The organism is Paraflavitalea pollutisoli (assembly GCF_029360705.1).
Classification (GTDB): Bacteria; Bacteroidota; Bacteroidia; order Chitinophagales; family Chitinophagaceae; genus Paraflavitalea; species Paraflavitalea pollutisoli.
In genome coordinates this window covers 3,537,150-3,767,835 of record NZ_JARKMX010000008.1, presented here as the reverse complement: position 1 = coordinate 3,767,835, position 230,686 = coordinate 3,537,150, and the positions used below count along the sequence as shown (strand labels likewise).

General features: G+C 49.8%; 166 protein-coding genes and 2 riboswitches (2 of these 168 only partly in view). Of the genes, 108 read left to right on the top strand and 58 right to left on the bottom strand.

Features of this window, described 5'->3' with window-relative positions:
• The 8 genes from leuD to ilvA form a co-directional block, all read left to right on the top strand.
• Nucleotides 1–278, top strand: the final stretch of a protein-coding gene (gene leuD, locus P2W70_RS28695) for a 3-isopropylmalate dehydratase small subunit (protein WP_276485017.1). Its footprint begins 319 nt before the window's first position; only the last 278 of its 597 coding nucleotides appear in the window; its start codon lies beyond the left edge, outside the window; it ends in the stop codon at nt 276–278.
• Nucleotides 279–310: 32 nt separating this feature from the next.
• Nucleotides 311–1,426 (top strand): 3-isopropylmalate dehydrogenase, encoded by a 1,116-nt coding sequence (gene leuB, locus P2W70_RS28690; RefSeq protein ID WP_276485016.1) that lies wholly within the window; start codon nt 311–313, stop codon nt 1,424–1,426.
• Nucleotides 1,427–1,783: 357 nt separating this feature from the next.
• The gene (locus tag P2W70_RS28685) at nt 1,784–2,725 is read left to right on the top strand and encodes a branched-chain amino acid transaminase (protein ID WP_276485015.1); all 942 of its coding nucleotides are present in this window, start codon (nt 1,784–1,786) and stop codon (nt 2,723–2,725) included.
• A gap of 36 nt (nt 2,726–2,761) precedes the next feature.
• A complete protein-coding gene (gene ilvD, locus P2W70_RS28680) occupies nt 2,762–4,444 on the top strand; it encodes a dihydroxy-acid dehydratase (protein ID WP_276485014.1) in 1,683 nt (560 codons plus the stop codon).
• Between the two features lie 79 nt (nt 4,445–4,523).
• A complete protein-coding gene (ilvB, locus tag P2W70_RS28675; RefSeq protein WP_276485013.1) occupies nt 4,524–6,266 on the top strand; it encodes a biosynthetic-type acetolactate synthase large subunit in 1,743 nt (580 codons plus the stop codon).
• 61 nt (nt 6,267–6,327) lie between these two features.
• Nucleotides 6,328–6,918 carry an acetolactate synthase small subunit gene (ilvN, locus tag P2W70_RS28670; RefSeq protein ID WP_276485012.1) on the top strand — a complete coding sequence of 197 codons (591 nt, stop codon included), beginning with the start codon at nt 6,328–6,330 and terminating at the stop codon, nt 6,916–6,918.
• An 82-nt stretch (nt 6,919–7,000) separates the two neighbouring features.
• The gene (gene ilvC / locus P2W70_RS28665) at nt 7,001–8,083 is read left to right on the top strand and encodes a ketol-acid reductoisomerase (RefSeq protein ID WP_276485011.1); all 1,083 of its coding nucleotides are present in this window, start codon (nt 7,001–7,003) and stop codon (nt 8,081–8,083) included.
• An 81-nt stretch (nt 8,084–8,164) separates the two neighbouring features.
• Nucleotides 8,165–9,421 (top strand): threonine ammonia-lyase, encoded by a 1,257-nt coding sequence (ilvA, locus tag P2W70_RS28660; protein ID WP_276485010.1) that lies wholly within the window; start codon nt 8,165–8,167, stop codon nt 9,419–9,421.
• Between the two features lie 56 nt (nt 9,422–9,477).
• On the opposite strand, the gene P2W70_RS28655 is transcribed toward ilvA, so the two are convergent.
• From P2W70_RS28655 to P2W70_RS28645, 3 genes are all read right to left on the bottom strand, one after another.
• Nucleotides 9,478–10,455: a transglutaminase family protein gene (locus tag P2W70_RS28655; RefSeq protein WP_276485009.1), complete on the bottom strand. Its 978-nt coding sequence runs from the start codon at nt 10,453–10,455 to the stop codon at nt 9,478–9,480.
• A 75-nt stretch (nt 10,456–10,530) separates the two neighbouring features.
• Nucleotides 10,531–11,466, bottom strand: coding sequence for an alpha-E domain-containing protein (locus tag P2W70_RS28650; protein WP_276485008.1), 936 nt, complete (start codon nt 11,464–11,466; stop codon nt 10,531–10,533).
• A 62-nt stretch (nt 11,467–11,528) separates the two neighbouring features.
• The gene (locus P2W70_RS28645) at nt 11,529–12,977 is read right to left on the bottom strand and encodes a circularly permuted type 2 ATP-grasp protein (RefSeq protein ID WP_276485007.1); all 1,449 of its coding nucleotides are present in this window, start codon (nt 12,975–12,977) and stop codon (nt 11,529–11,531) included.
• 177 nt (nt 12,978–13,154) lie between these two features.
• Between P2W70_RS28645 and P2W70_RS28640 the strand changes: the two genes are divergently transcribed.
• The 5 genes from P2W70_RS28640 to P2W70_RS28620 all read left to right on the top strand — a co-directional run bounded on the left by P2W70_RS28640 (nt 13,155) and on the right by P2W70_RS28620 (nt 23,408).
• On the top strand, nt 13,155–13,973 hold the full coding sequence (locus tag P2W70_RS28640) for a hypothetical protein (RefSeq protein ID WP_276485006.1): 819 nt from the start codon (nt 13,155–13,157) through the stop codon (nt 13,971–13,973).
• 414 nt (nt 13,974–14,387) lie between these two features.
• Nucleotides 14,388–18,902 (top strand): glutamate synthase large subunit, encoded by a 4,515-nt coding sequence (gene gltB, locus P2W70_RS28635; RefSeq protein ID WP_276485005.1) that lies wholly within the window; start codon nt 14,388–14,390, stop codon nt 18,900–18,902.
• Nucleotides 18,903–18,947: 45 nt separating this feature from the next.
• A complete protein-coding gene (locus P2W70_RS28630; protein ID WP_276485004.1) occupies nt 18,948–20,453 on the top strand; it encodes a glutamate synthase subunit beta in 1,506 nt (501 codons plus the stop codon).
• Between the two features lie 401 nt (nt 20,454–20,854).
• A complete protein-coding gene (locus tag P2W70_RS28625) occupies nt 20,855–22,258 on the top strand; it encodes an ammonium transporter (RefSeq protein ID WP_276485003.1) in 1,404 nt (467 codons plus the stop codon).
• A gap of 82 nt (nt 22,259–22,340) precedes the next feature.
• On the top strand, nt 22,341–23,408 hold the full coding sequence (locus P2W70_RS28620; protein WP_276485002.1) for an outer membrane beta-barrel protein: 1,068 nt from the start codon (nt 22,341–22,343) through the stop codon (nt 23,406–23,408).
• Nucleotides 23,409–23,652: 244 nt separating this feature from the next.
• On the opposite strand, the gene P2W70_RS28615 is transcribed toward P2W70_RS28620, so the two are convergent.
• Nucleotides 23,653–26,232: a phosphoenolpyruvate carboxylase gene (locus tag P2W70_RS28615; RefSeq protein ID WP_276485001.1), complete on the bottom strand. Its 2,580-nt coding sequence runs from the start codon at nt 26,230–26,232 to the stop codon at nt 23,653–23,655.
• Between the two features lie 462 nt (nt 26,233–26,694).
• Here P2W70_RS28615 and thrA point away from each other — a divergent pair, with 462 nt between their 5' ends.
• From thrA to P2W70_RS28595, 4 genes are all read left to right on the top strand, one after another.
• Entirely contained in the window at nt 26,695–29,139 is a 2,445-nt protein-coding gene (gene thrA, locus P2W70_RS28610; protein WP_276485000.1) for a bifunctional aspartate kinase/homoserine dehydrogenase I, read from the top strand.
• Nucleotides 29,140–29,207: 68 nt separating this feature from the next.
• Complete coding sequence (locus P2W70_RS28605) at nt 29,208–30,173, top strand: homoserine kinase (protein WP_276484998.1); 966 nt, start codon at nt 29,208–29,210, stop codon at nt 30,171–30,173.
• Nucleotides 30,174–30,207: 34 nt separating this feature from the next.
• On the top strand, nt 30,208–31,512 hold the full coding sequence (thrC, locus tag P2W70_RS28600; protein WP_276484997.1) for a threonine synthase: 1,305 nt from the start codon (nt 30,208–30,210) through the stop codon (nt 31,510–31,512).
• Nucleotides 31,513–31,607: 95 nt separating this feature from the next.
• The gene (locus tag P2W70_RS28595; RefSeq protein ID WP_276484996.1) at nt 31,608–32,543 is read left to right on the top strand and encodes a DUF2167 domain-containing protein; all 936 of its coding nucleotides are present in this window, start codon (nt 31,608–31,610) and stop codon (nt 32,541–32,543) included.
• Nucleotides 32,544–32,641: 98 nt separating this feature from the next.
• Here P2W70_RS28595 and P2W70_RS28590 read toward each other — a convergent pair whose 3' ends face one another.
• The 4 genes from P2W70_RS28590 to P2W70_RS28575 form a co-directional block, all read right to left on the bottom strand.
• Complete coding sequence (locus P2W70_RS28590; protein ID WP_276484995.1) at nt 32,642–33,898, bottom strand: homoserine dehydrogenase; 1,257 nt, start codon at nt 33,896–33,898, stop codon at nt 32,642–32,644.
• Between the two features lie 172 nt (nt 33,899–34,070).
• Entirely contained in the window at nt 34,071–35,252 is a 1,182-nt protein-coding gene (locus P2W70_RS28585; RefSeq protein ID WP_276484994.1) for a trans-sulfuration enzyme family protein, read from the bottom strand.
• A 261-nt stretch (nt 35,253–35,513) separates the two neighbouring features.
• Nucleotides 35,514–35,627, bottom strand: a riboswitch (SAM riboswitch).
• 228 nt (nt 35,628–35,855) lie between these two features.
• On the bottom strand, nt 35,856–36,524 hold the full coding sequence (locus P2W70_RS28580) for a porin family protein (protein ID WP_276484993.1): 669 nt from the start codon (nt 36,522–36,524) through the stop codon (nt 35,856–35,858).
• A 58-nt stretch (nt 36,525–36,582) separates the two neighbouring features.
• A complete protein-coding gene (locus tag P2W70_RS28575) occupies nt 36,583–37,254 on the bottom strand; it encodes a YiaD family glycine zipper/OmpA-like lipoprotein (RefSeq protein ID WP_276484992.1) in 672 nt (223 codons plus the stop codon).
• A gap of 166 nt (nt 37,255–37,420) precedes the next feature.
• Between P2W70_RS28575 and uvrA the strand changes: the two genes are divergently transcribed.
• Together uvrA and P2W70_RS28565 are read left to right on the top strand one after the other, a co-directional pair.
• On the top strand, nt 37,421–40,306 hold the full coding sequence (uvrA, locus tag P2W70_RS28570; protein ID WP_276484991.1) for an excinuclease ABC subunit UvrA: 2,886 nt from the start codon (nt 37,421–37,423) through the stop codon (nt 40,304–40,306).
• An 87-nt stretch (nt 40,307–40,393) separates the two neighbouring features.
• Nucleotides 40,394–40,915: a 5' nucleotidase, NT5C type gene (locus P2W70_RS28565; protein ID WP_276484990.1), complete on the top strand. Its 522-nt coding sequence runs from the start codon at nt 40,394–40,396 to the stop codon at nt 40,913–40,915.
• A 243-nt stretch (nt 40,916–41,158) separates the two neighbouring features.
• Here the strand turns inward: P2W70_RS28565 and P2W70_RS28560 are convergent, their stop codons facing one another.
• The 7 genes from P2W70_RS28560 to P2W70_RS28530 all read right to left on the bottom strand — a co-directional run bounded on the left by P2W70_RS28560 (nt 41,159) and on the right by P2W70_RS28530 (nt 46,207).
• Entirely contained in the window at nt 41,159–41,557 is a 399-nt protein-coding gene (locus P2W70_RS28560) for a T9SS type A sorting domain-containing protein (RefSeq protein WP_276484989.1), read from the bottom strand.
• A 115-nt stretch (nt 41,558–41,672) separates the two neighbouring features.
• Nucleotides 41,673–42,623 (bottom strand): outer membrane beta-barrel protein, encoded by a 951-nt coding sequence (locus P2W70_RS28555; RefSeq protein WP_276484988.1) that lies wholly within the window; start codon nt 42,621–42,623, stop codon nt 41,673–41,675.
• A 138-nt stretch (nt 42,624–42,761) separates the two neighbouring features.
• Nucleotides 42,762–43,235 (bottom strand): GNAT family N-acetyltransferase, encoded by a 474-nt coding sequence (locus P2W70_RS28550; protein ID WP_276484987.1) that lies wholly within the window; start codon nt 43,233–43,235, stop codon nt 42,762–42,764.
• Between the two features lie 20 nt (nt 43,236–43,255).
• Nucleotides 43,256–44,536 carry a replication-associated recombination protein A gene (locus P2W70_RS28545; protein ID WP_276484986.1) on the bottom strand — a complete coding sequence of 427 codons (1,281 nt, stop codon included), beginning with the start codon at nt 44,534–44,536 and terminating at the stop codon, nt 43,256–43,258.
• Between the two features lie 24 nt (nt 44,537–44,560).
• Nucleotides 44,561–45,067 carry a hypothetical protein gene (locus tag P2W70_RS28540; protein WP_276484985.1) on the bottom strand — a complete coding sequence of 169 codons (507 nt, stop codon included), beginning with the start codon at nt 45,065–45,067 and terminating at the stop codon, nt 44,561–44,563.
• 17 nt (nt 45,068–45,084) lie between these two features.
• Entirely contained in the window at nt 45,085–45,582 is a 498-nt protein-coding gene (locus tag P2W70_RS28535; protein ID WP_276484984.1) for a hypothetical protein, read from the bottom strand.
• A 97-nt stretch (nt 45,583–45,679) separates the two neighbouring features.
• Nucleotides 45,680–46,207 (bottom strand): GNAT family N-acetyltransferase, encoded by a 528-nt coding sequence (locus P2W70_RS28530; protein WP_276484983.1) that lies wholly within the window; start codon nt 46,205–46,207, stop codon nt 45,680–45,682.
• Nucleotides 46,208–46,411: 204 nt separating this feature from the next.
• On the opposite strand from P2W70_RS28530, the gene P2W70_RS28525 reads away from it, so the two are divergent.
• From P2W70_RS28525 to P2W70_RS28510, 4 genes are all read left to right on the top strand, one after another.
• The gene (locus tag P2W70_RS28525; RefSeq protein ID WP_276484982.1) at nt 46,412–47,704 is read left to right on the top strand and encodes a T9SS type A sorting domain-containing protein; all 1,293 of its coding nucleotides are present in this window, start codon (nt 46,412–46,414) and stop codon (nt 47,702–47,704) included.
• 777 nt (nt 47,705–48,481) lie between these two features.
• Nucleotides 48,482–49,150: a response regulator transcription factor gene (locus P2W70_RS28520; RefSeq protein WP_276484981.1), complete on the top strand. Its 669-nt coding sequence runs from the start codon at nt 48,482–48,484 to the stop codon at nt 49,148–49,150.
• A 135-nt stretch (nt 49,151–49,285) separates the two neighbouring features.
• Entirely contained in the window at nt 49,286–50,128 is an 843-nt protein-coding gene (locus P2W70_RS28515; RefSeq protein ID WP_276484980.1) for an aminotransferase class IV, read from the top strand.
• Between the two features lie 436 nt (nt 50,129–50,564).
• Entirely contained in the window at nt 50,565–51,881 is a 1,317-nt protein-coding gene (locus tag P2W70_RS28510; RefSeq protein ID WP_276484979.1) for a cryptochrome/photolyase family protein, read from the top strand.
• Here the strand turns inward: P2W70_RS28510 and P2W70_RS28505 are convergent, their stop codons facing one another.
• Complete coding sequence (locus P2W70_RS28505; RefSeq protein WP_276484978.1) at nt 51,882–52,715, bottom strand: 1,4-dihydroxy-6-naphtoate synthase; 834 nt, start codon at nt 52,713–52,715, stop codon at nt 51,882–51,884. It lies immediately after the preceding gene.
• Entirely contained in the window at nt 52,712–53,365 is a 654-nt protein-coding gene (mqnB, locus tag P2W70_RS28500) for a futalosine hydrolase (protein ID WP_276484977.1), read from the bottom strand. The genes P2W70_RS28505 and mqnB overlap by 4 nt, the downstream gene beginning before the upstream one ends.
• A 120-nt stretch (nt 53,366–53,485) precedes the next feature.
• On the opposite strand from mqnB, the gene P2W70_RS28495 reads away from it, so the two are divergent.
• The 4 genes from P2W70_RS28495 (at nt 53,486) to fabD (ending at nt 56,142) form a co-directional block, all read left to right on the top strand.
• Entirely contained in the window at nt 53,486–53,896 is a 411-nt protein-coding gene (locus P2W70_RS28495; RefSeq protein ID WP_276484976.1) for a 6-pyruvoyl trahydropterin synthase family protein, read from the top strand.
• 110 nt (nt 53,897–54,006) lie between these two features.
• A complete protein-coding gene (locus P2W70_RS28490) occupies nt 54,007–54,423 on the top strand; it encodes a 6-pyruvoyl trahydropterin synthase family protein (RefSeq protein WP_276484975.1) in 417 nt (138 codons plus the stop codon).
• A gap of 43 nt (nt 54,424–54,466) precedes the next feature.
• Nucleotides 54,467–55,063 carry a GTP cyclohydrolase I FolE gene (gene folE / locus P2W70_RS28485; protein WP_276484974.1) on the top strand — a complete coding sequence of 199 codons (597 nt, stop codon included), beginning with the start codon at nt 54,467–54,469 and terminating at the stop codon, nt 55,061–55,063.
• A 188-nt stretch (nt 55,064–55,251) separates the two neighbouring features.
• Nucleotides 55,252–56,142, top strand: a complete 891-nt coding sequence (gene fabD / locus P2W70_RS28480; RefSeq protein ID WP_276484973.1) for an ACP S-malonyltransferase — start codon at nt 55,252–55,254, stop codon at nt 56,140–56,142.
• 116 nt (nt 56,143–56,258) lie between these two features.
• Here fabD and P2W70_RS28475 read toward each other — a convergent pair whose 3' ends face one another.
• The 4 genes from P2W70_RS28475 to P2W70_RS28460 form a co-directional block, all read right to left on the bottom strand.
• A complete protein-coding gene (locus P2W70_RS28475; RefSeq protein WP_276484972.1) occupies nt 56,259–56,726 on the bottom strand; it encodes a GNAT family N-acetyltransferase in 468 nt (155 codons plus the stop codon).
• Between the two features lie 27 nt (nt 56,727–56,753).
• The gene (locus P2W70_RS28470) at nt 56,754–57,980 is read right to left on the bottom strand and encodes a trans-sulfuration enzyme family protein (protein WP_276484971.1); all 1,227 of its coding nucleotides are present in this window, start codon (nt 57,978–57,980) and stop codon (nt 56,754–56,756) included.
• 29 nt (nt 57,981–58,009) lie between these two features.
• Nucleotides 58,010–59,002, bottom strand: coding sequence for a beta-ketoacyl-ACP synthase III (locus P2W70_RS28465; protein WP_276484970.1), 993 nt, complete (start codon nt 59,000–59,002; stop codon nt 58,010–58,012).
• Nucleotides 59,003–59,169: 167 nt separating this feature from the next.
• Nucleotides 59,170–59,403, bottom strand: a complete 234-nt coding sequence (locus P2W70_RS28460) for a hypothetical protein (protein ID WP_276484969.1) — start codon at nt 59,401–59,403, stop codon at nt 59,170–59,172.
• 224 nt (nt 59,404–59,627) lie between these two features.
• Between P2W70_RS28460 and ruvA the strand changes: the two genes are divergently transcribed.
• The 3 genes from ruvA (at nt 59,628) to P2W70_RS28445 (ending at nt 68,191) form a co-directional block, all read left to right on the top strand.
• Nucleotides 59,628–60,212: a Holliday junction branch migration protein RuvA gene (ruvA, locus tag P2W70_RS28455; protein WP_276484968.1), complete on the top strand. Its 585-nt coding sequence runs from the start codon at nt 59,628–59,630 to the stop codon at nt 60,210–60,212.
• Nucleotides 60,213–60,260: 48 nt separating this feature from the next.
• Nucleotides 60,261–67,433 carry a T9SS outer membrane translocon Sov/SprA gene (gene sov / locus P2W70_RS28450; RefSeq protein WP_276484967.1) on the top strand — a complete coding sequence of 2,391 codons (7,173 nt, stop codon included), beginning with the start codon at nt 60,261–60,263 and terminating at the stop codon, nt 67,431–67,433.
• A gap of 167 nt (nt 67,434–67,600) precedes the next feature.
• A complete protein-coding gene (locus P2W70_RS28445) occupies nt 67,601–68,191 on the top strand; it encodes a porin family protein (protein WP_276484966.1) in 591 nt (196 codons plus the stop codon).
• Between the two features lie 204 nt (nt 68,192–68,395).
• On the opposite strand, the gene P2W70_RS28440 is transcribed toward P2W70_RS28445, so the two are convergent.
• The 10 genes from P2W70_RS28440 to folD form a co-directional block, all read right to left on the bottom strand.
• Nucleotides 68,396–68,896, bottom strand: a complete 501-nt coding sequence (locus tag P2W70_RS28440; RefSeq protein WP_276484965.1) for a hypothetical protein — start codon at nt 68,894–68,896, stop codon at nt 68,396–68,398.
• Nucleotides 68,897–69,023: 127 nt separating this feature from the next.
• Complete coding sequence (locus P2W70_RS28435) at nt 69,024–69,788, bottom strand: SDR family NAD(P)-dependent oxidoreductase (RefSeq protein ID WP_276484964.1); 765 nt, start codon at nt 69,786–69,788, stop codon at nt 69,024–69,026.
• A 57-nt stretch (nt 69,789–69,845) separates the two neighbouring features.
• On the bottom strand, nt 69,846–72,512 hold the full coding sequence (locus tag P2W70_RS28430; RefSeq protein ID WP_276484963.1) for a PKD domain-containing protein: 2,667 nt from the start codon (nt 72,510–72,512) through the stop codon (nt 69,846–69,848).
• Nucleotides 72,513–72,551: 39 nt separating this feature from the next.
• A complete protein-coding gene (locus P2W70_RS28425) occupies nt 72,552–73,358 on the bottom strand; it encodes an alpha/beta fold hydrolase (RefSeq protein ID WP_276484962.1) in 807 nt (268 codons plus the stop codon).
• Between the two features lie 97 nt (nt 73,359–73,455).
• Nucleotides 73,456–74,610 (bottom strand): Lnb N-terminal periplasmic domain-containing protein, encoded by a 1,155-nt coding sequence (locus tag P2W70_RS28420; RefSeq protein WP_276484961.1) that lies wholly within the window; start codon nt 74,608–74,610, stop codon nt 73,456–73,458.
• 176 nt (nt 74,611–74,786) lie between these two features.
• Nucleotides 74,787–76,283: an IMP dehydrogenase gene (gene guaB, locus P2W70_RS28415; protein WP_276484960.1), complete on the bottom strand. Its 1,497-nt coding sequence runs from the start codon at nt 76,281–76,283 to the stop codon at nt 74,787–74,789.
• 303 nt (nt 76,284–76,586) lie between these two features.
• Nucleotides 76,587–77,708 carry a DNA-processing protein DprA gene (dprA, locus tag P2W70_RS28410; protein WP_276484959.1) on the bottom strand — a complete coding sequence of 374 codons (1,122 nt, stop codon included), beginning with the start codon at nt 77,706–77,708 and terminating at the stop codon, nt 76,587–76,589.
• Between the two features lie 401 nt (nt 77,709–78,109).
• Complete coding sequence (locus P2W70_RS28405) at nt 78,110–80,029, bottom strand: OmpA family protein (RefSeq protein ID WP_276484958.1); 1,920 nt, start codon at nt 80,027–80,029, stop codon at nt 78,110–78,112.
• 106 nt (nt 80,030–80,135) lie between these two features.
• Nucleotides 80,136–80,759 carry a 7-carboxy-7-deazaguanine synthase QueE gene (locus tag P2W70_RS28400; protein ID WP_276484957.1) on the bottom strand — a complete coding sequence of 208 codons (624 nt, stop codon included), beginning with the start codon at nt 80,757–80,759 and terminating at the stop codon, nt 80,136–80,138.
• A gap of 143 nt (nt 80,760–80,902) precedes the next feature.
• Nucleotides 80,903–81,778, bottom strand: a complete 876-nt coding sequence (gene folD, locus P2W70_RS28395; protein ID WP_276484956.1) for a bifunctional methylenetetrahydrofolate dehydrogenase/methenyltetrahydrofolate cyclohydrolase FolD — start codon at nt 81,776–81,778, stop codon at nt 80,903–80,905.
• Nucleotides 81,779–81,849: 71 nt separating this feature from the next.
• Between folD and P2W70_RS28390 the strand changes: the two genes are divergently transcribed.
• From P2W70_RS28390 to P2W70_RS28340, 11 genes are all read left to right on the top strand, one after another.
• Complete coding sequence (locus P2W70_RS28390) at nt 81,850–82,698, top strand: hypothetical protein (RefSeq protein ID WP_276484955.1); 849 nt, start codon at nt 81,850–81,852, stop codon at nt 82,696–82,698.
• Nucleotides 82,695–84,758, top strand: a complete 2,064-nt coding sequence (locus P2W70_RS28385; protein WP_276484954.1) for a ComEA family DNA-binding protein — start codon at nt 82,695–82,697, stop codon at nt 84,756–84,758. The genes P2W70_RS28390 and P2W70_RS28385 overlap by 4 nt, the downstream gene beginning before the upstream one ends.
• Before the next feature lie 384 nt (nt 84,759–85,142).
• A complete protein-coding gene (locus P2W70_RS28380; protein WP_276484953.1) occupies nt 85,143–88,283 on the top strand; it encodes a SusC/RagA family TonB-linked outer membrane protein in 3,141 nt (1,046 codons plus the stop codon).
• Nucleotides 88,284–88,301: 18 nt separating this feature from the next.
• Nucleotides 88,302–89,792, top strand: a complete 1,491-nt coding sequence (locus P2W70_RS28375; protein WP_276484952.1) for a SusD/RagB family nutrient-binding outer membrane lipoprotein — start codon at nt 88,302–88,304, stop codon at nt 89,790–89,792.
• A 489-nt stretch (nt 89,793–90,281) separates the two neighbouring features.
• Entirely contained in the window at nt 90,282–93,425 is a 3,144-nt protein-coding gene (locus P2W70_RS28370) for a SusC/RagA family TonB-linked outer membrane protein (protein ID WP_276484951.1), read from the top strand.
• A gap of 97 nt (nt 93,426–93,522) precedes the next feature.
• A complete protein-coding gene (locus tag P2W70_RS28365) occupies nt 93,523–95,094 on the top strand; it encodes a SusD/RagB family nutrient-binding outer membrane lipoprotein (protein ID WP_276484950.1) in 1,572 nt (523 codons plus the stop codon).
• A gap of 18 nt (nt 95,095–95,112) precedes the next feature.
• Complete coding sequence (locus tag P2W70_RS28360; RefSeq protein ID WP_276484949.1) at nt 95,113–96,012, top strand: BT_3987 domain-containing protein; 900 nt, start codon at nt 95,113–95,115, stop codon at nt 96,010–96,012.
• An 86-nt stretch (nt 96,013–96,098) separates the two neighbouring features.
• On the top strand, nt 96,099–96,770 hold the full coding sequence (locus P2W70_RS28355; protein WP_276484948.1) for a hypothetical protein: 672 nt from the start codon (nt 96,099–96,101) through the stop codon (nt 96,768–96,770).
• A gap of 291 nt (nt 96,771–97,061) precedes the next feature.
• Entirely contained in the window at nt 97,062–100,349 is a 3,288-nt protein-coding gene (locus tag P2W70_RS28350; RefSeq protein ID WP_276484947.1) for a SusC/RagA family TonB-linked outer membrane protein, read from the top strand.
• 32 nt (nt 100,350–100,381) lie between these two features.
• Nucleotides 100,382–101,863: a SusD/RagB family nutrient-binding outer membrane lipoprotein gene (locus P2W70_RS28345; RefSeq protein WP_276484946.1), complete on the top strand. Its 1,482-nt coding sequence runs from the start codon at nt 100,382–100,384 to the stop codon at nt 101,861–101,863.
• A 115-nt stretch (nt 101,864–101,978) separates the two neighbouring features.
• Nucleotides 101,979–102,293, top strand: a complete 315-nt coding sequence (locus P2W70_RS28340; RefSeq protein WP_276484945.1) for a DUF3467 domain-containing protein — start codon at nt 101,979–101,981, stop codon at nt 102,291–102,293.
• Nucleotides 102,294–102,422: 129 nt separating this feature from the next.
• Here P2W70_RS28340 and radC read toward each other — a convergent pair whose 3' ends face one another.
• Nucleotides 102,423–103,115 (bottom strand): RadC family protein, encoded by a 693-nt coding sequence (radC, locus tag P2W70_RS28335; RefSeq protein WP_276484944.1) that lies wholly within the window; start codon nt 103,113–103,115, stop codon nt 102,423–102,425.
• Nucleotides 103,116–103,235: 120 nt separating this feature from the next.
• On the opposite strand from radC, the gene P2W70_RS28330 reads away from it, so the two are divergent.
• From P2W70_RS28330 to P2W70_RS28215, 24 genes are all read left to right on the top strand, one after another.
• Complete coding sequence (locus P2W70_RS28330) at nt 103,236–103,457, top strand: hypothetical protein (RefSeq protein ID WP_276484943.1); 222 nt, start codon at nt 103,236–103,238, stop codon at nt 103,455–103,457.
• A 194-nt stretch (nt 103,458–103,651) separates the two neighbouring features.
• Entirely contained in the window at nt 103,652–104,602 is a 951-nt protein-coding gene (locus P2W70_RS28325) for a ribose-phosphate pyrophosphokinase (protein WP_276484942.1), read from the top strand.
• A 55-nt stretch (nt 104,603–104,657) separates the two neighbouring features.
• On the top strand, nt 104,658–105,305 hold the full coding sequence (locus P2W70_RS28320) for a 50S ribosomal protein L25 (RefSeq protein ID WP_276484941.1): 648 nt from the start codon (nt 104,658–104,660) through the stop codon (nt 105,303–105,305).
• Nucleotides 105,306–105,429: 124 nt separating this feature from the next.
• Complete coding sequence (pth, locus tag P2W70_RS28315) at nt 105,430–106,008, top strand: aminoacyl-tRNA hydrolase (protein ID WP_276484940.1); 579 nt, start codon at nt 105,430–105,432, stop codon at nt 106,006–106,008.
• A gap of 148 nt (nt 106,009–106,156) precedes the next feature.
• On the top strand, nt 106,157–106,768 hold the full coding sequence (locus P2W70_RS28310) for a fumarylacetoacetate hydrolase family protein (protein ID WP_276484939.1): 612 nt from the start codon (nt 106,157–106,159) through the stop codon (nt 106,766–106,768).
• 84 nt (nt 106,769–106,852) lie between these two features.
• A complete protein-coding gene (locus P2W70_RS28305; RefSeq protein ID WP_276484938.1) occupies nt 106,853–108,967 on the top strand; it encodes an alpha-ketoacid dehydrogenase subunit alpha/beta in 2,115 nt (704 codons plus the stop codon).
• A 192-nt stretch (nt 108,968–109,159) separates the two neighbouring features.
• Nucleotides 109,160–109,873, top strand: a complete 714-nt coding sequence (locus P2W70_RS28300; protein ID WP_276484937.1) for an IS1595 family transposase — start codon at nt 109,160–109,162, stop codon at nt 109,871–109,873.
• Nucleotides 109,874–110,374: 501 nt separating this feature from the next.
• On the top strand, nt 110,375–113,491 hold the full coding sequence (locus P2W70_RS28295) for a SusC/RagA family TonB-linked outer membrane protein (protein ID WP_276484936.1): 3,117 nt from the start codon (nt 110,375–110,377) through the stop codon (nt 113,489–113,491).
• A gap of 20 nt (nt 113,492–113,511) precedes the next feature.
• Complete coding sequence (locus P2W70_RS28290; protein WP_276484935.1) at nt 113,512–115,023, top strand: RagB/SusD family nutrient uptake outer membrane protein; 1,512 nt, start codon at nt 113,512–113,514, stop codon at nt 115,021–115,023.
• A 421-nt stretch (nt 115,024–115,444) separates the two neighbouring features.
• On the top strand, nt 115,445–115,972 hold the full coding sequence (locus tag P2W70_RS28285; protein WP_276484934.1) for a LytR/AlgR family response regulator transcription factor: 528 nt from the start codon (nt 115,445–115,447) through the stop codon (nt 115,970–115,972).
• Between the two features lie 97 nt (nt 115,973–116,069).
• Nucleotides 116,070–117,206 (top strand): helix-turn-helix domain-containing protein, encoded by a 1,137-nt coding sequence (locus tag P2W70_RS28280; RefSeq protein ID WP_276484933.1) that lies wholly within the window; start codon nt 116,070–116,072, stop codon nt 117,204–117,206.
• Between the two features lie 167 nt (nt 117,207–117,373).
• Nucleotides 117,374–117,521, top strand: a riboswitch (SAM riboswitch).
• Between the two features lie 409 nt (nt 117,522–117,930).
• The gene (locus P2W70_RS28275; protein ID WP_276484932.1) at nt 117,931–118,485 is read left to right on the top strand and encodes an RteC domain-containing protein; all 555 of its coding nucleotides are present in this window, start codon (nt 117,931–117,933) and stop codon (nt 118,483–118,485) included.
• Between the two features lie 194 nt (nt 118,486–118,679).
• A complete protein-coding gene (locus P2W70_RS28270) occupies nt 118,680–119,252 on the top strand; it encodes an RNA polymerase sigma-70 factor (RefSeq protein WP_276484931.1) in 573 nt (190 codons plus the stop codon).
• A gap of 12 nt (nt 119,253–119,264) precedes the next feature.
• A complete protein-coding gene (locus P2W70_RS28265) occupies nt 119,265–120,254 on the top strand; it encodes a FecR domain-containing protein (protein ID WP_276484930.1) in 990 nt (329 codons plus the stop codon).
• A 16-nt stretch (nt 120,255–120,270) separates the two neighbouring features.
• Entirely contained in the window at nt 120,271–122,289 is a 2,019-nt protein-coding gene (locus tag P2W70_RS28260; RefSeq protein ID WP_276484929.1) for an STN and carboxypeptidase regulatory-like domain-containing protein, read from the top strand.
• 193 nt (nt 122,290–122,482) lie between these two features.
• Complete coding sequence (locus P2W70_RS28255) at nt 122,483–123,415, top strand: helix-turn-helix domain-containing protein (protein ID WP_276484928.1); 933 nt, start codon at nt 122,483–122,485, stop codon at nt 123,413–123,415.
• Nucleotides 123,416–123,556: 141 nt separating this feature from the next.
• Nucleotides 123,557–124,954, top strand: coding sequence for a TolC family protein (locus P2W70_RS28250; RefSeq protein WP_276484927.1), 1,398 nt, complete (start codon nt 123,557–123,559; stop codon nt 124,952–124,954).
• Between the two features lie 17 nt (nt 124,955–124,971).
• Complete coding sequence (locus tag P2W70_RS28245) at nt 124,972–128,190, top strand: efflux RND transporter permease subunit (protein WP_276484926.1); 3,219 nt, start codon at nt 124,972–124,974, stop codon at nt 128,188–128,190.
• A 27-nt stretch (nt 128,191–128,217) separates the two neighbouring features.
• Nucleotides 128,218–129,342, top strand: coding sequence for an efflux RND transporter periplasmic adaptor subunit (locus P2W70_RS28240; RefSeq protein ID WP_276484925.1), 1,125 nt, complete (start codon nt 128,218–128,220; stop codon nt 129,340–129,342).
• A gap of 211 nt (nt 129,343–129,553) precedes the next feature.
• Complete coding sequence (locus P2W70_RS28235) at nt 129,554–130,537, top strand: aldo/keto reductase (protein ID WP_276484924.1); 984 nt, start codon at nt 129,554–129,556, stop codon at nt 130,535–130,537.
• A 167-nt stretch (nt 130,538–130,704) separates the two neighbouring features.
• A complete protein-coding gene (locus P2W70_RS28230; RefSeq protein WP_276484923.1) occupies nt 130,705–132,366 on the top strand; it encodes a sensor histidine kinase in 1,662 nt (553 codons plus the stop codon).
• Nucleotides 132,367–132,796: 430 nt separating this feature from the next.
• Nucleotides 132,797–134,149 carry a TolC family protein gene (locus P2W70_RS28225; protein WP_276484922.1) on the top strand — a complete coding sequence of 451 codons (1,353 nt, stop codon included), beginning with the start codon at nt 132,797–132,799 and terminating at the stop codon, nt 134,147–134,149.
• Between the two features lie 18 nt (nt 134,150–134,167).
• A complete protein-coding gene (locus tag P2W70_RS28220) occupies nt 134,168–135,328 on the top strand; it encodes an efflux RND transporter periplasmic adaptor subunit (RefSeq protein WP_276484921.1) in 1,161 nt (386 codons plus the stop codon).
• Between the two features lie 55 nt (nt 135,329–135,383).
• Nucleotides 135,384–138,578, top strand: a complete 3,195-nt coding sequence (locus P2W70_RS28215) for an efflux RND transporter permease subunit (RefSeq protein ID WP_276484920.1) — start codon at nt 135,384–135,386, stop codon at nt 138,576–138,578.
• A gap of 122 nt (nt 138,579–138,700) precedes the next feature.
• Here the strand turns inward: P2W70_RS28215 and P2W70_RS28210 are convergent, their stop codons facing one another.
• From P2W70_RS28210 to P2W70_RS28190, 5 genes are all read right to left on the bottom strand, one after another.
• Nucleotides 138,701–141,085: an endo-1,4-beta-xylanase gene (locus P2W70_RS28210; protein ID WP_276484919.1), complete on the bottom strand. Its 2,385-nt coding sequence runs from the start codon at nt 141,083–141,085 to the stop codon at nt 138,701–138,703.
• Between the two features lie 70 nt (nt 141,086–141,155).
• Nucleotides 141,156–143,729 (bottom strand): glycosyl hydrolase 115 family protein, encoded by a 2,574-nt coding sequence (locus P2W70_RS28205; RefSeq protein WP_276484918.1) that lies wholly within the window; start codon nt 143,727–143,729, stop codon nt 141,156–141,158.
• Nucleotides 143,730–143,796: 67 nt separating this feature from the next.
• Nucleotides 143,797–144,549 carry an SDR family NAD(P)-dependent oxidoreductase gene (locus tag P2W70_RS28200; RefSeq protein ID WP_276484917.1) on the bottom strand — a complete coding sequence of 251 codons (753 nt, stop codon included), beginning with the start codon at nt 144,547–144,549 and terminating at the stop codon, nt 143,797–143,799.
• 73 nt (nt 144,550–144,622) lie between these two features.
• Complete coding sequence (locus tag P2W70_RS28195) at nt 144,623–146,770, bottom strand: alpha-glucuronidase family glycosyl hydrolase (protein ID WP_276484916.1); 2,148 nt, start codon at nt 146,768–146,770, stop codon at nt 144,623–144,625.
• 35 nt (nt 146,771–146,805) lie between these two features.
• Nucleotides 146,806–147,837: a LacI family DNA-binding transcriptional regulator gene (locus P2W70_RS28190; protein WP_276484915.1), complete on the bottom strand. Its 1,032-nt coding sequence runs from the start codon at nt 147,835–147,837 to the stop codon at nt 146,806–146,808.
• Nucleotides 147,838–148,284: 447 nt separating this feature from the next.
• Here P2W70_RS28190 and P2W70_RS28185 point away from each other — a divergent pair, with 447 nt between their 5' ends.
• Entirely contained in the window at nt 148,285–148,461 is a 177-nt protein-coding gene (locus P2W70_RS28185) for a hypothetical protein (protein ID WP_276484914.1), read from the top strand.
• Nucleotides 148,462–148,567: 106 nt separating this feature from the next.
• Nucleotides 148,568–149,731, top strand: a complete 1,164-nt coding sequence (gene uxuA / locus P2W70_RS28180; RefSeq protein ID WP_420832410.1) for a mannonate dehydratase — start codon at nt 148,568–148,570, stop codon at nt 149,729–149,731.
• Nucleotides 149,732–149,861: 130 nt separating this feature from the next.
• Here the strand turns inward: uxuA and P2W70_RS28175 are convergent, their stop codons facing one another.
• Nucleotides 149,862–151,343 carry a calcineurin-like phosphoesterase family protein gene (locus P2W70_RS28175; protein ID WP_276484912.1) on the bottom strand — a complete coding sequence of 494 codons (1,482 nt, stop codon included), beginning with the start codon at nt 151,341–151,343 and terminating at the stop codon, nt 149,862–149,864.
• Nucleotides 151,344–151,620: 277 nt separating this feature from the next.
• Here P2W70_RS28175 and P2W70_RS28170 point away from each other — a divergent pair, with 277 nt between their 5' ends.
• The 8 genes from P2W70_RS28170 (at nt 151,621) to P2W70_RS28135 (ending at nt 160,341) form a co-directional block, all read left to right on the top strand.
• Nucleotides 151,621–152,082, top strand: a complete 462-nt coding sequence (locus tag P2W70_RS28170; RefSeq protein WP_276484911.1) for a hypothetical protein — start codon at nt 151,621–151,623, stop codon at nt 152,080–152,082.
• Nucleotides 152,083–152,220: 138 nt separating this feature from the next.
• Nucleotides 152,221–152,796: an RNA polymerase sigma factor gene (locus tag P2W70_RS28165; RefSeq protein WP_276484910.1), complete on the top strand. Its 576-nt coding sequence runs from the start codon at nt 152,221–152,223 to the stop codon at nt 152,794–152,796.
• Complete coding sequence (locus P2W70_RS28160; RefSeq protein ID WP_276484909.1) at nt 152,793–154,892, top strand: hypothetical protein; 2,100 nt, start codon at nt 152,793–152,795, stop codon at nt 154,890–154,892. The genes P2W70_RS28165 and P2W70_RS28160 overlap by 4 nt, the downstream gene beginning before the upstream one ends.
• Before the next feature lie 60 nt (nt 154,893–154,952).
• Nucleotides 154,953–156,335, top strand: a complete 1,383-nt coding sequence (locus tag P2W70_RS28155; RefSeq protein WP_276484907.1) for a BNR repeat-containing protein — start codon at nt 154,953–154,955, stop codon at nt 156,333–156,335.
• Nucleotides 156,336–156,405: 70 nt separating this feature from the next.
• The gene (locus P2W70_RS28150) at nt 156,406–157,620 is read left to right on the top strand and encodes a glycoside hydrolase family 88 protein (RefSeq protein ID WP_276484906.1); all 1,215 of its coding nucleotides are present in this window, start codon (nt 156,406–156,408) and stop codon (nt 157,618–157,620) included.
• A 57-nt stretch (nt 157,621–157,677) separates the two neighbouring features.
• A complete protein-coding gene (locus tag P2W70_RS28145; protein ID WP_276484905.1) occupies nt 157,678–158,919 on the top strand; it encodes a DUF2264 domain-containing protein in 1,242 nt (413 codons plus the stop codon).
• 27 nt (nt 158,920–158,946) lie between these two features.
• A complete protein-coding gene (locus P2W70_RS28140; protein ID WP_276484904.1) occupies nt 158,947–159,135 on the top strand; it encodes a hypothetical protein in 189 nt (62 codons plus the stop codon).
• A 246-nt stretch (nt 159,136–159,381) separates the two neighbouring features.
• A complete protein-coding gene (locus tag P2W70_RS28135; protein WP_276484902.1) occupies nt 159,382–160,341 on the top strand; it encodes a hypothetical protein in 960 nt (319 codons plus the stop codon).
• A 20-nt stretch (nt 160,342–160,361) separates the two neighbouring features.
• Here P2W70_RS28135 and P2W70_RS28130 read toward each other — a convergent pair whose 3' ends face one another.
• Complete coding sequence (locus P2W70_RS28130; RefSeq protein WP_276484901.1) at nt 160,362–162,386, bottom strand: pentapeptide repeat-containing protein; 2,025 nt, start codon at nt 162,384–162,386, stop codon at nt 160,362–160,364.
• A 99-nt stretch (nt 162,387–162,485) separates the two neighbouring features.
• On the opposite strand from P2W70_RS28130, the gene P2W70_RS28125 reads away from it, so the two are divergent.
• On the top strand, nt 162,486–162,986 hold the full coding sequence (locus P2W70_RS28125; protein WP_276484900.1) for a DUF5063 domain-containing protein: 501 nt from the start codon (nt 162,486–162,488) through the stop codon (nt 162,984–162,986).
• Nucleotides 162,987–162,991: 5 nt separating this feature from the next.
• Here the strand turns inward: P2W70_RS28125 and P2W70_RS28120 are convergent, their stop codons facing one another.
• Nucleotides 162,992–163,591, bottom strand: a complete 600-nt coding sequence (locus P2W70_RS28120; RefSeq protein ID WP_276484899.1) for a hypothetical protein — start codon at nt 163,589–163,591, stop codon at nt 162,992–162,994.
• A gap of 546 nt (nt 163,592–164,137) precedes the next feature.
• On the opposite strand from P2W70_RS28120, the gene P2W70_RS28115 reads away from it, so the two are divergent.
• Nucleotides 164,138–164,641: a DUF4251 domain-containing protein gene (locus P2W70_RS28115; RefSeq protein ID WP_276484898.1), complete on the top strand. Its 504-nt coding sequence runs from the start codon at nt 164,138–164,140 to the stop codon at nt 164,639–164,641.
• Nucleotides 164,642–164,693: 52 nt separating this feature from the next.
• Here the strand turns inward: P2W70_RS28115 and P2W70_RS28110 are convergent, their stop codons facing one another.
• Together P2W70_RS28110 and P2W70_RS28105 are read right to left on the bottom strand one after the other, a co-directional pair.
• Nucleotides 164,694–165,665 (bottom strand): glycoside hydrolase family 43 protein, encoded by a 972-nt coding sequence (locus tag P2W70_RS28110; protein WP_276484897.1) that lies wholly within the window; start codon nt 165,663–165,665, stop codon nt 164,694–164,696.
• A 72-nt stretch (nt 165,666–165,737) separates the two neighbouring features.
• Nucleotides 165,738–166,670 carry a DUF3078 domain-containing protein gene (locus P2W70_RS28105; RefSeq protein WP_276484896.1) on the bottom strand — a complete coding sequence of 311 codons (933 nt, stop codon included), beginning with the start codon at nt 166,668–166,670 and terminating at the stop codon, nt 165,738–165,740.
• Between the two features lie 196 nt (nt 166,671–166,866).
• On the opposite strand from P2W70_RS28105, the gene P2W70_RS28100 reads away from it, so the two are divergent.
• The 5 genes from P2W70_RS28100 (at nt 166,867) to P2W70_RS28080 (ending at nt 171,679) form a co-directional block, all read left to right on the top strand.
• A complete protein-coding gene (locus tag P2W70_RS28100) occupies nt 166,867–167,655 on the top strand; it encodes a tryptophan-rich sensory protein (RefSeq protein ID WP_276484895.1) in 789 nt (262 codons plus the stop codon).
• Nucleotides 167,656–167,730: 75 nt separating this feature from the next.
• Nucleotides 167,731–169,578 (top strand): alkaline phosphatase, encoded by a 1,848-nt coding sequence (locus P2W70_RS28095; RefSeq protein ID WP_276484894.1) that lies wholly within the window; start codon nt 167,731–167,733, stop codon nt 169,576–169,578.
• A gap of 54 nt (nt 169,579–169,632) precedes the next feature.
• On the top strand, nt 169,633–170,892 hold the full coding sequence (locus tag P2W70_RS28090; RefSeq protein WP_276484893.1) for a flavin monoamine oxidase family protein: 1,260 nt from the start codon (nt 169,633–169,635) through the stop codon (nt 170,890–170,892).
• Nucleotides 170,893–170,991: 99 nt separating this feature from the next.
• Complete coding sequence (locus P2W70_RS28085; protein WP_276484892.1) at nt 170,992–171,153, top strand: hypothetical protein; 162 nt, start codon at nt 170,992–170,994, stop codon at nt 171,151–171,153.
• Nucleotides 171,134–171,679 carry a DUF6169 family protein gene (locus P2W70_RS28080; RefSeq protein ID WP_276484891.1) on the top strand — a complete coding sequence of 182 codons (546 nt, stop codon included), beginning with the start codon at nt 171,134–171,136 and terminating at the stop codon, nt 171,677–171,679. The genes P2W70_RS28085 and P2W70_RS28080 overlap by 20 nt, the downstream gene beginning before the upstream one ends.
• Before the next feature lie 142 nt (nt 171,680–171,821).
• Here P2W70_RS28080 and P2W70_RS28075 read toward each other — a convergent pair whose 3' ends face one another.
• Nucleotides 171,822–172,613, bottom strand: coding sequence for a hypothetical protein (locus P2W70_RS28075; protein WP_276484890.1), 792 nt, complete (start codon nt 172,611–172,613; stop codon nt 171,822–171,824).
• Between the two features lie 352 nt (nt 172,614–172,965).
• Here P2W70_RS28075 and P2W70_RS28070 point away from each other — a divergent pair, with 352 nt between their 5' ends.
• The 6 genes from P2W70_RS28070 to mgrA all read left to right on the top strand — a co-directional run bounded on the left by P2W70_RS28070 (nt 172,966) and on the right by mgrA (nt 181,456).
• On the top strand, nt 172,966–173,460 hold the full coding sequence (locus tag P2W70_RS28070; protein ID WP_276484888.1) for a hypothetical protein: 495 nt from the start codon (nt 172,966–172,968) through the stop codon (nt 173,458–173,460).
• On the top strand, nt 173,457–173,939 hold the full coding sequence (locus P2W70_RS28065; RefSeq protein WP_276484887.1) for a hypothetical protein: 483 nt from the start codon (nt 173,457–173,459) through the stop codon (nt 173,937–173,939). Before P2W70_RS28070 ends, P2W70_RS28065 begins: the two co-directional genes overlap by 4 nt.
• Nucleotides 173,940–174,344: 405 nt before the next feature.
• Nucleotides 174,345–177,521 carry a SusC/RagA family TonB-linked outer membrane protein gene (locus P2W70_RS28060; RefSeq protein ID WP_276484886.1) on the top strand — a complete coding sequence of 1,059 codons (3,177 nt, stop codon included), beginning with the start codon at nt 174,345–174,347 and terminating at the stop codon, nt 177,519–177,521.
• 11 nt (nt 177,522–177,532) lie between these two features.
• Nucleotides 177,533–178,975, top strand: a complete 1,443-nt coding sequence (locus tag P2W70_RS28055; protein WP_276484885.1) for a SusD/RagB family nutrient-binding outer membrane lipoprotein — start codon at nt 177,533–177,535, stop codon at nt 178,973–178,975.
• A 91-nt stretch (nt 178,976–179,066) separates the two neighbouring features.
• Nucleotides 179,067–180,311: a peroxiredoxin family protein gene (locus tag P2W70_RS28050; protein ID WP_276484884.1), complete on the top strand. Its 1,245-nt coding sequence runs from the start codon at nt 179,067–179,069 to the stop codon at nt 180,309–180,311.
• Nucleotides 180,312–180,463: 152 nt separating this feature from the next.
• Nucleotides 180,464–181,456 carry an L-glyceraldehyde 3-phosphate reductase gene (mgrA, locus tag P2W70_RS28045; RefSeq protein WP_276484883.1) on the top strand — a complete coding sequence of 331 codons (993 nt, stop codon included), beginning with the start codon at nt 180,464–180,466 and terminating at the stop codon, nt 181,454–181,456.
• A 94-nt stretch (nt 181,457–181,550) separates the two neighbouring features.
• On the opposite strand, the gene P2W70_RS28040 is transcribed toward mgrA, so the two are convergent.
• Complete coding sequence (locus P2W70_RS28040; RefSeq protein ID WP_276484882.1) at nt 181,551–182,054, bottom strand: DUF2004 domain-containing protein; 504 nt, start codon at nt 182,052–182,054, stop codon at nt 181,551–181,553.
• 343 nt (nt 182,055–182,397) lie between these two features.
• On the opposite strand from P2W70_RS28040, the gene P2W70_RS28035 reads away from it, so the two are divergent.
• Nucleotides 182,398–184,533 (top strand): LTA synthase family protein, encoded by a 2,136-nt coding sequence (locus P2W70_RS28035; RefSeq protein WP_276484881.1) that lies wholly within the window; start codon nt 182,398–182,400, stop codon nt 184,531–184,533.
• A 90-nt stretch (nt 184,534–184,623) separates the two neighbouring features.
• On the opposite strand, the gene P2W70_RS28030 is transcribed toward P2W70_RS28035, so the two are convergent.
• The 6 genes from P2W70_RS28030 to P2W70_RS28005 form a co-directional block, all read right to left on the bottom strand.
• Nucleotides 184,624–186,531 (bottom strand): AAA domain-containing protein, encoded by a 1,908-nt coding sequence (locus tag P2W70_RS28030; protein WP_276484880.1) that lies wholly within the window; start codon nt 186,529–186,531, stop codon nt 184,624–184,626.
• Between the two features lie 121 nt (nt 186,532–186,652).
• A complete protein-coding gene (locus tag P2W70_RS28025; RefSeq protein ID WP_276484879.1) occupies nt 186,653–188,152 on the bottom strand; it encodes a trypsin-like peptidase domain-containing protein in 1,500 nt (499 codons plus the stop codon).
• 43 nt (nt 188,153–188,195) lie between these two features.
• Nucleotides 188,196–188,789, bottom strand: coding sequence for a hypothetical protein (locus P2W70_RS28020; protein ID WP_276484878.1), 594 nt, complete (start codon nt 188,787–188,789; stop codon nt 188,196–188,198).
• Nucleotides 188,790–189,025: 236 nt separating this feature from the next.
• Complete coding sequence (locus P2W70_RS28015) at nt 189,026–191,221, bottom strand: ATP-binding protein (RefSeq protein WP_276484877.1); 2,196 nt, start codon at nt 191,219–191,221, stop codon at nt 189,026–189,028.
• Between the two features lie 355 nt (nt 191,222–191,576).
• Entirely contained in the window at nt 191,577–192,272 is a 696-nt protein-coding gene (locus P2W70_RS28010) for a LytR/AlgR family response regulator transcription factor (RefSeq protein ID WP_276484876.1), read from the bottom strand.
• A 57-nt stretch (nt 192,273–192,329) separates the two neighbouring features.
• Nucleotides 192,330–192,701 (bottom strand): winged helix-turn-helix transcriptional regulator, encoded by a 372-nt coding sequence (locus tag P2W70_RS28005; RefSeq protein ID WP_276484875.1) that lies wholly within the window; start codon nt 192,699–192,701, stop codon nt 192,330–192,332.
• Nucleotides 192,702–192,843: 142 nt separating this feature from the next.
• Between P2W70_RS28005 and P2W70_RS28000 the strand changes: the two genes are divergently transcribed.
• The 3 genes from P2W70_RS28000 to P2W70_RS27990 all read left to right on the top strand — a co-directional run bounded on the left by P2W70_RS28000 (nt 192,844) and on the right by P2W70_RS27990 (nt 194,471).
• On the top strand, nt 192,844–193,425 hold the full coding sequence (locus P2W70_RS28000; RefSeq protein WP_276484874.1) for a YceI family protein: 582 nt from the start codon (nt 192,844–192,846) through the stop codon (nt 193,423–193,425).
• An 81-nt stretch (nt 193,426–193,506) separates the two neighbouring features.
• On the top strand, nt 193,507–194,040 hold the full coding sequence (locus tag P2W70_RS27995; RefSeq protein WP_276484873.1) for a YceI family protein: 534 nt from the start codon (nt 193,507–193,509) through the stop codon (nt 194,038–194,040).
• Nucleotides 194,041–194,048: 8 nt separating this feature from the next.
• Nucleotides 194,049–194,471, top strand: a complete 423-nt coding sequence (locus P2W70_RS27990; RefSeq protein WP_276484872.1) for a hypothetical protein — start codon at nt 194,049–194,051, stop codon at nt 194,469–194,471.
• A 185-nt stretch (nt 194,472–194,656) separates the two neighbouring features.
• Here P2W70_RS27990 and P2W70_RS27985 read toward each other — a convergent pair whose 3' ends face one another.
• Entirely contained in the window at nt 194,657–196,972 is a 2,316-nt protein-coding gene (locus P2W70_RS27985) for an FdhF/YdeP family oxidoreductase (RefSeq protein WP_276484871.1), read from the bottom strand.
• 59 nt (nt 196,973–197,031) lie between these two features.
• Nucleotides 197,032–197,862 carry a formate dehydrogenase accessory sulfurtransferase FdhD gene (fdhD, locus tag P2W70_RS27980; protein WP_276484870.1) on the bottom strand — a complete coding sequence of 277 codons (831 nt, stop codon included), beginning with the start codon at nt 197,860–197,862 and terminating at the stop codon, nt 197,032–197,034.
• 158 nt (nt 197,863–198,020) lie between these two features.
• On the opposite strand from fdhD, the gene P2W70_RS27975 reads away from it, so the two are divergent.
• Complete coding sequence (locus P2W70_RS27975; protein WP_276484869.1) at nt 198,021–200,633, top strand: MGH1-like glycoside hydrolase domain-containing protein; 2,613 nt, start codon at nt 198,021–198,023, stop codon at nt 200,631–200,633.
• A 138-nt stretch (nt 200,634–200,771) separates the two neighbouring features.
• Nucleotides 200,772–201,311 carry an RNA polymerase sigma factor gene (locus P2W70_RS27970; protein ID WP_276484868.1) on the top strand — a complete coding sequence of 180 codons (540 nt, stop codon included), beginning with the start codon at nt 200,772–200,774 and terminating at the stop codon, nt 201,309–201,311.
• Between the two features lie 94 nt (nt 201,312–201,405).
• On the opposite strand, the gene P2W70_RS27965 is transcribed toward P2W70_RS27970, so the two are convergent.
• A complete protein-coding gene (locus P2W70_RS27965; RefSeq protein ID WP_276484867.1) occupies nt 201,406–201,789 on the bottom strand; it encodes a DUF779 domain-containing protein in 384 nt (127 codons plus the stop codon).
• A gap of 82 nt (nt 201,790–201,871) precedes the next feature.
• The gene (locus tag P2W70_RS27960) at nt 201,872–203,404 is read right to left on the bottom strand and encodes an aldehyde dehydrogenase family protein (RefSeq protein WP_276484866.1); all 1,533 of its coding nucleotides are present in this window, start codon (nt 203,402–203,404) and stop codon (nt 201,872–201,874) included.
• Nucleotides 203,405–203,557: 153 nt separating this feature from the next.
• Between P2W70_RS27960 and P2W70_RS27955 the strand changes: the two genes are divergently transcribed.
• From P2W70_RS27955 to P2W70_RS27930, 6 genes are all read left to right on the top strand, one after another.
• Complete coding sequence (locus P2W70_RS27955; protein ID WP_276484865.1) at nt 203,558–204,481, top strand: AraC family transcriptional regulator; 924 nt, start codon at nt 203,558–203,560, stop codon at nt 204,479–204,481.
• Between the two features lie 126 nt (nt 204,482–204,607).
• Nucleotides 204,608–205,615 carry a FecR family protein gene (locus tag P2W70_RS27950; RefSeq protein ID WP_276484864.1) on the top strand — a complete coding sequence of 336 codons (1,008 nt, stop codon included), beginning with the start codon at nt 204,608–204,610 and terminating at the stop codon, nt 205,613–205,615.
• Between the two features lie 26 nt (nt 205,616–205,641).
• Nucleotides 205,642–209,133, top strand: coding sequence for a SusC/RagA family TonB-linked outer membrane protein (locus P2W70_RS27945; RefSeq protein WP_276484863.1), 3,492 nt, complete (start codon nt 205,642–205,644; stop codon nt 209,131–209,133).
• A 30-nt stretch (nt 209,134–209,163) separates the two neighbouring features.
• Nucleotides 209,164–210,744, top strand: coding sequence for a SusD/RagB family nutrient-binding outer membrane lipoprotein (locus P2W70_RS27940; protein WP_276484862.1), 1,581 nt, complete (start codon nt 209,164–209,166; stop codon nt 210,742–210,744).
• Between the two features lie 33 nt (nt 210,745–210,777).
• Entirely contained in the window at nt 210,778–212,136 is a 1,359-nt protein-coding gene (locus P2W70_RS27935) for a glycosyl hydrolase family 18 protein (protein ID WP_276484861.1), read from the top strand.
• A 2-nt stretch (nt 212,137–212,138) separates the two neighbouring features.
• Nucleotides 212,139–213,101 (top strand): glycosyl hydrolase family 18 protein, encoded by a 963-nt coding sequence (locus P2W70_RS27930; RefSeq protein WP_276484860.1) that lies wholly within the window; start codon nt 212,139–212,141, stop codon nt 213,099–213,101.
• Nucleotides 213,102–213,105: 4 nt separating this feature from the next.
• Here the strand turns inward: P2W70_RS27930 and P2W70_RS27925 are convergent, their stop codons facing one another.
• The 3 genes from P2W70_RS27925 to P2W70_RS27915 form a co-directional block, all read right to left on the bottom strand.
• Complete coding sequence (locus P2W70_RS27925; RefSeq protein WP_276484859.1) at nt 213,106–213,591, bottom strand: energy transducer TonB; 486 nt, start codon at nt 213,589–213,591, stop codon at nt 213,106–213,108.
• Between the two features lie 201 nt (nt 213,592–213,792).
• A complete protein-coding gene (locus tag P2W70_RS27920) occupies nt 213,793–214,890 on the bottom strand; it encodes a TFIIB-type zinc ribbon-containing protein (RefSeq protein WP_276484858.1) in 1,098 nt (365 codons plus the stop codon).
• A gap of 149 nt (nt 214,891–215,039) precedes the next feature.
• Nucleotides 215,040–216,044 carry an SPFH domain-containing protein gene (locus P2W70_RS27915; RefSeq protein ID WP_276484857.1) on the bottom strand — a complete coding sequence of 335 codons (1,005 nt, stop codon included), beginning with the start codon at nt 216,042–216,044 and terminating at the stop codon, nt 215,040–215,042.
• Nucleotides 216,045–216,307: 263 nt separating this feature from the next.
• On the opposite strand from P2W70_RS27915, the gene P2W70_RS27910 reads away from it, so the two are divergent.
• The 3 genes from P2W70_RS27910 (at nt 216,308) to P2W70_RS27900 (ending at nt 218,775) form a co-directional block, all read left to right on the top strand.
• Nucleotides 216,308–216,544, top strand: coding sequence for a hypothetical protein (locus P2W70_RS27910; protein WP_276484856.1), 237 nt, complete (start codon nt 216,308–216,310; stop codon nt 216,542–216,544).
• Between the two features lie 333 nt (nt 216,545–216,877).
• Complete coding sequence (locus P2W70_RS27905) at nt 216,878–217,645, top strand: class I SAM-dependent methyltransferase (protein ID WP_276484855.1); 768 nt, start codon at nt 216,878–216,880, stop codon at nt 217,643–217,645.
• A 326-nt stretch (nt 217,646–217,971) separates the two neighbouring features.
• Entirely contained in the window at nt 217,972–218,775 is an 804-nt protein-coding gene (locus P2W70_RS27900; protein WP_276484854.1) for a hypothetical protein, read from the top strand.
• A gap of 151 nt (nt 218,776–218,926) precedes the next feature.
• Here P2W70_RS27900 and P2W70_RS27895 read toward each other — a convergent pair whose 3' ends face one another.
• Nucleotides 218,927–219,943, bottom strand: a complete 1,017-nt coding sequence (locus P2W70_RS27895) for a helix-turn-helix domain-containing protein (protein WP_276484853.1) — start codon at nt 219,941–219,943, stop codon at nt 218,927–218,929.
• Nucleotides 219,944–220,038: 95 nt separating this feature from the next.
• Here P2W70_RS27895 and P2W70_RS27890 point away from each other — a divergent pair, with 95 nt between their 5' ends.
• From P2W70_RS27890 to P2W70_RS27870, 5 genes are all read left to right on the top strand, one after another.
• Nucleotides 220,039–220,701, top strand: coding sequence for a hypothetical protein (locus P2W70_RS27890; RefSeq protein WP_276484852.1), 663 nt, complete (start codon nt 220,039–220,041; stop codon nt 220,699–220,701).
• A gap of 119 nt (nt 220,702–220,820) precedes the next feature.
• Nucleotides 220,821–224,888, top strand: coding sequence for a hybrid sensor histidine kinase/response regulator transcription factor (locus P2W70_RS27885; protein WP_276484851.1), 4,068 nt, complete (start codon nt 220,821–220,823; stop codon nt 224,886–224,888).
• A 289-nt stretch (nt 224,889–225,177) separates the two neighbouring features.
• Nucleotides 225,178–228,270 (top strand): SusC/RagA family TonB-linked outer membrane protein, encoded by a 3,093-nt coding sequence (locus P2W70_RS27880; RefSeq protein ID WP_276484850.1) that lies wholly within the window; start codon nt 225,178–225,180, stop codon nt 228,268–228,270.
• A gap of 16 nt (nt 228,271–228,286) precedes the next feature.
• A complete protein-coding gene (locus tag P2W70_RS27875) occupies nt 228,287–229,987 on the top strand; it encodes a RagB/SusD family nutrient uptake outer membrane protein (protein WP_276484849.1) in 1,701 nt (566 codons plus the stop codon).
• Between the two features lie 114 nt (nt 229,988–230,101).
• Nucleotides 230,102–230,686, top strand: the start of a protein-coding gene (locus P2W70_RS27870; protein ID WP_276484848.1) for an RICIN domain-containing protein. The gene runs 882 nt beyond the window's last position; the window shows 585 of its 1,467 coding nt (coding positions 1–585); its start codon is at nt 230,102–230,104; its stop codon lies off the right edge, out of view.

Genomic DNA, 230,686 nt, shown 5'->3' with positions numbered 1-230,686 from the left:
ACATTTTCCGTAACAACTCGCTCAACAATTTTCTGCTGCCGGTACAGGTGAGTGAAGCGTTCCTGCAGCAATTGTTCCAGGCTGTAGAGCAGGATGCCACAGCGGAAATCGAAGTAAACCTGGAAGAACAAACCATTACGCTCCTGGCGACCGGTGCCCGGGAGTCATTTGATATTAACAGCTATAAGAAGACCTGCCTACTGAACGGATATGATGATATCGACTATCTGTTGAGCATGCGTAATGATATCGTGGCCTTTGAAACGGCCCGCCCCTGAACGTTATCCTAAGCCAGAAAACAAACCACTACATGGAAAAAAATATTGTTGTAATAGAAGGTGATGGGATCGGCCCGGAAGTCACCCGGCAGTCGCTCAAAGTGCTCAATGCTATTGCAGAGCAGTTTGGTCACCACTTCCATTACAAGTACTGTCTGATGGGTGCCGACGCCATCGATAAAACAGGCAACCCCTTACCTGATGAAACCATCGAAGCCAGCCTTAACAGCGATGCCATCCTGTTTGGTGCCATCGGGCATCCTAAATACGACAATGACCCGTCGGCAAAAGTGCGTCCTGAGCAAGGTCTGCTGAAGTTGCGCAAGTCACTGCAATTGTTTGCCAATATACGGCCGGTAACTACGTATCCTGCCCTGCAACACCTGTCGCCCCTGAAAGCTAAGAATATTGAAGGCGTTGATTTTGTGATCTTCCGTGAGCTGACGGGTGGTATTTACTTCGGTAAAAAAGAAGTTAACGAAGAGCATACACAAGCCTCTGACGATTGTGTGTATACCCGCGAGGAGATTGAACGGGTTTCGCACCTTGCCTTCAGGTCGGCTCAGCAACGCCGGAAGAAGTTAACCTTGGTAGACAAGGCGAATGTTTTGGAGACTTCCAGACTTTGGCGTAAGGTAGTACAGGAGATCGCTGTTCAATACCCCGACGTTGCTGTAGACTTCCTGTTTGTCGATAATGCGGCGATGCAGATCATCCTGAACCCCCGTCAGTTTGACGTGGTGCTTACGGAAAACATGTTTGGCGATATTATCAGTGATGAAGCCAGTGTGATTGCCGGTTCGCTGGGTTTATTGCCTTCAGCTTCTGTAGGTAAGGGAGCAGCTTTGTTTGAGCCCATTCATGGTTCTTATCCACAGGCGGCTGGCAAGGATATTGCGAACCCATTGGGTTCTATCCTGTCTGCAGCCATGATGCTGGATTTTCTGGGTCTTCCCAAAGAAGCGGTGTTGGTAAGGGAAGCTGTGGAGTGGACTTTGCAAAACGGATTTGTGACGAAAGACATCGATCCCATTAATTTCTATTTCACGTCTACCATTGGTGAACTGATCTGCGACTATGTTGCCAATCGTATACCAGATGGTGTGAACAAGGCCAATATTGAATTGAGGAAGTCTACCATTATATAATAAAGGAAGACCTGGTCTCAATGTTCTTGAAGTGAAGATCTTATCGCCGGGTATCGGATGCGAACAGTTGTCATGATAGCTGGTGATGCAAAATAAAGTTGCTGGCTGTAGTTCTTTTTTTGAAGCGGGGGGTGTATATTCGCAGTACATCATTCCTTCTATGTTGAAAAGCAGATTCAATAATGTGATCACTGTGTTAGCCGCAATAATTATTGTGGTCGTGGTCATTATTATTCCTGCATCAAACGGAGGTGGTGTTTAACGTATAATAAAACAGTTAAAAATACTAAGCGACCCGCCTCCAAAAAGGCGGGTTTCTTTTTTGTTTAAACCTGTCCTAACACAAAATCATGAATCATGGCATCCTATTACAACGAGCACACGATTGTTTATCTTGACGGTAAGTATGTAAAATCCACGGAGGCGAAGGTTGATCTGTACGGACAAACCTTGCATTATGGTCTGGGCGTTTTCGAAGGCATCCGTTCTTACAGGAACGTCAACGGCGATACGAAGATCTTTAAAGCCTGGGAGCATTACGAACGCCTGCGCAAATCTGCTGAAGCGCTCAATATGCCTTATCCCTGGCACGATATCGACCTGATCAACGCTACGTATGAAGTGTTGCAGCGCAACAATCTGCAGGATGCTTACATCAGGCCGCTCGTATACGGACCGGCTAATATGAGTTTCAATCTGAACGCCGAATCGCATATTGTGATCGAGGTATGGGAGATGGGTAAGTTTCTCGGCGATAAATTACTGCGTGTAATGACCTCGCCCTTCCAACGGCCCAATCCTGCCGCCTTTAAGATAGAAGCGAAAGCCTGCGGTCATTACGTCAACTCCATACTCGCGAGCCAGGATGCCAAAGCAAAAGGATATGACGAGGCCCTGTTGACCGATATGCATGGATTTGTAGCAGAAGGACCCGGCGCTAATATGTTCTATGAAAAAGATGGCAAACTGATCACGCCTGCGCTGGGTAATATCCTACCGGGCATTACCAGGGCGACCATCATCGAATTGTGCCAGGAGTTGAAGATTACAGTAGAGGAAAAGCAGTTCACACCCGACACCCTGAAGCAAGCAGACTCGGCCTTCTTCTGTGGTACAGCTGCTGAAGTGATCGGATGGGAATCACTGGATGAAGTGAAGTTCCCGTTGAATTGGAACGATAGCCTGGGCAGGGTGCTGCAACAAGCCTATAAAGACAGGGTGACTGAACAGGCGCTGGCGCCGGAAAAACTGGACGGCAACAAAGGATTGAAAAGCAAAGAAGCAATAGCTACACGATAACAAGCACCATACACTTAACAGTATTCAAGGAACACAATGAAAGAGATTAACAAGTATTCAAAGACACTCACACAGGATGTTACCCAGCCTGCGGCGCAAGCCATGTTTTATGGCCTAGGATTTACAGACGAAGATTTGAAGAAGGCGCAGGTCGGTGTCGTCAGCATGGGATATGATGGCAATACCTGCAATATGCACCTCAATGACCTCGCCAAAGTGGTCAAGGATGGTGTGTGGGACAATGACCTGGTGGGGTTGATCTTTAATACGATCGGCGTAAGTGACGGTATGAGCAATGGAACGGAAGGTATGCGTTATTCGCTCGTAAGCCGGGATGTTATTGCCGATTCTATCGAAGCGGTATGTGGCGCACAGTACTACGACGGTGTGATCGCACTGCCTGGTTGCGATAAGAACATGCCTGGTGCTTTGATCGCGATGGGACGCCTCAACCGTCCTGCGATCATGGTGTACGGTGGTACCATCGCCCCCGGTCATTACAAAGGGCAGGACCTCAACATCGTTTCTGCCTTTGAAGCACTGGGTCAGAAAATGGCCGGCAATCTGTCCGACACCGATTTTCAGGGCATCGTTCGTAACGCTTGCCCTGGTGCAGGTGCTTGCGGTGGTATGTATACTGCGAATACCATGGCCTCTGCCATTGAAGCCCTGGGGATGAGCTTGCCCTACTCCTCTTCGAATCCTGCCCTCAGCGAAGACAAACAAAAGGAATGCCGCGACGCTGGTAAAGCGATCCGCCTGCTTCTCGAAAAAGATATCAAGCCCCGCGACATCATGACCCGGAAGGCTTTTGAAAATGCTATCGTGACCATCATGATCCTCGGTGGCTCTACCAACGCGGTATTGCACCTGATCGCAATGGCGAAGAGTGTAGACGTTCCGCTGACGCAGGACGACTTCCAGGCCATCAGCGACCGGATTCCGGTACTGGCCGATTTCAAACCCAGTGGTAAGTACATGATGCAGGATCTGCACCAATATGGTGGTGTGCCTGCTGTGATGAAATACCTGCTGCAAAAGGGACTGCTGCACGGTGATTGCCTGACGGTAACAGGGAAGACGCTGGCGGAAAACCTGGCTGAGGCACCCGATCTCGATTTCGATCAGCAAAAGATCATCCTGCCCCTCGAACATCCTATCAAGGCTACCGGTCACCTGCAGATCCTGTACGGTAACCTCGCCGAGCGTGGCAGTGTTGCCAAGATCAGCGGTAAGGAAGGGGAGCGTTTTGTAGGCCCTGCCCGGGTGTTTGATGGAGAGTTTGAATTGATCGCCGGTATCAACAGCGGTAAGATCCAGGCTGGTGATGTGGTGGTGATCCGCCATGTAGGTCCCAAGGGGGCCCCTGGCATGCCGGAGATGCTGAAACCGACTTCTGCCCTCATTGGTGCGGGATTGGGTAAAAGTGTAGCCCTGATCACCGATGGTCGTTTCAGCGGTGGTACTCACGGATTCGTGGTAGGTCACATTACGCCGGAAGCACATGAAGGTGGATTGATCGGCCTGGTGCAGGATGGTGATGAGATCGAACTGGATGCAGTCAAGAATGCGATCGTGTTGAAAGTATCCGACAACATCATTGCAGAACGCCGGGCCAAGTGGCAACAGCCTGCGTTGAAAGTCACCAAAGGATTGCTGTTCAAATACGCCAGGAGCGTAAAGGATGCGTCTGAAGGATGCGTGACCGACGAAAACTAATAACTGAAATCGTTACCGGGCCGATACCATGGTCCGGCTTACATTGACCATTATACAATAGACTTTTAAAAGAAATTATATGAGCAGTACAATCGAAGTGGCGCCCAAGAAGATCGAGGCCCAACCCAATCTGACGAGTCTGAGTGGCTCTCAGGCGGTGTTGGAAGCTTTTCTGGCCGAAGGCGTGGATACCATCTTTGGTTATCCGGGCGGTGCTATCATGCCTATCTATGATGCTTTGTATGATTACCAGACAAAGCTGAAACACATACTGGTGCGTCACGAGCAGGGTGGCATACATGCCGCTCAGGGGTATGCCCGCACATCTGGTCGTACCGGTGTGGTCTTCGCCACCAGTGGTCCTGGCGCTACGAACCTAGTTACCGGACTGGCCGATGCCATGATCGACAGCACACCGCTGGTTGCCATTACCGGACAGGTATTTGCCCATCTGCTGGGTACCGATGCCTTCCAGGAAACGGATGTCATCAACATCACAACGCCTGTTACCAAATGGAATTACCAGGTAACGGATGCCACTGAGATTCCCGCTGTACTGGCAAAGGCTTTTTATATCGCCAAGAGCGGAAGACCTGGTCCCGTACTGATCGACATTACCAAGAATGCACAACTGCAGAAGTTTGATTATAGTGGTTATGAGAAATGCAATCATATCCGCAGCTATCGACCCAAGCCCCTGGTGCGCAAGGAATATGTTGCAGAGGCTGCCAAGATGATCAATGAAGCGCAGCAGCCTTTCGTGATCTTTGGTCAGGGTGTAATCCTCGGCAAAGCCGAGAACGAATTCCGCAAGTTCATTGAAAAGGCGGGTATCCCCACAGCCTGGACCATCATGGGTGAAAGTGCCCTGCCAACCGACCATCCTTTGGGAGTAGGTATGCTGGGTATGCACGGAAACTACGGCCCGAACGTATTGACCAATGAATGTGATGTTCTCATTGCTGTTGGGATGCGTTTCGATGATCGCGTAACCGGCCGCCTCGATAAATATGCCAAACAGGCGAAAGTGATCCATCTCGATATCGATCCTTCCGAGATCGACAAGAACGTTAAATCGGCTGTACCTGTTTGGGGTGATTGTAAAGAAACCTTGCCATTGCTCACGGAGCTGGTAGAGCAAAAAGTGTATCCTCAGTGGCTGCAACGCTTCCGCGACTACCAGGCACAAGAGGAAGAAGCTTGTATCAATCCCGAACTGAATCCTACTACCGATGAGCTCACCATGGGTGAGGTCATCAAGGTGTTGAATGAACTGACAGGTGGAGACGCTGTGGTGGTAACCGACGTAGGTCAACACCAGATGGTAGCCTGCCGTTATGCGAAGTTCAATAAGACACGTAGTAACGTGACTTCCGGTGGTCTGGGTACCATGGGCTTTGCGTTGCCGGCAGCGATCGGTGCCAAATTCGGCGCCCCTGAGCGGACTGTAGTAGCCATCATCGGCGATGGCGGTTTCCAGATGACGTTGCAGGAATTGGGTACCATTATGCAAAGTGAAGTGGATGTAAAGATCCTCATCCTGAACAACCGGTTCCTCGGTATGGTGCGTCAATGGCAACAGCTTTTCCATGACAAACGCTATTCATTTGTAGATATCACCAGCCCCGACTTTGTACAGGTAGCCAAAGGTTATGGCATTGCGGGCAACAGTATTTCCGATAGAAAAGACCTCCAGGCCAGCGTTCAGCAAATGCTGGAGCATAAGGGTTCTTTCCTGCTGGAAGTAATGGTGGGTAAAGAAAACAATGTATTCCCCATGGTTCCACAAGGGGCCAGCGTATCGGAAATCAGGCTGAAATAAAAGCAGGGTAGGGGAGGCTGATTTGGTCAGGCCCTTATCGCTCAATCATAAAAACACAGAGATGTCAAAACAGGAATTTACCGTTACGGTATATACAGAGAACCAGATCGGCCTGCTCAACCGCATCGCCATCATGTTTTCCCGTCGTAAGATCAATATAGAAAGCCTGAATACTTCTCCCAGCGAAGTGGAAGGCATACACCGCTTCACCATCGTCATCAATGAGACCGAAGATGTCGTAAGAAAGCTGGCCCGCCAGATTGAAAAGCAGGTTGAAGTGCTGAAAGCTTACTTCAATACCAATGAAGAGATCGTTTGGCAGGAACTGGCCATGTACAAAGTGCCCACCGATACCATTGCCGAAAAGGTAAAGGTAGAGAGGCTATTGCGCGAACATGGTGCACGTGCGGTAGTGATCCGCAAAGATTATACGGTGTTCGAGACAACCGGTCAACGCGAAGAGACCGATAAGCTGATCTCGGTACTGGAGCCTTACGGACTGATCGAGTTTGTGCGCAGTGCGCGTGTAGCCATCATCAAAGCCAGTAGTGGTTTCCACGAGAAACTCAAGGAATTTGAAGAGGCAGAGCCGAGTGAAGTAGTGGTCGAGAATGAGTTCCTCGACAAGCAGGATGAAGTATTTACCATGTAGTTGATTACCTCCTTCATAAAAATAGACAACCCGTTGGTCACCCAACAACAAACAAAAAACTAAAAACCATAAACATTACAAAATGGCAAAGTTAAATTTCGGCGGTGTGGAAGAAAACGTAGTAACCCGTGAAGAGTTCCCACTGGCCAAAGCGCAAGCTGTATTGAAAAACGAAACTGTAGCAGTTATTGGCTACGGTGTTCAAGGTCCTGGTCAGGCACTGAACCAAAAAGATAACGGTATCAACGTAATCGTTGGTCAGCGTAAGAACTCCAAGACCTGGGATAAGGCAGTGCGCGACGGCTTCGTTCCCGGCGAAACTTTGTTCGAAATAGAAGAAGCATTGGAGCGTGGTACCATTATCTGTTACCTGCTCAGCGATGCTGCTCAGATCCAACTGTGGCCAACTGTGAAGAAGCACCTGACGCCTGGTAAGGCTCTGTACTTCTCTCATGGATTCGGTATTACATTCAATGAGCAAACTGGTATCGTTCCTCCCAGCGATGTAGACGTATTCCTGGTTGCTCCTAAAGGTTCCGGTACTTCACTGCGCCGTATGTTCCTGCAAGGTCGTGGTCTGAACTCCAGCTACGCCATCTTCCAGGATGCTACCGGTAAAGCTAAGGAAAGAGTAGTAGCACTGGGTATCGCTGTAGGTAGCGGTTACCTGTTCGAAACTGATTTCAAGAAAGAAGTATTCTCTGACCTGACTGGTGAAAGAGGTACACTGATGGGTGCTATCCAGGGTATCTTCGCTGCACAGTACGAAGTACTGCGCAAGAAAGGACATACTCCTTCTGAAGCATTCAACGAAACTGTAGAAGAGCTGACTCAATCGCTGATGCCACTCGTTGCCGAGAACGGTATGGATTGGATGTACGCTAACTGTTCTACTACTGCTCAGCGTGGTGCGCTCGACTGGTGGAAGAAGTTCCGCGACGCTACTTTGCCTGTATTCACTGAACTGTATGAAAGTGTTGCTACCGGTAAAGAAAGCCAACGTTCTATCGACTCCAACAGCCAGGCTGATTACCGCGAAAAGCTGGAACTGGAACTGAAAGAACTCCGCGAAAGCGAAATGTGGCAAGCTGGTAAGACTGTAAGAAGTCTGCGTCCTGAGAATCAGGCTGCACAACCTGCCAAGAAAGCTGAAGTAGCTAACTAATCATATTGCAAGATTCCCAAGGCGCAAAGTTATCTGTTTCTCTTTGCGCCTTGGTGTCTCTGCAAATCTCTCCAAAGTAACATGAGCGTACCTGTGCCCCATACTGCCGAACTGGAATTTCACAAAGCTGCCCTCAGGCTGAAGAAAGTGGTCAATAAAACTCCTTTGACCCTCAATGCCAATCTCTCCCGCAAATATCAATGCAACGTTTATCTGAAGCGCGAAGACCTGCAAATCGTTCGTTCGTACAAGCTGCGTGGCGCTTATAATATGATGAGCAGCCTGTCGCCTGAGCAACTATCAAAAGGCGTGGTATGCGCCAGTGCCGGCAATCATGCGCAGGGATTTGCTTATTCCTGTAAGAAGCTGGGCGTGAAAGGTGTGGTGTTCATGCCTATCATAACGCCCAATCAGAAAGTGAAACAGACGAAAATGTTTGGCGAAGACCTGATCGAGGTCCGATTGATCGGCGATACCTTCGATGATTGTGCGATCGCTGCCAAAGCGTTTACCGAAGAAAACGGCATGACCTTTATTCCCCCGTTCGATCATCCACGGATCATCGAGGGGCAGGCGACTGTCGCCGTCGAAATACTGGAAGAGCAGTCGGACATCGACTACGTATTCGTACCGGTTGGTGGTGGTGGGCTGAGTGCCGGCATCGGCTCTTATTTCAAGACCTACGCGCCCAAGACCAAGATCATTGGGCTGGAACCAGAAGGTGCGCCTTCCATGAAAAGAGCCCTGGAAGCGGGACATCCAGTTACACTCGATAATATTGAACGTTTCGTAGATGGTGCTGCTGTAAAGCGGGTGGGTGATCTCACTTTCTCCATTTGCCAGGAAGTGCTTGACGGCATGCACCTGGTGCCGGAAGGTAAGATCTGCTCTACCATCCTGCGCTTGTACAATGAAGATGCCATCGTGGTGGAACCTGCAGGTGCTTTATCGATAGCGGCACTGGACGCTTTTGCGGAAGTCATCAAAGGGAAAAATGTTGTTTGCATAGTAAGCGGCAGCAACAATGATATCGATCGCATGCAGGAGATCAAAGAAAGAAGCTTACAATATGAAGGTCTCAAGCATTACTTCCTCATCCGTTTTGCCCAACGTCCTGGTGCGCTGAAAGAATTCGTCAGCCATGTACTAGGCCCCAATGACGATATTACCCGTTTTGAATACATGCAGAAGCATAACAAGGAAACGGGACCGGCGCTGGTTGGCGTCGAATTACAATCTACCGAAGACTACGCGGTATTGCTTACCAATATGCGCCGTTACAATATCAACTACACGGAATTAAATAAGGACGACAACCTGTTTGGTTACCTGGTATAAGGTAATCCACTGGCGATGGCCGGTGGGTTGGCCAGATTCAGCGCAATTGCCGTATGCTATTGTTGTTGCTGCTGTTGCTGCATCTGGATCATGTCCATATGCTGCCTCCAGGAATTTTTGGGTTGACCATTGGAAGGTGCTACCGGCTGTGGTGTAAGCACCGTCGCGGTATCATTTTGTGTGATGCCATCTTCATAGGAAACCGATACGCCTACATCCAGCCGATGATTGGCGGTACCTTTATAGGTTCCTTTCACGGGTGAACAGTCTATGAAACTGCGACCTACTGCCAGCCTTACGTGTAGTTCGTTGGCGATACAATTGTTGGTGGGGTCAAATCCGAGCCATCCATAAAAGGGGATATAGGCTTCGACCCAGGCGTGTGTTGCTCCTTCTCCCCGCATGCCGTTCTTGTTGGGACACACATAACCACTTACATACCGTGCAGGTATGTCGATCATCCGCAGCATGGCCAACAGGATATGGGCAAAGTCCTGGCATACCCCTGCCTTTATTTTCCAGATCTCCCCTAAGGTGGTTTCGACAGATGTTACTCCCTGTATATACTGAAAGTTATTGTAGACGTATTCATTGAGCTTATTGGCAGCACCCAGTACGGATAGCTGCCGGCTGTCTGTAGCATTGGCTATTGCCTGTACCTCTTCCAGCGCCTCAAATTTTTCCTGTTTCAGGAAATCGATGTAGGGAATTTGGTAAGCCAATGAAATGAGGTGATTCCATTGTTCTTCTACCGGATGTGAGGAGGCAGGAAGTGCCCGTTGTTGGGTGACGATCTCCATACGCGCATCGATCACCAGTTCGTTGTGCGAAGGTGTATACATGAATGAACCGACCTTGTTGCCGTAATAATCCTGGTACAGGTCGATCACCGGCTCGCCGGTGATCATCAGTTCATGTCTCAATACATCCTGGAATTCGTCTTCCAGGGGGAATAGCATAATCTGGTTCGCGCTGTCTATGACCGGAACCTCATAACAATATCGGGTAACGTGGTGGATCTTGAATCTGGGCATGAATGACAAACAGTTTCTGGTTGTTCTGGCTCAAATGTAGTTCAAAAGTTTACAGCAATGGCATTATTACTCGTGTCAGGTGTAGGCAAAATAATGCTGGCTGAGTGCGGTGCCGATGGCATAAAGGTCGTTTTTTACACCGGTCAGGAATTCATGCAGTCCCTGCTGCATGATCGTTTCCGGAGTAGAATACCGCACACGGCTTTTTACCTTGCCGATCATGAAATCGATGCTGTTGTAAGCAGAGGTCGTTTGCTCACTTTTCATTCGTTCGAAATACCTGCTCACCTGATCGATGGAATACATGACGGACCGGGGGAAGTGGTCATTGAGTACGATCTGCTCCACTACGCGTCGCGCTTCGAAGCCGCCGGAATACTTGCGCAGGTAAAGTTCGTAGCCGGATATAGACAACAACAGGTAGCGCCAATAGGTGGTATCCGTGACATTGGAGAAATCGAACTTGCTATCGCTGAATTTTACGTCGAGGATGTTGGCACTTTGAATCGCGCGCTCGAGGAAGCGACCGATATTCATAAAGGAATAACCTTCTCCCCGCGCCATGGTAATATCGGCAGTGCCGTAAAAAAGCAATCCCTGCTTGATCAGGACGTCGAGGGCAGTAATAGGGTCTTCCTTGTATAGCCACTCCAGTAATTGTTCATCGCGCACGGTATGGTAAAAGTCATTGAGACATTGCCAAAGCTCTTTGGTAATGTGGTCCTGAACACTGCGGGCGTTTTCGCGCGCCTGGGTTACAATATTCAGCACCGAATTGGGGTTCTCTTTATCTGATACCATATACTGTAATACGGTTCTTCCCTGGCAAGCAATTGTGGCGGCTTCTTCATCCGATAAAAAGGTAAAGATCTTCAATACCGGCTGCCAGGAAAAATATTGCAGGTCATCCTGCGATAGTGCATAGTTGGTTTTCAACATACGCAGGATGCCATCGGTTCTTTCCATATACCTGTTCATCCAGAATAAACTATCGGCTACTCTACTTAGCATGAAAAAGCAGTTAATGTTGAGCAATTCTTGTACACGGTCCTGGTTCGGGTGTTGGTTACGACCTATACCGCCAGCACCCAGGTGTCTTTGCTGCCACCACCCTGTGAGGAGTTGACGACCAGCGAGCCTTCGCGCAGCGCCACGCGGGTGAGCCCGCCCGGAACGATGCGAATGCCGTTGGGACCACAAAGTGCGTAGGGACGAAGGTCTACCCGCCGCGGTTGTAGCTTGCCATTCATGTAACAGGGGGCAGAAGACAAACTGATGGTTGGTTGTGCAATGAACTGACGGGGATCTTTGATAATAGCGGCCTGAAAATCGGCGATTTCCTTGTCACTGGCGCTGTGCCCCATCAACATTCCATAGCCGCCGCTTTCATTGGTCTTCTTGATCACCATTTGGTTCATGTTCTTGAACACATGCTCCCGCTCTTCTATATTGCCCAATTGATAGGTGGGCACATTTTTAAGTATAGGTTCTTCATTGAGGTAGTAGCGAATCATGGCAGGTACATAGGCATAAATCGCTTTGTCGTCGGCCACGCCATTGCCAACGGCATTGACGATGGCTACATTGCCCTTGCGATAAGCACTCATAATACCAGAAACTCCCAGGGCGCTGGAGGCGTTGAATACGAGTGGATCGAGGAAATCATCATCTACCCGGCGGTAAATGACATCTACCTGCTGCAAGCCGGCTGTCGTTTTCATATATACCCGGTGGTTGTCTACCACGAGGTCGCGGCCTTCCACCAGTTCGATGCCCATCATACGGGCAAGGGTCGTATGTTCGAAATACGCGGAATTGTAAATGCCCGGCGATAGCAATACGACGGTAGGATTGCTGTTTTGCCGTGGTGCCAGGGATACGAGGTTTTTGTGCAATATATTGGGATACTCCATCACACTGCGCACATTGATGAGGGGCAGCAAGTCGGGGAAGATGCGTTTGGTGATCTCGCGGTTCTCCAGCATATAGCTTACGCCGCTTGGCGTGCGCAGGTTGTCTTCCAATACGTAAAAGGAGCCGTCGTTGTCGCGGATGAGGTCGATGCCGGCAATATGTACATATATATCATAGGGTACCGGAAAGCGCACCATTTCGCGCAGGAAGTGCGGGCAGCTGTAAATTATGGACAATGGAACCAGCCCGTCTTTAATGATGAACTGTTCATTGTATACATCTTTCAAAAAGAGGTTGAGGGCTTTCAGGCGTTGTTGAATACCTTTTTCGATGTAGGCCCATTCGGTGGCGGTTATGATACGGGGGATGATATCGAAGGGGAAGATCTTTTCAATGCCTTCACCACTATTATATACGGTGAAGGTGATGCCCTGGGTCATGAACAGCCTTTTGGCCTGCTCTTCTTTTTTGCCCAGTTCTTCTATACTCAATCGCTGGAGGAAATCTACTACACCGCTGTATTGCTGGCGCACAGAACCCGTATTATACATTTCATCCCAGGTATTACTGTCGGGGCAATAGCCATTCAATAGCTCGTTCGTTAGCATAGCAGGGGGCTTTGGTTAGAATGGCAAGTAGATCTTAGTTATAACGTTGACGTAATCAAATATAAGGAAAACAAGTCAGGAACCCACATGTTGATGTGGTTTTGCCCCTTGCTGACATTTCGTTAACAACGATTCCTCTTACTTCGCTGTCAATAGCTCAAACAAATAAGTATAGCCATGAAAAAGCTCCTTCTCAATAAGGACCGTAGATTCTTTTGCGGTATCGGACTGACAGCCCTCGGTAAAAATATTGTTGTGATCAGTGCAATTACGGTTTCGCTGGTGGCCTGCAGAAAGGATCGGCAGGATCCGCCGCCACCTACCGGTGAGATCAATCTGGAAGTTGCCTTTGGTACTGGTGCTGTCGATTACAGCCTGATCGATTCCGGATTTGTGGTATTGAAAAAGGCGGGCGCTACCAACCAGTTCTTCAAACGGTTTAGTAAAAAAGATAAACTCCTGTGGTTTTCGCTGGAAGACCTGACAGCGGGTAATTGGACGGCGGAGATGTACCTGTTTTCCCGCTTCGATGCCACGGGCGGGCGTCGTTATCAACAGGAGAAGGCGTTTACATTGCCGGCGGGCGGGCTGAAGGAGTCGATCAGCCTTACTGCCCCTACGGGCGCCATTACCGATTCCTGGAAGCCCTATGCGTTTTTCAGGCAGGAAGAGCAGGGGGTATCGGTTGCCGTAGCGCTCGATAATACAAATCCTCATTTTGATGTGCAGGTACGCGACAATACGTGGAACTTCTTTTATATAGAGCGCTATGCCAGTAACAGATTGGAAGGCGGAGCCAATGCGAAGGTGGCGGAGATGATCTGGGAGTGCCGCGACGGATGTTACACGGCGGATAAGTACATCAACAACAAAACGGCTTTCCTGCCTTTTGTGCAGGAAGTGGGCAGTAAGTTCTGGAATAATGGGTTGATCATCGTGGTCATTGGTGTTAATGGAGGACCCGCTGTACAGTTTTCCCATAAATACAATAAGTAGGCTGGGTGTACGCGGTTTAAAGAGTCGTCATTTCGTGTTGAAATGGCGACTTTTTGTTGCGAGTTGTAGCCGGTAATGCAAAAGTAGCAGGCATTTAGTATGAATATAAAATAAATTAATGTTTACTGTTTGGATAATATTTATATCGATTTGGATATCGTGTTCACCCTAAAGACACATATAGCACAATGATATTTATCAAAAACGGTCTAGTGAGGGAGAAAATACAAATATTTAAGATTTAGGTAACATTTTGGTAAAGAACTCACGCCTGTTAGTGTGGAAAATAATTGCATGTATCTACGGTTTTTCCCTCTTTTTATTGTATTTTTAAAGCGTTGCTTGCTGCCATATTGAAAATTCCTATGGAATTCGTGGGTTTTATTGAATATTTTCAAAACAAAGCTTCTTTTCATGGCAAGCAATCAAGGTCTGTATGATCCTTCGTTTGAACACGATGCATGTGGTATTGGTTTCGTGGCAAATATTAAGGGCCACAAGTCTCATCAACACATTTCCGACGCACTTACTGTTCTGGAGAACATGGAACACCGTGGCGCCTGTGGTTGCGAAAGCAATACCGGCGATGGAGCGGGCATCATGATCCAGACGCCGCATGAATTCTTCTTTGATGAATTTATAAAGCTGGGCGTACCCCTACCTCCTTTTGGCCGTTATGGCGTCGGCGTTGTCTTTTTCCCCCGCGAAATACGGCTGCGCGAAGAGTGCCGCGATATTTTCAACCGTACAGCTGAAAAGCTGGGACTGGAGATACTTGCCTACCGCAAAGTGCCTGTGAACCCTGAAGGGATCGGTGCTACTGCCTTGAGTGTAGAGCCCGAAATGGAGCAGGTATTTATCGCTTGTCCCGATCATATCACCAATCCGGATGATTTTGAGCGTAAGTTGTTTATTTTGCGCAACTACGCCAGCCATACGATCACCAATACTGTTAAGAAGGACGCGATCGGTTTTTACATCGCATCCATGTCTTACAAAACCATCGTGTATAAAGGCCAGCTCACCAGTAACCAGGTGCGTGGCTATTTCCCCGATCTTAGCAATAAACGTTTGGTGAGTGCCTTCGGCCTTGTACACTCCCGTTTTGCTACCAATACCTTCCCCTCCTGGAAATTGGCGCAGCCATTCCGTTTCATTGCGCACAATGGGGAGATCAATACCCTGCAGGGCAACCTGAACTGGCTCAAGACCAGCGTACCTGGCTTTGCATCGCCCTTCTTCACCAAAGAAGAGATGGACATGCTGTTGCCGATCGTTACGGAAGGTCAGTCTGACTCTGCCTGCCTCGATAACGTCATCGAGTTGCTGGCGCTTACCGGTCGTTCGCTGCCTCATGTAATGATGATGCTGATCCCCGAAGCCTGGGATGGTAACGAAGAGATGGATCCTGTTAAGAAGGCTTTCTATGAGTTCCATGCCTCGATGATGGAACCCTGGGACGGTCCTGCTTCTATTTCATTTACCGATGGTAAGATCATTGGCGCGACGCTTGACCGGAACGGCCTTCGTCCTTCCCGTTACTGCGTAACCACCGATGACCGGGTGATCATGGCTTCTGAAACAGGGGTATTGCCCATTCACCCAACACTCATTAAAGAAAAAGGCCGTCTGCAGCCTGGTAAGATGTTCGTAGTAGATATGGAACAAGGGCGTATCATCAGCGATGGTGAACTGAAGCGGAACATCTGTTCGCAAAAGCCTTATGCAGAATGGCTCAACAAATACAAGATCCGGTTGAATGAACTGCCCGAACCAAGGGTCATGTTCACGCACCTGGAGCACGATCAGGTATTCAAATACCAAAAAGCTTTCGGTTATTCCACAGAAGACCTCGATACGATTATTGCCCCCATGGCCCTCGATGGAAAAGAGCCCATCGGTTCTATGGGTACTGACACGCCGCTGGCGGTACTGAGCGATCAGCCACAGCACCTCAGCAGCTATTTCAAACAGCTCTTTGCCCAGGTAACCAATCCGCCGATCGATCCCATCCGGGAGCGTATGGTGATGTCGCTGGCCACTTTTGTCGGCAACAACGGAAACCTGCTGGAAGAAGATCCGCTAAGCTGCCATACCGTGGCACTGAAACATCCCGTCCTTACGAATCACGAACTGGAAAGCATCCGTAGTATCGACACGGGCGTATTCCAGGCCAAGACCCTGCAGTGTTATTTCAGGGCTGATGGCAAACCAGGTTCACTGAAAGCAGCGCTGGACCGTATCTGCCGGTATGCGGTAGATGCAGCCAATGATGGCTTCGAAGTATTGATCCTGCAAGACAGGGCGATCGATTCCGATCACGCGCCGATCCCTTCACTGCTCGCTACCTCGGCGGTACACCACCACCTGATCCGTAAAGGGTTGCGTGGACAGGTTGGTATCATCGTGGAAGCTGGCGATGTGTGGGAAGTACACCACTTTGCCTGTTTGCTGGCATTTGGTGCGACGGCTATCAACCCTTACCTCGCCTTGTCTTCTATCCGCGACATGAAGCTCACGGGCAAGCTGGAAACCAACCTCGATGTGGACTATCTCAAGAAGAATTACATCAAGGCGGTGAGCGATGGTCTGCTGAAGGTGTTCTCTAAAATGGGTATCTCGACCTTGCAGTCTTACCAGGGCGCACAGATCCTGGAGATCATCGGCCTGAACAGGGATGTGGTGGACAAGTATTTCACCGGCGCTACCTCCCGTATTGAAGGCATGGGCCTCGATGAGGTTGCCAAAGAAACACTCGCCAAGCACCAGTTTGCGTTCAGTCGTAAGGATGTGCCTGTCAATCGCCTTTCCGTGGGTGGGGTGTATCAATGGAAGCGCAAAGGAGAATTTCACCTCTTCAATCCGCAAACGATTCACCTGCTGCAGTATTCTACCCGCATGGGCGATTACAACACGTTCAAAAAATATTCCAAGCTGATCAACGATCAGGGTGAGAAGGCTGCTACGCTCCGGAGCTTATTCCGCTTCAAGCGCAACAGGCCGGCTATCTCGATCGACGAAGTAGAGCCAGCAGAAAATATCTATAAACGCTTTGCTACGGGAGCGATGTCCTTTGGCTCGATCTCCTGGGAAGCGCACACTACACTGGCTATTGCGATGAACCGCCTGGGTGGTAAGAGCAATACCGGTGAAGGGGGAGAAGATGAAAAGCGCTATACACCTTTGGAGAATGGCGATTCGATGCGCAGTGCTATCAAGCAGGTGGCCTCCGCTCGCTTTGGTGTAACGGCTTATTACCTGACCGAAGCGGATGAGTTGCAGATCAAGATGGCGCAGGGTGCCAAGCCCGGAGAGGGTGGACAGTTGCCCGGCCATAAAGTGGATGACTGGATCGGTAAAACCAGGCATTCTACACCAGGTGTAGGTCTTATTTCGCCACCTCCGCACCACGATATTTATTCTATCGAAGATCTTTCGCAGCTCATCTTCGACCTGAAGAATGCGAACCGCGCTGCCCGTATCAACGTAAAGCTGGTATCCAAAGCGGGTGTAGGTACGATCGCTGCCGGTGTAGCCAAAGCGAAGGCAGATGTGGTGTTGATCTCCGGTTTCGATGGCGGTACCGGTGCTTCACCGATCAGCTCGATCAAGCATGCCGGCTTGCCCTGGGAGCTGGGTCTTGCAGAAGCACACCAGACACTGGTGAAGAATAAATTGCGTAGCCGGGTTGTATTGCAGGCAGACGGCCAGATGAAGACCGGTAAGGATATCGCGATCGCCACCTTGTTGGGGGCCGAAGAGTGGGGTGTAGCTACGGCTGCCCTCGTGGTAGAAGGTTGTATCATGATGCGCAAATGTCACCTCAATACCTGTCCGGTAGGGGTGGCAACACAAGACCCTGAACTGCGCTCGCGCTTTTCCGGTAATGCAGACCATGTTGTCAACTTCTTCAAATATATTACCCAGGAGCTCCGCGAGATCATGGCTGAGCTGGGCTATCGTACCGTCAATGAAATGATCGGTCAGGTAGATATGCTGGAAATGAGAGACGATATCACGCATTGGAAATACAGCAAACTGGACCTTTCGCCTGTCTTGTACAAAGAGCCTGCGTCCCTATATACTGGCTTGTACAACCAGGAGCAGCAAGACCATGGATTGGAAACCATACTCGACTGGCAACTGCTCGAGGCGGCGAAACCAGCCATCGATAAGCAGGAGCGGGTATCGGCTTCCTTTGCGGTGAAGAATACCGATCGCACCTTAGGAACGCTGCTGTCTAACGAGATTACCAAGAAATACAAAGCTGCTGGCTTACCCGACGATACCATCCACTTCAACCTGAACGGTACGGCAGGACAAAGCTTCGGCGCTTTCAATACAAACGGAGTAACCCTCGAACTGGAAGGGGATGCCAACGATTACTTTGGTAAAGGATTGAGCGGTGCCAAGCTCATCGTGTATCCGCCCAAGCAGGCATCCTATGTTCCGGAAGAAAATATCATCATCGGCAACACGGCTTTCTATGGAGCTACCTCCGGCGAATCCTACATCCGCGGTAAAGCAGGTGAGCGTTTCTGTGTACGTAATTCCGGTGCCCGCGTGGTGGTGGAAGGTACCGGCGACCACGGCTGCGAATACATGACGGGTGGCACGGTGGTGATCCTGGGAGAAACAGGCCGCAACTTCGCTGCGGGTATGAGTGGTGGTATTGCCTACATCTACGATGTGAAAGCGCAGTTCGCTGATCGTTGCAACAAGGAAATGGTCGATCTCGATCCCGTTGATGCGGAAGATGCGAAAGTGTTGCATGACCTGATCATGAAGCACTATGCTTACACAGGTAGTACGGTAGCGAAATTTGTGCTGGATGATTTTGAAAGCCAGCTGAAGAATTTCGTGAAGGTATTCCCTTCCGATTACAAGAAAGTGCTGCAGGCAAAGAAAGTACCTGCTCAGGTTAAGTAACTGAATAGAATAACTAAGACTAACAATACTAAACTATAAAATACAATGGGTAAGCCATCGGGTTTTTTAGAGTTTACGAGAGAGTTGCCCGGTAAATTGCCGGTGCAGGACAGGGTGAAAAACTACAATGAATTTGTAGAGCGTTACAGTGCAGAGAAGCTGAACCAGCAAAGTGCCCGTTGCATGAACTGCGGCGTTCCCTTCTGTCATAGCGGATGCCCTTTGGGTAACGTGATTCCCGAATTCAACGACGCGGTTTACCGTAAAAGCTGGGAAGAAGCCTATGATATTCTTTCCTCGACCAATAACTTCCCGGAGTTTACCGGACGCATTTGCCCTGCGCCTTGCGAAAGCGCCTGCGTATTGGGTATCAATCAACCTGCGGTAGCTATCGAGGAGATCGAAAAGCACATCATCGAGATTGCTTTTGAAAAGGGATTTGTAAAGCCCCGCAAGCCGAATCTGCGCAGCGGTAAGAAAGTGGCTGTGGTAGGGTCTGGTCCTGCTGGTCTGGCTGCTGCTGCTCAATTGAACTTTGCAGGGCATTCCGTTACTGTATTCGAGCGTGACGATTCTCCTGGTGGATTGCTGCGTTATGGCATCCCCGATTTCAAGTTGGAAAAGTGGGTGATCGACCGCCGTATTGCGCTGATGGAAGAAGAGGGGATCACCTTTAAAACCAACGCCAACGTGGGTGTAAATGTCAGCATCAACGACTTGCTGCGTGAATTCCATGCGATCGTGTTGGCAGGTGGTTCTACCGTGCCACGTGATCTTCCGGTGCCCGGCCGCGAGCTGAAGGGCGTTCATTATGCCATGACATTCCTCAAGCAGCAGAACAAGCGCGTGGCTGGCAAAGATCCGCTGGCCAATGCCGATATTGAAAGCAATATTTTCTCTGAAGATATTTTCGCAACCGATAAAAATGTGATCGTGATTGGTGGTGGTGATACTGGCAGTGACTGTGTGGGTACCTCCAACAGGCATGGTGCTTTGTCGGTTACTCAGTTTGAGTTGATGCCCAAGCCACCGGAAGGCCGTACTACGTTTATGCCCTGGCCAACCTATCCGATGACGTTGAAAACATCTTCGTCACACGAAGAGGGGGCTGCTCGTCACTGGGCTATTGCCACCAAATCGTTCGTTGGCGATGACAAGGGCAACCTCAAAGCGCTCAAGGTGGTTGACCTGGAGTGGAAGATCACAGAAGACGGTCGTCCGGCGCAGTTTGTGGAAGTGGCAGGCAGCGAAAGAGAGCTTCCCTGCGAACTGGCCCTGCTGGCAATGGGTTTTGTACACCCACAACACGATGGCCTGATCAACGAGTTGGGGGTAGAGTTGGATGAGCGTCGTAATGTACGTGCGACTGAAAAGTCGTACCAGACCAATATCCAAAAGGTATTTGCTGCTGGTGACGTACGTCGCGGCCAAAGTCTGGTCGTATGGGCGATCAGCGAAGGGCGTGAATGTGCCCGGAAAGTAGATGAATACCTGAGTGGTGGTGTTTCGTTGCTCGAGAGCCGGGATCAGAATGTTATCATGGCGGTTTAACAAAACAACATAGAGTGCTGAAAAAAGCCATCCGCCGAAAGGTGGGTGGCTTTTGTGTTACCTATACACGTTAGCTGCAAAAAGACGCATGAATGCTGGTTTTTATTGATAAATGCATCATTCATGAGCTCTTGAGACGGAAAAAACAAGTTTAATACAGTATGTAAAAAAAATATTTTTTAGAAGCTGTCCAAAAACGACAGCTTTTTCTATTTCGATATTTGATATTCTCTATAATACAGGTGGGATAATTGTTTCAACGTATAGAACTTCCTTGTATTGTTAATATGTTAATAAATCTCATGTATGCGAGTTGATCAAAAACAGGCAGAAAAATGCTAATTTAGATTTAGAATAACACATTCAACTCATTCTTAATTTAACAACTAAAATCAACTGGTATGAAATTGAGCCTTAAAACGGTCGCTCCGTTTCTTGTCCTTGTCATCGTGGCCCTGATTGCCATGTTTGTGACTCCGGAAGCCGACTACGTCCCTGGTGCTACGGAAACCCAATACAGCACAGCTGACATTGCCTTTGTACTTGTTTCAGCCGCCCTGGTATTCCTCATGACACCTGGTTTGGCCTTCTTTTATGGTGGCATGGTGCACCGTAAAAATGTAATTTCTACCATGATCAAGAGCGTGGTAGCAGCTGGAGTGGTAGGTGTATTGTGGATCGCGGTAGGCTTCAGCCTGAGTTTTGGCGAGTCTATCGGTGGATTTATCGGAAATCCCTCCACTTATTTGTTCTTCAAAGGGGTAAAATCTGGTCCAGCCTGGCCTGCTGCCGCCAGCATTCCGCTATCATTGTTTGCCTTGTTTCAGCTGATGTTCGCCATCATTACTCCCGGTCTCGTAGTAGGAGCCGTGGCAGAACGTATTCGCTTTACTTCTTATATCTTATTCATCGTACTGTTCAGCTTGCTGGTGTATGCACCGGTGGCACACTGGTCCTGGCATCCGGAAGGCTTCTTGGCCAAAATGGGCGCCTGGGATTTTGCCGGCGGCACGGTTGTTCACATTACAGCTGGTTGTGCGGCCCTCGCGGGTGCTTTGGTGCTCAAGCGTCGTAAAGCTCACCAGGAAAACAGGGAGATCCCACCAGCCAACGTGCCTTATGTACTGATTGGTACCGGTCTGTTATGGTTTGGATGGTTTGGTTTCAACGCAGGTTCTGCCGTAGGTGCTTCTCCGCTGGCCGTTAACGCCCTCGGAACTACCAATACTGCCGCTGCAGCTGCCGGTTTGGCCTGGATGTTCTTTGATGTACTGAAGGGTAAAAAGCCTTCTGTGCTTGGTTTCTGTATCGGTGCCGTGGTTGGTCTCGTGGCCATCACACCTGCTGCCGGTTTCGTTGGTATTCCCCAAAGCATCATCATTGGTGTAGTGGGTGCGCTGATCTCCAACATCGCAGTTGGTATCAAGCAAAAGTCTACCCTCGACGATACACTGGATGTATTCCCCTGCCACGGTATTGGTGGTATGGTTGGTATGCTGATGACCGGTGTATTTGCCAATGAACTGGCGCATGGCATCAAAGGTGGGCCTCAAGGTCTCTTCTACGGTAACCCTGCTTTCTTCCTGACACAATTGAAAGCTATGTCGATCGTAGTGGTGTACAGCTTCACTGTATCATTCGTGATCTTCAAATTCATCAACTTAATACTCCCAATGCGTGTAACATCTGAAGAAGAAGAGCTTGGTCTGGATGCTACTCAGCACAATGAAAAGTACTTACAAGGTACACTGCTCGTGCATGACAATGGTAAAATGGAGGATAAACTGGTAGAGCATGGTTTATAAGAAAAGGTACAGCATCTAAATAAGCTTCTGACACAAGCTCATTCCGCCGTACCCTTCCTATTAACACTTAAAATCTTTAGCAATGTTAAGAAAATTCTCTGTATTGGCCATAGGTATGGCCTGTTCGACGTGTGCTTTCTCGCAAGACTCAACTAAAAAATCAAATTTTAATATCTCCGGCTCCGCAGATGTCTATTATAGGTACAATTTTGCTAATCCGACCAAAGACCCTGCTTTCGACCACTACAATAATTTCACCAGCTTCACCAATACCCACAACACCTTTGCATTGGGTATGGCCTCTGTCAAAGTTGAGCATTCCATCGGTAAAGTAGGCATGGTAGCCGACCTTGGCTTTGGTAAAAGGGCCGAAGAATTCTCTTACAATGATGAGAATACTCAATTGGCAGTGAAACAGTTGTACATAACTTACGCGCCTTCCGACAAAATCAAGTTCACCCTGGGTAGCTTTGGTACGCATATCGGATATGAGTTGCTCGATGCTTACCTGAACCGTAACTATAGCATGAGCTACGGCTTCTCTTATGGTCCCTTCTTCCATACTGGCCTGAAAGCAGACATCAGCTTAGGGGGTACCAGTGCCTTGATGGTGGGTGTTACCAATCCTACCGACTTCAAGAGCGCCAGTGTAGAGCCTAAAATGTTCATTGGCCAGTTCTCTACTGGTACGAAAGACGGCGCTTTAAAAGCCTTCTTAAACTATCAGGGAGGTAAATATGACGATGTTTCCCGTCTTACTCAGTTCGACCTAACGGCAACACTGGCAGCATCTGCCAAGTTTGGCCTGGGATTGAATGCTACCTGGCAGTCGCGCAATGCAAAGGGTAGTGATGATAAATGGGGTGATTCGAACAGCTGGTATGATGCAGCGTTGTATGTAAACTACGATCCTATTTCCTGGTTTGGCCTCACACTGCGTGGTGAATACTTCAATGACAAGAAGGACGTACTGGGTTTCAATACCTCTATTGTTGCGCCCACCTTGTCAGCGAATTTCAAGATCGATAACCTGACCATCATTCCCGAGTTCAGGTTCGACAATGCCAAAGATGAGATGTTCCTGAAACACAACCTGGCACCTACCAAGTCTACCGGATCATTCATCCTGGCTGCCACCTATCATTTCTAAGAACACTGTTGAAATATCTGCCTGGTACTTCTATCGCCATTTTTCATAACAAAACAAAAGAGTGGCTACAGCATCAACGACTACTTGTTCACACAGCCATTCAAAGTCACTCAGGAGTTTAGTGTTGTTTTGTTAAGAATGAGAGGCACCGGGCGACCGGTGTCTCCTTTTACAGAACGACACCCGAAAATAAAAAAGCCGTCTCTTTCAAGAGGCGGCTTTTTATATTTTGTACATCGATAGGTTATGCAGAGTTTCTGCCGGCATTGATGATGCCAAAGGAACAGCGGATCACCAGCTTCTCGAATATTTCTTTATGGCCGGCAGGCGCCTGTTGTTCTTCCAACTGGCGGATACGGGTCATGGCATATTGCTGAATGGTTGTCAGCGGTAGTACAATCCTTTCCCGCGTCTGGATCGATAGCTGTTCAACGGGATAATCGTACATCAACTCGTTTTTGCCCGAAAGTTGGAAGATGAATTTCTTCGTAAGCTCATACTCGTGAAAGATCATATTCCAGATCTCGCCATAGCGCGGGTCGTTCGACAAGTATTCGGTAAGCGGGAAGAAGCATTTTCGCATCGCCATCTCGCAGTTGTCGATCAGTGTTTTGAAGAACTGCGAGTTTTTATACAGTTGCTTGATGGCGGGCAGTTTACCACGCTTCTCCAGTGCCTGCAAAGCCATGCCTACACCATAGTAACCGGTTACGTTTTGCTTCAGCTGGCTCCAGGCGCCTACGAACGGAATCGCCCGCAGGTCCTTCAGGCTCAGTTTGGAGGAACTGCCCCGTTTGGCAGGACGGCTACCAATATTCGTTTCACTGTAAAATTTCAACGGGCTTATATGTGCCAGGTAATTCAGGAAGTCAGGGTGGTTCTTCAACGTGGTATACGCTTTCAGACTCTCGTCGGCCAGTTCTTTCAATAACACTTCATCTTCTTTGTGCAAGGTTTTTTCCCTGGTCTCGAAAATCGAATTGGATATACCTGCATTCAGCAATTGTTCGATATTGAATTGTGCTGAATCGATCGTGCCGAAGTTGGAACTGACGGTTTGCCCCTGGATGGTAAGCTGGATCTCTTTGTTGGAGATGTTGTTGCCCATGGAGGCATAGAACTTATGCGTCTTGCCACCACCTCGTGCGGGAGGTCCTCCACGACCATCGAAGAATACCACATCAATCTCGTAGTTGCGCGAGATGCGGGTGAGTTCTTCCTTTGCCTTATAAATGCTCCAGTTGGCCATGAGGTAGCCGCCATCTTTCGTACCATCTGAGAAACCAAGCATGATCGTCTGGCGTTTGTTGCGGCGTTTCAGGTGTTCGCGATAAACCTCGTTGTTGTACAGGGACTCCATCACTTCGCCTGCCTTTACAAGATCATCGATCGTTTCAAACAGAGGCACGATGTCGATGTTCAATGTGTCCCTGGTCCAGCCATTCATCAGGAACAGGCCATACACTTCCATGAGGTTTAAGGCGCTGTTACATTGGCTGATGATGTACCTGTTGGAGCCTTCCGGGCCATTGTATTCCTGGATATTGCGGATCGTGGTAATGCTTTCCAAGGTATCGCGTATCACTCCTTCCTCGTATAATTCGGGATGAGCAGTGCCTTTAATATTTGCCAGTGCGGTAATCTTCTCCTGCTCCGACAGGCTGCTATAATTGTCGGGCAGCAGTTTCTCTTTGTCGGCAACGGCTTCCAGTACCGTGTTGTGGATCGAGCTGTCTTGTCTTACATCCAGGGAGGCAAAGTGCAGCCCAAATACCTGGATCTTGTTGATCAGGTTTTCTACCAGGTGTTGGAAGAGGCCATTGTGCTGGTAGGTCAGGATCTCGCGGATCTTATACAGTTCTCCGAGAATACCGTCTTTGGTAAGCGCGGTACGTTGACCGGGAATGAATATGTTGTTGTACAGTTGTTTTTCCAGTTCGGCCAGGATGGTATCGATGCCTTTGAAGGTCAGGCGCCGTTTCAGTCTGCGAACATCGAGGTAGTAACATTTGATGATACTGCCGCGAAGCAGGTCTGCCACTTTAAGGGTCGTGTCGGCTGTTACGAATGGGTTACCATCGCGGTCGCCGCCTGGCCAGAAGCCCATCGTGATGAGCGGATTGTTGTCGGGAATAGCTTGGTGAAACTGATTTTTCAGGAAGGTGACGATCCTGCCGGCTGCCGGGTAAAATACATTTTCCAGGTACCAAACCAGGCTGATCGCTTCATCAAATGGGGTAGGCTTTTGCTTTTTGAAGAAAGGCGTTTTACCCAGCTGCTGAAGGTACATGTTGATCTGGTTCGTGTTGTTGTCGGCCAGTGCCTTCGACAGATCGTTGATGATACCCAGAACGGAACCGGGATAGAATTGAGTAGGGTGGGCAGTCAGTACCAGGCGGATGGAGAAGTCTCGTAACTTCTCGGCCAGCTTCTCCTGTGCGTTTTCCTGAATGACTTCCGATTCAAGGTACTTGAGGGTACCAATTCCATTCATGTCCTGTACATCACGGAAAGACGCATCTTCCAAAGCATCGAACAATACCACCTGGCGTTCCACATATTGAATGAATCGGAACAACAGATCACAACGATCCTGGTCCTTCTGATACGGTGTATGCTTTTCGAAGAACTCTTCGATGATCTGCGTCGGGCTTTGTTTGTGTTTATACCCCTCTTCACAGTTATTTAATAATAATGATAACAGGATACCTGTTTTCTCGATGCGGTGAAATGGGAGTGATGTAAAAAGGCTGTTGTAAAGTTGGAACTTGATACCTACAAAGTTCTTGAATTGCTGCAGTCCTCTCGTCGACTGGTGGTCCATATGGAATGTATTTTTGGCAATAATCAATTGATTACATATAACAAGCAGCAACACAAATGGGGATGAAAGTACGATGAAAAATCAAGAAGACAAAAACTAGCAGGGTGGAAGCGGCATCAGCAAGCCGGGTTGATTAGCTGTACGCTCTATAAGGTAGTCGGTACTGCGAAGGCCCTTTTTCATCATTACTCTACATACCTGATAGACATTTTTCTATAAACTAACACTTGTTATCGTTTTGTTTTGTATATTTGGTTATCCTTACGTTTTGGTACGTAGTCAACACGATATTATTTCTTCTTCCTCCATTGTAGCTTCCACGGCTACAACAACGACTACAATTATCACAACCCGCTAAGGGTTGTACGTTTCCATATTACCAATTGGGCTTTTAGCTGATCTTTCCCGGAAGGGATCATTACTTTCTATTCTTATCTTACCATACAACTAATCATACACGATATGCAGGTCCTCAAGTTTGGCGGTACTTCGGTAGCCAATGCAGATAACATCAACAGGGTGGTAGCCATTGTGCAACAGGCATTACAGCAGGAAAGAACCGCTGTTGTCGTTTCGGCCTTCGGTGGCGTAACCGACCATCTTCTGAAAGCCGGGGCGTTGGCCGCCGTTGGCGATGAATCTTATAAAGAAGTGCTCTCGGCCATTGAGCTCCGGCATCTCGATGCCGTTAAGGTATTGGTACCTATAGCCACGCAAAGCAGTATCCTGAGCTGGGTGAAGCAGCGTTGCAATGAGATAGAAGATATCTGCAATGGTGTTTTCCTGTTGGGCGAGCTATCCGATCGTACCCGTGACCGCATCGTGAGTTTTGGAGAATTGATCTCTTCGCAGATTGTGGCCGCCAGGCTGAAGGCGCTTGGGGCAGATGTAGTATGGAAAGATTCGCGTGAGCTGATCCTGACCGATTCCAATTATGGTTACGCGGCTGTTGACTTTACACTGACCGACTTCAACATCCGCACTTATTTTGCAGAAGCCAAAGAGTCGTTGTTTATTCTGCCTGGCTTTATTGCCGCCAATGCAGAGGGGCTTACTACCACCCTGGGACGTGGTGGCTCCGACTATACCGCGGCCATTCTTGCCGGTGCGCTGGAAGCAAGGGTGCTGGAGATCTGGACCGATGTGAGTGGTATGATGACCGCCGATCCCCGCCTGGTACCACATGCCAAAGCATTACCTCATATTTCTTACCAGGAGGCGATGGAGCTATCTCATTTTGGGGCCAAGGTAATCTACCCGCCTACCATTCAACCCGTGATGAAGAAAAGCATTCCGGTGTGGATCAAGAATACCTTTGAGCCACAGGCACATGGTACCGTTATCGAGAATGAAGTGGTAAAACGAAATGGTAACAATATTCGTGGCATCACCAGCATCAACAAGATCGCGCTACTGAGTCTGGAAGGTAGCGGCATGGTGGGTATTCCCGGCTTTTCCAAAAGGCTTTTCGAGGCGTTGGCTGCCAGGCAGATCAATGTCATTCTGATCACCCAGGGTTCTTCCGAACATTCTATCTGTGTAGGGGTAGATGAGGCCTACGCCAACGACGCCCGTAAGGCGGTAGATCAAGCATTTGGCTATGAAATAGAAACCGGTAAAGTAGAGCCGCTGATCGTCGAGGCAGGCCTTTCTATTGTAGCACTGGTTGGCGACAATATGAAAAGCCATCCTGGTGTGAGCGGAAAGATGTTTGGTGCCATCGGTCGCAACGGTGTCAACATCCGGGCCATTGCGCAAGGATCCTCTGAGCGGAATATCTCTGCAGTCATAGCAGCGGCAGATGTGAAGAAAGCGATCAACGTGCTGCATGAAGAATTCTTTGAGACCAGCTACAAGCAAGTCAATCTGTTTATCGCAGGAGCTGGTAATGTTGGTAGCAAACTGCTGGCCCAACTGGCCCAGCAACAGGGTTATTTACTGGAGCAACTCCGTTTGCAGGTGCGGGTAATTGGCATAGCCAATAGTCGTAGGATGATCTTCAATGATGAGGGCATAAACCTGCAGCAATGGAAAGAGGTATTGGAAAAGGGAGAACCCATGGACCTCAACCGGTTTATCGATAACATCCGTGCCAAGAACCTGCGCAATGCTGTATTTGCCGATGTTACTGCCAATGACCAGGTCGCCAAGGTGTACGAGCGGTTGCTGGGAAAAAGCATTTCGGTGGTTGCCTGCAACAAAGTAGCCTGTTCGTCGGCCTATGCCTACTATCGTAAGTTGAAGGACCTGGCGCGCGAATACAATGCCGCCTTCCTGTTTGAGACCAATGTTGGCGCCGGACTTCCCGTTATTGGCACGCTCAATGATCTGATGCGCAGCGGTGATGTCGTTAACCGGATTGAAGCGGTGCTAAGCGGTACCCTTAACTTTGTTTTCAACAACTATAATGGCGAAAAAAGCTTTGCAGAAGTGGTGAAGCAAGCGCAGGATGAAGGCTATACCGAGCCTGATCCCCGCCTCGATCTCAGCGGTACCGATGTCATGCGTAAGATCATGATCCTGGCCCGGGAGAGCGGTGAGCGCTTGGAGATGGATGATATTACCAACAATACCTTCATGCCTCCCTCCTGTATGACTGGTAGTGTGGATGACTTCTATGTGGAAATGGGCAAACAGGAGGCGCATTTCAAAGCATTGTACCAGCAAGCGGTACAGGCAGGGAAGAAGCTCAAGTTTGTCGCGAAATATGAAAATGGAAAGGCCTCGGTTGGGCTGCAACACATCGATCCGCAACATGATTTTTATCACCTGTACGGAAAAGACAATGTTGTATTGTTCTACACCAATCGATATGCCGAGCAACCATTGGTGGTGAAAGGTGCTGGCGCAGGAGCTGAAGTAACGGCATCGGGTGTCTTTGCCGATATTATCAGAGCGGCTCACTAAACGGCGTAGTCAATTATTCAGCAGCGAATGAATATGTGGGACAGGGAAAACTTCATCAAACAGCAACAATGAAAGAACAATTACTGAAAAGCAAACAGGTAGAAGCAGGTAATGCAGTCAAGGTCTTCGCGCCAGCTACTGTAGCCAACCTCGTTTGCGGATTCGATGTACTGGGTATGGCCCTGCACAAGCCGCAGGACCTTATGGGGGTACAGCTAACCGATCGACCAGGCATTTCTATACGACATACCGATGGATACCAATTGCCGGTAGAACCGGCAAAAAATGTAGCGGGGGCTGCCCTGCTGGCACTCCTGGAAGAGGCCGATACCCCCTTTGGATTCGAGGTGACCATCGATAAACGGATCAAACCAGGCAGTGGTCTGGGCTCCAGTGCTGCCAGCTCTGCGGGTGTTGTCGTAGCGGCCAACCATTTACTGGGCCATATTTTCACCAATGAAGACCTGGTGCGTTTTGCCATGAACGGTGAAAAAGTTGCCAGCGGCGTCAAGCATGCCGACAATATTGCACCCGCCATTTATGGCGGCATTACCCTGATTCGTTCCATTTTTCCACTCGACATCGTGCAACTTACTGCACCCCCGCTGTATGTGACCGTAGTACATCCGCAGATCGAAGTGCGGACTTCCGATGCACGGCAGATCCTGCGCAAAGAGGTACAACTGAAAAGTGCGATCCGGCAGTGGGGTAATATCGCCGGCCTGGTCACCGGATTCCTGAAAAATGACTATGGGCTCATCGGCCGCTCCCTCGAAGATGTCATCATTGAACCCGTGCGTAGTATGCTGATCCCGGGGTTTGACGACGTCAAGAAGCACAGCAAGGAAGCGGGTGCACTGGGTGGTGGTATTTCTGGTTCCGGTCCTTCCATCTTTATGCTCAGTAAAGAAGAGAGTACCGCCCAGCAGGTAGAATATGCCATGACCGAGGTGTACGTAAAACTCGGTATTGAGTTCAAGACCTATGTCACCACCATCAGTTATGAGGGTGTAAAGGTCATGGATGCAGAATAATCAACTTCAATAAACAGCTATAACGAAAGCTCCGATGCGCTACTTTAGTTTGAACAAGCAGTCTCCGGATGTAGGTTTCAAAGAAGCTACCCTCCAGGGACAGGCCCCCGACAAGGGGTTGTATTTTCCTGACCATATTCCGGTCATCGAAAAAGAGTACTTCGACAAGATAGAACAATACAGCAACGAAGATATTGCCTTCCGCCTGCTGAAGCCGTATGTGGAAGGAGCCCTGCCAGATGAAGAGCTGGCCAGGATCGTGGGCGAAACCATCAACTTTCCCATACCGCTTGAAAAGGTGCGGGAGGATATTTATTCACTGGAGCTTTTCCATGGCCCCACGCTGGCATTTAAAGATGTAGGGGCCCGGTTCATGAGCCGCTGCCTCGGTTATTTTGCCAGGGAGCGTAGCGAACGGGTAGTGGTACTCGTTGCCACCTCCGGAGACACGGGTGGAGCCGTTGCCCATGGTTTTTATGATGTGCCGGGTGTTGATGTGGTGATCCTGTATCCATCTGGCAAGGTGAGCAGTGTACAGGAAAAGCAGTTGACCACCCTGGGTAAAAATATTCATGCACTGGAAGTAACGGGCAGCTTTGATGATTGTCAGCAACTGGTCAAGCAGGCTTTCACGGATGCCGCACTTACTTCCCGTATTTTTCTGACAAGCGCCAATTCTATCAACGTGGCGCGTTGGTTGCCGCAGCAGATCTATTACCTGCTGGCCTGGAAACAATGGAAGGAGAAGGAGCAGCCGCCGGTTATCTGTGTGCCGAGCGGTAACTTCGGCAATATCTGTGCTGGCCTGTTGGCACACCGGTCTGGCTTACCTGCCAGTCATTTTATTGCAGCCTGCAATGCCAATGATGTGGTGACCCGTTACCTCCAGGGAGGCGACTATCAGCCTCAAAAGGCGGTACCGACTTTGTCCAACGCCATGGATGTTGGTAATCCCAGCAATTTTGTAAGGATACTGGAGCTGTTTAACCATGAATTCGGATCGCTGTCGAAGGTGTTGAGTAGTGCCAGCATCAGCGACGAGGAGACAAAGCAAACCATCAGGCGGGTATTTGAGCAGGACGGCTACCTGACCGATCCCCATGGTGCCGTGGGTTTGCTGGCATTGGAGCGTTACCTCGGTGAGCATCAGGGGCAGAGGGGCTTTTTCCTGGAAACGGCTCACCCGGTTAAGTTTTATGATGTGGTAGAGCCTGTAATCGGTACGGCGATCCCGTTGCCCCCAGCTGTGCAATCAATCGTGGACCTTGAAAAGCAAAGCCATGTCATAGCGCCTGACTATGAGGAGCTAAGCGCGTATTTGCGTGGCCGGTACCATTAAAACCAACTGCCAGCTTGAAAAATAGATCAGGAAAAGTTTTTGGGTGCGGTAAAAAAACGGTTAATTGCCGGCCATAAACCCCCAAACTCTCCAACATGAAAAAGTTGATTTTCCTGCTGGTCGCCGTGATGGCTACCCGTTTGCTGTATGCGGGCGACAAAGATTCGCTGCAGCTGACTGCCTACCAGCATATCGTCGATTCTGTAAGATCGGCGTTGAAATACGAAACCGGCGTTGTCAATTTGCCCAATAAGGTGGCTAAGCTCAATGTGCCTGCCGGATTTAAATTCCTGAATGCGGAGCAAAGCAAATTCGTGATCACCGAACTCTGGGGCAACCCTCCCCGTGAAGATGTGGACGGTATGATCTTTCCGGTAAACGCCGATCCGTTCAGCGACAGTAGCTACGCGTTTATCATATCCTACGATGCTATGGGTTATGTGAAGGACGAAGATGCGGATGAAATGGACTACGACAAGTTGCTGAAACAAATGCAGGAGGAAGAGCCGGAAGCCAATAAAGAAAGAGCAAAATTGGGCTATGAGTCCATACACATGATCGGCTGGGCACAAAAGCCTTATTACGATAAAGAAAACAAAGTATTGCATTGGGCCAAGGAATTGAAATTTGGAGAGGATGATGGCGTACATACGCTGAACTACGATGTCCGTATACTGGGTCGCAAAGGGATTCTTTCGCTCAATGCGGTGGGTACCATGGCCGAGTTGCCCCTGGTAAAGAAAGACATCGGTAAGGTGTTGCACATGGCCACTTTTACGGAAGGTAACGCCTACAAAGATTTCGATTCCAATATCGATGAGGTAGCAGCCTGGACGATTGGTGGTCTGGTAGCGGGCAAGTTACTGGCCAAGGCAGGTATACTGGTTGTGCTCGCCAAGTTCTGGAAGCTGATCGCCATTGGCTTGGTAGCAGCCGGTGGATTCATCATGAAGTTCTTCAGGCGCAAAAGGAATGAAGAGCCGGAAGTGGCTGTGGCGCCGGTCGAAAACAACAACGAGACCAACGCATAAACAAAATAGTAATTACATAAAGAAGCCCCCTTACAGAAGTAAGCGGGCTTTTTGCTTTTCATGCAAATACAACAACAAAAAAACAGACGAACAAAGTCTTATATAATGCCTGCCAGTTCCAGGCTTTTCTTCTTCAGTTTTCGGATCTCCACATCTTCGATGATCGCCTCGGGCGAGAGGATCAGGGAAGTATTGTTTTCCTTCCACCAGCTATTGTCCTGTAATTCTTTGAAAGGCAATACCCCCACGAGGTATTTACGATCGGTTTCGGCATGCCATTCTTCGATCCACTCGAATTTGTCTTTGGGAATGAACTTCCAATCGTCGAAGCTGACATATACGCGAACATAAAAATCGCTGGTCAGTTCCTGCGGTACGTGATGGTATAGCTTCTTGTATTCGTATTTATATTGATAACGAAGTGCCGATAGATCACTCAATACGGCAGAAGCCGTCGGGAAGCTACCAGCCCCTTTGCCATAAAAGAATTGCTTGTCGGCGAATCCGCTTTCGATGACTACTCCGTTGTATTCGTTCTTTACGAAAGTAAGGTGATCATCCTGCTTGATGAATTGTGGCAACACAAAGGCTGCTACTTTGCCGTTCTGGAGTTTCTTGGCTTGTGCCACCAGTTTGATGTCGAAATGTTTTTCAGCAGCTACCGTAGCGTCGCTGCCCTGGATATTCTGGATACCGTTGAAGACGATATGGTCGGTGGTCTCCACAATGCCATAGGCATGGGTGATGAGGAACGCCCATTTGTTGACGGCATCATATCCTTCCACATCCAGTTTGGGATCAGTCTCTGCAAAGCCCAATTGCTGGGCCAGCAATACCGCTTCCTGGTAGCCGAGCTTATCCTCGAACATCTTGGTAAGGATGAAATTGGTTGATCCGTTTACAATGGCCTTGATGGAATGCAACAGGTCATTGTCGTAGTATTCTTCCAGGTTCCGGATCACGGGAATGGAAGCACAGGCGGCAGCTTCGTACAACAGCGACCTGCCGGTCTTTTGCTGTAATTCCAGCAATTCGGGAAGATTTTCCGCGATCATCTTCTTGCTGGCGCTTACCACATCTTTACCGTTTTTGAGGGCTGTGGAAACGATCTCGAAGGCGGGTACCGATTCATTGATCACTTCTACGATCACATTGATCTCGGGGTCGTTGAGCAGCAGGTCTTTGTCTGTAGTGAAAAGATCCTCAGGGGCTTCCCGCTTTTTACCGGGGTTTTTGATACATACTTTCTTGATGGTGGCTTTCAGCGAAGGGGTTTGTTGTAATACCTTGTATAAACCTTCACCTACCACACCAAAACCGAATAAACCAATTGTCAACTGTTTGTGCGCTTCCATGTACTATTGCGATTTTTTTTGTTCCTGAACTGTTGTTTGTTGTTGTCGTTGTGTTGCTATTGCATCGGCTATCGCCGGTAAATGCTACCCCTGATGGGCCAGTATATCTTTAACAGGTTTTCTTGGATAATGTTTATTGGTGGCCCTTGGCCGAACTGTTTGCCAGCACTATTTAAGCAGCAGCCGTACTAAGGTTTTTCGCCGACTGCGCCAATACGCCATCCAGGGCTGCCTGCAGGTCTTCGATCAGGTCCTCTGCTTCTTCCAGGCCAATGCTCAGGCGCAGCAGGCTGTCTACAACACCGGCAGACTGGCGCTTGTCAGCTGGAATCGTCTTATGGGTCATGGTGGCCGGATGACTGATCAGGCTCTTGATACCTCCCAGGCTTTCAGCCAGCTTGAAGAGGTGGGTAGAAGTGGCAAAACCCGTGGCCGCTTCTACGGTGTCCTGTTTTAAACTGAAGGTTACGATGCCACCAAAGCCCTTGCTTTGCTTTTTAGCAATAGCATGGTTCGGATGGGTGGCCAAACCGGGATAGTATACTTTATCGACTGCAGGGTGTGTTTGCAGGAATTGAGCAATTTCCAGTGCCGTAGTACAATGCTGGCGAAGACGTAGGTGCAGCGTCTCGATGCCACGGATCACCAACCAGCTATCAAAGGGGCCGAGGATATTACCACAGGCATTTTGAAAGAATTTGATCCTGGCACCCAGCTCTTTGTCTTTGGTCACTACTGCGCCGGCGATCAGGTCGCTATGACCACCCAGGTATTTGGTGGCAGAATGCACAACGATATCTGCTCCCAGCAACAAAGGTTTTTGTAAGGCAGGCGTGGCAAAGGTGTTGTCTACACAAAACAGGATGTTGTGAGCTTTTGCAATCTTGCCGATGGCTTCGATGTCCGAGATCTTCAACGTGGGGTTGGTGGGCGTTTCGAGCCAGATCAGCTTCGTTTGTGGTGTGATCGCATCCAGTATATTGGCCGGATCCGACGTGTCGACGAAATTGATCTTGATACCAAATTGCTGATAGACTTGTGTAAACAGGCGGTAAGCACCTCCGTAGATATCGTCCACGGCAATGATTTCGTCGCCGGTCTTCAACAGTTTGGCGATGGCATCGATAGCTGCCAGGCCGCTGCTGAAAGCGAGCCCTACTTCACCACCTTCCAGGGTAGCCAGCAGGCTTTCGAGGGTAGCTCTGGTAGGATTGCCACTGCGGGCGTAATCATACCCTTTGTTGACGCCCGGTGCGTCTTGTACAAAAGTGGATGTTTGATAAATAGGCACAGAGATAGCGCCGGTCAGTGGATCTACAGGAATGCTGTGAATGAGTTGTGTTGTCGCTTGCATGATAAACAGTTTTTTGTTCTGGCCGCTGTGCGGCGTGTGAACGATGAATGATGATTAAACAGTGTTCTGCGACAGCACTTATCAAGAGGATGTTCTTCGGAAGGAATTTCGTTATTGACTGGAGTGTGTCTGTAGGCTGCAAAGTTTTCATCGGAAAACTGTTGTCAGATACGGACGGAGCCAAAAACAAAAAAGCTCTTCCGATGAGTCAGAAGAGCTTTTCTAATATGTTGTATACAATATTGTAGAAGCTATTGATCTGACTTATCTGTCTCCAATTTGCATTGGAGCTGGACGTGGCACCTTATCACACTTTCGTGTGACAGGTTGTCAAGGCTTCATCGGGCCATTTCCCTCTGCCTTTCTTGATAAGAGATGTTAAAAGAACTGGTGCAAAGATAGAACCGCGTAATAAATTTCCAAATTTCTTTTCATAAAAGAAGGCCGGAAGGTGTTCAAGAGTGCAGTGAAAATGTTCGTTAATAGCTTAATAATGATGTGTTTAGAAGGCCTTGAAAAATATTCGCTAAAGATGGGGAAGTATCTGCCAACAAAAAGGGACGCCTTTTCGTGGCGTCCCTCTTATAAACTTGGCTCTTTGTGTTAGAAACGATATCCCAAAGACACACCAAAACCGGTGTTCTTGGTATAGTTGTCATCCGTATCCAACCCGTCCGTTTTGGGGCTGATATTGGCCAGACCCAATTGGGCATTTAACTGGGCAGAAAGCCGGTTGCTGAATTCGTACCCAAACAGCAGATTACCACCAAAATCGAAACGTCTGATGGTATAGCCGTACCGAATTGCTTCAGCGCCGGTCAGTTTGCTATTAAACTCCAGGTCGATATCACCATTGTCGCGTTTGATCTTACCGCCGATAGCATACCCTGCATAAGGTCCTACACCGAGTAACAGGTGACCGGTACCGAGCATCGGCTTGTACAGGAAGGTAACGGGCAATTCCAGGTAAGAGATGTTGAATTTGCTGTTGTTGTTGTCGTCAAGATCGGCGCCCTTCGTCGTGAACAACAATCCTGGTTGCAGGTAGAACTCATCTGCCAAAGGGATCTCGGCATTGACACCTACATTGAATCCAGTCTTTATTTTGTTGTCGAGATCTGCTCCGATGAATTCACCGTTCAGGTTCTGAAAATTGACACCGGCACGGATGCCAAAACTGGCGCCGCCTGTTGCAGCTTTCTTGCTTTGGGCCAGGGTCAGTAATCCGGTAAACAAACAGGCAGTAATAAGTGCGATCGCTTTCGTTTTCATACGCTATTGATTTAATTAATAACTTTCTTTTAAAGGTATTGGTAAGTAAAGTCATGTGTTATTGACCCGACTCTTTCTTCGCATCCTGCTTCATCTTATCGTTGGCAGTGATGAGGAAGTTGACACGACGGTTTTGTGCACGTCCGTCTTCGGTATCATTTGAAGCAACAGGGGCAGTTTCACCATAACCTTTAGTCGTGACACGGCCGCTGGCTACACCGCGGTTCTTCAGGTAGGTAGATACGGCCGTGGCTCTTTTCTGCGACAAGGTCATATTGTACGCATCAGCGCCTTTGCTGTCGGTATGGCCCTGGATCTCGATATCCGTATCGGGGTATTCTTTCAATACATTGACCAGCTTGTCGAGGTTACCTTCTGCGGTGGCTGACAGGTCAGACCGGTCAAAGCCGAAAAGGATCTTATCGCTGAATTCAACGACGATGCCTTCGCCTACGCGTTCAACTTTGGCGCCAGGTACGCGGTTTTCAATTTCTCTCGCTTGCTTATCCATTTTCTTACCGATCAGGGTTCCGCTGACGCCGCCAACGGCTGCACCAATGATGGCTCCCAATGCAGTGTTTCCTGCTACTTTACCGACTACAGCGCCAACTGCTGCGCCGCCTGCTGTTCCGATAACTGCACCTTTCTGTGATTTGTTCATACTCTTGCAACCGCCTAATAAAATGGCAGCGGCCAAGATGGCTGTGAGGGTGTTGTGAAGTGGTTTCATGACGATAGTTTTTTAATATAAATCCAGATCACCCCTTTCAAATGTTATACCACAAAGCTGAAATCTGCCATATCTGCCTGAAAATGAGAAAGAAAATCCTCATTTGGATTGCCAACCATTCAGTCTGCCAATTGTTCTTATCTTTGGACCCTTCCCAAAAAATATTATGGCGAAAGTTAAAAAGGCAGTGCCGGCCGTCAACGGACAAACCGGCAGTAACGGACCGCAGGATGCAATCGAAGTGTATGGAGCCCGGGTACATAATCTCAAGAACATTGATATTAGTATTCCCAAAAACAAGCTGGTAGTCATTACGGGTATTAGTGGCAGTGGTAAATCATCACTGGCCTTCGATACGATCTATGCCGAAGGACAAAGAAGGTATATGGAAAGCTTCGGCGCCTATGCCCGTCAGTTCATCGGTGATATGGAACGTCCGGAAGTCGACAAGATTACCGGTTTGTCGCCAGTGATCTCGATCGAACAAAAGACCACCAACAAGAACCCCCGTTCTACAGTAGGTACCATTACCGAAGTATACGATTTCATGCGGTTGTTATACGCCCGTGCAGGAGAAGCATACAGCTTCAACACGGGTAAGAAGATGATAAAGTTCAGTGAAGAAGAGATCGTCGACAATGTATACAAGAAGTTCAAAGGTAAAAAGATCACGGTGCTGGCACCGTTGATCCGTGGCCGTAAAGGGCATTACCGCGAACTGTTCGAAGATATCCGTAAGAAAGGATACCTCAAGGCGCGTATCGATGGAGAAGTAAAAGACCTGGTGCCCAAGATGCAGGTAGACCGGTATAAGATCCATGATATCGAAGTTGTGATCGACCGGTTACCCGTGACAGATGATATGCGGGTTCGCCTGAGCCAAAGCGTGCAGAAAGCCTTGCAGGTAGGTAAAGACCTGATGTTTCTGCAGGTCAACGACGATAAGGTGATACAGTACTCGAAGTTGCTGATGTGCGAGGACAGCGGTATCAGTTATGAGGAGCCTTCCCCCAACACCTTTTCTTTCAACAGTCCTTATGGGGCTTGTCCCGTTTGTAAGGGATTGGGCAACGTCTACCAGATCAGTCTGGAGGCCATCATGCCCGATAAGAACCTATCTATCAATGAAGGTGCCATCGCGCCGCTGGGGGCAGAACGGGATGCACATGTGTTCAAGCAGGTGCAGCAGCTGGCCCGCAAGAACAAGTTCAGCCTCGATGCACCTATCAAGGATCTGCCGAAAAAAGCGTTGAACCTGGTATTGTACGGGGCCGAAACACCTCCCGAAGAAGAGGAGCAGGTTGATTTTGATGATACGGCTACCGCAGGTCCCCTCTATCAAACGGAATACGAAGGGGTGATCCCGCAATTGAAGCGTTGGTTTGCCGGTGGCAATACAGATGCTTTGCGCGATTGGGTGGAGCAGTTTATGGAGCTGAAAATCTGTAGCTCCTGCAACGGGGCACGCCTCAAAAAAGAAAGCCTGTGGTTCAAGGTCGATGAAAAGAATATTTCCGAACTCAGTGAGATGAACCTCGATAAACTGATCAAATGGTTTGTCGGTATAGAAAAGCGGCTTAGCACCAAGCAAAATGCCATTGCCAAGGATGTGCTGAAGGAGATCCGGGAGCGCCTGCAGTTCCTGCTCGATGTAGGGCTCACTTACCTGACCATGAACCGCGCGTCACGTACCCTTAGTGGAGGTGAGTCGCAGCGTATCCGGTTGGCGACGCAGATCGGGTCTCAGTTGCAGGGTATTACTTATATCCTCGATGAGCCGAGCATCGGTTTGCACCAACGCGATAACATGCGGCTGATTGAAGCACTGAAGAACCTGCGTAATATCGGTAATAGCGTATTGGTGGTGGAGCACGATAAAGACATCATGCTGGCTGCCGACCACCTGGTGGATATCGGGCCCAAGGCCGGATTTCATGGAGGTAGGGTAGTGGCACAAGGTGATCCTGCTGCACTGCTGAAGCTCGATACGCTCACGTCTTCTTATATCAATGGACACAGGGCCATTGTAGTGCCGAAAGAAAGAAGGAAGGGAAATGGCAAGTTCCTCGAACTGAAAGGCGCCAAAGGCAATAACCTGAAAGGAGTCGATACCAAATTCCCGCTCGGTAAACTCATTGTAGTAACCGGCGTAAGCGGTAGCGGCAAGTCGACGCTGATCAATGAAACACTGTACCCCATCCTGAGCAAACATGCGTACAACTCCAAGATGAATCCGTTGGAGTACAAAAGCATCAAGGGACTGGAGCATGTCGATAAGGTGATCGAGATCGACCAGTCGCCGATTGGGCGTACACCACGCAGCAATCCGGCCACTTATTGTGGTTTCTTCACCGATATCAGAACCTTGTTTGCGTCGGTGCCCGAAGCCAAGATCAGGGGCTACAATGCAGGTCGATTCTCCTTCAATGTGAAGAATGGTCGTTGCGATGTATGTGAAGGGGGCGGCATGCGCGTCATAGAAATGAATTTCCTGCCCGATGTATATGTACACTGTGAGAAATGCCAGGGCAAGCGCTACAATCGCGAAACACTGGAGATACGGTACAAGGGAAAATCCATCAGTGATGTGCTGGATATGACGGTAGAAGATGCCGTGGAGTTTTTCCAGAACGTACCCTACATCTACAGGAAGATCAAAGTGCTGGAAGAGGTAGGACTTGGTTACATTACCCTCGGTCAAAGTGCGGTAACCCTGAGTGGCGGAGAGGCACAGCGGGTGAAGCTGGCTACCGAACTATCGAAAAAGGATACCGGTAAAACATTCTACATCCTCGATGAGCCTACGACCGGCCTTCACTTCGAAGATATTCAGCACCTGCTGACGGTACTGTATAAACTGGTAGACCGGGGCAATACGGTACTGGTGATCGAACACAATATGGATGTGATCAAAGTAGCCGATCATATCATCGATCTCGGCCCGGAAGGGGGCGATGGCGGTGGCAGGATCTTGTTTGAAGGTACGCCGGAAGATCTGCTAAAGGTGAAGGAAAGCCATACCGCGAAGTTCCTGAAAGAAGAATTGAAGTAATAAATCATAGCGGGCTATGTGTTGTGGAAGGGGCTCGTTGTCCCGCAACTCCATACCATATAGCCCGCTCCCATTTAAAACAGGTATATGGAACGAGTAATCATCGACATGGACGAAGTGATCGCCGACCCAATGGGTGATATGATCAACTGGTATGAATCGAACTATCCGGCTAAAGTGGATTATGGTAAAATGACGGGCTCCTGGGTAAAAGGATTTCCGGAAGAGCATCATTCGTTGGTATGGGACAGGCTCAGGGCGCCGGGTTTTTTCCGCCACCTGACGGTGATGAAAGACAGTGTAGACGTGTTACGTGAAATGAACAAGAAGTACGAGATCTTTATCGTGTCGGCAGCTATGGAGTTTCCCAACTCGCTGAAAGATAAATACGAATGGCTGCAGGATCATTTTCCTTTCTTTACCTGGCGGCAGATCATGTTCTGCGGCGATAAGCGGCTGGTTGCCGGCGATTACATGATCGATGACCACACCCGCAACCTGGTGCATTTTAAGGGGCAGAAACTGCTCTATACAGCTGCACATAACCTGTCGGAGACGGAATACAGAAGATTAGGAAGTTGGGAAGAAGCAGGTAAAATGTTCCTATGATCAAAAAACAGACAGCCGGCCATTTTTCATAACCGGCTGTCGTAGGATACTGGGTTGACCAGAATTAGTTAGTGCCTTCCAATAAGCGGGGGCAGGGAATGATCAATAAAATCTTTTTTATCAGGGTACTTGGAAACTATAGGGAACGGATCTGGTTTTTGACTCAACCGGATATCTGGATTTTACTAATTTCCCTGCTGCTTATTGGTTATAATTTGAAAACAAATTTCCATTTCAGCAGGATCACCGAATGATCACCTGACCATTTTCTATCCGCTCATCGTCTGTGAAAACCTCATACACGTAATTCCCTTTACCTCCAATATTAACAACCGTAGTTTCTTTGTTACGGATATTCGTCTGCTTGACCAGTTTTCCATCGATATCGAAAATAAACAATTGGTATACTTTGCCATCGATGCCAGTCACGTTGAAAAACAACACGCGGTGATTGGCATCGGGATCCAGCTTGATCTTGTGCTTTTTGGTATTCAGCGATTTTTGAACAAGGATGGTATCCCTGGACGAATGGATGGTCGACGAGGAAAATACCGGCTTAGCGTCTGCGCCGGGGGCAGACAGCATCAGTGTGCCTGCCACCAGCAAGGGCATAGTTAGGCCATGAAGATTGCTCTCAGCCATAAGTTTTCGAATAAGGTAGCCTTCCCGTGCGGGAAGGCAGGATTAGTTTAAAAGGGTACGGATCAACAACTAAAAAGAGAACACGAAACTACACTACAGCGAAACTTCTTAACTATTAAAACACGATCGGACAACGGGTAGAGTTACCAAATCGGTTACTAACCAACCGGAATCCAAACTTTAAGTTGAATGAATAATAGCCATCATTGTTGGATGGTGTTCCACGCTTATCACCAGCACCAAACCTGGTAGGGTTGGCCTGAAATAAGCTCTTATTGGCCATAGTAGCCGCTAGATCAGCTTTACTGCCCAGGTAATTATAGAACAGCGTAGGATCAATATAGTTAGAGCTTACATCATCGATATAATCGGTGAATGTTTTCCGGTGCAGCACTTCCAGCGCCAGGTGCACGTTTTCTGAGACAAAGTATTTAACACCAAATCCCATGGGGATATTCAGTTGCGTGAGTTTGTAAGGCTTTCTGTCGGGGTATTCGGGGAAGCCCTGGCCTTCTGTACTCAGCGGCTGTAATTCAACCCACTCGCCGGTTACAGGATGTTGTCCCTTGGGTTTGAACTTGAATACGCCGACACCACCTACGAGGTAGGGACGGAACTTCAACCAGGTATCATCTGCATCACCTTCCAGGAAAACAGTAGGATATACTTCCAGCAACGCCATGGCTTCTGTCAGCGGCGATTTGAAATTGGAGTTGCGGATCTTACGTGCTTCTTCCAATCCACCTTTGCCTTTAATAGCAGCGTCATCACCTTCCAGTGATCCGAAATTAACAGCAAGCCTTAGTCCAATAGTCTGTCTCCAGGTATATTGGGCAAATGCGCCAACTGCAATCTTGGTCATGGAAAAGTTGTTGTCTTTCAGGAAGGTAGTGCCTTTGCCCTGGGTTCCACCGAGGTCACCGAGGAAGTTGCTCGGTCCCAGTGTCATACCCATTTCCCAGTAGGATTCGTATTGTTCCTGTCCAAAGGAAGTGGTACTTGCAGAAAGGGCAATAAGTGCCAATGCACAACACTTCCGCACAGAAGCGTGTAGAAACTGTTTCATTGAATATCAGATTTAGTTTTCAGATGGTCTATGGATCCGGCGTCTAAAATAATAGGCGCTGAAGTTCCTTACAAGAAAACGAAGAAATATTTCTTTTTGTGTGTGCTGTGGAAAAAATAAATAATAAAAGTAAATATACTATTGTGCTTTAGCGTGGAGGGGAGATCGTAACATTTCGATGTGCTCGATATTGTCTTCGAGATAAACTTCGCTGGACTGTTGAAAACCAAGCGATTCATAAAATGATTGGAGGTATAGCTGCGCTCCGATGCGAATGGGGGCTTCACCATATATAGTATAGCAGGCAGCTATCGATCTGTTCATGAGTATTCTGCCGATACCTGATTTTCTCATTTTGGGAGAGGTGACGACACGGCCAATGGACATTTCCTCAAAAGAAATACCAGGTGGCACAATACGTGTATAGGCGGCCAATACATCACCCTGCCATCCCATCAGGTGGTGGCAGTAGCTATCTTTATTGTCCATGTCCTGAAACACGCAGTTCTGTTCTACTACGAAAACTTCGCTTCTCAGTTGCAGGATAGCGTATAGTTCGGTAAGGGATAACTCGTTGAACTGCTTTATTGTCCAGGTAATTTCTTGCTGCATATCAGGATGGCTGTGAATGATCAATAACCGTATTTATCTTTCCAAAGGCCTTTCAGGTAACGACGCAATTCTTCTTCGCGGGCATTACGGCCGGGTTCATAGAATTTCGTGCCCGCTATATCGGAAGGGAGGTATTCTTGTGCAGCGAAATTGTTTTCATAGCTGTGTGAATACTGATAGTTCTTACCATACCCCATATTCTTCATGAGCGTGGTAGGAGCATTGCGTATATGCAACGGCACGGGCAGGTCACCATGTTGACGAACGGCAGCGATGGCCGCATCGATAGCCATGTAAGAAGCATTGCTTTTGGCAGAGGCTGCCAGGTATACGGCACACTGCGATAGAATGATCCGTGCTTCCGGATTGCCGATCTTATTAACAGCGTCGAAAGTAGTGTTGGCCATCACCAGTGCGGTGGGGTTGGCATTGCCGATGTCTTCGCTGGCCAGTATCACCAGCCGCCGGGCAATGAACTTGATGTCTTCACCTCCCTCCAGCATACGGGCCAGCCAGTAAACAGCCCCATTGGGATCGCTGCCACGGATCGATTTGATGAAAGCGGAAATGATATCATAATGTTGCTCGCCCGACTTATCGTATAAGGCTATGCGTTGCTGCGCAATACTCATGACCTGCTCATCGGTGATGGTGATGACGGCGTCGTTGTCGGCGGTGCTGAGGGTGTCGATGACCAGTTCAAACAGGTTCAGCAGCTTGCGTGCATCGCCGCCGGAAATGTTAATGAGTGCTTCCGTTTCGCGCAGGTCGATCTTTTTTTTAGCAAGGACTTCGTCGCGCTCCATGGCCTGCTTCAATAGTTTGATGAGGTCCTTGTCTTCCAGCGCTTTTAATACATACACCTGCGATCGGCTCAGTAAGGCGCTGTTGACTTCAAATGAGGGATTCTCGGTAGTAGCACCGATCAGGGTGATCGTACCGCGTTCTACTGCCGCCAGCAAGGCATCTTGCTGGCCTTTATTGAAGCGATGAATTTCGTCGATAAACAAAATGCCCTTCTGCAGCATCCTGGCTTTTTCAATGGCCTCCCGCACATCCTTGACGCCTGAGCTGATCGCACTGAGGGTAAAGAAGGGCGTTTGTAAAGTATGGGCAATAATATTGGCGATGGTGGTTTTCCCCGTGCCGGGTGGTCCCCATAAGATCATCGAGGGTACTTTTCCCTGCTCGATCGCTGTGCGTAAAATACTTCCTTTGCCGGCAAGATGCTCCTGACCCACCAGTTCGTCCAGGCTTTCCGGACGCATACGCTCTGCCAATGGCGGCAATGTGCTTTTCATGCCGACAAGGTAAGGAAAAACGAATTATAGCTCGTCGCCGGCCAGGAAATTGTTGATGGTAGCGTCGTGGTTGCGCCGGATGGTTTTCCGGAGGCTTATCTGGCACCATACGATATAACAACCGGTTAGGGTGATGGTGGCCAGGGAGAGGGCATATAGGGTCGAGAATGTTGAATAGCGGCTCCTGCTTTCCGCTCCGAAGAGATTTACGAAGACCGACGCCGTGGCCGCTAACATTAATAGGACCACTACGGTTGAGAGTACGAACAAGGTATTGCTAAACCGCACCAGTACTTTGCCAGGTAGTCTGTCGGGGTAATATCTTTCCAGTAATACGAGGTTGATGCTGCTGTTGGAAAGCAATACAAGGGGCACACACATCACTGCAAGAAGCGCTAATATATTCTCCAGTGTAAAAAAGCGGATACCGGTTTGCAACACACCTATGATGGCAACAGCCGCCAGGATGGATGTGCAGGTCATGTGCAGGTAGGTCATGATGCGGAATATTTTCCATTTCAACGGTAGCATAGAGGAGTAGTTGGGGGTTAAGGCTGGTCAAATTGCTGCACCCAATCATTCACCGTGTTCGTGTGTATTTGTTGGCGCAGCCGATACATGCCATACAGGAATACCAGGTGACACAGGAATACGAAGACCGTTTGCAGCAAAATGAAAATGAAATTGATGAACAGGTTATTCTTGATCAACAATCCGATACTTACCAAAGGCAACGTTCTCCAGATATCCACGGTTTTTGCAAACAGGAAAGCGATCAGCAGAAAGTTAACCAGGAACAACAGGTTGAACCGGCGTTTCTGAGGTTGGGTGAGCGGTGTATTGGGATAATTTTCACTCAGGATGGCAAGCCCCTGGCATACGAATAGAAACACTGCCAGGTAAGAGATGACGCCTATCAGATCTGTCCAGGTCCTGGCAGCGCCGAACAACCTGGCGGTATTCAGCACCAATAGATACAACACAACGATCAACTGCACCACACTCAGCAGTCGAAACAATTTCCAGGGCATCGTAAGGCTATTCATCAGCACAAGATATAAAAACCACGGCAATACACGACCGGATCGCGTGGCGGATCAATGCGGTCGGTATTTCCTGACCGGCAGGTTGGTGCTGTTGTTGTCATTGGTAGGGCTCGTAAACAGTTTCGCTGATGGTACGGGCAATCAGTGCCATCTCGGCTTCCAGCACGATCGCCGGCCGGCTCATGAGTCTCATGAGTACCGGAGGTTCCTGGCGGCGGTAGGGTGGCTGATGGTAAGTAAAAGGAGCCAGCAGGAGGCCATGTCGTTCATAGAACCGGATACGCCGTTGGCTCATGTCATCGAAGGGTGGTTCTACCTCCAGTACCAGTTGGTCCGGCGACGCAGCCAAGATCTCCCGCAATACCCGGCTGCCATATTGCTGTCCGCGCAAGGCGGCATCGACCGCAAAATGTTCCAGGTACCAGGCAGCGCCGAGTTGCCATCGGATAGCAAAGCCAACCTTTTGAAGGCCGTCGCGGATCAAGTGCAACTGCATGGGTGGATGCGCCAGCAGGTACATCACCTGCATCCAGTCCCTGCGTTCGTGCTGCGGGAAAGATGTTTCATACAATTGTTGTATAAATGGAATAGCTGCATCTTGTTGAGATTGTATTTGTACCAGCATATCGTAAAGTTACTAACGGAAAAACAGCAGGAAAGTTTTTGTAATAACTATTGTAACTAACAGTATTAGATATTAAACATACATGATCAGGTGAAGTTGTTTATCAACGTTTGAAAACAGTTGTTAACATTTATCAAGATTTGCTTTCATTAGTAAATACTTTTTTCTATTCTTGTCCTTGAATCCGTGTTTAAATTCAACCCTATGTACCCAAACTCTACCTATGTCGATACACCTATTGTATCCTGGCGCGACCATGTTAGTCGCATTGTTCGCATATGCATTGCCTGCGCAATCGCATTCCTCGTTACCACCGATGTCTGGGCCCAGTGCCAACCGCCATCGTTGACCTTCAGAAACCCTGTGCGGTTGACGCCACTCTCGACTGAAAAGAAGATCGGTGCGATCTATAGGTTTGCCAACGTGACCACCGGCGTAGACTGTCATATCCAGATTATGGACCTGAAGGGTGGTGCAACGCTCTATGATATGGATATAATAGGGAATGTAATGGGCTATGATGATGCCTGGCAACCATACGTTAATGCATTAAAAGGAGAAACCTGGCTAGATTGGAAGATCACCTTTAAAAAAGCGGGTACGTCCATAGATACCGCGTTGCCCTGTCTGTCTATTACGGCTGTTGATATCGACGGCGGTTCAGGTGGCCTGCGAGAATTTATCGTTGCTTCTACACCCGGTGCCTACGCAGTGCATCCGAATACGCTGCTCAACGTATCGTTTGATGGTGTCAACTCCAAAGCAGTTGGGCCTAGCTATGCTGTAGACCGGGTCGATACCGCGGAAAAGAAATACATGTTTCAAATGAACTTCAGCGATGTAAGTACCATCTACTACCGAAATGGATCGCAGGACAAAACTAACAATCCAACTGATACCAGGCACACTTGTATATACTTCAAATCCTTCTTCGAATCGGGCCTTATTACCCTGCCGATGGAGTTGGTATCGTTTACCGGCAAAACAGCCGCCCATGTCAATACCCTCAATTGGTCGGTTGCCGATGAAAGAAACCTGAAGGAATATGCCATACAACGAAGCTATGATGGCTATAGTTGGGAGGCTGTAGGAAAAACGGCGGTGACGGAAGGCGTGCGCAATTATTCCTTCTCGGATAAAGGCGGTAATTTTTCTACCGCGTATTACCGGCTTATACAATTGGGCGTGAATGGTGGGGTAGGATTTTCCAACATCGTACGCCTCACCCAGGGCAACAAGGCATTGACCATTACCATGCCTACACTCGTGAAGAACAGTATCCCGATCAAACTGGAAACTGTTGCCAGTGAAACCTATCGCTTCACTTTATACAATAGCCAGGGCATGGTGGTGAGCACAAATAACTTTGCTGCACAGGCTGGTTACAATGCTCTCCAGGTTGATTTGCCCGTAACCCGGGCAGCAGGTTTATATGTCTTGGCCGTGCGCAACGCCGCTGGTGTTGTAGTAGAGCGCAAACGGATTGTTGTCCAGTAAGCAAGAAAGAAACACTACTTAAAGCTCATTAAACATTCTGCGTATACAGCATAATTTCTACCTTATTTAGAATAGTCAGCAGTCCCACCCGATAGCCGGGTGGGACCCTTGCTGGCCCCTGAAGTAACCAGACAAAACAAAAAGGCGACACTTATTCAGTATCGCCTCCTCACGCAAAAAAAAATTAATCTCGGGGCTCGTTAACAGTTTGGTTTTTCCCGGATTACCTGGATCTTAAACAGCTACCTTCACAGGAATGGATTTCGGGTAGGGGTGCTATGGCAAATTATCGTCATGGTTTCAGAAAAAGACAAAAGTGGTCGCTTTCAAAGGGTGTGATTACCTTATTGTTTAGGTATGGGTTACAAATGAATGGGTGTACGGAAAAAGAAAGTTGACTGACATTGGATTTTAGCTGGCTTCTCTCGGATATTGGAATTCGTTCTGGACGGTTATCAGCTAGGACATTGGATGGTCTGAGGTTGCTAATCCTCGTCAATCAACTTCTGAAGCAAAAATAAATGTGGATAACTATGTGGACAAGCGCAGTAATGCTTCATTTTAACATTGCAGTTTTTACTAATCTCATCGTAATAAACCTATGAAGGCCCGAAAAACACCGTTGCAGCCCATCGTAATAGTGCGAAGTGAAAATAGTTTCGACTATATTAGCAATTAGTATAATTTCGTACTTGCCCTATAGTATTTCTCGCGAAAAATTCGCATTTTGTTCGCTGATTGAAGTGTACCCCTTATATCTTTAAAATTACAACCCCAATGAAAAACATTGATAAGGTGATCAAAGTAGCTATTGCGGATGACCATGCTCTTTTCAGAGCAGGGGTCAAAACATCCCTTTCTTCCAGAAGGGACGTGGAATTGATCGCCGAGGCAGACAATGGCATGCAACTGCTGAATCTGCTCAAACACATTGAACCCGACGTCATTTTATTGGATATTCAGATGCCGATCATGGATGGCATCCAAACCCTGCCAGAGATCCGGAAGGCACGCCCCGATGCGAAAGTGATCATCCTGTCCATGCACAACGATCATTCGATGATCAGCAAACTGATGGAGATCGGTGCCAACTCCTACCTCACCAAAAATTCTGATTCGGAAACGATCTACCAGGCCATCCGGACCTGCTACGAACAGGAATTCTTCTTCAATGAACTTACCAATAAGGCGTTGCTGACCGGCTTACGTACCAAACGTACCGACCTGGCGAGCCCACAGGAAGTAAACCTGTCAGACAAAGAGACCCGTGTGTTGAAGTTGATGTGTGAAGAAAAAACCACCAAGGAGATCGCCGATATTGTCGAGATCAGTCCCCGTACGGTGGAAGCCATCCGGGACAAGCTTAAAACGAAAACGGGCGCCAAATCCATGGCAGGCCTGGTGATGTATGCCGTGAAGAACGGCATCATCGATCAACCACAGTAAAAACTTATCAGACCGGATTTGCCGGTCGTACAGGGATCATACTATATTTTTGTGGAGCTGACCAATTCGGTCGGCTCTTTTTTATTAAGGCTGAATCAGGGGCAATGCCACCTCTTGTCAGTAACTACAGTGACCATGGAGCTATTTATTCATTACGATGGTAAGATCATGCCAGCCAACACACCGGTGGTGCCGGCGGCCAGTCGAGGCTTCCGCTACGCCGATGGGCTGTTCGAAACCCTGCGGGTCGTGAAAGGGCGTTTGGTGCTGCGCGATCTTCATTTCGGGCGGTTGTTCCATGGTCTGTCGGTGCTGAAATTTCAGCCCGGTCCCCATTTCACCGCTGCGAAACTGGAGAGCGATATCCTGCGCCTGTGCGATAAAATGAGCTTCACGGCATCGGCCCGGATACGGCTCAACATTACCCGTGGCCCGGGTGGATTGTACGATCCGGAAAGCCACCATCCGCACGTGGTGATCGAAGCCTGGCCGCTGGAGCTGCCCCGCCAACTAAACGAAAATGGCCTGGTTGTCGATATCTATGAGGAGGCGCGTAAGCACTATGATGTACTGGCCAACCTCAAGTCGAACAATTACCTGCCCTATGTACTGGCAGCCCTACACGTAAAGGAAAACAGGCTCAATGACTGTTTGCTATTGAATACGGAGGGCCGCATCTGCGATGCGACGATTGCCAACGTATTTTGGGTGAAAGACGGATCCATTTATACGCCGCCACTGACTGAAGGCGGCATTGCTGGTGTGATGCGCCAGTTCCTGCTGCAGGAAACCGCGGCAGGTCCTCATCCCATCCAGGAAGCCCCGCTCACCCCCGAGCTGCTGGCAACTGCCGACGAACTCTTTCTTACCAATGCCATCCAGGGCATTAAATGGGTGGGCCAACTGCGCGACACCCGCTACGGCAATACCATGGCCGCCGCCTTGTACCAGCAATATATCCTTCCACTTTGGGCGTAACACGCCGCCAGCACTTTTAACCGACAACAGCTACCAAAAACGGTGAACAATGCGCCTCCGCAGGGGGAAACTTCTTGTTGAATAGATAGATAAGCCGTAGATAAGCCGTAGATAAGCCGTAGATAAGCCGTAGATAAGCTGTAGATAAGCCGTACTTATTAAAAATCAGGTCATATACGGGTTATCTACGGCTTATCTACGGGTTATCCTCCAATTATCCCTGCATCGGAAACGGCGTTAAAGCCGGTTGCCTGGCGATCCGGGGTATGATTTCGGGCAATGTATAAGTAGCGTCAGTGTGCCGAAAGGCAGCTGAAAGAGGCCAAGGAGGACCATCGAAAGCTGGGGTGTCGACTGTTTAAGGGTTTGCATGGTTCGTTCCAATTCAACTACACAAAGGGTTGATGCACAGCGTTTGTTGCTATCTTGGCAACGCATGAGTAAAAAACAAACAGCTGTCAACCTGTTCTGGTTCCGGCGCGACCTGCGCCTGGATGACAATGCGGGCCTTTACCACGCCCTTAAGCAGGGAGCGCCGGTGATACCCATCTTTATTTTCGACCGTAACATCCTGGATCAGCTGGAGGAAAAAGCCGATCGCCGGGTCAGCTTCATACGCGAAGCGTTGGTGGGGATGCAGGAACAATTGGAGAAACTGGGCAGTTCCCTGGAAGTGCATTATGGTACACCGGCTGAAGTGTTCACCCAATTAATTGACAAGTATCCGGTACAACGGGTGTATACCAACCACGACTACGAGCCCTATGCGCGGGAGCGCGATCAGGCCATGAGCGAGCTGTTCAATGACCATGGCATCTCTTTTCATACGTACAAGGATCAGGTGATCTTTGAAAAAGGAGAAGTGGTGAAAGATGACGGAAAGCCATATACCGTCTTCACGCCCTATAGCAAACGTTGGAAGGCCACGCTCACGGAGTTTTACCTGCAGTCTTATCCCACTAAAGAATACCACAAGCACTTTTACCAGCAGTCACCCAGGCGTATACCGTCGCTTGCTTCGATGGGATTTAAAGAAACGGACCATGATTTTCCCGCCAAAACGGTGCGTGAAGAGTTGTTAAGCAAATACCAGGAGCAGCGAGATTATCCGGCTATTCATGGTACTTCTCACCTGGGCGTGCACCTGCGTTTCGGCACCATCAGCATTCGTAAACTGGCGACCAAAGCGAAGGAGGCGAATGAAACGTTTTTGAATGAACTGATCTGGCGCGACTTTTACCACGCGATCCTCTGGCATTTTCCCCAGGTAGGTAAGGGGCATGCCTTTAAGCCGGAGTATGAGCAGATACGCTGGCGCAACAATGAGCAGGAATTTGAACGCTGGTGCCAGGGACAAACAGGTTATCCTATTGTGGATGCGGGTATGCGCGAGCTGAATACGACTGGTTTTATGCACAACCGGGTGCGGATGATCGTGGCTTCTTTTTTGGCGAAGCACCTGCTGATCGACTGGCGTTGGGGAGAGGCTTATTTCGCGGAAAAACTACTCGACTTCGACCTGGCGGCCAACAATGGCGGCTGGCAATGGGCCGCAGGCAGTGGTTGCGATGCGGCACCCTATTTCCGCGTTTTCAATCCGCACCTGCAAACCCAGAAGTTTGACCCCGATCTGAAATACATCCGCAAATGGGTGCCGGAGCTGGAAGAGCTGACCTATGCCAAGCCCATTGTGGTACATGAAGAAGCGCGCAAGCGTTGCCTGGAAGCATATGCCAAGGCATTGAAGAAATAGCTACGTCAGGAAGACCTGCTGCTTATCTACCGTCGTGCCATGCAGGTTGCTGTACACATCGAGCAACACTTCCACTGCTGATCTGCCTTCCTCACCGAGGTCGATAGAATAGTTGTTTACATACAGGTCGATATGCTGGCGCATGACCTGCTCGCTCATTTCCTGCGCGTGTTCCTTTACGTAATCGGTAACGGCCGGGTAATGGGCGAATGCATACTCCACACTCCGGCGAATCAGTGTATTGAACCTGGTTTGCAGTTCGTGGCCCAACGTACGTTTCATCACGATCCCACCGAGGGGGATGGGGCTGCCGGTTTGCGTTTCCCAGTACTCGCCGAGGTCCATCAGTTTTACCAGGCCTTTGTCCTGGTAGGTAAAGCGGTTTTCATGAATGATCACGCCGGCATCTACACTGGCATTGGTCACCGACTCTTCAATTTTCGAGAACAGGGTAAATTTTTTATGGGCTGCATCGGGAAAGGCCAGGGAGAACAGCATATGCGCCGTGGTGTTTTCGCCAGGAATAGCGATGCTGCTTTCGTGTACGGCATCCGTATCGATCCCATTCTGGCGGGTAATCAATAGAGGGCCTACACCTTTGCCCAAAGCGCCGCCGGCGGGCAGCACGATATAATGATCCAGCACGAGTGGCAGTACGCCATAGCTGATCTTGGTAGCGTCCAGCTTGCCCTGCAGGGCCCACTCGTTGAGGGTTTGCACGTCTTCCAATACTACTTCTACGTCGATATCACCCGTGTCGATCTTCTTATTGACGAGGGCGTCGAAAATAAAAGTATCGTTGGGGCAGGGAGAATAACCTATGGTCAGTTTCATAAAGTCTTCAGTATATTGATCAATTGTTCATTGAGGGCGGTGATGGCTTCTTTCATTTTCCACTGCTGCTTGTCACGTATGCCCACAAAGTTGGAGATACTTCTCAGCTGCACGAAAGGGATGTCTTCCTGCAGGCCTACATAATGCAAGGCCGCACCTTCCATGGTTTCAACAGTTGCCGACAGATTTTGTTGAAAATGTTCAATACGGGCGGGCCGGGTGCTGATCTCGTTGATGGTGACGCCCCTGACGAGCGCGAGCCCCTGTCCCTCCCAATTGGAGGCTGTAGGATTGATCAGCCATTGTGCGGCTGCAGGATCGTTGCCTTCCCGCTGCAGGCCCATTTCGAAAATATCTTTGAAACGGCCGTTCTCTTCCACACCCAGGTCGCCGACGATCTCTCTTTCTACGATGACGACCCTGCCAGGTGGAAAATGGGGAGAAAAGCTGCCTGCGATGCCCGCCTGGATAATATAGTCAGGACGTTGCTGGCGGATGCTTTGGGCCAATTGCCAGGTGGTGGCCATCATGCCGATACCGGTAATACAGGTATGGAAGGTGTGGGACCGGCCTTGTTGGTCAGGTTGTTTCAAATAGTCTGTAACTGGCTGTATCTCAAAGGTTGTGGCCGCTGTCAACAGGATATGCATGGTGCAAATATCCTGAAATCCCCATCATATATTACCTTTGCGCCTGATTTTGTGAAGCCCGGGTACGGTTGGTGCCCGGGAATTTTATTCCTGTGCTTTTTGAATTGATAATGGAGGATTATGGTGTATCTCACCCGTGTTGAACATTTTAATGCAGCGCATAAGCTGTATAACCCTAAGTGGAGTAAAGAGAAGAACGAAACCGTATTTGGTAAATGCGCCAATGAGCATTGGCATGGCCATAACTATGAGCTGCTGGTAACGATCAAAGGAAACCCCGATCCGGATACCGGCTTTTTATATGATGTAAAAGCCCTGAGCAAGCTCATCGAACAGCATGTACTCGATAAGCTGGACCACAAAAACCTGAACCTGGATGTAGATTTCATGCAGGGGCAGATGTGCTCTACGGAGAACCTCGCTATTGCTATCTGGCAACAGCTTCAGCCGCACCTGCCTGCTGCTGTGCAATTGCATTGTATCAAACTCTATGAAACGCCACGGATCTACGTGGAGTATTTTGGCGAATAAATTGGATAGGACAGGCTATGATCAGGTTGAACAAATAGTCGGCCAGCCTGTTAAGTCCGGTCTGAATCATTGTTGCACCCCATACTATTCTTATATTAGTATTTTGAAACATGAGCAAGAAAGTAGCAGTTTACCGGAAGGAGCATTTCAACGCAGCGCATCGGTTGTATAATCCCCAATGGGATATGGCGAAGAATGATGCCGTGTTTGGCAAGTGTAACAATCCTAATTTTCATGGTCATAATTATGAGGTGATCGTTAAGCTGGTGGGTGAGCCCGATCCGGTGACCGGCTATGTGATGGATCTGAAGCTGCTGAGCGATCTGATCAAGGCAGAAGTGCTGGAACACCTGGACCACAAGAACCTGAACCTCGATACCCCGTTTTTCAAAACCGTCAATCCTACTGCCGAAAATATCTGCATACTGATCTATGAATTGTTGCGACCGAAGATAGATGTGCAATACGACCTGCAGGTGAGGCTGTATGAAACTGAAAGGAACTTTGTAGAATATCCTGTTGGGTAACACCAAACCGGCATCAGTATATTCGAAACTGAAATAATATAGTATGGCATATAGTAAAACAGAAGAATACGACGAACAAGTGACCTTAGGTCTCGTTGAAAACTATCGCAATGCCCTGACCCTACTGGGGGAAGATGCGAACCGGGAAGGGTTGGTCAAAACGCCTGAACGGATGGCCAAGGCCATGCAGTTCCTGACACAAGGGTATGGACAGGATGCACATGCCATCCTCAACTCGGCGAAGTTTCATGAGTCGGTGAGCGAAATGATCGTGGTAAAGGATATCGAGTTGTACAGTATGTGTGAACACCATATGTTGCCTTTCTATGGCAAGGCGCATGTGGCCTATATTCCCAATGGTTACATTACGGGCCTTAGTAAGATTGCCCGGGTGGTGGATGTATATGCACGCCGTTTGCAGGTGCAGGAACGCCTCACCACGCAGATCCGGGATGCACTGAAAGAAACCTTGCATCCACTGGGCGTAGCGGTCGTGATCGAAGCGTCGCACCTGTGCATGATGATGCGGGGGGTACAAAAGCAGAACTCGGTCACCACGACCTCCGCTTTCTGGGGCGAGTTTGAAAAGAACGAAACACGCAGCGAGTTCATGAAGCTGATCTCCTCCGACCTGCACTGATGTGCTGTGGTCATTATATATCCCGGCAGGCTTTGTACCACCGGGAGCAATGGGCTGGTTACTGTACTAAATGACCGGTACGTTAATTAATATTTCAAAAGTCGACGTTAGTACAATAAAAAGGTATGGGTTTTGGTTAGTTAGTGTCTTTGTGGCATTTTTGTTCGTCTAAACCTCTATAGCTATATATGATGCATGCTTACGTATTTCCTGGCCAGGGTTCACAGTTTCCGGGTATGGGAAAAGATCTTTACCGCCTGAGTGTTTTTGCTAAAAAGTTATTCGAGCAGGCCAATGAGATACTGGGTTTCCGGATCTCTGATGTCATGTTTGAAGGCAGTGAAGAGGAACTGAAACAAACCAAGGTTACACAACCGGCCGTTTTTCTTCATTCGGTGATCGCCTATAAGGGTATCGATGCGGGCCGTCCGGATATGATGGCCGGGCATTCGCTGGGTGAGTTCTCTGCCCTGGTAGCCAGTGGCGCTCTGAGTTTTGAAGATGGATTGAAGCTGGTGAGTGTTCGGGCACAAGCCATGCAGAAGGCCTGTGAACTGACCCCCTCTACCATGGCCGCCGTGCTGGCGTTGGAGGATGCGAAAGTAGAAGAGATCTGTGCAGCCATTCAAAAGGAGTCTGGTGAGATCGTGGTACCGGCCAACTACAATTGCCCGGGTCAACTGGTGATCAGCGGATCTGTAAAAGGTATCGAGATCGCTGTAGAAAAGATGAAGGCTGCCGGTGCCAAACGTGCCCTGGTATTGCCGGTTAGCGGAGCTTTCCATTCTCCCCTGATGGCGCCTGCCCGTGAAGAGCTGACGTCGGCCATCGAATCGATCACTTTCTACAACCCCACCTGTCCCATCTATCAGAATGTGGTGGCGAAGGCTGTGATCAATAAAGAAGAGATCAAAAAGAATCTGATCGAGCAATTGACTGGTGCTGTTCGTTGGACGCAAAGCGTACAGGCGATGATTGCCGATGGTGCTTACCGCTTTACGGAAGTAGGACCCGGTAAGGTATTACAAGGCCTGATCGGTAAGATCGACAAGAAAGTAGAGACCGAGCATGTAGATTAGGTATACTTCTTAATAAGAAAAAGCGGCTGTTCCCGTGGAGCAGCCGCTTTTTTATTGTTACCCCCCTGTGCAGGCGGAAGGTGTAGTTCGATAGCCGTTGCCAGCGCATCTGCTGGCTAGAAGCTGATGGAGCAATTGATCCACTCGCCATCGAGGGCCGCCTGGTATTTCTGGTAGAATTTGATGGCGGGCTCGTTCCAGTCGAGCACCTGCCACACCATACCACTGTAGTTACCGTCTTTGGCTTCCTGCAGTACACGTTCGAAGAGTAGTTTGCCCAGTCCTTGTCCGCGCATGGCTTCACTGACCAGCAGGTCTTCGAGGTAAATGCGTTGTCCTTTCCACGTAGAATATCGGATATAATACAAGGCCATCCCGTGTACCTGTGCCGGTTGATCGGCAGTGGCAGGTGTTTCGGCCACAAAGGCCCACCATACCGGATTGGGACCAAAACCGCTATCAGCGAAATGCTCCATACTGACGGTTACTTCATCGGGGGCTTTTTCAAACACGGCCAGTTCCTGGATGAGTTCCATTAACCGGGGACAATCTTCCCGCACAGCCTTTCTGATGTGAATGTTCATATTGGTTGCTGGTTATACTGTAATAAGTTATTGCAGGGCCTGGTTGATATCGGCAATAATATCGTCGATGTTTTCCATGCCTACGCTGATGCGGATAAGGCCGTCCGTGATGCCATATTGTTCCCGCTTTTCTTTGGGTACGCTGTAGTGGGTCATGGAGGCCGGATGGCACATGAGGGTATCGCAGGTACCCAGGGATACCGTACGGGTGCACATTTTCAGCTTGTTCATCATGTTTACGCCTGCAGGCAGTCCACCTTTCAGTTCAATGCTGAGCATGGCGCCGGGATGGCGCATCTGTTTTGCTGCCAGGGCGTGATCGGGGTGGGCAGGCAAGCCGGTATAGTTTACTTTGGCGACAGCCTGGTGGCTGTTGAAGTATTGGGCTACCTGCATGGCATTGCTGCAATGGCGGTCCATTCTTACTTCGAGCGTCTTCATGCCATTGGTGAGCAGGAAGGCATCGAAAGGATTGCTGTTGCCACCCAGCACCTTGTGTACTTTGTAAGCTTTGCCGTCCATGAAGGCAGGGTCTTTGCCGAGAAATACACCGCCTATAGAAGTACCATGTCCGTTGAGGAACTTGGTCGTGGAGTGGATCACGAAATCGACACCAAAGCGAAAAGGTTGCTGCAGGTAAGGCGTGGCAAACGTATTGTCGCAGGCGATGATCTTACCATATTGTTTGCCCAGCTTCGTGAGTGCTTCGATATCGACGCACTGCAAGGTTGGGTTGGCTGGCGTCTCGATATAGATCATCCGTATGGCGGGATCGGCTTTGAGGGCTTCTTCCGCCTTGTTAAGATCGCGCAGGTCGGCAATGATGGCGCTGATACCAAAATCAGGCATCAGTCGGTCCATCAGTTCCTGTGAGCCTCCGTACAGGGAGTAGTGGGAGAGGATCTTGTCGCCGGTCTTCAGGGTACTCATGAAGAGTGCACTGATGGCGGCCATGCCCGATGACTGGAGGTATCCCTTGACCGGAATGGCATTGCCTTGTGCATCTTTGATACCAAAGCTTTCCATGGCAGCGATCTTGGCAGCTGCTTCGGTCATGGTAGGATTGCCCCAGCGAGAATAGATATAACCCTGTTCTTCGCCACTGAACCGGCGCATACCCTGCTCGGCAGAGTCATACACGAACGTAGAGGCTGCATAGATCGGCGTGAGGTGCGCGTACCGGGGATCCTGCTCGTGGCCACCGTGGATGGCCAACGAGCTGAACCCAGTGTAGGGAAATTCTTGATCAGGCATGGGAGTATTTTAAAGTAGGGGAATAGGCGCTAGTAAGCCCACTTGACCAGGGTAGCACCCCAGGTAAAGCCACCACCGAATGCTGCCAGCACGATGTTGTCGCCCTTCTTCATATCCTTCTCATAATCCCACAGGCAAAGCGGAATGGTAGCCGCGGTGGTATTGCCATAACGCTGTATGTTGAGCATTACTTTGTCGTGTGAAAGACCCATGCGGTCGGCGGTAGCGTCGATGATGCGTTTGTTGGCCTGGTGAGGTACCAGCCAGGCGATATCGGCCCCGGTAAGTTGGTTGCGGTCGAGCAGTTCGGCGCTTACGTCTGCCATACCTTTTACGGCAAATTTAAACACCGTTTGTCCTTCCTGGTAAGCGTAGTGTTCGTTGGCGGCTACGGTCTCATACGAAGCGGGTTTCAGCGAACCACCAGCTTTCATATTGAGGTAATTGCCTCCGGAACCATCGCTGCGCAGGATGCTGTCCTGGATTCCGTTGCCGTCTGTGCTGGGTTCCAGCAATACGGCGCCGGCGCCGTCGCCGAAAATGATACAGGTGGCGCGGTCGTTATAATTAATGATGGAGCTCATCTTATCGGCACCTACTACTACCACTTTTTTATAGCGGCCGCTTTCGATAAGGGCTGCGCCGGTAGTAAGCGAGTAGAGGAAACCAGAGCAGGCTGCCAGCAGATCAAAACCCCAGGCGTTGGTAGCGCCCAGCTTGTGGCAGGCCAGGTTGGCCGTGGAAGGGAACATCATATCGGGGGTAACGGTGCCTACGATCATCGCGTCGATCTCGGATGGATCGATGCCTCTTTTCTCGCACAATTGCCTAACAGCGGGTACAACCATGTCGGAAGTGGCCAGGCCATCACCTTTCAGGATCCTGCGTTCACTAATGCCGGTACGCGAGCGGATCCACTCGTCGTTGGTATCTACCATCTTTTCCAGGTCGAAGTTCGTCAGCCTGTCTTCGGGAACATAGCCGCCCACCGCAGTGATGGCAGCCGTGATTTTTTGACTCATGCTACTATTTAATCGCTTTATAGATATTGAATATGGACATTCAAGAGTGGGCAAAATTAGTGAAAAGGTTCAAAACTCTGGAATTCAGCGGGTGAGGGTGGGATGGGCGGCTGGGAGGGCGACCTGGCGGAAAGCTGGTGTTGGGCAGGGAGCAGGTCTGCTTCGGTCTATTGGATAGGATAGCCGGGGGCATAGAATGCCCGCCAGGCATGGTGGGGATGGGCAGGAAGCCGGAAAATGCCCAGGGTAGAAGCCGGGTTGGCTGCGGGCGGTACCGGTTGGTGGGGAAGCCCTGTTCGGGAACGGGGCGGATCGAACAAAAAAATAATACTGCTGAACAAGGCTGTGGTAACCGGTTGGGTGGAGTGTCTGGCCTGTTGCGGGTATCGGTGTGTAAACATAATAAACCCGTAACGCCAAAGGCTGCGGAACGGCCCGGTGAACGCTTATTTTCGAAACTCTGTTGGCTGGAAAAGGTTTGGGGATCCAATTGGCACAGGCTTTGACAAATGGAAGTGGTTTTTATAAAACGGCCTGAAACGGGCATTCCAAGTAGCTTGTAATCCAGACCGATAAAGAAAAAACCGAAAACGACATTTTACTTTAATTCCCTATTTTCGCAGCCATGATTGCGTTTATACGTGGCAATTTCGTTTACAAGACTCCGACCGTAGTACATGTGGAAGCAAACGGGGTAGGTTATGAGCTGTTGATCAGCCTCAACACCTATTCTGCGATCCAGGAACTGGATAAAGGATTGTTGTATACGCACCTGCATATTCGTGAAGACGCTCATATTCTCTTTGGCTTTTCGGAGGTTACGGAAAAAGAGCTGTTCCTGATGCTGATCAGTGTGTCGGGAGTGGGAGCAGCAACTGCCCGTATGATGTTGTCTTCGTTGAAGCCTGAAGAGATCGTCCGGGCCATTGCCAATGGAAATACCAAGCAATTGGAAAGTATCAAAGGCATTGGACGGAAATCTGCCGAACGTATCGTGTTGGAACTGAGGGATAAAATTGGTAAAACCGCCCTGGATGCAAATATTCCCACATTGAAAAACAATACGTTGGAACAGGATGCGTTAAATGCTCTTATGGCGTTGGGTATACCCCGGTCAGCCGGTGAACAAGCTGTTCAAAAAGTCCTGAAAGCACAGCCAGACCTCGCCGTAGTAGAAGACATAATCAAGAAAGCGTTAAAAACACTCTAAGCCTATCGCAATTAGAACTCTACCTTACTAATTCTTGGAGAAAAAAGATTGGTCCCCACATTCAACCACATTAGCCTAACAGCCTTATGTAGCGCTGCTCTGCTTGTACTTTGCTGTTCATCGGCATGGGCATTTCAGGCACCTACCCAGGCCAACCAACCACAGGGTGCTACTACAGACACACTGAAGTATCCCATTCATGATCGCCGTGGCGACAGGTTCTCGAACCCTACCCGCTCTTCCTTCGATCTGAAAGACCCTGTGAACATCACCGATTCGGTCGTTTACGATCCTAAAACAAAACGGTACTATATCATTGAAAAGGTCGGCGGTTTCTATTACCGGAAGCCTACGTACCTCACTTTCGATGAGTTTATGCAGCTGCAGGCCCGGAAAATGGAGCAGGACTATTTCAAGAAGCGCTCCAACATCCTCAGCAACCTCAATAAAAAGCTGGTACAGCCCAAGCTATCGGTCACCGATAACCTCTTCAATCGTATTTTCGGTAATGGTAAGGTGGAGATCAGGCCTCAGGGCGAGGTCAATATCCTCGCCGGTTACCAGGGCCAGAATATCAAGAATCCGGCACTGCCGGAAAGAGCCCGTCGCAATGGCGGCTTCGATTTCGATATGAACGCCAACCTGAGCGTGATCGGTAATATCGGCGATAAACTCAAACTGCCGATCAACTATAATACCCTGGCCAACTTCGACTTCGAGAATCAACTGAAGCTGGATTATACCGGTACCGACGATGAGATCATCAAACGTATCGAAGCCGGTAATGTCGCTTTCTCTTCCAAAGGCTCATTGATCCCCGGTGCTCAACAACTGTTTGGTATCAAGACCCAACTGCAGTTTGGAAAGCTGTTTGTGACGGGTGTATTGGCCAACCAGCGATCCCAGCGGCAATCCGTGGCCATGCAGGGCGGCTCTTCCAACATGTCGTTCGAGTTCAAAGCCAACGATTACGAAGAGAACCGGCACTTCCTCATGGCGCAATATTTCCGCAACAACTATAACAGGGCCATGTCGAACTTGCCGGTGGTCAACTCGCAGGTACAGATCTTACGGGTGGAGGTGTGGGTCACCAACCGCAACGGTTCTACCACAGAAACCCGCGATATCGTGGGCCTGATGGACCTGGCCGAACCGGCCCCCTTTAACAACGCTATCCTACCAACCCCTTATGCCCCCAACGGGCTGCCCGATAACCGGAACAACAACGCTTATCAGCAACTGGCCTCTGATCCATCGAGCCGTGGTTCCTCTACGGTAACCGGTAAACTGGGGTCGATGGGGTTACGGGCGGTGCAGGATTTCGAAAAGACATTCGCCCGCAAACTGAGTCCTACTGATTATTACTTCAATCCCCAGGTGGGATTTTTGTCGTTAAGTCAGCCCCTGCAGCCCGATGAGGTGCTGGGTGTTGCTTTTCAATACCAATATAATGGTAAGATCTACCAGGTGGGTGAGTTCTCGCAGGATGTGCCGCCGGATACTACCGCAGCAGTTTCCGGAACGCAAAAAGTACTGTTCCTCAAATTGCTGAAAGCCACTGCTCAACGTACGCAGTTGCCCCTGTGGGACCTGATGATGAAGAACGTGTATTCCCTTAAATCTCCCGATGGAAGTTATCTGTCCAGTATTCAGCCTGGCGACTTCAAGTTGAATGTACTGTACGAACAGCCGAGCCTGGGTAAAAAGCGTTTCCTACCCGAAGGCGACAAATCGGGGGTGCCGCTGATCACGGTATTGAACCTCGACCGGCTCAACGCCCGCAATGACCCGTTACCCGATGGGGTATTCGACTATATTGAAGGTTTTACAGTGATCTCGCAGCAGGCCCGTATCATCTTCCCGTTCCTGGAGCCTTTTGGCCGTGACCTGGAAACACAGGCCTTTGCCACCAGTCCGCAGGAACTCAAAGACCGGTATCTCTATTATCCCCTGTACGATACGATCAAGGAAATTGCCAAGACCTACGCCAACCTCGACCGGTTCATTATCCAGGGTTCTGCCAAAGGCAGTTCCAGTACCGATATTCAGCTGGGCGCTTTCAACATCCCGCAGGGATCGGTGAGTGTGCTGGCAGGTGGTCAAACCCTGCGTGAGAACGTCGACTATGTGGTAGACTACAACCTGGGTACCGTAAAAGTCATTAACCAGGCCATCCTCAGTTCGGGTGTGCCCGTCAACGTACAATTCGAGAACAACGGAGGGTTCGGTATTCAGCAACGAAACTTCCTCGGGCTACGGCTCGACTATATGGCCAAACAGACGGCGCGTGAATCATTGCAGATCGGTGCTACGTTGGTAAAACTGGGCGAACGACCTTTCTCGACCAAAACAGCCTACAACGAAGATCCCATCCGCAATACCATGTATGGGGTCGACTTCAACTACCGTACGGAAGCGCCACGACTTACACGCTGGCTCGATAAGTTACCATTTTATAATACCACCGAGATGAGTACGATCACCGCTTATGGTGAGGCGGCTTACCTGAAACCCGGCCACCCGAAGCAGATCGGGGAGGGACGTAGTGGTTTGATCTTTATCGATGATTTTGAAGGCGCCCGTAATGCGATCGACCTCCGGTTCCCGCTCAACAACTGGGGCCTGTCGTCTACGCCCGCCGGCAATGGATTGTTCCCCGAGGCTGAATTGCGTGACTCGCTGCCTTATGGGTACAACCGCGCCAAGATCGCCTGGTACAATATTGAACCTGTATTGCAGGACAGGCGTGCTCCGGGCAACCCTGTGAGAGGAAATGAGGATTTTACCGATCCACGAATCCGCCCGGTGACTGTTACGCAGATCTATCCCAACCGGACGCCTGATTTTGGACAGGCGCAGCTGGTGACCTTCGATATGGCTTATTATCCTGAGAACCGTGGTCCTTATAACTTCGATGCGGTGAATGTTGCGGCGGATGGTAAGCTGCTCAACCCGCAAAAACGCTGGGGGGGAATCATGCGGGGTATCGACCAGGTCGACTTCGAGACGGGTAACGTCGAGTTTATCGAGTTCTGGTTGCAGGATCCCTATGTTAGAAATCCCGGCAGCTCGGGTGGTGAACTGTATTTCAACCTCGGTAATATATCAGAAGATGTATTGAAGGATGGTAAGCGTTTCTTTGAAAACGGTATCAGTGGTAATGTGACCAGGGCCCTGGAAGATTCTGCTACCAAATGGGGTAAGGTGCCCGCCAACCCGATCCAGGTAACACAGGCCTTCAGTAACGATCCTGCCGACCGGCCTTTGCAGGATGCGGGCTTCGATGGTCTCGACGATGAAGCAGAACGCAGGAAGTACCAGAACTTCCTGAGCCAGCTGGCCGCCAATTTTGGTACCAACTCGGCGATCTATCAACAGGCCTTGCAGGATCCCGCTGCCGATAACTTCCGGAACTACCGGGATGCTTCTTATGACAAAGATGGGATCCTTGCCCGTTATAAAAATATCAACAGCCCGCAAGGCAACTCGCCCGTGGCCAGCAGTGGTTCCGAATTCGTGAGTGCGTTTACGCTGTATCCCGACCAGGAAGAATTTAACCGGGATAATACCCTCAATGAACTGGAAGAATACTTCGAGTATAAGGTTGATCTGAAGCCCAGCCAGTTTCAGGTGGGTAATAATTTCATTACCGACAGTATCAGCGTCACGCCCAGTGGGGGCAGTCGCGAGACCTGGTACCTGTTCCGTATTCCTGTTGCCAACTACCAGCAAAAGGTGGGTAATATCGAAGACTTCAAATCGATCCGCTTTATCCGTATGTACCTGACTGGTTTCTCCGATTCTGTGGTACTGCGTTTTGCCAAGCTGGAACTGGTGCGTAACACCTGGCGCCGTTTCAATTACGAGCTGGATACAACGGGGCAGTATGTGCAGATCCCGGCAACTTCGCCCACTTCTTTCAAGCAACTGGCCGTTAATATCGAAGAGAACGCTGCCCGTGAGCCGATCAACTACAGAACACCTCCCGGTGTGATCCGTCAACAGCAGCTGAGCAATAACAATGTCAACATCCTGCTGAACGAGCAGTCGTTGAGTATGCAGATCTGTGATCTGCCGATCAAGACGACCCGTGGTGTGTTCAAAACCATGAACCTCGACCTGCGTCAGTATGGACGGTTGCAAATGTATATTCACGCCGAATCGGTCAGGTCGAGTACCGACATGAAAGATGGTGAACTGTATGGCGTCGTGCGGTTGGGGAATGACCTGATCAATAACTATTACGAGATCCGTATTCCGCTGAAAATAACGCCGTGGTATACGAAGGATGATGGACTTATCTGGCCTTTGCAGAATGAACTGGACCTGCAGCTCGACAGGCTGACGCAGTTGAAAGTAGCGCGCAACAACGGTGGTAACAATGCCACTTATTACCGGCAGATCGATGCTGATGGCAAGGAGTACGGTATCCTCGGTAACCCAAACCTCGGTGAATTGCGGGTGATGTTTGCGGGTGTCGAAAACCGCCTGAGTAATAATGCCTGTACGGAAGTGTGGATCAATGAGCTCCGGTTGAGTGAGCTGAATGAAAAAGGCGCCTGGGCTGCCACCGGCCGTATCGACTTCAAACTGGCCGACCTGGGTACCTTATATGTATCGGGTAGTGCACACAGTACAGGTTTCGGTACGCTCGAGCAGCGGATCAATGAACGCTCGCGCGATGACTATAACCAGTTTGATGTAGCGGCGCAATTGGAGTTGGGTAAACTGTTGCCGCAGAAAGCCGGCATCTCCATTCCTTTCTATGCCAGCTACTCCAAAACGACCAGTGCTCCTCAATACGATCCTTATGATCTCGATATCGAACTGAAAGATAAATTGAAGGGAGCGCCCAGCAGCCAGCGGGATTCGATCCGGAATGACGCTGTGGATGTGCGCACCATCAGGACGATCAACTTCACGAATGTGAAGAAAATGAATACCAGTGGTAAGAAACAGCAGATCTGGAGCATCGAGAATATCGATGTCAGCTATTCCTATTATAAAGAAGAGCAGCACAACCCGCTGATCGAAAACAATTCGGTAGAACGGCACCGTGCAGGGTTGGGTTATAATTATACCTCTACCCCGGTGTATTGGGAACCTGCGAAGCGCCTGTTCAAATCAAGGTCGCCATGGCTGGCCCTGGTGCGGGATTTCAATATCAACTACCTGCCGTCCCTGCTTGGCTTCCGGGCCGACGTGAACCGGCAGTTTGGTGCTTTCCGTCCGCGTAATGTGGGTGAGCCGAAAGGCACTTTGCCAGAGACCTACGATAAGTATTTTACATTTGACCGCATCTATAACCTGCGTTGGGACCTTACCCGTTCTTTCAACGTTGATTTCCAGGCGACCAATAAGGCATGGATCGATGAAGACAGCGGCCGGTTGAGCAGCCAGGGTAAAAAGCGTGCCTGGGATAACCTGCTGAAAGGCGGTAGAACCATTGCCTATAACCAAACGGCCAATTTCTCGTACACCCTGCCGACCAGCAAAATACCTTTCCTGGACTGGATGAATATCCGGGCCAATTATGTGGCTACGTTTAACTGGATTGGTGCTTCATTGATCGCACGTAACCTGGGCAACAATATTTCGAATACGCAACAAAAGGGATTGACCGGTGACCTGGACTTTACCCGTTTGTACAGCAAGTCGCGTTGGTTGCGTGCATTGGATGAGGAGAGTGTACAAGGTGCGCCGCCGCCCGATCCGAATGCCCGGCGCCAGGATACCGCCAAGAACAAAAAACTGAAGCGTGACCCGAATGAGCCCATCCGCCTGAGTGGTCCGGTGAAGTTTGCCGGCCGTCTGCTCACGATGGTCAAGCGGATGAACATACTGTATACGGAGAATGCCAGCGCCAATATATTCGGTTATACAGACAGTTCCCGGTTGATCGGTATGAACTTCAAGTCGATGGCACCGGGCCTGGGCTTTGTGTTTGGCAAGCAGCCCGATACCACCTTCATCAATACTATGGCGAAGAAGGGATGGCTCACGGCCGATTCGCTGTTCAACTTTCAGAATATGCAGGATTACAACCAGAAGTTGTCGATCACTGCCGATCTGATGCCGGTGCGCGACCTGACCATCCGCGTCAATCTCGATAAGTCGTTTGGTAAGAACTACCGTGAATTGTACAAGGATACAACGGGCACGGGCAATCATTTTGCACGGCTGGCTCCGTATACCGGTGGTAGTTTCAGCATCAGTTGGATCTCTTTCAATACCCTCTTTACACCGGTTAATCCGAATGAGGTATCGGAGACCTTCCAGAAGTTTGAGAACAACCGGATCGTACTGTCGAAAAGACTGGCTGAAAGTAACCCGAACTGGCAGGGGCTACCTGCTGGTGAAAAGTTCCAGCCTGATGGTTTCTATACCGGTTACAATCGTTATGCACAGGATGTGTTGATCCCTGCGTTCATCGCTGCCTACACCGGCAAGGACCCCAATAGCGTTTCGTTGCTGAAGCAAAGCAATCCGAATATCCGTTCTAATCCTTTCTCTGGTTATATTCCCAAACCCAACTGGGATATCAGTTACACGGGTTTAACACGTATTCCTGCGATGGAAAAGATATTCACCAGCTTTACCCTGACACACCGGTACAACAGCCAGCTGAGCATGAACAGTTACAACTCAGCGTTATTGTACCAGGAGAACATGATTGCGCCGTCGTTCCCCTCGTTCATCGACTCTACTTCGGGCAACTATGTTCCTTACTTCCTGGTGCCGAATATCTCGATCAGTGAGAAGTTTGAACCGTTGATCGATTTCGATATGCAGTTCACCAACCAGGTTACGGCCAGGTTTGGGTATAAGAAGTCAAGGATGCTGAGTCTTAGCCTGATCGACTTCCAGTTGAGTGAAACACGTTCTACCGGATTTGATATAGGTGCGGGTTACCGTAAGCGTGGCCTGTTCTCCTTTATTAAATGGAAGGGCAAACCGCTGGACAACGATGCGAGCTTCCGTCTTGACTTCAGTATCCAGGATGATATCACTTCCAATAGTCGTCTCGATCAAACGCAGGTGTTACCAACGGCTGGTCAGAAGGTGATCACCATCAACCCAACGATCGATTACGTGATCAGCAACCGCGTCAGCATCAAGCTGTACTTCGATCAACGTCGGGTGATCCCCAAAATTTCTACTTCACCGCCGATCACTAATACCAAGGCGGGGGTTCAAATACGGATCTCGTTGGCCCAATAAAAATCCGGAATTGGCTTAAAAACAATATTTTATACGAAGCCGTGCACGATTGGTGCGCGGCTTTTTTGTTGCGTGGCATCCCCGAGCACAAGAATTGCAAGGGGGATGACTGTAGCCATATTGGCTGGTCATGACAACAAAAAGTATTTAACATTAAAAACTCGTGTATGAAAAAGTTATTCGTTGCGGCACTGGTGTTGGTGAGCGCTACAAGTTTTGGTCAAACCTTTCAACTGGGTGTAAAAGGTGGGGTGAATGTGAGCAATTTCACTGGTGGTGATTTTAAAGATCTCGATAAGCAGTCGTTGGTAGGCTTTCACGCCGGCGCTTTTGTAAACTTCTTTCTGGGTGACCATTTTGCCATTGCGCCGGAAGTATTGTTCTCTTCCCAGGGGGCTAAAGTAGACAATGCCGGTAATAAAGAGAACCTGAAGGTATCTTATATCAATATCCCTGTATTGGCGAAATACCGATTCAATGGTGGATTCTATCTCGAAGCGGGTCCGCAGATCGGTTTTAAAGTAAGCGAGAACACCGATAACCTGCCCATCAACACGTTTGCCAAGAGTACGGACCTGTCGGTAGCGGGTGGTCTGGGCTGGCATAGCGATATGGGCCTGGGTATTGGGGCCCGTTATACAGCGGGTATTTCTAAAGTAGGTGATTTCGACGCGAGCAATATCGATCCCGATTTCCGCAATGGTGTTATTCAGGTGAGTTTATTCTACACTTTGTTCAATAATAACAGGGATAAGTAGGCAAGGAGGCAACGAGGCATCTAGGCATCGAGGCAAAGAGGCTATGAGTTACGCAGGTAAAAAAATAGGTAGCCACTTGCTATCAGCCAAATGCTTAGTTTAGCGTCTATACAATAAAGAAGCGGGGACCCCAGAAGGTCCCCGCTTGTTATTTGATAGAAGTGTAGATATATTCAATAAGCTTCGTTTGTGTGATTGTTGTTGTTATCGTGCAGCCTGGTCGCCAGTACCATTCTTCTTCAGCATCATGACATAGCCGCAGATTTTCTTTTTCTTCTTGTTGACCTGTACCGGCTTGATCATATGGTATTCGGTGAATTGTGGCACATAGCTGTAGGTAACGATATTGCCTTCTGTATCGCCCAGCTGCACACGCTTATAGATCACCTGTTTTTCATTCCAGTCGTACATGCGTACTTCGTACAGGCGTGAACTGGGATCTCCAATAAATACAAATTGATACCCTGTACCCTGGTTCATGGGCATGACGATGGGCATTTCAAATTCGCTTTCCATGATCATCGATGCTTCGCGCAACACGGTGAAGCCTTGTGCGGTGAAGGCCTGTTTGAGGCTATCGACTGTTTGCTGATAAGGATTACCGCCTTCGCAGCTTTGCTGCCGGATTACATCTTGTGCCAGTAGGTTGTTGGAAATAATGAGCAGACTGAATGATAGTATGGCTTTACATAGGGATTTAACCATAACGAACGGTTTTTGTTAGGGATGTGGATTATGATCGACACACAAAATAATCAAATCATCGAGCAATCACAACCCCACCCCATATTTTTGGTTCGCATCGCCAAACTGCCTATTTATCAACTGATAATCAATGATCTTTATACAGATACATTGAATTGGCCTGCGCGGTGCAGGTCAATACGAGGTCATTGATGCACACATGTGGTGGCAAGGTGGTCGTGTAGTACACGACGTCTGCCACATCGCCGGCAGTAAGCGGTTCATATCCTTCGTACACTTTTCGTGCCTGGTCGTCATCGCCCTTGAAGCGGACATTGGAGAACTCGGTATCTGCTGCACCGGGGTGAATAGCGGTCACTTTGATCTTGTGGCGCAGCAGGTCGATGCGCATGGATTGTGAAATGGCGTTAACGGCATGTTTGGTGGCACAATACGTATTGCCTTTTTCGTAGACTTCTTTTCCCGCTGTGGAGCCGATATTGATGATATGTCCTTTGCCCTGTGGGATCATGCCGGGCAGTACTGCTTTGGTGACATAGAGCAGTCCTTTCAGATTGGTATCGATCATCGTATCCCAATCGTCGAGCGAGGCATCGTCAAAATAATCCCTGCCTAGTGCCAGCCCTGCATTGTTGACGAGTACGTCGATGGCTTTCCATGCATCGGGCAGTTGTCCGATGGCGTCGAATGCAGCCTTTCTGCTCCGCACATCGAATACCAGCGCCATTACTTCGATACCATAGGTATTGCTGAGGTTATCCTTCAACTGCTGCAGGCGATCGGCACGACGGCCGGTAATGATCAGGTTGTACCTGTTGGAAGCAAACTTGATGGAGATGGCTTTTCCAAAACCGGAAGTGGCTCCGGTGATCATGGCGATGGGGGTAGACATGTGCTTACTTTTTAGTGGCTGCAAGCTACTAATAAAATTAGTGACCAGGATGGGGGATTACCGGAGCAGTACAGCGACCCCTTTTTTTACGACCATTTTACCGGTGTAGTCGAGGCCCTTTACTTCCCAAACGTACATACCGCTGTCCTGTGTTTTGCCGCCAATCTTTCCATCCCAGCCAAGGCCATGCTGGGCCGTTTGGAATACCTGCTGGCCCCAGCGGTTGTATACCCTGAAATATTCGAGGCGGGTGATACCCACAGGGATCGGCATCAACCGGTTGTTCTGGTGCCCATCGGGCCGGAAGGCATTGGGCACAAAGATCTCCGGTTTGGTATAGAAGACTTTGATGTTGATGGTGTCGAGATCGTAGCAGCCATCTGCCGTGTAAGCCCTCAACTGATATTTGAAGGAATCGGGCAGGTTGGCGATGGGGTTGGCGATATCTGTGCGGTTGAGGTAGGTGGCGGGTGTCCATTCATAGAAGTCGGATCCGCGGCCATTCAGTTGTAAAGGTTCATTGATGACGACGGCGGTATCGTTGCCGGCAAAGGCATGTATCTGGTCACGTACGATGACCTTTATGGTGTCGCGTTTAGGTTTTGGGCAGCCCAGCGTATCCCATACCGTCAGCACGTAATTGGTCGTGCGCAACGGCCAGGCCAGCGGGTTAAGTACCGTCGGATTGCTCAGTGTACTGATGGGGTTCCATTCGAACCGGAAGCCGACGATCGATGCATCGATGCTGGCTGTATCATCATAACAAATGATGATATCGTCGCCGGCACGCGCCGTGGGGTAGGGTACTGTTTTGAGCTGCAGGGCATCGCGTGCCGAGCACTTACCAATTTCTGCCAGGACGGAATAGGTAGTAAACTGATCCGTCGGTGATACCAACGGGTTCCTGACATGGATATCGTTGATGGGGCTCGGTGCAGGGTTGGTGGTCCAGGTGAATTTAAGCCCATCTGTGGCCGGTCGCAGTTGTGTGGTATCGGTGAGGCAAATGATGCCATCCGGGCCGGCCTCGAGGGTTACAAAGCCTACAACACGTACCGTAACGTTGTCCTGACTCACGCAGCCATTCTCATCGAGCTGTACCGTATAGGTAGTGGTCGATTGTGGAAAGACCAGGGGATCGGGTTTATCGCTATCCAGCATCCTCGCGGTGGGCGACCACGAAAAGACGCCATTACCGGCCGCATGCAGTTGCAGGGTATCCTGTACCAGGGCATTGCTGCAAATGAGGGTATCTTTAAAGGCCAGGGTAATAGGTGGCTTGTCGCGCACATCGGCTTTCAGGATCAGCGTATCGATACAGCCAACATTGCTTTCCACGATCAACTGTACGTCTTTGAGCCCGGTCGTGCTATACTTCCAGGAGGGGGTATTGAGGTGCGATGTATCGCCAACACTCATTTCATCGCCAAAGTTCCAGGACCATTTATTGATCACGCCATAGGTCGACCTCGACTTGTCGACAAAATTGATCGGTTGCAGTACGCAGGTGCCAATCACATCGAAATTGGGGAAGAAACCAGGGTATACGGCGGCTCTTGCGGTTGCTGAGTCGACGCACTGGCCGGCGAGGATCACTTTGAGTTTGATCATATACGTACCGGCAACAGCAAATTGGTGTTGCATACGGCCTTCGGGGTCCATGGTGGTATCTGGTTTTGAGCCATCGCCGTAACTCCAGATATACTGGGTGTTGGGAGGGTTCACCTGCTGGTTTCTGAAAGTGACATTGAAGTCATCGCAAAAGGAATAATTCGGGTCGAGCGCTGCCTTGAGTGGTATACAATCGGATACGCGTATATGGATGTCTTTGCGGTGTATGTTGATGAGTTGCTGATCACGGTATTCGTATGCACAGACGGTGACCACATATTGTCCCTCCGTGCTGGGGGCGATCCCGGATATGATACCGGTGTGGGAATTGATACTGGCCTGGATGCCCAGCGGGTTGGTGCCGCTGTAAGGGGATCGGTAGGGAATGGAGTTATAAGGGGGCGGCGCTGCCGGGCTGGGCTGTGCACAGGTATAACAGCTGGGGCTGGTGCTGCCGGGACCACCGCCATTGTAAGCATTGCAGAGCTGGTAAACGATGGAATCGCCATCGAGATCCTGTGCGCCGAAATTGAAAGTGAAGTTGGAGCCATAACAGATGGCTACGGCGTCATTGGGGTTGAACTGGGGGCTCGAGTTTTTGTAGGCTGGTTTTGCAACTCCAGCCACGGTACCAGGTATGGTACACATGTACGTGGCGCCGTAATCATTGCTGCGCGCCGTCATATTCTGTATATTTTCTATACGGCAGCAGCGCTGGTAGGAGATGACGTATCCTGCGCTGGAAACGGGCAGATCGATGGTGGTGGTAAAATACCGGAGCAGGTAACAAACGTCGTTGGGGGCATTGGTGATACAGGGATTGGTCCTGGGGTCGTATTCTATGCGCCGGGTTTCGTCGAGTTGGACGATGATATTCCGCAGTTGCATATTATTAGACCGGTCAAATACGGTAAAGGGGGCGGTACCTTCCAGCTGTCCGGCCTGTGAATTACAGTCAACATACAGTTTGAGCGTTACAATGTACCGGGACATCGTGGCCGTCGAGTTGACGCTATCGTAGATATAATACATTTCGCCCCCTCGTACGTGGGCGGCTTGCAGGGAGGTAATGAATAACGAGCACAGAAAAAATATTAGTAGTAATCTCTTCATGTAACCAATTAAGTACTACCGCAGTTGAATGAATGTCGGTCAGATGTCTTCCAGAAAATCCGCCAGGATGCTGTTGGACCTGGTAGGCTCTTCCAGCATTCCCATATGACCGGCGTACTGCAGCAGGTGTATGTATGACAATGCGGGGAGGTAACTCTGTTGCATCGTGTGTTCTTTTGGTATCGCCGTATCGTATTCACCAGCAATCAGTAACACCGGCAGGGCGGTTTTTTTCAGGATGTCGGTGCGGTCGGGTCGCGACATCATGGACTCGTAGTAACGTACGAGTGATTCGGTGGAAAAGTTGGAATATCTGTCGACTATTTCCTGTACGACTTCGGGATGAGCCTTTTTATAGGCCGGGGCAAACATATTGGGGGTGGTTTGCTGGATAAATTTGGCGGCTCCATGTTGCAGCATAAACTCTATACCTTTTTGCCGGGTTGCCTTTTTTTCCTCATTATCGGCATAGGCGGTGGAGTGGAACAAACCGATGGCATTGAGTTGTTCGGGATATTTTTCGGCAAAGGCGAGGGTGATATAGCCGCCCATGCTATGCCCGATCATGGCGACGGTCTCGTTTTCCAATAATTCTGCGGTCAGTATTTGTTTTACGGACGCAGCCAGTCCTTCCATGCTCATGTCGGTGGTTTGTGCCGAGCGACCGCTGCCAGGCAAGTCCGGGATGATCAATGTATACCGGTGTTGCAATGTTTCGATCTGGTATTGCCAAATGGTGTTGTCTTCAGCGAATCCATGCAACAGCACAACGGGTTTCCCGCTGCCGGTGACTTTATAAAACAATGCATGGCCGTCGATGTCTATGAATTTCTCCGTTGCTGACATAATCCTGTTGTTTTGAATAATAGAATGGCTGCAGGATCAGGCTGCAGGCTTTACCAGTTGTTTTCTGTGGTCGGCAGGGGTTATCGGGTTGGCTGTGTTACCGGCGGCGAAACCAGCTGCGTACCAGTATGATGCCCAGCACCGGGGCTATGGCTATATTCAGCGATTGGGGTATTACAAACCAGGTGCCTGCCAATAGCAGGGTAATTACGAAAACTATCGTGAAATAGGTTTTGATCCATTGTTTTTTGCGGTGCAGGAGGAATACGACCGGCAGGTGGGTAGGGAGGGCCCAGAGCAGGTTCCAGTTGTTGCGGCAAACATCATCTACGCGGATGATCCAGAGTACGAGTAAGAGTGTACCCAACAATCCCAGCAGCAGAAAAAAGCCGATATCGAAGATGCGCAAAAAGCCGGGTGCTTTTTGGGTGAACGACAGGGCTGCAATGAGTAGGAACAGGGTGGTAAATAGTGTAAAGGGGGTGAACCAGCTGCCTGTTTCTGCCGAAGGTGCAGCAGGTAGCAAAGTCCGTTCTTCGATGACCAGTTTTTGTCCGCCTGTACTGGCATTGTCGAATGCTTTTTTGAGGTAATCGGGTAGGAACATGGCCTGGTCGTTGGTCACTTTTTTATCGATGTTGGCGCCTAGCAGGATGTCGATACCAAACTTGCTCCAGGGCTGGTGTCCTTTGTCCAGGTATTCATGTATGAGGTTGCGGTAGGAGGGCGACTGATCGGTCAGTATATTGGGAAACTGTACGCCACGGGTTGCATGACGCACGATCATGTCTCTTGCGCGGGTGGTACAGTTGTCCTGGTGAAAATAATAGTAATAGTTCTTGTTTTCTGGCCGCACGTTTTGGTGCAGGGCGTCGAACATGGCTGTTTTTTCAGCACAGCTCAGTTGCAGTACCTGCTCTACCACGCTGCGTTTGAAATAGCTGTATTCGTAAGCAAATTCGTTGTAGGTCGATACGGACAGCTCATAATACATGAGGCCTTTGGTAAAATCTTTGTAGAACTGTATGGGGTCGGCGTCGTCGAAGGTGCCGTAGTTGAATACGATGTCGGCGCCGGTGGCATTGTCGACAACACGAATGGCGGTATGGCCGAATGCAGAGTAAAGCTCTTCGCCAGGGCTGCAGGTAAGGAGGCTGATGCGCAGGTTGCAGGAATCTGTCTGTGCCTGAACAGGTGTCCACTTCAGGAACAGGAACAATAAAAGTGCTGCAATGACCCGTACAATTCGCATGGAACCTATTTTTTCGTAAGATAGCGAAAGAAAGGCATCGGGGCAAAGAGGCATCGAGGCAATCCCGCCATTCTGCGGGAGAAAACGGCAACGAGAGGAAGTTGAAAAGAAAACGGGCTAAGCGTGTTGGGTGATGGCTCATCCCTGTCACGCTTAGCCCGTGTATGAAGTTTTTATTATCTGCTGTAGTTGGGGGCTTCTTTGGTGATCTCGATATCGTGTGCGTGGCTTTCTTTCATACCTGCATTGGTGATGCGGACAAATTGTGCCTGTTGCAATGCTTTGATATCTTTGGCACCGCAGTATCCCATACCGGAGCGGAGACCACCTACGTATTGGTACACGATCTCGCTGAGGTTGCCTTTGAAGGCAACACGGCCTTCGATACCTTCCGGTACGAATTTCTTTACATCATCTTCTACATCCTGGAAGTAACGATCGCCGCTACCCTGGCTCATGGCACCGATGGAACCCATACCGCGGTATTGTTTGAACTTTCTTCCTTCGTAGATGATGGTTTCGCCGGGGCTTTCTTCTGTTCCGGCAAATACGCTACCCATCATGACGAGGTTGGCGCCTGCTGCGAGGGCCTTTACCATATCACCTGTATAACGGATACCACCATCTGCTATCAGCGGAACCCCCATTTTGTGCAATACGGAAGCTGCTTCCATGATGGCGGTGATCTGTGGCATACCTGCACCGGCCACGATGCGGGTGGTACAGATAGAACCTGGTCCGATACCCACCTTCACGGCATCTGCTCCTGCTTCGGCGAGCGCTTTGGCGCCTGCAGCGGTACCGATATTACCTGCTATTACCTGTAGTTTCTTGAAGTTCTTCTTCACAGCTTTCAGCGCTTCGATCACGCCTTTGCTGTGTCCGTGGGCGCTATCGAGGCAAACGATGTCCACACCGATCTGTTGCAGGGCACCGGCCCTGTCGAGCAGGTCGCGGGTAATACCGAGTGCTGCACCTGTGAGGAGACGGCCGTAGCCATCTTTTACAGCGTTGGGGTGGCTTTTCAGCTGGAGTATATCGCGGTAGGTGATCAGTCCGATAAGGGTACCATCTTTGCGGATCACCGGGAGCTTTTCAATTCTGTGCTGGCGGAGAATGGTGCCTGCTTTTTTCATGTCTGTGCCTTCAGGAGCGGTGATGAGTTGTTTGGTCATCAGCTCGCTTACTTTACGGTCGGGAGCCGTTTCGAAACGAAGGTCACGATTGGTCAGGATGCCAACGAGTTTCTTGCCTGCATCGACAATGGGAATACCACCGATCTTGTTGTCTTTCATGAGGCGGAGTGCGTCGCCGATCGTTGCGTCTTCATGCAGCGTGATGGGGTCAAGAATAAGACCGCTTTCACTGCGCTTCACTTTGCGTACCTGCTCCACCTGTTGCTCGATGCTCATATTCTTGTGCAGGATACCGAGACCACCCTGACGGGCCAAAGCAATGGCCAGGTTGGCTTCTGTAACCGTATCCATGGCGGAAGAAAGTAAGGGAACATTGAGGGTAATACTTTTGGTAAGCTTGGTACGGATGTCTACTTCGCGGGGGAGTACTTGCGAATAGGCAGGGACCAGTAAAACGTCATCGAACGTTAAACCTTCACCAAAAAACTTACTTGAACTGGGGGATTTTGTCCTGAGGGAAGAATTTCTTGTTGCCATGTGCAAAGGTAGGGTAACAGTTCAATACGCTCCAAAAGATTTTTTAGCTGCTTCAGTCACATTCGTTTACTGCGTTGTATACCGTTCATGAATTTGCAAAAGCATTTTAACAATTGAGTTCGAAAATGGCTGTTGTTTCCATGTGGGAATAACACATAAAGGGTATTTCGAAGCAATGTTTCCCGTACAATCTTTACGTTTTAATTATCTACTATAACCCACCGAGATGAAAAATGTTTCTGTATAGTTCTTTGTTGTCGCTACTATATCGTTGATGGCTGCCTGTAAAAAAGAATAAATACGTCATTCACCCGCCGGGGAAGCCTGCAGCAGCAATTTGTAACGTTTACCAGGCAAGCTTTGTACGATGCCCTGCAACTCAAGGTTTAGTATGGTGGCGGCCAGGGTGCTGCCACCGAGTTTGCTATGCGTATTGAGTTCATCGATGTGTACGGTGTCGCTGGTAGCGAAACAATGCATGAGTTGTTGTTCCGTGGCTGTGGGCGTCCAGCCGGAGGCAGCGACGGTTGTTTTTTTGTTGCCAGGTTCCCAGCCCATGCAATCGATCAGTTGTTGCGTATCGGTGAGTAACATGGCTTTGTTGTGCCGGATCAGCTGGTTGCAGCCGGCACTTTTGGTGTCGGTAGTCTTACCGGGGAAAGCGAATACTTCTTTGTGGTAACTGTTGCCGAGTTCGGCAGTGATCATGCTGCCGCCTTTTACGCCGGTCTCTATGACTACGACGGCATCACTCATGCCAGCGACAATACGGTTGCGTGCGGGGAAATTGTGTTTGTCGGGGGCCGTCTGACTGGGAAATTCTGTGAGCAATCCACCAGCAGATGCCACGATCTCTTTGGCGATGGCTTTGTGTTGTGCCGGATATAGGGTATCGAGGCCATGAGCAAGTACACCAACCGTGGGCAATGCGTGCTTCATGGCTGACTTGTGTGCCAGTACATCTATGCCGAAGGCAAGCCCGCTCAGGATGAGTACATCGTAGTTGGCCAAATCGGCGATCAGTGTTTCGGTAAGGTGCTTGCCATAGGGTGTATGGCTACGTGTACCGATCACAGACAGGATGCGGGTTTTGTTGAGGTCTGCCTGGCCTTTGTAAAAGAGTAGCACCGGGGCATCGTAGCAATGTAAGAGGCGTTGGGGATAGTCGGGATCGGTGAGGAATAGCGGCCTGATCCGGTACTTTTCCATGAATTGGATCTCTTTTTCGGCGGCGTCGTAATCATGGTACGAGAGGATGGCGACGGCTCTTGCAGGGCCTATGCCTTCGATGGCTTCCAACTGTGTTCTGGTAGCCTTAAAAATGGCCGTAGCGCTGCCAAAATGTTCCACCAGGGTTTTGGCATGTATCGGTCCGATATGTGGCACATGGGCCAGGGCAAGCTGATAGAGTAGGTCACTTTTCATGGATGTGTTCGCAGCATGAAAATAAATAATATTTCAATAGCTGTTGCGCTGCTGCCTGCTTTGTTTGTCCGATTTACCGGCAGCTCTTTTTGCCGGGACACGCCGGACCCTCTCGCTTTTGGTGTAAGAGATTGATTTAGAAAAGTTGTGCTATTTTCATTACACTTCCATGGGAGCGAGTAGGGAGCGGCATGGAAGCGAGTGGGGAGGGGTACCCTTCAGCATACCGGATCGAACCCCTTTTGCCTGCTACAAACTTACAGTTGTGCAACCCGCGATTCCAAATTGGGTGACGACTAATTTTAAAATGTCATGACATTTTAGTGTTGTGTATAATATGACTAATGTGTTTGTTCCATCAACCTCGAACAGGCACAGAACATTATGCCTGTAAGCGGTCGCTAGAAGCTGATCACTTTCATCTCCGTGCGGCGATTCTGGGCCCGACCCTCTTCTGTATTGTTGTCGGCAATGGGTTGCGTAGCTCCCAATCCTTTGGCCGTCAGCCTGGCCTGGTTAATGCCTTTACCGACCAGGTATTTGACTACGGCCTGCGCCCGGTTTTGCGAAAGCAGCAGGTTGTCTTCGGCCTTGCCTATATTGTCGGTGTGGCCGCTGATCTGGACCTTGATGGTGGCATTGTCGCGCAGCAGCACAAACAGTTTGTCCAGCTCGGAGGTGGACTCGGGTTTCAGGCTAAACTCTTTCGAGTCGAAGAAGATGTTCTTCAGCACGATCGAAGCATTGGCTTCGAGGGGCTGCAAGGGGATATCGATGTGGTAAGTGGAATCAGGTGCTTTCTGACTCAGCGGAAAATTCTCGGAGTAGAACAGGTAGCCTTTGCGGTTTACGTTGAAGGCATAGTCCTTTCCAATGGGCAGGGTGACCAGGTAATTGCCGGTTTCGTCGGTCTGGACCTTGCTGACTACTTCCTGCGAGGCCAGGTCGGTCAATTCGATGGCGGAGGGTAGTCCTTTGCTCGTTTTCTTGTCAAACACTTTACCCTTTACCCACAGGGTGCGGGCGGGACGGATATCGTCGCGCAATTCAAAGGTATAGATATCGAGACCACCTTTGCTATCGCTGCGGTCGCTGGCGTAATAGGTTGTTTTGCCATCTGCCGCAATGATCAGGCTGCCTTCGTTTTCGATGGTATTGATGGGAAAGCCGAGGTTGGTGGCCTTGCCCCAGGTTTTGTTGGGACCTTTTTTGATAACGAAGAGATCATCGCCGCCATAACCCAGGTGTCCGTTGGATGTAAAGTACAGGGTCTGGTTATCGGCGTGGATGAACGGGCAGCTTTCATCGCCGGCCGTGTTGACTTCTGGTCCGAGGTTTTCGGCCATGCTCCATTGGCCATTGGGCAGGTAGTGGCTTACGTATATGTCGCTGCCTCCGTAACCGTCGTTGCGGCTGCTGGCAAAATACAGGTCGCGTTTATCGGGTGATAGGGTGGGGGCAGAATCCCAACCGCCGCTGTTGATGCGGGGGCCGAGGTTGGTAGGAGCACTCCATCCATCGAGGGTGAGGTAGGAAATATAGAGGTCACAACTGCCGAACCCGTCGCGGAAATTACAGCCGGTAAAGATAAGCCACTGTCCATCCTGTGAGATGGTCTGTGCGCCTTCGTTGGCGTCGGTATTGATATCGCCGGGCAGCGGCAAGGCCTTGGACCATTGACCACCGATTCGACGGGAGCCGAAGAAATCTTCGTTGTAGTGTTTTACCCGGCGGGTGATGACGAGTTCGTTGCCATCGATGGTGAGGGCCGGGAAATACTCGGAATAGATAGAGTTGATGCTATCGCCCATATTCTGTGGCTGGAACTTGTATTCGGATAGCGGTTTCTGTTTGGCATAGTCTACGGCAAACTGGTAGCTCTTCTGACGGAATTCGCCGGCACTGCGGCTTTTCGCATTGAGGTTGGTAATGGTCAGGAATTCGGTCACGGCTGTCAGTGCTTCTGCAAAGAGTCCTTTTCCCGCGAGGTTGATGGAGTAGGGGAGGTTGTAGTCTTTGAAATAGTCGGCATCGACGGCTTTCGCTTTCAGGTAGTAGTCGATCGCGTTCTGGTAGTCTTTCATTTCGCCGTACATGCCGGCGATGGAGAGGTAACCATCGAGAAAACGGGGATCGATCTTTACCGCTTCCTTCAGCAATTCTATGCCTCCTTTGAAATCATCATCCTGGGCTTTGTTGATGGCTTTTTCGTAGAGGGCGGCAGCCTTCTTGTTTACTTTGGCCGGATCATATTGTTGTGCCGATACGAATACGGGTGCTATGAAGAGTGCCAATATGGTACAAAACTGCTTGATGCCCATGCTAACCTTTTTTGTGATGTTTCAGTCGATACTTCCTATCAAGACGCTATTTCGTTCGCGTAAGATAGTATGCAATTGTTAAAAACGTAAAAGGCCGGGGTTTATTCTAAGGTACATTGATATACTTATGGATCTGGAGTGATAGCTCCCAGCGTGGATTCGCTTTGATGTATTCAATGATGAGGGGGTTCATCTCTTTTGACTTGTCCCACTCGGGGGCCAGGTACAATTTGCAGTCGGGGGATACCTGGGCGGCGTATTTTTCGGCCCAGGCAAAATCGCTTTTATTGAATATGACAACTTTCAGCTCATTGGCTACGGGCAGGATCTCGGGTACCGGAAGTTTAAATTTCTTGGGGGACAGGCAGATCCAATCCCAGTTGCCGCTCAGGGGGGAGGAGCCGGAAGTTTCGATATTTGTTTGAAAACCAGCTTGATGCAGGGCGTCCGTCAATTCGTCCAGGTTGTGCATCAGGGGTTCGCCGCCGGTTACCACCGCCATGCGGCCAGGGTGGGCTGCTGCGGCGGCCACGATCTCTTCGATGGTATGCTGCGGGTGTTTGGACGCATCCCAGCTTTCCTTCACATCGCACCATACGCAGCCGACATCGCATCCGCCGAGGCGGATAAAATAAGCTGCTTTTCCCTGGTAAAAGCCTTCTCCCTGAATGGTATAGAAGGATTCCATCACGGGCAAACTGGTGACCACCGGTGCTGCACTTAGTTCCATAGGGCGCAAATTTACGAAAATAGCACGAGCTGGGGTAATGTGGGAGGTTGGTAGGTGGGAACGGGCGTGTTGGGAGGTAAATGCGAAAGCCCCTCCACAATATATGATACATACACTGCTGAGGGGCCTTTGCTATTGATCGATTAGTTCTTGGCGATACAGGCTGCGTAGGTGTTCTTCATCAATGCGGCGATGGTCATGGGACCTACACCACCGGGCACGGGCGTAATATAGCTCGCTTTGGGTGATACGTTGGTAAAATCAACGTCGCCTTTGATGCTGTAGCCACGTTTCTTGGAGGGATCGGCTACGCGGGTGATACCTACGTCGATGATGATAGCTCCTTCTTTGACCATATCGGCCGTGAGGAATTCGGGTTTGCCGAGGGCTGCCACAATGATGTCGGCCTGCAGGCAAAGTTCTTTCAGGTTTTTGGTCTGCGAGTGGCAGAGCGTTACGGTGCAGTTGCCGGGCGTAGTATTGGCGCTGAGCAGGATGCTCATGGGGCGGCCAACGATATTGCTGCGGCCGATCACCACGGCATGTTTGCCTTTGGTGTCGATCTTGTAATGCTCCAGCATGAGCATAATGCCGTGGGGGGTAGCTGATACGAAAGAGGGGAGCCCCTGTACCAGTTTACCTACACTGATGGGATGAAAGCCATCTACGTCTTTGGAAGGATCGATGGCGTTGATCACTTCTTCGTCGGAGATGTGCTTGGGAAGTGGCAATTGAACCAGGATACCGTCGATATCGGGGTCATTGTTGAGTTCCTTGATGACCTCGAGCAATTTGAACTCGCTGATCTCCTCTTCGAGGCGGATGAGCGTGGATTTGAAACCTATTTCTTCGCAGGTCCTTACTTTGGAGCCTACATAGGTTTCGCTGGCCCCGTTGTTGCCAACCAGTACGGCGGCGAGGTGGGGGATCTTTTTGCCTTCGGTCCTTAACTGGCCCACATTGAGGCGCAGTTCATCTTTTGTAGCCTGTGATACAAGCTGCCCATCTAAAATTTGCATGGCGCAAAGGTACTATCGGTAATCCGTCTGGTAAATTTTTACGTTAGTTTTTCCTAACCAAAACTATTCCTTTGGAAAAACTACGCTTGTCAAAGGCCATCAGTCCTTATCTGCTCGCCTTTTTCGTCTTCGCCACCTTGACGGTCGGCGCTCAATCGCTTCGCTATCCCCAGGCTGCCCGTTACCCTGGACTGGGCGCTTACAGTACGCATTTTACAGATGTTTTTTCTGCAGTAGCCAACCAGGCTGCATTGGCCCGGTTGACCAGAACGGCCGCTGGCGTGTACGCCGAGCGGCGTTTTATGCAGGAAAAACTCAACAATTACCAGGTGATGATCGGGGTGCCAGCCGGTCATGGCGGCTGGGGCATCGCTGCCCATTATTTTGGCTCGGCCGATTACAACGAGTCGATGGCCGGTATAGCCTATGCCCGGCAATTGGGGCGGATCGACCTGGGGGTGCAGTTCAATTATGCCATGATGCGTGCCGCCGGTTATGGGGGTGATGGTACTGCGGTGGTGGAGGTAGGAACGATCTGGCATATTACAGATCAGGTGCATGCGGGTGTCCATGTTTTCAATCCTTATGGTGGAAAATATGGAAAGCAAGGCGGGGAGAAAATGGCATGGGGATATAAGATGGGTTTGGGGTATGAATTGTCGCAGCAGGTGCTGGTGAGCGCCGAATGGGTAAAGGAAGAGAACCGGGACGTCAATGTGGTGGCAGGTATTCAATACGTGCTCGATAAACGCTTCTTTGCCCGGCTGGGCATCGTTTCGGCTACAGCATCGCCGTGGGTCGGCGCCGGGTGGGCATGGAAACAGGTGCGGGTGGATGTAACGGGTACCTATCACCCGCAGCTGGGTTTTACACCGGGGGTGTTGTTGCTCTTTGAAACCGGTAAAACGCGTGAGCCATGAGAATGCTGTTGTGTGTGATCTGGTTGTTGGTTGCCCGGTGGGTAGCCGCCCAGGAACCGGTGCGTAATCCCCTTACAGAACAACAACTGGAAAATCTGACCGAGTTGAACGAGGAAGCCACCGAAGACGATGGTTACTGGCAACAACTGGAGTCGCTGCGGCGCCATCCGCTCGACCTCAATCGGGCCAGCCGGGAAGATCTTGAAGGGTTACCGATGTTAAGTGCCTTGCAGATCGACGCATTCTTCAGTTACCGTAAGTTATTGGGTAAGCTGTCCGGTTTGCAGGAACTGCAAGCCATACCTGGCTGGGATCTGGTAACCATCCGGCTGCTGTTGCCCTTTGTAACGGCAGGTGATGGAAAGGCTGATCCCAATTCGTGGAGCAGGCGATTGTATATGGGTAATCATAGTTTGTTGCTGCGGGCATCGAAGGTGCTGGAACAAGCTACGGGGTATCAGGCTCCTGCCACTCCAGATAAAGATCATTACCAGGGTGATCCCTACCGGTTGTTTGCGCGATACCGCTATAGCTATGGCAACGTATTGCAGTATGGCGTTACGGCCGACAAAGATGCGGGTGAACCTTTTTTTACGGCACCCAGGCGTGCGGGTTTCGATTTCTATTCTTTTCACTTCTTTATCCGTGGCAAAGGAACCGTGAAAGCGTTGGCACTTGGCGATTTTTCGGTGAATATGGGACAGGGGCTGATCCATTGGCAAAGTCTTGCTTTTAAGAAAAGTGCTGCCGTGGTACAGATCAAGCGGCAGGGGCCGGTGTTGAAACCCTACAGCGCGGCAGGCGAGTACCTGTTTCACCGGGGGGGCGGTATCACGTTGCAGCACCGCCACTGGGAGGCTACCGCTTTTGTATCGCACAGGCAGCTGGATGCCAATCTGTACAATGATAGTGTGACTTCTTTGCTGACGATGGGTTACCACCGTACCGAAGCAGAGTTGGCGGAGCGTTATAACCTGAACCGGCTTACGGCCGGCGCGCGGGTTGCTTACCGGCGTGACCGTTGGCAGGTAGGCGTCAATTCACTACAATACCGGTTTTCCAGGCCTTTCGTACGGTCGGGTGAGCCTTATGATCTTTTTGCGATGACCGGCGAGCGGTGGAGTAATTACAGTGCGGACTACAGCCTTACGGTGAATAACCTTCACCTGTTTGGAGAAGCGGCTGTCGATCACCGGATGAATAAGGCGATCGTGCAGGGTCTGATGATGAGTCTCGACAGCAGGATCGATCTGTCGTTGCTGTACCGGAATATCGCGAAGGGATACCAGGCCTTGCAGGGCAATGCCTTCACCGAAAGTTATCTGCCAGGCAATGAGGAAGGCATTTTTACCGGACTCACCGTGCGACCTGTTGCCGGTTGGCAACTGGATGCTTATGCTGACCTGTTTCGCTTTCCCTGGCTACGGTACCGGATCAATGCACCGGGACATGGCAGCGACTACTTGTTGCAAGTGACGCACAAACCTAATAAGCAGGTCGAGTTGGTAAGTCGTTTCCGGGTTGAGCAGAAACCGGCGAACAGTACGGTGGTAGAAGGACCCTTGAAACCGGTATTGACCGGTGCGCGGCAGAACTGGCGAACGCAGTTCAGCTACCAGGTCAGCACAGCTGTTTTGCTCAGGAGTCGGTTTGAGTTGGTATGGTTTCGCAGCAGTGCGGAGGCTGCGCGGGAAAAAGGTTTCTCCGCCTTTACCGAGGTTTTCTATTCTTCTCCCGCATCTTTTACAGCGAATGCACGCCTGCATTTTTTTGAAACCGATAGTTACGATGCGCGCGTGTATGCCTATGAGCAGGATGTGCCGTACTATTTTTCGATCCCGGTTTTCAATGGCAAAGGTTGGCGGTATTATATTAATGTACGACGGTCGCTCTCTGGGTTGATAAACCGGCGGCGATCTGGAAAATTGGACTGTACGCTGGCGGTTCGGTTTGCCTCCTTCGTGTTTCCGGCGACGACCACAACGGGCAGTGGGCTGGATGAAATGACGGGCAAACAAAAGAGAGAGGTGCGTATTCAGTTGCTGTTAACGAGCCGTTAGCAAAAACATTAAGTTCTCATTAAAGCGATTAATGCAGTGAGTTATGTGGTGCAGTTGTCAGGTAGTATCGTTTGTGGATACTTGCCTGTCGTATCAGTTGTTGTTTGTTAATCTGTGTAAAAAATAATGCAGCTTGCAACGGTTTGGTCGTGTTGTACTGTCATAGTGAGTTTTCGTTTGTTAATCCATGTTAACTAACGGTTAACCTGCATTAAAATGCGCTTAAATATGTGTTAAGGAATCTTTAATTGCCTGCTGATTTAATTAGATTGCACCACCTTATTTAGAGAAAATGGAAGGAACCTACATTGTATGACCTCGTTTCTGTCACATCAATATTCCTTCGGGTCACAACCAAACTTTTTTTAACTATTTAATTTTCACATGAGAAAGATTCTATCGCTGTTTACGGCGCTGGTGACGTGTGCTGTAATGGCCTATGGTCAATCCCGTCCATTGACCGGCCAGGTAAATGATAGCAAGGGGATTCCCGTTCCTTTTGCTAGCATCAAGATCAAAGGCACCGATATTGGTGCGGCTGCTGATGCCAATGGCAAATTCTCCCTCAACGTTCAAGATGGCGCTATCCTGGTGATCAGTGCAACCGGATTCGGTGTGAAAGAAGTACCTGTAGGATCAGGTAGCACACTGAATGCTGTGTTACAGGAGAATAGCTCTATGCAGGAGGTGGTGGTGACCGCTATGGGCGTTACCAAATCCAAAAGAGCTGTGGGTGTAGCTGTGCAGGACATTCAGGGCGACAAGCTGATGGCCACCAAGCAAACGGACCTCAATACGGCATTGGCCGGCCGTGTGGCTGGTGTGCAGGTGTTGGGCGGTTCGGGTGCCAAATTCGGTACTTCTTCCGTGCGTATCCGCGGTGTGAATACACTGGGTACCGGCAATCCATTGTATGTAGTGAATGGAGTGCCTACCGATGGCCGGGATATCAACATGGATGATGTGGAGAATGTTTCGATCCTGAAAGGACCTGCTGCCACTTCATTGTATGGTCAGCGTGGCTCGGAAGGTGTGATCGTCATCACTACCAAGAAAGGCAGGAAGAATGCAGGCATTGGTCTGGAATTCAACCATAGCACTACTTTCGAACGCGTATCGACCCTGCCCAAATACCAAAACGAGTATGGCGGCGGTTATTACCAGGACTGGTACACTTTCAAATATGACCCTACGAAAGATGCACCGGCATTGGCGGCTATGGACGGCGCCAAATACTATGACTATTTTGCGGATGAAAGCTGGGGACCCAAAATGGACGGCACGATGTATGCCCCCTGGTATGCCTGGGATCCTGAAGATCCTGACTATGCCAAGCAAAAGCCCTTTGTAGCGCAAAAAAACAATATTCGTGACTTTTACAATACCGGTGTTGCTTACAATACCAACGTGGCTTTTTCGAAGGTAACTGACAACTCCAATACGCGGGTGTCTTTCACCAACCTGAGCCGGACGGGTGTAAGCCCCAACAGCCGCCAGTCGAAGAATTGGTTATCGATCAATAATTCGATCGACCTGACCAAGAAGTTCACCCTGGCTACCAATATCAACTATGTGTACGAATACCTGTTCAACGTTCCTTCCGAAGGATATGGTACACAGACTGCGGGTTCTTTCAATCAGTGGTTCCAGCGCAACCTGGAGATGGACAAGCTGAAGCGTTATAAAAGATCTGACGGTTCTTATACTTCCTGGAATATGAATGATCCGCGCGATCTTTCTCCCAAGTACTGGGATAATCCGTATACGGAAGTATATGAGAACATCAGCAACAACAAGCGTCAGCGTATCTATGGTAATATTGCCGGTACGTATAAGATTACTTCTCACTTGAAAGCGTCGGTGCTGGCACGGGCAGATGTGTACAACCAGAATTATGACAGCCGGGTAGCTTCCGGTACCCTGAACCTGGATGCGTTCCGTACTTACCAGAACAATACACGTGAGTTGAACTTCGTAGGTAATGTGGAATACGACAACGAGTTTGGCGATTTCACAGTGCGTGGTGGCGCTTATGCTGAAAAGCGTACCAATTATAGTAACTACGTGAATGAAGCAACTGCGGGTGGTCTTACCATCCCTGGTTATTACAATATCGCAGCTTCGAAGAACCGCCCGACCACCAACAATACAACAGTGCGCAAGGAAGTAAGATCGGCGTACGGTTATGCGTCGCTCGGCTGGCGTAATATGCTGTTCCTGGACCTGAATCTGCGCAATGACTGGTCTTCTGCCCTGCCGGCTGGTAACAACTCTTATCTGTACGGTGGCGTAGCTACTTCGTTTGTATTTACTGAACTGATCCCACAAAACGATATCCTTAGCTTTGGTAAACTGCGGGCTTCTTTCGCTCGTGTAGGTTCGGATATCGATGCCTACAATATTTATCAGACCTACACCGTGGGCAATCCTTATGATACGTATCCGACCTTGTCGGTTCCCAACACGATCCCTAACAATGTGTTGAAGCCGACTTTGTCAACTTCCTATGAAGTAGGTACTGAATTACGTTTCCTCAAGAATCGTGTTCGTTTCGATTTCAACTATTACAGCCGCGAGGCGAAGGATCAGATCATCAACCTGACGATCCCCAGCACCACTGGTTACAGCGCTGCCCTGGTTAACGCCGGTAATATTGCGAACCATGGTATCGAGCTGAATCTGGGTGGTACGCCGATCCGCAACAAGGAATTTACCTGGGATATCGACATCAACCTGGGTTACAACCGCAACGAGGTGAAGTCGCTGTATGGCGAGAGCAAGAACCTGGCGGTGAATCCTGCAGGTGGTGGTTCTTCTTTCGGCTTTGTGGGTACGCCCGGTATCAGTGTGAATGCCCGTGTAGGTCAAACTTATGGCATGCTGATCGGTACCGGCTACCAGCGTAATGAAGCTGGTAAGATCCTGGTGGATGATAAAGGTGTTCCCTTATTGGAGCAAAATAAGGAACTGGGTTCTATTCTGCCCGATTTCACCGGTGGTGTATACAACGAGTTTACTTACAAAGGATTCACTTTTGGTTTTTCGATCGATTTCCAGAAGGGTGGTAAGCTGATGTCGCTGACGAGCATGGCCAACGCAGGCGCTGGTCTCGGGGCAGTTACAGTTGGTAATAACGACAAAGGTAATCCTAAACGCGATGCTGTGGAAGATGGTGGTGGTGTGCGTGTTGACGGTGTGCGTGCGTCAGACGGAAAGGTCAATGAGGTGTACCTCGATACCAAGACCTACTACCAGACTGTATTGTCTTCGCTGTGGGAAGAGTGGGTATATGATGCGACATTCGTGAAGCTGCGTGAGGTCCGTATTGGTTATAATCTGCCTAAGCGCTGGATCCAGAAGTTGTCGCTGCAAAATGCCAACTTCTCTGTGATCGCGCAGAATCCCTGGCTGATCTACAGTACCGTGAAAGGTATCGATCCTTCACAGCTGCAGACTCCCTGGATGGATAATGGTCAGCTGCCTGCAACCCGTACGCTGGGCTTTAACCTGAAGCTGCAATTCTAACCTTTAAAAAGAAGTACTATGACATCGAGTTTTGTTAAATATATATCGACCTGTTTGCTGGTGGTGGCTGTTACCGCTTCCTGTACCAAGCCGGGCGACTTCGGGGATACGAATATTGATCCCAACAATCCTTCCGACCCCAATACTGCTTTGTTGCTGACGAATGCAATTCGCTCCAGCCTGAGCTCCGGTACTGGTGCCGTAACGGCGGCTGACCCCTTGCTGTATGTGCAGCACCTGTCGGAAGTGGTGTATACGCAAGCCTCTACCTATACCAGCCGTATTTTCGATTACAACGGTTTATACAATGGCCCGCTGAATGATTTGCAAACGATCATCAACCTGAATACCGATGCCACCACGAAGTCGAAGGCTTATGTACTCGCTGGTGGTTCGAATGCCAACCAGGTGTCGGCAGCCCGCATTCTGAAGGCTTTTATTTTTATGCAAATGGCCGATCGCTGGGGTGATATCCCTTATTCGGCGGCTTTCAAAGGCATTGAAGACATCACGCCCGAGTTTGACCGGCAGGAAGATGTGTACAAAGCGTTGTTCGTAGAATTGAAGGAAGCAGCTGCCGGTTTCGACAATGGCGCTTCGCTGACTGGTGATATCCTGTTGAAAGGAAACAACACCTGGTGGAAGGAATGGGCTGCCTCGATCCGTATGACCATGGCGCTCCGTTTGGAGAAGGCTTCTACTGCGACCGCTAAGGCTGAATTTGCAGATGCTTTTGCGGCGGGCGATTTGTCGGGCAACAATCACTCTGTATTTTACCAATACCTCGCCGATGCGAACAACCAGAATCCCTGGTACAACAACTATATCATTGGCAAACGCTACGACTATGCGATCAGTGAAAAAATGGTGGGTACGCTGAAAAGCCTGAATGATGCGCGACTGGCTGTTTTTGCCGATAAGACCGGCGCTGGTACCTATGTTGGTATGCCATATGGTTTGAAATCTCCTCCCACCGGTGTTTCTACCGGTACGGTCGATAACCCAGGTACCGTGTCGCTGATCGGCTCCACGTTCCGTCAGCAAGGTTCAAAAGCTGCCGTTACGACGTATGCGCAAATGCAGTTTACGAAAGCGGAAGCTGCACACCTGGGATGGATAGCTGGTGGTGAAACTGCGGCTGAAGCGTTTTACCTGGAAGGTATCAAGGCGTCGCTGGAGCAATTCGGTGTAGGTAGTGCTTATGCAACGTATGTGGCACAACCCGCTGTTGTTTACAATGCAGGTAAAGCCGTGGAGCTGATCCAAACGCAAAAGTGGATCGCCAGCTACCTGGGTAATGGTTATGAAGCGTGGGCGGAGTGGAGAAGAACAGGGTTTCCTGTGCTGACGCCTGCGCCCAATGCGGCCCCGGTTTCTGCTGGTCAGATCCCCCGCCGTCAGGCATATCCTACCACAGAGCGTGATCTTAATACGGTGAATTACAATACTGTGATCGATCGTCAGGGTGCGGATGAACTGACAACGCGTACCTGGGTGGATAAGCAATAAAAAGGTTTTCTATAAATTTCTACTGTAACTACATGCAGCCGGCGTAATTCTCTACGCCGGCTTTTTTTGTGGGCGATGGAGTAGGGAAGATACCCAGGGTGTTTGATAAATGTCATTTTTTTCGTAGGGTCTGCCGTTATGCAAACGTTTGCTTCGGAGGATATTTGATGTACGATGGTTTTCGTGTAACGTTTAGGGACAATTCGTTCGGGTGTTTGAGGTGAAAAACGTCTATTCGCTGAAAACGGCTTTTCGTCGGCTGAATAAAACTTTTTTGAAGTTGAAATGGCTCAAAGAAAGACTGAAGTGTATTGAAAATCCCTGCTAAAACGTATTAGATCACACTGATATCTAATGTTTTTTGGATTTTTTTCTGGAATTGCAGCATATTTGTCGAGGCCTTTGTCTTTTTGGTCGAGGTTTTTAACATTTTTTTTCAGAATTAGAAAGTTCCTCTATTTTAGCGGACTTTTAAAAACTAACAGTCACATGAGTAAACTCCTATCGCTGCTCGCAGCGCTGGTGTGTTTTGCTTCGCTATCGTATGCGCAAACAAAACAGTACACCGGCAAAGTGGTTGACAAAGACAAGCAACCTGTCCCGAATGCCTCCATCGTTATTAAAGGATCCGACATTGCAACTGTCGCAGATGCTGACGGAAATTTCAAAATCACATCCAAACCAGGCGACGTGCTGGTGGTTTCCGCAGTAGGATTTTCTTCCACAACCGTAAAGGTTCAAAATCAGTCGAACGTATTCGTTTCTCTTACCAGCTCCGACAAGGTGATGGAAGAGGTGATCGTGACGGCTGGTGGTATCAAATCAAAGCGTAAGGAGATTGGTACTGCTACTACCACGGTCAAGGCTGAGTCGCTGGTAGCTGGTAAGTCGGTTTCTGTTGCCGGCGGTCTGCAAGGTAAAGTGGCTGGTCTGCAGATCAATGCGACTGGTGGTGGTGTAAACCCCAACTATCGTTTGATCCTTCGTGGACAGCGTTCTTTGACTGGTAACAACCAGGCGCTGGTGGTGTTGGACAACGTGATCGTGCCCAACGAAATCCTGGGTAACCTGAACCCTGAAGATGTTGAAGATGTGCAAGTACTGAATGGTGCCGGTGGCGCCGCTCTGTACGGTTCACAAGCTTCTAACGGAGCGGTAGTGGTAACTACCAAAAAGGGTAAGCGTGGTGCTCCGGTTATTACACTTAGCAATACAACCACGATTCAGCAGGTAGCTTTCTTCCCGAAAATTCAGAAAGACTTCGGTGCAGGCGGCAGTACTTATGGCGTTGATGAAAATGGCCAGCCGCTGTTCTCTTACCTGGAGAACCAATCTTATGGTCCCCGGTTCGATGGCAGTAAGCGTCCTCTCGGACCTGCGCTGGAAGATGGTTCACAGGATTCTGCTATCTATGCTTACAATGATGGTCATAACAAATTCTGGGAAACCGGTGTTACCAATCAGACCGATTTTTCGCTGGCTGCTGGTGATGATGTGTCTACTTTCTACCTCTCTGGCCAATATGCCAATGTAACCGGTACTACACCTGGTGACAAATTCAACCGTAGTTCACTGCGTGTGAATGGTACCCGTAAAATTGGCACTAAGTTTCTGGCTACTTATGCGGTGTCTTATATCCAGAACCGCTACGATATCACTACGCAAACCGGTAGCATGTATGCTAACATGCTGAATATGCCTGCGAACGTAGATATCACCAAGTACAAGAACTGGCGTACTGACAAGTTTGCCAACCCCAATGGTTTTTATAACCCCTGGTATCAAAACCCTTATTTCACTGCCGATAACTATCGTTCCAAACAACGGAATGATTATTTAACTGGTAGCCTGGAGATCAAGTATTCCCCCCTCAAAGGCTTGGACCTGATCGGTCGTCAGGGTGTTGTAACCAGAAACTATTCCAACAAGAATACTGTGGGTGAGTTCCTGTTTACCGACTGGGCTAAGCACACTGATCAGAGCTCTAAATCGGATATTCCTGGTTCAGTGTCTGATGCCAGCAACTATACAACTCAATTGTTGACCGACCTGTTTGGCCAATACAATACCACCGCTGGTGATTTTGACTTCAAGTTAATCGCTGGTGGTCAGTGGCGCCAGGATGAAGCCAAGTTCGTGAATGTTGGCGCCAGTGGTCTGATGATCCCAGGTCTCTTCAACGTTCGTTATGGTGTTGGTACGCCTGATGCCGGCGAATCAAATTTCAAAGCCCGCCAGATCGGTGCTTATGGTGACTTCCGCGTTGGCTATAAGAATTACCTGTTCCTGCATGGTACCTTGCGTAATGACTGGGTATCTATCCTGAACTCAGCGAACCGTTCTTTCATGTATCCTTCTGTGGACGTTTCGTTCGTTGCGAGTGATGCATTGGAATTCCTGAAGAACTCCAACACTGTCAGCTATCTGAAAGTACGTGGCGGATGGACCAAAGTTGGTCAGGTTAACCTGGCTGGTACTTTTGGTGCCTATTCACTGGTTCCTACTTATAGCAGTAATGCTTTTGGTTTTCCTTATGGAACACTTCCTGGTTATACGGTTGATAATACACTCGTATCTCCTGAGCTGAAACCTGAGCTGACCAGCGGTTATGAAGTAGGTTTCGATCTGAACTTGTTCAAGAATCGTTTCACTTCGAACGTTACCTGGTATTCTACAAAGACCAATGACCAAACCGTAAGCACGCGTATTTCGAATGCCACTGGTTACACCAACCTGAGAACAAATACTGGTGAAACGCAGAGCCAGGGTCTGGAAGTAACCGCCCACTACAATGTACTCAGAAATAATAACTGGGATATTACTGTAGGTGGTAACTATACTTACCTGAACAATGAGGTAAATACTATCACTGCTGATCTGCCCCGTCTGGCACTTGCTACTTATGGTGCTGACGGTCCTGGTTCTTATGCAGTTGCCGGTCAAAGCTTCCCGGTGATCATGGGTTATGACTACAAGCGCGATAATCAAGGTCGTGTGATCGTAGATCGTCTTACTGGTCTGCCTACGAAATCTGATACCATCTCTATTCTTGGCAATGCTGTTTACAAGAACAGGTTGAGCCTGGATGCCGTTGTTAGCTTCAAGAACTTCACGTTGAGCATGTTGTGGGAATACCGTGGTGGTGCACAAACTTACAACGCGATGGGTACTGAACTGGATTGGGCCGGTACCGGATACAGAACTGCCGTTTATAACCGCGAACGTTTTGTATTCCCCAACTCTGTTGTGGAAGACCTGACCAAGCCTGGTACTTATATCCCGAATACAGAATACATGGTAAAGACGCAGAATGGTAATGCCGGTTTCTGGTCTGATGGTATCAACCGTGATGTTACTTCCAACTATGTAACTTCTGCTGATTTCTGGAAATTGCGTGAGGTAGCACTGTCGTACAACGTACCTACTTCTGCTGTTAAAAAGCTGAAGGCCTTTAAAGCGATCACTTTGAGTGTACAAGCCCGTAACCTGCTGTTGTTCATGGCGAAGGATAACTACTATACTGATCCTGAGTACAGTGATGCTGGTAATGATAGCAACGGTATCGGACTTACCGGTCTGGGGCAAACACCTCCTTCGCGCTATTATGGTGGTACTGTGACCTTTAAATTCTAATCGCAGACGATAATTATTAAAGAGCCTGTTTGCCCGTATTTGGTTCAGTGATTTCAGCTGATTTGCGGATGACGGAGCAACAACAAAATAAACTAGTATGAAAAAAGCGCTTATAATTGGTCTTATGGGGGCGGTTACGCTAAGCTCCTCCTGTAAGAAATACTTCGATATAAATGATAACCCGAACAGTGCTACAACGGCAACGCCTGTGTTGATCCTCCCACAAGTACTGACTGCGACCGCCTCTATGGTAAATGGTTACAATACCTATGGCGCACAGTTGGTAGGTTATGCTGCAAATGCCGGCGGTTTTGGTGGCTTTGGTACTGCTGTTACCTACAACTTCTCCACCAATGACAACTCTGCCCGTTGGTCCAGTGCCTACGATGTGCTGAACGATTACCAGTCTATCCTGAATTCTACCGACACCCTTCCCGTAATGAAGCGTTATAACGCTGTTGCCCGCATTATGAAAGCGCACGCTTTCCAATTGCTGGTAGATGCTTATAATGATATTCCTTATGAAGAAGCGCTGAAAGGGTTGCAGAATCTGACCCCTGCTTATACAGATGCAAAGGTGATCTATAAGGACCTGGCTGATCAGCTCGATAAAGCCATCGCTGATATCAATGCTGCACCTGGTGTTACTAATAACATCGAATTGAGCGCGACTGCCGATGTTATGTTTGCCGGTAATATGACGAAATGGAAGCAATTTGCCAATACACTGAAATTGCGGATACTGATCCACGGTCGTGGAAAGGTTACCTTCTCCAACAGCAATTTTGATGCTGCTGGCTTCCTGACCGACGATGCCATGGTGGATCCGGGCTATGTCAGAGACAACAACAAGCAAAATCCCAAATGGAATACTTGGGCATTCTCGTATACTGGCTCACCCGGCAGCAAGTCCTGGATGCCTAATACCTTTGTATATTCCTTCTATAATGGCACCAAGTTGTCTGATGTAAACCGCGGTTATGCCATTTATTACCAGTTTCCCTCTACTCCTACCAACCGTCTTGGTTATGAAAACAATTCAGTGGTGGCCAGCCCGGATGGTAGTTTCTGGTATCCCAGCTCAAGCCGTACGGGTACATCTGCGGGCAATACAACTGGAGTTTTGAAAGGACCTGATGCTGGCATGCCAATAATTACGGCAGCTGAAAGCTATCTGCTGCAGTCTGAAGCCGTTGTGCGTGGTATCATTCCAACTGGCAACGCTAAGAACTTGTTCCTGAGTGGTATCGAGGCTTCCTTTAAATACCTGGACGAACTGCCTGATGGTACTTATCCTACAGGTTGGGATCCTGTTGCTGAAGCGCAGCAATATCAGGACGACAATGAAGACAGCCCGCTGGTGAATTTTGACCTGGCGGCGTCTGACGAGAAAAAGATTGAAGCCATCATCACGCAGAAGTATATTGCCCTGAATTTCGTGAACAGCGACGAAGCCTGGAATGAATACAGGAGAACCGGTTATCCTGCTGTCGTAAATACTGCAGGAGCGAATGGTTCGCAGACTTTTGCATCTGTCTCTTCCGAAAGCACGCGTCCCGACAGGTTGCCAACGCGCATTCTGTACCCAAGTTCAGAAAGTTCTTACAATACGGCTAATGTTCCGAAGAACATTTCTCCGTATTCTTCACTGATCTTCTGGGCTAAATAAACTTCTAAAAATTACAAGATGAAAAAACTGACTATAAATACTGTTCTCTTATCTATGTTGGCACTGGGACTTGCTGGCTGTTTGAAGAAGGCTGACATGAACATAGATCCCGATACCGCTGGCAGTACTATCGCTTTCACCAATACCGGTAATAACCTGGCTGTTGCGCGTTCACAGTATCCTGGGTTTTATTCCGACCTGGGTACGTTGGCCAAAGGACAGTCCACGACCTTCAATGTCAACGTTACTTATTCTGGTGCAGCAAATGCTCCTTCAGATATTACTGTAGGTCTTGCACTAGACAATGCGCTGCTTACAGAGTATAATACGGTGAATGGTACGCATTATGAAATGCCTCCTACCACAGTGTACAGCATGCCAACGAGTGCAGTCATCAAAGCCGGTACCCGCATGGTACAGGTTCCTGTTACGGTAACTTATTCTGCTGGTTTCGACTTTACCAAAAGCTATGGCTTGCCGGTAAAAATCACTTCGGCTACCACAGGCAATATCAGCGTAAACTTTGGAAAGGCGGTGTATTCATTCGGTCTGCGTAATGACTATGATGGTCACTACTCCCTCCGTCTTTATTCACTGCGCGGTGGTGATCCGGCAAAGACCGGTAACCTGAACCGTGCAGCGGGCATGGACCTGGTTACAGTAGGTGCCAACAAGGTGCAGTTTGCTGAACTGCAGGTATGGGCCGACAATACCGGCGTAGGTATTGGTAACCCTATACTAACGGTGAATGCCGACAATACCGTTACTGTAAGCAGCGATGGTGGTGCTATCAATGCTCCTGGTTACAATTGCCGGTACGAGCCTGCTACCAAAACCTTCTACGTTTCATTTACCTGGGGTGCGGGACCTGCCTCACGTTTGGCTACCGATACATTGGTTTATGTACGCCCCAGATAATTCAAAGATTATTTGATCTTTATAAAGAGCCAGCTATAATTTCTATAGCTGGCTCTTATTTTTCCATTACCTGCTAAATCTTTTTTATGAGAAAGTGTGTCTTTTCATTTTCCTTACTGCTATTGCTATTCCTTTCGTCTCTGCTGTCACTTGCCCAGGTTGTATCCATCGAAAAATCGGAATTGAATACGAAATTATTTAATTCGTATTCGAAAGGGAATGTCTATTTAAAGAACGGTTCGGTGCAGGAAGCTGAACTGAACTATGAAACCGAAGACAACAGTATCGTTTTTAAGAATCATGGTCAGGTGTTGACGTTGACCAATGTTGGCGATGTGGATACGGTGGTCATTGCGGGCCGGAAATTCGTTCCTGTCGATAAGAAATTCTATGAGGTATTAAGCAATGGTGGGATCGATTTGCTGGCATCTTATATCAATAAGCGGAAACCGGTGGTGGCCTCCCCGGATCATGACGGTACCAAGCGAAGTGCAGGCAGTGCGGCCAACAACAATGTTGCACCGGCTTATGTAAGCAGGCCGTTTCAGTCAAACTCTGTCGTTGATATCTTCAACCAGTTTTGGTTAAAGCGTGGTAATAGCCTGTATAAAGCCAATAATGAAAAGCAATTGCTGAAGGTGTATCCGATGAAACACAACGATGCTATTAAGCAATACATTAGCGACAACAAGATTGATTTTGACAAACAGGAAGATCTGGTAAAGCTGGTTGCTTATTGCAACACGCAATTGAAGTAGCGCTGATAAGCCTGCTGAAAAGTCCCCGCTGACTGGCTGTCAGCGGGGACTTTTTGTTGTTACAACATAGGTTGGCGCTGCGAATTGAACGTTTGTTGCAAAGGTCTGACGCCATTAGGAGTTATATCCCGATTCGTGCGTGTAAGCGTTAGAGAGACTAACGGAATATATATTATTTCCTCACATTTGGGTAGACAGCGGATATGCGTTAGGGAATAGTTGTTAATTTTTTGCTAAAGGCGTTGAATTTTATTATATTTAGTATAGTTCAAACCAAAATTAACAAGTCACATGAGAAAAATTCTTCCACTGCTTGCGGTGCTGGTGTGTATTGCATATCCGGCACTGTCACAAACCCGGTTACTCACCGGGCGAATCACAGACATCACTGGCAGTCCCGTTGCCTTTGCCTCTGTTGTTGTTAAAAGCTCCAAAGTAGGAACTACCTCAGACGAAAATGGCGGTTTTAAGATCAATGTTGCTTCCGGCGACGTATTGGTCGTTACGGCGGTCGGCATGAAGCCTGCCGAATATACCGTAGGCTCCGGCGACATGGCGGCTATTCGTGTAGAGCGGGTAAGTGCCATGGATGAGGTGGTTGTTACCGCCATGGGTATCAGAAGGGAAAAGAAGGCCCTTGGGTACGCTGTACAGGAAGTGAAAGGGGAGAACGTAACGGTTGCCAAATCGCTCGACGTCAGCTCTTCGCTGGCGGGTAAAGTAGCGGGTGTGCAACTCGTAGGTTCACCCAGTTCCACCTACGACAATGCGGAGATCCTGATCCGTGGTGTTACGGGTCTTGGTCCTCAACCGCCCATTTTTGTGGTCGATGGTACCATCACCAGTCAAAGCGCTGTGATCATGGATAACATTGACAATATATCTGTGCTGAAAGGGCCGGCAGCAACGGCGCTGTATGGTCAGCGGGCTGCCAATGGCGCTGTGATCATAACAACGAAAAAAGGCACCCGTAAAAGAGTGAGTGGAGTAGACGTGAACCTGGGTGTCACGATGGAGAAGCTTTCTATTATCCCACCTTATCAAAACCAATATGCAGGTGGCTATTCGTCGAACTACACGAGTAAAAGGTCGTTGAATCCCTCAGGTTGGACGGGCGGCGATTACCTCGATGACCAGGGCTATTATATTTTCCGTTATGATCCATCGAAGCATCCTGCCTCCTGGGCCTCTTTTGAAGGACAAAGGATGCTGGAGTACGGAGCAGATGAAAGCTGGGGACCCAAGATCGACGGATCGCAATACCGGCCCTATTACAGCTGGTATCCCGGTGATGAGTTTGGCAAAACCTTCGCGATGGTGGCCCAGCCCAACAACGTGAAAGACTTCTTTGAAACGGGTGTGAACCTGAACAATAGCATCAGTTTCTATAGCGGTGGTGAAACCTACAACTTCCGGGCTACCTATGGCAATCAAAACAGAACACTGGTATTGCCCAACTCCAAAAGAGACCAAAACCAATTTGGGGTGAACGGGGCCGTTGATGTAGGTAAATACATTACCGTATCGACGGACATCACTTACAGTGCTTCCAATACAAAAGGTAAACCATTGGAAGGCTACCGGCTCGACGGGTTGAATATTCAGCAAAACTTCAACCAGTGGTTTCAGCGTCAACTGGACATCAAGCGTATGAAACGCTACCGGGAAAGTGATGGCAGCCTCAACTCCTGGAATATCGGTGATCCCAATGCCACCAGCGTATTCAGCGAGTACAGTGTACCGCAGTATTGGGACAATCCATACTTTGTCGTCAACGAAAATTACGGCACACAGCGTAACAACCGGCTGGTCGGTAACGTAGGGCTCAATATCAAGTTCAACAATCACTGGAACCTACAGTCTTACGCCCGTATCAACAGCTATGGTAATGAAAACGACTTCCGGGTAGCCACCGGCGGCCTGAACCTGGATGGTTACGAGTTGTTGCAAAACAACTACCGTGAAATGAACTATGAGTCGAACCTCTACTACAAGAACAAGTTTGGTGTTTTCTCCCTGGATGGTCTGGTCGGGGGCAATATCCGCCAGGAATATTATAGTCAGTTGTCGGAGGCGACGGCTGGTGGTTTGAGTGCGCCCAACTATTTTGACCTGCGGGCGTCAATTTCACGGCCTACGGCCCTGCGTTCTTACGCCAAGAAGCGGGTGAACAGTATCTATGGTAAGGTATCGGTTGGGTATGATGATATCATCTTCCTGGAAGGTACTTTGCGCAACGACTGGTCTTCTGCTTTACCGGTCAATGACAATTCTTACCTGTATCCTTCTGTCAGCACGAGCTTTATTTTTACCGAATTGCTGAAGACGTCGGGCGTAACCAATACGCTGACCTTTGGTAAGCTGCGGCTGTCTTATGCATCGGTGGGTTCGGATCTTGACCCGCATCAATTGAACACAGCTATCAATATCGGATCTTTCTATGGTAGCAATCCATCTACAGCCATCGGTGACCGGCTGCGTGGTGGGAAGATAGAGATAAAGCCCTCACTCACGAGTGCCTATGAGGCGGGGATTGAGTTGCGGTTCTTCAACCGTTTCGGACTGGATGTTGCCGTGTACCAGAACAACAATACCGATCAGATCCTGCCCGTAGATGTCTCCTCTTCCAGTGGATTCTCTTCTGTGCAGATCAATGCCGGTAAGATTGTAAGTCAGGGTATCGAAATCTCCTTGAACGCCACGCCGGTTGCTTCCAGGGATTTCTCCTGGGATATTACGCTCAACTGGGCGCGTAACAGCAACAAGGTAAAGGAGCTCTATCCCGGGTTGCCTACTTACCTGTATGCTACCAATCGATACGATACAAGACTTGAACACCGTGTGGATGCTGAGTGGGGCATGTATGTAGGTCGTAAATGGCGTACAGATCCCGCCACCGGGCAAACGTTGATCAATTACAGTGTGAATTCCGCCGGTACAAAAACATCTACCGGCTTGCCTGAGTATGATATCAACCAGGATATCGGCCAGGTATTACCCGAGTGGACGGGAGGTATGTTCAATGCCATGAAGTTTAAAGGCTTTGATCTTACTTTCTCGATCGATTTTCAGAGCGGCGGCCTTTTCTATTCGGAGACCAGGAACTTCAACACCGGGGCGGGCCTTTCGGAGGAAACCGTTGGTTTGAATGACAAGGGACATGACTGGCGGGACTATCCCGGCTCCTGGACGTTTGCCAATGGCAACACAGGTAGTGGTGGCATCCTGATACCCGGTGTATTCAATGATGGTAAAGGAACTGTCAACAACCGGTATGTAGCAGCCCGCGCTTATTGGTATACTGCCCGCCAGATGGATGCGCGCAATGTATTGCTCGATGCTTCTTATATCAAACTGCGTGAGGTGAGATTTGGCTACAGTCTACCCGTTAGCGTGTTGCGGCACCTGAAGGTTGCCAAGAGTGTTAATCTGGGGATCATCGTACAAAACGCCTGGCTGATCTGGGCCAATACCAAGAAGTACGGTGTAGATCCTTCTGAGCTGGAAGTGTTTTATCGGGAGGGGGGGCAGTTGTCTGCTACCCGCCAGATCGGTGCCAATCTTCGTGTCAGTTTCTAAACGTCCTGGTGTAAACCTTAAAGTGTATAAAGATGAAAAAAATACTCAGCATATCGTGTATTACCCTGCTGCTGGCAGGCTGTAATAAGTTCAAGGATACAAATGTCGATCCTACGCAATTGCAAAGTGCGGCAACCAAAAGTTTGCTCACCAATTCGCTGCAGGCGATGCCGGATCTTGTGTTTGGCAATATCGCATCGAGCCGCCTGGCTGCCTTGTATGTGCAACATTTATCTGAAGGGCCTTATCCCGGACCTTCTTTGTACAATGACCGGAATTTGTCGTTTACCGCCTGGTATGCGGGATCCGGCAACGTAACGCCTCCTTCCAACCTCAATGGGCCTTTGTACAATTTGCAGACGATCATCAATTACAACAATGACGGGAATGAAGCCGCCAGCCCCAGTATCAATGGCGGTAAGAATAACCAGATTGCGGTGGCGCGTATCCTGAAGGCTTATTTTTATCTGTTGATGACGGATCGTTGGGGCGATATCCCTTATTCACAAGCACTGAAGGGGAGTGATAATTTTACCCCTGCGTATGATAAGCAACAAGCGATCTATACCGATTTGTTCAAGGAGCTGACCGAAGCGGTGGCGCAATTCAAAGACAACGAATCGGATGTGACCGGGGATTTCCTGTTTAAGGGCGATAATGATGGTTGGAAACGTTTTGCCAATACGATCCGGATGGTGATGGCACTTCGCTTGTCGAAAGCTGATCCGGCGAAAGGAAAAACGGAATATGCAGCTGCTATTGCAGCAGGCGTCATTACGAGCAATAGTCAAAACATCTTGTATAAATTTGTAGCCGGTGATCCTAATAACTACAATCCGTGGTACAATAATTACAACGTCAGCAACCGGAATGACTATGCCATCAGCACGACGCTTACGAGTTATATGTCGGCTAAAAGTGACCCACGCTTGCCGGTCTATGGTGAGGTGCTTTCTGGTGGAGTCGTGAAGGGATTGACCTATGGCCGCAATGCAGCCGTGAATATACCGGCAGCTTACAGCCGTATCGGCGCCTATTTTAAAGATCAGGGATCGCCCTTGGCGCTCTTCACCTATGCGCAGGTATTGTTTTGCCGGGCAGAGGCGGCCAAGCTGGGGTATACCGGTGCTGTTGACGAGGCTGGCGCAGAGTCCTTGTATAAGGATGCCATCAAGGCATCGTGGGAGCAATATGGCGTGTTTGACCAAACCAAATACAACGCCTATATCGCTTTGCCGGAAGTAGTGTATAGCGCGGCAACCGGGCATGAACGGATCATGACGGAAAAATGGGTGCATGCCTATCTCAACAGCTGGGAAGCCTGGAACGACTGGCGCCGGACCGGCTTTCCCAAACTGACGGCTGCGACCGATGCGGTGGATGCCCGGGGGATTCCATTGCGGATCGGTTATCCGACAACCGAATCTTCGCTTAACAAAGCGAACTATGACAAGGCGGTGGCCGATTTGGGTGGAAAAGATGACAACTACGCCAAAATGTGGTGGTTGAAATAATGTAACTTATTACTATTGAAAGGGCTACCAGCAACCGGTAGCCCTTTTTTGTTCAAACATTAATAGGCGTATTAAGGAATGTATGTTACTTTTACTGCCCACAAAAAGCGTACAAATGGACAATCAGGATCAACAACAAAACCAGCTTAATATCGAGATCAGCGAAGAGATTGCAGAAGGTGTTTACGCCAACCTGGCGATCATCACGCATTCGCATGCTGAGTTTGTGATTGATTTTGTAAACGTAATGCCCGGCACTCCGAAAAGCCGCGTGAAGTCACGTATTATTTTGACTCCCCAGCACGCTAAACGGTTCATGAAAGCGCTCACTGAGAATGTCAATCGTTTCGAGTCGCTGAATGGCAAGATCCAGGACCTGGAAGAGGTGCAGCTGCCGATGAATTTCGGTGGACCTACGGCACAGGCGTAGCTACGTGAAACCTATAATTTATTTAACTCATTGATATTGTACCCCTTGGCTGGCTGCCAAGGGGATTTTTTTGCTCCTACCTTGACTGCTGCCGGGTAGTATAGATGCTGTACTGGTGGTAGTGGCTGCCTATAACTGCCCGTCGTCGGCGAAGCTGTAATACCCTTCTTCACTGACGATCAGGTGATCGATTACCTGGATGTCGAATAATTTAGCGGCATCGATGATTTTACGGGTGATCATTCTGTCGGATAGGCTGGGTTGTAAACCGCCAGAAGGGTGGTTGTGACAAAGGATAATGTTGACAGCGTTGACCTCGAGTGCTTTTTTGATGATGACGCGCGGATCGACTACGGTGGCTGTCAAACCTCCCTGGCTTACATAATCAAAGTCTTTTACGCGGTTTGATACGCTTAGGTACAATACAGCAAATACTTCCCGAAGCTGGTCGCGCAGCATCGTACGCATATAAGTGGCTACGTCGCGGCTGCTGGAGACGATTTCCCGGTCGAAATAGTCGGCGGCATGCCGGCGGCGACCGAGTTCGAGGGCAGCCAGGATGGACACCGCCTTTGCTTCGCCAATGCCATGGATCTTCATTAGCTCCTTGGCTGTCAACTTGTAAAGCCTGTTCAGGTCGTTTTTACTCAACCTCATGACCTCGTGTCCCAGGTCCATGGCCGATTTTCCCTGCGGTCCATTACCGATAATGGTCGCCAGCAATTCGGCGGTACTCAGGTCCATGGGATTTTTACTAAGGAATTTTGCCCTTGGCTGGTCCTCTAAAGCCCATTCTTTGATCGGGTAATTTTTCGGTTGCATGAATGATAAGTATCTGTTAATTTTCCCCCTGTAATAGTAATCCACAGTGGGTAATAAGCTTACCTGTCTGTCGTTATTGTTAAAGAGATCCTAACTTTTGAAAACTTAATCCACGATCCCATGCAAAGGAAAACTACATTTTTAGCAATTGGCGGCTATCAGCCGTTCCTGTTCTGCATCGGCATGTATTGCGTAGCGTTGGCTTTTTCCATTTTCATTTGCTCCGCTATCTTTCATGTGCTCAACCCCAAAACATCCCTCGTTCGTAAAAGTGAAACACCCATTACGCAAACCGCTGCTGCCAGTACTGGTCAGCAAGTATTGCTGACGGTCACTAAATAACTGTCATTCAAAAGATAATGTACCATTTCCAGTAACACGGAGAAGGTTTTTGAACGTATTCTGAATCGTTTGTCCCTCTAATGGGCGCGGTTCAGGATACGCCTTTTATGCACATTGCGAAAGGAAAACTTTTCCACTCCGCGGGCTATTAAATCCCTTTCCTTCGTTATATCTTCGCCGCACATTTAAGCGGTATGCAAACTTCTATCAAGGTCTTCTCAGGTACTGGATCACAGTATCTCGCCGAAAAAATTGCCCGAAAATACGGGATTACATTAGGAAAAATTACAATTTCAAGGTTTAGCGATGGGGAAATTCAGCCTGTTTTCCAGGAAAGTATCCGGGGCGACATGGTTTTCCTGATCCAAAGTACTTTCGCACCTGCGGAAAACCTGTTGGAAATGTTGCTGATGATCGATGCAGCCCGCCGGGCTTCAGCGTACAAGGTGGTGGCCGTCATTCCTTATTATGGGTATGCCCGCCAGGACCGGAAAGATAAACCCCGGGTAGCGATCGGTTCCAAGATGATCGCGAACATGCTGGTGGCTGCCGGCGCTGACCGTGTGATTACCATGGACTTGCATGCGCCTCAAATCCAGGGTTATTTCGATATTCCGGTGGATCACCTGGATAGCTCAGCGATATTTATCCCTTACATTCAGCAACTTCAGCTTGAAAACCTTACCTTTGCGGCCCCTGACGTGGGTAGCGCCAACAGGATACGGGAAATCGCGTCCTATTTCAATGCTGAAATGGTGATCTGCGACAAGCACCGTAAGCGGGCCAACGAGATCGCCAGCATGGTAGTGATCGGTGATGTGACGAACAGGGATGTGGTATTGATCGATGATATCTGTGATACCGGCGGCACACTGGCCAAATCGGCCGGGTTGTTGAAAGAGAAGGGGGCAAGAAGTGTACGAGCATTGTGTACACACCCGGTGTTGAGTGGCAATGCGTATTCGAATATCGAAAACAGTGTGTTGGAAGAACTGGTGGTGTGCGATACGATCCCGCTGAAGCAGAAGATATCGAAGATCAAGGTGTTGAGTGTGGCTGAATTGTTTGCGGTGGCTATCCGGAATGCATATGAAAATAGAAGTATTACGGGGTTGTTCATCCACAGTCAGCGGAGAAATCAGTAAGTAGCAGGTCGCTGTAAGCGATCTTTCAAAAACGGAATTTTTAAATACATATACAATGAAATCAATTACAATTGAAGGCCAACTGAGGACCGGAACCGGGAAGAAAGCCGCCCGCCAACTCCGCTCTCAGGGTCAGGTACCCAGTGTAATTTATGGCGGTGCTGAGGAGATCAATTTTTCTGCTCCTGTGCTGGCTTTTAAATCGCTGGTTTACACTTCTGAGTTCTTATTAGCTGAAATCAAGGTGGATGGTAAAACTTACAAAGCTATCCTGAAGGATATCCAGTTTGATAAGGTTGACGATTCTCTCGCTCATATCGACTTCCTGGAGTTGGTAGAAGACAAGCCAGTGATCGCTACATTGCCTTTGAAATTCGTAGGTAGTTCTGTTGGTGTTAAAGCCGGTGGTAAGTTGATCACGAAGATCAAATCGCTCAAGATTAAGACCCTCCCCAAGTTCCTGAAAGAGAACATCGAGGTGGATCTGACCAACCTGGAGTTGAATGGTAACATCCGCGTAGAAGACGTGGTAGCTGAGAACTACGAAATTCTCAACTCTGCCCGTATTCCTATCGCGTCTGTTGTAATGACTCGTCAGCTGAAGCAAGAAGAGAATGCTGCTCCTGCTGCGAAAGGTGCGAAGGCTGCTCCTGCTGCCAAGGCTCCTGCTGCCGCCGCTGCAAAGCCAGCTGCCAAGAAGTAAGTACTGCAGTAATGCAAACTATATTAAAAGCCCGGTATCCTTTCCGGGCTTTTTTTCTTTTCGCCCGGAAAAGAATACCACGATGTGAGTATAGGACGTACAGTTTATTTTAACTACTTTTTCGATGTCAAAGTTCCTGATAGTTGGTTTGGGTAATATTGGAGCCGAGTATGCGGGCACCCGTCATAATATCGGGTTTGATGTGGCCGATGCCATGGCTGCAAAGTATGGTACGATGTTTAGAGTAGATCGGCTGGCTGAAGTGGCGGAAGCAAAATGGAAGGGCCGGCAATTGATAATTATCAAGCCAACGACCTACATGAACCTTAGCGGAAAAGCTGTGAAGTATTGGATGGACAAGGAAAAGATTTCGTTAAACAATGTATTGGTAATTGTAGATGATCTGGCCCTGACGCTTGCCAAGTTGCGTATGCGTGGTTCTGGTAGTGATGCGGGGCACAATGGTTTAAAAAGTATTCAGGAGGTTTTGCAAACGGATCAATATCCTCGTTTGCGTTTTGGTATAGGTAATAATTATCCCAAAGGACGCCAGGTTGATTTTGTATTGGGCAGGTGGGCACCGGATGAACTACCAGTTGTAAAACAAAAGGCAGAAAAATGTGTCGAGATCGTTGAAAGCTTTGCTACAATTGGTATCGAAAGGACTATGAATGAAGCGAATAAATTGGAGTTTCCACTATGATTTGTTAATTTCAATCTTTATTTTCGCCAATAATATCCTTACCGGGTATTATTTTTTTAGTATCTGATATTCCTGTGAACCTGTACCCCCTGCCTTTCCAGGCTATGAAACTTGAAAACAATTATCTCAGTTAAACCCTTTGTTGAGTATGAAAATTTTCTGTGTTGGCCGTAATTTTGTGGCTCACGCAAAAGAATTGGGTAACGAGGTTCCAGACGAACCTGTCATATTTATGAAGCCCAAGAGTGCTTTATTGCAGGCACACACTCCATTTTATTATCCCGAGTTTACCAATGAACTTCATTATGAATGTGAGTTGGTGTTGCGTATATCCAAGAATGGAAAATATATCCAGGACCGGTTTGCCAGCAAATATTACGATGCAGTAACCTGCGGTATCGACTTTACTGCCCGTGATATTCAAAACGAGTTGAAAGAAAAGGGTTTACCCTGGGAGAAAGCTAAGGCCTGGGATAATTCTGCTGTGATCGGTAAATGGATCCCATTGCAGAATATCAAGAATAAAAAGGACATCAATTTTTGTCTCTACAAGAATAAAGAGTTGGTACAGCAGGGCAATTCGGGCCTGATGATCAACAATTTTGATAAAGTAGTGGCTTATATTTCCAACTACTTCTCCGTCAATATTGGTGATCTCGTATTCACTGGCACACCCGCAGGTGTAGGTGAATGTGTAGTAGGTGATGAGCTGGAAGGGTTTATCGAAGATGATAGCCTGCTGAGTGTAGAAATCAAATAAGAAAAGATCTCATGATACAGTAAGAGGCCATTTCGTAGATGCGGAATGGCCTTTTTTACTATTTTCCATCTATTGTTGCTTGCCATGATACATCCCGATATCTTACTTAAAGCCTATGGTCTGATGTGTACGGCCGGGGCTATGGCCCGGACTTATGAGGCCAACCGTTCGATCTGCAAATATGTGCATTCCACTTCCCGTGGCCATGAGGCGATTCAACTGGCTACTGCGTTTCAATTACTACCCTGCGACTTCATAAGCCCCTATTATCGTGATGAAAGCATTTTGCTGGGGCTGGGTTTTTCTCCCTATCAGTTGATGCTGCAATTGCTGGCCAAGGCCGATGATCCGTTTACCGGCGGCCGGGAATACTATTCGCATCCCAATTACCGTGGGGCAGATAAGCCCACCATTATTCACCAGAGCAGTGCTACGGGCATGCAGGTGATACCGACTACCGGCCTGGCACAGGGCATTCAATACCTGGGTGATCATTTGCCAGACAGGCTAACAAGGGGCGCGCAGGGCGAACTGCCGGTGGTGATCTGCTCGCTGGGGGATGCGAGCATGACGGAAGGGGAGGTGAGCGAAGCGTTGCAGGTGGCAGTACTCAAAAAATTACCCATCATTTACCTGGTGCAGGATAACAACTGGGGCATTAGTGTCAGCGCCAGTGAGGCACGGGCGATGGATGCCTATGATTATGCGGCCGGCTTTCCGGGACTGGAGCGCGTGCGGATCAATGGTAGCCATTTTGAAGAGAGTTATGATGCTATGCGCCGGGTAGTGCAATATGTACGGCAACACCGCACACCTTACCTGGTACAGGCCAGGGTACCCTTGCTGGGGCATCATACGAGCGGTGTACGTAAAGAGTTTTACCGATCGGAGCCCGACTGGCAGCAGCACCTGACAGATGATCCGGTGCCCAAGCTTCGGCAGTCACTGATCGACCGGGGGATACCCGAACAGGAGCTGTTGGCTATCGAAGAAGCAACCTCCCAGGCGGTTACGAGCCATTTTCAGGAGGCTGCAGCAGCAGCCGAGCCAGATGTCAGGACGGTGGCCGATCACGTCTTTAAACCTACTCCAGTGACCCAGGAAGTGGGTAACAGGCTGGGGAAGGAGACCGGATTGCCAACCGCAGGGCCTACCGGCGAATTAGCGTTGGGTGGCGGCAACCGGATCATGATGGTCGACGCTGCCTTATTTGCCATCCGGGAGATCATGGAAGATCATCCGGAAGCGATTTTGTACGGTCAGGATGTCGGCCGGCGCCTGGGTGGTGTATTTCGGGAGGCGGCCACGCTGGCGGAGCAATTTGGCGATCATCGGGTGTTCAATACGGCCATTCAGGAGGCTTATATCATAGGATCCACCGTTGGCATGAGTGCTGTTGGGCTTAAACCCATCGTGGAGGTACAATTCGCAGACTATATTTATCCCGGCTTCAACCAACTTGTAACAGAAATCTCCAAATCATGTTACCTTAGCTGTGGAAAGTTTCCGGTACAAACGGTTATCCGGGTACCGATCGGTGCATATGGAGGTGGCGGGCCCTATCATAGCGGCAGTGTTGAAACAACGTTGTTGTCGATAAAAGGGATTAAAATTGTTTATCCTTCCAATGCGGCTGATATGAAGGGGCTGATGAAAGCTGCCTTCCTCGATCCCAACCCCGTGATCATGCTGGAGCACAAAGGCCTTTACTGGAGTAAAGTGCCCGGCACTGAAGATGCAAAAATGGCTGAACCTGACCGGGATTATGTTCTTCCCCTGGGAAAAGGTAATATCGTACTTGCTGCCGCACCCCATACCGTTGAACGTGGCGAATCCTGTTGCATCATTACTTATGGAATGGGTGTTTACTGGGCCAAAGCCGCTGCCAGGTCATTTCCTGGCCAGGTAGAAATCGTAGACCTGAGAACACTGTATCCGCTCGATGAGGCATTGGTTTTCGAAACGGTGGCAAAGCATGGCAAGTGTTTAGTATTAACTGAAGAACATCGCTATAATTCGTTTGCTGAGGCCCTTGCAGGCCGTATCGCAAAAAACTGCTTTACATGGCTTGATGCTCCTATAGATATCATGGGGTGTATTGAAATCCCAGCCATACCCATGAACATGCAACTGGAGCAAGCCGCCCTTCCTGATCCGGAGAAAGTAAAAGCCGCCATAAGCAGGCTGCTGTTGTTTTAGCACGGAAGAACAACTTACGTCACATGAGAGATCTCCTTATTCTACCCAATTAGTCGGTTAGTCATGATAAGTAGAAATGCAGTTCGGTGCATACATCCGCTGCATTGGCCGCTTGTAATAATTTAACAAACTGGTTAAAATAAAAATTGTCTTATTTACGTAGAGTATCGTACTTAACACCCAGCTAGCGCCATGAAAAACAAATACCTTAAAGGCGCCCACCTTTCCGAGCGGAAAGTGCGGGAGCTATTGAAATTGTTTTGCGAAGACCTCACCGCTACGCAAATCGCAAACATCTCCGGTATAAGCCGGATTACGGTGAACGCCTATTTTAAATTGATTCGCACCCACATTGCGCGGTTTTGCGAAGAAAAGAATCCCCTTCGTTTCCGGTATGGAGACGTTGCCTTTCTCCCCATGGAAAATGGTATCGGCCATAGCCCCGAAAACCATGTTATTTCTGGTAAAAAATCGTTCTACGGTATTTTTAAAAAGGAAGACAACATTTACACCGACAAGATGCCTTGTGTAGACAGCAGCTGGTTGTATGACTGGCTGAAAGGCAGGGTCGATGCGGATGAAGAAGTGTTGCACAAACACCATTTGCATCTGTACAATGGAATTGCAGACTTCAACAATGTTCGTCTGCTGCGCCTGCAAACAGGTGCCAATGGAAGTGTACGGGGAAGATCGCATATCGATGAGATCGATCTTTTCTGGGGTATGCTGAAAGCGCGCCTGGTGAAGTTCCGGGGCCTTAATGGAAATACCCTTTATCTGCATGTGAAGGAAACAGAGTTCCGCTACAATTTCCGGGATGCCGACATCTTTGAATTGCTGCTGGATATCCTGCACAAACAGCCATTACATTATTCAAAAATCGTTCGGCAAAAGGCCGAAGGATAAAACTTACTCCGGGGATCTCTGGTATATTCCTATCGCAACTCATCCCTGGATCACTACAATTAGTTGCGGTAATAGAATTTTTCTCATGTGACTCGCGGGTGGTTTCTACCACCTGCTTTTTTATTTTCAGACCCCATTTATCCGGGTGCCATGCCATTCAACAAGTAACGGCTGCTGATACAAGATAACTAAAAATTTGAATGTTCTGATAACTTACTAATATTCTTCTCTTTATTACCATGATAATGTCATTACATAAAATTGTCATGGGAATTTATGGCATGTTTATAGTCCGCTGCATGCCTCATCCTGCGCAATGGTTTGTTGGGAGGACTAAAAATGCCATTCATCACTGCGTGTTTCGATCTGGCATGGCAGTGATTTCACTGCGATCGCCCAAACGAACTGATCTTACTTATCAAGTACGTAAATGTTGTATGTATTTGTTACCTGGATAGCTTGCTGTACTCGATAGTTTTGGTACAAACAAAGCTATACTGTATGAGACGAACCTTATTAATTGCCGTATGGTTGCTGTGCGCCAGTACGGGTCTACGGGCTCAGTCCAGGACCATTACCGGCAAAGTGACCGACAAGGGCGGGATCGGACTGCCAGGTGTATCCGTAACGATCAAAAATGGGCCAACCGGTACCCAAACCAATGACAATGGCGAGTACAGCCTCTCTGTACCTCCCAATGCACGCACGCTGGTATACTCTTTTGTTGGCTTCAATGTGGAAGAGGTCAGTATTGGAAGAAACAACACACTCAATGTAACGCTGTCTACCGAAGAGAAAAAACTAGATGAAGTGGTGGTGGTGGCATATGGTACACAACGTAAACGTGAAGTAACCAGTTCCATCGCCGTGGTGGATGAGAAAGCCATCAAGCGCCAACAGGTGACCAGTGTAGGGCAGGCCTTACAGGGTACAGCTGCGGGGGTGCTGGTGGTGAACAACTCTGGTCAGCCGGGTGATAATCCACAGATCCGTATACGAGGCATCGCTTCTTTGAACGCCAACGCCGAGCCATTGCTGGTGCTTGATGGCATTCCTTTCGATGGTAACCTGAATATGATCAATCCCAATGACATCGAGAACTTCAGTGTATTGAAGGATGGTACTGCCACCGCCCTGTATGGTTCCCGCGCAGCTGCCGGTGTGATCCTTATTAACACCAAGAAAGGAAGAAAAGGAATGGCTCCCTTGATTACTGTGGGCTCTTCCTTTGGGGTAGCCTCCCGCGCATTGCCCGAATACAGTACTGTCAACTCGCAACAAATGTTTGAATTAGGGTGGGAAGCTCTGCGCAATTTGTATGTAGACAACAGTGTACCCAACCCGGCGCAGCAGGCTACCGACGACCTGATCGGAGAAATCAAGTACAACCCGTTTGGTATTGCCAAGCCGGTGGGCAGTGATGGTAAACTGATACCTGGCACCAACCTGTTGTGGAATACCAACTGGAAAGATGAGCTTACCCGTACGAATGCGCTGCGGCGTGATGTGAACCTGACCGTAACCGGTGGCGGTGATCAATCGCGTTATTTCTTCTCAGCGGGCTACCTGACACAGGAAGGATATGTGATCACTTCCAAATTCGATCGTATCAGCGCACGTTTTAATTATACCAGCAACCTGAAAGACTGGCTGGAGATAGGGGCGAGGACAGCCTTTGTTTTCTCCGGGCAGAACTACCCGGACCAAGCTGGAACCAATTTTGAGAATGTGATCCAATATTACCGTACGATGTCTTCTATTTACCCGGTGTACCAGCGCGGTGAAAACGGTGAAGAACTAAAAGACGCTGACGGTAAACCAATCTATGATTTTGGTAATCCCAATGCCAGCCGAACCGTCAATGTAAACCGGAATACCCTGCAGCCTTCCAACCTGGTAGCTACTACGTATACAAATACAGAAGACCGGCAGCGGTATCAAACCAACCTGAATACGTATGCCGATATACGATTGGCCAAGGGCCTCAAATTTCGTAGCAGTTTCGGTATTGATAAGTACACCTTCGAGTCGCTTGCTTATGAGACGCCTGAATTCGGAAACGGGCAAAATGTAGGTGGTCGTGCCGGCCGGCAAAATGATATCACCACTTCCTGGACCTGGAACAATATGCTGAACTATGTACGTACGTTTGGTGATCATACGATCGATGTGATGGCCAGTACCGAAGCTTACAAGTATCAGTATAAAACGCTTTCGGGTCAAAAGATCGCCTTCCCTTTCTCGGGCCTCACTGAGTTCAGTACCGCTGCTACCACGGAAGGCCTTACCAGTGGTACCACCACGGAAACCCTCAACAGCTGGCTGGGAAGGATCAAGTATGATTTCAAGGGGAAATATTTTGCGGAAGTGACGGTACGCTGGGATGGTTCTTCGCGTTTTGCGGAAGGGAACAAATGGGGCTTTTTCCCGGCAGCCGGTGTGTCATGGTTGCTGAGTGAAGAAGATTTTATCAAGAATATTGCTTTCCTCGACTTCCTGAAGTTGCGTGCCAGTTATGGGGAGGTCGGAAATAACCGGCTTACCAGTTATTTTCCCTACCTGAGTACTTTCAGTGGAGGGTATGACAACCTCAATGCTCCCGGTATCTACCTCGATCAACTCGGCAATCCGGATGTGGCCTGGGAAAAGCAAGGTAACCTGGATATCGGTGTTGACTTTGCGATCCTGAAAAACAGGATCAACGGTAGCATCGATTATTTCAGAAAGTCCTCGATCGATCTGCTGTTTACCAAACCCCTCGTTTTTTCAGGTGGTATTCCTTCTGTGGATTACAACATAGGCACCGTAGTGAATGCGGGTATCGAGTTTACGCTCAATACCAAACCTGTTGTATCCAAGAGTTTCGAATGGAACTCCCTGTTGAATGCCTCATTTGTTAAGAATACGATCAAAAAGCTGCCACAGGAGAAACTGCTCACCGGGGCTTATCAACTGGAGGTAGGTCGTTCATTCTATGATTTCTTTATGCAGGAATGGGCGGGTGTGGATCCTACTACAGGTGCACCTCAATGGTATATGGATGAGAAAGACAACAATGGAAATGCCACCGGTAAAAAGATCATCACCAATAATTACGCAGAGGCCACACGCTACTACCAGGGCACAGCCTTGCCGAAAGTGACCGGCGGCTGGACGAATACCCTGACGTACAAGAAATTTGACCTCAGCATCCTGATCAATTTTGCGTTGGGCGGTAAGTTGTATGACGGTGAATACGGCGGTCTCCTGCATGGATTTACCGCTGGTTTTGGTGATCAGTTGCATACTGACATTCTTAAGCGCTGGCAAAAAACGGGTGATATGACCGATGTACCGCGGTTGGATCTCAACAACACGGATATCAACCAACGTTCTACCCGCTATCTTTTTGATGGTGATTATGCACGTCTCCGGAATATAACGCTGGGCTTCACTTTTAGTCCTGACAGACAGCAGAAGATCGTCAAGAGTGCCCGGTTCTATGTACAGGCTGATAATATTGGTACCTGGAGCAGGCTCAAGAAGGGATCTGATCCGGAAACGAATGTGGATGGAAGTGCCCGGCCTCAATCGTCGGTGTTCAGGATCATTTCCGGAGGATTGGAAATTAACTTTTAATGAATTCAAATTGTAAGCTTATGAAACGCTATCCATATACTCCTGTTTGCTGGCTGCTGGTGGTGATCTGCCTGGCTGGTGCAGGGTGCAGCAAGGATTTTATCAATGACCCCCGTCCGACCAACGCGGTGTCTGAAGATGATGTATTCAAGTCCGTCAGCGGGGTTCGCGCGTATTTTACAGGTATTTACCGCAATATGCGGCGGCAATGGTCCAACCTGGATAATACAGCTGGTGGCTCTACCGATACCTGGGGTTACAATTCCATCAACCTGACCCGTATCAATAAGGGAACCGATATCATCAACCCCGGCGGGTTTTATCAATTTGACTATCGCCAGGAAAACCGCGAGCCTGCCTATCGCCGCACGATCTTTACCTGGGGCTTTTTTTACGAGCATATCAACCAGGCGAATGTCATCATCAAGGGGGTGGCAGGCAGCAATCTTTCTGCTGCCGATAAAACGGCTTTGGAAGCTGAGGCACGGGCATTACGCGGCTGGATGTATTTTGAATTGATCCGGGAGTTTCAGCACACGTTGTTGAAAGATCAGAATGCGCCCGGCATTCCCGTGTATACAGAACCTACGGGTATCGAAAATACGGGTAAGCCCCGGGGAACGATCAAGCAAGTATTTGACCAGATCAACAGCGATATTGAATTTGCCACGCTGCACCTTGGTACGGCGAGGAGTATCAAGAGCGATATCAATATCAATGTAGCCTGGGGCATGGCTGCCCGTATCTACCTGGAGCAAAAACGTTGGGCCGATGCGAAGAATGCCGCGCAAAAGGCGAGAACAGGATATACGCTCGATGCGGCGTCGTATGCTAATGGCTACAATGACCTGGGATCCAGTGAGGTCATCTGGGGTTTTCCGCAGGCAACAGATATGGGTGGGCAATCCTTGTATTATGGTACACCCAGTTCTTTTTTCGAGAAGACAGGTCTTGGCTATGATAACCTGTTTATCAATTCTACGTTGGTGGCCACCTTTACCAATTCGGATGTGCGCAACTTGTTTTTCCTGACCAGCAGTAACCCCAGCAGTGCACAACGTTTTTCGACCAATAAGTTCGGTACCGACTCGGAAGATGAAATCGAGTTGATCAATGGGGAGGTGGTGCCGCTTAAGGCGACCTATTTCAATGAGGCATTGCCCATGATGCGTGTGGCGGAGATGTACCTGATCGAAGCGGAAGCCAAGGCTGAATTGGGCGAAGGTGATGCAGGTGCTGTTCTGTATACTGTACAGCAAAACAGGGATCCGGCCGCCACGGCGTCCGGGAATACCGGTGCTGCGCTGATCACGGAGATCCTGTTGGAGCGCCGGAAGGAGTTTTATGGTGAGCTGGGGTTCGATTGGCTGGATGCCAAGCGGCGTCAGATTCCGTTGATCCGCACCGGCAATCACCCGGCTGCTTACCGGTTCAATATTCCCGCCAATGACAACCGGTTTATCATGAAGATTCCGCAAAAGGAATTCGACTCCAATCCTCAACTGAATCCTGACAAAGACCAGAACGGTTAAGTCATATTTAGCTTATGCAAGCGATGCAGGGCCGTATCCGGGGTTTCGGGTACGGCCCTGTGTTTTGCGGTTTTACCTGCCTGTTGCTGCCGCATTCTTGCCGGGTTACTAACCACTTAAGGTCAATGCTGTTGTCAATCTGTCATTGTTTTCAGCTACCGAGACGACTTAAAAGAACTCCGGATTGATTCGTGGGGTGTCTGAGCTGAGATCGTTGCCGGGCAACGATGGTTGCTGTTATTTGCTGCTTAAGCATCTCAAGGGACTGCGTGTTACCCAAATACCCCTGAAAAAATGGAAGGAATGGATGTAAGCTGCTTATTCGTGTGAAGCTTTATAATGGTTTACGCGTTTGGGGACCAAAAATATGGCCATCGGGAGGTGAACGATGACCTTTGAGGGGTCTAGTAAAACAAATTTTATGAGTAGCACACTTTCCTCCAGTTCAACACTATCCCCGCTACAGCCTGTGACAATCCGGCAGGATGATCAGGCAATCGTAGCGCCCCTGTTTCGGGAAAAAGAAACGGCCCCGGCCCAGCAAGGACTGGCTGCACAACTGCAGGATCTCTTGCAGTTATTATCGCCTGCCAGGCCTGCTGGCCCCGAATACCGCAGTCGCTTTCTGATCCGTAAAGGGCACCAGTTCATATCCCTGCCGGTGGCGGATATCAGGTATTTCTATTCCAGGGAAAAGATCTGTTTTGTCAAAACCGCTGATAATAAAGATTATGTGGTGCCGCATACCATCACTGAGATTGAATCGATGGTTTCTCCTGTGATGTTTTTCCGGGCCAGCCGTAAGTATATTATTACGCATGCTGCCATTTCCAGGATATTGATTTGGTTCAATGGGAAGTTGAAAGTTGAGATCCTGGCAGGTCAGGAAGAAGATATTGTAATCAGCCGGGAGCGGGTTAATAATTTCAAGTTGTGGCTGGGTGAATAAGGAGTTGTGAAAATGTATGAAGGGTTCCTGTATTAGCACCATTCTTTCTAATATTGCCGGTAAATATCATAAGGCTGTACTATTAGAAATTGTGGGTATGACTGATGCTATGTTCATATTGCCTGGATTCTTCAAGGTCCTTTTCTTAATGGCGGGTTTGCAGGGAATTATCCTTACCGTCGTACTGTGGCGGCAGCGAACCAACCAGGTAAAGAACCATTTATTAGCCTGGCTGGTGCTGATGTTCTCTGCGGCTGTACTGTTCTTTATTGCTACCTACGAAAAGAGCCTGTACTTCCACCCGGCTTATCCGGGAGTAGCTGCGGGTTGGATCTTAGGAACAGCAGGGGCTAATTTTCTGTTGATGTATGTCAGGGCCAGTTTTGGTCTGGAGCCACGCCCACGTTTGTATTGGCTGTACTGGATACCGACCCTCTTCTTTACCATTTTGGCTATCATGCACATAGCGCTCCCGCGAACTGACGGCGAATATGTATCCGAACTGGGAAGGCTGGGGCTGATATATATAGTGGTGATCACGTGTGTCTGCTACTATAAATTCCGCACTTATTCAAAGTGGGGGAGTAGCGGTGTGTACAGTGCGAAAACCATTCAATACCTGCGATGGGTGTTGTTGTTCTTTGCCACCTATTCGGTGATGCAGATCATCAGTTTTGTGTTGTGGCCCCTGGTTCCCTTTGAAGTATCACTGTACTTGTCTGTGATCGTAAAATTACTAACGACGGTGGGTATTTATGCGATAGCTTATCTCAATGTGCAGCACGCACAGCAGGTGGCACCGGTAACCCTTACCGTTCCGGCAGAGCAAGTGGAGAAATACCGATTTTCAAGTCTGGATGAAAGTAAGGCGCTCGCCGTCCGCGAACAATTGCTGGCGCTGGTAAGTACCGAGAAGGTGTATTTGCAAAGAGATTTCAAGATAAAAGACCTGGCAGATCGTTTGAATATCCCGGTACACACATTGTCGCAGGTGCTCAATGAGCGATTGGGTGTTGGTTTTTCGGACTTTGTCAATAAGCTGCGCGTTGAAGAAGCGGTACGTCTGTTGGCGGCAGGAGACGATAGCAAGATTGAATCGCTGGCCCTCGATACAGGCTTCAATAACAAGGTATCTTTCAACAAGGCTTTTAAAAAGTTCACCGGTGTTACGCCTTCCCAATACAAAAATAAGCTGCTGGGATTACCGGTTGATGTCGATGCACGGCTCAACTAGCCCTAATATGTAGTGGCTACGCATTGATATATCGCAAAATGAGGTATTATCCCTTCAATAATGCAGTATAATTCCCATTTCTTTGGTTATTATCAAAAAAAATACAGATTTGCTTCGCGTTTAAAGAATTGGATTCTCTATATTTGCTATGTTCTTTTTTCATGTGTTGCTTATCAAGAAAGGCTGAGGGAAAACGGGCCCGATGACGCCTTGGCAACCCATCTAAAATATCATGCTGTATAGACATTGTGCATGCTATGATGGATGAAGGTGCCAATTCCTGCTCTACTCTTCATGGGTGGAGGTAGATAAGTCTGTGTATAGCTTTGAAACATTTTGCAGTAGCAATGTATAAATAATTTCAGGCTCACCTGGCTTATCTGCAGGTGAGCTTTTTTTATGCCATCACCCGGGATGATCATTGGTAACAACAAAAAAGAACTTCCCGCAAACCTGTTATCGGCAAATCAGTCGTAGCGGGCGTTCCGGGAACTTACAGGAGGGTTTTGTTTCTTCTTATATGTCAATGTCCGCTTTGTCCTTATCCCGGTTTTGCCGGGATGGGACACGGGCAAACAGAAGGAACAGAAAAGAGACCATAACCTTTGTTTCAAATAGTAGATTTTCTCATGTGACCTTTTGGTTAACCAGGGATTGTTTTCACTCTCCCTGCTTTTTTTAAAATCCATGAAGATTCGACAATCCTATAACCCCCTGACCCGTTATGAAAGAAACGTGCAAACTTCTGTACGAAGAGATGTTGAAAGAGATGAACTCCTGCCGGCTGCATCACACCAATGAAAAAGAGCAGATCGAATGTTCTTTCAGAACCTGCGAAATGAACTGGAAAAAGCTGCAAACCTATCTGCACCAGTACAAATTCCACGATGAGATTGAAGAGGCCTGGTTCTTTAAAGCGGTAAAGCCACAATTTACCGGATTGATAGAGTATTACGCCCTTGTATACAAAGCGGCCTTGTTTCTTCCGGAAGACGGTCCCAAAGACATCTACCGCTTTTGGCAAAATGAACTACACCTGTCCAGGCGTTTTTTTGCCGAGCATGAAAGTTTCTACCGTTATTATAAAGGCGGTCTCACAGAGATGGATACGATCTACTTTGTGCGTGCCAACAACGATCCCACAACACCTGCCGTTACCAAGGCTTATGATATTGCGCCGGAGGCATCTACCACACACGATCACCTGGTTGCCTCGATCATTGCGCGCGAGCGATACATTGAATATGTAGAAGTTCAACTGCAGCGCATCCATAATTAAAGGCTCGACTTCGATTGCAATGTGTTGATATTTAACACATACATAACTACCAGTTGTCAAATTGTTATCGCCCGTTCGGGATTAATTCAGGTATTTCGCGCCGTGAATAGGGGTAAGGCTTTGGCTGGTTGTCTTGTAATAAAGCGCAATTGACAGAAGCCGGTATATTTGGAGGCAGTTATCAAACCGTTCGAATGGCAATTAACGACACGGGCAGCATTCAGCAACGGGCTGAAGGCGGCACTACTCTTTTTGAGGATGTTTTTAAAACTCATTTTAAGAACCTGCATGCCTATGCCTATACCATTGTGAAGGATGATATCATGGCCGAAGAACTTGTTCAGAATGTCTTTTATAAGATTTGGGAACGAAAGGCTCATTTGACCATCCAAACCTCTCTTCCTGCTTACCTGTACCGCGCTGTATACCATGAAAGTCTCAATTACATCAAGCACCTGAAGGTAAAAACCGCCTACCAGTCCTATGCTACAGCGCGCATGAACCACAATACCGATAACGCAGAAAAGAAAGTTTTGCTGGGTGAGCTGGAAGTGAAGTTACGCACCGCGCTCCAGGAATTACCCGAGCAATGCCGTACCATTTTTCAGATGAGCAGGTTCGAAGAGCTCAAATACCAGGAAATTGCCGACCGTCTTGGTTTGTCGATCAAGACTGTGGAGAACCAGATGGGAAAAGCGCTGAAGTTGATGCGATTGAAGCTGATCGATTTTCTACCGTTTGTGATCCTATCCCTGTTAAACCTGTAAATCACTCCTGATTTGAAAGAACATCTACACGATATGAACGACGACCTGCTGGTTAAATACCTGTTGCGGGAAACCAGTCCTGCTGAAAACAGGGCGGTTGAATCCTGGATCCAGGCAACCCCTGCCAACCAGCGGTATTACGATCACTTCAGGTTGATCTGGGAGCGTAGCCGCGAATTGGCTGCCACCAGCACGGTAGATCCGGATAAGGCCTGGCAACGTTTTCAGCAGCGTGTAGCCGAAGAGCGTAGACCCAATCGTGGAATCGTGCGCACGATGAACCGTCGGCTGGCGGGCTGGCAGGTGGCGGCGATGCTAACCGGTGTGGTAGCCGTGGTTGCTATGATCTATTATTTTTCGCAGCAGGTGAAGAGCGATGACGCCGTTACACTCGCTGCTACTACTGCCAGCCAGGTCGACACGCTGCCAGACGGTTCGGTGATCACGCTCAATAAGCATTCATCGCTGTCTTATGCTGGTGCTTATAATGAAGAAAAACGAACTGTTGCCCTGAAAGGGGAAGCTTTTTTCAGTGTGGTCCCCAATAAGAAAAAACCTTTCGTGGTGGAAGCGAATGGTGTCACGGTTACGGTAACCGGTACTTCTTTCAATGTGCGGTCGGTGAATGGGAAGACAGAAGTAGTGGTAGAGACTGGATCTGTGCAGGTCAGCAATGGTCATCAGACGATCGTGCTCAGTCCCAAAGAAAAAGTCTCTATTGCGCACCCTGATTCGACGATGGTCAAAGAAGCGCAAACCAATGTTCTTTACCAGTATTACCGCGACAAGACCTTTGTCTGTGATGAAACACCCTTGTGGAAGTTTATCGAAGTGCTCAATGAAGCTTATGATGTTCATATTGTGATTGACTCCAAACAGGTGGCTGGTCAACCCTACACCGCTACTTTTCACAATGAGTCACTAGATAATATACTGTATGTAATCGCAGAAACATTCCACCTTTCCGTTGAACGTACCAATTCCCGAATTGTGTTGAAATAGTTTTATCATTTACGTTATGAAGCAGACAGCCGGATTGGTAAGCATCGTCTTACTTACAGTACTACTATTCGTTTCCGCGGGTGCACAGTCGCAGCCTATCCTGGGTAGAAATGTGTCGTTTGTCGTAAATCGACAACAGCTTGGTCAGGTACTCGAGATCCTGAGCAATAAAGGCAATTTCTATTTCTCTTACAATAGCAATATCATAAAGGGGGATAGCCTGGTTACCCTGAATATTTTCAACCAGACCGTGAAGCAGGTGATGGAAAAGCTTTTTCCAGAAGGGTACGAGTATCGGGAAAGCGGCAATTATATCATCCTTCGCAAGGCTCCCATCAAGGCCTCGGAAGTAACTGGTCGTACCGCCAGCGAAGAAAAGTATTACTATGTCAGTGGCTATATTCTGGATGATCAAACCGGGGAGATCATTAGTCACGCCAGTATTTACGAGAAGAATCAACTTGCGTCTGCCATGAGCGACCGGCAGGGGTATTTCAAACTGAAACTCAAAAGCCGTTACAACCAGGCGTCCCTTACTGTAAGCAAGGAGTTGTATGTCGATACCACCTTTACTATTCAGCCCCGGTTCAATCAGCAGATGACGGTTGCTATTATGCCCCTGGAGGTTTCTGATAAAACGATCACCATTACTCCTTATACTTTTGAAGTGCCCGATTCGATCGTGGTCGCCGTCCGCAAAGCGGATAGTTCGCACTGGATCTATACGTATCGAAAAGCCGACTCTTCCATGGTTGATAAAACGCAAATGGGTAATTGGGTCTTGTCTACCTGGCAAAAATTGCAGGCCATCAACCTCAAGAAGTTCTTTACAGTACGACCTTACCAGTTGTCACTGCTGCCAGGGCTCAGCACCAATGGCCGGCTGAACAGTCAGGTGATCAACAACGTTTCCATCAACGTGTGGGGCGGCTATTCAGGTGGAGTGAATGGGGTAGAGTTGGGTGGTCTCTTCAATATTGACAATAAGAGTGTTCGCTGGGCTCAGGCTGCAGGTATTTTCAACGTAGTGGGAGGTATGGTAGAGGGAGCTCAACTGGCGGGCATCAGTAATACGGTGCTGGATAGTGTACACGGGGTACAGGCTGCTGGTATTTCCAATTTTACCAAACGTAACTTTAGCGGTGCGCAGTTGGGTGGCATCTATAACCACGTGGGTGGCACTATGCAGGGGGTACAGGCGGCAGGTATCGGCAATTTTGGGAATGGCCATACCGTTGGTGCGCAATTGGCTGGCATACTCAACGTGAATCGACGGAACCTGGATGGGGCGCAGATTGCCGGCTGGGTGAACGTGAACCTCCAGGATGTAAAGGGAGCGCAAATTGCCGGCTGGTTGAATGTGAACCTCCAAGATGTAAGGGGGGCACAGATTGCCGGCTGGTTGAATGTGAACCTCAAAGATGTGAAAGGAGCGCAGATTGCCGGTCTGATGAATGTAAATTTTAAGGAGGTGAGAGGAGCGCAGATAGCGGGACTTGTAAATTATACGAAGAAACTATCGGGTTTACAGATCGGTCTGGTCAATATAGCCGATACATCAGATGGGTATAGTATTGGTCTAATCAATATCGTATTGAAAGGCTATCATAAGTTGTCGCTCTATGGCAATGAAGAGTTTCCTTTTAATGCTTCTTTCAAAACCGGTAACTCAAAATTGTACAGCATTTTGCTGGCGGGCGTGGAACCTACCAACAATGCCAAGGCTTATACATTTGGTTACGGGCTGGGGCGGGAATTCAACCTGTCAAAAAAATGGGCTGTTAATGCCGAGGTGTCTACAGCCCATGTGTATCTGGGTACCTGGGATTACCTCAATATGCTGACCCGTGTGGAGGCACACATCAATTACCGGCTCACGAAGTGGGCTTCACTGTTTGCGGGACCTGCCATGTCTTTTTATTACTCCGAGCAGAAAAACGCCGTGAAAGGCTACAAGGCAAACATCCGACCTATGTCTCCCGGCGACAATTTCATTGGTTGGGCAGGCTTTACTGCAGGTATCAATTTGTTTTAGAGAACCAATAAGGAAATCTCCTTCATGGATTTTACGCCGTCTGGTTAAGCGTTTGTTAACGAAAAGCCGCAGTCAAAGCTTGTTGGGGCGAATCGTCGAAAAGCAGCTACCAGTCATCTCAGTAAACGGCTGATCCGTCTAATTTTATAAACATTTTAATTTCGCCGTTGTTTGATTTTCATAATTTCGGGAAATGGCCAAGGCGGAATCCATCAGCGATTTTTACAAACGTATCGGCACTGGCGACACCGGCAGTGGGCGTGTGATCTACGATAAGCAGCACCAGCGCATGGAGCTTGGGCATCTGAACGTATACAAGCGCAGCGATTTTTATTGCAAAACTTATTCTCCTTACAACCGGCGTGATTTCTACAAAATCTCTCTTATTATCGGAGAGGGGATGTTGTATTATGCCGATAAAGGGATCAAGATCGACAGTCCGGCCTTGTTGTTTTCCAACCCGACCATTCCTTATGCATGGGAAGCCAGTTCTTCGCAACAGGATGGTTACTTCTGCCTGTTTGATCAGCAGTTTGCAGACCGGACACAACGTAATGAAGGTATCATGGAGTCGCCATTGTTTAAGATAGGTGGTGATCCTATTTATTTCATGACGCCACAGCAAGTTGATTTTCTCTGTGCTACATTCGCTAAGATGCAGGCGGAGCTTGAGTCGGAGTATATTCACAAGTATGATCTGCTGCGCAATTATGTCAACCTGATCATTCATGAAGCACTCAAGTCGAAACCTGCCGACAGCTATTTCCAGCATACCAATGCTTCTTCCAGAATAGTGGCACTGTTCGTTGAATTGCTGGAAAGGCAGTTCCCGATCGACTCTCCCGATCATGTGTTGAAGTTGAAGACGGCCGGTGACTATGCCATGAACCTGTCGGTACATGCCAATCACCTGAACCGGGTCGTGAAGGAGATTACCGGAAAAACGACAACGGAACATATCGCAGATCGTATCGTGAAAGAAGCAAAGGCGTTACTCATGCATACCAATTGGAACGTATCCGAGATCGCTTACAGCCTCGGCTTCGAGTATCCTGCCTACTTTAACAACTTCTTTAAAAAGCAAACCCTGCAGACTCCGCGCACCTACCGGGGAGCCGCTGTTTGATTTTTATAGTTATTTGTTTGAAATCTATAATGCACTAACCTAATCCTACAGGTAACTTTACCTGCTTGTGAAAACCCTCACGAACGTCAGCTTGCCCCAAGGTTAAGGACTATACAATCTGAATGATATTCATCGCATAGCATGTTAAAAAAACTTCCTGTCTCCCTGTTAGGGTTCTTAGGTTTTGTATGTATTCCGGCGGTATCCAATGCGCAGGTATTGACCCTGAAGGATGCCGTACAGGCTGGACTGCAGCAATACAGTGCCATTAAAGCCAAGGCCCGTTATGTGGATGCTTCGAAAGCATCTGCCCGGCAAAGTGTTAAAGAATACTATCCCGATCTCAGTATTTCGTTTCAGCATGACTACGGTACCGTCAACGGACAAACCGGTCCGTTATACGGCTTTCGTGGTCTTGGTACCGCCTCTTCCGGTCAGCCGTTGGCTGAGCAGAACTGGCATGCCGCGTTTGGCTCCTTGTACCTCACCAACGTAAACTGGGACTTCTACTCTTTTGGTCGTGCACGGGAGAAGATCAAAACCGCTGAGGCGGTGGTGGCCAGGGATGAAAGCGATTTGGCGCAGGAGCAATTTCAACACGAAGTACGTGTGGCTGGTGCCTACCTTAATCTGCTGGCGGCCCAGCGTCTTACCCAGTCCTGGCAAAACAACCTGGACAGGGCTATCGCCTTGCAAAACATTGTTACTACCCGGGTAAAGAATGGACTCAATGCCGGTGTCGATTCTTCATTGGCGAATGCCGAGGTGTCGAATGCGCGGATCGTATTGACGCGGTCTAGAGACTATGAACAGGAGCAGGCCAATCAGCTGGCGATCCTGATGGGTGTACCACATCAGTCATTCCAACTCGATTCGCAGTTTGTATCACGCATTCCTGCGGCGCTGTATGATTCCGCTTCCAGTAGCCAGCTGCATCCTCTGTTGGGCTATTTCCAAAAGCGTATCGACCTCAGTAATGAGCAGGCCAAATACTTCAAAACTTTCAGTTATCCTACGTTTACCCTCTTTGGGGTATTTCAGGGCAGGGGTTCGGGTTTTAGCCCTGATTATGGTTTCAACGGACTCGATAAATATTCGCAGAGTTATGCAAAGGGAATCGATCCTACCCGCGCCAACTATCTATTGGGTGTGGGTATGATCTGGAACCTGACTACACCGCTACGGGTGCACCACCAGGTAGCATCGCAGAAATTCATTTCACAGGCTTTGAAAGAAGAATATGTGTTGACCGATCAGCGGCTGAAAGCACAACTCGCGTTGGCAGATAACAAGATCAAAAATGCACTGGATAATTACCGCGAAGTGCCGGTGCAGATAAAAGCGGCATCGGATGCCTTCCTGCAAAAGTCTGTACTGTATAAGAATGGACTGACCAATATGGTGGATGTAACGCAGGCTTTGTATGCGCTCAACCGGGCGGAAACGGATCGTGCCATCACGTACAACAATGTGTGGCAGGCCCTGTTGCTGAAAGCGGCAGCCAGTGGTGATTTCGATTTATTCATTAATGAGTTTTAACTCAACCTCTCGTAGTTATGGGCTTGATCAGAACAGCACTTAGAAAACCTATCTCCATACTGGTATTGGTAGCCGGACTTTTGTTTTTTGGTATTGGAGCGGTTCGCACCATCAAGGTGGATATCTTTCCGCAGATGAACCTACCGGTCATCTATATTTCGCACCCTTTTGGTGGCTACACACCTTCTCAGATGGAGGCTTTCTTCGGTAAGCAGTATATTAATATCCTATTGTTTGTCAATGGTATCAAATCCATCGAAACGAAGAATACGCAGGGCTTGACCCTCATGAAGATCACCTTCTATCCGAGCACCAATATGGCGCAGGCCGCTGCGGAATTGGGGGCTTTCTGTAACCGGGCGCAGGCTATTTTCCCGCCTGGCTCACAGCCGCCTTTCATCATACGCTTCGATGCCTCTACGTTGCCGGTGGGTCAATTGGTACTCAGTAGTCCGACACGGACCAACAACGAGTTGATGGATATGGCCAACGTATACGTGCGCAGTGCATTTACGTCCATACCCGGCCTCATCGGTTCTCCACCCTTTGGTGGTAACGTGCGTACTATTGTAATTAAAGCCGATCCGGAACTGCTGCGCTCGCATCAGTTGACCCCCGACCAACTGGTGGAAGCGTTACGTGTCAACAACCAGATATCGCCCGGGGGCAATGTGCGGGTGGGGGATTACAACTACCTGACACCGGCTAACACGGTGATCAAGAATGTGAAGGATTTCGAGAATATGCCTTTGTATAAGGGAGGCGTGCAGAACCTGTACCTGCGTGATGTGGCAACGGTAGAAGATGGCGCCGATATTACGATGGGTTATGCCCTGGTAAATGGCAAGCGCTCTGTGTACCTGAGTATCGCAAAATCTTCCGATGCCTCTACCTGGGAAGTAGTGCAGAAGCTGAAAGCAAACCTGCCCAGGTTTCAGGCGCAATTGCCGGAAGATGTAAAACTATCCTACGAATTTGACCAATCGGTGTATGTAATTAACGCGGTAAAGAGCTTGCTGAGTGAGGGTGCTATTGGCGCTATCCTGACGGGGCTCATGGTGTTGATGTTCCTGGGCGACGCCCGGGGCGCGCTGATCGTGATCCTGACCATTCCTACTTCCATCATCTCGGGCGTATTGTTATTGCAGCTCTTTGGACAAACCATCAATATCATGACCTTGAGTGGTCTGTCGCTTGCCATCGGTATCCTGGTAGATGAATCGACGGTCACGATTGAAAATATTCACCAGCATTTTGATATGGGTAAGCCCAAGGCGAAGGCCATCTGGGATGCCTGTAAGGAGATCGCCTTTCCTAAATTGTTGATCCTGTTTTGTATCCTGGCGGTGTTTGCGCCTGCCTTTACCATGCAGGGTATTCCCGGGTCCTTGTTCCTGCCTCTGTCGCTGGCCATTGGTTTTTCGATGATCGTCTCTTATTTGTTGTCGCAGACCTTTGTACCGATCATGGCCAACTGGATCATGAAACCACACAAGGGAAAACATGTGCCGGCTGCTGGTCACGCCACTGATTCTGAACTCAAGCAGGCCATGGCAGAACGAACAGATGTCAACAGTGATGGCAAATTGACGCGATTTGAAAAATTCCGGGCACGTTTCATGCGGTTCCTCGATCGGTTACTGCGTTATCGCAAAGGCGTTGTGGTGGGTTACCTGGCTGTGGCTATTGCCGCGGTGGTGTTCCTGCTTTTCAGTATCGGACGCGATGTATTACCGAAAGTGAATGGCTCTCAATTTCAGGTGCGGTTGAAAGCGCCGGAAGGCATGCGTATTGAAAGAACAGAAGAGAAGGTCGTGAAGATGCTGCACATTCTCGATACACTGGTAGGTAAAGACAATATCGCCATCAGTTCTGCTTTTGTGGGACAGCATCCTGCTCAATTCTCCATTGCACCGATCTACCTGTTTACCGGTGGGCCGCACGAAGCGGTGCTGCAGGTTGCCTTGCAGGAGCATTATAAAACCAATATGGATGAGCTGAAGGAGAAGCTGCGTAATGAAGTTGGTAAGGCGATGCCTGAAGTCAAGTTGTCGTTTGAGCCGATCGAGCTCACCGATAAGATCCTGAGCCAGGGTTCACCCACCCCGGTAGAGGTGCGGATTGCCGGTCGCAATAAGAAACTCAATGAAGAATATGCCCATAAGCTGATGGATAAGTTGCACGAGATCGCTTATCTCCGCGATATTCAGATTGCGCAACCTATCCGTTACCCGGCATTGAATATCAATATAGACCGGATTAAAGCCGCTCAACTGGGCGTAGATATGTCGGATATTTCCCGTTCGGTAGTAGCATCGACCTCTTCCTCCCGGTACACGGAGAAGAATGTGTGGCTGGATGAAAAAGCCGGGTTGAGCTACAATGTACAGGTACAGATACCTGAAGTAAAGATGGCGAGTGTGAGCAGTGTAGGGGAGATCCCGGTGTTGCGTAATGCACAAAGGCCGGTATTGAGTGATGTGGCGACGATCGAGGCGGATACGACCTATGGTGAAAATGATAACCTGGGAGCGATGCCCATCGTATCGGTAACCGCCAACCTGATGGACAAAGACCTGGGTACAGCGACCACAGACGTGAAAGCGGCCATTGCTGCCCTGGGTGAACTGCCCCGTGGACTAACGGTGGAGCCGATCGGTCTGGGACAGGTACTTACCGAAACTTTGGATAGCTTGCAGTCGGGTTTGTTGGTGGCTATTGTCGTGATCTTTTTGATGCTGGCGGCTAACTTCCAGTCTTTCAAAGTATCAGCGGTGATCCTGACGACGGTGCCAGCGGTGTTGCTGGGCGCCATGCTGATGCTGATCGCTACGGGGTCTACGCTGAACCTGCAATCGTACATGGGTATCATCATGTCGGTGGGGGTGTCGATCGCCAACGCAGTATTGTTGATCACCAATGCGGAGCAGTTGCGCAAACACAATGGCAATGCCTTGCAAAGTGCCCGGGAAGCAGCCGCTTTACGGATGCGGCCTATCCTGATGACGAGTGTGGCGATGGTGGTCGGTATGATTCCGATGGCTGCCGGCCTTGGTGAAGCCGGTGACCAGGTATCTCCGCTGGCGCGTGCGGTGATTGGTGGGTTGATCGCCTCTACTTTTGCGACCTTACTGATGTTGCCGCTCGTGTTTGCCTGGGTGCAAAACAAGACTACCACCGCCTCTGTATCGCTCGATCCGGAAGATAAGGAGAGCAAATTTTACGTAGGTGAATAAATAAATGCCTCTTTCTAAAAAAAGCATATGAGATCAAGACCTATAATAGTATTCGCGTTGGCTGGCCTGGCAATGGCGCAGACGGCCTGTAACTCATCGCACGGTGAGAAAAAAAACGAGCCGGCTGCGGTAGCCGCTCCACCCGTGCTGGAAGTGTTTACTCTGCAGAAAGATAAATTGTCGACTGCTTTTCAAACACCCGCTGAACTGGTGGCCTGGCAAAATGTAGACCTCTATGCCAAGGAGAACAGTTTTGTCAGGAAGTTGTATGTAGATGTAGGTTCGGAAGTGCAGGCAGGCCAATTACTGGCTTCGCTGGAGGCGCCGGAATTAAGTTCCAGGCTGGCCGCTGCTGAATCTCGGCTCAAATCACAGGAGGCTATATATACTGCCAGCAAATCGCAATACGACCGTTTGCTGGAAACCAGTAAAACACCTGGTACCATTTCACAAAATGACCTCGACCAGGCTGCTGCCCGCAAGAACTCCGACATGGCGCAACTGGAAGCTGCCAAAGCGGCCCACAAGGAGGTGAGTGTAGTGCAGGGGTATCTGGAGATCAGGGCACCATTTGCAGGAGTGATCAGTGCACGGAATGCCAGCCAGGGCGCATACGTCGGTCCGTCAGGTAAGGGCTCCGAATTTCCCATGTTTACCCTGCAGACACAAAGAAAGCTTAGGCTGGTAGTGGCCGTTCCGGAAGCCTATACCGGCTACCTCGATAGTAAGCATCCGGTTGAGTTTACGGTGAAAGCCATTCCCAATGAAATATTTAGAGGGCAGGTAAGCCGGCAGTCAGGTGCACTCGATGCACGCCTTCGTTCGGAGCGGATAGAGATCGATGTGGAGAACAACAATAAGAAATTACTGCCTGGCATGATTGCGGAGGTAAAGATCCCTTTCCCTGCCAAAGACAGTACGTTGATCGTGCCGAAGTCGGCCCTGGTGAATTCAACGGAAAGGGTATTCGTGATCCGGGTGGTGAACGGCAAGGCGGAATGGGTTGATGTAAAACGTGGCCGTGAGACCAATGGAAAGATTGAAGTGTTTGGCGATAAGCTGCAATCGGGTGATCAGTTGGTCAGGAAAGGAAGTGAAGAAGTTCGGGATGGGGCCGAGGTGAAGAATCTTAAAACTGTAGCAGGTTATTAATGCGGGCCGGCTTCAGGGCTGTAAGCACGATATATAATTGGAAAGGCCACCGGGTAAACCGGTGGCTTTTCTTTTGGGGCTTATGTCTTTTAAACGGGGCATATGCGACATCAGGTCGGTGCTTGTGTTTGAATATTATAAGGAAAGCTTTGATCTTTATAAAATAGCGGCTTTCGTTTGGTGGTAACTTTATAATCTAAACAGATGAGCTATGAAATACAGAAACCTTGGAAGAACAGGAGAGCAGCTATCGGCTGTTGGTTTGGGTTGTATGGGCATGAGTCATGCCTATGGCAACCTGGATGATCAGGAGTCCATTGCCACCTTGCACCGGGCGTTGGAGTTGGGTATCAACTTCTGGGATACTGCTGATATGTATGGAAAAGGTGCGAATGAAGAGCTGGTATCGAAGGTGTTGGTGTCGAACCGTGAAAAAGTGTTCGTGGCTACCAAATTTGGTTTCCGTTACCGGGAAGATGGTACTACCTATATCGATGGTTCGGTTGCTTACCTGAAGACAGCGGTGGAGGCCAGCCTCAAAAGATTGAAGATCGACACGATCGATCTGTACTATGCGCACCGGATCGATCCGCAGGTGCCGGTGGAAGATATGGTGGGTGCCATGGCTGAGTTGGTGAAGGAAGGTAAAGTGAGGTATCTCGGCTTATCGGAAGCTTCAGCGGCCTCCATCCGAAAGGCGCATGCCGTGCATCCGATCGCCGCCCTGCAGAGTGAATATGCGGTGGTGACCCGTGGGGTAGAGCAGGAGATACTGCCGGTGATACGTGAGCTGGGCATTACCCTGGTACCGTATAGTCCCCTGGGACGGGGTCTTATCACGGCAACCGTGACCGACACCAGCCAACTGGGTGACGATGATTTTCGCAAAACCCTGCCCCGCTTCAAGGCGGAGAATTGGGAGGAGAATCAGCGGCTGGTGAGTGGTTTTGCTGGTCTGGCGGCAGGCAAGGGCGTTACGGCTGCCCAGCTGGCGCTGGCCTGGGTGCTTGCGCAGGGAAACGACATTATCCCTATCCCCGGAACCAAGAAACGTAAATACCTGGAAGAGAATGCCGCATCGGTAGCCGTGGAACTCACGAACGATGAATTGAGATCGATCGACGAATTATTGAAGCAATTCCCCGCTGCCGGCGATCGCTATGGGGAAGGGATGTTGAAACTGGTGAATCATTAGAAGCAACGTGGCTGAAAGGAGAAAGGCTGATCTACCCGTAGCAGGGAGACCAGCCTTTTTTAGGGTAGCATCCTGTTCCTCAAAATATTCGTACATTTCTTCGGGGATACCGGCCGGCAGGCGGCCTATCCCGGTTAAGGCGCTGGTGAATACCTAAATCACTCAACATGAAAGGATTCTCCCTAATGCGACGTTTCAGGGATGTTTCGATCAAAAAGAAGCTGTATTTCACGGTGGGCATCATGGCCCTGTTGATTGCTATTGAGCTTTGTGCGCTCATCTTCTCTATCAACACACTATCTTCTGTAAGAGCCTATGTAAACGGTGAAGGCCTCTGGTCCAAGAGCCAGAAGGATGCCATGTACTACCTGATTAAATATGGTCGGAGCCGGGATCAGCAGGATTATGACAAATTCAATGAATTTCTGTCCGTGCCCATCGGCGATCACCGGGCTTTGCAGGAGCTGGGCAAAGAAGAGCCGGACATGAAAGTTGCCCGGGAAGGATTGATAGCAGGTGGCAATCACCCGGACGATGTGGAGGGCATGATCAAACTGTTCAGGCGGTTCTACAACAACCCCTATATCAATAAAGCCATCGGTGCCTGGATGGCAGCGGATAGTCTGCTGCCGCAGTTCAATGTAATTGGAGATCGGTTGCACCAGGAGATCAACAGTGCCAATCCTTCTGAAGACCGTATCAATACGATCCTGGCAGAGATAGCTCCCCTCAACGAAGCCATCACGCCTTTGGAAAATAAGTTTTCTTCCACCCTTGGTGAAGGTTCCCGCTGGTTGGAAGACCTGGTGCTGCGGGTCCTTTTTATTATCGCTTTGACGGTGGAGTTATCCGGGCTGGCCATTGCTTACTGGGTTAGCCGGAATATTCAAAAAGGCCTGGACGAGATCCTCCGTACTGCCCAGGATGTCACCAGCGGCGACCTGACCAGGCGGGCCAGGGCCTTCTCCAAAGACGAGATTGGCATATTGGCCGGAGACTTTAATATCATGACCGCCCGGTTGTCGCAGATGACTGAAGAGATACAGGAAGCCAATGTTGGTTTAGAAAAGAAAGTGCAGCAACGTACTGCCGAGCTGGAACGCAAGAACAAGGAGTTGGAGCAGTTTGCCTATGTAGCCTCCCATGATCTGCAGGAGCCTTTGCGTACCACTACTGGTTTCGTAGAAGCTTTACGAAAGCAATACCGCGGGCGTATCGATGAACATGCAGACAGGTACCTCGATTACATTGCGCAATCGGCCGACCGGATGAAAACACTGATCAAGGATCTACTGGATTACTCGCGCATCGGGCGTGAGATGCAGTTTGTGCCTGTCAATTGCAAGGCGGTGCTGACTGAAGTACTGGCCGATCTCGATACCGTGATCAGGGAAAACCAGGCGGTGATCACAGTAGGCGAGTTGCCCGTTGTGCACGCCTTCCCGACAGAAATAAAGCTGTTGTTCCAGAACCTGATAAGCAACTCTATTAAATTCAGGCGCCCCGGCATTTCTCCCGCTATCCAGGTCGACGTGGAGCCGGGAAATGGGTGTTGGAAGTTTTGGGTAAAGGACAACGGGATCGGGATGGACCCCAGCTATCAGGACCGGATCTTTATCATATTCCAGCGTTTACACAACCGGCAGGAATACGAAGGGTCGGGTATCGGGCTCGCCCATTGTAAGAAGATCGTCGAATTGCATGGCGGAAAAATATGGGTAGAGTCATCCCCCGGAAACGGCTGTACCTTCTTTTTTACGATTGCAGAACAACCTGCCGTACCTGAGGAAACCATAATCAGGCTATCCCACCAAACCATAAAAGCGTAGTATACCATCCGTTCCTGTTTCCTTATCCTGCTGGCCGATCCGCCTGTTTGTTGAACAAAACTGGCTGGTCAACAGGCGTTATCTGTCTAAACAATCCCATGATATGGCCATTGTTTAGCTTTGGATAAGGGAAGAGATTTGCATAATAAGTGCTTGTCAGTGGCTTGATACAACAGGCGGCGAATTTGGTTCGACCGCCGGTAAAATATTGTGCCAAAACAAATTAAATAAGAACGGGTTAAAATTAATTGCCTGATTACAATGCACTTTAATAATTTTGCCGCATCTCAGGAAAAGTCCCTGCAACTCTCAGGCAGGTATTATCCAGGATTGACGCCCCGGTCATCCCTGCTTTTAAACAAAAGCAGTTTAGGTCACCTATGCATTCTATTTTGCGTGTTCCGGTTTTATTCGAAAATAAAAGTGCAATATGAGCAACTTAAATAAAGAAAGGCTTTCTAAAAAGAAGAAGATCCTGCTGGCATGGCTATTGGCTTTATCGTCTCCATTGCTGTTGCCTGCGCAACAACAAAATGGCGACAGTGTATTGACGCAGGCCACACTGGAAAATGTGATCCAGTACGCCATCCGGCGACAACCCCTCATCCAGCAGTCATTGATTGACGAGCAAACGGCCGAAACAACTATTAAAAGCAAACTGGCAGACTGGTTTCCTCAGTTGAACTTTAACTACCTGTTCCAGCACAACTTTGAGGTCCAGACGGTATTGATCGCTGGTGAAGCACGGAAGCTCGGGGTTAACAATACCTCGAACCTGCAGTTTCAGGCTACCCAAAACATCTTCAACCGCGATGCCCTGCTGGCCAGCCGAACGGCCAAGGATGTAAGGCGCTTCGCGAAGCAAAACACCAGCAGTACCAAGATCGATGTGGCTGCCAACGTGGCGAAGGCGTTTTACGACGTGTTGGCTACCGAACAACAGATCAAGGTCTCTTATGAGGATATAACAAGGTTACAGCGAAGCCTGAAAGATGCCACGGCACAATACAATGCCGGGGTGACCGATAAAACCGATTACAAACGTGCTACCATTGCCCTGAACAATGCCAAAGCATTGCTGAAGGGGCATGAGGAGCTGCTGATCTCCAGGAAGGAGTACCTTAAATCGTTGATGGGTTATCCGGATAGTCAACCAATCAACATTATCTACGACAGCTTGCAAATGGAAAGGGAGATCCCCCTGGATACCACCCAGACCGTCAACTTCGCCAGCCGTATCGAATTCCAGTTACTGGAAACGCAAAAGCGGTTGCAACAAGCCAATGTCAGATATAATAAATGGAGTTATTTGCCCAATCTGTATGCTTCGGGCGCTTATAATTTCAATTACCAGAATGACGAGTTCGGTAAGCTTTACAATACTAATTATCCCAACTCTTTTGCGGGTGTAACCTTGTCGCTGCCCATTTTCCAGGGAGGAAAACGGAAGTACAATATTCAGGCAGCCGAATGGACCCTGAAGTCACTCGACTGGCAGGAGATCGGGCTTAAGAATTCGATCAATGCAGAATATGCACAGGCCTTGGCTATATACAAGAGCAGCCTGGCCACTTACCTGGCACTCAAAGAGAACATGGAACTGGCGCGGGAAGTGTATGACGTGATCAACCTGCAATACCGAAATGGCGTAAAGACATATCTTGAAGTGATCACAGCCGAATCGGACCTGCGTACGGCACGTATCAATTATTATAATTCGCTTTACGTACTACTTTCCTCGAAGATCGACGTACAAAAGGCATTGGGACAAATCAATTATTAATATCAAACATCTCAGCATATGTTGTTCAATAGGATAGGATATTTTTCAAGCGTAGCATGCCTGGCAGTACTCGCTTCCTGCGGTGGTAATACCCAACAGGCCGGTCCTCCTGCGCCTCAGGCAGTAAAGGTGACAACGACCAAGGTGGCTACTACAGATGCCGTTTATTATGATGAATACCCGGGTACCGTTACCGCACTCAACCAGGTTGAATTGCGGGCGCAGGTGAACGGATACGTGACCGGTATTTTCTTTCAGGACGGTGCCCAGGTAAAAAAAGGACAACGTTTATATACGATCGATCAGCAGGCTTACGAGGCCAACTACCAGCAGGCACAGGCCAACCTGGCCGTGCAGGAAGCCAACCTCATCAAGGCGCAAAAAGATGCTGACCGCTACCATGCCCTGGATGAGCAGGACGCGATCGCGAAGCAGGTAGTAGACAATGCCGATGCGGTGCTGGAAGCTGCCAAAAAACAGGTAGAGGCGGCGAAAGCCAATATCCGTGCGGTGCAAACCAATGTACGGTATACCACGATCCTGGCGCCTTTCGATGGTACCATCGGTATCTCGCAGGTAAAAGTGGGCGGTCCTATTTATGCTGGTACCACCATATTGAACACGGTATCCTCCGATGATCCTATGGCGGTGGATTTCACCATCAACCAACAGGAATTGTACAGGTACAGCCAATATCAGCAGCAGGGCGTAAAACCTAAGGACTCGATCTTTACGATCGCCTTTGGCCAGGATGTTTATCCGCAGACTGGTTCTATCAGCCTGATCGACCGGGCGGTAGATCCGCAAACGGGCAATATCAAGATCAGGTTGGTGTTTCCCAACGCCAAGCATGTTTTGCGTTCAGGCATGACCACTAAAGTGCGTGTCAAGAGTAATACGGCAGCACAGGCCGTCATCATACCGTACAAAGCGGTTACCGAGCAATTGGGTGATTTCTTCGTATATGCAGTGACCGACAGCAGTACCGTTACACAACGTAAAGTGGCACTTGGCCGCCAGGTGGGTACCGGTGTTATCATACGTGAAGGTGTGCAGGCAGGCGAAACCATTGTGGTGGAAGGAGTGCAGAACCTGCGTGAGGGTTCAAAGATCACCGATAAACCCGCAGAAACCCAGGGTGCTCCTGGCGCCGGTGGCGCAGCCGCCCCCAAGAAGTAATCGAAGCGGACAGCAAGTTATTATTTGAACCGAGGACCAATAAAGACGATAACTAATGATAGCAGATACTTTTATAAAACGCCCGGTAACGGCCATTGTAATATCGATCGTAATTGTGCTTGTGGGGCTTATCTCCATGAATGCGTTGCCGATTGCACAGTATCCGGACATTACGCCGCCCACGGTTTCGATCGCGGGCTCGTTTACTGGTGCGGATGCGCAGACAGTAGAACAAACAACTACTACTGCCATCGAAACACAGGTGAATGGTACACCAGGCATGACCTATATTACCAGTAACAGTACCAGCAGTGGACAGAGCAGCATTACGGTGAACTTTGAAGTAGGTACGGATATTAATATCGCTACGCTCGATGTACAGAACCGTGTAAGTGTGGCTGAACCTACCTTGCCGGATGCGGTTAAACGTTTGGGATTGACGGTGCGTAAACGTAATCCCAGCATCATGGTGGCCCTGGCGCTTTATTCGCCTAACGGAACCCGCAACCCGACATTCCTTGGGAACTATGCCAATATCTACCTGAAGGACGCCTTGCTGCGTGTAAAAGGGGTGGGTGATATCTTCACCCGCGGTGATGACTTTGGTATGCGAATCTGGCTCGACCCCAAAAAACTGGCCGCGTTGAATATGACCACCGGCGATGTGCTCGGTTCGCTGAGCGAGCAGAACCTGCAGGTGGCAGCCGGTACCATTGGTGGTAATCCGCAGCCTAATTTACAGGCCTTCGAATACAGTGTATTGACCAATAGCCGTATCAATACGGTGGCGCAGTTTGAGCAGATCGTGGTGCGTACGCGACCTGCAGATGGAAGCATCGTGCGGTTAAGTGATGTGGCACGCGTTGAGTTGGGTAAATTCGATTACAGCAGTAACAACTTTGTGAATGGCAAGCCAGCGGCATTCATCCTGATCTATCAGGCTCCTGGCGCCAACGCCCTCGATACCTGGGAAGGATTGCAGCATACGTTGGCCGAGTTGAAGAAACAATTCCCCAAGGATGTAGATTATGCCGTGCCCCTGGAGACCATCTCTGTGGTTAAGGTATCTATAGAAGAAGTATTGCATACACTCGTGGAAGCCCTGATCCTGGTGGTGATCGTGGTGTTCCTTTTCTTGCAGAACTGGCGTGCCACCCTGATCCCCGTCCTGGCGATCCCTGTATCGTTGATCGGTACCTTCATTTTCTTCCTCCCTTTTGGATTTACCATCAATACGCTGACCCTGTTCGCCTTCGTATTGGCGATCGGTATCGTGGTGGATGACGCCATCGTTGTGGTGGAAGCGGTGCAACATTATATCGACCACGAGAAACTGTCACCCCGGGAAGCGACGCAAAAAGCCATGTCGGATATCTCTGGACCAGTTATTGCCATTGCCCTGATCCTTGCGGCGGTGTTCGTACCAGTAGGATTTATTCCTGGTATCGTAGGTCGGCTTTACCAGCAGTTTGCGATCACAATTGCGGTCTCGGTAATCATATCGGCCTTTGTGGCACTTTCGCTGACACCTGCTCTGTGTAGTATGATGCTGAAGCCTTCGAAGGACCCCGGTGCCCGCAAAAATATCCTGGACAAGTTCTTTGACTGGTTCAATCGTGTCTTTGGAGGTATAACAAACTCATATACCAGAGGTGTTGGCAAATGGATCAAAGGAGCACCTTATGTGGTGATCATGATGATCTGTTTGTTTGTTGGTTTGTTCTATATGTTCAAAACAAAGCCTACCGGATTTATCCCAACGGAGGATGAAGGCCGTATGTTCGTGACTTATGAAATGCAGGAAGGTACATCAACCACGCGCAACGTAGCGATGCTGAAGGATATCATGAGCCGCATCCAGAAGATCGATGGTGTTGGTACGGTGGGTGGTCTCGCTGGTCTCAATATCATCAACTTCTCCTTCAAATCGAACTCCGGTACCTTGTTCGTTACCCTGAAACCATGGGATCAACGTAAGGCTAAAGAACAGCATGTAGAAGGGATCATGGGGCAAATAGTGCGGGCAACGTCGGATATCAAAGAAGCGACAATCAGGCCTATCGCGCCACCCGCTATCCCCGGTCTGGGGCAGACGGCCGGTTTTACCTTCGAGCTGCAGCAAACGACCAGTACCGATAATATCCAGGAGTTTGAAAAAGTAAGTCAACGTTTTCTGGGTGCGCTGTACCAGCGTCCGGAAATCGGATTGGCGTATACCTTCTTCTCTACTAAAACGCCCAGCTACCAGGTGGATGTAGATAAGGAAAAAGCCAAGAAGCTCGGTGTACTGGTTTCAGATGTATATGCTACGATGTCGACCTTGCTCGGTAGTAGCTATGTCAATGACTTCAACCTGTATGGTCGTAACTTCCGCGTAATGGCACAGGCCGATAGTAGTTTCCGCGGATCGTTGAATGATTTTCAGAACTACTATGTACGTAATAGCCAGGGCAGTATGATCCCGATGAGCTCATTGGTTTCTTCCAGGCTGGTAGAAAATCCGGCAGTGATCTCGCACTACAATATCTATCGCTCTATTGAGATCAATGGTTCACCCAAGCCAGGCTTCAGTAGCGGACAGGCCATTCAGGCACTGCGTGAAGTGGCGGCGCAGGTATTACCATCCGGATATTCTTATGAATTCTCTGGTATGAGCCGCGAGGAGATCAAGGCAGGGGATGCTACCACGACGATCTTTGCGATCTCGATCGTGTTTGTGTTCCTCTTCCTGGCAGCGTTGTATGAGAGCTGGTCCATTCCGTTCTCTGTACTGTTTGCCGTGCCGATCGGACTATTTGGTTCTATCCTGACATTGGTCCTGATGCCCAAGCTTTCGAATAATATCTATGCGCAGATCGGTATGATCACGTTGATTGGTCTGGCGGCAAAGAATGCGATCCTGATCGTGGAGTTTGCCAAAGAGCGGGTTGACCGTGGCATCGATGTAGTGCACGCGACCTTACAGGCGGTGCAGCTGCGTCTTCGCCCGATCATTATGACCTCGCTGGCCTTTATCCTGGGTGTACTGCCGTTGGCTTTCGCATCGGGTGCGGCATCAGTATCACGCAACACGATTGGTTGGACGGTGTTTGGCGGTATGATCGCTGCAACAACGCTTGCCATCTTTGTGGTACCGGTGTTATTTGTACTGATCACCAAACTCTCCTACGGCAAAGCGCTCAGGAAATTGCAGGAATCGCAAAAGCTACAGGAGGAGATTGATAAAAATATTGCTACCGGCGAAAGCTGATGGAAAATGAATAAGTAGCCTTCGGGCGACATGGTTGTTCCGGGGCTGACGGAACAGCAAAACAGGAAAGGAGTGATCCTTTCCTGTTTTTTATGAGTGTGTCAGAAAGACGAACTTATGGTTCAGAAGTTGATGACCTGCTGATATACTGGCTTCGGTTGTAGGTTTTTGTCAAACAACAACGGGTAATCTTTACGACCTGTAACAGGGAAATTGTCCAGCCAGCTGTTGCGATCCGAGATATTCCAGAAGGTTACGCCGGTAATTTGTTTGCCATACTTCCTGAATAGGTCGAAGGCCATCTTGTATTTTTCCGCTTGTTGTTGTTCTCTTTCGGGAGTGAAGCTGTTGTTGGCATCTTCAGGTCTTCTGGGTCTTGCGTTGTGTTCTTTGGGGTATATGGAGATGTCAAGTTCAGTGACCTGTATCGACAACTTCAAGTCGGCGAAATCACGCAGCGTACTGTCGAGTTGTGCTGTGGAGGGTTCGTTGATGGCCCAGTGTCCCTGAAGGCCAATGCCATGAATGGGGATGCCTTTTGCCTGTAAAGATTTAATGAGGCGGATGATCTTGGCACGTTTGACGCTGTTGATCTCATCATAGTCGTTATAAAACAACTTCGCTTTTGGATCGGCTTCGTGCGCCCACTGGAAGGCTTTGGCAATGTATTCCTCTCCCGCGATCTGAAGCCAGGGCGAATTGCGCAGGTATTCATCGGGCTTGTCAGAAATAACTTCATTCACGACGTCCCAGGCATAGATCTGACCTTTGTAGCGGGTGACTACAGCAGTAATATGTTTTTTCAATCGATCGAGTAATACTTCTTTGCTGACCGGTTTACCTTGGTTGTCGACAAATAGCCAGGCGGGTGTTTGATTGTGCCAGCAAAGTGTATGACCCCGTAATTTCAGTTTGTTTCTTTGCGCAAAGGCTACGATGGAATCGGCATCGCGCCAGTTGAAATCATTTTCCCGCGGATGGATAGGCCCCATCTTCATCGCGTTCTCGGGTGTCAGGCTATTGAATTGTTGCAGAATAAGTCCAGCTTCTTCTGACCTTATAGCGCGTGGGGAAACGGCAACGCCAATGGGGAAATAGGATTGATAATAGTCTTTCAGTCCTTTGGCATTTTGAGCGATCGCGTTGTCGAAATAGCGGGCAGCAAAGGGGATGAAATAAGCCCAGTTGGGGCCTGTCGTGTGTCCACCCGCGTGTTGCCGGAAAGCCAGGTCACCATCGGTCATGCCGGTTTCCTGCGGAGGCATTTCATTACTGCCAAGGTCCTTTTTGCCCAGTAATTTGTAAACCGGGCCTGCATGTACAGTAGCGATGAACATACCCCGACCATCGATCCAGTTGCCTTCTACCTGGGGCGATCCTACGCTGATAAACACAGGGCGTGGTGCGCAGAGGGCAATGAGCTCATGGGCATCGACGGGAAGGTCGTTGGGGGTGAGCGGACCTGCATATTTAATGAAATTGCCGGCGAACCAATGGTATTCACCGGATGAAGCGAGGTTCTCTACCTGTTCTCCAAATACACGGCGGAGGATCTTGGCGCCACCGGCACCCGAAGAACCGATGAAGCCGATCGCAAAACGGCTATCGTAAGCCATCGTGACCAGCGCTGCTTTGCCATATCTTGAAAGTCCCTCTATCCCTACGCGGTTTGCGTCGACGGCTTTATCTGTTTGTAGATAATCGAGCGCGCGGCTGGCTCCCCATGCCCAGGCCTTGAGGGTACCCCAGTCACCGGGTTTGCGGTGTTGCCCTTTATTGACCAATCCGATAATGCCTTGTGTTAAACCGGCCCCATTGTCTGCCTGGTAGCTGGTGGGAACCAGTACAGCATATCCCCATCCCTTGGCGAGTAATTGCTGTTGCCAGTTGGGGGGCGCATTCCTGGAAGTGTCACGAGGGGGATTGAATCCTGGAGGGAAGTTGAATCCAAATTCCATGATGACAGGTACAGGTCCTTTGGCATTGGCTGGCGTGGTCAATGATAATTGTATATCTACTTTGATGGAGGGCCAGGATGAATTGTCGACATGCCCTACCAGCTTCTTAGTGATGACGGCTATATCGCCTTTCACCTCGTTGATGGTTTCCGTTATTTCCCAGGCAACACCCGGTGTATTGGAAGGGGTGTGTCCATACATTTCCTGGTCGAAGGCGGCCACGATCTCGGGGCGGCGCTGGCTCCACCAGGTAGCGGCCGTGGTAACCGGCTGACCATTCTGTAGCTTGAGGGGATCGGGGAGTTCTTTATAGGATGATGCTTTCGCTTCATCACTGTTGGCGGCATTGGGTGCCTGCGGATTGCCGGACGGTCCCGGACGTGTGGCCGTGATCGACAGCGCCTGTAGCATTTGCTGGTAATCAAGTTGTGTGGCTTTGCGCAGGCTGTCGAGCCGCAGACTATCGGTGCGCGAAATCCTGCCAGGCTGTGCACTCAGGGCAACCGAAAATAGGACGGTGAGGGTACACAGGAAAGGTGACTTCATCATAGCAAGTTTTGAAGATTGAGTAAATGGATCGGGTATGTTGACGGGAGGCCGTCTGGTCTTACGGAACGATTCAGCGTATACGTCTTGTTTCAGGAGGGCCGAGGTAAGAGGGTTTCAATCCTCCCAGGTCGATCACCAGTTTTTGCAAAACGACCGCGGGGTCTACCATCCAGTATTTCAAGGTATGCTTGCCAGGTTTCAGCAGAGCATGTTTGGTCGTTTTGACAATGATGTTATTGGCTACCCATTGGTCCCAGGTCCTGTTTACGTTATCGTCTTTGTTGATGCTGACGAGCTGGGGTGCCTCGTCGTCTATCGAGACCGCGTATTGCAGACCTGTTGCTGAATTGCTGAGATTGAGAGTAGGGGAGCAATATACCTGCAGGCTGGGGGCAGACTCCGAGTAGGTATAAAACTCATATTGCAAATGAGGGCTGTTGCCTCCTGGTTGTTGCGTTGAGGCTGTTACCGGAAAAGGAGTGATCGCATCACCGGTACGGCCATGGTTGGGAAGTAAGGTCCATTGAATGCCATGGCTATTGATAGCTTGTGTATAGTGCGCAGCTTCCATAGATACATAGCCTCCTTGCTCATAAAAGTAGTTACCACGCAAGGATGCGGGGATTTGTGCAACAGCTGTCCTGGGCGCGGGAATCAGATCCATCGCACAGGCCTTGTCTTTGGTACCGTCTGTACGCTCAATGACTGCAGGCATTTTATTGACGGGTGGTTGCTGCCAGTAGGTGTACCCGATATGGGTTTGATCCATCATATGGTTCCACTTGCCATCGCCCATGGTGTGGTAGGAAACGGTGATCATGGAATCTGTTTGGTAAAATTTGCGGGCTAAGCCGGCCCAGAGATTGGCTTGTGGCCAGTCTTTACACGTGGCGGCAGCATTGTTTTTGGCAACCGCGTAATATAGTTGGTAAAGGTTGGCCATGGCCTCGATGGGGTGAAGTACCAGTTGATAATAGCCGTCCTGTTGGTTTGCTTTGAGTGTTGCTTTGATTTTTCTCGCAGTTACTAATAATGAATCGAAATCCTTGTTGACTATTTCTGCTTCGCGGTAATTGACGGGGTGGAAGGTACTGGTGTCCAGCAACTCCGGCTTTCTGCGGCTGATGAACTGTGCGTATTGACTCAAGACCTTTGCTATGGGCTTCGCTTGTTGCGCACCAAATTGCTGCGCTACCCACTGTTCTGTGTAGCGTTGCAGGTCGTTGGGGCCAATAGCAGTCGGATCCCAGGCGTAGTCGATAAAGAAGGAGATCGGGAATTCCATCGGCTTGATATCGCCTACGTTCACAATCCAGATGTCGCGAACCTTATGCTCCCAGGCCAGGTGCATCTGCTCCCAAACACGGGCAATATTATTGGTGTTGATCCATTTGTAGTTGCGCGGTCCACCCACGTAGTCGAAATGATAATAGATGCCATAGCCGCCCTGGCGTGGTTTATCAGTCAGAGCAGGAAGCCGGCGGATATTGCCCCAGTTGTCATCACACAATAGTAGGGTCACATCGTCAGGCACACGCATGCCTTTATCGTAGTAGTCCTGTACTTCTTTGTACAGTGCCCACAGCTGGGGTGTTTCGTTGGCGGGTTTGTTGGTGACGTCTGCTATTATCTGACGCTGGTCGCTGACGATCCTTTCCAGCAGTGCCGTGGCAGTTTCCCGGCTCATTGGTTCATCACCATCTCCCCGCATGCCAACGCTGACGATCTTTTCATTGGTAGCACGTTGCATCCCCCCACGCCAGAAGTTCTTCAATTGTATGGCATTACTGTCGTAATTCCATTTGCCTTTGCCATATCTCCGCCATTCGTCATGCGCACGCATCAACGGTTCATGGTGCGAGGTACCTATTACAATAGCGTATTCGTCGGCTGATTTGATGTTGAGGCTGTCGTCATCGTAAAAAGCGTTGCCCCACATGGCTGGCCATAGATAGTTGGACCGAAGCCGTAACATCAGTTCAAACACCTTCTCATAGAAGGCGTGGTTGAAGCCGCCGAACTTTTCCTTACTCCAGCCAGAGAGGGCAGGGGCCTCGTCGTTGATGAAAATACCGCGGTATTTGACAGCAGGTGCTTGTACAGCGTATGTTTTATTGGCCAGGTAGAGCTCCGGTTGTTGTTTCACCGGTACATCGGCCCACCAGTACCACGGTGATACACCCATCGCTTTCGACAATTCCATCACGCCATAAGCCGTGCCCCGTCGGTCGCTACCGGCAATCACCAGTGTTTGCCGGATGCCTGGCAATGCCTGTTGCAGTATGCTCCACTGATAGGCTTCCCATTTACCCGTTAACGGATGGGTTGAAAAGCTGCGTTTGATCCGATCCAATATCGCAGCCTTACCAGCTGTACCAATCAGTATGAGGCGTTCGGCTTTCGCGGGTATCTCGTGTACGATGGCTGGCTGAATACCGGTTACCCGCAGGATGTCTTCCTGCAACAACGTCGCCGCCTTGCGCACAACAGGGTAGTCGTCGGCGTCCACATAAATCGTGGCGGCATGTTTACCCGCAACCAGGGGAAAGGCCGCCGGGGAAGCCATGGGGCTTACCAGTGGTTGCGCCTGCAAAATGGCCCCGGCACCTGCCATCAGGCATAGTAAAAGGAAAAGCTTTTTCATATGTAGTCGTTACGGCCTGCCGGCCGGCTTGCAATAAAAGGGATGATACCAGCTAAGAACAAGATGCCTAGAATCCGATGGAGTTGCCGCCATCTACCGGCAATACCACTCCTGTGATGTATCGGGCCGCATCAGATGCCAGGAACAGGGCCGCGTCGCCGATATCGGCAGGAGCGCCCAGTTGCCCCATGGGGGTACGGTCGAGTGCCTTGTGTTTTCTTTCGGGATCATCGTTGAGCGCCTTGGCCGACATATCCGTAGCAATAAATCCAGGGGCAATGCAATTCACCCGGATACCTTTGGGCGACAATTCCACGGCCATGGCCTTCGTCATGCCTTCAATAGCTGATTTCGATGCCGTATAGGCGATCACTTTGGGAATGCCATACTGCGATGCCATCGAGCTGATGTTGATGATGGAACCGCCTCCGTTGCTCATCATGTATTTCACGACTTCTCTGGATAGGGCGAACACGGCAGTAACATTGGTCTTGATGATGCGTTGAAAATCGTCATCGCTGACCTCTGTAAACTCTTTCTTCATATTGATACCTGCATTGTTCACCAGGATATCGATACGGCCATATTGTTGCAATACCTGTTGCACGAGGGCTGGTATGGCGGCAAGATTGGTCAGGTCGCATTGCAGGGGAATGCACAGGCTGCCCAGCGTTGCCTGGGCCTGGTTCAGTTTCTCCTGATCCCGTCCTACGATGATCGTTAGGATCCCGGCGTCCACAAATTTCTGTGCAATGGCCAGTCCGATACCCGAACCTCCACCTGTTATGATCGCTAGTTGCTGTTGTTTGGTTGTTTCCATTGGTCGTTAGTATTTCTTGCTAGATTGATCTTTATACCAGTCAGTTAATCTCATGATTGTTGTCGCCGCCGGATCAGATGCCGGGTGCATACGGGAACCGCAGACTTTTGTAATACTCCAGGGTTTGATCCGGCTGTTCAACACCTGCCGGAAAAGGCATACGGGAGTAAGTCTGGAAATACAGCAGGCAGGCATTGCGCCACCACACTGCTTCTTTTTCCTGTACAGCCATTAGTTGCTGTACCTCTTCGAAACGTGCTGCATCTATATACGGCTTTAACCCATTCCAGGTCTTTTGCATATCGCGCACCGCCGATACGCCTGCCTGGTACTCGGTACAGAGTGCCTCCCAAACTGTTTTGCCCGACGATAGGCGGTAGGTCCACGGTACCCGGTGAAACCACAGCAGGTAATTATCCGGACAGTCTTTCAGGTTCTCGTATTGCCGACGTAGGTCTGGGCTGTATTGCGCGAGTGCATTGCTGCCGGCAGCTGTTCTGTCGAACCCGATACCGGTAGAGTCGGCGCGGTGATAATAAATGGGATCCCAGTCGGCGCGTTGTGCTTTGTTGGTCCAGGGCGCAGGACCGTAATGGTGACTGTTGCCCATGATATGGTGCAGACCAAGTGGTGTCATGTAGCGAACCGTATTTTCCCGGGAGGCCATCATGAAGCGGCTGGTCGATTGCACAAAAGTGGCATTGTTGGAGAAGGTCTGCCGAATCCATTCGTTGGCTATTTCGTCCGATGGAAGCTGAGGGTTCCAGGCGAGCCGGCCAAAGGCATACCAGTTGGCTGCGGCGAATGGATGACCACACCAGTTGATGTCGTTGCCAATATTGGCCACCCCGGCAATGCCCGATATCGGATGGTCTTCCAGTGATCCATCGATCACTTTAGCTACTGTCGAACCCTTTCCTTTTGCATAAGTGTCGCTGTCGAGGCACTCTTTAAAGAGAGGTGCCAGATAAACCAGGTTGGTGGCAAAGCCGAGGTATTCCTGGGTGATCTGAAATTCCATCATCAGGGGTGTCGCCGGCATGGCACCAAACAAGGGATGAAACGGTTCCCTGGGTTGAAAGTCGATGGGGCCGTTCTTGACTTGCACGACTACGTTCTTGCGGAACTGCCCATCGAGGGGTTTGAATTCATTGTAGGCTTGCTTGAAGCGATCGTCTGGTTTCTCGTTGCTGTAAACGAAGGCACGCCACATCACGATACCGCCATGCGGGGCTACAGCATCCGCCAGCATGTTGGCGCCATCTGCATGGGTGCGGTGATAGTTTTGTGGTCCGGGCTGTCCTTCCGAATTGGCCTTTACCAGGAACCCACCAAAATCCGGTACATAGCGGTAGATCTCGGTCGCCTTTTCTTTCCACCAGGCCTGCACGGTAGGGTCCAGCGGGTCGGCTGTTTTCAGGCCACCAGCTTCTACAGGTGCACTGAACCGGGCGGTCAGGTAAACCTTGATACCGTAGCGGCGGAAAATATGGGCGAGCGCGGCAACTTTTTCGAGGTATTCAGGACTCAGGATGCGCGCATTCGCATTGACATTGGTGAGCACGGTGCCATTGATGCCGATAGAGGCATTGGCGCGCGCATAGTCCGTGTAACGAGGATCAGTATAGCCGGGTAACCGGTGCCAGTCCCAGATGGAGAAACCTGCGTAGCCTCGTTCCACTGTACGGTCCAGGTTGTCCCAGTGATTGAGCAGGCGCAATTGAATGGTAGGGGCGCTGGTGATCGATAGGTTACTGATCGGTTGTTGCGTTTGTAACAACCGCAGGAAGTTGAATACGCCATACAGTACACCAGCGTCTTCATTGGCCGCAATGACTATAACCCGTTTTTGCTGATAACGAACGGTACGGATCACAAACCCTTCTTTGCCCGTGGCCTTCATGTGGTCAGCTGGTATCAGCGTGCGGAGGAGGGCATTTTGTTGCCAGGTGCCTGCGAGAATGTTTCCTGTGCCTGGAGACGGGGATTGGGTAACAGATTTACCCAGCAGTCCTTGCAACCCCGTCAGCAGTTCTTGCCGGGCGCTGGCAATGACAGCACTATTGCCGGTAACCTGTATGGAGTTGATAGCAGCCCGGTAGGTCTGCAGCAGGGAGTTGTTGTCGATCTTCTCATAGCGAAGCCAGAGGCGGTATCCGTCTTCAGCGAGTAGCGGATACAACAGCACAAAAAACAGCAGGGTGCACAACGTCTTTTTCATATGGGGCAGCAGGGTGGAGGGGCAGGGCCCATCCATCAGGTTTTATTTTTTAACGAAGAGCCACGCACCACCAGTTCCGAACGCAGCAGAATGGTATTGGTAGAAGTGATGGTGGCAATGCCGGTCAGGTGATTAATCAGGTTACGGGCAGCTACTTCTCCCATTTCATAACCCGGATAGTTGATGGTGGTCAGGTTGGGCTCTACTACTTTCGACACCGGGTCGTTGTTGAATCCGACGAAGGCAATGTCCTCGGGTATTCGTATGCCCGCTTGTTTCAAGGCCAGCATGCAGCCCACCGCGCTGTTATCGTTTGCTACAAAAATTCCATCAGGGCGTTCTGGTATGGCCAGTATTTGTGCTGCCGCGAGGGCGCCGTCTTCCTGGCTCAGGTTGCCGATGATCAATTGGTCATTGCTGAAAGGGAGGTCGAATTCGGCCAACGCCCGTTTGTACCCTTCCAGGCGATCGATGTACACATTCCTTTTTGGCGTGGCCGTGATATGAGCAATGCGTTTACAGCCTTGCTGAATCAGGTGTTTGGTGGCCTCGTAGGCGGCGCGGCGATTATCGATCAGTACATTGGTACACATGTCCTGTTCGGCTACCCGGTCAAAGAAGATAACTGGTATATTCTTGCGGTAGAGGGTTTCGAAGTGCGTGATATCCTCTGTATCATAGGCCAGTGAAACCAGCAATCCATCTACGCGGTTATTGAACATCGTTTTCACACTGTTCATTTCTTTCTGGGCCGATTCCGATGACTGGCTGATGATGAGGTTGAAGCCTTCATTGTTGGCGACGTTCTCGATACCGGCAATTACGGTACTCATGAAATAACTATTCAACCGGGGTACGATCACACCGATGGTATCGGTACGTTTATTGCGCAGGTTACGGGCAAAGTGATTGGAGCGATAGCCCATCTCTTCGGCAAGTTCGAAGATCTTTTTCTTGGTTTTTTTGCTGACGACAGGGTCGTCTTTCAGCGCACGGCTGACGGTCGCTATCGAGATGTTCAGCTTGCGGGCAAGGTCATATATAGTAACTTCTTTCTCCTTTTCCATTACAATCGTTTACATCGGTGTAAGTAGCTGCTGGTAAAGCTAAGGAATATTTTTTTGAAAATATTTATGTAATCGGTTACAATTAACGGGAAATTGTTCGATATTAGCCCTGCGAACGAGCTACTGCATACTTGCCAAAACCCTAAAAAACGATTGTTGATATGCAGCCAAAACCATTATTGATAAGGCTTTCAGCGAAAAGGTGTAATATTCCTTCATTCCACTTGTCACGCCCTTCTATTATTTCCCGGGCTATTCCACCATTGCTGTGGCCCGGCTACAGGTCAGTTTCCAGTTCACCACCGGTTTAACGCTACCACCTTCCTGTTTAATAGGGGCCTGATGACCAATACCTATTGTATATAATACGTCAGTATAAAAGGCTTGGTCGATAGGCCCTCAGATGGCCAGATCGTCTGCAAGCTCTATAATGCGCACAAGCCTTTTATGGCTGGTATCGTCGATCCTGATGAAGGAACGGTGAAGGCCTGGGAATTCCCGTTGTTGTACAACGGCAACTATTCCAATGAAACAAACTTATCCGGCTGTATTACAAGTGCTAAAGAGACGGCTAGTCTCTCAATGATAGCAACAGGTTCAAGTGTTACACAAGAGTATTTTTGATTAATGCACCAAGGGGAGGGCGATTAATATCGTCCTTCCCTTATTTTGTGAAAGAATAAACACGGCAAGGGATCGCCCTTCAATAAACGATGACGATATGATCTTAATGGAACAAACAATGCGCTGGTTCGGGCCCAATGATCCGGTCAGCCTTTGGGATATCAGGCAGGCTGGTTGTACAGGTGTAGTCACCGCATTGCACCATATTCCGGTGGGGGAGGTGTGGACGATCGAAGAGATCAACAAGCGTAAGCAAATGATCGAAGCGAAGGGAATGCGTTGGACGGTGATCGAAAGCCTGCCGGTACATGAAGACATCAAAAAGCAAACGGGCAATTTTGAACAGCTTATCGAAAACTATAAGCTTAGCCTGCGTAATGTGGGTGCCTGTGGGTTGGAGGTGGTTACCTACAACTTTATGCCCATCCTCGATTGGATGCGTACCGATGTAAATTATGAAATGCCGGATAAGAGCCGTGCGCTGTACTTCAACCGGGCTGCATTTATTGCGTTTGATCTGTTCCTGCTGCAGCGGCCTGGTGCTGAAAACGATTATTCGGTGTCGGACATGAAAAAAGCAAAAGCGGCTTTTGATGCGATGGATGAAGCGGCACGAACTACCTTATTCCGCAACACGATGTTGGGATTACCCGGTAGTGATGATGCCTTTACCCCGGAGCAGGTATTGGCAGCGCTGAAAACGTATGAGCACATCGATGCCGCAAAGCTGAAGCAACACCTGTTTTACTTCTTACGGGCCATTGTGCCCATAGCGGAGGAATGCGGCCTGAAGTTGGCCATCCATCCGGATGATCCTCCTTATTCGATATTGGGCTTGCCACGTATTGTAAGCACAGAAGCTGATGCCCGGGAACTACTGGCAGCCGCACCTTCCCCGGCCAACGGCCTTTGCTTTTGCACCGGATCGTTTGGCGCGCGGGCAGACAATGAGGTACTGCGTATGTTACAGGCTTTTGGCGATCAGGTGCACTTCCTGCATTTGCGAAATACCAAACGCGACGAAGAGGGTAACTTCTATGAGGCGGATCACCTGGCAGGTGATACAGATATGTATGAGATCGTGAAAGAAGCGGTGCTGATCATGCAGCGCAGAAAGTGGTCCATTCCCATGCGACCCGATCATGGGCACCAGATGCTCGATGACCTGCACAAGAAAACCTACCCGGGCTACTCGGCCATTGGCCGGTTGCGTGGACTGGCCGAGCTGCGTGGGCTGGAGTTGGGCATCAGTCGCAGCCTGGCAGTGTAGGGGAGTTGATCATGGAGTAGCAACTGTTGGCAATTGCCAGAAGCCTCTGAAGACCTGTACTTACAATCAGTAAAATACACAAGGGCGGACCATACCGGACCGCCCTTGTTATAACAAGTTGATGGGTTACTTATGCCAGCTGAATGGTATCCTGAAATACCTGGCCAAACCGGTCTGTCGCCTTTACGGTGATCTTTTTCGCCGTAGGTGACGGTTTGGCAAAGAACAGGTGGTCGGTCAGACTCGGTTCTACGAACTTATGTTTCTTGGGCAATTGTGGTCCGCCGTGTAGTTCCACCGACCAGGGGTCGAGTTCCACACGCTGTTGCATCAAGCCTTTGGCCTGGTCATCCTCCCACCATTCGATCTTCCATTGGGGATCCCAGTTCCATACATTAGCCACGATCTCGTCGGGGGCGGTGGTCAGTCTGCCTTTGGTGTAGATCCTGAGTTGGTGATCTTTCGCCTTTCCGGTCGATTTGTAATACCACTTGATGTCATCTCCGTCCACTTCATACACACCATAGCCGTTGGGCGTTCCATCGCTGCAGATAGGGCCGGTCCACCAGGCACCGCAAACGGTACCGTGTACGTGCTCTATGAGGTTTTCTTTTTCCCATTTCTCATTCACGTGGGTATGGCCCGACATGATATGGGCTTTAAAGGGCTTGAGTAATTTGTACAGCTGGTTGCGGTTGGCTACGGTACCACCAATGGCTTCTTCCGTCAGTTTGTTGCGGCGTTGATGGCCGGTGTCCGTGGGGATGTGGTTGCTGACGACAACAGTAGATCCCGGTTTTAGCAAAGCCAGGTCCTGCCTCAGCCAGCGCAGCTGGTTATCGGTGAGGTAACCAATATACTTCTTGGCATTGCCGAGGAAGAAAACGTTGTCCAGTACAATATAGTGCACCTTACCCCGGTTGAAGGAATAATAAGTAGGACCGAATTGTTTTTTGAAGGTGCGGGCCGATACATCATCAGAGGCACTATCGAGGTCCATATCGTGGTTGCCGATCACGTTGAAGAAAGGCACGCCGGTGATGCCTACCGCCTCGCGGTAATCATCAAACAGTTCGAAATGGTCCCATACGAGGTCGCCGCAGCCGATACCATGAAATAAGGCGCCTTGTGGATATTGGGCTACCAGTTGTTTCAGGTCGGGGGCCGATTCTGTTTTCAACAACTGACCATCGGCCTTGGAGATGATCTGGGTATCGGCCCATACGACAAAGTTGTGTTTGGTGTCGTCGGTGCTGAGTTTCTCAAGACTGAAATCGGCCTTCAGGTTCCCTTCCGTTTGTGTGATGGGTTGGTAAAATTGGGCAATGCCTTTGTCGTGGGGAATGCTGTAACCCGAAGGGATACTGATGTAGACAAACTCGGCCGCTGAATGAGCGTTCAAGGAATAGTTGCCTTTTTTATCAGTCGTCGTGACGGTGTAACCGTCGGTGACGGCCACACCGGCCAGGCCGTTACCGTTGCTGTGCACACGGCCTTTGATGGTCAGGGCGGTATTGAAAGCAGCGGGTGCAGCATGGGCAATGACCGTAGGAGCTGTGAAAGCAGCGCCAGCCAGGCCCACATTTCTCAGGAAGTTTCTTCTGTTGAGCATTGGTGAATGGGTATTTTTCAATTGGCGGCAAACTTAGCTTCCTAAAGATCATGAAGTAAGAGCAGCTATATTACCAGATGTTTAAGTTTTGACAGACAGGCTCGATTTTGCACACCTGATCGCATCTTTGCCCCCGTTTTAAGCGCCTTCCTATGTCAATAAAAATCCCTATCTTAATGCTTGTAATCTTGCAAACGATTGCGTAGCTTTCCCCTATCCTCCGCGAAAAGCATAGCCCAGTATAGCCAGCATTTAATAACCGCAAATAACTGATTGTATGTTGTGGCAAGATTTTTTAGCCTGCAGGAGAAAAAAACTCGAGCAGCAGCGACTCGACCAACAGTCGCAGGAACCCGCTGCCAAGCACGAAATGCTGGATGAAGGCCGACGCGCCCTTTTTTTACAACACTTCCGGGAAAAGATGGAACAGGTGATCACACCTGCCTTTGGTAAATGTGTGCAATCGCTCGTCAACTATGGTATCGAAGCGCAGCAGGTGGACAGGATGGACCGTGTTCATCCCAATGTATCGCTGGATATCCGCTTTGATGGGCACAACTACTGCAAGTTCCTCCTGTCGCCGATGGAGTCGGAGGATAAAGTGGCGGTGCGCACGCTGATCCATAAGGACAATGCCTGGAATTATGAAGATGCTACCCGCGTCGATATGGAACAGCTCTCCGAAACGCTTATCCGCGATAAAGTGCAGGAAGCCATCAATGTGCTGGAAGACCGCTAGTCGATAGTCTGGCCACCTTATAGGTACTTCGCTGACAATCAGTAGGAAATAGGCAAAGAATATTTATTTTTATAAAAAAGTCATCCTTTCGGGGTGACTTTTTTCGTTGTTGACCATATACTGCTAAACCCTATACGCATGGACGATCAGCAGATCCTGCAATTATTGAAGGAAAATACCAATGACAAGGCGCTGGCCGCTTTGTACCGGCATTTTCCGATGGTCCGGAAGATGATCCGGAATTATGGAGGTACGCCGGAAGATGCGGCGGATATCTTCCAGGAGGCACTTATTATTGTTTGCACGCAGGCCCGCAACAATACCCTGCAACTCACGGCCAGGCTTAGCACCTATCTCTACAGCGTTTGTAAATACTTATGGAAAGACGAAGTCAAAAAGCGCCAGCGGCAGATGGCAGAGCCACTGGAGGAAGACCTGACGCCTGCGCAGACAGCCAGCCTGGATGCGTTGCGGGAGGCAGATCAGCGTGTGCGCCTCGCTGAAAAGGTGATCAGCGAACTGGGCGACCGTTGTCGTGAATTGCTGATGCTGTTTTATGAGCAAGGACTCAAACTGCGGGATATTGCCCTGCGCATGGGCTATAGCGCGGAGCATACAGCCAAAAACCAGAAATACAAATGTATCGAGGCAGCTAAAATGCGGCTGAAAGAACTACAACAACTATCTCCTAACCCTACAAACCTGTTGCCATGAGAAAAGAATTGGAAACGATCCGGGAGATAGAAGAGTACCTGCAAGGGCAACTATCGCCTGCGGATAAAGCAGCTTTTGAAGCCCGGTTGGTAGCAGATGCTGACTTGCAGGAAGCCGTCAAGGTACAACAGGAAATTATGCAGGGGGTGGAGCGTGCCGTATTGCAACAACAGATCGCCAAGGCAGCCAAACAGTTTGCCCGCTGGCAGCAGATTCGTCGTTGGGGCTGGGGTGGGGCAGGGGTGTTGGTCATCGCTGCTATTACCATCGCCGTTTTGCTGAAAAGCGGCAAGCCGGAGCAGGCTTATGAAGGCAATAACCTGCCGACCTATAACGAAGCAGGAGAGCAGGTATGGGCAGATGCCGACCGGCAGCTGGCTGCACAGGTCTTTACCATCGAGGCAGGGCGCGATACGATTTTGACGACGGAGGGCGGGATAGTGCTGGCAGTGCCTGCCAATGGGTTGCTGGATGAGGATGGTAAGCAGGCAACTGGCATGGTATCCCTGGTCGTGAAGGAAGCGCTCGATGCAGCGTCGATCATGCGGGCGGGGCTCAGCACCCGAAGCGGATCGCAGTTACTGGAAACGGGCGGTATGTTCTTCCTGGATGCGCGGCAAGGGAGCAAGCGTTTGTCTATCAACCCGGCTGACGGTATCTACCTGGAAGTGCCCACGGATAGCATCAAGCCCGGCATGCAATTGTATAGCGGCAAGCGATCGCCCAATGGCGGTATTGATTGGGTGAATCCCAAATCGCTCGAGCATGACCTGACGACGGTGGACATCCATTCGCTCGATTTTTATCCGCCGCATTATCTCGATTCCCTCCGCCGGTGGGGGTATGATCACCTCAATAAGAAGTTTACAGATAGTTTATACTATTCGTTTGCAGCTTATGGCGATGGCTACGAGCGTTCAGTGACTACTATAAGCACATTAAGTGAAGAGGGAGAATGGCACAATGAATCGGATACACAATCAAGTTTCAGGCATCCTGAATTCAACTGCATCATCAATCCAGCCACGATTCAAACGATCTGGTCCGATGCCTACCAGCAAACACTGTTAGCCACCCGTGAGTTCGAAGCCCGCCTACGTGTGATCCATGCCAGTGGTGAAAATCAATGGCTGGAGGCGTACCTGGAGGGATTGGATATGCCGATGTGGAGGATCGACTCCGCAGTGGCAGCCAACTCGACCGGCAATACAAAGAAACGTTTTGAAGCCTTTGCAGCGCGCCGCGATGGTAAAGTGCGGACCAGTACTGCTCTACTGCAGAAGTTGAAAGCCTATTATAAAACCGCCACCGGGGCATATATGCTGGCAGCGCGTAAAACGAGAGACGACTATTGGCGGCAACAAGAACAGCTGGATTCAATTGCAAGGCGCAAAGCGGTCAACTATTCCCGCGAAGAGCAGCGAAGGATCAACAATAACCTGCAGCAGGAGCTGGACATCAACCTGAAAGACGCTTACCGGCAATTGGGGTACGATACTGTACCCCGGCCTTTGCCGCCGGCTGAGGTTTACCGTGTACAAGTAGTGGCCACCGGCTGGTACAATGTGGATCGTGCCGTGACGGAAGCCACGATCCAGCGACAGTCGATGCGTTTTACAGATAGCACCACCCAGAAAACGGCCACCATCACCTACAGCCCGGTGCAATTCACTGTACTCGAAAAAGCATCCTACGACCGGTTGTATTGTTACCTGCTGCCTGATCAACTAGCCAGCTTTATGAGGGTCAATGATAGTGCTGGCGTATTTCGTGAGGAACTCAATGCGCTCCTGAATTACCGGGCGATCCTGATCGGTTACCGGGGAGAACAGGCATGGGCTTATACACAAACGGCGGTGAAACCTGGGCAGTACGGCGATATTCGCTTAACAAGGGTCAATAACCTGGATAGCCTAATACAGCAAGTCAGTTCTTTGGGACAGTCTGCCGATCTGCGCCGCGAGTTGGATTATTTTCATTTACATTTAAAGGAAGAGAAGCGCAGGAAGAGCGTACAGGAAAAAGCCTGGTTGTCATATATAGTGCTGCAGGTTTTGATGGCGAATGAGAAGGGGTGTACAATAAGTGGAAAATGAAACCAAATAATTCCACCTTTTCGCCCGCTCGTCTTACTTTAGCGATCTTAATGGTTGCCAGTGATAAATAACATCCATACCAATTTACTTCGTATCCCGGTCGTGGCGACCGGGATACTGGCTGTACAGCTATTGACAACCAGGCCACTCAGCGCGCAAACAGGTACCACGCCACAGGCTGCCAACACGGTGGCGAAGCAAACGCCGGTATTGGTTCCCATCGCCCCCGGCTGGGCCAACAATTCCATTAATACCGTCATCTTCCGCAAGAATTCGCTGGTGACACATGATAACTGGCAATACACAGCTTTCTACGATGCAGACGGGTATGTCGTATTGGGTAAACGCCAGCAAGGCAGCATTCAATGGGAATTGAAGCGAACGCCCTACAAAGGCAATGTGAACGACGCCCACAACTGCATCAGCCTGATGGTGGATGGCGATGGCTACCTGCACCTCGCCTGGGACCACCACAACAATGCCCTTCGGTATTGCCGCAGCAAAGCACCCGGCTCGCTCGAAGTAACGGATAAGATGCGCATGACCAGCGAAACAGAGACCAGCGTTACCTATCCCGAATTTTATAAGTTGGCCAATGGCAACCTGCTGTTCTTTTACCGCGATGGACGTTCCGGCCAGGGTAACCTCGTCATCAACCGCTATGACCTGCCAACCAAAACCTGGACCAACGTACACAAGAACCTCATCGACGGCGAGGGTCAACGCAATGCCTATTGGCAGGCTTGCGTAGATGTGCGGGGTACCATCCACATCTCATGGGTGTGGCGGGAGAGTCCCGACGTAGCCAGCAACCACGACATGGCCTACGCACGTTCCACCGATGGCGGCATCTCCTGGCAGAATTCGAAGGGCGAGCCCTACCAGCTACCTATAACAGCCGCTACGGCTGAGTATGCCTGCCGCATTCCACACCAGAGCGAACTGATGAACCAGACCTCGATGTATGCCGACGAGCAGGGCAGACCTTATATCGCCACGTACTGGCGTGAGCAGGACAGCAAAATTCCGCAGTACCACCTCGTATACCTCGACAACCGGGGATGGCAGGTGCGTAACCTCGCCTTTCGTAAAACCCCTTTCAGCCTGAGTGGTGCCGGCACCAAACGGATTCCCATCTCCCGCCCGCAGATCGTGGTCTGGAACAAAGGCCGCACAGTAAGCGCCGCGCTGTTGTTCAGGGATGCGGAGCGGGGCAATAAAGTATCGGCAGCCCTGCTAAGCAATATCCGTAAGGCCAAATGGAAACTGACCGACCTGTCTACCGACACCGTCGGGTCCTGGGAACCGACTTATGATACCGAGTACTGGAAGCAGCAGAAAACCCTGCAACTCTTCGTACAACGGGTAGAGCAGGTAGACGGAGAAGGGAAGGCCAGCATTCCTCCGCAAACGATTTCGGTATTAGAGTGGCGGCCAAACTAACTACAGCCATAGATATGCCGTAAATTGCCCGACGCAACCCAATCAACACAAAACACGATTATAAGCATTTATGAAAAGAAGGATCTCCTGGATGCATGGTGTGGCCGCCGGCGCATTCGTACTCGCGATGGCCTGTGGTACCCAGAAACAAACGACTGCAACCACAGACAAGGCCCTGGCCCAATCCTTTGACAAGGAATTTGTAGACGCCGGCGCTCAATATAAGGTACTGGCCAAAGACCTGCCTGCGGACAAATTTCCCAAGACCTATTTCCCCACGACCGGCAAACATGAATACAGCAATTCAGGCTGGTGGTGTAGTGGTTTTTATCCCGGTACCCTGCTCTATATCTACGAGCAAACCAAAGACCAGGCATTGTATACCGAAGCCATGCGTATCCTGGAGCCGCTCAAGAAAGAGCAATACAACAAAAGCACCCATGACCTGGGCTTCATGATGTTCTGCAGCTTTGGCACTGCCAACCGCCTGCAGCCCAAACCCGAATACAAAGAGATACTGATCAATAGTGCCAAATCACTGTGCACCCGCTTCGATCCCAAAGTAGGATGTATCAAATCCTGGGATTCCAAGAAGCCAGAGTTCCTCGTGATCATCGACAACATGATGAACCTCGAGTTGCTCTTCTGGGCTACGCAGGTAACCGGCGACTCTTCTTATTACAAGATTGCCGTTACCCATGCCAACACGACCATCAAGAACCATTTCCGTCCAGACTATAGTTCTTACCACGTGATCAACTACAATCCCGAAACCGGAGCCGTACAACAAAAGCGCACTGCACAGGGTTTTGCGGATGAATCAGCCTGGGCACGCGGACAGGCCTGGGGCCTCTATGGTTTCACGGTGATGTACCGCGCTACCAAAGACAAAAAGTACTTAGATCAGGCAAATCATATTGCCAACTACTACCTCACGCATCCCAACCTGCCGGCAGACAAAGTACCTTACTGGGATTTCAATGCCCCCGATATTCCCAATGCGAAACGCGATGCTTCTGCGGCTGCCATCACGGCCGCTGCCTTGCTGGAACTGCAAGGTTATGTAGATGCCGGTAAAGCGAAGGTGTATACGGATGCGGCTACTACCATGCTGCGTTCCCTGTCTTCTGCTGCTTATAAAGCACCTGCAGGCACCAATGGTGGTTTCATCATCGAACATTGCGTAGGCCACCTGCCTGCCAAGTCGGAAGTGGATGTGCCGCTCACGTATGCAGACTACTATTATGTAGAAGCGATGAAGCGCTACAAAGACCTCAGCAAATAATAAATTGTCTTACAGCGCCGGCCCCAGGGCCGGCGCTTGCATCTTCACCATTCCCATATGAAAAAGCTGTTCATTATCATCACCCTGGCTGCTGCCGTCTATACTGCCAATGCCCAACCATCTAAGAAGAAGGAACAACCGGCAGATGACCGTACCGAATGGCTCCTTCGCCTCGATAAGGTCATACGTCCCGTGCTGACCAATCTGGCTGTCGGTACACTCAAACAAAACATGCCAGTGGTATTGTCGCCCAAGGTCGACAATGCCGGTAGCCGCTCGCAGGTAGCTTATCTCGAAGCCTTTGGTCGGGTACTGACCGGTATTTCCCCATGGCTCAATATAGAAGGCGGCAACGCGGCGGAGGTCAAGTTGCGGCAGGAATACCGCGACCTGACGTTAAAAGCCATTGCGCAGGCAGTCGATTCTACCGGCAAAGATTATTTGCGTTTCAGTGGTGCTGGTCAGCCCCTGGTGGATGCTTCTTTTCTGGCACTGGGCCTTGTGCGTTGTCCCTGGCTCTGGGAGCACCTGCCGGCCAATGTGCAGGCCAATGTGATCGCAGCCTTTAAGGCAACGCGAAGCATTGTACCCGGTTATAACAACTGGATCTTATTTTCCAGCATGATAGAGGCTTTCTTCTGTAAATACGGCATCGAATACGATGGTGTACGGGTAGAGTATGGCATCCGTGAATTTGCTCAGCACTGGTATGTGGGTGATGGGGTGTATTCGGATGGTGCGCAGTATCATTGGGACTATTACAACAGCTATGTGATACAACCTTATCTTGGCAATATTCTCGCAGCCTTGCGGTCGCGGAATCCCCGGGCCTATAGTTGGTATGCCGCCAAATTCGATACGATCAGCCAACGCTATGCGGTGTTGCAGGAGCGTATGATCAATACAGACGGCAGCTTTCCGGTAACGGGGCGTTCCATCTGCTACCGCGGCGGTGCCTTCCATCACCTGGCCGATATGTCGCTACGCCAGCAATTGCCTAAAGAGTTGAAGCCTGCCCAGGTAAGAAGTGCCTTGACAGCGGTGCTGAAGCGTACGCTCGATGCACCTGGTACGTTTACCGCCACGGGTTGGCTCAATATCGGATTGGCTGGTCACCAGCCAGGACTTTCTGAAGGATACATCAACACGGGAAGTGTATATTTATGCAGTGCGATCTTTCTGCCGTTGGGCTTACCCGATACGGATGAGTTCTGGTCGGCACCCGCTATGCCCTGGACGGCCGTAAAAGCCTGGAGTGGTCAGGACATGCCGGCCGATCATGCAGTAGAATTGAAGTAAGCCTCTTAACCCTAAACTACAATCCCAATGGCAATACTCATTTATGGTCAGCGAAAAGCGATCATTGGCCTCGATGATGCGCTGGTCAAGTGCCCTGTTTGTGAAGGCGACCGGTCGGCCGACGTACTGATGAAGAGCCGGTACTTCCATTTCTACTGGATACCCTTGTACCAATGTACAAAGAAGCGAATATTATCTGCCGTCATTGTGGCTTGAAGCGTTACGATGTGCCGGTATATAAGGGGCTGTTTCCAGACCCCAAAGAGGTACGCCGCAAGTTCAGGCATCCCCGGTATACGTATTTAATACCCATTTTATTTGCGCTGGTGATCCTCCTGGCGGTGTTGGATTGATTTAGTTAAAGTTCGTTGATATCGCTGCTTCCATGTTAAGCTTTTGCTACCAGATAAGAGTTGGGTTGCAACAACGTGGCAGGCGGACGATCTTTGCTGTTACATTTTTATGGGACACCGCGCGAACTATATCATCAAGGCCGGCCATGCCTACCGGATACACTACAGCCATTGGCGGGCGCAGCATATTACGGAAGACCTGTACCTCGGCGTAGAACGCTTCCTGGGTTTTGTAATGGAATGTCAGCAGATGGATTCCCTCCTGAGCGAAGTATGGGTGGAAGGTTGCGTTGTTGTCGATACGGAAAAAAAACAGCTGGGATTCTTTCAGCTGCATGTACTCACTAATACTACCCTGGAACAATACTACCTGACCCAATTGGCGAAGAAATGGCCAGGCTGGGAGATCATCCTGTTGCGCAACAGGATGTACGATGTGGCGCAATGGTTGGGCATAGACTATGTATCCAGGCAGGAGTGGCAGAAGCCTTATACACTGGGCCGGCAGGAAGTGATCGATGACAAGGCCGGTGAGTTGGATACAGCCCTCGTGGTCATCCGGTGGAAGGAACAGTTGTTTATCACACGTACCGGCAATCTCTCCATAGAAGCGATTGTTGGATATGGTGAAGAGATCATACCGTTGCTGAGCACCAAGACCAAATCGGTCCTGCCTTTGCAGGAAATCAATGCCGATTGGGAAGTGGTGATCGTCGATGTGATGAAGAAGCAGCTGTGGATCAACAAAAGCGAATTTGGGCTATGGGAACAGAGTCGCACCCGCTGGGGTGGCTATTCCCTGCATATGGGCGACTATGGCTTTCTGCAGATCATGCAGCTGGCGGGTGTCGACCACCAATGTGCGCCGCTGACAGAAGAGGTAGTGAAAAAAGATTTCGCCACATTGGTGACTGTGCGCGATACCTACGATCCCGGCAAAACGATGGAGAAATTATTACGGGAACACAAAGAAGTACAATACAACCCAATGTTATTCGACCGCGTACAGCCCCGCAAGACCTTCTTCGAGATCATGCGGGCCACCATGAAGCGGCTGATGCGAAATTAAACGTTTGCAGTGCTGGTTGACTAAATGCCTAATAGCTTTGTAATGATCGGATAGTTTCCAGCGATATAGACAAAGAAAAGGATGATAAAAAAAATACCGAGCAGCCACTCGAAAATGACAATCCTGACCAATCCCTTTGAGAAATTGAAATAAGTCATGGGAAATCGGGGTGAAAAGAATACAATAAAGCTAAAGTAAAAGGCTCTGAACAAGTCCATGGCAAAAACGCGAACGCCAAATTTTTGCCAGAAGGATTTTTCTTCAACTTCCTCCCGTGTGAAATAATTACTTTTTTCAGTCGTGGTTGTACTCTTTGTAAGGTGTGAAGTCACTTCACGCTGGTACAGAAACGCGTATATCAAGCTGAACAATAATATAACCATCAGGCAGGTGCCAAAGAAATTCATTTCTCCTTCGTATCCAAAATTGACTACTTTTTCTAGAAAACAAAGCCAATAGTATTTTAATATATTATGTCTTTTGTAGTATTCCTGCTCGTATTGCTTTACCTGGTAATAAAACCGGTTGCTTATCTTTTGGTGACTAGAACCTAAAAGGTCATCGCTTTTAAAATTTGATTTAAGGTATTCGTTAAGTTGCTGATACTTTATTTTCACCACTTCAAGGTCTTCTTCCCGAAAGTTGCCGAATGGGTTAGCATGTGTATCACTATTTTCACTCACCGGTACAAAATATCGTACGTCAAAGCTTTTCGTGCTGTCATTCCAAAAAATGTATTGGTTATTGTCGTTCCAGCCCCAGTCAATAATAAAGAATATTTTCTCAAAGGACGGCAGGTCCAGGGAAAGTTTGCTTACGGGATCTTCTTTAGACAACAGTACGTTACACGATTTCTTGAAGTAGCTGCCTTTGAATGTACTTCTGATAAAATTAGTGTTCCTGAGGTCAACCAGATTTTGAAATTTGCAATTTTGGAACAGGCAGGTGTCGAATGTTTTGTCTTTCAGGAATAAGGGCCCATTGAAGTTACAGTTGTTGAAGTTGACATCCTTAAAATAACTGCTCTGAAAGATGATGTCTGCATTAAAAGTTACCTTATTGAAGAGCATGTTGCTGAAACTGTATGGTACTCTTCTACTGCTTTCTATATATTGTTTTGAATTTAAATCCCGACTGCGATCGTAGTACTGCAAGTTTTTATTAGTGTCGAGATAGTATTCAGGAAAGTATTCGTCATAAGGATTGTAATTGTTTAGAATATTTCCTTGTTTGTCGTTATGGATCACAATAAATGTGGAATCGAATATGACCTTGTCAAAGATTGTTTTGGGAGTGGGACGTTTGCGTGGGAGATAACCGAAGTAACTGGTGTTATCATTGAATCCAATGATCACTGAATCTTTAAACTGGGCATCATGTATCGAAAACGTAATGAAATTGTTGTTGATAAGCTTTAATGACCTCCAGAAGACGGTATTGGTGACTTTGCCCCTGACATACTTACTGGCGTCAACATTGTATAGGTCAATTATTCTTTTTTTATTGCCAACCGTGAATCGTGCAATGCTATTGTCGAGGCGTATGGGAGCGGTTACCTCTACTTCGAGCCAATATTCATTGCTGGCTGCACCCCTATTGTCTGCTTTAACTTCCTCTGGCATTTCTCTTCTGATGATTTTCTTCCGGATATGTCCTCCTTGGTTTACCCAGGAGGCACGGATAAGGCTGGCAAAAAAGTCCTGCACAAATAGCGAATCGAGGAAGAAGCCGCCGTTTTTATACGGGAGTGGCCAATATGCTTTGTGATACGTGAGGTAAACATTCTCCCCGTATGTGTGCCGGTAATTCTCTTTATATAGAATAACCTTGGTATCCTCGGAAGCGAGAAGCGGTTCTTGTAGTAATTTGTCTTCAACGATCTGTAGATAGTAGTAGTTCGGATTAATGCTATCGATAAAAAGTTTTTGTGAAGCCGCAGCAGGCTCGATTTTTTCTTGAGCTGTAGCAGGTCTGAAATAGATAAGGAGCAGAATAAAAGGGAGTAAACGGTGCATCAGTAAATATGGCAACAAAATTTGCCACAAAACAGGGTGTTTTTCACGTTTTTCTATTTAGTAGATTTGTACAGGCGGGTAACAATTGTTGCTATTAGTTTATAAATATCATAACCGAAAACAGGATCCATGCTTACATCCCAACCGATCAAAGATTTCATCAGTGCAGCAAGGGCTTATTGTATGTTTATTGAAACGGACCTGGGGCATGATCCGCGGCAGTTTCTGCGCACCGTGCAGAAAGACCTGCTGACGTTGTATCGTGCGGGCCTCGACCTGCCCGACATCACGCCGGCCACTACGATCAACCTGGAGGCCAATGACCACAAGATCCATATGGATCGCGTTCGCCGGATGATCACCGACCACCTGCCCTTGAATCGCTACTGGAATACACTCAATATGCTGCAGGTAAACGAGCCAACACAGGTCAGCACCGGTGACCTCATCGATGACCTGGCAGCCATCTACCTCGATCTGAAAAGAGGGCTGCTGCTCTTCGAAGCGCACGACAACTCCACCAAAGAAGAAGCTATTTGGGAGTTCAGGTTTGGCTACGAAAAACATTGGGGCAATCGCTGCATGGATGCCCTGCATGTCATTCACCGGTATTTGTCGGCTAATCAATAATCCATTCAGGAACTTTCAATACCTGCCACCCTCCTGGCAGGATGTTCGCGTACCCACAGGTGCACCAGGGCACTGCTGCGGCGCGCAGGTGTTGTAGCAGGGATCACCCGAAGCGGGTGCCGCTTCACGGTCGACCTATGTTGACTGGCAGCTATTCGCTTGTTGGCACGAGTAACTGGTAATTGTTTTTCCTCCGGTAGGGGCTTGTCCGCGACAACCCGCTGCTGGGGCTTCTTCACCACCGGCGCCTTGGCTGGCACCAGTTGGATGCCCAGGGGCCGCAAGTACATCCGCTGCAGGTATTCCTTCACCTCCGCCACCGTCCACTGGTTACACAACCAGTACATGGCCTCGCCCGTCAGTTTGCGGTACAAGCCACTCATTTTTTTGTCTGCAGGCAATACGGCATAAACGGCAGCAGCCATACGCGATGCTTTCGCCAACAAGCTCGCCAACTCCCTGGTACGACCAAAAGCTGGGTCTTTCTTAACCCGTTCACGGGTCAGCGAACTGGTCGTGCGCATAAAGTACCGCCCATACATCTCGTAGATGACGACCGGGCCAAGGTTGCCCGTCACAGGTGGTATGCAGTTGAAGCGTGCCATGAATATATGGTCAATAAAGATAATGCATTGCCGTCGGCCTTCCAAAAAATACGTCGGAAATGACCACTATATTGGTCTGGCCAAGCTGGCCCCAAGGTAGGGTTAACCTAGGGTCTGGCTCCAAAGTTAATGCGCAAAAAAGCAAGGTTTACCGAGGGATTACCAGTGGTTGAGCGATGGAAGACCGCTCTAATCCAGTGAAAATCAATGCAAAACCCGGGCGCTAAACCAGGCTGCCGGAAGTGCACATCCCGGAAACGGTCAGATTTTATCAATGCGTTATGGTGCTTCATGGCGTGCCGGTGGGAGTGTCTAAGCCAAAAAAGGACGGAGGTTGGATCAGGGAGACGCTCTTCTGTTGCCCCTTGGTTTCGCGGATGTGCGCCCTGTGAGCGCCATTGTCAGGCCAGCAGCTTCGTTAACAAATTTAAAAAGAAGGCTATAACGCCGCGTTAATCTTCGTGGCGCCATCCCGCTACCCCGCTGGCATGAATTTGTATTGGTGTAAATTGCTATGTATTGTTCAAGTTTAAATAAACAGGAGTTATGAAAGCATTATCATACACCAGGACCCTGGCATGGATGCTGTTGATGAGCATAGGTTTTCTCAGCACGGCTACCGCACAGGACAACAAAGCAAGTAAGAAGGAAGAGAAAGCTGCGCAAGTGACGGCCATGATCGAAGCGCAGCGATTTGTATTCAGGCCCCAGTCGGCCAATCCCATGCGAGGCCGGCTGATCCAGCTGACGACTGAGTACTCGGTGAAGGTGGGCAAAGACACGGTCGTATCCGACCTGCCTTATTTTGGACGTTCGTTTACTGCGCCCATCGATCCTACCAAAGGTGGCATCCAGTTCAATTCCACCAAGTTTGATTACAAAGTAGAGAACATCAAAAAAGGCTGGCAGATCACCATCAAGCCCTCCGATGTGAGTGATGTGCAGCAGTTTTTCCTGACGGTGTTTACCAATGGCTCCGCCTCCCTACAGGTAACGAGTACCAACCGTACGCCGATCACCTTTAACGGGCAGGTATTGGAAAGGAAATAAAATGCAGAGGGCCGCTGATTTCAGCGGCCCTCTTGCTATTTGCTCATAGTGTTTATTTCAGCTTCCGCGGCTTCACGCCTTCGAAAGTGATCTTGACGGGTTGTATCAATCCGTTTTTGTCGAATACCATTTTGTCTATACAGGTAACACGGTGGTTGGCATGTGTTTCACTGAGCGGACGGCGGTGGTATACCATGTAATACTCGTTCTTCTTGGGGATCTGGATCACCGAGTGGTGACCGGCGCCCCTGGCCACCGTAGAGTCTTGCTGCAATACCGTGCCGATCCTTTCAAAAGGACCAAAAGGTGTATTGCTGATGGCATACGCCACGCTGTAATTGGGGCCTGTCCAGCCGCCTTCACTCCACATGAAATAGTACTTGTTGTCTTTCATGAACATGAACGGCCCTTCTACATAGCCTTTGGGCGTGATCTCCTTGTAAATAGTACCGTCTTCGTAGGGAATAAAGCCCGAGAAATCAGGTTTCAGTTTCACGATATTGCAATGGCGCCAGCCGCCATAGATCATGTAGTACTGGCCGTCTTTGTCTTTGAACACAAACTGGTCGATGGGTTGGGCGCCATTATAAAATTTATCCAGCAGGGGCTTTCCCAGCAGGTCTTTGAAGGGGCCTTCGGGTTTGTCGGCAACGGCTACGCCAATACCACCTGCCTCATTGTTGTTTTGAATATCATTGGCCGAAAAGAACAGGTAGTATTTGTTGTCTTTCTCGATGATGGCTGGCGCCCACATCGCTTTCTTCGCCCATTTTACGGACGCTGTATCCACAATGCGGGGATGTTTAGTCCAGTTAACGAGGTCGGGTGAGGAAAAGGCATCCATGAATACCTGCTTCTCATATTTGTCGCTATACGTAGGATACACCCAATATGTTTTGTTGAAGATAATTCCCTCGGGGTCGGCATACCAACCTTCAAAAATAGGGTTACCGGAAGTCTTTTTGGATTGTGCTACCGCCACCAGGCTGGCGGCCAACAATCCGGCCATTAACCAATATCTCATGTACTTTAAATTAATAAGTGTGCAATATAGTAAGCCTCGTGAATAATACCCGCTCCGGACGTTAACACGCCCTTAAAACTTCACCACAAATCCAACACCCATCAACTCTTTGATCTGTGGCTTGGGGCCCCCGGCGGTGCCGTCTTTTCGAACTGTTGGTACATCGTTGTCATAGATCACATCCAGGGAAAGATTCATATTGATGAGCCTGGTGATCTTAACGGCTATGATATTCGTCCAGAAAATATCTATGTTAAATGGGTCATGCCGGTAATTGGAAAACAACTCCAGACGCGTTTTGTAATTGGTGGTAGGGGTCAGTTTTTTATTCCAGTTTATTGACGCATAAGCACCCAGCTCCATCTTTACATTTTTCCCGCTGTCTACGCCAAAGGCGCCTACAGAAGCCAAAGAATCATTCTGCACGATAACCCACCGGGAAGTGATCGGCGACATGAATAAAGAGAATGCTTCTACAGGCTTGTAGTCCATACCCACGGAGAGCACCACATAGGCGGGCGAGAGAAAATTAGACGTCAGCACCTTGTTCGTATCGGAAGGGTAGGCATACCCCCGGGCAAACTGGCTACGGAAATTGAGCAGCGTACTCAGGTACCACTTTTTATCCAGCTCGTACCCATATTTCGACACAAAGTCGATCCGGTCGTCGGCCTTGCGTTGTCCAAGACTGGTAGTGTTTACCATGCCATAGGCCATATCGAGGTTGTTGTCCCAGGAGTGACGACCATGTTTATAATAAGCGAACAAATTCACCAGCGATGTCAGTGACAGGGAAAAATTGTCACCCCCGGCCGACCAGTTGCTGAGGGCGCCCTGGTTCACATTGAGGTTAAACGTTCCGCCAAATTTCCAGGAGCGTTTGCTGGTGTCGCTGGTATTGCGGTTAATGGTACGGCTACCTTCACTCTTTAATCCCTGTACAGTTTTGTCTTGGGCAGCGAGTTGCAGGCTGTAGAAAGCCAGCAACAGGAATGCATATTTCATAGCGTATGATTTGAAAAAAATGCCACTTCCACAAAAAAAGCGCCAAAACAGCTTGATTATGAGGCAGACATGCTGAAAATGACAACATTTCCGCTAGGGCCGTTGAAAGGCATCTACGTTTTGGGCTGATTATCGGTCGATAGAGCCTGCAGAGCCTGCCTGGCATAATTCTTATAAGAAAAAATAAAAAGATGTCATGAAAACACCCAATACCATATTGCGCTGGTTAACCCTGTTGGCAGTGATTGTGAACGTCGGTCTGAGTACGGCCATGGAGCGTATGGGATGGGGTGGTGCCTCCATGCGGGAAGTGACGGACAGGTATGATAATTTTTTCGTGCCTGCCGGTTATGCCTTTTCGATCTGGGGTGTTATCTATTTTTCATTCATCGTATATGCCATCGTGCAGCTTTTACCTGCTCAAAAGCACAAGCCAATCTATGATCACCTGGCCGTTCCGGTCATCCTGATCAACCTGCTGGGCCTCGCCTGGCAATTTGCCTACCGCAACAACCAGATCTCCCTTAGTGTGGTGATCATCCTCGTGATGCTGGTGGCGGGTATGGTCTATTTCATCCGCACCAATCAGGGCATCTGGGCGCAGCACCGCAGTAAATGGCTCATGGTGCCTTCCTCGTTGTTTCTCGGCTGGATCAGTGTAGCCACCATTGCCAATGTGTCGTTGTGGCTGGTAGCGATGGGGTGGGATGGTGGTGCGCTCAGCAATGGTAACTGGACCAATATCTTGCTGGCGGTGATCGTATTGCTTTCGCTCTTTATTAGCATCCGATATAAGGATTTTCTGTATCCCGCAGTGATAGCCTGGGCTACCTATGCCCTGTTTGTAGCACTGCAAAACCGCGACGAACGCGTGGCGCAAACAGCGATGTATGTAGCGATCGCCGCGATCGTGCTGACCATCATCGCCGCCGCCCGCAACGCCCGCATTGAACTGCGGCACCACCGCACCCGGGGTGTTTCATAATAATTTATTAATTAATGCTACGGGATATGCGGGGTTGATGGGCCGTATCTTGCGCCGGTCTTATTAACTTTCGGTATGAAAAAACTGTTCGCCTGTCTCTTCAGCCTTTATACAGTTACTGCCTGGGCCCAACCTGTTCAATACACGACGGCCAACGCTCATTCTCACAACGATTACGAAAATCCGTTTCCTTTCCGCGCTGCTTATAACCAGGGGTTTGGTTCTATGGAAGCAGACCTACACCTGGTCAACGATACTTTACGGGTAGCGCACGACAGTGCTCATGCACCCACCAGTCCCGATGTAGAAAGTCTTTACCTGAAGCCGCTCGCGGCCCTGGTACAGCAGCATGGTGGATTTCCGTATGCAGACCACAACAAGCCTTTACAACTACTCATCGACCTGAAAACGGACGGTGTACCTACCCTGGCAAAGTTGGTGGCTGTGCTGAAGCAATATCCTTCCCTGGCCAACAATCCGAAGATCCGTTTTGTGATCTCGGGCAGCCGACCCGATCCTGCTACCTGGCAACAGTACCCGGCCTTTATCTGGTTCGATGGCAGCCTGGGTCAAACCTATACTCCCCCAGCGCTGCAGAAGATCGCTTTATTGAGCGCCGACTTTCACAAGTTCACCAAATGGAATGGGAAAGGCCGCCTGCCAGCGAAAGAAGCAGACACGCTGCAAAAGCTGGTCGCTTTGTCACATTCGCTGAACAAGCCGGTCCGTTTCTGGGCTACCCCCGATAACATCAATGCCTGGTACCACCTGATGCGGATGAAAGTGGATTTCCTCAATACCGATCGTATTGTTGAAATGGGTGGTTTCCTGCAACGACTGCCCCGCACTACCTACCAGGCAGATAGTGCCTATAGTCTATACAATCCCACTTACAGGAACGATGGCTTGCCTAAGAAAGTAAAAAATGTGATCCTGCTGATCGGTGATGGCACAGGCCTCGCTCATTGGTACAGTGGCTATACGGCCAACCACGCCAGCCTCAATGTATTCAATATGCGCAGCATCGGACTGTCGAAGACCAGCTCGTACGATAATTTCATCACCGATTCAGCGCCCGGCGCTACCGCCCTCTCCACTGGCCAAAAGACCAATAACCGGGCAGTAGGCGTCGATCATACCGGCGTAGCGCTGCCGCAGATCCCGGATTATGTTCATCCTAGAGGGATGCGTAGTGGTGTGATCACGTCGGGTGATATGTCGGATGCAACACCTGCCTCTTTCTATGGTCACCAGGCGGAGCGCAGCAACGATGCAGGCATGTTTGCCGACCTGGCCCATTCGCCCATACAGTTGCTGATGGGGTCAGGCAATAGTGGTCTTAATCCGGCATCGGAAGCCGTTTTACAACGGCAAGGTTTTCATATTGTCCGCACGCTGGACAGCGTTCCTGCCCACTCTGCCCAACGATGGGTGGTGGCCGATGAGCGGGCCCATCTCTCTGTGTTGAATGGTCGTGGCAGTTGGCTGCGCCAAGCTTTTGATAGGTCGCTCAGTATCCTGTCACAAAATAAGGGAGGTTTCTTCCTGATGGCAGAAGGTGCGCAGCCAGATCATGGCGCACATGACAACAATTTTCCCTGGTTGGTGACCGAAGTGATGGACCTTGATCAATTGGTAGGCCGCGCCATGGAATTTGCAGATAGCAACGGCGAAACACTTGTTATCGTAACTGCCGATCATGAAACTGGTGGCGTATCGTTGATGGCTGGTGACTATACAGCGGGAAGGATCGCAGCCCAGTTTGCGACCGACGACCATACTGCCATACCCGTTCCCGTGTTTGCTTATGGTCCGCAATCCAATCTCTTTCAGGGCGTTTACGAGAATACTGCTATTTTCGGTAAGATCCTGCAGGCGCTGGGTATACCGCCTGCCGGTAAGGTAACCGCCGGTAAGCGATAAGTACCAGGCGGTTGGCCGTAATTTTGCAGCGTACCCGACATCCCACTAGTGACTATGGCAACTACCATTTTGATTATAGGAGCCGGAGCTGCCGGATTGATGGCCGCTCGCGAATTATCGGCCCGTGGCCACGCAGTAACCGTATTGGAAGCCCGCCACCGCGCCGGTGGCCGAATGCACACGATACAGCCCGATGGTTTCACTGTGCCCGTTGAAACAGGGGCCGAATTCATACATGGTAAATTACCGGTCACCTTAGCTTTACTGGATGCCGCGGGTATCGGTTACACCCCGGTACAGGGCCGTATGATCGAAGTACGCAAGGGTCGTTGGCACCGCCAGCAACATTTTGTGGAAGGCTGGTCCACCCTCATGGAGCACTTGCAGACAGTTACAGAGGATATGACTGTCCGGGCATTTCTGAACAAACACTTTTCCGAAGATAGGTATGAAGAGCTGCGTCGATCCGTACAGCGCTTTGCAGAGGGGTACGATGGCGCAGACATCGACCGTGCCAGCGTGATGGCCCTGCGGGACGAATGGGCCAAAGAAGAAGAGGAACAATACCATATAACCGGCGGTTATGAAAAGCTGGTAGACTACCTCTACACACAATGCGTGCGGCAGCGATGCCTGTTGTATTTCAACAGTCCGGTACATTCGATTCGCTGGCAGGCGGGGACTGTAGAAGTAGCGACAACGGATGGACGCACTTTTGCCGCCAATAAGGTCATCCTGACGGTCCCCCTGGGCGTTTGGCAGCAGCCGGAACCTGCTATCCAATTTACACCTGCCATCTCTGCGCAGCTGGACGCTTTGCGGCAAATGGGGTACAGTGCCGTGATCAAAGCCAGCCTGGAGTTCAAAACACCTTTCTGGCTGGAGTATGAGCGCGAGCTGGGTTTCCTGTTTAGCGAAGAGATTTTTCCCACCTGGTGGACGCAGCTGCCGCATCCTGCGCCGGTACTCACCGGCTGGATAAACGGACCGCAGGCCGCGTCGTTTACGCAGGTACTACCTGATAAGATGTTGCAATACGCACTGTATTCCCTGGCTGGTATATTTGGTCTGCCGCTCGTGTTTCTCGAGCAACAGTTGGTAGGCAGCCAAATCACCGATTGGGGCACCGATACCTGGTCGCGGGGCGCTTATTCCTGGGATACTTTGGCTTCCAGGGCGGCGCGGCGCTTGCTGCGGGAGCCGGTGCAGGATACGCTCTATTTTGCCGGCGAAGCGCTTTATGAAGGTGCTCATCCCGGTACGGTAGAAGCTGCCCTTACCAACGGCCTGGAAGTGGCCAGGAAAATTGGGTAAGTATAAGTTTTATAGCATTTTGAAAATACTTATTAAATGTAATGTGTGTTGAGGTTTATTAGATATATTTGATATGTCTAATAATAAAACTACCTTTACATGGTTATTATGCTTAAAAAAATAGTCATACCGGCTTCCAATACAAAGGCAGTAGCTTTTTTTGATGCTTTGAACAAGACAAAGGAAGAAATCAAAAAGAAGCTTACCGATAAGTCCTTTACTTCACCTGCCCGGGATAAGCATGAAAAAAACGGCAATTAACCACTACCCCTATTGCCGGGAAGAATTACCAGATCTCAACTTCACCTATCAGTTTTCTACGCATCATCAGTTGGGTTATATTGTGTACTTCAATAATACGGAGTATGACAACTGGCTGGCAGATTTTCCGCTTTTGTATAATAATGGCTATGCTTTTGGTTTCCTGCGAATCAACTTCGGCAGTGAAATAAGTTCAGTCGTTGACACACGTGTTGCTGTAACCATATGTAGCATTATTTCGGATTACCTGGTGTTGCAAAGCCCGGAAACCATACTGCTTTATCATTGTGATGCAGCCGATAGCAGACAGGCGGTCAGGATGCGATTATTTCAACGATGGTTTGATCGATACAATCCCGGAACTTTTATCAAAAATGACCTCGAAGTATTATTGGTGAATCAGCGGGGAGAAGTTCCCTATTACCTCGGTTATATTACCCGGTCAGACAATAAGCTGATCAATGACTTTCATCATGAATTTGAGCAAATAGCACAGCAATTCATAGGACTCAGTCTGGCGAAATAACGGACATTGTAGGTTGCCCCTCCTGACCACATTGAGGGAACGCAAGCAATAACGAAACAGCCATCAATTAGATCAACCAGTTGATTAATCACCTTGATGGCTGCCCGCCTCTCTGTTAATCGTGTTGCTATTTATGCCCGAATCAGTTCAATTCTTTCAGCCATTGCTGCGCGTAAGCCCGGGCAGCCGTGATGGTCTCTTTACCACTGCGGAAACACCTTTTCCAGGTTTCGTCTTTTGCTTCCAGTTTGGGGTCTTCGAAGCGTTTCCGTCCATTCTTCTCTATGAGCTTGGCATTGAAGTCGATATCGGCGGTAAAAGCAAGGAATTCCTTTAACCGGAGTTTCGTCAACTCCTTTACGGTAGCTGGCCAATAAGTTTGGTAATCCTTCACGGCCTGTTTGTATTGCTCCCCGTTCTCGTCGGCGTCATCGACATCCTGCAGGTACATCTTGTGGTTGGGGTGCTTGGGGTCTTTAAGGGCAGCAAGCATATCCTGCTGCATTTTCAGGGTGCCTTCATACAGCTTTTTCATGTCACCCGTTTGCCCCTTCATATCTGCCTTGGTCTTCTCTACATCTTGCTCCAGCTCCTTGATCCGTTCTTTCAGTTTAGTCGCTTTGTCTGCGGGATCCTGCGGTTTGGCAGCATCACGGGCTTCTTTATAGGCCTGGGCAAATTCAGGCGAATTGACATACTTACGGATATAGTCACCAAGTTCTTTGACGGCGGCGCCTCGCTGGCCGGTTGCGAGTACTTTTAACGCAGTGGAGTAAGGAAATGCCAGGTTTCCCTCCTTGAAATTTCCTAAAATGTAGTCCTTCGCGTCAGCTTCGGCTATCCGCAATTGATCAAGAACGTTCTTATAGGCGGTAAAGGCGGTGGTTCCCAATGCAATAAGGGCTACCAGCAAATAGTAGTGTGTTTTTTTCATGACTTACGATTATTGTTGGCGATCGGCTGTAAAAGTACCGTCCGCGAGAGGCTACGCCCAGCACAACACTACCAAACTGCATAAAAACCGGATGAATTGAGGTATGGGGCGATGATCGATCGGAAGTTTAGGCCTGGAAAACCTCTCGGTATATTGTGTGCTGCTTACGCACTGACAGACAACGTTTACGGGTATATGACAAAAGGTGATTTAACCCTTTTTTAATGCGCTTCGACACAGTATATTTACCGTTTACGATGGTAAAAAAAAATGACGCAGTTGGTCAATTATACTTACTTTCAACTTGACAACCGCCCTATGAAATTAGTCTTAGTGAAAACCTATTAGCAACTTGGAAACCCTCATCATAAAAGAAACGCTGAAGTCCAAACTCAGTGTAGGCGTTGAACCTGCTGTCGATTATCTGTACTCCAATTACAGTTCAATGCTTTATGGCTTTGTACTGCAGTTTATTCCTGATCAGGCAGAAGCTGAAGAAGTGCTTACCATGATTTACAACAACCTGGCAGGCAGGCTTGAGGAGGCCTGTAATGCCACCCTGAGCGTCTATTGCTGGATGCAGGTGGAAGCCAGGAAGTTGATACTTGACTACAAGCAACAAAAAGAAAAAAGGTTGAATGGGCATGCTGTACCCGGCGTAAAGCCGCAGGCCTATTACCTAAAGCTATTGAAAGGCGCTACCGAAGAACAGATCAAGGTTTTTACCGAGATGTTCCTGCATGGTCACGCCAAAGAATCAGTAGCAACCCAACTGAACAAAACCGCGCATGAGGTGGACAGGCTATTGAAAGACAGCCTGCTCATTCTGCAAAAAAACTTGCAGTGAACATTAACAGTTATATACGCAGTGGCGTAATTGAGGCTTATGTACTGGGAGTAGCATCACCTGACGAAAGGCAGGAGCTGGAAGCTCTTTTGCCTCACCATATTGAATTACAAGTTGCCTTATCCGTCATCGAACAACAGTTTGAAGTATTTGCCCTCCAACAATCGGTTCCGCCTCCCACACGAAATCGTAAGCGGTATGATGACTTCGTCGACCGCATGCCTGTTCCCTCCAAGGGTAATGGTAAGGTACCTCCGCGCGGCAAAGACACCGGTGAAGATGGATACATTCCAGTAGAAGCTTCCGACACACATATACGCGTACACAAATACTGGCGCACCTTTGTACTCGTGCTGGCCATCCTCTTCAAGCTCCTGGCTGTCGCTTTTATCATCATGTGTGTTAAATACTTCCACATGCGCAGCGAAGTGCAGGATATGAAGCAAAAAATAGATCAGGTACAGTCCGGCAGGCGGTAAATAGTCTCTTAATTTACAACCACTTCTACACAATCATTCATGCTTGCGTAACAAGGCGGTTTCTATTACCCTACTTATCTGGTAGGAATTTATTTTGGTGAATTGACCTACACCAGTATCTTTGCTGTCTATCACGATGCTTACCAGTCAAGGTTTAAAAGTGTAACTAATGAGAAAGACGCCTGTGTTGATGAACTTATCCACTGCACGACTGAAACAATCCTTTCATTCGAATACCCCGTCTTGTAGCACAACCTGCTGTTGTTGCTGTCTTTAACCTACTGACATACGAAATGGTTTCGTGCTGTTGATACAGCACTGTAGATGCTATTGCCTGTCCATACCCGACAGTGCGCCCATCCGTACCTCCATTACATTCATCTAAACAATTAATCACCAATAACAATGAAGAGAATCATTGCCTTCTGGGCTATTATTATCTCTATGCCGGTCGTCTCTCTGGCGCAAACACGTACCATACAGGGTACTGTATTGGACAAGAACGGTAGTCAGCCATTGAATGCTGTTACTGTTCAAGCCAGCGGTTCGGCCGCCAGCACGGCTACCGATGCAAACGGTAATTTCTCCATTACGGCTGCTGCCAACGCTGTACTCACTTTTTCCTACATCGGATATGGTACACAAACCGTCAGGACGGATACCCTTGGCGATAAGCTGACGGTATGGTTGTCTGCCAGCGACAACGCGCTTGACGCCGTCGTGGTTACCGCACTCGGTGTTACCAAGCAAAAGAAATCATTGGGCTATGCCACGCAGGAGTTAAAAACCAAGGATATCTCCGAAGCCAAAGAAGCCAATATCGTCAACGCGTTGGCCGGTAAGGTAGCCGGTGTACGCATCACCAATACGCAGGGGGATATGGGTTCTTCCCGGATCGTGATCCGTGGAGAGACTTCTATCGCAGGCAACAACCAGCCGCTCTTTATTGTAGACGGTATTCCCGTCGACAACTCGCAACTGGGCGCCGGTGGTTCACGGGACTACCGCAATGCGATCGCGGACCTCAACTCCGAAGACATCGAGACCATCAGCGTACTGAAAGGCCCCAATGCCGCTGCCCTGTATGGTTCCCGCGCTGCCCATGGGGTGGTGCTCATCAAAACAAAAACAGGTAAAAGCCGCAATGGTGTTGGCGTAACCGTCAACTCCAATACTACCTTCTCCAGCTTGCTGGTACTGCCCGATTACCAGAATGTGTTTGGTCAGGGTGCCGAAGGGAAATTCAGTTATGTAGATGGTAAAGGCGGTGGTATCAATGATGGGGTAGACGAAAGCTGGGGGCCTAAGTTGGATGGCCGCCTGATTCCGCAATTCTATTCCAATGGGGTTCCCGTTCCCTTTGTAGCCCATCCGGATAACGTGAAGGATTATTTCAATACCGGCGTACTGCTCAGCAACAGTGTTGCGCTCGATGGGGCCGGTGATAAATTCAACTACCGTGTTTCGTTCAACAACGAAAAGCAATGGGGTATCGTACCCAACAGCGAAGCAGGTAAAAACAACGTGTCTTTTAACGGAACCTTCGATGTGACCTCTAAACTGAAGCTCGGCGTAGGCGCCAACTATGTGGTGACCAATGCGCCCAATCTACCTGGCTCCGGAGGCCGCCGCGCCACCAGTACCATGCTGCAGTTTACCTGGTTTGGCCGTCAGGTCGACATCAACCAGCTGCGCAATTACCTCGATGCCAACGGCAATACCTTCAACTGGAACAACAGCTACTACAGTAACCCATTCTGGGTGGCTTATGAAAATACGGTCAGTCAACGTCGTAACCGCTTTATCGGCAACCTCAACCTGACCTACGATATCATCGACGGCCTCACGTTTAATTTCCGCACCGGTAGTGATTACTATAATGATAAACGAAAACTGAAAGTAGCCTATGGTACCAATGGTACACCCTTCGGTTCTTACCAGGAAACCAACTACATCGTGAGTGAGAACAATACGGAAGCGACCCTGCGTTACAACAAGAACATCACCAGCGACTTCAGTCTCGATGTGCTGGCCGGTGGTAACCTCCGTACCAAAACCTACGAAGAGAACGATCAGCAGGCACCCCGCCTTGCAGTAGCAGGCGTTTATACGCTCACCAATTCACGCGACCCGCTGGTATCCTCCAACTACTATTCGAAGTTGCGCACCTGGAGTGCTTTTGCTTCGGCACAGGTAGGGTTCCGCAATTGGGCGTTTTTGAACCTGACGGCGCGTAATGACCGTTCTTCTACCTTGCCCGAGAAAAACCTGTCCTACTTCTATCCATCTGTCAATGCGAGCGTAGTGCTGACCGATGCCCTGGATATCAAGAGTGATGTGCTCAGCTTCCTGAAAGTACGTGGCGGTTGGTCGGAGGTGGGTGCAGATGCCGATCCCTACCAGTTGATCAATATTTACAACTTCAATGCACCGTTCAACGGCAACCCACAACTGACCACCTCCGGTGTTGACCTCAATCCTGACCTGCGGTCAGAAAGTACCAACTCGACCGAAGTAGGTGTGGAAGCAGCCTTCTTCAATAACCGTGTTCGGCTGGATGTGAGCTTATACAATACCAATAGTTTCGACCAGATACTTCGCGTTGATGTGAGCCCGACCACCGGCTACAACCAGAAGCTGCTCAATGCCGGTAAGATCAACAACAAGGGACTTGAAATACAGCTGGGCGTTACCCCTATCAAGCAGAAGGACCTCCGCTGGGATGTGGATGTCAATTTCGCTGCCAATCGTAGCCGCCTGGAATACCTGGATGCCGAGCGTCGTTTGCAGAACTATGTACTGGGTACGTACCGCAACCTGCAGGTACTGGCATCCGTGGGTCAGGCTTATGGTACACTGTATGGGAATGCTTACCAGCGCGATGACAATGGCAATGTAGTGGTCAATAACAAGGGTATTCCCATTGCAGCCCCGTCCAAAAAAGTATTGGGCAAGTTTACGCCCGACTGGATCGGCGGTATCAATAATTCGATCACCTACAAACAGTTCAACCTGTCGTTCCTGATCGATGCGAGCATTGGCGGTTCCTTGTTTGCCGGTACCAACTCTACTGGTAGCTATACCGGTGTACTGGCGTCGACCTTACCCGGTCGTGATGCAGAGCATGGTGGTTTGTATTATTACTATCCCAATAACGATAAGTCCAAAAACACAGTGGCTGTGTCTAAAGGTACTACAGCCCCCAACAATGAAACCGTGTACGACGACGGTATGATCTGGAAGGGCGTTACGCAGGCTGGTGCTGTCAACGAAGCCATCATCCCCGCCTCTCAATACTATAAGGCCGGACGTAACATCGAAGAAGAATTTGTGTACAGCGCTTCTTATGTGAAATTCCGCGAGTTGAAGTTCGGATACAATATTCCCCGTGTCTGGATCAAGAAACTGGGTTTGACCGGAGCAACAGTCAGCCTGGTGGGACGTAACCTGTGGATCATTCACAAGGATGTGCCCAATATCGATCCGGAAACAGCCTTTACCAATGGCAATGCGCAAGGCCTGGAAGACCTGACCCTGCCTACAACCCGTAGCTATGGCTTCAACATCAATGTTAAATTCTAAAGCGCCAAACAATGACTAAATATATCTATAACCTGTTACTCGCCGGTCTTACCCTTACGGTAGCAGCCTCCTGCAAAAAGGACCTGGCCGATATCAACAAGAATCCCAATGCGGCAGAAAATCCGCAACCCGATTACCTGCTGACGGCTACCCAGAAGATTACTTCAGATGTATACTGGGGCGCTGATAACAATTTCAACAGCACCTTGCTGCTGATACAACACTGGGCCAAGATCCAATACACGGAACCCGACCGTTATATCTTCTCCAACAGCAGCTTTACCTCCCTGTGGAGTACCGGCTATGCCACCAGCATTACCAACCTCAACACCATTCTGCAGATGGCGGATGGCAAAGCCAATGTCAACTACAAAGGCGTAGCGACCATCCTGCGTTCCTGGATATTTACGCTGTTGACCGATGCGTACGGCAATATTCCTTACAAACAGGCTGGCGATATCCGCCAGTACCTCACGCCGGAATACGATAGTCAAAAGGATGTCTATTTTGGCTTGCTCGATGAACTGAAGGCGGCGGGCAGCAGCCTTACCATCACTGGTAGCGCCATTACTGGTGACCTGATCTATGCCGGTAAGATCGATCGTTGGAAGAAGCTGGCCAACGCCCTGCGTTTCCGTATTGCCCTGCGTATTGCCGATCAGGAGCCGGATAAAGCCAAAGCAGTCATTAATGAAGTGTTAAATGATGCTGGTGGTTTGATCGCCAATGTAGATGAAGCAGCCCGTTTTGTGTATACAACGCCACCACAGCAAAATCCCGTTGGTGCCTGGTTTGATACCCGTGATGATTTTCGGGTAGGTAAAACCCTGGTCGACAAGCTGTATGCGCTCAACGACCCGCGCCTACCCATCTTTGCCAACAAACCCACCGATGCATCTGTTACTAAATACGTCGGGGTGCCCAGCGGCCTCACCAACAGCGACGCCAATAACCTGGGGTTCGCGAAGACAAGCAAGCCGGGATCTTATTTCAATGCGGCCACAGCGCCTGCCGTGATCATCAGTTACGCGGAAGTATTGTTTGCCCGGGCTGAAGCAGCTGCACGGAAATTTACCACGGAAAATGCTGCTGAGCTGTACAAACAAGCCATTCAGGCATCTTTCAATCAGTATGGCATTACTGATGCAACGGTGATCAACAATTATACAGGCCAGGCAACCGTGCAGTATGATGCGGCCAACTTCAAAAAGTCGATCGGCGAACAAAAGTGGATCGCGCTGTTTGGCCAGGGACTGGAAGCTTTCGCTGAATGGAGGAGACTGGATTATCCGCAGTTGACGGCTGGTGCCGCCGGCGTGCTGGATGGAAAGATACCGGTACGGTTCATTTATCCGGGTACCGAGCAGTCGCTGAACGGTGTAAACTATAAGACAGCGGTGGTGAACCAGGGAACGGATAACCTGCTGACTAAACTCTGGTTCGACAAGTATTAAAAGGGATCAGCAGAAAAACATATATTCAACAAATGCTAAGACGCCGCTTTGGCGTCTTATGCTATAGATAAAACTCCTATTTGAAAAGGTTATGAAGAAACTCTTATTGATACTGGCCCTGGCGGTGGGCGCCACAGCTACACAGGCAGCCCCTCCCAAAGCAGCCATACTGAAACCAGGTACCTGGAAAGGCGTGATACAACGTCCCGACGGCAAGCAGATCGTCTTCAATTTCGACGTGAAGCAGACCAATGGTAAAAAGGTGTTGTACGTACTCAATGCCACGGAACGCCTGTTGGTAGATGATATCCGGCAGGAGGGTGATTCGCTGTGGATCACCATGCCCTTCTTCGATGCCTCCTTTGCTACCGTGATCAAACCGAATGGATCGCTGGAAGGAAAATACATCAAGGTAAGCGGCGAGCGCCGGTTCGAGATCCCCTTCTATGCCTTGCCCAACAATAAAGAGCGATATCCGATCACACCGGCCACGCGCCACAATGTGACAGGTCGTTGGGATGTAACCTTTGGGGAAGGCGACAAGTCGTCGAAAGCCGTGGGCGAGTTTCAGCAGGCCGCCAACGGAAAAGTAACGGGTACCTTCCTGACTCCTACGGGCGACTACCGCTACCTGGAGGGAGGTATCGACCGGGATACGCTTCGTTTATCTGCATTTGATGGTAGCCACGTATACTTGTTTACTGCCCAACTGGGCGATCCGAATGAGATCAAAGAAGCGGTATTCTATGCTGGTGGTGCAGGTAAGGAAAACTGGACAGCCCGTAAAGACGCCAATGCCCAATTGCCGGATGGATTTGATGCGGTTAAGCTGCGCCCGGGTGAAAGCAAGCTCAATTTCCGTTTCCCCGCTACCACCGGAGAGCAGATCGGCATCAACGATGACCGCTACAAGAACAAAGTCGTTATCATTCAGATCCTGGGTTCCTGGTGCCCCAATTGTATGGACGAAACCAAATACCTGGTCGACTTCTACAACAAAAACAAATCCCGTGGGGTAGAGGTGGTAGGTCTGGCTTATGAGCGCTATACCGAATTTGAGAAATCGAAGCAGGCACTGGCGGGCTTCCAGAAACGCTTAGGTATCAATTATCCCGTATTGATCACCGGTGTGGCAGTCTCCGATCCGCAACGTACCGAAAAGACCTTGCCGCAGATCGAGCCCCTGAAAGGGTTTCCTACCTCCATCTTCATCGATAAAAAAGGTAATGTGAGGAAGATCCATACCGGTTATGACGGACCTGCTACGGGAGCGCATTACGACGCTTTCAAGAAAGAATTCGAGGGACTGATCAACGAGCTCCTTGCTGAAAAATAACTGGCAGTACAAGCTGCAATTGGTAAACGCCCTTTTGTTACTTCTTACGAAAGAATAGCAAAGGGGTTTTTCTTTACTCTGCACTGCATGGCATTTTCAGGTTGGTATAGGCAGTCGCTGGCCGCCTCCTGAAAACTTCTTATTTTGGTGGTATGACAACCTATCAACCAGCTCCCGATCGTTACGAACGGATGGAATACCGCCGCTGCGGCAAAAGCGGCATACAATTGCCTGCCATATCACTCGGCCTCTGGCACAACTTCGGTCATGTCGATGTACTGGAAAATTCACGGGCTATTCTGCGCCTGGCTTTCGACAATGGCATTACCCACTTCGACCTGGCCAACAATTACGGACCGCCTCCCGGCAGCGCCGAGGAGAATTTTGGAAAGATATTAAAGGAGGATTTTGCGGGATACCGGGATGAACTGATCATTTCTTCCAAAGCAGGCTATACCATGTGGGCAGGTCCCTATGGCGACTGGGGGTCTAAAAAGTACCTGGTAGCTTCATTGGATCAGAGCCTGAAACGTATGGGCCTCGACTATGTCGACATATTCTACCACCACCGTCCGGACCCGAATACACCGCTGGAAGAGACCATGCGCACGCTGGACCTAATGGTTCGCCAGGGCAAGGCGTTGTATGTAGGTATTTCGAATTATCCGGCAGATGAAGCGCGTAAGGCGATCACGCTGCTGCGGGAAATGGGCACGCCCTGCCTCATACACCAACCTAAATACTCCATGTTCGTGCGATGGGTAGAAGAAGGATTGCTGCAGGTATTGGAGCAGGAAGGGGTTGGTTGTATTCCTTTCTCGCCGTTGGCGCAGGGATTATTGACTAATAAATACCTGAAAGGTATTCCTGCCGATTCACGGGCTGCCAAAGCTCATGGTTTCCTGAAGGAGGAAGATGTGACACCACAGCGGGTTGATCAGATACAGCGGTTGAATGCCATCGCCGTAGAGCGCGGCCAGTCGCTGGCTCAGATGTCGCTTGCCTGGCTGCTGAAAGACCAGCGTGTAACATCAGTACTGATTGGCGCCAGCAGTCCGGCCCAGTTAGCCGATTCGTTGCAGTCCATCAAGAGCAAGGCTTTCACGCCCGATGAACTGGCGCGGATAGAGCAGATTCTGCAATAGCCCGAACAAATGATTGCTATAGGCAAAGGTGATCGCAACGGTGTATAGCTGCCGGTGCGGTCGCCTTTGTTGTTTATACCATGCTGGCAGCAGCCTAGTTTTCCCAGGCAATGCTCAATACCGATCCATTATCATCCACCTCAACGGCCAATACCTGGCTGCTGGGTCGGTCATTGATGAGGAGGGTATAGTCGTATACGGCAAAGAAGCCATTTTTGTCATCTGCATAGATCCCGATACGTACCAACTCCAGTTTATTCAATAATTGCTGCGGAACGGATTTTACTTCTTCCTGGTGGCCTAGTAACTGCTTCAATTCACGTGGTCGCAGGTCTTCCAGAAAGAAACGTACAAAATCTACGGCTTCGCCATCGCTGTCGAAATCTTCGGTGATGGCAGCTCTGATCGTTCCATCATATGAAGCTGCTTTCTCCAGAAACTGGTTGATGAGGGTATCGGCGCCAGGGGCTGCTTGTGGATTGTCGAAATGAAGATCGAGTTGCACAGGGCGGCCGTTGATGTCAACGGATGCATCATAACGCTTGTTGACTGCTGCTGCATTGACTGGACCAAAATGAAGGATCTGGTATTCACTCATAGTAAAAAAGGAATTGACATGAATAAGGGTAGTCCGCGCTTCCGGGTGCATACCCGGAGCGGGGCAGACAAAAATAACCTATTACGGAATAATTCCAAGTCTGACCAACTGCTCCCTTACACCACCCGCCAGCTGATAAGGCCAATGGCTTGCTTGTAAAAGGCCGGCAATAGCGCCGGCAGCGACCCTGAAACAGCCTATTCCTGTCTGTTTCGGGTATTTAAAAATATTCTTGCCGCCTCGTGTAGGGGAAATGGTTAATGATCCGTTTTCTTTAGAATTCCTACAAATTCGGATCATAAGTTTGTAGGTCAACATTAAGAAACTGCGCTAATACGATTGCATGTACAACAAGCTATTCCGTAATCGGTATTCCATTATCTGGGTGATCATTGCGTTTTACCTGGGTCTCTCTGTCCTTACCCGCATTGGCCTGCTGATAGGTACCAAAGAAACCGGTATCTCGATGGGGCAGTTCACCGGCCTCTTTTTTGTCGGCCTCCTCTATGACCTGGCCGTCGCCTCCTTCATCATCATTCCCTTTGTGCTGCACCTGTGGCCGCAATCTGACTTCATTTACCGGAAAAAGGTTTTCCCGTGGATGAACGTATTCTTTGCCGCATTGATCAGTGTGCTGCTCTTTACCAGTGTCATACCGCGCGATTTCAGTCCGCCTTTGTATACTGCGCTGACGGTGTATATTGCCTTAAGATGGGCGATCTATGGGGTGCTCTATTTTATGCCGCTGTCGTTTCGCCGGCGCTGGCGGAGCAGTGTATTGTTTGTGGGTTTCTCCCTGGTCGTATTCCTGTTACTCCTCAATGCCGTCAGCGAATGGGTATTCTGGCAGGAATTCTCTTCCCGTTACAATTTCATTGCGGTCGATTACCTGGTATATACCACAGAAGTGTTGGGCAATATCATGGAGTCGTACCCGATCGTCAAGATACTGGCCGTGTTACTGGCAACGGCCCTGGGCATTGCCTTTATGAGTCGTTACCTGGTTCGCCAAAGCGTTACCCAGCCGCTGTCCTTTGGTCGCAGATCACTCCTGGCCCTTTGCCTGCTCCTGGCGCCGGTACTGGTTACGGTTGCCGTATCGGCCAAATGGCGGCAGTTCAGCCGCAATGAATACGCCAATTCACTGGCAGGAAATGGCTTGTTTGAATTTGCCGTGGCATTCCAGCAAAACGAGCTCAACTTCTACCAGTTCTACAAGACCATGCCCGATGAACAGGCATTTCGTATACTACGCCAGCAATTGCAGCAACCTAATACGGTATTTGTATCCGACAATCCCTACGATATCGAACGTGAGATCAGCTACCCCGAGCCGGAAAGGAAATTGAATGTGGTGATGATCAGTGTGGAAAGCCTGAGTGCCGACTTTATGCGCAACTTTGGCAACCAGCAAACGATCACCCCTTACCTCGATTCGCTCGCATCGCACAGCTTGTTTTTCGACAACCTGTATGCTTCCGGCACCCGTACGGTGCGGGGACTCGAAGCGCTGTCACTGTCTATTCCGCCTACGCCCGGGCAGAGCATTGTAAAGCGGCCTGATAATGCCAACTTGTTTTCCCTCGGCAGTGTCTTCCGTTCCAAGGGCTATACCACGCAATACATTTACGGAGGATACAGTTATTTCGATAATATGAGGACTTTCTTCGGTGGCAATGGCTACATGGTAATAGACCGTTCTGCGATCAAGCCGGAAAATGTGCACTACGAGAATGTTTGGGGAGTAGCCGATGAAGACCTGTTTGCCCTGGCCCTGCATACCCTCGACTCCAACGCTGCCACCCATAAGCCATTTTTTACCCAAGTGATGACGGTATCCAACCACCGTCCTTATACCTATCCGGAGGGACGTATCGATATTCCACCTGCAACGCAGTCCAGGGAAGGGGCAGTCAAATACACCGATTATGCCATTAACAAATTCCTGAAAGAGGCGCAGACAAAGCCCTGGTTCGATAGTACTGTGTTTGTGATCGTAGCCGACCATTGTGCCGGCAGTGCGGGTAGTGTAGAGCTTCCGGTGACCGGATACCATATTCCGATGCTGATCTATGCGCCTAAGATCTTGCCCGCGCGCAAGGTGGATGACCTCACCGCACAGATCGACGTGGCGCCTACTATTCTCGGTATCCTGAGGATGAAGTACCGCTCCCGTTTCTTCGGACAGGATGTGCTCAATACACCGGCCGACAAGGAAAGAGCCTTTATCAGTACCTACCAGGGGTTGGGATATCTGCGCGATGGAAAGCTGGTGATACAAAGTCCGTTGAAAACCATCCGGGCCTACCAACCCGATTTCAAGACCGGTGATGCCAACCTGGTACGGCAGAATGACAGCCTCGTGAATCAGGCCATTGCCTATTACCAGTGTGCCAGCTGGTTGCTGAATCACCGCAAACAGGGGGCTGCCAGTGAAACACCCAGAGCATCGGTGGCTTCGCTGCATGGAATACATTGATCCTTCAAACGATCAACAAACTTTAGTTGTAGAAAGGCGAATAATAAGAAAAGCCGGCTCATATTGTTGACGCCGGCTTTTTCCATGATATTAACTCTCCACAAACTCCCAGGCGCTTTGCCAGGCATCATGTCCCTCGGCATACGTAATAAAGCCGGCATAGAAATCGAGCTGTGAAAGCGTAGCGCTGTCACCGATCACGACGAGTTTTTTACGCGCCCGCGTCATGGCCACGTTCATGCGTCGCGTGTCCGATAGGAAGCCGATCTTGTTATCGGTGTTGCTGCGCGTCATACCGATGTATACGATATCACGCTCCTGGCCCTGAAAGCTGTCGATGGTGTTGACGGTGATCTTACCGTTGTAACCTTTCAGGAATGTATTGTGTAGTAGTTGTTCTTTCAGTAATTCCACCTGTTGCTTATAGGGCGATATCACGGCAATGGTGGGGAAGTTGCCGGCTTCGTACCGCGCCGACAGATCGGTGACGAGTTGGGTCAGGTGGCGGAATAAGAATGCCGCTTCTTCCGGATTGGTCGTACTGGTGCCATCTTGCTTTTCGTCAAATCCACAGCCGGCTGTATCGATAAATGCCAGGGGCTTATCGGCTTCAAACAGCAGGTGTCCGGCCACCGAACCATGTGCCTTTAGCCGGTTGTCATAAAATACCTGCGAAGAATAACCCATGATGGTAGCGTGCATGCGGTACTGCTCTTCGAGCAATACAACAGCCTCGGGATGGAGTTGAACACATTTCTCGAGTAATGTATTGGCTAACCCCTTTTGCGCCGCCTCGTTCGATTTGATGGTTGGGGGCAACTGACAATGATCACCAGCCAATACCAGTTTCTGTCCTTTCAGGATGGGTATCCAGCACGCCGGTTCCAAAGCCTGACCAGCCTCATCAATCACCACCGTCCTGTATTTCAAATGCCGAACCGTGTAATGGTTGGCGCCCACGAGCGTCGCTGTCACTACCTGTGCTTTCGATAGCAGGTCGTTGGTGATGTATTGCTCGGTATTCTCCACATCCTTCATGATCTTGTGCGCTTCGTCAAACAGGGCCTTGCGTTGTTCGCGTTCTGCTTTACCAAAATTGCGCTTGTACTTATGCGCCATATCCTTGTATGCAGAAGCCTGTTTTTTAAGCTTTTTGATCTCTTTGGTGCCGGGGTGCTCGGCTATTTTGCTGTCTAGTGTCAGGGAAGACAGTTTTTCCGACACACGGGCAGGGTTGCCTACCCGCAATACGTTCAATCCTTCATCGGCCAGCTTTTCACTCAACAGGTCAACCGCTGCGTTGCTGGGCGCAACGACCAGGACCTGCTGTGGCTCGTGCTTGATCAGTGCTTTAATGGCTTGTACGAGGGTGGTTGTTTTGCCAGTACCGGGAGGGCCATGGACGATCGCGAGGTCGTTGGCCGAAAGTATTTTGTGTACTGCCGCTTGTTGCGACGGGTTGAGGGAGCCAATCGGGTAAGCAAAATGATCCTGTTCAAAAGAGGGGGCCTGCTGCCCTGTGAGTACTTGGATCAATCTGCCTTCTTCTCTTTTCTCGCTACGCGCTATCGCCAATTTGAGGGCATTTTGCATTTCATCGTAGCTGTTGTCGTCAAACAGCAGGTCGATGCCCAGTTTTCCATCTCTCGCCCAGTCGGGCAATTCATCTACCCGTAAGGTGATCTTTAGTTTATTACCCCCCTGGTAGGTGACAACCCCTTCTACCCGGTCTTGTTTGGGATCGTGGTTGGAGAATAGCGCGGCGGCCGCACCAAAGCGCAATTGGTGTACGATGTCCTGGTGTGTGGTGCGCTCTACTTCCACCGCTATATAATCGCCGCGCGTCATTTCAGTATCCCGGATGGCGATGGGATACCAGGTGAGGCCATAGGCCCGGCGTTCCGTTACAGAGAGGGTAGCGGCCTGTCGTTGGTATAATTGTTTATCTTCTTCCTGCTCGATCTTCAGTAATTCCTGCAGCCGCTTGAAATATTCCATGGGCGCAAAGGTACTATCTATCCCGCAAAGGTTGTAATGGATTGGCGGCCAACAAAATGGCCTCTTCCCCACGGGAAGAGGCCCATAAAACAACCCTTGTATTCCTGTATGAAAATGGAGCTTATTTATTAAAATCGTTGATGCCGTAATAGTAAGTCTCTTTGTTACCGGGGTATACACCTTCTATTTGGAAATTACCCTGCAATTTCCCCAGCGCATCTTTCAGCTCATCGACCGATTTTATGGTGATGCCACCTACTTTCGTGATGATAAAGCCGGGTCGCATGTTCGTCTGATCGCTGAGTATACCATCCTGTATATCGCTTACCTGAACACCGCCGGATACCCCCAGTTTTTTGGCTTCCGTTTCGGGAACGGTGCTGAATTGGGCACCCAGCGATTGGATGGCTGCGGCTTCCTGGCTGGCAAAGCTGCCTGGCTTTCCCTTCAGGGTCACGGTCACGGTTTTTTCTGCCGAGCCCCGTACAAACGTGAGACTGATCTGGTCGCCGGGTTTGTGGCGTGCTACCTGTTCAGAGAGAGAAGCATTGCCGGTTACCGGTATACCATCTACTTTAATGATGGCATCTCCTTTCTGGATCCCTGCTGCTGCGGCGGCTCCGGCAGGATCGGTTTCGATCACCCAGGCGCCATCTACATCGTCATTGATACCCAGTTCCTTCTTTTGCTTGTCGTCCACTTGGTCGGGGGCCATGCTGATGCCCAGATAACCTCTTTGTACGCTGCCAAACTTCCGGATATCACCGATCACTTTGCGTACCAGGTTGGAGGGAATGCAATAAGCATAGCCTGCATAAGCACCGGTAGGCGAGGCAATGGCCGAAGTAATACCCACCAGTTCGCCGTTGGTGTTGACCAGGGCACCACCGCTGCTGCCGGGATTGACGGCTGCGTCGGTCTGGATAAATGATTCCACGGGTGCACTGCCTTTGGTATTGATGCCAATGTTGCGGCCCTTGGCACTCACGATACCCTGGGTAACGGTCACGTCGAGATTGAGCGGATAACCAACAGCCAACACCCATTGACCAAGATGTACATCATCTGAGTTGCCAACCGGCATCACCGGCAGGTTGCTGGCGTCTATCTTTATAAGTGCCAGATCTGTATTAGGATCGGTACCGATCAATTTGGCAACGTAGGTCTTGCGGTTGTTCAAGGTAACGGTAATGTCGGTAGCACCTTCTACCACATGGTTGTTGGTGGCGATGTATCCGTCAGTACTGAGGATGACGCCCGAACCTGATGCTTGTTGATCAGGACGTTGAAAACTCCTGCCCTCCTCGCCGAAGAACTTTCTGAAGAAGTCATCGCCGGAGAAACCATCGGCAGGCCCATCCTGTCGTCCCTGCCCACGGGTCTGTTTGAACTTCGTGACAGTTTTGATATGCACCACCGAAGGAACGGCATTGTCGGCTGCTTTTTCAAAGTCGGCTGCAGTTACCGTGGTATTGGAATAGGCCGCTTTGTATACCGGCGTGGAAGCTGTTTCGCGGGCAACACCGTTGATCGATACCTCTTTGCCATTGATGATGGCGTAGCCACACAGTGCAACGGTTAATCCGGTAGCGACGAGGATGGCTTTATACGTTGTTTTCATACATCCTGAATTTATGGTTGATAAAGAAGGCCGAGGTGGCCGTTTATTTACGAAGGTTGGCGAAGTAGAACAGGTTGCCGGTAAGGTCTATTTGTACAATGATATCCTGACTGCCTTTTGTCAATTCAACAAAATAATTGTCGGCATCATCAAATTGTACGCCATACAGCAACATGTCGGAGTCATTGGATTCGTTGTCATCGAACAGGATGACGTTTTGTACCGTGTAACCTTTGTACTGTTTGGCGATCGCTTTCTGACCTGCTTCGGGTAACTCGGTGACTGCTTTCACTTCGGTCGTACCTACCAGTTTGCTTTCGATATCATAATAGGCAGTCTGCGTATGACCGTCCTGTTGAAAAGTGGCTTCATCGAAGTAAGCCGTGCGTTTCCAGCTTACGTTGGGTACGTTGCCAAAGTCTTGCGCAAATTGTTGTTGGGAGAAATAGCTGACCTGGCCGGCTTCCAGTTTACGCAGTTCTCTTCTTTCTTCCCGTGCAGCTTTCTTAGGGGCTGTGGCCTTCTTTTCTTTGACGACTGTTTCATGTTTTACAGCGGTGATGTCGCCGGCGTTTTGAGCGTTTGCTGCAGTGGTGGCGAAAAGAAGGGTCATGGAGGCGATAATAATCTGTTTCATTTTTTTAAGCTTTTATGGTTATGCGTTATTGTTGACCTAAAGCTACCAACGTACACAAGCCCCACCAATGGCCAGTCGGCCAGCAGGCCAAAGCAGTCGTCGACCGGGCAGAAGCATACCCTTGCATTTCTTTAACAACCAGCGTACAGATCGGGGGAATAGTAATGCGGCCCAGTGGTGCATGGGGATGCAATCACCTGGCGTACCTTACAAGTGTATCGGTCATGGAAGATTACTTACAGCGTAGAATAGAAATGACGGGCTTCTTTGAGGGCCAGTATACAAATATGCTGTACGGCTTTGATATTCGTCAATACAGTGGCTTCGTCGATATCATCCTGTTCGAGGATATCCAGGAAAGGTTGCAATTTGTCGGTAAGGCCCATCACCGATACCGAGGTTTTCATATTGTGGGCGAGTACCCGGATCATGATGAAGTCCCCGCGTTTAAAAGCCATCTCCAGGCTTTTCAGGTCTTCCGGGATCATTTCGAGGAACTGACCGGTGACCGTTTTTTCATAGTCTTTGTTGCCATTGCTGACTTCCAGCATATATCCGAGATCGATATGCCGGTAGTTGACGGGTGCCGGATGGTACAATTGTTTGGGGCCGGATGGATTGATATGATTACCGCCGGTAAACTTGACGATCATCCGGTATAGCTCGGCTTCCTGGATGGGTTTGGAGATGTATTCGTTCATGCCTGCAGCCAGGCATTTTTCGCGCTCGCCGGCGAGTGCATGGGCTGTCATCGCGATAATGGGCACCGTTAGGTGTTGCTGTTGCCTGATCCGGGCGGTGGCGGTATAGCCGTCCATGCCGGGCATTTGTATGTCCATCAGGATGAGATCGTAGGCTCTTTCCTGCAGTAAAAGCAACGCCTCCCGTCCGTTGGCAGCCAGGTCAAAGGTCAGCTGCCAGTATCCCAGCAGGTGCTTCATCAGTTGCTGGTTGATCTCATTGTCTTCTACCACCAAAATTCGTATACCGGCTGGTATGGTGGCATGGGCCAGTAGGGAGTTCCACCGGCCATTATTATTGACCAGCTCGGTGGTGATCTTGTAGGGGATCATCAGATGAAACTGGCTGCCTTTGTCGGGTTCGCTGCTGACGTTGATCCGGCCACCCTGCAATTCTACCAGGTCTTTCACAATAGAGAGGCCGAGGCCGGTGCCACCATATTTACGGGTGATGGAGTCTTCCGCCTGGCGGAACCGCTCAAAAATGCCCGGCAATTTCTCCGGGTCGATACCAATGCCAGTATCGGTTACGGTAATGCCCAGGTGTACGTTGTCGCCCTGTTGCTGCTCGTTGACGATGTCGACACGAATCGATCCCTGGTGTGTAAACTTGATCGCGTTGCCGATCAGGTTCACCAGTACCTGCGTAAGCCGGGTGGCATCGCCATGCAGGGTGTCGGGTACGGAGTCGCCAATCTGTGTCGTCAATTGCAAACCTTTCTCTTTGACCTTTTCCAGGAACATCGTTTCTACAGAATATAGCAGCTCGCGTATACTGAATGGGGTCGCCTCTATCCGCATCATCCCCGCCTCGATCTTCGATAGGTCGAGGATGTCGTTGATGATCGTCAGTAAGCTGTCGCCCGAGCTTTGAATGGCCTGTACATACCCTCTGGAGACGGGATCCAGTGTTCTTTTGTCGAGTAGGCTGGTAAAACCCACAATGGCATTCATGGGGGTACGGATCTCATGGCTCATATTGGCCATGAAATTTTCTTTCACACGCGCTGCCTCGCGCACGTTCTTTTCTGAGGCGTCCAGTTGTACGATCAATTCCTGCTGCCGGCCAATGCGGTTGATGATGAACCAGAAGAGTACGGTGCCGCTCACCAGTACCACGATGATGAGTACCATCCCTGCTGTACGTGCCCGCCGGCCATTCTGGTCGATGGCGTTGGTCAGGGAGGCCAGTAGCTGCTGCCGGCTGCTGTCGATCTGGTGGGCGGTGGAGGCGATACGTTGGGTGAGTTGCCTGTTGTGTGGGTCAGCAAACAAATATTCCGCTGCTGTACGTCCGGCCTGGTGAAAGGTGTCGAGTATCTGGTGGCTTAGCTGCACTTTCTGTCTTACCAGCGAATCGAGGGTATCGATGTATTTGGCCGAGTTGTCGTCGTCGTCGATCTTTTGCAGGTGGTTCAGGTCTTGCTCTACCTGCGCTACCTGTCGTTCAATGTTTTCTACGGGTGTAGCCTGGCGGGAAGTGATGGTATGCCACACGCCATTCTCAATGCCGTGAATACCTTTCTCCAGCGAACGTAATTCATTCTCCACTTTGAACTCCTGCATCAGGCGCTCATTGCCGGTGATCAAACCATCGATGTTGGTAGCTGAATTGTATTGAAGATAGATGAGCAATAAGTTGCCTGCGATAAAGGCACCCAGTATATAGTAGATGATCTTCTTACTGGTCATTGCGGCGTATTAGACTGCTAATGTAGTTTAAAATCGGTCACCGGCCTTCATTCGGCGTTTGGCCGAATGACGCAGGAACAACCATACCAGGCCTATGAGAATAAAGCTGTCGGAAAGAAATAATATGGTTGAGAATGTTTTCATGCGGAAAAAAAACAGGCCCCGGTAGAAACCGGGGCCGTAAACCAAAACTAACTGCTTATGAAAAAAAGATAAAGAACTGTATTGCGTAATTGCTGATGTAAAGTTGCACCGAATTCTGGTACCCGCCAAACAGGAGGCGACCATCCGGGATGATCAATCGGTGAAACGGGAAAAGGGGTCGACGAATTCGGGAGTCCAGTACCAGTAAGGCTTACAGGATGTTCATGCGCTTGTTCAGGGCGCTGCGGTAGGCGTCTGCTACAGGTAAGGGCTTGCCGTTTACGATGAGCGCGCCGTCCCTGATCGTATCAATCTTACTGACAGACACGATATACGAACGGTGTACACGAATGAACTGGTCCGCAGGCAGTCGTTCCTCGACGGCTTTCAGCGTGGTATGGATGGCGTAGAACTTATTGGTAGTGTGCAGCTTTACATAATCACCCATGGCTTCGGCATAAAGGATGTCTTCGAGTTGCAGCTTGCGTACCACGTTTGAATCCCGTATGAACAGAAAGGAGTCGGTAGTATATTTTACGGTTTCCTGGGTGCTGTCCAGGATTTGCCGTACCCGGTCAATGGTTTGCAGGAAACGGGCAGGGGTGATCGGCTTTACGATATAATCAGCCACATTCAGTTCGAAAGCTTCTGCCGCATATTCTTTCTTCGAGGTGGTAAAAACGATGACGGGGCGTTTATCACCCAGGTGCCTGGTCAGTTCCAGGCCACTCATGCCGGGCATTTCAATATCGAGCAACAATAAGTCGATTGGCTGATCCTGCAACAGGTTCCAGGCTTCCACCGCATTGCTGCATTCGCCCGCTACCACCAGGTCAGTGACCTGGCTGGCCAATTGTTTCAGGGTAGTTCTGGCAATCTTATTGTCGTCGATGAGGAGGCAATTCATGACTAAATATAAAAAATTAGTTGTTGGCTTATGTAAGCAGGTGGCTACGCAACCAGGTTACAATTTCTCGGCGATCATGACTGCTTTACGGTGCCGAAGGCCCCATACGGCCATACTGTCCAATACAAGTGTTAAAGTTTTTCCCGATTTCGTAAGTTCATATTCCACGCTGACCGGAATCGAGTCATACACGGTACGTTTAACCATACCATTCAATTCCAATTCTTTAAGTTCTTTGGATAACATCCGGGCCGTAATGTTGGGGATACAGCGTTCTATCTCCCGGAAACGCTTCTTACCAAACAATAAAGTTCCGATGATGGGGAGTTTCCATTTGCCGCTCAATACATTGAGGGTATCGTTGACGGCGAGGATGTATTCGGTAGAGCAACTTTTAACATTGTTAAGCTCTTTCTCAAATGTCGACATAATGATCCAATTTTGTAAATTGCTATACAATTGTATACCAGTATACTTTAGTATAGTGCTTACTTTTGTATAGTAAAGGTAACTACTTTTGTGTCGCATTATTGAAAAAGCAGTCTCATTAAAGAACATTAAAATTCACCCAATGTTTAAGTTTAAAGCAATTACCGTCGTAGCCGCAATCGCATTCATGTCTTTCGCAGTACCCTTTGCAGGAGTTTGGAAAAATGACAACGCACACTCCCGTTTCGGATTCGGTGTTACCCACATGGGCATCGCCACTTTCAACGGTAGCTTCAAGGATTATAACCTCACCATCAACGCGCCTGGCGATGATTTCGACAACGCAACCGTTGAACTGACCGCAGAATTGAAAAGCATCAATACAGACAATGAAAGAAGGGACCAGCACCTGCAAAGCCCCGATTTCTTCGATGCTGCCAAGTATCCTCAACTGACCTTCAAGAGCACTTCCTTCAAGAAAGTAGCCGATAAGAAATACAAAGTAGAAGGTGACCTCACTCTGCATGGCGTAACCAAGAAAGTATCCCTGGATGCTGTTCTGGTAGGTACTGCCGTACATCCACAAAGCAAGAAAGATATGGCTGGTTTCAAAGTGACCGGTACTTTCAAACGTTCTGATTTTGGTATCGCTCCCGGATTCCCCGCAGCTATGCTGTCTGACGAAGTAGCGATCAACGGCGACTTCGAATTCGCTAAACAATAATCTGGCCTGCGTACGTAAAAACACCGGAAAGGTCTTCGCATTTGATGTATCTTCCGGTTTGACTAAAATAATTACCTACGGATGAAAAAGATCGTATTATCATTTGCAACACTGCTGGCATTGACAGCAGTGTTTGCCTTCTCCATAGCCAGCAACTGGGCCGTTAAGAGCGACTACAGTATCAAGTTCTCCGGTGAAGATGCTTCTGGTATCTTCAAGACCTTTACCGGCAACATCGTTTTCGATGAAAAGAACCTGGCTACTTCCAAATTCTCGGTCAACATCGACGTCAACTCCATCAACACCGGCAATGGTATGCAGAACAAGCATGCAAAAGGAGATGAGTGGTTTGATGCCGCCAAGTACCCGCAGATCCTCTTCAACTCCAGCAAGATCACCAAAACAGCTACCGGCTGGCAAGCCACCGGTACCCTGGAAATGCGCGGCGTGAAGAAAGAGGTCAACATTCCTTTCGCTTTTGTTCCCAAAGGCAACGAGGCAGTGTTTTCCGGTTCTTTCACTGTCAACCGCAATGATTACGGAATCGGCAAACCCGCTTCCGGTAATGCTGGCGTTATCAAGATCGATGTGTACGTACCGGTTACAAAAAAATAAAGGGCATTATGTTTAAACGAGCATTGTTATTAGGATTGGTGTCGGGCATATTGGCCGGCGTAGCCTCCCTGATCTATACCAAGGTCTATTTCGGAACCAATGAAGCCGATTTCTCCAAAGTAGCCAGCACGGTTTCCGTCCTGGCGGCTTCCACCCTGGGTGGTGTACTGGCAGGGCTGGGTTACTGGCTGCTGTACAAACTCCTGAAAGGTAAAGGAGAGATCATCTTCAACCTGGTATTCGTGATCCTCAGCTTTGCCTCCATTCTGACGCCATTGGCCGTCAGATTGCCGCTCGAGGTAGAGTTTCCCGAATTGTTCCCGGGTCTTGCTGTGCCGATGCACTTTTTCCCGGCACTGGCCTGGTTTACACTCAAGCCCCTGTTCATCCAGCAGACCGTTAAGAATTACGATAGCACTGCTGGCGTGTAACAGGCGATGGTTAACCACAGCCTCACGCATAAAGGCTTTACAAGGCACATGAGCATTAATAACAGGGCCGACCACTGCATGGGCCGGCCCTTTTTTATTGTATTTACCGTTGCTTCAGGGTGGGGAACGATGGCGATCACCACCGCACAACCGATGCATGCCAATCCCGCAGATAACTTCTCCCGTTATACTGGCCCCTCGTGTTTACGTATCTTCAATACCACAGCCTTTGAGGTAGGTGTATTGCTTTTCTCTGCCACACTGGTGATCGGTACCAATACATTGGTTTCCGGGAAATACGTGGCCGTACAACCTGCGGGAATCGCATAAGGGATGACCAGGAATTGTCGCGCTACCCGCTCTACTCCGTCATGATAATTGAACAGGTCCACCACATCCCGCTCGCGCAAACCCCATTTGTTCATGTCTCCCTGGTTCATCAATACCACACGGCGTTCATGGTAGATGCCGCGGTAGCGGTCGTCGAGGCCATAAATAGTGGTATTGAACTGATCATGGCTCCGGATGGTCATCATCAGCAATTCATCGTCGGCCAGTTGCAGGGTGTCTGAATGCCCGATATTGAAATGCCCTTTGCCCGTCGGTGTACCGAAGCCGCCCGCCCGGTTTACATTGGGCAGGTAGAAACCGCCTGGTTGCCGCACCCGTTCATTGTAGCGCTCAAAACCAGGTATCGTTCTTTCTATATCGTCACGGATATGATCGTAGTGTTGAAGGTATTTGTCCCAGTTAATGGGGCTGCGTTGGCCAAGCGTGGCTTTGGCCAGCCGACAGATGATGTCAGGTTCACTTAATAGGTTCTCGGAAACTGGTTGTAATATGCCTTGGGAGGATTGCACCACGCCCATGGAATTCTCACAGCTCACAAACTGCGCTTCGCCCTGCAGCTCATCTCTGTCGCTGCGGCCCAGGCAGGGCAGTATCAATGCTTCTTTGCCATGAACCAGGTGGCTGCGGTTCAGCTTCGTCGATACATGCACGGTCAAAGCACATTGTTGTAAGGCCGCTGCTGTATATAAGGTGTCGGGCGTAGCAGAGAGAAAATTACCGCCCATGGCGATAAAAACTTTGCCATCGCCGCGGTGCATGGCCTGGATACAATGCACCACATCCCAGCCGTGTTCCTGCGGAGGACGGAAGCCAAAGTTCGATTCGATCTTATCCAGGAATTGCTGGGAAGGTTGTTCGTAGATCCCCATCGTGCGGTCACCCTGTACATTGCTATGTCCACGCACCGGGCAGGTACCCGCACCGGGTTTGCCGATACTGCCTTTCATCAACAGCAGGTTCACTACTTCCTTGATGGTGTCTACCGCATTCTTATGTTGCGTGAGCCCCATGGCCCAGCATACAACGATTCGGCGTGTATCTTTCAGCAGGTCAGCCACCGCCTGCAATTGGGGCAGGTCGATGCCGCAATCGCGTACCAGGGTGGCCATGTCCAGTTGCTGCAGGTGTTGTACCAGTCCCTCAAAACCTATGGTGTTCGCCTGGATGAAATCATGGTCCAGCACACTGCCCGGAGCTTTTTTGTCTGCTTCCAGCAGCAATTGTTCGATGGCCTGCAACAAGGCCATATCGCCATTGATCTTGACGGGTACATACAGGTCCGAGAGCGGCGTGCTTATGTGCAGCATACCTTTCAGTTGCTGGGGGTTGTTGAAGCCCATAAGCCCTGCTTCCGGCAAGGGATTGATGGAGATGATCCTGGCTCCACGTGCTTTGGCTTTTTGCAAGGCCGTCAGCATACGGGGATGGTTGGTGCCGGGGTTCTGTCCCAATATCATGATCACTTCTGCTTCGTAGAGATCTTCCAGTTTCACGGAGCCTTTACCAATACCCAGCGATTCGCCCAGCGCTACGCCACTGCTCTCATGGCACATATTGCTGCAATCGGGCAGGTTATTGGTGCCATAGGCACGTACAAACAACTGGTAGAGGAAGGCCGCTTCGTTGCTGGTACGGCCGGAGGTATAGAAGATGGCTTCGTCGGGGGAGGCCAGTAGGTTCAGGTGGCCAGCGATCTTGTCAATGGCCGCGTCCCAGCTGATGGGCTGGTAGTGCGTACCGCCAATAGGTAAATACATGGGTTCGCCGATGCGGCCTTTGCGGCCGATCTCGTAATCGGTTAAGGCGGCCAGCGATGCCACGCTGTTGTCGGCAAAGAAATCGGCCATCAGCTTTTTGGCAGTGGCTTCTTCCGCAACTGCCTTGGCGCCATTCTCACAATATTCCGCAACGCCGCTTCTTTCATCATCAGGATCGGGCCAGGCACAGCTGGGGCAATCGAATCCGCCTTTCTGGTTGAGTTTACTCAAGGCTTTTATGCCACGAAAAATACCTGCTTCTCCAAACACGTGTTGGAAAGCATGCAATACGGCCGGCAGACCGGCAGCGCTGGTCTTTACAGAACCCAGTTTGAGCCCGGTAAATAACTCCGGATTCTCCGCACCTGGGATTTCCTGTTTTTTCTCACTCATCGTCATTCGTTTTTAAAGTAAGCCACAAGCAGCGAGGTGATGGGTCGTTCGTCATGGTCTCAATGGCCGAGCTCGATGCGTTCGCCCCCACAATAGATATTGAACCTGTCAGTACGCAGGAAGCCGATCAGGGACATTTTGTATTCGCGGGCCAGTGAAACGGCCAGGCTCGAGGGAGCGCCTACCGCCGCAATGATCCGGATACCGGCCATGGCAGCTTTCTGGATCAATTCAAAACTGGCACGACCGCTCAATAATAAGATATGATTGTTCAAAGGCAACTGGTCATCGAGCCATTGGGCGCCGATCAGTTTGTCCAGGGCATTGTGCCGACCTACATCTTCCCGTACCATCAGCAGTTTTCCGGTCCTGTCGAACAGCGCCGAGGCATGCAGGCCACCCGTGTGGGCAAATACCGCCTGCTGCTCCAGCAACTGTGTCTGTAGTCCATGCAGTACAGCAGGCGTGACGTGCAGGTCGTCTGATAGGTTATCGAAGGCTGAAACCGTTTTGATGGCGTCGATGCTGGCCTTGCCGCACACACCACAACTCGAGGTGGTATAAAAATTACGCTCGGTTTTTTGCAGTAATGGTTGAACGCCCGGTTTGAGTACCACCGTGGCCACATTGGCGCCGAGTGATACAGGTATGATCTGTTCTATCTCTCCGGGATGACGGAGAATACCTTCCGTAAACAGAAAGCCGGCAGCCAACGCTGCATCATGGCCCGGCGTGCGCATGGTAACGGATATCTTCCGCAACTGACGATCCATGCCATGTAGCACTTGTATCTCCAACGGTTCTTCGATTGCCAGCATATCATCTGCTGTAAACAACTCACCTGCCTGTATCTTCTGCACCGGTAAAGTAGCAATAGCATCGATGTTCATATCGCACATTTTATACCCGAAAGGTAGCGGTAATAACGGATATTTAATCTGTTTGTATAACTTACTCTCTCATGATCTTCTAATCTAAGCAGTCAACCATGGCCCGGTAACTTTGTTACCTTTGAAATATCCATTAAGACCGATAAAAGCGACATCAAATGAATGCAGAACAACAACGTTTGCCACAGCTGCCCTGGAAAAAATGGGGTCCTTACGTGTCAGACCGGCAATGGGGAACCGTACGGGAAGATTATAGCGCGCATGGCGATGCCTGGAATTATACGACGCACGATATGGCCCGCAGTTATGCCTGGCGTTGGGGCGAGGAAGGAATAGCTGGTATCAGCGATGACAAACAATTGCTCTGTTTTGCATTGGCCCTGTGGAATAAAAAAGATCCCTGTCTCAAAGAACGGTTTTTCGGTCTTACCAACCAGGAAGGCAATCATGGTGAAGATGTCAAAGAGATCTACTACTATTTAGACAATACACCGACGCATTCGTACATGAAAATGCTGTACAAATACCCGCAACAGGAGTATCCGTATGAACAGTTGATACAGGAGAACAGGCGTCGCGGTAAACAACAGGAAGAGTACGAGCTGATCGATACCGGCATTTTCAATGAGGATAAGTACCATGACGTGTTTGTGGAATATGCCAAAGCCGATGCCAATGATATGTTGATCCAGATTACCGTTCACAACCGCAGCCGGGAAGCAGCCAGTCTGCACCTGTTGCCTACGGTGTGGTTCCGCAACACCTGGTGTTGGGGACGGCAGGATTACCGGCCTTCGCTGTACCAGACCGATGACCAGTGCATCGGTATCAACCACCGCGAGGTGGAAATGGCACATCTTTACTACGAGGAAGACGCCAATACCTTGTATTGCGACAATGAAACCAATACACAGCGCTTGTATAAGTCCGCGAACCAGCACGCCTATCCCAAGGATGGTATCAACGACCATGTGCTGTTTGCGCGCGCCAGCGTAAACCCGGCCAAGGAAGGTACCAAAGCCGCCATCAATTACGAGCTTACCATTCCCGCAGGTGGTTCACATGTGCTGCGCCTGCGGCTTTGCGCCGCGCGCATGGCCACGCCGTTTGCACGATTCGATCAGCTGTTCAAGGCCCGTAAGAAAGAGGCCGACGACTACTTCGCCCACCTGCAGCATGCGGTAACCAGTGCCGAAGAAAGAAGTGTACACCGCCAGGCCATCGCCGGTATGTTGTGGAACAAACAGTTCTATGCCTATAAAGTGCAGCAATGGCTCGATGGCGACCCCGCCATGCCCAAGCCACCCGAAGCGCGCTTGCATGGCCGCAACAATGACTGGCGGCATGTGAACAATGAGCATATCCTGTCAGTACCGGATAAATGGGAGTTTCCCTGGTATGCGGCCTGGGATCTGGGTTTCCACTGTGTTACCCTGGGGATGGTCGATCCGGACTTTGCCAAACACCAGTTGCAGTTGCTGACCGAAGAATGGTACATGCACCCTTCCGGCATGTTGCCGGCCTATGAATGGTCGCTTGGTGACGCCAATCCCCCCATCCATGCGGGGGCGGTATACCGTGTCTTCCGGCAGGATGCCCGGGCCAAAGGCATCAAAGATTATGAGTTCCTCGAATCCCTGTTCCATAAACTGCTCATCAATTTTACCTGGTGGGTCAACCGAAAGGACCGTAGTGGCAGCAATATCTTTGAAGGGGGCTTCCTCGGCCTGGATAATATCAGTGTATTTGACCGCAGTGCTCCCCTGCCCGAAGGGGTGACGGCCGAGCAGGCCGATGCCACCAGCTGGATGGCGATGTATGCCCTCAATATGCTGCATATTTCGCTGGAGCTGGCTACCCACAATAAGGCCTACACGGGCATGGCTACTAAATTCTTCGAACACTTCCTGTACATCGCCGGTGCCATGGCGGATATGGGTGAAGAGCACGCCAGCCTGTGGGATGCCGAAGATGAGTTCTTCTACGATCAGGTGCGTATAGAAGGCAAGGGTGTGGTTAAGCTGAAAGTAAAAAGCATGGTGGGGCTGATCCCGCTGTTTGCCGTAGAGGTGATCACCGACGAAACCCTGAAGAATAATCCGGTGTTTGCAGAGCGCATGCAGTGGTTCCTCGACCACCGGCCCGATCTGGCCTTGCTGGTATCGCGCTGGTTTGAGGAAGGCAAAGGAGATGTGCACCTGCTGAGCCTGCTGCGAGGCCACCGCATGAAACGGCTGCTGGCCCGCATGCTCGATGAAACCGAATTCCTGAGCGACTACGGCATCCGGTCTATGTCGAAAGTATATGGCACCGAACCTTATTGTATCAATCTCAATGGGGCCGAATTGCACCTGCCGTATGTGCCCGGCGAAAGCGATAGCAATATGTACGGGGGCAATTCCAACTGGCGCGGACCTATCTGGATGCCCATGAACTTTCTCATCATCGAGAGCCTGCGCAAATACCATTTCTATTACAGCGATGATTTCCGCATTGAATACCCCACTGGTTCAGGCCGCTATTATACGTTGAAAGAGGTGGGAACGGAGCTGGCCAAACGCCTGCTCAGGATCTTCCTGCCCGACGAGCAGGGTAGGAGGGCCGTATTCGGCAACCACGAAAAGATGCAGACCGATCCGCATTTTAAAGACTATGTATTGTTCCACGAATATTTCCACGGCGACAATGGCAAGGGATTGGGAGCGGCACACCAAACCGGGTGGACCGGCCTCGTCGCCAACCTGATCATCATGAAGAGCGAGAATCCCTAGCAGCCATTCGCGGCGACTGACCATAAAAAGTATCGGCTACCACCTGTAGGCAACCGTTTGCGGAGGCTTACAGGGGCTTTCCTCCCATAAACTTGCACGGGATGCAGGAAATTTATTACTTTAGACGAGGTGCCCTTTATGACCTCATCAACCGACATTGCTTTATGGGATCAACTGGTACAAGGCGACGAACAGGCTTTGTATGCCTTCTACCAGGCGAGATATGGCGAATTGCTGCAATATGGACTCCGGCTCTGCAAAGACCCCGAAGAGAGCAAGGACGCCATCAATATTGTGTTTGCCCGCATCTGGAACAACCGACAACGCCTGCCCCGGACACAACACCCCAAAGCTTATCTTTTCGCTTGCTATAAGAACCAGTTGTTGCGCCAGCGGCAGCAGGCGCATCGTGTGATCCCCATCAGCAGTGATGAACTATTGGTATCCAGCCAGTCGGTGGAAGAAACCCTCATCGAACTCCAGGAACAGGAAGCGCTCCGGATGCGGACGGCTCAGCTGCTTAGTAAATTGACGGATCGCCAGCAGGAACTCATCCGGCTTCGTTTTATAGAAGGGTTGAGCTATGAGGAGATCGCACAGCGGCTTTCCATCTCCGTACGCACCGTCTACAACAGCATACACGAAAGTCTCAAAGCGCTGCGCAATGCGGCAGAATAGCGGGTGGGCCAGGCCACCGCAGTAACGTGAAGCCGTGCAGGCCTGTGCGGATTGTTGCCACCTAACATGCGGATGAAGCCTCTGGGTGCCAGCTCTATTGGTCGGCTGGCACGGCCAGCAAAGGCTCCAGGTTTTCCAACTCTTCTTCTGTAAACAGTTTAGACCTTATCATAAACCGCACACCCAGCGGGATCTCCAGCGAAAAGCTGCTGCCCCGGCCAGGTGTTACATCCAACGTCAACTGGGTGTGTTTCCAGTATTCAAACTGGTCGGCGTGCATAAAGAAGTAGCAGTCGTGCACGATGCCAAGACATACATCGCTGGCGCCCGTGCGAAATTCACCCACCGGAAAACACATGGGTTGGCTGCCATCGCAACAACCGCCGCTCTGGTGAAACATGAGCGGCCCATGCTGGGCGCGTAACCGGTCGATCAGTTCCGTTGCTTTATCCGTTGCCAGTATTCTGGGAGTGGCCATGGTAGTCGGTTTATAAAGAATAACGGCAGCGCAGAAGCGCCGCCGTTCTGATGTTGAACGTGAGAATCTCCTAATATGCAGATTAAAAGAAACCTAATTTCTGCTGACTGTAAGAGATCAGCATGTTTTTGGTCTGGCGATAGTGGTTGAGCATCATCTTGTGGGTTTCCCGGCCAAAGCCCGATTTCTTATATCCACCAAATGGCGCATGGGCAGGATACGCATGATAACAGTTCACCCAAACACGCCCGGCCTGAATGGCCCTGGGCACCTGGTACAATTCGTGCGCATCCCTGGTCCATACGCCCGCTCCTAAACCGTACAAAGTATCGTTGGCGATCGCGATCGCTTCTTCTACCGTTTTGAAAGTAGTAACAGATGTTACCGGGCCGAATATTTCTTCCTGGAACACCCGCATCTTGTTATTGCCTTTGAAGATGGTTGGTTTGATGTAGTAGCCATGTTCCAGTCCACTGTTCTGGTGAAAGGCCTCACCGCCACACAGTACTTCGGCACCTTCCTGCTTGCCGATATCGAGATAACTCAGGATCTTATTGTATTGATCTTCGCTGGCCTGCGCACCCATCATCACGGTGCCATCCAGGGGATTACCGAGCTTGATTGCCTTGGTGCGCTGGATCACCTTGCTCATAAACTTGTCATAGATGCTTTCCTGTACGAGTATCCTTGACGGACAGGTACATACTTCCCCCTGGTTGAGGGCAAACATCACGGCACCTTCCACGGCTTTATCAAAGAAGTCGTCATCGGCATCGGCTACAGAAGCAAAGAAGATATTGGGACTTTTGCCACCCAGCTCCATCGTAACGGGGATCAGGTTCTCGGAAGCATATTGCATGATGAGGCGGCCGGTAGTGGTTTCGCCGGTGAAAGCTACTTTGTTGACCCGTGGTGAAGATGCCAGCGGTTTACCGGCCTCCACGCCAAAGCCAGTTACAATATTCAACACCCCTTTGGGAAGGATATCGCCTACCAGTTCCATCAATACCATGATGCTGGTGGGGGTTTGTTCGGCAGGTTTTACTACGACGGTACAGCCGGCTGCCAGGGCAGGAGCGATCTTCCAGGTAGCCATCAGCAGGGGAAAGTTCCACGGTATGATCTGACCGACAACACCGATGGGTTCGTGTAAATTGATGCTAACGGTAGTTTCATCGTGTTCGCTGATCGTACCTTCTTCGCTCCTGATCACACCAGCGAAGTAACGGAAATGGTCGATCACCAAAGGCAGATCGGCCGCCCTGGTTTCCCGGATGGCCTTACCATTGTCGACGGTTTCTACAATGGCCAGATACTCAAGATTATCCTCGATCACCTGGGCTATTTTAAGCAGGAGATTGCTGCGATAAGCGGCGCCTGTCTTGCTCCAGGTCTTGAAAGCTTCTGTAGCTGCATCTATCGCTAAATCAATATCTTTTGCATTGCCGCGGGCAGCTTGCGTAAATACTTTACCATCGATGGGGGAGATGTTGTCGAAATATTCTCCACTGGAAGGGGCTACCCATTGACCTCCAATGTAATGATCGTATTTGTTTTTGAAAGCGGGCCTGGTGGCCACATTCGATTTTGGCGCTGAGGTTGTTGCAGAACTCATAATGGAAGTTTAATCGTTAGAAATAGACTATGAATTTCCTGAACTAAAGAGGGATGCACCACCCACGATCGTCCTTTTTCGTAGCACGATCGTACTTTTCTTTTGTGTGTCGGCCAGCGATTGCTTAAATTGATACATGTAAAAACGATTGTGATGCCGTTTAAGAGTTACCTCAGCAAAATCGATCTTACTCATCCCAAGCACCTCCAGACACTGGTTGAGAATCGCCGCATCTTCAACCTCAACAATTGTGAGCTGAATATATTTGAAACCTACCAGCATGCTTATCATATACCGCTCACCTTTAATGATTTTGTGATCACCAGCATGGTCAAAGGAAAGAAGGTGATGCATTTGTTGGATCAACCTGCCTTCGACTACCTTCCGGGTGAAACGGTCATCGTGCCGGCCCATGAAACGATGATCATCGATTTCCCGGAAGCAGAAAAGGCGAACCCCACGCAATGTATAGCGCTGGCGGTCGATGCGGCCTATGTGAACGATACCATTAGCTTCATGAATCACTATTACAATGCAGAGGGCGATAAACACGAATGGCGCCTGCAATTCAACCAATATCATTTTGCCAATGATACCGAAGTGACTGATCTTATCAACAAGCTGATCCGGGTGTGCAGCGGCAGCGACAAGGCCAAGAATATCTTTGCCGACCTCACCCTGAAGGAACTGCTGATCAGGTTGATGCAAAGTCAGCACATGCAACAGGTATCGATGGAGAGTGAAACTTGTAAGAACAAAGACAGGATGCATTATATCCTCAACTATATCCACGAGCACCTGCCCGAGAAGATTGCAGTCGATGCCCTGAGTCGGAAAGCCTACCTGAGCCGCAATGTATTCTTTAAATGGTTCAAAGACCAGCTGGGCATCACCCCGCTCGATTACATCAACAACGAACGTATCAAGCTTGCCAAGCAAATGCTCGCCGATCCGCGCAACAGCATCAGCACGGTCAGCCTGCAGTGCGGTTTTAGTGATGTCAATTACTTCATCCGCCTCTTCAAAAAAACAGAAGGGATCACACCCAAATCCTACAAGGATTGCCTGATGCAGTAGGGGTGAAACTTTTTTTCAAAATTCTTCCCAAAACGACGGTAAAAACGGCCGGCTACAGGTATCTTATATAAAAACAGGAACGCGCGGCCCCTTTCTGGTTGGCGGTAGCCCTTGTATATCAAGCTTATGTCCGACTATCAATCTTTTACTGCTGCCGATCTCCTGGCCGACGAGTCATTTGTCAATTATTTGCTGCGGCACAACGAAACCGACCAGCTCCGTTGGCAACAGCGCATTGCAGCCGGTGAGGTGTCTGCCAGCGTATTGCAGGAAGCTTCCGACCTGTTCTTTGCCCTGCGTGGACAAGGAGCCGTCAAAGAAGCGCCTACCGCGGCACAGCTCGACCAGCTGAAGCAGTTGATGAACCGGCAGACACCTGTTCATCAGCCCGTACGAAAGCTGTACCGTTGGTGGCCAGCCGCCGCTGCTGCAGCCGTACTGATCATCGTTGCCGCCACCTGGTGGGCACAGTCTGGCAGATCCACGGCTACACCTGTAAAGGATTTTGTGGCATTCGCGGCCACGGCTCAACACATACAGCGCGTTACCCTGCCCGATGGCAGTACGGTATTGCTCAATGGCAACTCTTCCGTGAGCCTGTCACCCGGATTCAACAAGCAGAAACGTGAAGTATTACTGAAGGGTACTGCCTTCTTCCAGGTGGCACGCAATCCGGAAAAACCCTTTACCGTCATCAGTGGCGACGTCAGCACCACGGCCCTGGGTACTTCTTTTTATATACACCAATCGTCGAACCAGGCGCCTACGACCGTATCGTTGTTAACGGGCAAAGTGCGGGTAGAAGTAGCAGGCCAGTCACCCATACACCTGGTGCCGTACGAGCAAGGCGTTTACCAAACGAAGAAAGACCTGGTAAAAACCACTTTCGATAACAATATGCTGGTCAACTGGACCAAAGGCATGGTGATCTTCAATAATGCCAACTGGGACCAGGTAAAAAATACCATTGAAGAATTTTTCGATAAGCAATTGATCATTGGCAATGGCAGAAAAGACATCAGCTTTACCGGGGCTTTTAAAGCCGACCAACTGGAATCGATCTTGTCGTCGCTCGAGTTTACCTATGATCTGAAATACACGATCAACAACCAAACCGTCAACATCGCCTTTTAACCTGGCTGCTTAAACCAAGACTGCTTATGAGCTACACAAACAAACTTGTGGGCAAGGTACTCCCTTTGCTCAAGAGCGCCTCCTTGCTATTACTCATCCTCCTGTACCAGGGGGCCCGCGCTCAGGACAATTCCACCGTACAGATCGGTTTTGCCGATGCCACTGTAGAAAAAGCATTTACCGAGATCACACAAAAGACCGGTGTCCGATTTGCTTACGATGCCGGCAAAGTGAATCTTACCAAAAAGATCACGCTTCCCACGGCCACCTACAAACTAAAAGACCTGCTCGACAAAGTGTGCGCACTCGCCGGCCTCACCTATCAGCTGCGCAACAACACCGCCACGGTAAAGTCGCTGACCACAGAAGGCAATGAAGTGACTACCGTGTACAAAGGCAAGATCGTGAGCGATGCCGGTGAACCGCTTTCATCCGTCAGCATTACCAACCAGCGATTGAAAGTAACCGTCGTGTCTGACAAAGACGGCAACTTTGAGATTCCCGCTGCCGTACAAAACCGCCTGCTTTTTACCTCCATCGGATTCGATGATCACATGGTACTCGTGGATAAGCTGGGCCAACCAGTCACCATCTCCCTGGTCGCTTCGGCCAAGAACCTGAGCGAGGTCGTGGTGACATCGCTCGGTATCAAGCGCGAAAAGAAAGCCCTCGGCTATGCCGTGGGCGAAGTAAAGGGCGAGCAAATCGATAAGGCCCGCGATCCCAACGTGATCAATACCCTCGCCGGACGTGTACCGGGCCTCATCATCAGCAATACGGCCGGTGGTCCCGGCAGTGCTGCCAAAGTACTGATCCGGGGTAATACCGATATCACCGGTAATAACCAGCCACTATATGTAGTGGACGGCGTACCGATGGACAATTCCAACTATGGTGCTACGACCAACGATAAGTATGCAGCGGGTTTTGACCTGGGTGATGCCATCTCGGCCATCGATCCCAATGACATCGAATCGATCTCCGTATTGAAAGGGCCCGCGGCCTCCGCACTGTATGGTGGCCGGGCAGGTCATGGTGTTATCATGATCACTACCCGCAAAGGCGCCAGCCGTAAAAGCCTGGGCATAGAAGTGAATTCTACCGCCACTTTCGAAACCCTGCTGACACGGTCCAACGATAACCAATACGAATATGGACAGGGTATGAGTGGCAGCATTCCTACCAGCAGCCTGATCTCTCGTAGTACGTTGTTCTCCAACTTCGGCGCCAAACTGGATCCCAACCTGACCATTCCCGCTTTCAATGGTGGTACGGCGCCCTATGGTTTGGTGAAGAACAACATCGAAAACTTCTTCCGTACGGGTTCTACCATTGCCAACAACGTGGCCATTACGGGCGGCAATGAAACCAGCACCATCCGTTTTTCGTACAGCAACCTGTACAACGACGATATCGTCCCTAAAAGCTATATCAACCGGAATACTTTTACCCTGCGCGGCACCAGCAAGATCGGTAGCAAGCTCAACCTCGATGTACGGGCTACCTACATGAATGAGTATGTGAAGAACCGCCCGGGACTGGCGGATGATCCCAGCAATATCGGGTTCAATTTTGTTGGTCTTGCCAACAACGTCGATCAGAAAGTATTTGAGGAAGGTTACCAGGACCAGTTTGGCCAATACGTAGAGTGGGGCGGTGGACAATACCACCTCAATCCCTACTGGGTTATCAACCGCATGAGCAATATCACCCGCAAGGACAGGCTCATGAGTATTGTGCAACTCAACTACAATCCAACCTACTGGCTCTCCCTGCAGGGTAGGATCAACAATGATTTCACCTTTCTGGGCTTCGAAAAGTTCAGTCCGCCCTCTACGCCCGGTGCCTTGACCGGTCGCCTGGATGGCACCGATACGCGGTTCTCCTATACCTCTGCCGATGTGCTCGTGACCATGAAGAAAACCCTGGGCCACTTCGATGGTAGCGTCAACATTGGCGGCAACATGGAGTTTTACCGCAACCGGGGAAGTGCTAAAGTAGGTACCAATATGGTGGTGATGGATGCTGTCGTATTCAATAGCTTTAAAACAAATACCGTTACCGAAACCAATATCCGCAAGCGCACCAATTCCTTCTATTCTACATTTAGCCTCGGTTACCATGGGTATGCCTACCTCGATGCCACCATTCGGCGTGATATCTCGTCCACCCTGCCGCCTTCCAATAATAGTTACTGGTATCCGTCGCTCGGTGGCTCCTTTATCATTTCGGATGCCTTCCCCAGGCTGAAAACGGGCTTCCTCAACTTCCTGAAAGTTAGGGCGTCGGCCGCCGAAGTGGGCAACGATACAGACCCCTACCAGCTGACCCTCAATTATGCGCTGCATCCTTTGCAACCTGCCAATAACGTGATCGGTTTTATTGCCAATACGGCCAACCCCAATGCCACCCTGCGGCCTACCCGCACGCGCAGCATCGAAACGGGTATCGACGCAAAGTTGTTCAATAACAAGATCGGCGTAGAGTTTACCTGGTATACACAGAACTCGCGAGACCAGATTAACTATGTCAACATTCCTTTCTCCGGCGGATTTGCTTCGCAGGTCATCAATGCCGGTACCATCTCCAATACGGGTGTAGAACTGTTGGTGACCGGTAAACCCGTCACCACCAAAAACTTCAGTTGGGATATCGCCGTCAACGCAGCCCACAACAAGAATACCGTGAAATCACTGGCAGATGGCGTGGCTTACATTACCCTGTCGGATGCGCGGTGGTTGGGGATTTCCGTGATCGCAGAACCCAATTTGCCCTACGGTACCATGCTGGGATACGATTACCAGCGTACGTCTGACGGACAAACGATATTGGATCCCGTGACCCTGCACCCACTGGCCAGCGATGAGCGTGTACCGCTGGGTAAAGGCACCTGGAACTGGACGGGTGGTGTTACCAATACATTCCGTTACAAGAACATCGGGCTTACAGCCGTGATCGATGTAAAGACAGGTGCTGACCTGTTTTCCATGACCAACCTCTTCGCCGTTACCCGTGGTCAGCACAAGATGACCCTGGCCGGCCGACAGGAGTGGATACAGTCGGAAGAAGCGCGCCTGGCTGCCAATAAAACCCTCGATGAATGGATCGCTTCCGGCAACGCCAAAGGTTACGTACCACAAGGTGTCGTGCAAACAGGTACCGATCCGCAGGGCAAACCCGTGTACGCCAGCAACACCAAGCCAGTAGATCCTAATACGTACTGGCCACAGTATTATGGCGATGACAAAGGCATAGCACCTCCGTTCATCTACGATGCTACGTATGTCAAGCTGCGCGAGATCGTATTGTCGTACAACCTGCCCGCCCGCTGGTCGAAGAAGATCAGTGCCCAGGGTATCTCGCTGTCGGTGGTGGCACGCAATCCCCTGATCATTTACAAGAATGTACCCAACGTCGATCCTGATTCCAATTACAACAATGGTAATGGTCAGGGCCTCGAATACGGATCACTGCCCGGCAGAAGAAGCTGGGGACTCAACTTAAACGTCAGGTTCTAAACCAACATTCCCAATACAATACAACCTGTTATGAAAAAGATTATCTGTTTAATAGGGCTTGCAGGGATGTTGGCTACATCCTGTAAGAAATTTGGCGACCTCAATACCGACCCCACCCGGTCGGCCAACCTCGACCCGGCCATACAACTGGGCTATGTACAGCAAAAACTGTCGGGCGACCTCAATGTACAGGAACGGCTCGGTGTGATACTGACCATGCCCCTGGTAGGGCACCTGGGCGGCGCCTGGTCCAACCAGTACGGGCAGTTTTATGTAAAGCAGGAGCGCTACGCTTCCTTGCTGTGGGAAGATAATTTCGTGAACGAGGTCAAGAATATACTCGATGCAGAAGAGCGTACGCGCAACCTCGACAATGCGAAAAACCTCAATGGTATGTGCCGGGTGATGAAAGTATATGTGTTTGCCCGCCTCACCGATATCTATGGTGATATTCCATATACGGAAGCCTCCGGGGCGTATTCAAAAGGTAAGTCATCGCCCAAATACGACAAGCAGGAAGATATCTATGCCGACTTCTTCAAACAACTGGATACGGCCGTGCTGCGTTTCAATGAAGGAAAGGATGTGGTGAACAACGATGCGTTTTACAAAGGCAGCATCAGCAAATGGAAGAAGTTTGCGGCCTCGCTGCGGTTGCGTCTGGCACTTAGGGTAGCCAAGCGTCTGCCGGCCAAAGCCAAAGAAGAAGTGCAGAAAGCGTTTACCGCCGGCGTCATGACTTCTGCCGACGACAACTGCCTGCTCAACCATGACAATGTGCAGAATGACTATGTCGATCTGCGCGGTAATGGTATATCGGCTGCCTTGAACCAGGGTGACCTCATCGGCTACCGCCTCACCAGCACCTTTGTGAGCCAGTTGCAAAATAGCAATGATCCCCGCTTGTATGTATTTGCCCGCAATTACCTCGATAAGGCATTCAAGCCTTTTGAAAGGGTCGACATTACCCAACAGGTAAAAGCACAGGTAGGATCGTTTGGTGTACGGCCTACGGATTTTATCTGGGACAACTGGCAGAATACCATCTACGTCAATACACCGGATGCGCAGAACGTACCGGTATCCAACAACGAGCAGTTCATCCAGGTCGCCAACTGGCTCATTGCACCCAACGCGCCTTACCTGCACCTGGGTTATGCAGAGACAGAGCTGTTACTGGCAGATGCCTCCTTCCGGTTCGGCATTACCCTGGGCGTTTCGGCTGAGGAACACTACAAGAATGGGTTGACGGCGGCCTGTAAACAACTCAGCCTGTATCCCGGCGCACCGGCCATCAGCGATGCCGATATCAATAAGTTCATTGCCGACAATACCCTGGCGCCCGGCAACGAGTTAAGGCAGATCAATACCCAGCTGTGGATCGTTTATTTCCTGAATGGTCCCGAAGCATTTGCCAATTTGCGCAGGAGCGGATATCCCGTATTGCCTTCAGGCTTCAAGAGTGGCTATTCCGATGCGCAACAAATGCCGCGCAGGCTGGAGTATCCCATCTCCGAAAAATCACTCAATGCTACCCATGCCGGAGAAGCGATCGGACGTATGGGCGGCAAAGACGATTGGAGCAACCGTGTATGGTGGGATATGCCTTAATATTCATTTTTGAACGACCTCAATCTTTGCAAAATGCGTACTATACAAAATAAGAAACTGCTCGATATACAATTGGCTGTGCTGGTGCTCAGCACGCTGCTGGTGGCGGCTTGCAACAAAGACATTGCCGACGACCCGGAGTTTGGTCCCAACGATTACCCCCGCATCTTTTATGCGCAGGGAAGTTTTCCGCAGGCAGTGATCCTCAACCAGGGACAAACGGCCACCTATGGCGGAATTACCTATTCACCAGCCGGTAAGGTAAAGATCAGCTGGAAGGTGAACGATGAAGTAAAGTCGAGCGATACTACCTTCAAGTTTACGCCTACAGCTGGTGGCGAGTACAATATCAAGCTGGAAGTGGAGCACAACGGACTGGTGTCTACAAGAGCCTCACAGGTGATTGTAAAACCAACGACCTATACCCGGAAGAATTTCAACAAAGTGGTGATGGGTTACCTGAGTATCGATGGGATAGGGGCCGATGTGAAATGGAATTATGTAACACATGTAGCGGCACAGTTTGGCCGGGTCAGCTCGGATGGATCGCTCGATATTACCCGGGGTAATGCCAACCAATTGGCCGACGAGCTGGTGGCACGCGGTCATATCCGCGGACTGCCGGTATTGCTCACCTTGTTTGGCCGCCTGTCGCCGGTAGATGGCTGGGCTTTGTACGAAAGTGATGATATGGGACCGGCCCTGCGCAATCCCGGTCTCCGTGCGGGTTTGGTGGCGCAGGTGAAGAACTACCTCCAGACTACCAAAATGGATGGCGTGGATGTGATGATGACCGACTTCAATGGATCGCCCAATTATGGCGCCAGCCTGACGGTCTTGGGGTTGTTTGTAAAAGAATTGCGGGCAGCCTTGCCGACAGATGCGATCATTACCATTACCGCGGGTGCCGGCTGGCAACATTGGGAGTATCCTGATCTGACGCCGGTTGACTGGGTCAATGTGCGCGCCTTTGAAGATGGCGTACACGTAGGTCCGGGTGCACCGGTAGGGCAGGCGTCTTCCCTCGAGTTCATGAAAACAGCTGCCAATATATGGGCTCAGTTTCATGTGCCCGCCTCTAAGGTGGTGGTAGGGTTCCCGGCATTTGGCCTGCGCTACAATGAACTCGATGCCAATGGTAATTGTGCAGGTTGGTCGGCTTATGACTATATGACTTACAAAGCCATCATTGCTGCGGATCCTGCGGCCGATACCAAAGAAAAGATCAATGTATCCAAAGGCGTATACTACAATGGCGTGCCGCTGGTAAAGCAGAAGGCTGACTTCATCAAGACCAGTGCCTACAAAGGCATGTATGGCTGGTACATCGATGCTGACGCGGCCGATACGACCAAATCCCTGTTCCGTAACGTGTTCAGGACATTGAATTGATCATGCGAACGATCTATACCATAACCTTCCTGCTGCTCCTTGGCTGCACAAAGAGCAGTGCACAGGCAGCGTCGTTTATAGTGGGCGGTTACGTGCCTTCCTGGAAAGACGGCGCTGCCATTGACTACAGCAAACTGACGCACGTGTTCTTCGCCTTCCTCAAGGCAAGGCCCGACGGCAGTTTGCTGTCTTTTACAGACGAAGAGCAACGGGCATTCGATGTTTTCAAAACGCGCAGTGCCGGTAAGGTAAGGCTCATCAGCCTGGGTGGCGGATCAGATACTTCGATGCTCATCATGGCGGCTACCGCTGCCGGGCGTACGGCTTTTGCAGCTGCCTGTACCCAATTTTGCCTGGATAATCAGTTACAGGGGGCGGATATGGATTGGGAACAGATCCGCGACAATACCAATGCGGCCAATTTTGAAGCGTTGATGAAAGTGATGTCGGAGCAGTTGCATGCGAAAGGGTTGCAGCTGGTAGCCACGGTGGCCCATGGCTGGGGCGGAGAGTATTACAGCGCGAGGGCTTTGAAGTATGCAGACTGGATCCAGTTGATGGTGTATGACCAGGCGGGTGCCTGGGCAGCGAGTCCCTATGGCAATCATGCCACCTTTCAGCATGTGCTGGAGGCGGTGGATTTCTGGAAGCGGAAAGGGTATACGAAAACTGCGAATATGGTGATCGGATTGCCGTTTTATGGCTATAAGTTCAAGACCGATGCAGGTGGCCTGGCCGATCAGGTGAACTATAAAGATATTGTAAGCTGGTTTCCTTTTCTGCCGGCGGAAACCAACGAGCACAACCTGGTGCAGTTCAACGGCCCGGTGTTGATCAAAGAGAAGACGGCTTATGCAAAGCGGAAAGGCTTCAAAGGCGTGATGATCTGGGAAATGACGCAGGACCTTCCTTCTGACAATCCCAAATCCTTGTTGCGCGCGATCGATGAGGCGGTGAAGGAGTAGTTCTCTAATTCTCATATTCATAATACACGCAGCCGGTGATGATGCGCTGCGTTACGCAGGTTACCTTCTGGCCATTGCAGACCGCCGGTTTCCAGCGAGGCACTTGTTTTACCAGTCGGATAAACTCACGGTCAAGTGGACTGTACGTGGAGCTGTCTGGTTTTTGATCGATGCGTATATCCAGTAATTTACCTTCCTTATCGATCACACAGATCGTGTAAACGCCATATTGATTTTCGCCGTTTTCGTTCATGTCCAACGGGAAGCGGAAGTTTTTGTTGAGGAAGCGTTGCCAGGAGGCAGCACCGCCGATAAATTCCGGATCGCTCTGCACGGTGATATGTACCTTCTCCTGCAAAACACTGTCGTAATAAAACTGGCAACCATTATGTCCTCGCTCTTCGTTTTGGACATGAACAGGAGGTTCCTCGAGGCTGCAGAAAGCCATCGAACACAGCAGGATCACAAAGAGGACAAATCGGTGATTCATAGGGGATACCAGCAGGTTTTCGGGCCAATTGCCCGGCACCGGCTTTACTATCAACGCTGCCGGGCGCCTCCATATTGTTGTTATTAGCCCCCGTGGATAAGACGGACAATATCGCTGTAGGCGAACTGATTGACTGGGTTGTGTGTCAGCCAGTAATGCATGGTGTATTGCAATAACAGGAAGCCGAAATGTCAATAGACCTTACTGCCCGTTGGCCAGCACGATGATCGCAATGATGATCAACAGTGCAGCGAGCACGGCCAGGGTAACTTTCCAGGCGGAAACCGGCTTTTTGCCATGGATCTTGCCCGTTTGTCCGTTGACGAGAAAATGGTAGGTCTTGCCCTTGTACGCGTAGGTGCACAGCCAGATAGGTAGCAGGATATGCTTGTAGGTTTGATTGGAATAGTCGGTGTTCACTTCCAGTCCTCGGTACGTATCGATACGGCATCGCTCCACGCAGGCCGCATGGATCGAGTCCCGCATAATCTGTTCTGCTTTTACATAGCCGTCATTCACGGCAATGTCATATACATCGGCCTGCCAGCCCGATAAATATTGCGCATCGAAATTGACGAGCTCCTGCAGCTGGTAAGGAAATACACTTTCATATTCACTTTGGGTGAGCTCGGTAGCGCCGCCGATGAGGATATCGTCAAAGAAATGATCGTAGGTGCCACTGCGGTAGATCCATTCTGTGCGTTGTACCTGGCGCGTCTGGCGATTGCCGTTGCTATCGGTGTACGATTCCGTTTCGTAATAGTAGCGCCCGCCATAGCCGCTCCAGGCGCTGTTGGTTTGCGCGTCGTAGGTCCAGAAGGGGAGGTAGATACCGTGCAGGGCATCGTGGCGGGCAATGGCTTGCAGGTCGTTGGGTGCCCACCATCCCTTACCGATCCAGGTTTTGAAAGTATCGACCGATTGTTGTTTATCGATCTTGAACGGCACCATGCCCGAAGGCTGTATGATTCGGGTTTTATAAGCGACCGGATTTACGGCTTCGAAGTTGCAGAAGCTGCAGGTGAAAGTGGGTAATTCATTGGTGAAAGCCGATTCGGAGCCACATCGGGTGCATTTATATACCAGCTGTTCGACGGTTACGCTGGCGTCGCCACCAACGGCCAGTTGTTGGCGCAGGTTGTTTTCCTGGATGCGGTCGGTAGCTTTATCGATGTCCACCTTGGTGCCGCAGTGTTCGCACACCAGCTGCTGCGATTTGGCACTGAAATACAATTGCGAGTTGCAACCCGGGCAGGGGAATAGCAATAGGGAAGAAGAGGAGGTGGTTGTTGTTTCCATGGAAATTTTCGTATCAGTGGTACGCTGGTTGTGCCGCTGGTCGCCTTGATCTAAGCTCCGGTATCGATGGCCAGCTATATTGCCTTGTGTTGCAGTAGAACAGGCATTGGGGGCAGGCAGCAATGATAACCTACCCCCAATGCAGTGCCTTATAATTTACCGAGTATCTCGGCTTTTTTCACATTGAATTCTTCTTCCGTCAGGATGCCTTGCGCCTTCAGATCTCCCAATTGCTTGAGCAGGTCGACCAGCTTTTGCTTTTCGTTGGGATCAGCTACCGGCGCATTGTTTTGTGCGGGTTGCTGTTGTTGCTGAGGCTGTAGCAGGTTGGTCAGGATAACGCCTGCACCGATGCCGGCGGTGTTGGCAGCCCCGGGGTTATTGGAGAGGTTTTCAAGGGCAATACCGCCCTGCATCTGGTTGAATTGATTCAACTTGTCCGACAACATATTGAGTTGCGTCGTTTTGTCGAGCATCTTTTCCACCTCTTCGGGCAGCGTCACATTCTCGATGTAGAACTTACCGATCTCGATACCCCACACGTCGAATTCCTTCTGGAAAACAGGCTTCAACTTTTCACCGATCTCTGTAAAATTAGCTGCCAGGTCGAGTACGGAAATGCCGGCTTCTGCCAGGCCTTCGGATAACTTGCTGACGATGGTATTGCGCAATTGCTCGCTGACAGCTTCCACCCGTACCCAGGGATTGGTGCCCGCAAACTCGGTGATGAATTTCTTGGGGTCGATCACCCGCATGGTATAGGTACCGAAGGAGCGCAGACGTACCTGTTTGAATTCCGGATCACGTACGATGATCGGGTTGGAGGTGCCCCACTTCAGGTTGGTGAATTGTTTGGTGCTGACATAGAAGATGTCGACTTTAAACGGCGAGTTGAACAGGTATTTCCACGAGTTCAGCGTGGTGGTGATGGGCATGTTCTGCGTAGACAGCTCATGGCGGCCGGGGATGTATACATCGCCAAACTCACCTTCGTTCATCAATACGGCCACCTGCGATTCGCGCACGGTCAGCTGGGCGCCGTTCATGATCTTGTTGTTCTTGTCGGGAAACTTATAGATGACGGTATCGCTGGTATCATCTACCCATTCGATGACCTCGATAAACTCATTCTTGATAAAGTCAAACAATCCCATAGACGTGGTTTTATACGTTGGAAGGTAAAGAATATCTCATTAGTGTGGGGTCGAAAGGAAATGTTACAACCACATTCAACTATTCATGCCCGCATAAGTTCATTGTAATGCAATTAGTTACTCCCTCCGGGCATGCGTTAAACAAAGCGGATTTTTTTACGGGGTCGCTACACCGCATAATAACGGTATTTTCAAATATTAATAGGGCTAATGGGTTGCAAAATGCGGTATTGTTGTATTTTCATGCCCTAACGCTTATCCCTATGAGTTTAATAACCAGTAACGAAGTAAAGAAGTTTTTGGAGGCAGCTACGGCGCAGACATCTTCCCGCATGAAGTTGATCGCGGAAGTGAGGAGTGCACATTCAGACTTTTCCAGTCTGTACAAATATGTCAGTTCTCAGTACAATGATAATATTCCTCCTGATGTATTACAGATACTGCAGGAAGAAGCCCGGTACTTTGCCGCAAGATATTTGTCCAATTCCAATGGAAAATAGTCATCGTTTGGGTGAACTTTTCCAACAATCCTAAGACAGATTGATACCTGTAATAAGCTTATCTCCAGAGAAGGTTTATTACAGGTATGTTTTTTTACGGCTGCCTGTGTCCAGCGCCCGCACCTGCTCAAGGTAAGATGCCACTCACGCTTCCCGAAATCATTGCCGCTCGCCCTTAATTGGGTATTTTCTCCCGCCGCATCCGGCACGAACTCATTGACCGGGAAGGAATTGTCAAGTTTTGCTTCGTTTGCTGTAGATTGATTTACAATAAATTAAAGAAAAAACTCGAGGGCTATTGCATATCTTTGAACTCATTCGTTACTTTGTATTATGCAACAGACAGCTATTTCTTATGAGTATGAGCGCATTGCTGACATCAAGCGCCTCAAATTTATTGCCGAGAGCCTGGCGAAGGCAATCCCTGCAGGAGGAAACATCCTCGATGTAGGTTGTGGTAATGGTGTGATAAGCAGGCACTTGGGCCAGTTTGGCTACAATGTGCTGGGTATCGACATCAGTGATAAGACAATCGCCGTGGCGAAAAGTAAGAACAAGCTACCCAATGTTCGCTTCGACGTGATCAGCGCCGAAGACCTGATCGCCCAGGGCAAGCAGTTCGACGCTGTTATTTGCAGTGAAGTACTCGAGCACCTGGACCAGCCTTCCATCTTGCTGGAAACTTTGTACAAATCGCTCAAAGACGAAGGTACCCTCGTGGTGACCGTGCCCAACGGTAAGGGCCCCCGTGAAGTATTTGTAACCAAACCCATGCTGGCTGCCCGCAAAAGCCCTGGCATGCAGCGCTTCCTCAACGGACTGAAGAAAATGCTGGGTTATAAAGGCACTACCGTACAGTCGCAGGCCGATAACCTCGATCACGTACAGTTCTTCTCCCAAACCGACCTGAAGAAGCTGGCCGATGCCAACAAGTTCGAAATCATCAAGTTCAGCAAGACCAATTTCGTAGAAGACGTATTCCCCTTCTCCCTGCTGACCAAGCGCATCAAGGCGCTCCAAACCCTCGACTGCCAGATCGCAGAAGTGCTGCCTTATGGTATGACGGGTGGTTTCAACACACTTTGGAAAAAGAAGCTCTAAACAGCTTTTCCTGATATTGAAAGCCCTGCCGGTGCATCCGGCAGGGCTTTTTTATGCCTGCCGAGAGCCGGTGTATACCTGATTCTAGTCTAAGGGATTCCTAATTAACGCCTTACAAGAGGATGCAGCGGAGATACAGCGGAGATGCAGCGGAGATGGAGCGGGGTTGCAGCGGACTTATATAGGGCCGCTGCAACCCCGCTAAAAATATGTTATTTAGTTACTATGTTTCCGTTGTATGGATTAATTTCGTCATAAGTAAACGGGAAGTCCCATAGCGACCGCTATGGGCTTTTCTATCTTTATTAATCATATAAACCTTATTTATGGCAAAAATGTACCCAGGCATGGGAGACGGTATTCGGGGAAAGATCGATGGTATTTCCATTTACAAAATGAAAGGTGTCGATAGACCAGTTGTTCGCAGAAGCAGCGGTCATTCGAGGGCAAAACAAAAAAGAGACCCGCGGTTGGATTTGTTCTGTCGCGCGGGTAAAGAGTTTGGTGGCAGGTCGGTAATTGTTGGCCACCTCAATTGGGCTTTACGTTTGCACAAATGTTGCAGAGACCACAACGTAACCGCGCCGCTCAATGGGATCTTGTCCTCCGTTCAGGTACTGGATGGCGAAGGGGATTTAGGAGAAAGAAGTATTTTCCTGTCACAGCACAAAGAGTACGTTAAAGGGTATTCACTAAACCGTACCAATCCTTTCGACAGCGTCGTTACCCTATCACCGCAGTGTTCAATTAATAGGGAAACACTCACTGCTACCTTGCGTATTCCGGCATTGATTCCAAATGTCAATTTCTTTCCTTCTATGCGGTCTCCTTTTTATCGTTTTATCGCTACGATGACGGCGGTTCCCGATGTCGTTTGGAAAAATGGACGTTATGTGTCGGTGTTTGATAAGGAACGATCTTTTGCCGATGCGGATAGCTATACAAACTGGTTTTCTCTGCTCGAGGGATCACCCACACAGGAAATTGTATTGAGCAGTAACGATACGCCACCCAACGAAAATTATACATTGGTCGTGACAGTTGGAGTTTGCTACGGCATCCTCAAAACACTGGATGAAGTCGAGATGCTACCCTACGGCGGCAGCGGTAAAATTTTAGAAGTAGGATAATCAGCCAGGGGGCTCTGTTGTTCTGTTTTCCCACAGCTCTTGCAGCAGATTCATAGTAAGCCTGTATCTAACACTGGATACAGGCTTTTTTTATACCCGTGGATGCAAGTAGTCACAAAGACGCCTGGCGTTTCCCCGGGCTGTATGGCTTTTATGGGCGCACAGCTGACTGCCTACGCCACTGCTGCGGTGAAAGGCCAAATTTTCGGCTGAAAGCCTTACTGAAATGTTGTGGTGAAGCATATCCCAACGATACAGCGATCGCGGCGACTGCCTGATGGGTATGCAATAGTTGTGTACGTGCCAGCTCGAGCCGGGCTTCGGCGAGGTAACCAAATACCGTATTGCCATATACTTCTTTAAAGCCACGCTTTAGCTTGTATTCATTGATGCCCACGATACGGGCCAGCGCCGCAAGGCTGGGTGGATCATCGAGGTGGCTCATGATATGCTCCCTGGCCGCAACGATGGCGTCGATATCGGACGCGGATTGTAGGTATTGGTATACGATAGTTTCCTTGTCTGCGCAGGCGGCTGCCTGCAATACCAACAACTCGATCGACTTGGACAAGAGGAACAGGTGTTTCAACCCACCGGTATAGGGGCAATGGTTGATTTGTTGAATGATGCCGAGCATCGGTGTATCCACCGGCAGGTTGCTGCTGCTGAGCAAGGTGGATTGACCGCTGAGCACCCGGTCGCAGAAACGCTGCAACGGTTCATTGGCCTGGGCAGCCATCCGCAGAAAGCTGTCGCGGCTGAACTGCAGAAAGAACAGGGAAGAGCGCAGCCGATCGCTGCGTAAAAATCCTTCATTGCGATCATGCCCGTTGGCATAAAACAAATTGTGCTGCGCGCCCGTAAACAGGCGTGGCGCTTGTGCGCTGTGCGGCCCCATGAATACCGAGCCGCGTAAGTTCACCTGCAGGGTAATCAGGTCTACCTGGATATCGTATCGCCAGGGCAGGTCTACTGCCTTCCGGTACTTCCAATCGGAGTAGCCCATACGAATACCATCAAAATACCATTCCGTAGCGCGGCCCTCTACGTGGGGATGCTGAATACGTTGGCTTGTTTCGGTGAATCCCGACAAATGGCTTCCCTGTCCGAAGAACTGGTCGAGTTGTTGAAAATGGCTGGATGGTATGTCGGCTAGTTGGAATGACATCGTTCCTGCTTGTATAAGTGTTACTCCTTTAAATATAATCTATTTTGGAAGTAAGCGGCTATTCTTGCTGATGCGCGACAAAACGCTCATCAGCCATGAAAAGTTCCCGGTTGTTTAAATTTACCGGCATCGCCGGCATACTGCTTTATCTATTGGTATTGTTGGAAATACCACTGTATTTCTTTTACACCCCTACGCCGGCCGGCACTCCACCAGTGCCCATCATCCTGTACCGGATAGGGATCGATCTGTTGATTTGTCTGGGGGCGATCACCTTTTTCAGCGGCCTTAAAACCATTATCGACAGACATACACCCCAGCTTTTGGGGACAGGCACGCTGTTGTTTGCTGCTGCCCTTTGCTTTGCGATCGTGTCGCTGGTAGCAGACTCAATGCAGGCAGGTGCGGCCTGGGGGGCGGGCAGCCAACCGGTGAATCCCACCTTCGTGGGGCAGGGAGCCAATGGCGCCTTGTTGATCTATGGCCCCATCAACCGGCTGTTGACCACCATGATGCTCGTCACGGGTAGTGCGTGGTTGCTCCAGGCCCGGCTGTTGCCACGATGGATGGCCTGGCTGGGGTTTGTGTGTGCAGTATACAATGCCGCTTTTATTCCCACTTATTTTTTCATGACCACACCGCTTGATTTTTACAGCGTCAATGGCTGGAATATTCCCCTGGCAGCTGGTATGTTCTTTTTGTGGATATTGGTAGTCAGCATCGGGCTGGTCGTGCGCAGCAAACGGCAGGAGGGGTAGGCCCCCGATTAACCAATGGATTGCAATGAATCCGGTGGCGAAAGCTCGACATCCATCAGAAAAATGTAATTTGAGCCCGGAACCTGCCGCTTTTGCGGCTGTTACGATTCCACGCCAGTATGATGAGGAGACTATCGCTACTATTTGTAACGCTATTGCTTGCCTGCCTGCAATTGCAGGCCAATGATCTGCCTGTACGGTACCTGGGTATCGAGCAGGGCCTTTCCAATAATGCCATCCTTACCCTCTACCAGGATCACCAGGGCTTTATCTGGGTGGGCACTTACGACGGGCTCAACCGCTACGACGGGTACAATTTCCGCATCTTCCGCAACATCATCGGCGACAGCACGTCGCTATCCACCAACAACGTTTATTCACTAGAAGGCGATGACCAGCACCAGTTATGGGTAGGAGGGCAGCGGGGACTCAATATCTACAACCCTTTAACGGAGCAATTTGCTGCCGCCTGGTACCTCGACAAAGAACAAAACAAACGCGCCAAGATACAATCGGAGATCAGTTGCCTCACCAATATCGGTAAGGGTTCCATGTTGGCCGGATCACATTTCATGGGCCTGCTGCTCTTTGAAAACAACAGTCGTACTGCCATACAGGTACCCCTGCCTACTGCTTCCGGCAATACCTATAATTACCACGCTAACCGGATCGAATACGATGAAACGCATAAACGTATATGGGTGTTTGTGCAGGGCTACGGATTGTACGTGTACGATCCCTTGCGTAAATCATTGAAGCTGTCCAGCGATGGGTTGACGCAAGCGTATAGCCTGCGTGTCAATCGCGCCGGGCAGGTATGGATCGGTAATGGCAATGGCTTGTTTCTTTACGATCCTGCTACTCGTCAACTATCGAACAACAAGATGCCCGGCAATACCAATGTAGTAGCGCTTTACCTCGATCAGCTGGAGGTGTTGTGGATCGGTTCCGATGGAGGCGGTCTCTACCAACTGAAACCGCAGTCGCCCGAGGCGGCTCCTTATCCCACCATAGACGGCGCGCCGGTCATCAACAGCAACGTGGTGTACTCTATACTGGAAGACCGCGACGGCCGCATGTGGCTGGGTACCCTGCGCGGTGGCGTCAATGTCGTCGAGCCACAGGCCAAACCCTTCCACCACATCAGCTACCAGGCAACCGGGGGCAATCACCTCATCGATAATTTTATTCTCTCCTTTTGTGAAGATGAACGGCACAATGTATACATCGGTACCGATGGAGCCGGGCTTCGCTACTGGGATCGCCAACGCAATACCTTTACCAATTACCGGCGCAAACCGGGCGATCCCTCAGCCCTCAGCAGCAACTTCATTACCGGTATCATGAAAGACGACCTGGACGATATCTGGATCTCAACCTGGTTTGGTGCCGTCAACCGGCTGCGCAAGAACAGTAGCTCTTTTGAACATTACTCACTCTTCAATCCCAACACCAATACCTATGAAAACAACAGCTGGCTGGTGTACCAGGATCGACAAAAGGATATCTGGGCAGGCGCTACCAATGATGGCAGCCTCTACCGTTTCAACCGGGCAGCCAATCGCTTCGATCTCTTCGATGCCTCGATCGTAAACCTGCAATGTATGACCGAAGACAGGGCCGGCGACCTCTGGGGCGGCAACTATACTTCCGTTATCCATATCGATCGGTTGCACAAAGAGCACCGCGTATATCCGATCGGTTTTCCCGTGCGCACCATCCACGAAGACCGCAAAGGCAATTTCTGGGTAGGAACGCAAGGAGCCGGCTTGTTGCTACTCGATAAAACGACCGGACGATTCAAACAGTTTACCACTTCCGAAGGGTTGCCCAGCAATACCATTCTGCGCCTGCTGGAAGATGAAAAAGGTTATTGCTGGATCAGTACCTACAATGGCCTCGCCCGCTTCAACCCGGCTACGCAAACCTGCACCAACTTCTCGCAGACCGATGGCCTGCAAAGCAACCAGTTTAGTTTCAACGCCGCCCTTGCCCTGTCATCCGGGCATCTTCTCTTTGGTGGTATCAAAGGCTTCAACATCTTTCACCCCGATAGTATACCAGCGCAGAAACCTACCCCGACGGTGTTTCTCGACGGACTCAAGATCAACAACCAGCCGGTAGCCGAGCACGACGGCAGCATCACCGCCCGTGAACTGGAAACCATCCGGCACATCACGGTTCCTTATGATAAGGCAGCCCTGTTGCTCGACTTCCTCGCACTGGATTATTCGGATGCGGCCAAGATCAAATACGCCTACATGCTCAAGGGATGGGATAAATCCTGGAACCATGTGAGGGGTAGCCGCACGGCCAACTACTCGCGCTTGCAGGAAGGCAATTATGAGTTCCTGGTAAAAGCTTCCAACCCCGATGGCAGCTGGGGCGCAGAGACGAGTTTGTTGCAGGTAACCGTACTGCCCCCCTGGTACCGCAGTTGGTGGGCGTATGTACTGTATGGGTTGGCTTTCTTCAGTCTTATCTATGGGTATATCCGTTACGCCCGCAGGCAGGAGCGATTGCGTTATGAGATCAGGCTGGCCCACCTCGAACATGAAAAAGACAAAGAACTGGCAGAGCGTAAGCTTTCCTTCTTCACCAATATTTCGCACGAGTTCCGTACACCCCTGTCGCTGATCATCAACCCCCTTAAAGAGAAGTTGCAGCAGCACACCGATGTAGGGCTCACCGTTGCTTATCGCAATGCACGACGCCTGCTGAGCCTGGTAGACCAACTGTTGCTGTTCCGCAAGGCAGGCAGTGAAAAAGATGTATTGAAAATTGCGCACCTCAACATCGTGCAGCTCTGCGATGAAGTGTACCAGTGTTTTGTACAGCAGGCCCATGCACGCCATATCGATTATCGTTTCATTTCGAGTGAACAGGAGATCATGTTGTACGGCGACTATGAAAAAATAGAGATCGCCTTGTTCAACCTGCTGTCCAATGCGTTCAAGTTTACGCCCGACGGCGGAACGATCAGTTTCACCATCAAGCCTACGGCAAATACCGTCCAGCTGGCCATCAGCGACAGCGGTTGCGGTATTGCGGAAGCGGATCGGGAATCGATCTTCGAAAAGTTTCAGCAGGTCAACGGTGCCCGTACCCAGAAAACAGGGTTTGGCATCGGGCTCTACCTGGTAAAACATTTCATCACCAGCCACCAGGGTACGGTAGAAGTGGGCAGCGCCGGTGAGGCAGGAGCCGTGTTCACCATCACCCTGCTGAAAGGCAAAGTGCATTTGCCCGCCAACAGCATCCAGGCCGATGGGCAGGCAGATCATCAATTGCTGGAAGAACTGGCGGGCGAAACGGCGCAACCCGTAGCCCTGGCTACCCCTGTGCTGGCCGCCGGGAAGTCGGTAGATGAATTGGTGACCGAAAAGAAAACGGTGTTGGTGGTCGACGACAATGCGGAGATCCGCGACTACCTGCAACACATTTTCCGGGATAAATATTTTGTCTACGCGGCCGAAAATGGTATGAAGGGCCTGGAGCTGGCAGCCCAGCACCTGCCCGACCTGATCATCAGCGATATCAATATGGATGGGATCGACGGCCTGGAACTTTGCAGTAAAGTGAAGCAGTCCGAAACCCTGGGGCATATCCCCGTCATCCTGCTCACCGCCGCTTCGGCCGCCGAAACCCGGCTCAAAGGGATCGAGGGCGGAGCTGATGACTATATTACCAAACCGTTCGATAGCCAGTTGCTGCTGGCGCGGGTGGAGACCACCATCCGCAACCGGAACCAGCTGCAGCGGTACTTCCTCGACAATATTACCCTGGGTGAGTCGTCGGTGAAGGTGCCGGCCGAATACCGGGAATTCCTGGGCAGCTGTATCAAAGTGGTGGAGCAGAACCTGGATACGGAGGATTTCACCATCCAGAAGTTTTGCAAGGCTATGGGCCTGAGCCGGTCGACCTTATATTTAAAGGTGAAGCATATTTCCGGGCAGTCGCTCAATGCCTTTATCCGGTCGGTGCGGCTGAGGCGGGCCGCCGTGCTGATGATCCGGGAAAACCTGAACGTGAACCAGGCGGCCTTCCAGGTCGGCATCGGCGACGTGCGGTATTTCCGGGAACAGTTTGTGAAGTTGTTTGGGATGACGCCCTCGGAGTACATCAAGAAATACCGGCAGACCTTCAACAGCGATCACCACCTGATCCGTCCGGAAGACGGACAGTAAGGGCTGGTCAGGCCGTCCACTACCTGGTTGGCGCTCCCTCCATGGAGCCTTGCGGGTGTTGACCGGTTTCACATCGTGCTGGTCCCATTCATTGATTTCCAATACCCTAAATAGTTTACCACCCACGGGTTTTCATACAATTTACCCCCCACATTTTAACAGCTGGCCCACCGTAGCACCCTCCCTTCCTCCATTACCTTTATTATTCAGGCCGGATAGCCATGGCCCCCGTATGTGCTGTCCCATTGATTGCGGTAAACGACATTAAAAACTAAACATCGCTTGTATTATGAGACGATTCTTGCCAGAGGGTATACCCCTGAAGCTACTGCTCTGTAGTCTATGCTCTTTATTTAGTCTTTCCTTATGGGCCCAACAACCTGTCACGGGTACCGTTCGAGCGGCCGATGCGCCAGTTGCTGGTGTCACCGTTTCGGTAAAAGGTACACAAACAGTCGCCGTGACCGACGAACAGGGCAAGTTCTCCATCCAGGCCGCCGCCGGCGCTACCCTGGTTTTCACACACGTAAATTTTACTTCCAAAGAACAGACGGTTCCCGAATCGGGTAGTCTGACGGTATCGCTCGACCCGATCGACGCCAACCTGGGCGAGGTAGTAGTGGTGGGGTACAATACCCAAAAGAAAGCCACGCTGACCGGCTCCATCTCGGTGGTTAAGGGCGGCGACCTGGTGAAAAGCCCCCAGGCAAACCTTTCGAATTCGCTGGCAGGCCGTTTTTCCGGTATGGTGATCAACAACCGCAGCGGTGAGCCGGGTTATGATGGTTCTTCCTTCACCATCCGTGGTTTGGCCACCACCGGCAACAACGATGTACTCATCGTGGTAGACGGGGTGCCGGGGCAGATCGGTGGTCTGGAGCGCCTCAATCCCAACGACATCGAAAGCATCTCTGTACTGAAAGACGCCTCTGCTGCCATCTACGGTAGCCGGGCGGCCAACGGTGTTATCTTAATTACCACCAAACGCGGTAAATCGGGTAAACCCGTGATCAACGCCAGCTTCAACCAGGGTTTTGCTTCTCCCACGCGCCTGCCGAAAATGGCAGATGCCGCTACCTACGCCACCATCACCAACGAGATCGCCTATTACAACAACAGGGCGGGTGGTATGAACCAGCAGTATTCTGCGACCGACATCCAGAAATTTGCCGATGGCAGCGATCCGATCAACTATCCCAATACCGACTGGACCAAAGAAACCCTCCGGAGCTCGGCCCCGCAAACCCAGGCCAACGTATCCGTCACGGGCGGTTCGGAAAATGTGCGCTACTTCATTTCAGCAGGTATGCTGAACCAGGATGGCCTGTACCGCAATGGTATCACCAAATACAAGCAGTACAATTTCCGCTCTAATATCGATGCGAACATCACGAAGGATTTCAAAGTGAGCCTGTATCTCTCGGGCCGTGAAGAAGACCGTCAGTTCCCCACCGCTGGTGCCGGCGATATCTTCCGTTCCATCTATCGCGCTTATTCCACCATTCCTGCACGCTATCCCAACGGATTGCCCTCTTATGGTATTGAAGGCAACAATCCGGTCATGATGGCAACCGATGCCGGTGGTATCAACCGCAACCCCACGCAGGTATTCAATGGTATCCTCAAGGGCAGCTATAACATCTCCGCAGTGAAGGGATTGTCGATCGATGGATTTGCTGCCTTCGATAAGTCGTGGACATTTGGTAAGAATTTTTCCACTCCTTATATATTGTATTCGTACGATAAGACTACCGGTGCTTACAACAACCGTATCGTAGGTGGCAACAACAATGCTGCGCAGCTCAACGAGTCGCAGCAGAACATGAACCAGGCTACTTACAACATCAAGGTCAACTACCAGCGTGGCTGGGGCGATCACAACCTCAATGCGTTTGTAGGTTATGAGCAGAGCCAGGTAAAGCGGGAGAATTTCTCGGCTAACCGTATCAACTTCCTCAGTGTGCTGACGCCCGAACTGTCGCAGGGTGGCAGTGCCGCTACCGATCGCGACAACACCGGTAGCAGCTACAGCTTCACGCGCAAAAGTTATTTCGGTAAAGTGTCGTACGACTTCCAGGAAAAATACCTGGTCGATCTGCAAATGCGTATCGACGGTTCTTCTACCTTCCCTAAGGGCAACCAGTATGGTTATTTCCCCTCCGCATCGGTGGGTTGGAGAATCTCCAAAGAGTCGTTCTTCCAGAACGTGAACTTTGTACGTGACCTCAAGATCCGCGCTTCGTATGGTGCGCTGGGTAACGATAACGTAGGTCTGTTCCAATATTTCACCAACTACTCGTTGAAGAACCAGATGGTGGTACAAACCAGCAACGGTCCCGTGATCGTACCGGGCCTGGACCTTACCAAACTGGCCAACCTTAACATTCATTGGGAAGATGCACGTAAAGCGGATATCGCGATTGAGGGTGTGCTGTTCAATGACTTCAACTTCGAATTCGTTTACTTCAACCAGAAGCGTTCCAATATCCTCGCGGTGCGTAATGCTTCCATTCCCTTTGTATCTGGTATCGTGAATCCGTTTGGGGCCGATCCGCTGGTGCCTTCCGAGAACATCGGTAAGGTTAGCAACCAGGGTGTAGAAGCTACCGTGGGTTACAACAAGCGTCGGGGTGACTGGCAGTATGGCATTACCGCCAACTTCACGTATGCGAAGAGTACGATCGATTTTATCGACGAAGCACCCGGTGTGCTGGATTATCAGCGCCAGACCGGTCACCCGCTCAATACCTATTTATTATACAGGGCTACCGGTATTTTCCGTACACAGGATGAGATCGACAAGACGCCTCACCTCAGTGGTGCTCAACCAGGCGACCTGATCTATGAAGATTATAATGGCGACGGTAAGATCACGGCCGATGACCAGGTGCGTACCGAGTATGGCAATATCCCGCTGATTACGTATGGTACTGTACTGAATGTAGGTTTCAAGAACTTCGACCTGCAGGCGGTATTTGCCGGCCAGGCCAAGGTGAGCCAGTATGTATTGCCCGAGTCTGGTACAGTAGGTAATTTCTACAGCAGCTGGGCCGATAATCGCTGGAGCCCCACCAATACCAATGGATCTTATCCAAGAGTGGATACACGTGCCTCCTCTTCTGTGAACGGTGGTCTGTACAACAACACCTTCTGGCTCAACAATGCTGCTTTCTTCCGCCTGAAGAATGTGGAGTTGGGGTATAACCTGGCCGGGAAGGCCCTGAGTGCAGTACACCTGCAGGCGGTGCGTTTCTATGTCAATGCCTTCAACCTGTTTACCATCACGAAGGTGAAAGATTACGATCCGGAAGGTAACAGCGGCAGCGGTCAATTCTATCCGCAGCAAAGGATCATCAATGTGGGTGTAAACGTCCGGTTCTAACCTTAAAATGCGAACGATGCTTAACAAGAAATTATTCCATATAATCAGTGCAGCGGCCCTCAGTTCCCTGCTCTTCAGTTGCAAGAAAAACTTTCTCGAGATCAATCCGACCGATAAATTTTCCGAAGCGGCGGTGCTGGCAGACAGTACGGTGTTTGAAGCGTTTGTCGTGAACCGCTACATCGGTGCCCGACTACAGGACAAAGAAGGGGATGGTACCGATCCGGGTTTCGGACGTGGTATGGAGTACAGTATGTGGAGCTCCATCACGGATGAGTCGATCTACAACAACGACGACAATACCTGGACCATTCAGCGTGGTTTGCTGGCGCCCGAAAACGTGGGTATGGCCGGCACCATCTGGCCCCGCAGCTACCGCAGTATCCGCGAAGTGAACTTTGCACTCAATGGACTTACACAAATCAAGATGAGCGATGCGCGCAAGAATCGTCTCAAAGGCGAACTGCAATTTATCCGCGCCTTCCGCTACCTCGACCTGATCCGCAACTATGGCGGTGTGGTATTGATGGGTGACCAGGTGCTCGAGCTGGGTGATAACCTGCAGAACGATGCGCTCTTCCAGCGTGCTACGCTGAAGGCCAGCATCGACTATGCGGTAAGTCAATTTGATCAGGCGGCTGCTCTGCTGCCAACTGATAACGACGGCAACTGGCCGCTGGGTCGTGCTACCAAAGGAGCAGCCCTCGCCCTGAAAGCCCGTTTATTATTGTATGCCGCCAGCCCGCTCTATGCTACCGGTACCTGGGCTGATGCCGTAACTGCCAACCAGGCGGTGATCGCGATGAACAAATACAGTCTCTTCCAGGGTGGATATGATAAGCTGTTTCTCGATGCCACCGGCAACAACGAGATCATCTTTGCCCGTCTGTATACCAAGAATGCCAACCATACCCACCTGGAGATCGCCAATGGTCCCAATAGCTATGGTGGCTGGGGTGGTAACCTGCCCTTGCAAAACCTGGTCGACGACTATCGCATGATGGATGGATCGGCGATCACAGATGCAGGCACCAGCTACAACCCGGCACAGCCTTATGCCAACCGCGATCCCCGTTTCTATTTCACGATCCTGTACAATGGCGCCTCTTACCGCGGCAGCACCATCGACACCTATACACCCGGTGGTAAGGATAGTAAGGATGGTCCTGATAACTGGAACACTTCCAAAACAGGCTACTACCTGAAGAAGTTTATGAACGATGCGTATCCATTGCAAAACCCATGGGGTAATGCAGGCTTCCAGCCCTGGATCTATATCCGCTATGCGGAAGTATTGCTCAACTATGCGGAAGCAGCCAATGAAGTGGGTGGCCCAGATGTAGTCCCTTCCGGTGCTACTTTGACGCCCCGTCAGGCAGTGAACCTGGTACGTGCACGCTCCAGTGTAGGTATGCCTGCCATCCCTGTTGGCAGATCGCAAGCGCAAATGCGTGACCTGATCCGTTCCGAAAGAAGGGTAGAGCTGGCCTTCGAAGAACATCGCTTCTATGACGTACGTCGCTGGAAGATTGCCGATGTAACGGAGAACAAACCCGCCAACGGCATAACAATCACCAAAAATGGCACTACGTATACGTATGCGACAAAAGTGGCGCTGGATGGACGTAAGTTCCTGACACAGCACTACTGGTTGCCCATACCCCGTGCTGAAATTCAAGCCTCCAATTACAAGTTGAAACAAAACGATAATTATTAGTGGAAAGGCAGGGTGTCCCGGTGGAGAGCCCGGGCCCCTGCCACCATTAATGCCTATGATCCGCACCCATACAGGAATGATGCATTAAACCTTCATCATAAAAAAACGATTGTAATGAAACACTTATCCTGCTATGTGATCATCCTGCTGGCGCTCGTAGCCTGCAACAAAAACCTTTCGGACAAACAAGCTGACAACAACACCGTTACTCCTCCCGAAGAAGTGCAAACCCTGGCAACAGGTGGCTTCAAAGGAGTGAACTGGGCCGATCCCGACGACAATTTCGAAGACGGCTGGGTCGTCATCAGTGGTCTTTCTTCTTCCGACAACTACGCAACTACCAAGTCCAAAGCCAACAACATCCTAACGGCCTTCCAGGCAAGAGGGGCCAATACCATCCGCATCCCCATCAATCCACCTACTGTATTGGAATCCTGGTGGACCGCCTACTGCGGCGCTATCGATGCGGCCCTCGAAAAAAGTATGAACGTGATCCTTGCCTATTGGGAAGGCGCGAGTTCACGCAATGGTACGATCGACAACACCACCCAGTTCTGGAACATGTGGCAGGCCGTCGTTACCAAGTACGGCAGCAATAGCCGGGTATATCTTGAACCGTTCAATGAACCCCATGGCTACAGCGCTACCGATCTTAAAAACATTTACGCAACTTTCTTAAGTAATTATTCATCCGTACCC

What these genes read in the sequence shown, in the direction of transcription:
- radC (WP_276484944.1), bottom strand. Translation starts at nt 103,115, where the DNA reads ATGCAACCGAAAAATTACCCGATCAAAGAATGGGCTTTAGAGGACCAG.
- P2W70_RS27885 (WP_276484851.1), top strand. Translation starts at nt 220,821, where the DNA reads ATGATGAGGAGACTATCGCTACTATTTGTAACGCTATTGCTTGCCTGC.
- P2W70_RS27925 (WP_276484859.1), bottom strand. Translation starts at nt 213,591, where the DNA reads ATGAATCACCGATTTGTCCTCTTTGTGATCCTGCTGTGTTCGATGGCT.
- P2W70_RS27915 (WP_276484857.1), bottom strand. Translation starts at nt 216,044, where the DNA reads ATGGGATTGTTTGACTTTATCAAGAATGAGTTTATCGAGGTCATCGAA.
- P2W70_RS28350 (WP_276484947.1), top strand. Translation starts at nt 97,062, where the DNA reads ATGAGAAAAATTCTTCCACTGCTTGCGGTGCTGGTGTGTATTGCATAT.
- P2W70_RS28645 (WP_276485007.1), bottom strand. Translation starts at nt 12,977, where the DNA reads ATGCTAACGAACGAGCTATTGAATGGCTATTGCCCCGACAGTAATACC.
- P2W70_RS28005 (WP_276484875.1), bottom strand. Translation starts at nt 192,701, where the DNA reads ATGTCGACATTTGAGAAAGAGCTTAACAATGTTAAAAGTTGCTCTACC.
- guaB (WP_276484960.1), bottom strand. Translation starts at nt 76,283, where the DNA reads ATGGCAACAAGAAATTCTTCCCTCAGGACAAAATCCCCCAGTTCAAGT.
- P2W70_RS28205 (WP_276484918.1), bottom strand. Translation starts at nt 143,729, where the DNA reads ATGAAAAAGCTTTTCCTTTTACTATGCCTGATGGCAGGTGCCGGGGCC.
- P2W70_RS27895 (WP_276484853.1), bottom strand. Translation starts at nt 219,943, where the DNA reads ATGTCATTCCAACTAGCCGACATACCATCCAGCCATTTTCAACAACTC.
- pth (WP_276484940.1), top strand. Translation starts at nt 105,430, where the DNA reads ATGTCAAAGTTCCTGATAGTTGGTTTGGGTAATATTGGAGCCGAGTAT.
- P2W70_RS28515 (WP_276484980.1), top strand. Translation starts at nt 49,286, where the DNA reads ATGGAGCTATTTATTCATTACGATGGTAAGATCATGCCAGCCAACACA.
- ilvC (WP_276485011.1), top strand. Translation starts at nt 7,001, where the DNA reads ATGGCAAAGTTAAATTTCGGCGGTGTGGAAGAAAACGTAGTAACCCGT.
- fabD (WP_276484973.1), top strand. Translation starts at nt 55,252, where the DNA reads ATGATGCATGCTTACGTATTTCCTGGCCAGGGTTCACAGTTTCCGGGT.
- P2W70_RS27960 (WP_276484866.1), bottom strand. Translation starts at nt 203,404, where the DNA reads ATGAGTTCTGCAACAACCTCAGCGCCAAAATCGAATGTGGCCACCAGG.
- P2W70_RS27945 (WP_276484863.1), top strand. Translation starts at nt 205,642, where the DNA reads ATGAGCTACACAAACAAACTTGTGGGCAAGGTACTCCCTTTGCTCAAG.
- P2W70_RS28530 (WP_276484983.1), bottom strand. Translation starts at nt 46,207, where the DNA reads ATGCTGGTACAAATACAATCTCAACAAGATGCAGCTATTCCATTTATA.
- P2W70_RS28245 (WP_276484926.1), top strand. Translation starts at nt 124,972, where the DNA reads ATGGGCTTGATCAGAACAGCACTTAGAAAACCTATCTCCATACTGGTA.
- ruvA (WP_276484968.1), top strand. Translation starts at nt 59,628, where the DNA reads ATGATTGCGTTTATACGTGGCAATTTCGTTTACAAGACTCCGACCGTA.
- P2W70_RS28560 (WP_276484989.1), bottom strand. Translation starts at nt 41,557, where the DNA reads ATGGCTGAGAGCAATCTTCATGGCCTAACTATGCCCTTGCTGGTGGCA.
- P2W70_RS28565 (WP_276484990.1), top strand. Translation starts at nt 40,394, where the DNA reads ATGGAACGAGTAATCATCGACATGGACGAAGTGATCGCCGACCCAATG.
- P2W70_RS28280 (WP_276484933.1), top strand. Translation starts at nt 116,070, where the DNA reads ATGACTGATGCTATGTTCATATTGCCTGGATTCTTCAAGGTCCTTTTC.
- P2W70_RS28075 (WP_276484890.1), bottom strand. Translation starts at nt 172,613, where the DNA reads ATGAAAAAAACACACTACTATTTGCTGGTAGCCCTTATTGCATTGGGA.
- P2W70_RS28190 (WP_276484915.1), bottom strand. Translation starts at nt 147,837, where the DNA reads ATGGAAAAGGAGAAAGAAGTTACTATATATGACCTTGCCCGCAAGCTG.
- P2W70_RS28380 (WP_276484953.1), top strand. Translation starts at nt 85,143, where the DNA reads ATGAGAAAGATTCTATCGCTGTTTACGGCGCTGGTGACGTGTGCTGTA.
- P2W70_RS28360 (WP_276484949.1), top strand. Translation starts at nt 95,113, where the DNA reads ATGAAAAAACTGACTATAAATACTGTTCTCTTATCTATGTTGGCACTG.
- P2W70_RS28370 (WP_276484951.1), top strand. Translation starts at nt 90,282, where the DNA reads ATGAGTAAACTCCTATCGCTGCTCGCAGCGCTGGTGTGTTTTGCTTCG.
- P2W70_RS28375 (WP_276484952.1), top strand. Translation starts at nt 88,302, where the DNA reads ATGACATCGAGTTTTGTTAAATATATATCGACCTGTTTGCTGGTGGTG.
- P2W70_RS28085 (WP_276484892.1), top strand. Translation starts at nt 170,992, where the DNA reads ATGGTTATTATGCTTAAAAAAATAGTCATACCGGCTTCCAATACAAAG.
- P2W70_RS28595 (WP_276484996.1), top strand. Translation starts at nt 31,608, where the DNA reads ATGAAAAAGTTGATTTTCCTGCTGGTCGCCGTGATGGCTACCCGTTTG.
- P2W70_RS28290 (WP_276484935.1), top strand. Translation starts at nt 113,512, where the DNA reads ATGAAACGCTATCCATATACTCCTGTTTGCTGGCTGCTGGTGGTGATC.
- P2W70_RS28015 (WP_276484877.1), bottom strand. Translation starts at nt 191,221, where the DNA reads ATGACCAGTAAGAAGATCATCTACTATATACTGGGTGCCTTTATCGCA.
- P2W70_RS28535 (WP_276484984.1), bottom strand. Translation starts at nt 45,582, where the DNA reads ATGAATAGCCTTACGATGCCCTGGAAATTGTTTCGACTGCTGAGTGTG.
- P2W70_RS28185 (WP_276484914.1), top strand. Translation starts at nt 148,285, where the DNA reads ATGGCTGGTATCGTCGATCCTGATGAAGGAACGGTGAAGGCCTGGGAA.
- P2W70_RS27905 (WP_276484855.1), top strand. Translation starts at nt 216,878, where the DNA reads ATGCAACAGACAGCTATTTCTTATGAGTATGAGCGCATTGCTGACATC.
- mqnB (WP_276484977.1), bottom strand. Translation starts at nt 53,365, where the DNA reads ATGCATATCCTGTTGACAGCGGCCACAACCTTTGAGATACAGCCAGTT.
- P2W70_RS28430 (WP_276484963.1), bottom strand. Translation starts at nt 72,512, where the DNA reads ATGAAGAGATTACTACTAATATTTTTTCTGTGCTCGTTATTCATTACC.
- P2W70_RS28030 (WP_276484880.1), bottom strand. Translation starts at nt 186,531, where the DNA reads ATGGAATATTTCAAGCGGCTGCAGGAATTACTGAAGATCGAGCAGGAA.
- P2W70_RS28295 (WP_276484936.1), top strand. Translation starts at nt 110,375, where the DNA reads ATGAGACGAACCTTATTAATTGCCGTATGGTTGCTGTGCGCCAGTACG.
- P2W70_RS28000 (WP_276484874.1), top strand. Translation starts at nt 192,844, where the DNA reads ATGTTTAAGTTTAAAGCAATTACCGTCGTAGCCGCAATCGCATTCATG.
- P2W70_RS28550 (WP_276484987.1), bottom strand. Translation starts at nt 43,235, where the DNA reads ATGCAGCAAGAAATTACCTGGACAATAAAGCAGTTCAACGAGTTATCC.
- P2W70_RS28585 (WP_276484994.1), bottom strand. Translation starts at nt 35,252, where the DNA reads ATGCAAGCGACAACACAACTCATTCACAGCATTCCTGTAGATCCACTG.
- P2W70_RS28055 (WP_276484885.1), top strand. Translation starts at nt 177,533, where the DNA reads ATGACTAAATATATCTATAACCTGTTACTCGCCGGTCTTACCCTTACG.
- P2W70_RS28175 (WP_276484912.1), bottom strand. Translation starts at nt 151,343, where the DNA reads ATGCTCAACAGAAGAAACTTCCTGAGAAATGTGGGCCTGGCTGGCGCT.
- P2W70_RS27950 (WP_276484864.1), top strand. Translation starts at nt 204,608, where the DNA reads ATGTCCGACTATCAATCTTTTACTGCTGCCGATCTCCTGGCCGACGAG.
- P2W70_RS28105 (WP_276484896.1), bottom strand. Translation starts at nt 166,670, where the DNA reads ATGAAATATGCATTCCTGTTGCTGGCTTTCTACAGCCTGCAACTCGCT.
- P2W70_RS28080 (WP_276484891.1), top strand. Translation starts at nt 171,134, where the DNA reads ATGAAAAAAACGGCAATTAACCACTACCCCTATTGCCGGGAAGAATTA.
- P2W70_RS28310 (WP_276484939.1), top strand. Translation starts at nt 106,157, where the DNA reads ATGAAAATTTTCTGTGTTGGCCGTAATTTTGTGGCTCACGCAAAAGAA.
- P2W70_RS28650 (WP_276485008.1), bottom strand. Translation starts at nt 11,466, where the DNA reads ATGCTAAGTAGAGTAGCCGATAGTTTATTCTGGATGAACAGGTATATG.
- dprA (WP_276484959.1), bottom strand. Translation starts at nt 77,708, where the DNA reads ATGAAAAGTGACCTACTCTATCAGCTTGCCCTGGCCCATGTGCCACAT.
- P2W70_RS28640 (WP_276485006.1), top strand. Translation starts at nt 13,155, where the DNA reads ATGAAAAAGCTCCTTCTCAATAAGGACCGTAGATTCTTTTGCGGTATC.
- folE (WP_276484974.1), top strand. Translation starts at nt 54,467, where the DNA reads ATGGCATATAGTAAAACAGAAGAATACGACGAACAAGTGACCTTAGGT.
- P2W70_RS28555 (WP_276484988.1), bottom strand. Translation starts at nt 42,623, where the DNA reads ATGAAACAGTTTCTACACGCTTCTGTGCGGAAGTGTTGTGCATTGGCA.
- P2W70_RS28120 (WP_276484899.1), bottom strand. Translation starts at nt 163,591, where the DNA reads ATGGCACGCTTCAACTGCATACCACCTGTGACGGGCAACCTTGGCCCG.
- P2W70_RS28165 (WP_276484910.1), top strand. Translation starts at nt 152,221, where the DNA reads ATGGACGATCAGCAGATCCTGCAATTATTGAAGGAAAATACCAATGAC.
- ilvN (WP_276485012.1), top strand. Translation starts at nt 6,328, where the DNA reads ATGTCAAAACAGGAATTTACCGTTACGGTATATACAGAGAACCAGATC.
- ilvD (WP_276485014.1), top strand. Translation starts at nt 2,762, where the DNA reads ATGAAAGAGATTAACAAGTATTCAAAGACACTCACACAGGATGTTACC.
- mgrA (WP_276484883.1), top strand. Translation starts at nt 180,464, where the DNA reads ATGACAACCTATCAACCAGCTCCCGATCGTTACGAACGGATGGAATAC.
- P2W70_RS28095 (WP_276484894.1), top strand. Translation starts at nt 167,731, where the DNA reads ATGAAAAAACTGTTCGCCTGTCTCTTCAGCCTTTATACAGTTACTGCC.
- P2W70_RS27955 (WP_276484865.1), top strand. Translation starts at nt 203,558, where the DNA reads ATGCCGTTTAAGAGTTACCTCAGCAAAATCGATCTTACTCATCCCAAG.
- P2W70_RS28620 (WP_276485002.1), top strand. Translation starts at nt 22,341, where the DNA reads ATGTTAAGAAAATTCTCTGTATTGGCCATAGGTATGGCCTGTTCGACG.
- P2W70_RS28020 (WP_276484878.1), bottom strand. Translation starts at nt 188,789, where the DNA reads ATGAAACAGATTATTATCGCCTCCATGACCCTTCTTTTCGCCACCACT.
- P2W70_RS28520 (WP_276484981.1), top strand. Translation starts at nt 48,482, where the DNA reads ATGAAAAACATTGATAAGGTGATCAAAGTAGCTATTGCGGATGACCAT.
- P2W70_RS27995 (WP_276484873.1), top strand. Translation starts at nt 193,507, where the DNA reads ATGAAAAAGATCGTATTATCATTTGCAACACTGCTGGCATTGACAGCA.
- P2W70_RS27975 (WP_276484869.1), top strand. Translation starts at nt 198,021, where the DNA reads ATGAATGCAGAACAACAACGTTTGCCACAGCTGCCCTGGAAAAAATGG.
- P2W70_RS27880 (WP_276484850.1), top strand. Translation starts at nt 225,178, where the DNA reads ATGAGACGATTCTTGCCAGAGGGTATACCCCTGAAGCTACTGCTCTGT.
- P2W70_RS28090 (WP_276484893.1), top strand. Translation starts at nt 169,633, where the DNA reads ATGGCAACTACCATTTTGATTATAGGAGCCGGAGCTGCCGGATTGATG.
- P2W70_RS28460 (WP_276484969.1), bottom strand. Translation starts at nt 59,403, where the DNA reads ATGTTTACACACCGATACCCGCAACAGGCCAGACACTCCACCCAACCG.
- P2W70_RS28040 (WP_276484882.1), bottom strand. Translation starts at nt 182,054, where the DNA reads ATGAGTGAATACCAGATCCTTCATTTTGGTCCAGTCAATGCAGCAGCA.
- P2W70_RS28445 (WP_276484966.1), top strand. Translation starts at nt 67,601, where the DNA reads ATGAAAAAGTTATTCGTTGCGGCACTGGTGTTGGTGAGCGCTACAAGT.
- P2W70_RS27965 (WP_276484867.1), bottom strand. Translation starts at nt 201,789, where the DNA reads ATGGCCACTCCCAGAATACTGGCAACGGATAAAGCAACGGAACTGATC.
- gltB (WP_276485005.1), top strand. Translation starts at nt 14,388, where the DNA reads ATGGCAAGCAATCAAGGTCTGTATGATCCTTCGTTTGAACACGATGCA.
- P2W70_RS28135 (WP_276484902.1), top strand. Translation starts at nt 159,382, where the DNA reads ATGGGACACCGCGCGAACTATATCATCAAGGCCGGCCATGCCTACCGG.
- P2W70_RS27935 (WP_276484861.1), top strand. Translation starts at nt 210,778, where the DNA reads ATGCGTACTATACAAAATAAGAAACTGCTCGATATACAATTGGCTGTG.
- P2W70_RS28440 (WP_276484965.1), bottom strand. Translation starts at nt 68,896, where the DNA reads ATGGTTAAATCCCTATGTAAAGCCATACTATCATTCAGTCTGCTCATT.
- P2W70_RS28345 (WP_276484946.1), top strand. Translation starts at nt 100,382, where the DNA reads ATGAAAAAAATACTCAGCATATCGTGTATTACCCTGCTGCTGGCAGGC.
- P2W70_RS28195 (WP_276484916.1), bottom strand. Translation starts at nt 146,770, where the DNA reads ATGAAAAAGACGTTGTGCACCCTGCTGTTTTTTGTGCTGTTGTATCCG.
- P2W70_RS28605 (WP_276484998.1), top strand. Translation starts at nt 29,208, where the DNA reads ATGAAAGAACAATTACTGAAAAGCAAACAGGTAGAAGCAGGTAATGCA.
- P2W70_RS28525 (WP_276484982.1), top strand. Translation starts at nt 46,412, where the DNA reads ATGTACCCAAACTCTACCTATGTCGATACACCTATTGTATCCTGGCGC.
- P2W70_RS28060 (WP_276484886.1), top strand. Translation starts at nt 174,345, where the DNA reads ATGAAGAGAATCATTGCCTTCTGGGCTATTATTATCTCTATGCCGGTC.
- P2W70_RS28510 (WP_276484979.1), top strand. Translation starts at nt 50,565, where the DNA reads ATGAGTAAAAAACAAACAGCTGTCAACCTGTTCTGGTTCCGGCGCGAC.
- P2W70_RS28225 (WP_276484922.1), top strand. Translation starts at nt 132,797, where the DNA reads ATGAGCAACTTAAATAAAGAAAGGCTTTCTAAAAAGAAGAAGATCCTG.
- P2W70_RS27990 (WP_276484872.1), top strand. Translation starts at nt 194,049, where the DNA reads ATGTTTAAACGAGCATTGTTATTAGGATTGGTGTCGGGCATATTGGCC.
- P2W70_RS28580 (WP_276484993.1), bottom strand. Translation starts at nt 36,524, where the DNA reads ATGAAAACGAAAGCGATCGCACTTATTACTGCCTGTTTGTTTACCGGA.
- P2W70_RS28145 (WP_276484905.1), top strand. Translation starts at nt 157,678, where the DNA reads ATGAAAAAGCTGTTCATTATCATCACCCTGGCTGCTGCCGTCTATACT.
- P2W70_RS28305 (WP_276484938.1), top strand. Translation starts at nt 106,853, where the DNA reads ATGATACATCCCGATATCTTACTTAAAGCCTATGGTCTGATGTGTACG.
- thrC (WP_276484997.1), top strand. Translation starts at nt 30,208, where the DNA reads ATGCGCTACTTTAGTTTGAACAAGCAGTCTCCGGATGTAGGTTTCAAA.
- P2W70_RS28125 (WP_276484900.1), top strand. Translation starts at nt 162,486, where the DNA reads ATGCTTACATCCCAACCGATCAAAGATTTCATCAGTGCAGCAAGGGCT.
- P2W70_RS28545 (WP_276484986.1), bottom strand. Translation starts at nt 44,536, where the DNA reads ATGAAAAGCACATTGCCGCCATTGGCAGAGCGTATGCGTCCGGAAAGC.
- P2W70_RS28010 (WP_276484876.1), bottom strand. Translation starts at nt 192,272, where the DNA reads ATGAATTGCCTCCTCATCGACGACAATAAGATTGCCAGAACTACCCTG.
- P2W70_RS28215 (WP_276484920.1), top strand. Translation starts at nt 135,384, where the DNA reads ATGATAGCAGATACTTTTATAAAACGCCCGGTAACGGCCATTGTAATA.
- P2W70_RS28255 (WP_276484928.1), top strand. Translation starts at nt 122,483, where the DNA reads ATGGCCAAGGCGGAATCCATCAGCGATTTTTACAAACGTATCGGCACT.
- P2W70_RS27940 (WP_276484862.1), top strand. Translation starts at nt 209,164, where the DNA reads ATGAAAAAGATTATCTGTTTAATAGGGCTTGCAGGGATGTTGGCTACA.
- P2W70_RS27890 (WP_276484852.1), top strand. Translation starts at nt 220,039, where the DNA reads ATGAAAAGTTCCCGGTTGTTTAAATTTACCGGCATCGCCGGCATACTG.
- P2W70_RS28435 (WP_276484964.1), bottom strand. Translation starts at nt 69,788, where the DNA reads ATGTCTACCCCCATCGCCATGATCACCGGAGCCACTTCCGGTTTTGGA.
- P2W70_RS28590 (WP_276484995.1), bottom strand. Translation starts at nt 33,898, where the DNA reads ATGGAAGCGCACAAACAGTTGACAATTGGTTTATTCGGTTTTGGTGTG.
- P2W70_RS28150 (WP_276484906.1), top strand. Translation starts at nt 156,406, where the DNA reads ATGAAAAGAAGGATCTCCTGGATGCATGGTGTGGCCGCCGGCGCATTC.
- P2W70_RS28035 (WP_276484881.1), top strand. Translation starts at nt 182,398, where the DNA reads ATGTACAACAAGCTATTCCGTAATCGGTATTCCATTATCTGGGTGATC.
- P2W70_RS28050 (WP_276484884.1), top strand. Translation starts at nt 179,067, where the DNA reads ATGAAGAAACTCTTATTGATACTGGCCCTGGCGGTGGGCGCCACAGCT.
- P2W70_RS28320 (WP_276484941.1), top strand. Translation starts at nt 104,658, where the DNA reads ATGAAATCAATTACAATTGAAGGCCAACTGAGGACCGGAACCGGGAAG.
- P2W70_RS28250 (WP_276484927.1), top strand. Translation starts at nt 123,557, where the DNA reads ATGTTAAAAAAACTTCCTGTCTCCCTGTTAGGGTTCTTAGGTTTTGTA.
- P2W70_RS28625 (WP_276485003.1), top strand. Translation starts at nt 20,855, where the DNA reads ATGAAATTGAGCCTTAAAACGGTCGCTCCGTTTCTTGTCCTTGTCATC.
- ilvA (WP_276485010.1), top strand. Translation starts at nt 8,165, where the DNA reads ATGAGCGTACCTGTGCCCCATACTGCCGAACTGGAATTTCACAAAGCT.
- P2W70_RS28615 (WP_276485001.1), bottom strand. Translation starts at nt 26,232, where the DNA reads ATGGACCACCAGTCGACGAGAGGACTGCAGCAATTCAAGAACTTTGTA.
- P2W70_RS28240 (WP_276484925.1), top strand. Translation starts at nt 128,218, where the DNA reads ATGAGATCAAGACCTATAATAGTATTCGCGTTGGCTGGCCTGGCAATG.
- P2W70_RS28505 (WP_276484978.1), bottom strand. Translation starts at nt 52,715, where the DNA reads ATGAAACTGACCATAGGTTATTCTCCCTGCCCCAACGATACTTTTATT.
- P2W70_RS28540 (WP_276484985.1), bottom strand. Translation starts at nt 45,067, where the DNA reads ATGCTACCGTTGAAATGGAAAATATTCCGCATCATGACCTACCTGCAC.
- P2W70_RS28275 (WP_276484932.1), top strand. Translation starts at nt 117,931, where the DNA reads ATGAAAGAAACGTGCAAACTTCTGTACGAAGAGATGTTGAAAGAGATG.
- P2W70_RS27930 (WP_276484860.1), top strand. Translation starts at nt 212,139, where the DNA reads ATGCGAACGATCTATACCATAACCTTCCTGCTGCTCCTTGGCTGCACA.
- P2W70_RS28365 (WP_276484950.1), top strand. Translation starts at nt 93,523, where the DNA reads ATGAAAAAAGCGCTTATAATTGGTCTTATGGGGGCGGTTACGCTAAGC.
- P2W70_RS28260 (WP_276484929.1), top strand. Translation starts at nt 120,271, where the DNA reads ATGAAGCAGACAGCCGGATTGGTAAGCATCGTCTTACTTACAGTACTA.
- P2W70_RS28470 (WP_276484971.1), bottom strand. Translation starts at nt 57,980, where the DNA reads ATGCCTGATCAAGAATTTCCCTACACTGGGTTCAGCTCGTTGGCCATC.
- P2W70_RS28400 (WP_276484957.1), bottom strand. Translation starts at nt 80,759, where the DNA reads ATGGAACTAAGTGCAGCACCGGTGGTCACCAGTTTGCCCGTGATGGAA.
- thrA (WP_276485000.1), top strand. Translation starts at nt 26,695, where the DNA reads ATGCAGGTCCTCAAGTTTGGCGGTACTTCGGTAGCCAATGCAGATAAC.
- P2W70_RS28230 (WP_276484923.1), top strand. Translation starts at nt 130,705, where the DNA reads ATGAAAGGATTCTCCCTAATGCGACGTTTCAGGGATGTTTCGATCAAA.
- P2W70_RS28575 (WP_276484992.1), bottom strand. Translation starts at nt 37,254, where the DNA reads ATGAAACCACTTCACAACACCCTCACAGCCATCTTGGCCGCTGCCATT.
- P2W70_RS27875 (WP_276484849.1), top strand. Translation starts at nt 228,287, where the DNA reads ATGCTTAACAAGAAATTATTCCATATAATCAGTGCAGCGGCCCTCAGT.
- P2W70_RS28340 (WP_276484945.1), top strand. Translation starts at nt 101,979, where the DNA reads ATGGACAATCAGGATCAACAACAAAACCAGCTTAATATCGAGATCAGC.
- P2W70_RS28300 (WP_276484937.1), top strand. Translation starts at nt 109,160, where the DNA reads ATGAAAAACAAATACCTTAAAGGCGCCCACCTTTCCGAGCGGAAAGTG.
- P2W70_RS28200 (WP_276484917.1), bottom strand. Translation starts at nt 144,549, where the DNA reads ATGGAAACAACCAAACAACAGCAACTAGCGATCATAACAGGTGGAGGT.
- P2W70_RS28210 (WP_276484919.1), bottom strand. Translation starts at nt 141,085, where the DNA reads ATGATGAAGTCACCTTTCCTGTGTACCCTCACCGTCCTATTTTCGGTT.
- P2W70_RS28285 (WP_276484934.1), top strand. Translation starts at nt 115,445, where the DNA reads ATGAGTAGCACACTTTCCTCCAGTTCAACACTATCCCCGCTACAGCCT.
- P2W70_RS28475 (WP_276484972.1), bottom strand. Translation starts at nt 56,726, where the DNA reads ATGAACATTCACATCAGAAAGGCTGTGCGGGAAGATTGTCCCCGGTTA.
- P2W70_RS27985 (WP_276484871.1), bottom strand. Translation starts at nt 196,972, where the DNA reads ATGAGTGAGAAAAAACAGGAAATCCCAGGTGCGGAGAATCCGGAGTTA.
- P2W70_RS27910 (WP_276484856.1), top strand. Translation starts at nt 216,308, where the DNA reads ATGAGTTTAATAACCAGTAACGAAGTAAAGAAGTTTTTGGAGGCAGCT.
- P2W70_RS28385 (WP_276484954.1), top strand. Translation starts at nt 82,695, where the DNA reads ATGAGAATGCTGTTGTGTGTGATCTGGTTGTTGGTTGCCCGGTGGGTA.
- P2W70_RS28100 (WP_276484895.1), top strand. Translation starts at nt 166,867, where the DNA reads ATGAAAACACCCAATACCATATTGCGCTGGTTAACCCTGTTGGCAGTG.
- folD (WP_276484956.1), bottom strand. Translation starts at nt 81,778, where the DNA reads ATGCAAATTTTAGATGGGCAGCTTGTATCACAGGCTACAAAAGATGAA.
- uxuA (WP_420832410.1), top strand. Translation starts at nt 148,568, where the DNA reads ATGGAACAAACAATGCGCTGGTTCGGGCCCAATGATCCGGTCAGCCTT.
- P2W70_RS27970 (WP_276484868.1), top strand. Translation starts at nt 200,772, where the DNA reads ATGACCTCATCAACCGACATTGCTTTATGGGATCAACTGGTACAAGGC.
- P2W70_RS28270 (WP_276484931.1), top strand. Translation starts at nt 118,680, where the DNA reads ATGGCAATTAACGACACGGGCAGCATTCAGCAACGGGCTGAAGGCGGC.
- fdhD (WP_276484870.1), bottom strand. Translation starts at nt 197,862, where the DNA reads ATGAACATCGATGCTATTGCTACTTTACCGGTGCAGAAGATACAGGCA.
- leuB (WP_276485016.1), top strand. Translation starts at nt 311, where the DNA reads ATGGAAAAAAATATTGTTGTAATAGAAGGTGATGGGATCGGCCCGGAA.
- P2W70_RS28140 (WP_276484904.1), top strand. Translation starts at nt 158,947, where the DNA reads ATGGCAATACTCATTTATGGTCAGCGAAAAGCGATCATTGGCCTCGAT.
- P2W70_RS28110 (WP_276484897.1), bottom strand. Translation starts at nt 165,665, where the DNA reads ATGAGATATTGGTTAATGGCCGGATTGTTGGCCGCCAGCCTGGTGGCG.
- P2W70_RS28220 (WP_276484921.1), top strand. Translation starts at nt 134,168, where the DNA reads ATGTTGTTCAATAGGATAGGATATTTTTCAAGCGTAGCATGCCTGGCA.
- P2W70_RS28235 (WP_276484924.1), top strand. Translation starts at nt 129,554, where the DNA reads ATGAAATACAGAAACCTTGGAAGAACAGGAGAGCAGCTATCGGCTGTT.
- P2W70_RS28630 (WP_276485004.1), top strand. Translation starts at nt 18,948, where the DNA reads ATGGGTAAGCCATCGGGTTTTTTAGAGTTTACGAGAGAGTTGCCCGGT.
- P2W70_RS28425 (WP_276484962.1), bottom strand. Translation starts at nt 73,358, where the DNA reads ATGTCAGCAACGGAGAAATTCATAGACATCGACGGCCATGCATTGTTT.
- P2W70_RS28355 (WP_276484948.1), top strand. Translation starts at nt 96,099, where the DNA reads ATGAGAAAGTGTGTCTTTTCATTTTCCTTACTGCTATTGCTATTCCTT.
- P2W70_RS28490 (WP_276484975.1), top strand. Translation starts at nt 54,007, where the DNA reads ATGAGCAAGAAAGTAGCAGTTTACCGGAAGGAGCATTTCAACGCAGCG.
- P2W70_RS28330 (WP_276484943.1), top strand. Translation starts at nt 103,236, where the DNA reads ATGCAAAGGAAAACTACATTTTTAGCAATTGGCGGCTATCAGCCGTTC.
- P2W70_RS27900 (WP_276484854.1), top strand. Translation starts at nt 217,972, where the DNA reads ATGGCAAAAATGTACCCAGGCATGGGAGACGGTATTCGGGGAAAGATC.
- P2W70_RS28170 (WP_276484911.1), top strand. Translation starts at nt 151,621, where the DNA reads ATGTTGTGGCAAGATTTTTTAGCCTGCAGGAGAAAAAAACTCGAGCAG.
- P2W70_RS28160 (WP_276484909.1), top strand. Translation starts at nt 152,793, where the DNA reads ATGAGAAAAGAATTGGAAACGATCCGGGAGATAGAAGAGTACCTGCAA.
- P2W70_RS28495 (WP_276484976.1), top strand. Translation starts at nt 53,486, where the DNA reads ATGGTGTATCTCACCCGTGTTGAACATTTTAATGCAGCGCATAAGCTG.
- P2W70_RS28115 (WP_276484898.1), top strand. Translation starts at nt 164,138, where the DNA reads ATGAAAGCATTATCATACACCAGGACCCTGGCATGGATGCTGTTGATG.
- P2W70_RS28420 (WP_276484961.1), bottom strand. Translation starts at nt 74,610, where the DNA reads ATGCGAATTGTACGGGTCATTGCAGCACTTTTATTGTTCCTGTTCCTG.
- P2W70_RS27920 (WP_276484858.1), bottom strand. Translation starts at nt 214,890, where the DNA reads ATGGAAACAACAACCACCTCCTCTTCTTCCCTATTGCTATTCCCCTGC.
- P2W70_RS28655 (WP_276485009.1), bottom strand. Translation starts at nt 10,455, where the DNA reads ATGCCCAGATTCAAGATCCACCACGTTACCCGATATTGTTATGAGGTT.
- P2W70_RS28685 (WP_276485015.1), top strand. Translation starts at nt 1,784, where the DNA reads ATGGCATCCTATTACAACGAGCACACGATTGTTTATCTTGACGGTAAG.
- P2W70_RS28465 (WP_276484970.1), bottom strand. Translation starts at nt 59,002, where the DNA reads ATGAGTCAAAAAATCACGGCTGCCATCACTGCGGTGGGCGGCTATGTT.
- P2W70_RS28325 (WP_276484942.1), top strand. Translation starts at nt 103,652, where the DNA reads ATGCAAACTTCTATCAAGGTCTTCTCAGGTACTGGATCACAGTATCTC.
- ilvB (WP_276485013.1), top strand. Translation starts at nt 4,524, where the DNA reads ATGAGCAGTACAATCGAAGTGGCGCCCAAGAAGATCGAGGCCCAACCC.
- uvrA (WP_276484991.1), top strand. Translation starts at nt 37,421, where the DNA reads ATGGCGAAAGTTAAAAAGGCAGTGCCGGCCGTCAACGGACAAACCGGC.
- P2W70_RS28025 (WP_276484879.1), bottom strand. Translation starts at nt 188,152, where the DNA reads ATGAAAACAACGTATAAAGCCATCCTCGTCGCTACCGGATTAACCGTT.
- P2W70_RS28405 (WP_276484958.1), bottom strand. Translation starts at nt 80,029, where the DNA reads ATGGGCATCAAGCAGTTTTGTACCATATTGGCACTCTTCATAGCACCC.